175 protein-coding genes, 2 tRNA genes and 4 pseudogenes (2 of these 181 only partly in view) are annotated in these 230,686 nt (G+C 71.8%); 94 read left to right on the top strand and 87 right to left on the bottom strand.

Annotation, left to right across the window (positions count from 1 at the left end):
• Nucleotides 1–2,006: the 5' portion of a phage tail protein gene (locus WMF22_RS11635; protein ID WP_438035789.1), read on the bottom strand. Its footprint begins 1,231 nt before the window's first position; 2,006 of the gene's 3,237 nt are visible here — the first part of the coding sequence; its start codon is at nucleotides 2,004–2,006; the stop codon falls past the left edge of the window.
• 4 nt (nucleotides 2,007–2,010) lie between these two features.
• Nucleotides 2,011–4,041, bottom strand: coding sequence for an ATP-binding protein (locus tag WMF22_RS11630; protein WP_438035788.1), 2,031 nt, complete (start codon nucleotides 4,039–4,041; stop codon nucleotides 2,011–2,013).
• A gap of 313 nt (nucleotides 4,042–4,354) precedes the next feature.
• On the opposite strand from WMF22_RS11630, the gene WMF22_RS11625 reads away from it, so the two are divergent.
• Nucleotides 4,355–5,143 carry a hypothetical protein gene (locus WMF22_RS11625; RefSeq protein ID WP_437299167.1) on the top strand — a complete coding sequence of 263 codons (789 nt, stop codon included), beginning with the start codon at nucleotides 4,355–4,357 and terminating at the stop codon, nucleotides 5,141–5,143.
• 180 nt (nucleotides 5,144–5,323) lie between these two features.
• On the top strand, nucleotides 5,324–6,034 hold the full coding sequence (locus WMF22_RS11620) for a hypothetical protein (protein WP_437299166.1): 711 nt from the start codon (nucleotides 5,324–5,326) through the stop codon (nucleotides 6,032–6,034).
• A 3-nt stretch (nucleotides 6,035–6,037) separates the two neighbouring features.
• Here the strand turns inward: WMF22_RS11620 and WMF22_RS11615 are convergent, their stop codons facing one another.
• From WMF22_RS11615 to WMF22_RS11520, 20 genes are all read right to left on the bottom strand, one after another.
• On the bottom strand, nucleotides 6,038–7,882 hold the full coding sequence (locus tag WMF22_RS11615) for a hypothetical protein (RefSeq protein ID WP_438035787.1): 1,845 nt from the start codon (nucleotides 7,880–7,882) through the stop codon (nucleotides 6,038–6,040).
• Nucleotides 7,883–7,917: 35 nt separating this feature from the next.
• Nucleotides 7,918–9,252: a hypothetical protein gene (locus tag WMF22_RS11610; RefSeq protein ID WP_437299164.1), complete on the bottom strand. Its 1,335-nt coding sequence runs from the start codon at nucleotides 9,250–9,252 to the stop codon at nucleotides 7,918–7,920.
• 18 nt (nucleotides 9,253–9,270) lie between these two features.
• Entirely contained in the window at nucleotides 9,271–11,049 is a 1,779-nt protein-coding gene (locus WMF22_RS11605; RefSeq protein WP_438035786.1) for a collagen-like triple helix repeat-containing protein, read from the bottom strand.
• Nucleotides 11,046–13,961, bottom strand: a complete 2,916-nt coding sequence (locus WMF22_RS11600; protein ID WP_438035785.1) for a phage tail protein — start codon at nucleotides 13,959–13,961, stop codon at nucleotides 11,046–11,048. Before WMF22_RS11600 ends, WMF22_RS11605 begins: the two co-directional genes overlap by 4 nt.
• Nucleotide 13,962: 1 nt before the next feature.
• Nucleotides 13,963–16,257, bottom strand: a complete 2,295-nt coding sequence (locus tag WMF22_RS11595) for a baseplate J/gp47 family protein (protein WP_437299161.1) — start codon at nucleotides 16,255–16,257, stop codon at nucleotides 13,963–13,965.
• A 13-nt stretch (nucleotides 16,258–16,270) separates the two neighbouring features.
• Nucleotides 16,271–16,663, bottom strand: a complete 393-nt coding sequence (locus WMF22_RS11590) for a GPW/gp25 family protein (protein WP_437299160.1) — start codon at nucleotides 16,661–16,663, stop codon at nucleotides 16,271–16,273.
• An 8-nt stretch (nucleotides 16,664–16,671) separates the two neighbouring features.
• Nucleotides 16,672–18,276, bottom strand: coding sequence for a hypothetical protein (locus tag WMF22_RS11585; protein WP_438035784.1), 1,605 nt, complete (start codon nucleotides 18,274–18,276; stop codon nucleotides 16,672–16,674).
• Between the two features lie 7 nt (nucleotides 18,277–18,283).
• Nucleotides 18,284–19,003, bottom strand: coding sequence for a phage baseplate assembly protein V (locus WMF22_RS11580; protein ID WP_437299158.1), 720 nt, complete (start codon nucleotides 19,001–19,003; stop codon nucleotides 18,284–18,286).
• Nucleotides 19,004–19,007: 4 nt separating this feature from the next.
• Nucleotides 19,008–20,069, bottom strand: coding sequence for a phage late control D family protein (locus tag WMF22_RS11575; protein WP_437299157.1), 1,062 nt, complete (start codon nucleotides 20,067–20,069; stop codon nucleotides 19,008–19,010).
• 6 nt (nucleotides 20,070–20,075) lie between these two features.
• Entirely contained in the window at nucleotides 20,076–20,240 is a 165-nt protein-coding gene (locus WMF22_RS11570) for a hypothetical protein (protein ID WP_437299156.1), read from the bottom strand.
• A 13-nt stretch (nucleotides 20,241–20,253) separates the two neighbouring features.
• Nucleotides 20,254–21,024 carry a CIS tube protein gene (locus WMF22_RS11565; protein ID WP_437299155.1) on the bottom strand — a complete coding sequence of 257 codons (771 nt, stop codon included), beginning with the start codon at nucleotides 21,022–21,024 and terminating at the stop codon, nucleotides 20,254–20,256.
• Between the two features lie 4 nt (nucleotides 21,025–21,028).
• The gene (locus tag WMF22_RS11560; RefSeq protein ID WP_437299154.1) at nucleotides 21,029–21,532 is read right to left on the bottom strand and encodes a phage tail protein; all 504 of its coding nucleotides are present in this window, start codon (nucleotides 21,530–21,532) and stop codon (nucleotides 21,029–21,031) included.
• 4 nt (nucleotides 21,533–21,536) lie between these two features.
• The gene (locus tag WMF22_RS11555; protein ID WP_438035783.1) at nucleotides 21,537–24,149 is read right to left on the bottom strand and encodes a hypothetical protein; all 2,613 of its coding nucleotides are present in this window, start codon (nucleotides 24,147–24,149) and stop codon (nucleotides 21,537–21,539) included.
• Nucleotides 24,150–24,234: 85 nt separating this feature from the next.
• Nucleotides 24,235–24,687, bottom strand: coding sequence for a phage tail protein (locus WMF22_RS11550; RefSeq protein ID WP_437299152.1), 453 nt, complete (start codon nucleotides 24,685–24,687; stop codon nucleotides 24,235–24,237).
• Nucleotides 24,688–24,717: 30 nt separating this feature from the next.
• Nucleotides 24,718–26,601, bottom strand: coding sequence for a phage tail sheath family protein (locus tag WMF22_RS11545; RefSeq protein ID WP_437299151.1), 1,884 nt, complete (start codon nucleotides 26,599–26,601; stop codon nucleotides 24,718–24,720).
• A 27-nt stretch (nucleotides 26,602–26,628) separates the two neighbouring features.
• A complete protein-coding gene (locus tag WMF22_RS11540; RefSeq protein WP_438035782.1) occupies nucleotides 26,629–27,528 on the bottom strand; it encodes a hypothetical protein in 900 nt (299 codons plus the stop codon).
• A complete protein-coding gene (locus tag WMF22_RS11535; RefSeq protein ID WP_437299149.1) occupies nucleotides 27,525–28,118 on the bottom strand; it encodes a DUF4255 domain-containing protein in 594 nt (197 codons plus the stop codon). The genes WMF22_RS11540 and WMF22_RS11535 overlap by 4 nt, the downstream gene beginning before the upstream one ends.
• 622 nt (nucleotides 28,119–28,740) lie before the next feature.
• Nucleotides 28,741–28,813 (bottom strand) — tRNA-Arg (locus tag WMF22_RS11530).
• A gap of 177 nt (nucleotides 28,814–28,990) precedes the next feature.
• Entirely contained in the window at nucleotides 28,991–30,031 is a 1,041-nt protein-coding gene (locus WMF22_RS11525; protein WP_438035781.1) for a hypothetical protein, read from the bottom strand.
• Between the two features lie 157 nt (nucleotides 30,032–30,188).
• A complete protein-coding gene (locus WMF22_RS11520) occupies nucleotides 30,189–30,596 on the bottom strand; it encodes a VOC family protein (RefSeq protein WP_437299147.1) in 408 nt (135 codons plus the stop codon).
• A gap of 206 nt (nucleotides 30,597–30,802) precedes the next feature.
• Between WMF22_RS11520 and WMF22_RS11515 the strand changes: the two genes are divergently transcribed.
• Nucleotides 30,803–30,876 (top strand) — tRNA-Pro (locus WMF22_RS11515).
• A gap of 138 nt (nucleotides 30,877–31,014) precedes the next feature.
• Nucleotides 31,015–31,605, top strand: coding sequence for a serine protease (locus WMF22_RS11510; protein WP_437299146.1), 591 nt, complete (start codon nucleotides 31,015–31,017; stop codon nucleotides 31,603–31,605).
• Nucleotides 31,606–31,656: 51 nt separating this feature from the next.
• On the opposite strand, the gene WMF22_RS11505 is transcribed toward WMF22_RS11510, so the two are convergent.
• Together WMF22_RS11505 and WMF22_RS11500 are read right to left on the bottom strand one after the other, a co-directional pair.
• On the bottom strand, nucleotides 31,657–32,451 hold the full coding sequence (locus WMF22_RS11505; protein ID WP_438035780.1) for an MXAN_2562 family outer membrane beta-barrel protein: 795 nt from the start codon (nucleotides 32,449–32,451) through the stop codon (nucleotides 31,657–31,659).
• Entirely contained in the window at nucleotides 32,448–33,662 is a 1,215-nt protein-coding gene (locus WMF22_RS11500) for a hypothetical protein (RefSeq protein ID WP_438035779.1), read from the bottom strand. Before WMF22_RS11500 ends, WMF22_RS11505 begins: the two co-directional genes overlap by 4 nt.
• Nucleotides 33,663–34,026: 364 nt before the next feature.
• Here WMF22_RS11500 and WMF22_RS11495 point away from each other — a divergent pair, with 364 nt between their 5' ends.
• From WMF22_RS11495 to WMF22_RS11485, 3 genes are all read left to right on the top strand, one after another.
• Nucleotides 34,027–37,638, top strand: a complete 3,612-nt coding sequence (locus WMF22_RS11495) for a HEAT repeat domain-containing protein (RefSeq protein WP_438035778.1) — start codon at nucleotides 34,027–34,029, stop codon at nucleotides 37,636–37,638.
• 337 nt (nucleotides 37,639–37,975) lie between these two features.
• Nucleotides 37,976–39,403 carry a DUF6600 domain-containing protein gene (locus WMF22_RS11490; RefSeq protein WP_438035777.1) on the top strand — a complete coding sequence of 476 codons (1,428 nt, stop codon included), beginning with the start codon at nucleotides 37,976–37,978 and terminating at the stop codon, nucleotides 39,401–39,403.
• A gap of 66 nt (nucleotides 39,404–39,469) precedes the next feature.
• On the top strand, nucleotides 39,470–40,075 hold the full coding sequence (locus WMF22_RS11485; protein WP_438035776.1) for a hypothetical protein: 606 nt from the start codon (nucleotides 39,470–39,472) through the stop codon (nucleotides 40,073–40,075).
• A 73-nt stretch (nucleotides 40,076–40,148) separates the two neighbouring features.
• On the opposite strand, the gene WMF22_RS11480 is transcribed toward WMF22_RS11485, so the two are convergent.
• The 4 genes from WMF22_RS11480 to WMF22_RS11465 form a co-directional block, all read right to left on the bottom strand.
• Nucleotides 40,149–41,702, bottom strand: a complete 1,554-nt coding sequence (locus WMF22_RS11480; protein ID WP_438035775.1) for a M16 family metallopeptidase — start codon at nucleotides 41,700–41,702, stop codon at nucleotides 40,149–40,151.
• Nucleotides 41,699–43,216 (bottom strand): M16 family metallopeptidase, encoded by a 1,518-nt coding sequence (locus WMF22_RS11475; protein ID WP_437299139.1) that lies wholly within the window; start codon nucleotides 43,214–43,216, stop codon nucleotides 41,699–41,701. The genes WMF22_RS11480 and WMF22_RS11475 overlap by 4 nt, the downstream gene beginning before the upstream one ends.
• Before the next feature lie 273 nt (nucleotides 43,217–43,489).
• Complete coding sequence (locus WMF22_RS11470; protein WP_437299138.1) at nucleotides 43,490–44,347, bottom strand: hypothetical protein; 858 nt, start codon at nucleotides 44,345–44,347, stop codon at nucleotides 43,490–43,492.
• Between the two features lie 385 nt (nucleotides 44,348–44,732).
• Nucleotides 44,733–45,605 (bottom strand): hypothetical protein, encoded by an 873-nt coding sequence (locus WMF22_RS11465; protein WP_438035774.1) that lies wholly within the window; start codon nucleotides 45,603–45,605, stop codon nucleotides 44,733–44,735.
• A 544-nt stretch (nucleotides 45,606–46,149) separates the two neighbouring features.
• On the opposite strand from WMF22_RS11465, the gene WMF22_RS11460 reads away from it, so the two are divergent.
• From WMF22_RS11460 to WMF22_RS11440, 5 genes and pseudogenes are all read left to right on the top strand, one after another.
• Entirely contained in the window at nucleotides 46,150–48,702 is a 2,553-nt protein-coding gene (locus WMF22_RS11460) for a CHAT domain-containing protein (protein WP_438035773.1), read from the top strand.
• 507 nt (nucleotides 48,703–49,209) lie between these two features.
• A pseudogene (locus WMF22_RS11455) lies at nucleotides 49,210–50,475 on the top strand (tetratricopeptide repeat protein); the annotation flags it as partial.
• Between the two features lie 86 nt (nucleotides 50,476–50,561).
• A complete protein-coding gene (locus WMF22_RS11450; protein ID WP_438031578.1) occupies nucleotides 50,562–52,151 on the top strand; it encodes an IS1182 family transposase in 1,590 nt (529 codons plus the stop codon).
• A 26-nt stretch (nucleotides 52,152–52,177) separates the two neighbouring features.
• Nucleotides 52,178–52,508: pseudogene (locus WMF22_RS11445) on the top strand (tetratricopeptide repeat protein); the annotation flags it as partial.
• A gap of 35 nt (nucleotides 52,509–52,543) precedes the next feature.
• Nucleotides 52,544–54,424 (top strand): CHAT domain-containing protein, encoded by a 1,881-nt coding sequence (locus WMF22_RS11440; RefSeq protein ID WP_438037252.1) that lies wholly within the window; start codon nucleotides 52,544–52,546, stop codon nucleotides 54,422–54,424.
• A 225-nt stretch (nucleotides 54,425–54,649) separates the two neighbouring features.
• On the opposite strand, the gene WMF22_RS11435 is transcribed toward WMF22_RS11440, so the two are convergent.
• From WMF22_RS11435 to WMF22_RS11425, 3 genes are all read right to left on the bottom strand, one after another.
• Entirely contained in the window at nucleotides 54,650–55,855 is a 1,206-nt protein-coding gene (locus WMF22_RS11435) for a trypsin-like serine protease (protein ID WP_438035772.1), read from the bottom strand.
• Nucleotides 55,856–56,296: 441 nt separating this feature from the next.
• Entirely contained in the window at nucleotides 56,297–59,575 is a 3,279-nt protein-coding gene (locus tag WMF22_RS11430; protein WP_438035771.1) for a protein kinase domain-containing protein, read from the bottom strand.
• An 84-nt stretch (nucleotides 59,576–59,659) separates the two neighbouring features.
• A complete protein-coding gene (locus tag WMF22_RS11425; RefSeq protein WP_438035770.1) occupies nucleotides 59,660–60,307 on the bottom strand; it encodes a hypothetical protein in 648 nt (215 codons plus the stop codon).
• Nucleotides 60,308–60,554: 247 nt separating this feature from the next.
• On the opposite strand from WMF22_RS11425, the gene WMF22_RS11420 reads away from it, so the two are divergent.
• Entirely contained in the window at nucleotides 60,555–62,228 is a 1,674-nt protein-coding gene (locus WMF22_RS11420; RefSeq protein ID WP_438035769.1) for a sigma 54-interacting transcriptional regulator, read from the top strand.
• 142 nt (nucleotides 62,229–62,370) lie between these two features.
• Here the strand turns inward: WMF22_RS11420 and WMF22_RS11415 are convergent, their stop codons facing one another.
• The 4 genes from WMF22_RS11415 to WMF22_RS11400 all read right to left on the bottom strand — a co-directional run bounded on the left by WMF22_RS11415 (nucleotide 62,371) and on the right by WMF22_RS11400 (nucleotide 65,378).
• Complete coding sequence (locus WMF22_RS11415; protein WP_438035768.1) at nucleotides 62,371–63,111, bottom strand: hypothetical protein; 741 nt, start codon at nucleotides 63,109–63,111, stop codon at nucleotides 62,371–62,373.
• Between the two features lie 262 nt (nucleotides 63,112–63,373).
• Entirely contained in the window at nucleotides 63,374–64,072 is a 699-nt protein-coding gene (locus WMF22_RS11410; RefSeq protein WP_438035767.1) for a hypothetical protein, read from the bottom strand.
• 128 nt (nucleotides 64,073–64,200) lie between these two features.
• Complete coding sequence (locus tag WMF22_RS11405; RefSeq protein WP_437299128.1) at nucleotides 64,201–64,668, bottom strand: hypothetical protein; 468 nt, start codon at nucleotides 64,666–64,668, stop codon at nucleotides 64,201–64,203.
• Nucleotides 64,669–64,937: 269 nt separating this feature from the next.
• The gene (locus WMF22_RS11400) at nucleotides 64,938–65,378 is read right to left on the bottom strand and encodes an IS3 family transposase (protein ID WP_438035766.1); all 441 of its coding nucleotides are present in this window, start codon (nucleotides 65,376–65,378) and stop codon (nucleotides 64,938–64,940) included.
• 307 nt (nucleotides 65,379–65,685) lie between these two features.
• Here WMF22_RS11400 and WMF22_RS11395 point away from each other — a divergent pair, with 307 nt between their 5' ends.
• Both WMF22_RS11395 and WMF22_RS11390 read left to right on the top strand, forming a co-directional pair.
• Nucleotides 65,686–69,588, top strand: a complete 3,903-nt coding sequence (locus WMF22_RS11395) for a tetratricopeptide repeat protein (protein WP_438035765.1) — start codon at nucleotides 65,686–65,688, stop codon at nucleotides 69,586–69,588.
• 77 nt (nucleotides 69,589–69,665) lie between these two features.
• Nucleotides 69,666–71,561 carry a hypothetical protein gene (locus WMF22_RS11390; protein WP_438035764.1) on the top strand — a complete coding sequence of 632 codons (1,896 nt, stop codon included), beginning with the start codon at nucleotides 69,666–69,668 and terminating at the stop codon, nucleotides 71,559–71,561.
• A 54-nt stretch (nucleotides 71,562–71,615) separates the two neighbouring features.
• Here the strand turns inward: WMF22_RS11390 and WMF22_RS11385 are convergent, their stop codons facing one another.
• Complete coding sequence (locus WMF22_RS11385; protein WP_437299124.1) at nucleotides 71,616–72,380, bottom strand: hypothetical protein; 765 nt, start codon at nucleotides 72,378–72,380, stop codon at nucleotides 71,616–71,618.
• Nucleotides 72,381–72,382: 2 nt separating this feature from the next.
• On the bottom strand, nucleotides 72,383–73,234 hold the full coding sequence (locus WMF22_RS11380) for a CHAT domain-containing protein (RefSeq protein WP_437299123.1): 852 nt from the start codon (nucleotides 73,232–73,234) through the stop codon (nucleotides 72,383–72,385).
• A 485-nt stretch (nucleotides 73,235–73,719) separates the two neighbouring features.
• Here WMF22_RS11380 and WMF22_RS11375 point away from each other — a divergent pair, with 485 nt between their 5' ends.
• Nucleotides 73,720–74,931, top strand: coding sequence for a hypothetical protein (locus WMF22_RS11375; protein WP_437299122.1), 1,212 nt, complete (start codon nucleotides 73,720–73,722; stop codon nucleotides 74,929–74,931).
• Nucleotides 74,928–76,022 carry a hypothetical protein gene (locus WMF22_RS11370; protein ID WP_437299121.1) on the top strand — a complete coding sequence of 365 codons (1,095 nt, stop codon included), beginning with the start codon at nucleotides 74,928–74,930 and terminating at the stop codon, nucleotides 76,020–76,022. Before WMF22_RS11375 ends, WMF22_RS11370 begins: the two co-directional genes overlap by 4 nt.
• Before the next feature lie 32 nt (nucleotides 76,023–76,054).
• Here the strand turns inward: WMF22_RS11370 and WMF22_RS11365 are convergent, their stop codons facing one another.
• Nucleotides 76,055–76,537, bottom strand: a complete 483-nt coding sequence (locus WMF22_RS11365; protein ID WP_437299120.1) for a hypothetical protein — start codon at nucleotides 76,535–76,537, stop codon at nucleotides 76,055–76,057.
• Between the two features lie 289 nt (nucleotides 76,538–76,826).
• Between WMF22_RS11365 and WMF22_RS11360 the strand changes: the two genes are divergently transcribed.
• The 5 genes from WMF22_RS11360 to WMF22_RS11340 all read left to right on the top strand — a co-directional run bounded on the left by WMF22_RS11360 (nucleotide 76,827) and on the right by WMF22_RS11340 (nucleotide 84,215).
• A complete protein-coding gene (locus WMF22_RS11360; protein WP_438035763.1) occupies nucleotides 76,827–77,447 on the top strand; it encodes a LysE family transporter in 621 nt (206 codons plus the stop codon).
• 89 nt (nucleotides 77,448–77,536) lie between these two features.
• Nucleotides 77,537–79,816 (top strand): iron-containing redox enzyme family protein, encoded by a 2,280-nt coding sequence (locus tag WMF22_RS11355; RefSeq protein WP_438035762.1) that lies wholly within the window; start codon nucleotides 77,537–77,539, stop codon nucleotides 79,814–79,816.
• A 9-nt stretch (nucleotides 79,817–79,825) separates the two neighbouring features.
• Complete coding sequence (asnB, locus tag WMF22_RS11350) at nucleotides 79,826–81,832, top strand: asparagine synthase (glutamine-hydrolyzing) (RefSeq protein WP_438035761.1); 2,007 nt, start codon at nucleotides 79,826–79,828, stop codon at nucleotides 81,830–81,832.
• Nucleotides 81,829–82,794, top strand: a complete 966-nt coding sequence (locus WMF22_RS11345; RefSeq protein WP_438035760.1) for a diiron oxygenase — start codon at nucleotides 81,829–81,831, stop codon at nucleotides 82,792–82,794. Before asnB ends, WMF22_RS11345 begins: the two co-directional genes overlap by 4 nt.
• The gene (locus tag WMF22_RS11340) at nucleotides 82,791–84,215 is read left to right on the top strand and encodes a phospholipase D-like domain-containing protein (RefSeq protein ID WP_438035759.1); all 1,425 of its coding nucleotides are present in this window, start codon (nucleotides 82,791–82,793) and stop codon (nucleotides 84,213–84,215) included. Before WMF22_RS11345 ends, WMF22_RS11340 begins: the two co-directional genes overlap by 4 nt.
• A gap of 5 nt (nucleotides 84,216–84,220) precedes the next feature.
• Here the strand turns inward: WMF22_RS11340 and WMF22_RS11335 are convergent, their stop codons facing one another.
• Together WMF22_RS11335 and WMF22_RS11330 are read right to left on the bottom strand one after the other, a co-directional pair.
• On the bottom strand, nucleotides 84,221–85,009 hold the full coding sequence (locus WMF22_RS11335; RefSeq protein ID WP_437299114.1) for a CPBP family glutamic-type intramembrane protease: 789 nt from the start codon (nucleotides 85,007–85,009) through the stop codon (nucleotides 84,221–84,223).
• A 14-nt stretch (nucleotides 85,010–85,023) separates the two neighbouring features.
• Nucleotides 85,024–86,367, bottom strand: a complete 1,344-nt coding sequence (locus WMF22_RS11330) for an MFS transporter (protein WP_438035758.1) — start codon at nucleotides 86,365–86,367, stop codon at nucleotides 85,024–85,026.
• A 343-nt stretch (nucleotides 86,368–86,710) separates the two neighbouring features.
• Between WMF22_RS11330 and WMF22_RS11325 the strand changes: the two genes are divergently transcribed.
• The 6 genes from WMF22_RS11325 (at nucleotide 86,711) to WMF22_RS11300 (ending at nucleotide 95,856) form a co-directional block, all read left to right on the top strand.
• A complete protein-coding gene (locus tag WMF22_RS11325; protein WP_438035757.1) occupies nucleotides 86,711–87,991 on the top strand; it encodes a hypothetical protein in 1,281 nt (426 codons plus the stop codon).
• A 171-nt stretch (nucleotides 87,992–88,162) separates the two neighbouring features.
• Nucleotides 88,163–89,380, top strand: coding sequence for a hypothetical protein (locus tag WMF22_RS11320; RefSeq protein WP_438035756.1), 1,218 nt, complete (start codon nucleotides 88,163–88,165; stop codon nucleotides 89,378–89,380).
• Nucleotides 89,381–90,406: a diacylglycerol/lipid kinase family protein gene (locus WMF22_RS11315; protein WP_437299110.1), complete on the top strand. Its 1,026-nt coding sequence runs from the start codon at nucleotides 89,381–89,383 to the stop codon at nucleotides 90,404–90,406.
• Nucleotides 90,407–90,546: 140 nt separating this feature from the next.
• A complete protein-coding gene (locus WMF22_RS11310; RefSeq protein ID WP_437299109.1) occupies nucleotides 90,547–92,220 on the top strand; it encodes a serine/threonine-protein kinase in 1,674 nt (557 codons plus the stop codon).
• 7 nt (nucleotides 92,221–92,227) lie between these two features.
• Nucleotides 92,228–94,846, top strand: coding sequence for a Kelch repeat-containing protein (locus tag WMF22_RS11305; RefSeq protein WP_438035755.1), 2,619 nt, complete (start codon nucleotides 92,228–92,230; stop codon nucleotides 94,844–94,846).
• The gene (locus WMF22_RS11300) at nucleotides 94,843–95,856 is read left to right on the top strand and encodes a hypothetical protein (RefSeq protein WP_438035754.1); all 1,014 of its coding nucleotides are present in this window, start codon (nucleotides 94,843–94,845) and stop codon (nucleotides 95,854–95,856) included. The genes WMF22_RS11305 and WMF22_RS11300 overlap by 4 nt, the downstream gene beginning before the upstream one ends.
• 15 nt (nucleotides 95,857–95,871) lie before the next feature.
• Here WMF22_RS11300 and WMF22_RS11295 read toward each other — a convergent pair whose 3' ends face one another.
• The 8 genes from WMF22_RS11295 to WMF22_RS11260 all read right to left on the bottom strand — a co-directional run bounded on the left by WMF22_RS11295 (nucleotide 95,872) and on the right by WMF22_RS11260 (nucleotide 103,249).
• Nucleotides 95,872–96,324 carry a hypothetical protein gene (locus tag WMF22_RS11295; RefSeq protein ID WP_438035753.1) on the bottom strand — a complete coding sequence of 151 codons (453 nt, stop codon included), beginning with the start codon at nucleotides 96,322–96,324 and terminating at the stop codon, nucleotides 95,872–95,874.
• 389 nt (nucleotides 96,325–96,713) lie between these two features.
• The gene (locus WMF22_RS11290; protein ID WP_438035752.1) at nucleotides 96,714–97,853 is read right to left on the bottom strand and encodes a hypothetical protein; all 1,140 of its coding nucleotides are present in this window, start codon (nucleotides 97,851–97,853) and stop codon (nucleotides 96,714–96,716) included.
• Nucleotides 97,854–97,969: 116 nt separating this feature from the next.
• Nucleotides 97,970–98,344, bottom strand: a complete 375-nt coding sequence (locus tag WMF22_RS11285) for a response regulator (RefSeq protein ID WP_437299104.1) — start codon at nucleotides 98,342–98,344, stop codon at nucleotides 97,970–97,972.
• A gap of 55 nt (nucleotides 98,345–98,399) precedes the next feature.
• Nucleotides 98,400–99,854 carry an ATP-binding protein gene (locus WMF22_RS11280; RefSeq protein ID WP_437299103.1) on the bottom strand — a complete coding sequence of 485 codons (1,455 nt, stop codon included), beginning with the start codon at nucleotides 99,852–99,854 and terminating at the stop codon, nucleotides 98,400–98,402.
• Complete coding sequence (locus WMF22_RS11275; RefSeq protein WP_437299102.1) at nucleotides 99,851–100,537, bottom strand: response regulator; 687 nt, start codon at nucleotides 100,535–100,537, stop codon at nucleotides 99,851–99,853. Before WMF22_RS11275 ends, WMF22_RS11280 begins: the two co-directional genes overlap by 4 nt.
• Before the next feature lie 58 nt (nucleotides 100,538–100,595).
• Nucleotides 100,596–100,832, bottom strand: coding sequence for a hypothetical protein (locus WMF22_RS11270; RefSeq protein WP_437299101.1), 237 nt, complete (start codon nucleotides 100,830–100,832; stop codon nucleotides 100,596–100,598).
• 15 nt (nucleotides 100,833–100,847) lie between these two features.
• Nucleotides 100,848–101,345 (bottom strand): Spy/CpxP family protein refolding chaperone, encoded by a 498-nt coding sequence (locus tag WMF22_RS11265; protein WP_438035751.1) that lies wholly within the window; start codon nucleotides 101,343–101,345, stop codon nucleotides 100,848–100,850.
• A 320-nt stretch (nucleotides 101,346–101,665) separates the two neighbouring features.
• Complete coding sequence (locus WMF22_RS11260; RefSeq protein WP_438035750.1) at nucleotides 101,666–103,249, bottom strand: hypothetical protein; 1,584 nt, start codon at nucleotides 103,247–103,249, stop codon at nucleotides 101,666–101,668.
• Nucleotides 103,250–103,521: 272 nt separating this feature from the next.
• Here WMF22_RS11260 and WMF22_RS11255 point away from each other — a divergent pair, with 272 nt between their 5' ends.
• The 4 genes from WMF22_RS11255 to WMF22_RS11240 all read left to right on the top strand — a co-directional run bounded on the left by WMF22_RS11255 (nucleotide 103,522) and on the right by WMF22_RS11240 (nucleotide 107,927).
• Nucleotides 103,522–104,043: a hypothetical protein gene (locus WMF22_RS11255; protein WP_438035749.1), complete on the top strand. Its 522-nt coding sequence runs from the start codon at nucleotides 103,522–103,524 to the stop codon at nucleotides 104,041–104,043.
• Nucleotides 104,040–105,614, top strand: coding sequence for a GMC family oxidoreductase N-terminal domain-containing protein (locus WMF22_RS11250; protein WP_438035748.1), 1,575 nt, complete (start codon nucleotides 104,040–104,042; stop codon nucleotides 105,612–105,614). The genes WMF22_RS11255 and WMF22_RS11250 overlap by 4 nt, the downstream gene beginning before the upstream one ends.
• Before the next feature lie 97 nt (nucleotides 105,615–105,711).
• The gene (gene ltaE / locus WMF22_RS11245) at nucleotides 105,712–106,815 is read left to right on the top strand and encodes a low-specificity L-threonine aldolase (RefSeq protein WP_437299097.1); all 1,104 of its coding nucleotides are present in this window, start codon (nucleotides 105,712–105,714) and stop codon (nucleotides 106,813–106,815) included.
• Nucleotides 106,812–107,927 carry a tetratricopeptide repeat protein gene (locus WMF22_RS11240; RefSeq protein WP_438035747.1) on the top strand — a complete coding sequence of 372 codons (1,116 nt, stop codon included), beginning with the start codon at nucleotides 106,812–106,814 and terminating at the stop codon, nucleotides 107,925–107,927. The genes ltaE and WMF22_RS11240 overlap by 4 nt, the downstream gene beginning before the upstream one ends.
• 48 nt (nucleotides 107,928–107,975) lie before the next feature.
• On the opposite strand, the gene WMF22_RS11235 is transcribed toward WMF22_RS11240, so the two are convergent.
• Nucleotides 107,976–108,368, bottom strand: a complete 393-nt coding sequence (locus WMF22_RS11235) for a hypothetical protein (RefSeq protein WP_044964534.1) — start codon at nucleotides 108,366–108,368, stop codon at nucleotides 107,976–107,978.
• 241 nt (nucleotides 108,369–108,609) lie between these two features.
• Here WMF22_RS11235 and WMF22_RS11230 point away from each other — a divergent pair, with 241 nt between their 5' ends.
• From WMF22_RS11230 to trxA, 8 genes are all read left to right on the top strand, one after another.
• A complete protein-coding gene (locus tag WMF22_RS11230; RefSeq protein WP_438035746.1) occupies nucleotides 108,610–109,452 on the top strand; it encodes a hypothetical protein in 843 nt (280 codons plus the stop codon).
• A 38-nt stretch (nucleotides 109,453–109,490) separates the two neighbouring features.
• The gene (locus tag WMF22_RS11225) at nucleotides 109,491–111,485 is read left to right on the top strand and encodes an FHA domain-containing protein (protein ID WP_438035745.1); all 1,995 of its coding nucleotides are present in this window, start codon (nucleotides 109,491–109,493) and stop codon (nucleotides 111,483–111,485) included.
• A complete protein-coding gene (locus WMF22_RS11220) occupies nucleotides 111,482–113,296 on the top strand; it encodes a Stp1/IreP family PP2C-type Ser/Thr phosphatase (protein WP_438035744.1) in 1,815 nt (604 codons plus the stop codon). Before WMF22_RS11225 ends, WMF22_RS11220 begins: the two co-directional genes overlap by 4 nt.
• Before the next feature lie 16 nt (nucleotides 113,297–113,312).
• Nucleotides 113,313–114,407, top strand: a complete 1,095-nt coding sequence (locus WMF22_RS11215; RefSeq protein ID WP_437299092.1) for a S1 family peptidase — start codon at nucleotides 113,313–113,315, stop codon at nucleotides 114,405–114,407.
• Between the two features lie 41 nt (nucleotides 114,408–114,448).
• Nucleotides 114,449–116,026: an FHA domain-containing protein gene (locus WMF22_RS11210; protein ID WP_438035743.1), complete on the top strand. Its 1,578-nt coding sequence runs from the start codon at nucleotides 114,449–114,451 to the stop codon at nucleotides 116,024–116,026.
• A gap of 16 nt (nucleotides 116,027–116,042) precedes the next feature.
• Nucleotides 116,043–117,572 carry an ABC transporter permease subunit gene (locus WMF22_RS11205; RefSeq protein ID WP_437299091.1) on the top strand — a complete coding sequence of 510 codons (1,530 nt, stop codon included), beginning with the start codon at nucleotides 116,043–116,045 and terminating at the stop codon, nucleotides 117,570–117,572.
• The gene (locus WMF22_RS11200) at nucleotides 117,569–118,561 is read left to right on the top strand and encodes an ABC transporter permease (RefSeq protein WP_437299090.1); all 993 of its coding nucleotides are present in this window, start codon (nucleotides 117,569–117,571) and stop codon (nucleotides 118,559–118,561) included. Before WMF22_RS11205 ends, WMF22_RS11200 begins: the two co-directional genes overlap by 4 nt.
• Nucleotides 118,562–118,724: 163 nt before the next feature.
• Nucleotides 118,725–119,366 (top strand): thioredoxin, encoded by a 642-nt coding sequence (gene trxA, locus WMF22_RS11195; RefSeq protein WP_044964524.1) that lies wholly within the window; start codon nucleotides 118,725–118,727, stop codon nucleotides 119,364–119,366.
• Nucleotides 119,367–119,438: 72 nt separating this feature from the next.
• Here trxA and larC read toward each other — a convergent pair whose 3' ends face one another.
• Together larC and larB are read right to left on the bottom strand one after the other, a co-directional pair.
• Complete coding sequence (larC, locus tag WMF22_RS11190; protein ID WP_438035742.1) at nucleotides 119,439–120,857, bottom strand: nickel pincer cofactor biosynthesis protein LarC; 1,419 nt, start codon at nucleotides 120,855–120,857, stop codon at nucleotides 119,439–119,441.
• A 67-nt stretch (nucleotides 120,858–120,924) separates the two neighbouring features.
• Entirely contained in the window at nucleotides 120,925–121,677 is a 753-nt protein-coding gene (gene larB / locus WMF22_RS11185; RefSeq protein ID WP_437299088.1) for a nickel pincer cofactor biosynthesis protein LarB, read from the bottom strand.
• A 165-nt stretch (nucleotides 121,678–121,842) separates the two neighbouring features.
• Here larB and WMF22_RS11180 point away from each other — a divergent pair, with 165 nt between their 5' ends.
• Both WMF22_RS11180 and WMF22_RS11175 read left to right on the top strand, forming a co-directional pair.
• A complete protein-coding gene (locus tag WMF22_RS11180) occupies nucleotides 121,843–122,595 on the top strand; it encodes a hypothetical protein (RefSeq protein WP_438035741.1) in 753 nt (250 codons plus the stop codon).
• Between the two features lie 105 nt (nucleotides 122,596–122,700).
• Nucleotides 122,701–124,083: a TldD/PmbA family protein gene (locus WMF22_RS11175; RefSeq protein WP_437299086.1), complete on the top strand. Its 1,383-nt coding sequence runs from the start codon at nucleotides 122,701–122,703 to the stop codon at nucleotides 124,081–124,083.
• A gap of 249 nt (nucleotides 124,084–124,332) precedes the next feature.
• Here the strand turns inward: WMF22_RS11175 and WMF22_RS11170 are convergent, their stop codons facing one another.
• Both WMF22_RS11170 and WMF22_RS11165 read right to left on the bottom strand, forming a co-directional pair.
• The gene (locus WMF22_RS11170; RefSeq protein ID WP_437299085.1) at nucleotides 124,333–124,962 is read right to left on the bottom strand and encodes a helix-turn-helix domain-containing protein; all 630 of its coding nucleotides are present in this window, start codon (nucleotides 124,960–124,962) and stop codon (nucleotides 124,333–124,335) included.
• 199 nt (nucleotides 124,963–125,161) lie between these two features.
• The gene (locus WMF22_RS11165) at nucleotides 125,162–126,766 is read right to left on the bottom strand and encodes a lamin tail domain-containing protein (protein WP_438035740.1); all 1,605 of its coding nucleotides are present in this window, start codon (nucleotides 126,764–126,766) and stop codon (nucleotides 125,162–125,164) included.
• Nucleotides 126,767–126,844: 78 nt separating this feature from the next.
• On the opposite strand from WMF22_RS11165, the gene WMF22_RS11160 reads away from it, so the two are divergent.
• Nucleotides 126,845–127,189 carry a helix-turn-helix domain-containing protein gene (locus WMF22_RS11160; protein WP_044964518.1) on the top strand — a complete coding sequence of 115 codons (345 nt, stop codon included), beginning with the start codon at nucleotides 126,845–126,847 and terminating at the stop codon, nucleotides 127,187–127,189.
• A 42-nt stretch (nucleotides 127,190–127,231) separates the two neighbouring features.
• Here the strand turns inward: WMF22_RS11160 and scpB are convergent, their stop codons facing one another.
• Nucleotides 127,232–128,263 carry an SMC-Scp complex subunit ScpB gene (gene scpB, locus WMF22_RS11155; protein ID WP_438037251.1) on the bottom strand — a complete coding sequence of 344 codons (1,032 nt, stop codon included), beginning with the start codon at nucleotides 128,261–128,263 and terminating at the stop codon, nucleotides 127,232–127,234.
• Nucleotides 128,264–128,495: 232 nt separating this feature from the next.
• Between scpB and WMF22_RS11150 the strand changes: the two genes are divergently transcribed.
• Complete coding sequence (locus WMF22_RS11150; protein ID WP_438037358.1) at nucleotides 128,496–128,768, top strand: hypothetical protein; 273 nt, start codon at nucleotides 128,496–128,498, stop codon at nucleotides 128,766–128,768.
• A gap of 42 nt (nucleotides 128,769–128,810) precedes the next feature.
• Here the strand turns inward: WMF22_RS11150 and WMF22_RS11145 are convergent, their stop codons facing one another.
• Nucleotides 128,811–130,538 carry a segregation/condensation protein A gene (locus WMF22_RS11145; RefSeq protein ID WP_438035739.1) on the bottom strand — a complete coding sequence of 576 codons (1,728 nt, stop codon included), beginning with the start codon at nucleotides 130,536–130,538 and terminating at the stop codon, nucleotides 128,811–128,813.
• A 125-nt stretch (nucleotides 130,539–130,663) separates the two neighbouring features.
• Here WMF22_RS11145 and WMF22_RS11140 point away from each other — a divergent pair, with 125 nt between their 5' ends.
• The 4 genes from WMF22_RS11140 (at nucleotide 130,664) to WMF22_RS11125 (ending at nucleotide 135,608) form a co-directional block, all read left to right on the top strand.
• Entirely contained in the window at nucleotides 130,664–132,997 is a 2,334-nt protein-coding gene (locus tag WMF22_RS11140) for a serine/threonine-protein kinase (RefSeq protein WP_438035738.1), read from the top strand.
• 10 nt (nucleotides 132,998–133,007) lie between these two features.
• Entirely contained in the window at nucleotides 133,008–133,850 is an 843-nt protein-coding gene (locus WMF22_RS11135) for a hypothetical protein (protein ID WP_438035737.1), read from the top strand.
• A 129-nt stretch (nucleotides 133,851–133,979) separates the two neighbouring features.
• Entirely contained in the window at nucleotides 133,980–134,828 is an 849-nt protein-coding gene (locus WMF22_RS11130) for a MaoC/PaaZ C-terminal domain-containing protein (protein WP_437299079.1), read from the top strand.
• A gap of 51 nt (nucleotides 134,829–134,879) precedes the next feature.
• Entirely contained in the window at nucleotides 134,880–135,608 is a 729-nt protein-coding gene (locus WMF22_RS11125) for a peptidylprolyl isomerase (protein WP_438035736.1), read from the top strand.
• Between the two features lie 72 nt (nucleotides 135,609–135,680).
• On the opposite strand, the gene WMF22_RS11120 is transcribed toward WMF22_RS11125, so the two are convergent.
• Nucleotides 135,681–136,841, bottom strand: coding sequence for a DUF6599 family protein (locus tag WMF22_RS11120; RefSeq protein WP_437299077.1), 1,161 nt, complete (start codon nucleotides 136,839–136,841; stop codon nucleotides 135,681–135,683).
• A gap of 11 nt (nucleotides 136,842–136,852) precedes the next feature.
• Between WMF22_RS11120 and WMF22_RS11115 the strand changes: the two genes are divergently transcribed.
• The 9 genes from WMF22_RS11115 to gcvPA all read left to right on the top strand — a co-directional run bounded on the left by WMF22_RS11115 (nucleotide 136,853) and on the right by gcvPA (nucleotide 147,608).
• On the top strand, nucleotides 136,853–137,689 hold the full coding sequence (locus tag WMF22_RS11115) for a pilus assembly FimT family protein (RefSeq protein ID WP_438035735.1): 837 nt from the start codon (nucleotides 136,853–136,855) through the stop codon (nucleotides 137,687–137,689).
• Nucleotides 137,686–138,291, top strand: coding sequence for a type IV pilus modification PilV family protein (locus tag WMF22_RS11110; protein WP_438035734.1), 606 nt, complete (start codon nucleotides 137,686–137,688; stop codon nucleotides 138,289–138,291). The genes WMF22_RS11115 and WMF22_RS11110 overlap by 4 nt, the downstream gene beginning before the upstream one ends.
• Nucleotides 138,288–139,661: a PilW family protein gene (locus tag WMF22_RS11105; RefSeq protein WP_438035733.1), complete on the top strand. Its 1,374-nt coding sequence runs from the start codon at nucleotides 138,288–138,290 to the stop codon at nucleotides 139,659–139,661. Before WMF22_RS11110 ends, WMF22_RS11105 begins: the two co-directional genes overlap by 4 nt.
• Nucleotides 139,655–140,254 carry a hypothetical protein gene (locus tag WMF22_RS11100; protein WP_437299073.1) on the top strand — a complete coding sequence of 200 codons (600 nt, stop codon included), beginning with the start codon at nucleotides 139,655–139,657 and terminating at the stop codon, nucleotides 140,252–140,254. Before WMF22_RS11105 ends, WMF22_RS11100 begins: the two co-directional genes overlap by 7 nt.
• Nucleotides 140,255–140,270: 16 nt before the next feature.
• Nucleotides 140,271–143,930: a hypothetical protein gene (locus WMF22_RS11095; protein ID WP_438035732.1), complete on the top strand. Its 3,660-nt coding sequence runs from the start codon at nucleotides 140,271–140,273 to the stop codon at nucleotides 143,928–143,930.
• A complete protein-coding gene (locus WMF22_RS11090; protein WP_438035731.1) occupies nucleotides 143,927–144,469 on the top strand; it encodes a hypothetical protein in 543 nt (180 codons plus the stop codon). The genes WMF22_RS11095 and WMF22_RS11090 overlap by 4 nt, the downstream gene beginning before the upstream one ends.
• Before the next feature lie 116 nt (nucleotides 144,470–144,585).
• Nucleotides 144,586–145,707, top strand: coding sequence for a glycine cleavage system aminomethyltransferase GcvT (gene gcvT, locus WMF22_RS11085; RefSeq protein WP_437299070.1), 1,122 nt, complete (start codon nucleotides 144,586–144,588; stop codon nucleotides 145,705–145,707).
• A gap of 78 nt (nucleotides 145,708–145,785) precedes the next feature.
• Nucleotides 145,786–146,187, top strand: coding sequence for a glycine cleavage system protein GcvH (gene gcvH, locus WMF22_RS11080; protein ID WP_437299069.1), 402 nt, complete (start codon nucleotides 145,786–145,788; stop codon nucleotides 146,185–146,187).
• A 56-nt stretch (nucleotides 146,188–146,243) separates the two neighbouring features.
• Nucleotides 146,244–147,608: an aminomethyl-transferring glycine dehydrogenase subunit GcvPA gene (gene gcvPA, locus WMF22_RS11075; protein ID WP_438035730.1), complete on the top strand. Its 1,365-nt coding sequence runs from the start codon at nucleotides 146,244–146,246 to the stop codon at nucleotides 147,606–147,608.
• A gap of 395 nt (nucleotides 147,609–148,003) precedes the next feature.
• Here the strand turns inward: gcvPA and WMF22_RS11070 are convergent, their stop codons facing one another.
• A complete protein-coding gene (locus tag WMF22_RS11070; RefSeq protein ID WP_437299067.1) occupies nucleotides 148,004–148,126 on the bottom strand; it encodes a hypothetical protein in 123 nt (40 codons plus the stop codon).
• 253 nt (nucleotides 148,127–148,379) lie between these two features.
• On the opposite strand from WMF22_RS11070, the gene WMF22_RS11065 reads away from it, so the two are divergent.
• From WMF22_RS11065 to WMF22_RS11055, 3 genes are read left to right on the top strand one after another with little or no spacing between them, the layout of a single operon-like run.
• Nucleotides 148,380–150,497 carry a hypothetical protein gene (locus WMF22_RS11065; RefSeq protein ID WP_438035729.1) on the top strand — a complete coding sequence of 706 codons (2,118 nt, stop codon included), beginning with the start codon at nucleotides 148,380–148,382 and terminating at the stop codon, nucleotides 150,495–150,497.
• On the top strand, nucleotides 150,494–152,539 hold the full coding sequence (locus WMF22_RS11060; protein WP_437299065.1) for an RHS repeat-associated core domain-containing protein: 2,046 nt from the start codon (nucleotides 150,494–150,496) through the stop codon (nucleotides 152,537–152,539). The genes WMF22_RS11065 and WMF22_RS11060 overlap by 4 nt, the downstream gene beginning before the upstream one ends.
• Nucleotides 152,540–152,555: 16 nt before the next feature.
• Entirely contained in the window at nucleotides 152,556–152,963 is a 408-nt protein-coding gene (locus WMF22_RS11055) for a hypothetical protein (RefSeq protein WP_437299064.1), read from the top strand.
• 150 nt (nucleotides 152,964–153,113) lie between these two features.
• On the opposite strand, the pseudogene WMF22_RS11050 reads toward WMF22_RS11055, so the two are convergent.
• From WMF22_RS11050 to WMF22_RS11035, 4 genes and pseudogenes are all read right to left on the bottom strand, one after another.
• Nucleotides 153,114–153,308: pseudogene (locus tag WMF22_RS11050) on the bottom strand (adenylosuccinate synthetase); the annotation flags it as partial.
• A gap of 236 nt (nucleotides 153,309–153,544) precedes the next feature.
• Nucleotides 153,545–154,111 (bottom strand): hypothetical protein, encoded by a 567-nt coding sequence (locus tag WMF22_RS11045; protein WP_437299063.1) that lies wholly within the window; start codon nucleotides 154,109–154,111, stop codon nucleotides 153,545–153,547.
• A gap of 48 nt (nucleotides 154,112–154,159) precedes the next feature.
• Complete coding sequence (locus WMF22_RS11040; protein ID WP_438035728.1) at nucleotides 154,160–155,044, bottom strand: esterase/lipase family protein; 885 nt, start codon at nucleotides 155,042–155,044, stop codon at nucleotides 154,160–154,162.
• Nucleotides 155,041–157,089, bottom strand: coding sequence for a hypothetical protein (locus WMF22_RS11035; protein WP_438035727.1), 2,049 nt, complete (start codon nucleotides 157,087–157,089; stop codon nucleotides 155,041–155,043). Before WMF22_RS11035 ends, WMF22_RS11040 begins: the two co-directional genes overlap by 4 nt.
• A gap of 92 nt (nucleotides 157,090–157,181) precedes the next feature.
• On the opposite strand from WMF22_RS11035, the gene WMF22_RS11030 reads away from it, so the two are divergent.
• The 5 genes from WMF22_RS11030 (at nucleotide 157,182) to WMF22_RS11010 (ending at nucleotide 166,063) form a co-directional block, all read left to right on the top strand.
• Nucleotides 157,182–157,709, top strand: coding sequence for a tetratricopeptide repeat protein (locus WMF22_RS11030; RefSeq protein WP_438035726.1), 528 nt, complete (start codon nucleotides 157,182–157,184; stop codon nucleotides 157,707–157,709).
• 48 nt (nucleotides 157,710–157,757) lie between these two features.
• Nucleotides 157,758–159,155 carry a Si-specific NAD(P)(+) transhydrogenase gene (gene sthA / locus WMF22_RS11025; RefSeq protein WP_437299059.1) on the top strand — a complete coding sequence of 466 codons (1,398 nt, stop codon included), beginning with the start codon at nucleotides 157,758–157,760 and terminating at the stop codon, nucleotides 159,153–159,155.
• A gap of 267 nt (nucleotides 159,156–159,422) precedes the next feature.
• On the top strand, nucleotides 159,423–164,447 hold the full coding sequence (locus tag WMF22_RS11020; RefSeq protein WP_438035725.1) for an AAA family ATPase: 5,025 nt from the start codon (nucleotides 159,423–159,425) through the stop codon (nucleotides 164,445–164,447).
• Entirely contained in the window at nucleotides 164,444–165,247 is an 804-nt protein-coding gene (locus WMF22_RS11015) for a hypothetical protein (RefSeq protein ID WP_438035724.1), read from the top strand. Before WMF22_RS11020 ends, WMF22_RS11015 begins: the two co-directional genes overlap by 4 nt.
• A 171-nt stretch (nucleotides 165,248–165,418) precedes the next feature.
• Complete coding sequence (locus tag WMF22_RS11010) at nucleotides 165,419–166,063, top strand: Uma2 family endonuclease (RefSeq protein ID WP_438035723.1); 645 nt, start codon at nucleotides 165,419–165,421, stop codon at nucleotides 166,061–166,063.
• A 63-nt stretch (nucleotides 166,064–166,126) separates the two neighbouring features.
• Here WMF22_RS11010 and WMF22_RS11005 read toward each other — a convergent pair whose 3' ends face one another.
• Nucleotides 166,127–167,221 (bottom strand): hypothetical protein, encoded by a 1,095-nt coding sequence (locus tag WMF22_RS11005; RefSeq protein WP_438035722.1) that lies wholly within the window; start codon nucleotides 167,219–167,221, stop codon nucleotides 166,127–166,129.
• 93 nt (nucleotides 167,222–167,314) lie between these two features.
• On the opposite strand from WMF22_RS11005, the gene WMF22_RS11000 reads away from it, so the two are divergent.
• The 11 genes from WMF22_RS11000 (at nucleotide 167,315) to WMF22_RS10950 (ending at nucleotide 181,262) form a co-directional block, all read left to right on the top strand.
• Nucleotides 167,315–168,076 carry an SDR family NAD(P)-dependent oxidoreductase gene (locus tag WMF22_RS11000; RefSeq protein WP_437299054.1) on the top strand — a complete coding sequence of 254 codons (762 nt, stop codon included), beginning with the start codon at nucleotides 167,315–167,317 and terminating at the stop codon, nucleotides 168,074–168,076.
• Nucleotides 168,073–168,504: a RidA family protein gene (locus WMF22_RS10995; protein ID WP_437299053.1), complete on the top strand. Its 432-nt coding sequence runs from the start codon at nucleotides 168,073–168,075 to the stop codon at nucleotides 168,502–168,504. Before WMF22_RS11000 ends, WMF22_RS10995 begins: the two co-directional genes overlap by 4 nt.
• Before the next feature lie 32 nt (nucleotides 168,505–168,536).
• Nucleotides 168,537–169,079, top strand: coding sequence for a MarR family winged helix-turn-helix transcriptional regulator (locus WMF22_RS10990; RefSeq protein WP_012234634.1), 543 nt, complete (start codon nucleotides 168,537–168,539; stop codon nucleotides 169,077–169,079).
• Between the two features lie 40 nt (nucleotides 169,080–169,119).
• Nucleotides 169,120–170,007: an enoyl-CoA hydratase family protein gene (locus tag WMF22_RS10985; protein WP_438035721.1), complete on the top strand. Its 888-nt coding sequence runs from the start codon at nucleotides 169,120–169,122 to the stop codon at nucleotides 170,005–170,007.
• Nucleotides 170,004–171,257: an acyl-CoA dehydrogenase family protein gene (locus WMF22_RS10980; protein WP_438035720.1), complete on the top strand. Its 1,254-nt coding sequence runs from the start codon at nucleotides 170,004–170,006 to the stop codon at nucleotides 171,255–171,257. Before WMF22_RS10985 ends, WMF22_RS10980 begins: the two co-directional genes overlap by 4 nt.
• Nucleotides 171,258–171,259: 2 nt before the next feature.
• A complete protein-coding gene (locus tag WMF22_RS10975) occupies nucleotides 171,260–172,759 on the top strand; it encodes an NADH:flavin oxidoreductase (RefSeq protein WP_438035719.1) in 1,500 nt (499 codons plus the stop codon).
• Nucleotides 172,737–174,440 carry a benzoate-CoA ligase family protein gene (locus WMF22_RS10970; RefSeq protein ID WP_438035718.1) on the top strand — a complete coding sequence of 568 codons (1,704 nt, stop codon included), beginning with the start codon at nucleotides 172,737–172,739 and terminating at the stop codon, nucleotides 174,438–174,440. Before WMF22_RS10975 ends, WMF22_RS10970 begins: the two co-directional genes overlap by 23 nt.
• Before the next feature lie 3 nt (nucleotides 174,441–174,443).
• Nucleotides 174,444–175,238 (top strand): creatininase family protein, encoded by a 795-nt coding sequence (locus tag WMF22_RS10965; protein WP_438035717.1) that lies wholly within the window; start codon nucleotides 174,444–174,446, stop codon nucleotides 175,236–175,238.
• A 577-nt stretch (nucleotides 175,239–175,815) separates the two neighbouring features.
• Nucleotides 175,816–177,693, top strand: a complete 1,878-nt coding sequence (locus WMF22_RS10960; protein ID WP_438035716.1) for a DNRLRE domain-containing protein — start codon at nucleotides 175,816–175,818, stop codon at nucleotides 177,691–177,693.
• Nucleotides 177,694–177,915: 222 nt separating this feature from the next.
• Entirely contained in the window at nucleotides 177,916–180,015 is a 2,100-nt protein-coding gene (locus WMF22_RS10955; RefSeq protein ID WP_438035715.1) for a L,D-transpeptidase family protein, read from the top strand.
• Nucleotides 180,016–180,077: 62 nt separating this feature from the next.
• On the top strand, nucleotides 180,078–181,262 hold the full coding sequence (locus WMF22_RS10950; protein ID WP_438035714.1) for an acyl-CoA dehydrogenase family protein: 1,185 nt from the start codon (nucleotides 180,078–180,080) through the stop codon (nucleotides 181,260–181,262).
• Between the two features lie 214 nt (nucleotides 181,263–181,476).
• On the opposite strand, the gene WMF22_RS10945 is transcribed toward WMF22_RS10950, so the two are convergent.
• On the bottom strand, nucleotides 181,477–182,796 hold the full coding sequence (locus WMF22_RS10945; protein WP_438035713.1) for a hypothetical protein: 1,320 nt from the start codon (nucleotides 182,794–182,796) through the stop codon (nucleotides 181,477–181,479).
• Nucleotides 182,793–183,851 carry a hypothetical protein gene (locus WMF22_RS10940; RefSeq protein WP_438035712.1) on the bottom strand — a complete coding sequence of 353 codons (1,059 nt, stop codon included), beginning with the start codon at nucleotides 183,849–183,851 and terminating at the stop codon, nucleotides 182,793–182,795. Before WMF22_RS10940 ends, WMF22_RS10945 begins: the two co-directional genes overlap by 4 nt.
• Before the next feature lie 79 nt (nucleotides 183,852–183,930).
• Between WMF22_RS10940 and WMF22_RS10935 the strand changes: the two genes are divergently transcribed.
• Entirely contained in the window at nucleotides 183,931–184,170 is a 240-nt protein-coding gene (locus tag WMF22_RS10935) for a hypothetical protein (protein WP_438035711.1), read from the top strand.
• Nucleotides 184,171–184,290: 120 nt separating this feature from the next.
• On the opposite strand, the gene WMF22_RS10930 is transcribed toward WMF22_RS10935, so the two are convergent.
• The 4 genes from WMF22_RS10930 to rplC all read right to left on the bottom strand — a co-directional run bounded on the left by WMF22_RS10930 (nucleotide 184,291) and on the right by rplC (nucleotide 187,161).
• Nucleotides 184,291–184,944: a transposase gene (locus WMF22_RS10930; protein ID WP_438035710.1), complete on the bottom strand. Its 654-nt coding sequence runs from the start codon at nucleotides 184,942–184,944 to the stop codon at nucleotides 184,291–184,293.
• Nucleotides 184,941–185,429, bottom strand: coding sequence for a helix-turn-helix domain-containing protein (locus tag WMF22_RS10925; RefSeq protein ID WP_438035709.1), 489 nt, complete (start codon nucleotides 185,427–185,429; stop codon nucleotides 184,941–184,943). Before WMF22_RS10925 ends, WMF22_RS10930 begins: the two co-directional genes overlap by 4 nt.
• Before the next feature lie 346 nt (nucleotides 185,430–185,775).
• Nucleotides 185,776–186,393 carry an SAM-dependent methyltransferase gene (locus tag WMF22_RS10920; RefSeq protein WP_438035708.1) on the bottom strand — a complete coding sequence of 206 codons (618 nt, stop codon included), beginning with the start codon at nucleotides 186,391–186,393 and terminating at the stop codon, nucleotides 185,776–185,778.
• Nucleotides 186,394–186,462: 69 nt separating this feature from the next.
• Complete coding sequence (gene rplC / locus WMF22_RS10915) at nucleotides 186,463–187,161, bottom strand: 50S ribosomal protein L3 (protein ID WP_437299042.1); 699 nt, start codon at nucleotides 187,159–187,161, stop codon at nucleotides 186,463–186,465.
• Nucleotides 187,162–187,525: 364 nt separating this feature from the next.
• On the opposite strand from rplC, the gene WMF22_RS10910 reads away from it, so the two are divergent.
• Nucleotides 187,526–188,035, top strand: coding sequence for a hypothetical protein (locus WMF22_RS10910; RefSeq protein ID WP_438035707.1), 510 nt, complete (start codon nucleotides 187,526–187,528; stop codon nucleotides 188,033–188,035).
• Between the two features lie 33 nt (nucleotides 188,036–188,068).
• Here the strand turns inward: WMF22_RS10910 and WMF22_RS10905 are convergent, their stop codons facing one another.
• A complete protein-coding gene (locus WMF22_RS10905; RefSeq protein ID WP_438035706.1) occupies nucleotides 188,069–188,476 on the bottom strand; it encodes a cupredoxin domain-containing protein in 408 nt (135 codons plus the stop codon).
• Nucleotides 188,477–188,606: 130 nt separating this feature from the next.
• A complete protein-coding gene (locus WMF22_RS10900; RefSeq protein WP_438035705.1) occupies nucleotides 188,607–189,353 on the bottom strand; it encodes a Bax inhibitor-1/YccA family protein in 747 nt (248 codons plus the stop codon).
• Between the two features lie 834 nt (nucleotides 189,354–190,187).
• Between WMF22_RS10900 and WMF22_RS10895 the strand changes: the two genes are divergently transcribed.
• The 7 genes from WMF22_RS10895 (at nucleotide 190,188) to WMF22_RS10865 (ending at nucleotide 200,007) form a co-directional block, all read left to right on the top strand.
• Nucleotides 190,188–191,309, top strand: a complete 1,122-nt coding sequence (locus WMF22_RS10895; RefSeq protein WP_437299038.1) for a DUF4419 domain-containing protein — start codon at nucleotides 190,188–190,190, stop codon at nucleotides 191,307–191,309.
• Between the two features lie 276 nt (nucleotides 191,310–191,585).
• Nucleotides 191,586–192,839 carry a hypothetical protein gene (locus WMF22_RS10890; RefSeq protein WP_438035704.1) on the top strand — a complete coding sequence of 418 codons (1,254 nt, stop codon included), beginning with the start codon at nucleotides 191,586–191,588 and terminating at the stop codon, nucleotides 192,837–192,839.
• A gap of 45 nt (nucleotides 192,840–192,884) precedes the next feature.
• Complete coding sequence (locus tag WMF22_RS10885; protein WP_438035703.1) at nucleotides 192,885–194,003, top strand: hypothetical protein; 1,119 nt, start codon at nucleotides 192,885–192,887, stop codon at nucleotides 194,001–194,003.
• Between the two features lie 25 nt (nucleotides 194,004–194,028).
• Nucleotides 194,029–196,464 (top strand): DUF2169 domain-containing protein, encoded by a 2,436-nt coding sequence (locus WMF22_RS10880; RefSeq protein ID WP_438035702.1) that lies wholly within the window; start codon nucleotides 194,029–194,031, stop codon nucleotides 196,462–196,464.
• Nucleotides 196,461–198,200, top strand: coding sequence for a pentapeptide repeat-containing protein (locus tag WMF22_RS10875; RefSeq protein WP_437299034.1), 1,740 nt, complete (start codon nucleotides 196,461–196,463; stop codon nucleotides 198,198–198,200). The genes WMF22_RS10880 and WMF22_RS10875 overlap by 4 nt, the downstream gene beginning before the upstream one ends.
• A gap of 10 nt (nucleotides 198,201–198,210) precedes the next feature.
• A complete protein-coding gene (locus WMF22_RS10870) occupies nucleotides 198,211–198,927 on the top strand; it encodes a DUF3540 domain-containing protein (RefSeq protein ID WP_438035701.1) in 717 nt (238 codons plus the stop codon).
• Between the two features lie 12 nt (nucleotides 198,928–198,939).
• Nucleotides 198,940–200,007 (top strand): S41 family peptidase, encoded by a 1,068-nt coding sequence (locus WMF22_RS10865; RefSeq protein ID WP_438035700.1) that lies wholly within the window; start codon nucleotides 198,940–198,942, stop codon nucleotides 200,005–200,007.
• 19 nt (nucleotides 200,008–200,026) lie between these two features.
• On the opposite strand, the gene WMF22_RS10860 is transcribed toward WMF22_RS10865, so the two are convergent.
• Nucleotides 200,027–202,057 carry a hypothetical protein gene (locus tag WMF22_RS10860; protein ID WP_438035699.1) on the bottom strand — a complete coding sequence of 677 codons (2,031 nt, stop codon included), beginning with the start codon at nucleotides 202,055–202,057 and terminating at the stop codon, nucleotides 200,027–200,029.
• Nucleotides 202,058–202,775: 718 nt separating this feature from the next.
• A complete protein-coding gene (locus WMF22_RS10855) occupies nucleotides 202,776–204,830 on the bottom strand; it encodes a hypothetical protein (protein WP_438035698.1) in 2,055 nt (684 codons plus the stop codon).
• A gap of 124 nt (nucleotides 204,831–204,954) precedes the next feature.
• Between WMF22_RS10855 and WMF22_RS10850 the strand changes: the two genes are divergently transcribed.
• Nucleotides 204,955–205,752, top strand: a complete 798-nt coding sequence (locus tag WMF22_RS10850; protein ID WP_437299029.1) for a sulfite exporter TauE/SafE family protein — start codon at nucleotides 204,955–204,957, stop codon at nucleotides 205,750–205,752.
• 67 nt (nucleotides 205,753–205,819) lie between these two features.
• On the opposite strand, the gene WMF22_RS10845 is transcribed toward WMF22_RS10850, so the two are convergent.
• The 5 genes from WMF22_RS10845 to WMF22_RS10825 all read right to left on the bottom strand — a co-directional run bounded on the left by WMF22_RS10845 (nucleotide 205,820) and on the right by WMF22_RS10825 (nucleotide 211,324).
• On the bottom strand, nucleotides 205,820–207,754 hold the full coding sequence (locus WMF22_RS10845; protein ID WP_438035697.1) for a DUF6798 domain-containing protein: 1,935 nt from the start codon (nucleotides 207,752–207,754) through the stop codon (nucleotides 205,820–205,822).
• Nucleotides 207,755–207,881: 127 nt separating this feature from the next.
• Nucleotides 207,882–208,613 (bottom strand): aquaporin Z, encoded by a 732-nt coding sequence (aqpZ, locus tag WMF22_RS10840; RefSeq protein WP_437299027.1) that lies wholly within the window; start codon nucleotides 208,611–208,613, stop codon nucleotides 207,882–207,884.
• A 267-nt stretch (nucleotides 208,614–208,880) separates the two neighbouring features.
• Nucleotides 208,881–209,324: a GNAT family N-acetyltransferase gene (locus WMF22_RS10835; RefSeq protein ID WP_438035696.1), complete on the bottom strand. Its 444-nt coding sequence runs from the start codon at nucleotides 209,322–209,324 to the stop codon at nucleotides 208,881–208,883.
• Entirely contained in the window at nucleotides 209,303–210,163 is an 861-nt protein-coding gene (locus WMF22_RS10830) for a GNAT family N-acetyltransferase (protein ID WP_438035695.1), read from the bottom strand. Before WMF22_RS10830 ends, WMF22_RS10835 begins: the two co-directional genes overlap by 22 nt.
• A gap of 354 nt (nucleotides 210,164–210,517) precedes the next feature.
• Entirely contained in the window at nucleotides 210,518–211,324 is an 807-nt protein-coding gene (locus tag WMF22_RS10825; protein WP_438035694.1) for a class I SAM-dependent methyltransferase, read from the bottom strand.
• A 222-nt stretch (nucleotides 211,325–211,546) separates the two neighbouring features.
• Here WMF22_RS10825 and WMF22_RS10820 point away from each other — a divergent pair, with 222 nt between their 5' ends.
• A complete protein-coding gene (locus WMF22_RS10820; protein ID WP_437299025.1) occupies nucleotides 211,547–212,089 on the top strand; it encodes a DinB family protein in 543 nt (180 codons plus the stop codon).
• A gap of 88 nt (nucleotides 212,090–212,177) precedes the next feature.
• Here the strand turns inward: WMF22_RS10820 and WMF22_RS10815 are convergent, their stop codons facing one another.
• Nucleotides 212,178–213,701, bottom strand: coding sequence for a hypothetical protein (locus WMF22_RS10815; protein ID WP_437299024.1), 1,524 nt, complete (start codon nucleotides 213,699–213,701; stop codon nucleotides 212,178–212,180).
• Between the two features lie 587 nt (nucleotides 213,702–214,288).
• On the opposite strand from WMF22_RS10815, the gene WMF22_RS10810 reads away from it, so the two are divergent.
• Nucleotides 214,289–214,630: a lipocalin/fatty-acid binding family protein gene (locus WMF22_RS10810; protein WP_437299023.1), complete on the top strand. Its 342-nt coding sequence runs from the start codon at nucleotides 214,289–214,291 to the stop codon at nucleotides 214,628–214,630.
• A gap of 70 nt (nucleotides 214,631–214,700) precedes the next feature.
• On the opposite strand, the gene WMF22_RS10805 is transcribed toward WMF22_RS10810, so the two are convergent.
• On the bottom strand, nucleotides 214,701–215,666 hold the full coding sequence (locus WMF22_RS10805; protein ID WP_437299022.1) for a LysR family transcriptional regulator: 966 nt from the start codon (nucleotides 215,664–215,666) through the stop codon (nucleotides 214,701–214,703).
• Between the two features lie 207 nt (nucleotides 215,667–215,873).
• Here WMF22_RS10805 and WMF22_RS10800 point away from each other — a divergent pair, with 207 nt between their 5' ends.
• Nucleotides 215,874–216,497 (top strand): RNA 2'-phosphotransferase, encoded by a 624-nt coding sequence (locus WMF22_RS10800; protein ID WP_437299021.1) that lies wholly within the window; start codon nucleotides 215,874–215,876, stop codon nucleotides 216,495–216,497.
• Nucleotides 216,498–216,573: 76 nt separating this feature from the next.
• On the opposite strand, the pseudogene WMF22_RS10795 reads toward WMF22_RS10800, so the two are convergent.
• Nucleotides 216,574–216,759 (bottom strand): annotated as a pseudogene (locus WMF22_RS10795) (peptide-N-glycosidase F-related protein); the annotation flags it as partial.
• A 403-nt stretch (nucleotides 216,760–217,162) separates the two neighbouring features.
• On the opposite strand from WMF22_RS10795, the gene WMF22_RS10790 reads away from it, so the two are divergent.
• Genes WMF22_RS10790 through WMF22_RS10780 form a run of 3 tightly spaced genes read left to right on the top strand, consistent with a single transcriptional unit; the run spans nucleotide 217,163 to nucleotide 219,933 of the window.
• Nucleotides 217,163–218,185 (top strand): glycosyltransferase family 2 protein, encoded by a 1,023-nt coding sequence (locus WMF22_RS10790; RefSeq protein WP_437299020.1) that lies wholly within the window; start codon nucleotides 217,163–217,165, stop codon nucleotides 218,183–218,185.
• On the top strand, nucleotides 218,182–218,892 hold the full coding sequence (locus WMF22_RS10785; RefSeq protein ID WP_438035693.1) for a class I SAM-dependent methyltransferase: 711 nt from the start codon (nucleotides 218,182–218,184) through the stop codon (nucleotides 218,890–218,892). The genes WMF22_RS10790 and WMF22_RS10785 overlap by 4 nt, the downstream gene beginning before the upstream one ends.
• A 12-nt stretch (nucleotides 218,893–218,904) precedes the next feature.
• A complete protein-coding gene (locus WMF22_RS10780; protein WP_437299018.1) occupies nucleotides 218,905–219,933 on the top strand; it encodes a lysylphosphatidylglycerol synthase transmembrane domain-containing protein in 1,029 nt (342 codons plus the stop codon).
• Nucleotides 219,934–220,104: 171 nt separating this feature from the next.
• Here the strand turns inward: WMF22_RS10780 and WMF22_RS10775 are convergent, their stop codons facing one another.
• Both WMF22_RS10775 and WMF22_RS10770 read right to left on the bottom strand, forming a co-directional pair.
• Nucleotides 220,105–220,737: a HupE/UreJ family protein gene (locus WMF22_RS10775; RefSeq protein WP_437299017.1), complete on the bottom strand. Its 633-nt coding sequence runs from the start codon at nucleotides 220,735–220,737 to the stop codon at nucleotides 220,105–220,107.
• Between the two features lie 15 nt (nucleotides 220,738–220,752).
• On the bottom strand, nucleotides 220,753–221,208 hold the full coding sequence (locus tag WMF22_RS10770; protein WP_437299016.1) for a DUF6640 family protein: 456 nt from the start codon (nucleotides 221,206–221,208) through the stop codon (nucleotides 220,753–220,755).
• 355 nt (nucleotides 221,209–221,563) lie between these two features.
• Here WMF22_RS10770 and WMF22_RS10765 point away from each other — a divergent pair, with 355 nt between their 5' ends.
• On the top strand, nucleotides 221,564–222,490 hold the full coding sequence (locus WMF22_RS10765) for a LysR substrate-binding domain-containing protein (protein ID WP_438035692.1): 927 nt from the start codon (nucleotides 221,564–221,566) through the stop codon (nucleotides 222,488–222,490).
• Nucleotides 222,491–222,553: 63 nt separating this feature from the next.
• Here WMF22_RS10765 and WMF22_RS10760 read toward each other — a convergent pair whose 3' ends face one another.
• The 3 genes from WMF22_RS10760 to WMF22_RS10750 all read right to left on the bottom strand — a co-directional run bounded on the left by WMF22_RS10760 (nucleotide 222,554) and on the right by WMF22_RS10750 (nucleotide 226,738).
• The gene (locus WMF22_RS10760; RefSeq protein WP_438035691.1) at nucleotides 222,554–225,631 is read right to left on the bottom strand and encodes an outer membrane protein assembly factor BamB family protein; all 3,078 of its coding nucleotides are present in this window, start codon (nucleotides 225,629–225,631) and stop codon (nucleotides 222,554–222,556) included.
• A gap of 276 nt (nucleotides 225,632–225,907) precedes the next feature.
• The gene (locus tag WMF22_RS10755; RefSeq protein ID WP_437299013.1) at nucleotides 225,908–226,327 is read right to left on the bottom strand and encodes a hypothetical protein; all 420 of its coding nucleotides are present in this window, start codon (nucleotides 226,325–226,327) and stop codon (nucleotides 225,908–225,910) included.
• Between the two features lie 78 nt (nucleotides 226,328–226,405).
• Nucleotides 226,406–226,738, bottom strand: a complete 333-nt coding sequence (locus tag WMF22_RS10750) for a hypothetical protein (RefSeq protein ID WP_438035690.1) — start codon at nucleotides 226,736–226,738, stop codon at nucleotides 226,406–226,408.
• 181 nt (nucleotides 226,739–226,919) lie between these two features.
• On the opposite strand from WMF22_RS10750, the gene WMF22_RS10745 reads away from it, so the two are divergent.
• Nucleotides 226,920–228,584 (top strand): glycoside hydrolase family 43 protein, encoded by a 1,665-nt coding sequence (locus WMF22_RS10745; RefSeq protein WP_438035689.1) that lies wholly within the window; start codon nucleotides 226,920–226,922, stop codon nucleotides 228,582–228,584.
• 78 nt (nucleotides 228,585–228,662) lie between these two features.
• Here WMF22_RS10745 and WMF22_RS10740 read toward each other — a convergent pair whose 3' ends face one another.
• The gene (locus WMF22_RS10740; protein ID WP_438035688.1) at nucleotides 228,663–230,225 is read right to left on the bottom strand and encodes an RtcB family protein; all 1,563 of its coding nucleotides are present in this window, start codon (nucleotides 230,223–230,225) and stop codon (nucleotides 228,663–228,665) included.
• Nucleotides 230,226–230,471: 246 nt separating this feature from the next.
• Nucleotides 230,472–230,686 carry the end of a hypothetical protein gene (locus WMF22_RS10735; RefSeq protein WP_438035687.1) on the bottom strand. Its footprint extends 1,687 nt past the window's final position, so 215 of the gene's 1,902 nt are visible here — the last part of the coding sequence; its start codon lies beyond the right edge, outside the window — the gene reads right to left on this strand; it ends in the stop codon at nucleotides 230,472–230,474.

Here is a 230,686-nt window from a genome sequence, read left to right as displayed (position 1 = left end):
ACCTTCGTGATGACCCAGTCGATGATGGCGTCGATCACCATCCCCTTCAGGTCGCCGACGAACGCCTCCATCTCCGCCCAGAGCGCGGCCGGGCCGGAGGTGAAGAGCTTCATCAAGATCTCGACGACCTTCTCGAGCACCGTGACGGCGCGCTCGCCGATCTTCTTGACGATCTTCGGCCGGATGTTCGCCCACGTCAGGCCGAGCACCCCCAGCACGAGCTTCAGGATCGACGGGAGCGTCAGGTCCGACGGGATCTCGACGCCGGCCTTCGTCAGCTCGCCGAAGAGCCATGTCATGAAGCCCTTCTTGATGTGCGTCCAGATGTTGCCGACGAAGCGCGAGATGCCCTGTTTGATCGCCGAGAGCAGGTTGCCGAGGAACCCGATGGGGTCGGCGACGATCTTCTTGACGACGCCGGCCGCCTTCTTGAACAGCGACACCACCCGATCGGCGAACTCCGCCAGGATCTTGACGATCTCGCCGATCTTGTCGGCCAGGCCCTTCAGCGCGCCCTTGTTGGCCTCCTCCATCTCCTTGGCCGCGGCGTCGGCCTTGTCCGAAGCATCCTTGTATTTCTGCGCGAGCTTCTCGGCGAGATCCTGCGCCTTGTCGTCGATCGACTGCTTCAGCTCGTCGAACCTCGACTGCACGTCCGCCTGGGCCTGCTGCCCCACGGCCCTGAGGCTCGGCGACAGGCCCGCGACGTACGTCTTCACCTCGGCCTGACCCGCGGCCACGATGGCCTTCGCCTCGGCGAGCCGCTGGTCGACCATGCCGGCCACCCGCACCGCGACCGCGTCCATGTTCGTTGTGAAGCGCTGGCGCGCCCGCGCGATGATCGCCTTGATCTCGGGCGGCGTGTCGCGGAACAGGTCGGCGATCCAGCGCGCGCCGCCCGTGATCCCGCTGTAGCGGTCGGCCTTGAAGCGGTCGATCTCCGCGTTGGCGCTGCTCTTCATCGTCGCGAGCGCCGCGTCGGCGCCGGCGTCGAACACGGCCATCACGTCGGCCTCGAGCGTGCTGAGCTTCGCCTCGACCTTCGCCTTGGTCTTGTCGAAGATCGCGGCGATCGTGTCGGTGACCTTCTTGCGCTCGGCCTCGTCCTTCTCCTTGGCGAGCTGCTGCCGCGACTTGGCCTTGTTGCCCGTAGACGCCTTCGTCGCCGTCAGGGCCGCGAGCCCCTTGCCCGAGTCGCCCGTGGCGCCCGCCTTCGCCTGCACAAGCGCCTTCTGCTCGCCCGCGCGGTACTTCGCGGGCCCCGCTGCAGCCGTCTCCTTGGCCTTGTCCCGGGCCGTCAGCACCGCGCTGAAGCGAGGATCGTTGGCCTTGGTCATCTGCGCGGAGGTGAGCTCCGCGTCCTTCATCTTCTGGTCGGCCGAGGCCGACGCGTCCTTGGCGGTCTTGTCGACCTGGGCCTGCGGCTTGGGCGCGGGCATCGCCTCGGCGCCCGCCACCGGCGGCGCGGCGGTCGCGGGCTCCGACGGAAGCGGCGTCACCTCCTTGCCCTCGACCTTGCCGGTGTCGGGCGGCGCCTTCGTGGCCTGCTCCGTGGGGCCGGAGGCGCCCTCCTTCTGCTGCTTGACGTTGCTCGCGACAGAGCCCTTGATCTGCCCGCTCTCGCCGCCCTTCATGAACTTGTCGGCGTCGTCGAGGTTCTTGGGCATCACCTTGTCGATCTCGGCGCGCAGCACGGCGAGGAAGCCGCCCGTCGTGGGCTTCTCCGCCTTCGCGTCCTTGATCTCGTCGACCTGGTTGGCGCGCGCCCCAGCCACCTTCTCGTTCGCGGGCGCCTTCGCCGCGGCCTGCGCCTCCGCCGCCTTTCTCGCGGCCGGCGGGCGCTGGCCGACCTTCTTCGCGCTCGCCTGCAGCTGCGCCATCACCTTCAGGAAGCGCGGGTCCTTCGCGGCCTTCGCGACCCGGACGCGAGGCGAGCGCACCGCAGGCGTGACGATGCCTCCCGCGGGCTTCGGCGACGGAGGGAACAGCCGCGCGGCGCCGGCCATGGGCTCAGCGACCCCCTTGCCTTGCGAAGTCCGAGAGGTGCCGCAGCGGGCACTGCCCGCCCGACTTGCGGTATTCGCGCACCACCGCGGCCTCGAGGTGTGGGTTGCTCACGAGCGCGCCGACCTCCGCCGCGAGCAGCGCGGCGTGGAGCACCGCGTTCCGGATCTGCCCCCCCGTGAGCTGGCACCGTGAGGCCACCTCGGCCAGCAGCGCCCCGTCGACCGCGTGCTCGGGCGGGAGGTGAAGCTGCCAGAGCGCGTGACGCTCCGAGGCGTCGGGCGCGCGAAAATCCACAACGACATCCATGCGGCGCTGAAAGGCCGTGTCGATGTGCGACCCCGCGTTGGTGGTCACCACCACGATGCCCTCGTACGCCTCCAGCCGTTGCAGCAGGAAGTTGGTCTCGAGGTTGGCGTAACGGTCGTTGGAGCTCTGCACCCCGGTGCGCTGCGCGAGCAGGGCGTCGCCCTCGTCGAGCAGGAGGATCACGTCGAGCTCCTCGGCGAGCGTGAACACCTGGTGCAGGCTCTTCTCCGTCTCGCCGATGTACTTGTTCACCACCGAGGCCAGGTCGACGCGGTAGAGCTCCATGCCGAGCTCCGCCGCGAGCACGCGCGCCGCGAAGGTCTTGCCCGTGCCGCTCGGCCCCTGGAACATCGCGCGCACGCCCGGGTTGAGCCCGCCGCGCAGCACCGGCCCCACGCGCTCGCGGATCGTCTCCCGCTGGCGGCAGCGCGCCTCCAGATCGCGCAGGTCGCGCAGCGTCTCGGGAGGCAGCGCGAGCGACGTCCACGCGCCCTCGCACGTCACCCTGGCGGCGAGCGTGTCGAGCGCCTGGCGGTGCAGCGTCTGCGCGGCGCGGCGGACGTCGTCGAGGGCGACCTCGCGGCGGCCGTCGAGCCGGGCGAGCGAGCGCGCCACCGGGGCGGCGCGGCGGATGTGCCCGCTGGTCATGCGGAAGCGCGACGCGAGGTCGTCGAGGGCAGAGCAGGGCGCGTCGCCGAGCGCCGCGCGCCAGTGGGCACGGCGCTCGCGGGCCGCAGGCATCGCCAGCGTGAGCGTGAGCGCGCCCTCGACGCCGGGGCCCCGCGCGCCCCCCTGCCGCCCCATGACGACGCCGAGCAGCTCGCCTCGCTCCGCGAGCGCCGGGACATCGATGGTCTCGCCGGGCCCCGCGTCGAAGACCGCCACAGGGACGGCGTTCAGGAGCGTCGCGAGGGACCCGAGCGTTCGCCAGCGGTCGTCATCGACGCGCGCGAGGCCCCGCGCCTCGAGCACGCCGCGCCCGACGGCGTGCGCGACCGCGCCGAGGAGCGTCCGGCGGCCGCAATGGCGAGGGCCGCGGACGAGCAACGCCCTCACCTCCCCCGAGGCGAGCAGCTCGGGCAGGCGCGCGAGCTCGCGGCGCAGCGCCTCGGGCGCGATGAGCCCTCCGAGCGGCACGAGCGCCTCGCGGGGCCGATGCGTGAGCCACGCCGCGACGCCGTCGCTCGCCTCGCCGCGGAGCGCGTCCCACACCGGAGCATGCACATGGAGCTGCCATTGCGTGCGCGGCGCGTCCGGGTTGAGCACGCCGACGAGCCCGAGCTCGCGCAGGCGCCGGAGGCGGGCGCGCACCTCCCCGCGATCGACCTCGCCACGCCACCACGCATTGACGAGCCCGAGCGTGGGGCGCTGCTGTCCGGAGGTGCCCTGCGCGGCGTCGAAGAGCAGACCGAAGCGCGGGTCTTCTTCCTGAAGGCCCAGCAGAAGGAGCAGCGTCAGTGCGTCGTGGTCGAGCCCCGCGGCCTCCCGCAGCGCGCGCAGCGGCAGGTGCTCGCCCGTGCCGCGCTCGAAATCGGCGATGGCCGCGGGCCACCACCCGGGATCCTCGATCGAGCCCTCCGGGAGCTCGTCGCGGTACCCCGCGAGAAAGGGGAGCTGCTCGAGGAGGGCGTCGACGCTCTCGAAGCCGCGGGCGGCCTCGCCGATCACCCGCGCGACGGCCGCGAAGAGGTGCAGCCGAAAGTGCTCTGCGGCTCCCTCGCTCAACATCGATTCCGCCACCCCTCCCATCTGCACCAGGCGCCTGAAACGCCATCGTTATGCCCCGTCATTCTACGACCGCATGCGCTCCCAGGGCCATCAGGTTCATCGCCGCGGGTCATGAAACCGATTGACCGGGCGCAATCGAATGTGGCACGGTGACGGCCGACATTCAGTAGGTGAAGAGGGTTCTGGGGCTTCACGACCATCGCCGGGTGCTGCACCTGCAACGAAGCGCAGGTGACGAGGTGTCGATCGTTCGGGACCGCCGGAGCCTCCTCACGGGGTGCACGGTTTCAGCTCTTGAGAAGGAGACGAGCGAATGGCCACGGTGTTCCCGCGCGTTCGGCCGGGCGATCTCATCACCGCCCAGCAGTTTAACCTCCTCCTCGATGCGCTGGAAGCCCTGGCCTCACGCGTTGAAAAGATCGAAGGGGAGGAACCGACGGCCGTCCGCATCGACGCGTTCGAGCCCCCCGGGCAGCAGGAGGTCGGGCGCAACGTGACGATCCGCGGCGCCAATTTCGTCGTGCCCATGTACGATCCGGTCCTCGGCACGCTGCGCAATATCATCCGCATCAACGAGGTCCCGATTCCCGTGGAGAGCTATGTGTTCACCTCCACGGGAACCAGCGCATCGAGCCTCAGCTTCCGCGTGCCCGATACGGTGCTGTCGGGGGGGGGCGCGTCGGGCGCTTCATTCGTCGTTTCGGTCGAGAACGAGAACGGACGCGCCTCACGCAACTACACCTTCGTCCGATCGACCGCGACGCAGCCCTCGCCGACAATCAGCGAGGTGAGGGGCCCCGGCTCGGGCACCAACCTGATCATCGGCCAACCGGTGACGGTGCGCGGGGCGAACTTCGCCGGCAACCAGACGCGGATCGAGCTGCTCTACGTGGACGGCACGACCGAGGTCGTCTACCCCAGCGCCACAGGCGAGCAGCCCATCGCAGTCACCGGATCGAGCACAGAGCTCAGCTTCGTTTTTCCGGACACGAGACCACGGATTGGGGTCAACCTGACGGGCCGCGAGGTGTCCGTGCGGGTATCGGTCACGGGTGCGCCGCAGTCCGCCCAGGCAGACGCACGAGTCTTCCCTTCAGGCTAGAACAGCGATCATGTTGAAACCCGGAGAATTTTCACAGGGAGGCGAGGAGGCGGGGAGGAAGAAAAAAAATGAATTTCTCCCTCTTGCCGTCTCTCCCTCCCGCCTCCCCGCCTCCCTGTGAAATTCCTGCTTTTTCTCGGGGTTTCAACCCGTTTGTCGCTCTAGGAGTCACGAGGTACCATGCGGTCGCTCAAGAAGTTCCTCGTTCTAACGCTCTCGCTCCTCGCTGCAGCCTCGGGGGCTGCATGCGCCAAGAACCTCCTCAGGGTCACCGTCCCTGCGCGCGCCGCGAACAGCGCGTCGATTCACGCGGTCGACATCTGGATCGACCAGACGCCCATCCGATTGGAAGATGGTGGGCCCTTGAGCACGGGCGACGACGGCACGGCGTGGGAGGGCCCGCTCAGCATGGAGATCAAGGACCATACGGGGAGCGAGCCCACGCAATTCCTTCCTGCGGGCTCCGACTTCGCCGTGAATTATGGCGCCCCGACGGTCACGGCGCTCTTCGCGAGCGGCGCGAGCGCGGTGTTGATCCCTCCCGCGAACATTCCCGCGGATAGCCCGACCAACAACGTCCGCCGCAACCGCTACCGCCTCAGGCTCACGCTGGCTCACGCCGCGCGCAACGCGGCGACGTGCGAGATCACCGACCCGGCGCCCCCTCAGAACTGGGAGATCGTCCTGAAGAGCACCGTCCCGAGTCGGTTCTGCATCGTGAGCATGGCGCCCGCCGGACCGCCCTGCGCAGGTACGCCTGCGGTGCTCGACGGCGGGAGCCTCGCCGGGCTCCAGGTGATGCAGCTCGAGAACAGCAGCGGCCCCATGCCCACGATCCAGGGCGTAAACAATTGCCAGGACGTCCTCGCCGACAACCCGCTGCCCCCCTGACGCTCACCCCTCGAACCAGAACGCCACGTACCTCCCCGCCGCGGGCACCCAGCCCACGTCGCGGTCGATCCCCGCGCGCCTGACCTCGATCGGCAGGTCGGCGAGCGACATCGTCACATCCACTCGGCTCGCCGTCGCGCGCACGCGAGCCCTCCGCAAGAGCATCACCTCGACGACCTCGCCCCGCGACACGCCCAGCGCCTCGGCGAGCCTCGCGCGCACGTGCGGGATCAGGCCCGCGATCCAGCGGTCGATCGCGCGCCCTCCCGCCGCGCTCGAGCTCTCCGCCGGCGCCACGCCGTCGTCCACGAGCCACTCGTCGGGGAGCGTCCACCCCTCGGGCGCATCGAAGCCCTCCCCGGGCGCCTCGAAGCCTGCGCGCCCCGCGAGCGCCGCGAGTAAACCCCACAGGGGGTCGTCCTCGTGCCCCTCCCCGAGCAGCGCGCGGCCGGCCAGCGCGAGCCAGTCCCACAGAGGGAGCGAGATACCCGGCTCTCGCGGCGTGAAGCAGTCGCCATAAAGGCCCAGCCTGATACCCACGTAGACAAGGAAGAACACGCCCCCGAGCGCCGTCTCGATCTCCCATGCGTCGATGGCCTCGTAACTCGGCTCCTCGTCGCCGGGCTCGGCGTGCTCGGCGCGCTCCTGCGCGCGTGCTGGCCCGGGGCGCGGCGCAGCGGGCTCCGCGCCCCTCCCTGCTACAACGTCGTCTCGCGCCCTCTCCCGAGACAGCGAGACGCCCGCGGCGGCCTCGACAGCATCGCTCCTGGACGCCTCCCGGACGCTGCGCCCTTCGCTGGTCTCTCGCGCGCCGGCCGCCGTCGTCGGCGGCGCCGCGGCCGCCTGCTCCGAGCGATCGCCGCGCGGCGCGACCTCGCGCGCCCGGTCGACCTGCATCGGCGCGGCGGCGCCCGGCGCCTCCTCGGGACCGGTCGCGGCCGTCCGCCCGGCCATCGCCGTGGACTGCGCGCCCTTGCTCGTAGCGCCGGGCTCGCGCGCCTGCGCGCCCGCCTCACCCGCGGGGGAAAGGCCGCGCGCGGCGGCGCCCGCGCCGCGCTCCGGCCACGCGCCGTGCACCCGCCGCCGCGCGGCCTCTGCAAAGGCGTCGCTGCGCACCCGCGACGGCGCGCGCACCAGCATCAACCCCACCAGCACCAGCGCGTCCGCGTAGGTCTCCCCGGTCATCCGCTCCGGCACCACGGCGCGCCACGTGAGCTCGCCCCGGTCCTCTCCGGGCGCGCGTGCGCTCGCAGCGCCCTCCGGCGCCGCTTCAAACACGGCGCGCAGCGCCGGAAGCCCGTGCACCTCGAGCATCGGGAGCAGCACCGCGCGTCGCTCTTCGACCGTCAGCGCCTCGATGAAGCGCACCGCGTCGCCGCTGCGCGCGAGCACCGACAGCGCTCCCGGGACGTGCTCCGGCGCCTCGCGCCAGGCCCCCGCCACGAGCCGCTCGGCGCCGCCGGCGTGGAGCCGCCCCGCCCACCACCAGCGCTCCGCGATCACCCCGTCACACGCGTCGCGCGCGAGGCACGCGAGCATCTCGGCGTGGTCGTTGAAGAGCACGGCCTCGGCCGCTGCGGGCACGGCCTCGCGCGCGGGCCACGCCGCGCCGCGCGCCACGCGATCGACCTCGGCCTGGAGCGCCCGCTCCCACGCGCGCAGCACGGACGCGTCGACGCCGCGGTCGAAGACGGCCGACGAGCGCACGCGCAGCGAACGCACGATCAGCACCGCCGTCGGGGGCAGCCACGAAGGGCGCAGGTCCACGGCCCCGAGCAGGGACTCTGCGCGAAGGCGCACGGCGAGCGGATCGCGGGCGCCGCGCACCCGCATCCGCTCGACCGTCATGGCATCTCCGCGCAGCAGGGCCATATCCCCCGAGGTTATGAGTACGTGGCGTAGCCCCAGTGAGACACGTTGAATGGCGCGCCGCCGTGATAGGGGACGGCCCCGCGCGCGAAGATCACGTAGGGCTGCACAGCGCTCCCGGGCGCGCGCACCGCCTGGATGTTCTCGCGCACCTGGTAGATCCAGAACATCTCGTCGGTGGCTGTCGACACGGCCGCGTGGCGCAGCGCCTCTTCGAGGAGCCCGCGGACCCGCGAGCCTTCGATCACCGTGTGCGCCTCGAACGCCGGCGGCCCCTCGGGGATCGCGCCGCCCGTCGGTCGGAGCGTGAGGCCGTGGAAGAACTCCGCGACGGAGAACCCTCCGCGGGAGGGATTGCCCACGACAGGCAGCACGCCCACGGGCGGGAGGTGCGTGAAGAACCGCGACGCCCTGAGCTCCTCGGCCCTCACCTTGCGCTCCGCGAGGCTCATGTGCAGCAGATCGTCGATCTGCTCCTGGAACTGCACGAGCAGCGCCTCGGACTCCGCCCTCGACGCGTCGGAGAGCAGCGGGCTCCAGCGATCGCCGCGGTCGCGGAGCGCGATCCGCCTGCGCACCGACCATCGGTCGACGAAGACGAACCCCGCCCCCGCCTTCCAGTAGAAGACCGCGAGCGGCACCTCGGCGTCGGGGATCACCTTTTCCGCGCGGAGGTCGTCGACAAGCCGCTGTCTCGTGGGCGTGCCGAAGGGATCGCGGGCCATGTCGAGCGCGTGCTCGTGGTCGAAGCACCGCGACGCCAGGCGGCTCCGCAGCCTCTCTTCCTCGTCGGCGCCGAAGGCGCTGGCCGAGAGGCGCCTCGTGATGCAGCGCGTCCGGAAGGTCACGCCGTCGATGAGGTACTTCGCGTTGCACGCGCCCGCGCTGCTCCCGAGGCCCGTGACCGGCGCCCGGCCGCGTGTCCCTTGCGCCGGTCCGATCGTTACGATCCAGAGGTCCCGGCCGCTGAGGTAGTCGCCGCGCGCGGGCTCGTCGCACACGTGGAACAGCCCCGCGCCGCCGTCGCCGGACACGGGGCTCACCGAGGACCGGGACGTGGGGGAGAGCGAGATCTCCAGGCCCTCGGGGACATGCAGCGGCACCCCTTCGCGGTTCACGGCCAGGCCGGCCTCGACGCGCAGCACGGGCTCGGTCGCGGCGCCCGCGCGCGAGACCTCGAGGCCGTGCACGACGCCGTCGCCCAGGGCCACGCCGAGCAGCGCCCGCGCCTCCCGCTGCGCCTGCTGCTCCTGCTGCAGGTCCTCGGCGGAGAGCAGACGCCCATTGAAGAACTTGATGGACTGGATCCCGCCATCGAGCAGCGGTTGCAGCAGTTGCGCGGTGTTCATGACGCTGGTTGCCTCCCGCTAAGGCGCGATCCTCCACGCCATGATGTCGATCTGCAAGACGAGCTTGGTGACGTTCTCGCCGTTGCGCTGGCACCGCAGCAGGAACCTTCCGGCGCCCCGATTCGGCTCCGTGAACGGCTCGGCGATGTTGACGACGATGTTGGCGCCTCGGTCCTCGGGATTCAGCACCGGCATCGCATGCACTGCGAAAAAGAACTGCGCCGGATCGATATCAGGCATCTTGAAATCGATCTGCACGAGCGGCCCCAGCAGCCCGCCCGCGATGGAGATGGCCCGCATCCCATTCACGTCCGGTCCATCCACGATGACGTTGCCAGCCGTGATCGTCACCGTGCGCGAATCCCCGGCCGGGCCGGGTGCGCCCGTGGCTCCGGTGGGTCCAGCGGGCCCCGTAGGTCCGGTCGCTCCAGCGGCCCCTGGCGCGCCGTTGGCTCCGGTAGGCCCAGTCGGCCCGGCAGGCCCCGTTGCGCCGCTGGCTCCGGCAGGCCCAGTGGCCCCGGCAGGCCCCGTCGCGCCGTTGGCTCCGGCAGGCCCCGTAGGTCCGGTGGGCCCGGCAGGCCCCGTCGCGCCGTTGGCTCCGGCAGGCCCCGCAGGCCCAGTGGGCCCGGCAGGTCCAGTCGCTCCAGCGGCCCCTGGCGCGCCGCTGGCTCCAGCAGGCCCCGTGGGCCCGGCAGGCCCCGCAGGCCCAGCGGGCCCCGGCACGACCGGCCCCCCGGTGCCCTCGCGCATCACGTCGGCCGTGCACAGCAGGTACTCTTTGTAGAAGTCCGAGTGCAGGAGGAACGGCCGCTCGCTCTCGTCGATCGTCACCGAGAGCGGGTCTGCCGACAGCTCCCAGCGCGCCGCGGCGTCGAGCACGTTGCGCACCACCTGCACGTGCAGCGTCGCGAGCAGGATCCCCGAGGGCACGTTGCGCTCCCGCGAAGGGGGCTCCCCGGTCGCGTCCTGCCCCGGCGCGAGCCAATCGGCGTTCGACCGCAGCTCGGTCACGTACAGCCTCAACGCGGCCCGCAGCCAGCGCTCGGCCTCGCTCCGCGGAATGGTCAAGCCGAAGGGCGGCGGCGTTTGCATGAACGGCGGTCCCGGAGGCGAGCTCGCGGCCGCGGCCGCGCGGATCGCGTCGAGGAAGTCCTCGAGCTGCCCATCGACGGGCGACGTGTCGACGATGGGGACCCTCGCGAGCCAGCACGCGAAGCCGTGCGCCCCCTGAAGCTCGATCTGCTGCGGTGGGCGGAGCGAGAGCGTGAGCGAGAACGCGTCCTTGATGCGCGCGTCGACGAGCACGTCGTCCTCGCTGCGGCACGGCTCGCCCGGGATGGGCCGCTTGTCGGTCGTGCACTCGGCGTAATCGAGCACCACGTGAACGGTGAGCGCGCCGGTGTCGGCGGGCGAGCCCGCCACCACCGCCTCCGCCACGGCATTGCGGTGCGCGCTCCGCTCTCGCTCCGACGCATACCCCCCTGACCCGAGCCAGGTGTCGAGCTGCGCGCATTGCTCCGCGGCCACGCGCACGATCTCGCCCCGGGGCGTGGCCGCGACCCCCGGCCGCACGACCACCTCGAGCGCGCTCGCGGCGCCCCGGGTCGTCACCTTCAGCCCGCGCACGGTCCCGTAGCCCAGGAGGTCGCGCACGACGTGGCGGAGCGACTCGGCGTGCCAGGTCTGCTCCTGCACGAAGTCGTCGACGCCGAGCACCATCCCCAGCGTGTAGTTCACGCGTTTGTGGGGATCGATCACGATGGGCCTGAGCCTTGACGACGGTTCGAACACACTCATGCGCTCGTCTCCTGTGAAACCCCTTGAACCTTCTGAAGCGTGCTCTCCGAGATGCGCCTCCGGTCGACGGCGCCGTCGGGCAGCGCGGTGGCGACGTACGCCTGCGCCAGGTAGCTCCTGCCAGCCACCGCGGGGGGCAGGAGGTCGGGCGCGCGCCCGCCGAGGTCGACGAGGGTGTCGTGCCCGAGCCGCGCGCGCCCCACGCGGAACATCGCCCAGTAGAACATCACGTTGAAGGTCGTGTGGGCGGGCTTCTCGAGCGCCACGACGCGCTCCGCGACCCTGAGCCGCTCCCGGAGCGCGGCCTCGTCCGCGGCCCCGCCCGGCGGCACCGGGACGAGCACCGTGAAGCGATGGGCCGTCCTCCGCGTGGGGCGCACCGCGGACTCGTAGCGATACCAGTCGTCGAGCAGCCGCGCGTTGCCTGCCAGCGGGTCCGGGTACATCACCGCGCCGAAGCCCGCGGCGTCCGTGCCGTGCGCGGCGCGGAGCGCATCGATGCTCCGGTACCGGCTCTCGAGGTAACCGCGCCAGCCAGGCTCATCGACCCCATCGGGCAGGTCGGGCAGCGCCAGGACGCCGCGCACGAAGGCCCGCCACGCGTCGGCGTCGGCGTCCCCGACGCGCGCGCGCGTCGGAAAGGTCTCGGGGATGGGCGCCTCGGGCTCGCCCGCGCGGCGCGGGCCGTCGGACGGCTCACCTCGGCGCCAGCGGTCGAGGAAGAGCCCATAACGCTCCAGGAGCGCCCCGAGGCCGTCCGAAGGCTTCCAGGGCTCTCCCGGGTCCACGACGGCGAGGGTCTGCTCGGGGTCGCGGCCGCTCGCGTCGCCCAGCAGCGCCCCGGGGAACTCCCTCGCCCTGAACTGCTCGACGACCCGCACCCCGAAGGGCCCGTACGCGTCGGCCCCCTCGTCCGAGAAGAGCCGCTCGTCGACGCATTCGCTCGTGGCGAGCGCGACCGCCGCGCGCAGCCCCCGCACCGTGCCCCGCATCTGGAAGAACTGCATCGCGTGGCGGATGAAGAGGCGCCGGCGCCGGTCGTCCCACGTCGGATCGAGCAGCACGCCGAACCACGAGGCGAGCCAGTCGAGCGCCTCGGGCGGGCACGAGCGCACGTCGAAGAGCATCTGCCCGGCCGCGATGCGCCCCTCGATCGCGGTGAAGGTGCCCTCGAAATTCGCCATGAAGCGCTCGAGGAACCCGCTCACGTCGTGATCGCGGTACACCCCCGGGAGGTACCGGTCCCGGTACGAAAACCGCGGGTACCACACCCGCAGCGCGCGCAGCGAGGGCGACCGCACCCCGTCGCCCGAGAGGCGCAGGCGCAGCTGGAGGTACCGCCCCCGGGCGTTCTGCAGGAGCACTTCCCATGTCCCCTCGCCCTCGCGCTTGCCCTGCGGCACGAAGGGCAGCTCCGAGCCATCGCGCCGCCTGTACGTGAACGCCGGCTCGCGCTGCCACGCGCCGAGCGCGAGCGCGTCCTGCTCGTCGTTCGCCCGACTCCACACCTCGACCGAGGCCCCGCCGGGAATGGCCCCGTCGAGGTCCAGCTTGTGCCACACGCACCCTGGCTCGCGGCTGTCGAAGCTCCGGGTCTCGATCTCCCCCTCGGCTTCGAAGCGCGGCCGCTGCTGGATCACCAGCGGGATCCAGCGCCCGCCGGAGTCGTAGTGCACGCGCCCCGCGGCCGTCACGAGCCCGAGCCCCGCGTGGAGGCGCATCGGCACGTAATCGGTGTGCGCCACGAGCCGCACGGGCGGCGGAGCGTCAGGGGCGTCGGGCGGAGCGCCCGCGGGCTGGTCGACCTCGAGCCTCACGCGAAACGCCTGGTTTCCATGGCTCGACGTGAGGAACACGTCACCTGTCCACGGCCACGGGCAGCCCGCGTCGGGCACGAACGCCACGTCGAACGCGTGCGGCGTGAGCTCGGGCACGTCACCCGGCGATCCCATCGCCTCGTCGCGCGTGCCCTCCCAGAGGAGCTCCTGGAAGCGCGAGACCGAGAGCTCGGCCACCTGGGCGCTCGTGACGGCGCCCTCGCTCGTCATGTGCCGGATCAGCCTCACCCGCGACTCGGCCCCGGCATGATCGAGGACCATCACCGACCCGTCGGGCAGCCCCTCGATCGCGATCGGATCGCCCGAGAGCGCGTCGAACGCGTCGCCCGCGTCGACCGGGCGCGCGGGCTCGACGCTCTGTTCGCTCGACGCCGGCGCCGGCGCCGACGGCGAGAAGCCCCCCGGCGCCGAGGCCGTCGAGGAGGCGCGCCGCACGACGCGGAGGTGGCAGTCGAGGCGCCAGTAACGGCCCCTGATCCCTCGACCGGGATCGCCCCTGTCCAGGATCCACAGGCCGCCCTGGGGCGCGAGCGCGATATCCCGGATCCGGAGCGGCAGCGCGCCGGGCCACAGCATCTGGATCGGCTCGCCGCCGCCGAAGAGGTCGAACACGAGCAGCCGCACGGAGCCGTCGTCGCCGTGCGCGCCCGCCACGAGGTAGTGGTCGTCGGTCACCGCGAGGCCCGAGAGCAGCCAGCGCGGCGGCTCCGCGTCGGGGGCCGCGGGCCCGAACGCGCCTGTCTCGCGCTCCGCGCGCGCCTCGGCGGGCACGGGCCAGAACGTGGCTGTCTCGCGGCTTCCCGACGAGGTCACAACGATCGCGCGCTCGGAGGGATCGATCCAGTACCAGTTGCCGTAATGGTCCATGGCGGCGCCGCGGTGGTCGCTCGCGCTCGGGATGCGGTCGCTCCGGCCTGTACGAAACCTGAATGTCTTCGCGCGGAGCGAGACCTCGTTGCGCGCGGCATTCCACACGACCCGATCGTTCGTGAGCGGCGACGACTCGGTGCCAGGGACGCCCCAGTCGTCCTGCCCGAGGAGGAGGTGGTACCTCGTTCCGTTGACGTCCTTCATATCAGCCGCACACCTCGGGCACGACGGGCACAGGCAGGTACTCGCCGCTCATGGTCGGCCCGCCTCGCAGCTCGCTGAGCGGCAGCGGATCGCCGTCGATCACCGAGAGCGCCGCGAGCCTCGGGAGCTGGAGCCCCACGAGATCCACCGAGGGCGCCGGCGTCGTCTCCGCGCCTCGCCCGAGCACGACGGGCTTGACCAAGAGCACGCCGGGGACGCGGCTCGCGACCGCCATGATCTCGAGCGCCAGCACCGATTTCCGCAGCGGCCAGCCGCGGCGCACCTGCAGGAACGTGGGCTCCGGGGGCGCGAGCAGCGCCGCTTCCTTCTCGATGTTCTCGACGCCGGGCGCCGGCAGCGGCGAGAGGAAATCCCTCACGGCGAGCCGCACTGCCTCGACGACATCGTGGACGCTCGCGCCGGGCACCGCCTCGATACCGATCGAGACGGTCACGTCCACGTACTCGGGGCCCCTCAAGATGAGCTCGGTCGTGACGAGCCGCCGCGGGTCGAGCCACGCGCACACGGCGTCGATGAAATCGCTCGTGGCCTCCGGGGCGTCGGCGTGCAGCGGGTCGAAGCGCGGCACCACCATGACGGTCACCACGCCGGGCGCGTCGGTGATCGGCTCGCCGCCGCGCACCGGGCGGAACGACGGCAGCACATCGACGCGGCCGATCGCGACGCCCGGGGTGCGCCAGGTGATCGCCTCGAAGTCGGCCACGGTGACCAGGCGGTCGCGGTGCTGGAGGTACCGCGTGATCTGCTTCTCGCCGTCGTCGACGCGCTCGGCGTCGGCGCCCCCCCAGGTCGCGACGGGGTTCGAGACGGTGACCCCCGCCGGGAGCGCGGGCGCGCTGCTCACGGCGAGGGCGCCCACGTTGCCCGCGGCGCCGACCGAGCACTCGTAATCGACGACGAGCCTGGCGCCCCGCGGCGGCCTCGCGCCGCGCTGGCCGTCCCCGAAGCGCAGCTCACCCGCCTCGGCGTCCTCGACGAACACCTTCGACGGCGCCGGCGTGACCTGCCGCCGCCCAGGCGGGAGCCTCGGATCGGGCGCCGGCACCTCGGGACCCGCGGCGAGCAGGTCGTCGATGGCCGCCCACGCCTCGAACGCGCTCGCCGTCGGGGCGCGCACGCGCAGCCGCACGCTCCCCGGAAGAAAGGGCCTGCGCGCGACCGTCACCGCCTGATCGGGCTCGCCCGTGCCGTCGGGCAGCGCCTCGTTGAGCACCCGCTCGCGCTGCGCGACAGGCACGGTGTTGATCCCGGCCCAGAGCACGCGCGCCGCCGCGGAGCCGACCATCCGCACGCGGAGCCAGGTGATGAGCCGCTCGTCGAGGGTCGTGTCCTCGAGCGACGGCGGGAACTCCCCGACGCCGGCCTCCGTGGGCTCGACGTCGTCCCACATGCCGAAGCGGCCCTCGGGCGGGAGCATGACCTCGACGACCCCGGGCTCGAGCAGCACGTTGCCCGACGGGCTCGCCGTCAGCGGCCTGTACTGCGGCGTGCGGAGGCCGCCGGCCGTCTGCACGGACCTGCTGTTCTCGTCGATCCACGGCACCTCGTAGAGGAGCCTCGCCGTGGAGGCGGCGCCCGCGCCCGTCATCGGCGTGACAGCGCGCCCGGCGTCGTCGACGACAGGCACCCAGCCCAGCGTGAGCACCTTGCCCGCGATGAGCCTCCGCGCCTGCTCGACGTCGTCCTTGGGGCGCGCGAGGAGGGCGATCCAGAGCGCGTGGCCCACGGTGCCCCCGAGGTCGACGCCGGAGGGCCCCGCGGTCTCCAGCGGCGTCGTGCGGTAGAAGCGCGCCGCGGCGCCCGATCGCTCCTCGGTGGCGGATCGGTAGAGATCTTCGTAGTACCCCTTCGCCTCGGCGGAGAGGTCGGTGACGTCGGCTTTGTAAAATGCCTTGGCTTCGATCGGGAGCACGTCGACGCCGCGCCCCGTCACGAAGGGCACCGCGCCTGCGCGCACCTCGACGCCCCGGGTGAGCGTGTGCACCGCGAGGGGGCCCTTCTCGTTGGCGAAGGCCACCAGGCCCTGCGCCGCCGACGCGGGCTGGAGCGGCACCCCGAGGAGCGACAGGAACTTCAGTCGATTGCGCTCGGGGATGAGGTTCGCGCGATAGAGCAGCGACTCCGTGAGGAACGCGAAGACCTCGATGAGCGTGACGCCTGGGTCGCTCTTGTTGAAATTGGTCCACTCGGGGTTGTGGACGGGCACGCGCGCGAGCGCCTCGTCAACGAGGTCCTGGAACTTGCGTTCATCGATCGTAGGAATGCGAACAGGCACCGCGCGCCTCCTCTTATCCAGCCACGCCCACGCTGAGGCTCACGCGCTCGACCGCGCTGGTCGCCACGAGCCTGTAAGTCACCGTCGCCAGCACCGCGCGCGGGTCGTCGGGCTCTTCCTCCACGGTCACGGACTCCACGGCGATCCTCGCCTCCCAGTCCTTGAGGGCGACGGTGATCGCCTCCTCGATGGCCCTGCGGGTGGTGACGGTGTTCGGCTCGAAGAGGAAACGCCGGAGGCCCGCGCCGAAGTCGGGCCGGAGGAGCCTCTCGCCGGGCTCGGTCAGGAGGATCACCCGGATCGCGTCGCGGATGTTCTCTTCCCCCACGGACCACGCGACCCTCCCGTCCTCGCCCACGCGAGGCGGGAACGAGATGCCACGACCATAGAGTTTCCCTGCGTCCATGACCGTCGTCACTTTCTCTTGATGATGGGGAAACAGAAGCGCAGCAGCGGGAGCCACCAGAACACGAAGTTCAGGAGGATCATGAAGATCATCAGCACGATGAAAGCGCACAGCGTGATGATCGGGATCGAGAACGAGCAGATCTCGCCAAGCGTGAAGGGCTCCTCGGAGCCCGCTTTGCCGTCGAGGAGATCCTTCATGTTCGACGCCTGGCTCATCTGCTTGCGGAGCTGATCGGACAGGAGGAATGCCACGCCCTTCCTGAACTTTCGCAGCCCCTTGAGCGACGTGTCGACAGGCAGCGCGATGCGCACGGCCCGCGCCGGCGCGTCGGGATCGAAGAAGGGCGCGATGGTGAACTCCGCCGATCGCGCGCTCACGAGGTCGGGGTGCGGGGGCCGGCACCTCGTCCGCCGGTACACGCAACGGAGGACGTAACGCGCTTCGCCGTCGTCGAGCTGCGGCAGCTCCATGGCCCCGGGGCGCGCCGGATCGCCCCCGGCGGGCGCCGGCGCCGGCGTGGCCGCGAGGTGCTCCTTGATCGCCTCGTCGAGCGCGCGCGCGAAGGTATACACATCGAGCGCGACGTTCCGGAGGTTCACGGTGATCGAGCTCGTGCCCTCGCCCTCTCCGGTGATCTCCGCCCATTGCGAGAGCGCCTGCGCGAGCTTGTCGCGCACCCCGGTCGCGGGAAGCAGGTCGTAGAGCGCCCGGGCCTTCGGGGCCGTGGAGGGCGGTCGTGAGGCGCCCATCACCGAGGGCGCGTACCTCGTGAGCAGGTCGGCGAGGTCGAGGAGAAAGAAGCGCGTGACCTCCTGCTCCATGCGCTCCTCGGCGTGCCGCTCGGCGGGGGTTTGCGCGAGCAGCGTCCGCGGGGTGACGAGCGCCTGGAGCCCGCCGATGACGCGCGCCCGCGCCTCGACGAGCTCGGGGTCCGTGAAGGGCGGCTCGGGGACGCCGGGATGCGGCGCGCCCGGCGCCGGCGCGGCCTCCTCCGGGAACACCTCGGGCACGGCCTCGCGCGTCGCCACGAACGTCTCGCGGCTCGAGGTCGGGATGAGCCCCGCCCACAGCCTCCGCGTGCGCCCGTTCTCGGTGAAGGGCACCATGAACAGCGGCAGGAGCTGCTCCCCCTCGGCCACCTCGCCGAGCTTCGCGTCGCCCGCGATCGGCGACCACGTGTGGCGCTTCTGCGCGTCGGTCACCCAGGCCATCTCGCGGGCGTCGCTCTTGCGGAGCCGCCGGAGCACGAACCACGCCTCCTCGCCCTTCGCCGGGTCGACGCCGTGATCGGGGAGCCCCGGCGTGTGGCACACGAGGCTCGCGATCACGAGGTTGAAATGCCCGTGCACGGGTTGATAGAGCCGGAGCGCGGCGGGCGTGGGGGGCCAGTCCCCCGGCGCCCCGGGCGGCCTGGCGCGGTAGGTCTTCTTCGTGGCGATCTTGCCGGCGAGATCCGCGGGGCGCTTCGCGAGGAGCGCCGTGAGATCGTCCATGAAATCGTCGGAGTCGAAGCGCAGGAGATCGGGGGCCGCGATGACCCCGGGCGCCACCGCGCGGCCTCGCCACAGGGGCGCCGCGGTCACCCAGCCGATCTCGTGCTTCGTCGTCACGCGCGCCTCACCAGATGTTCCCCGCGCCGGGCGTGTACGACGCGCTCACGGTGGCGTTGGTGATGTTCGTGTCGGACTGCACAACCCCGCTGAACTTCGACATCCCTGCGTTGACGTTCACCATCCCCGCGGTCACGTCCATCTTGGCCCCCGCGTTGATCGTGAGCTTGCTGGCCGTGAGGGTGACCCCGCTCGCCTCCATCTTGAGGGTGTTCCCGTTTGCGTCCGCGATCTCGACGGTGCCTGGGCCGTCGCGCATCGTGAGCTTGCAGCCGCCGGGGGTCTCGAGGATGAGCTTCTCCTGCCCGTCGGTGTCATCCATGGTGACCTTCACCCCGTTGCGCGAGCGGAGCACCTTGAGCGGGTTCTTCCCCGCGCCATCCATCGACTCGGGCGGGCCGTCCTTTCCGTTCCAGAGCCCGCCGATCACGTAAGGCCTGCGCGGGTCGCCGCCCTCGAAGGCCACGAGCACCTCGTCGTCGAGGTCGGGGATCCACCACGCCCCCCGCTGCTTCCCCGCGCCCATCGCCGCGATGCGCGCCCATGCCTCGTAGCCGTCGCTCCCCGACGGATCCGGCGACCACGGGAGCGCGACCTTGACCCGCCCCTTGCCCGCTGGGTCCTTGATGTCGCGCACCTGCGCGGGGTAGACGCCGTACCACCGACCGCCCAGCCCCGAGGGGATGCGCTCATCGATCGTCGACTCCAGAGGGTCACGTTGCGACATCGGTCTATGGCCTCCCAATCCCAGCGCGCTCGGCGCGAAACTCCACCCTGAGCCCGCCCTCGTCGAAGAGCCATCGCACCTCGGCGAGGTGGTAGGTGCCGCTGAACAGGGCCCCGAGGCCATCGAGCTTCACCCTCGCCCCCGCGCGGAGCTGCGCGTCGGGCGCGGCCACCCCCTCGCCGACGACGAAGCGCCTCGCGCCATGGCGGAAGTGCGCCTCGGCGCGCGCCTGGGTCTCCCCGTCGCTCCAGGTCACCCCATGCGCGACGACCTCCTTGCGCTCCGAGAGCTTCGCGCGCAGCACGCTCGCGCCGCTCTCGTCGTTCCCGAGCTCGGCCTGGATGGCGCTGTCGGTTGCCTCGTACGAGAGCGCCCGCTTGTCCTCCGGATCCCACCCGGTCGCCTTCACCGCGGTCCGCTGGTGCGCGAGATCGGCCGTCACTTTGAACGACCGGAGCGCCGCCCCATAACTCAGCTCCACGGGGCTCGACGACGCGCGCGCGCGCGACCTCGCCCGCAGCGTTCGCCCGTCGACGTGGAGCTCGGCGTCGATCGCGCGGGCGCGCCCCTGCAAGAACGCGAGATCGCTCTGGTTGACCTGCGCGAGCACCTTGTGGGTGGGCCCCTGGAGCTGCACGTCGGGCTGCAGCCCGTGGTCCTGCGCGACGCGCTGGAACACGGCGTCGTCGCTCATGTGCTCGAACACCCGCGAACGGCGGGTCATGCGGAGGTCCTGCAGCCTGTCGTCGGCGAGCACGATGATCTCGGGCGCCGAGCCCTCGGGGAAATGCCCCTCCAGCGCCATGATCCGCCCGTCGAAGACGGTGTCGGTCCCGTAGCGCACCTGCATCCCTTTGCCGAAGTCGAGCGTGCGGCGATCGAAATACAGAAAGTCCTTCGTCTGATCCTTCGTGCCCCAGTTGCCGAACGTGGCCTCGCAGCGCGAGGGGCCGCCGGCCTCCTCGATGATCGAGAGCGCGATGAGCCCCCGGCCGAGCTCCACCTCCTCGCTCCCCTCGATGAGGAACGTCGGCCGAGCGTCCTTGATCGTCGCAGGCGCGTTCATGGCGGCTCAGTACGCCCTCACGCGCAGCGCCCGCCGCGCTTGCCAGACGAGCGCTCGCCGCAGCTCGTTCGGGTCGACGGGGGGCGGCTTCCCGGGCGGCGCCGCCTGTGACGTCGGCGCGGGCGCGGCAGGCGCGGGGGCGACCTCGAACTCCTTGATGACGACCGACATCAGCGCTCCCTCCTCAACGCCTCAGCCCCACGCGCGGAGGCTGCGGTAACGGCGGCTGCGATACCGCGATCGACGGCGGCTGCACCGAAGGCACACGCACGTTCAGGTCGAGGAGCGTCCCTGGCGCAAGGCTCCTGGGGTTCTCGATCTTGTTGGCCGCGGCGATCGACTGCCAGTCGTTGCCCTTGCCCTTCGCGGCCGCCATCTGTTGCACGGACCCGTTGCTCGGCGCCGCGTCGAGCGGCTTCTGACCGAGGTTGGGCGCGCCCGGGGGCGCCGACGCCGCCTTCGCGCTGCCGAACGCGAACTTCGTGATCCGTTGCTGCGACAGGGTGAAGGTCACGCTCGCCCGGAGCGGCCGCCCGTCGTTGGAGAAGAACTCCAGCGACTCTTCGAGCGACTCCATGATCCCGTCGTATTGAAAGGTGCCCCACCCGAAGCGCGCCTTCGGGGGCACGAACTTGTTCTTGTCGCTCTTGTCCTGCTCGGGCGTGATGAAGGCCGCGACCTTCTCGGTCAGCTTGCGCACGTCGTCGACGCCGTCGGAGCGCACGGTCACGTCGAACCAGAGCTGCACGGCGAGCTTCGTCGTCCCCGCGCCGACGAACTGCTGCGGGTCCTTCTCGCTCTGGTTGCCGCCGCCCTGGGGCTGGGCGATCTGGTTGGCGAAGCTCACCTTGAGGCTCTCGGGGTTGAACTGGACGACGACCCGCTCGCCCTGCTCCTTGCCCGACGTGTCGACAGCGACGAGGAAAGCCTTCTCGAGCACCACAGGCGCTGGCATCGTCTCAACCTCCCTGCCCTGGCGGCCGGAGCCGCAGGGACTCGTACGCGAGCTGGAACTCCTCGATGGCGACCATCCCGTCGCGCGCGTTGAGCGGCGGCGCCTTGAGCTTCACCGGCACGCAGCGCGACAGCTCCCACGACGCGCTCACGGCCCGCTGGGCCTCTGGGCTCGCGGTCTGTCCGGCGGCGTAGAGCACGACCACCGCGTCGGCGCGGAGCCCGGGGCTCTCGACCAGCTTGTCGAACCACGTCCACAGGTCGAAGTTCGCGGTCATCCCGCGCTTGAGGGTGAGCGTGCCGAAGCCCATCGGGCCCGTGAGGCGCACCTGCCGACCATTGTCGCCGCCCTGGCGGATGGTCTTCACGTCCATGGTCATCTCGAGCCCGTCGCACTCCGCGAACGCCGCGTTGCATACGCGCGGCACCGTGCCCGGCACCGAGATCTCGATGGCGAAGGCGAAGCCCATGAAGGGCCGCGCAACCTGGTCGGTCTCGCGCTCGGCCATGGCGTCAGCGCACCTCCGCGACCGCGGTGACGTCGCCGCGCTGCGTGAGCCGTACGGTGATGAAGCTCAGGGGGATCGACGGCGCGACCTTGAGCTCGATCACGAAGCGCCCTTGATTGACCGCCGACGGCGGGTTGAGCGCCGTGTCCGCCCGCACCTGGTACGCGGCCTCGGGGCTCCGCCCCGCGAAGGCTCCGGCGCGAAAGAGCTCGGAGAACAGGCGCTCGAACGAGCCGATCACCTCTCGGCGGAAGAAGTCGTCGTGCGGCTCGAACACGTACTCCGCGCCCTTCTGGAGCGCCACGCGGCGCAGGAAGCAGAGGAGCCTCCGGGCGGTCACCGACACGAGGTCGGGGTCGTCGGAGAGCGTGTCCGCGCCGAGCGCCACGAACCCGCGCGCCTCCTGGCGCAGGACGTTGACCCGCGCGTCGAGGAGGGCCTCCCATCGCGACGGGGAGAGCGCGGGCGAGAGGGCCACCACGTCGGCCAGGGCCTCGTTCGCGGGGGAGATCCACGCTCCCCGGCGGATCGCGCGCGAGGCCAGCACGCCGGCCGCGGCGCCGTCGGGCGGCGCGCGCCGGGCGTTCCCCCGGTGCGTGGGCTCGAGCACGACGGGCCAGGGGTGGACGAGCATGCCGTAGCTGAGCGCTTCGGGGGGGAGCCCGGCGCGGTCGGCGGGGTCGTCGTAGGAGCGCAGCCGCGCCGCGTGCGCGATCGCCTCCGCCTCGCGGAAGCGCTCGGGCAACGAGAGCACCGCCAGCAGGTCGCCGCGCGCCGCGCACATCCTCAGGAGCACGCGCTGCACCCGCGCGAGCGCGTCCGCCCCGTCGTCGGCGTCGCTCAGGAGCGCGCGTTCGGGGGTCGTCACCCTCACCGAGACGATGCTGGACCAGCGCCCTGCGACGCCGTCGACCACGGCCCGCACCTGGTAATGCCACAGGCCCGGCGAGCGCCCGAACACGGGGAGAACGCGCACGTCGGCTGTCGCGTCGCCCCCCGCGCCGGGGCCTTCGTACAGGACGATCGGGTCGTGGAGGCGGATCTCCCCGCTCCCACGCTCGAGCGAGGTGCTCTCCCGCACCACGTACGTCGCTCCATCGGTATGCGTCCAGCGCAGGGTGAACGCGCGCGCGCCGACGGGGAGCGCGACCGGACCTTCCGGCGGGTCCTCGCGCGGCTCGACCGTGAAATTCCGTGGGGCGGCGGGCCCGCGATCGGACGGGCCGAACGCGCCGGCGGGGGCCTCTTCAGGGGGGCATCGCGGCGGGGTCGGCCATCGGCTTTCGTCGCAGCCGCAGCGCGCGACAACGCGCGGCTCGCTGGGGGTCGCGACGTCGAAGCCGAGCGCGAGGTCGACGGGCGCGGAAGCGGCTTCCCAGCCGCGGTGAGCCGCGTCGGGGGCCGCGATCAGCGTCACCTCGTCGATCGCCCAGACCGCGTGCACGCCCTGGAACGGCGCGCCCTGCGAGCGGTCGTGCGCGCGGAGCACGTGTTCGGCCTCGAGCGCCACCTGGTGGGGCAGGAGGTCCGCGAGGCCCTGAGCGACGAAGACGGCGGCGTCGAAGCGCGCGAGGCCATCGCGGGTGAGCGCCGGTGCGGCGTGCTCGAGGGGGGCGCCGTACGTAGGCCACGGCCCCATGGCGAGGGGGAGGGCGGCCGTGTCCGTCGCGCCGGCATCACACGGGCGGCGCGATGCGAGCGGGAACCTCGGCGCGAGGAGCTCGCGGCGAAAGGCGGCATGATGCTCGAAAGGCCACGGGTCATCCCGCTGGAGCAGGTCGAGATCGCGCGGGAGCGCCTCCCACCACCGCGGGTGCGCGCGGTGGAACCCGAGGCCGCCGAGCCGGAAGCGCTCCTCGCCTTCGATGCGCACCCTGAGCTCCATCTCGACGCGGTCGATGCGCACCGCGGCGCCGGGTGGGAGCGCCGCCGGGGCACCGGAGGGGGTGGTTGTCGTGGGCGCGTCGCCGCTCGCGGTCGCGAGGCGGGTGAGCCACCGGGCGGGCGTGGCGCCCACGATCTCGATCCTGCGCGAGCCCCTGGAAGCGCGGCCGTCTTCCTCGATGCGATCCACGAACAGCCACGCTTCCCAGCTCGACGTGGCGCCGGGCCAGTGCGAGACGGTGACGCGCACGAGGTCGCCCGGCGAGACGCCCGAGGCCGCGTCGACGACGAGCGCGAGGCGGGGCGTGGAGGGGGCGAGGGCAGCGAGCCACGAGGCCGTCCCCGGGGCATAGGCGGGGTCCGGGCGCAGCGCGGTGGCCTCGAGCGATGCGCCCACGACCGCCCGGTCGGACCAGCTCCCAGGCGACCGCGCCTGGAGGGTGATCCCCGGGCCCGCGGGGTTGTTCATGTCGATGAGCCCCGGCACCGCGAACTGGTTGGTCGTGGCCTGAGCGCCTGTGACGCGCACCACCCAGCAGCGCTGGCCCCCGTTGCGGAAGAAGTCGCGCACGGCCGCGCCGAGGCGTGAGGTCACCACCTCGCCGCGACGGCCGTCCCACGCGAGCTCGAGATCGTCGCCGAACACGTCGGCGAAGCGCCGCGGGTCTTCGATGAGCACGGGGAGGTCGCACGGCCCCGACGCCGCGAAGCCCACGAACGCCGCCACGTCCATGCGCGGTAACGCGCCCGGGCGGGGAGGCGGCGCTTCGAATCGTACGCCGGGCAGACGTCGGGGCGCGCGGGAGCTCATCCTCGGGTCAGGACTCCAGCACGAGCTGTTCGTAGGCGAGGGTCATCTCTTCCATCGCCACATCGCCGCCCTTCGCGTTGAAGGGCCCCGAGACGTACTTGATGATCCTGGCGTTCTTGAGGGTCCAGGTCATCACGGTCTCGTGGGCCTCGTTCTGGAGGCTGATGGTGATCGACGGGCGGACGGCCTCCTTGTCGCCGCGGCGCACCTGCTCGACCCAGTCGTAGAACGACCGGTACCCCACGATGCCGCGCTTGAGGGTCACGTCCGTGGCCTTGTTGAGGCCAGTGTACTTCCGGACGTTGTTTTCCTTGTCGTTGCCCGCGCGGTACTCGGCCACGGCGAACTCGGTGCCGAGGTTGCTCACCTCCTGGAACGCGGCGTCAGGCCCGTCGGTGCCCGTGCCGAGGTCCACGAGGAAGTTGAACTGCATGTACGGTCGTTCACGCTGCACTGGCATGGATCTCACTCCCTCCGTTGCGAGCTGGCATCAGACCTTGCGGTCGCCCGTCCACTGCCCGATGCGAAAGATCACGAACTCCGCGGGCCTGAGCGGCGCCACGCCGATGAGGCACACGAGCCGCCCGTTATCGAGGTCGTTCTGCGTCATGGTCGACCGGTCGCACTTCACGAAGAACGCGCGCTCGGGCCGGTCGCCGAGCAGCGCGCCGTTCTGGTACTCGTTGAAGAGGAAGTCCTCGATGGTGCGCCGCACGTTGGCCCAGAGCCGCTCGCCGTTCGGCTCGAACACGGCCCACTGCGTGCCCTTGTCGATCGAGTGCTCGAGGTAGGCGAAGTAGCGCCGGAGGTTGACGTACTTCCACTCCGGGTCCGAGCTGATCGTGCGAGCGCCCCAGAGCCGGTTGCCGCGGCCCTCGAAGAAGCGAAAGCAGTTGACGCCCTCGGGGTTGAGCACGTCCTGCTGGCTCTTGTTGAGGGTGACCTCGAAGCCGAGCGCGAGGCGAACCACCTCGTTGGCGGGGGCCTTGTACACGGCGCGCTCGACGTCGTTGCGCGCGTAGATGCCCGTGACGAACCCGCTCGGCGGGAGCGCGATGGGCGCCCGCGTGATCGGGTCGAGCACCTTGACCCAGGGGTAGTAGAGCGCTGCGTAGGTCGAGTCGAAGCGGGCCCTGTACGCGCGCACGGCGCCGATCGCCTGGTTGTTCATGCTGTCGAGCACGGCGATGCGGTAGCGCATCGTCGCCGCGTGGGTGACCAGGTGGCCCGCGATGGTCGCGGCGACGTCCGAGTCGGTGCCGAACGAGGACCCCGGCGCTGCCACGATGGAGATGTCGTCCAGGTCCTCGAACTGCTTGAGCCCCGTCTTGCGCGCGTTGGCGGGGTTCTCGGCGCCTTCGTACTCTCCCGGCTCGGGCAGCGCGCCGTCGTTGCCGCCCTCGAGGGTGACCTCGAGCGCGCCGTGGTCGGCAAGCGCGTCGACGTACGTGGTCACCGAGGTGGCCGCCGCCAGCGCGGAGGAGAGGCCGAGGTTGCTGTTGATCAGGGCCTCGGTGAGGCCGACGCCGTGATCGAGCCCGTCCCCTGCGGTGATGACGATGGGAATCGCGCGCAGCGGCGACGGGTCGTCGAGATCGAAGCCGAAGCGCGAGGTGATCGCGTCTCGGGCCCCGTCACGCTGGTGCGAGGGGTCGAGGGCGAGGCCGTCCCAGGTCTCGTCGGCCCCGGGGCCGTACGACACCTGGACGCTGACGGTGACCAGGCGCACGTCGCTCGCCGCGGTCAGCGACGTGAGCAGGATCTCGCCAGGCCCGCGCTCGCCGTCGCGCGTGAAGGCCCAGACCCCGTCGGCGCTGCGGCGGGCGATATAGAAGGGGCTCTGGCCCGGGGAGAGGGGCGCATTGGCGTCCTGCCACAGGAGCACCACGTCGCGGTCGGTCGCGCCGCGCAGGCGCGCGTCGGCGCCGCTGCCGGTGCGCACGTTCTGCCCGGCGCGCAGCGTGAGGCGAACGCGGACGTTGCCGCCCGATCCTGGGTACCGCGCGCGGATGGTGAGATCGTCGTCGACGGGGCTGCCCGCGGCGAGGGTGGCATGCGCGATGCCGTCGTCGGTCGCGGACCTGGGCCTGAAGATGCGGGAGATGTAAAGGCGCCGGCCGCCCTCTGCGAAGAACGCCCTCGCCGCGTGCCAGAGGAAGTTGTGCCGCTCGGCACTGCCAAAGTCGAGCTTCTGGCCGTCGCCGTAGATGCGCTCGAACTCGCCCAGGCTGGTGACGATCTCGGGGACGAGGTCGAGCGGCCCATAACGCGAGGGGCCGACGAAGCCCGCGGTCGAGGTGCTCACGCCCTCGATCGACTTCGACCGGAACGATGTCTCTTCGACATAGACACCGGGTGACAGGTACTCGGGCATCTATTCTTCTCCCTCGTCGATGAATGGTCAGATCACGGTTCGAATCCAGAGCCGCCCGTCGGAGGCGCCTTCGGTGCGCAGCACCTGCTCGTCCCTGTGGCGTAACTCGAAGTCTCTCAAGGGCTCCTCGGGGCTCAGCCGGAGGAGCGCCGTGGTCGGCGGCTGCGCGAACACCGCGGCGAGCTCGGGCGCGTCGCCGCGGCGCGCGCCGGCGGCCGGCGGCGCGTAGCGGACCACCACCTCGATGTTCCAGCGCCATTCGGACGGGCTCGCGCCCGCCGAAGGCGACCCGAGCGGCGATCCCGACGACACGACGAGCGTGTCGGGATACGGGAAGATCACGGCCACGCGGCCGCGCTCGTCCGACATGCCGCGCCCAACGAGGCGCCCCGAGGCGAACACCTCGACGAGGGCGCTGGCCGCGGGCTCATCGCCGTCGACCGCGAGCTCGGCGCGCACCACCGCGAGCGCGCGCACCGGGCGCGAGGGCGCGACCGGCAGCGGGATCACCCCGGGCGGCGCTCCCGCGGAGAGGGCGCGCGCCTCGGCCGCGAGCCCCGCCGCCGCAGGCCAGTCATAGAGCCCTCGCACGGGCAGCGTGACGCGCAGCCGCACGGGCAAGAAGCGCCTGGCGGTGTCGCGCACCTCGACGACGAACGGCCTGCGCGGGGAGAGCGCGGGGTCGGCGCCCGACGCCACCGCCTCCCAGTACCTCGCGTCGCCCGCGCCTCGCTCGAACGCAGCCATGAGGGCGAGATCGTGGAGGGCCCACACCCCCGAAGCATTCACGCTGGCGGACCGAGGGCGCGAGGGCAGCGACTCGGGCCACGCGGAGACGGCGAGCCCGTCGCGCACGAGATCGCGATTCACCTCGTCCCAGAAGCGCAGGCCGAGCGGGGCGACGCGGGTCATCACGTCGGCCGTCACGGCGACACCTGCGGCCCTGCGACGAACTCCCTGGTTTGGACCGGGCCGTGCCGCGATTCGGTCTCGGTCGTCTCGATGGGCACCGCGCGCGCGACATAGGCCGCCGACGTCTGCATGCTCGCCTTGGCGACCTCCCAGACGTTCACGTGGTCCTGGAGGGTCAGCGGCTCGAACGTGACCTGCACCTCTTCGTCTTCATGAAACGGAGCTGCGGTGGTGCCGTAATGGTGGTTCAGCACTGCAGCGCGGAGCGGGCCGAGGTCTTCGAGCTGCCGCATCACCCACACGAGCAGGGCGCTCTGCTCCCTCGCGTCGCGCCCCCAGGCCGTCACGAGGTAATGGAAGTCGATCGGCAGCGGCGCGCGGAATCGCTGCCCCTGGGCGTTGGTGCGTGCCTGAAAGTTGTGCCGAGACGGGCTGACAGACACGCGGTAGAGATACACCGTCGCGCCCTGCGCCGGCGGGGTGCGGAGGTCACGCACGAATGTGAATGGCGCACGCTGAAACGTCTCGGAGCTCTGGAGGGCTGCGCCCTCGAGGAGCTTCGCGAGCGTCTCGCCGATCGCGGCTGCAGCGTGGTGCGTAGCCAAACCAGCCCCCCCGTCCAGAGAAAGGACTACCCCCTCGGCGAGGCCTCACGAGGACCTCGCACACCCACTCAGAGCTGTCCGCAATGTAACGTGGGGGGCGCGCTTGGTGTCAACCAGTAAATCGTCAGGACGGACACCGGTGAGTCGATGACGATGACATCCGCCACCCCGATCGGGTCAGCGGCTCCGCAATCGCAATCGCAATCGCAATCGCATACACTATTGCCCGACGGTGACGGCCACATCGTTTGCGACGAGCAATCCGCTCACGATACGAACGACGCGATCGACTCGAGCGACGAACACCGGTGAAAGCGCGCGTTCGGTGCGCGGCCGCAGGCGCAGCTCGCTCGTCGGGCCGCCCCTGGCTTGCTCCGCCGGCGCGGAGGCGGCGGCGACACGCGCTCGAGCAGCCACGGCGGCGCGGTGCACCTCGCCGGCCGGGTCCTCCGATGCGTAGCGATTCCCGCCGGGCCCGCGAGGAGAGCTACGGCGGGCAGCGAAGGCGCCGCGCCGCTGGAAGGAGCACCGCACCGCCGCGGCGGTCCATGGGCCGATCGAGCAACCCACAATCGGCCCATGGCACGCGGGCTCGTTCTCGTAAGTGCCCGAAATCCTTCGGCACCCCCGGCAAGAATTGAACTTGCGACCTTCGGTTTAGGAAACCGCTGCTCTATCCACTGAGCTACGGGGGCAGGGGCAACAGCCGCTACGGGCGCCGGACCCTGGCACACCTCGCCTCACGCATCAAGCCAGATCCCCAGCCACGCCCTCGTCCAGCCCGCTCTTCCGCCGCGCCCCACCGGCCCGCGCTCCTCCGGCGGCCACCATCCCGCGCTCTTCCGCTTTCCGCCGCCCTCCGCGCGCCACGATCACTTCCACACCTCGCCCCAGAGCGCCGCCCCGATCGCCAGCGCGCCCGCGCCCCGCATCAGCCCTGCCCGCAGCGCCGCCACGGCGCGCTCGCGGTTCCCCCGCACCACCCGGGCGATCTGCTGCGCCCCCCGGTAGGCGTGGGTCGGCCTCACCACCTCGACCTGCACCTCGTCCCCGAGGCCGAGATCGATCCTCTCCCCCGTCCCCTTCCCCCCGGACCACGCAGCGCTCCCCGCTGCGCCGTCGTCTCCCGCCGCCATGACCCCCGTCGCCCCCGCCTCGATCTCCTCTGCGATCCGCTCCGCGACCTCGTCCCCCGCCCCGCTCCGCTCCCGCGGCAGCTTCAGCACCCTCGCGATGTCCATCGCGTCCAGCGCGCACAGCCCCGCCACCACGGCGAACCCCATCGCCGCCACGAGGCGCCCCAGGTCGGGCGCCGCCGCCCCCGCCAGCCCCGACCCCAGCTGGAGCGCGACCGCGATCACCGCCGCCGTGGCCGCCCACACCGCACGCCGATCCGAGAGCGCCACGATCGAGCCGGCGCGCGCCCGCCCGACGCGATTCGCCGCAATCAGCACCACCGCGAGCGCCGGAACGAACGGCAGCGCGAACACGGCGCCGAACGCCGCGCCGACGATCATCCCTGCCGGCCCCGCCACGAGCCCGATGGTCATCCCGTTCACGACGCCGGCCACCACGATGGCCCACAGCGCCAGCACGCCCGCCACGAACGGCCCTCGCCGGGTCCACTTCCCCGGCGCGTCGACCCACGGCAGGCCGTCCGCCGGCGCATCGCCCGCGCCGAACGCCATCGATCCATCGCCCGCGCCGAACGCCATCGATCCATCGCCCCAGACGCCTCCGATCCGCGGCGTCAGGTAGTGGCCCAGCAGCGCCGCGACGATCGGGGTCACACCCGCGAGCAGGAAGCGGGGCACGAGCTCGTCCATCTCCAGAACGTCGGCCGTGATCCAGCCGCCCACGAGCCCGATCGCCCCGCAGGGAAACACGAGCGGCACGGGCGCATCGGGCGACATGGAATCGGACGTTGAACGCGGCATATCGAAACCCTCCGGCTCGTTCGTTCCCCTTCGACGCGCAGGCCCTCGAGCAGCTTCCAGGTCCCTGGCGCGCCGCCCGACCTTCCATCATCTCACCACGGCGCTCCACGCGCACTGCACACGGTCCGCGCCATCAGCCCGGCTCCGCCTGCGGGTGCGGGTAGTGGCTGAGCGCCACCAGGTTCCCGTCGGGATCGCGCGCGTACATCGTGTAGGCGCTCTCCCGCTCGACGACCGCGCCGCCCGCGGCCAGCCGGCGGCGCCACGCCTCCCGCTCGGACGGCGCGATCCCCAGGGCGACGCAGTGCCAGCCTGGCGCCTCGTCCGCGCGCATCGGCCCGGCGGCGCCCGCCCGCTCCACGGCCAGAAAGGCGCCGCCCCCGAGCTCGAGCCACACCGACCGAGGCGCTCCGGCCTCGTCCGTCCAGCGCCGCACCACCGGCAATCCGAGGACGCCCGCGTAGAACGCCTCGGCCCGCACCAGGTCGCGCACGACCACGGCCAGGTGATGGACCGACAGAGACGCGACCGTCCCGCTCATACTGCGCCCTCATTTCAGCGCCTTTCATGTGGCGACGCACCTGGAAAGCCACGCGGACGCCACGCGGCCGACGCCTCGCCGACGCCGGGCGCTCGATCGGCCAGCGCCGGGCGCTCGACGCGGTCGACGCGGCTGACCATCGATGCGACCTGTCTTGCCCCGGCAGGGCGCCTCGTCTATGGTCCCGCTCGCGGACGCGCTCTGCCCGGGGAGTCGCACAGTCCGGTAGTGCACGAGCTTTGGGTGCTCGTTGTCGCGGGTTCAAATCCCGCCTCCCCGACCCTCTCCGACGATCCTCGCCCCTCGCGAGCCGGGCGGCCCCGGCCCTGCGGCTCAGCTGGATCGCCGCTCGCGTCGCCATCGCACCCGCCGCGCATCGAACTTGGCCTCCTCGGGTCCGCTGCGCATAGTCCCGCCGATGTCGACGCCCGTAAGACTCCTGCTCGGCGCATGTCTCTCCCTGTCCGTCGTCGCAGGGTGCGGCGGGCCGCAGACGGCCGCCCCGGCGGCGGCTCCGGCACCGCGCGCGCAGAGCGCGGCGCCGCCCAAGCAGGCGGTGCCCGCCGGGCAGCTCGCCCGCGCCGACGTCGACCGGGTGCTGCTGGCGGGGCCGCCCTGGATCCTGCGGCGCGTGCCGGTCGAGGAGGTCGTCCGGGCGGGCGCGTTCATCGGCTGGAAGATCCTCGCGCTGCCCGCGGACTGGAGCAACATTGAGCTCAAGACCGGCGACATCGTCACCCAGGTCAACGGCGCGACCCTGGAGCGCCCGGACGACCTGTTCGCGGCCTATCGCGCCCTGGCCAGCGCCAGCGAGCTCAAGATCACGTACGAGCGCGAGGGCGCCGCGCGCGAGCTCGTCGTGCCGATCTTCGGGGCCCCGACCAAGGAGACCGTCGAGGCCTTCGCGAGCGACAGCCCCCCGCGCCGCGCGACGACCGCCCGGCCGCGGGGAACGACGGTGATCGAGGAAGACGACGGCGGCGCGCCGCTCGAAGGCAGCGCGCCGTGAAGCGCGTACCGGCGCCGCGCGCCGCGCGCGTCCATCGCGCGGCGCCGCGCCTCACATGTCGAAGGCGAGCCCCAGGACCCACGTCGAGGTGCCGACGTGCATCTGCGGGCGCGAGCCCAGCCCGTCGAGGTTCGCGAACATCCACTCGCCGAACAGGTACGTGTGGTTGATGCCCGTCGTCTCATCGAGCTGGGAGGCCGAGCGGCGGTCCAGCCAGTTGAGCGCGAGCATCCCGCCGAACGCGAGGTGTGTGCCCCACGTGATGCCCTCGCCCCGGACGCCAGCGGGCTCCGGCGTGACAGGGCCCGACGTCGACGTCCATAACCCCATCCCCAGGCCCACCTTCGCGTAAGGCACGATCGGAACGCCCGTCTTGCGCATCAGCTCGTCGGCGCGCAGGACGGCGGACAGGTGCATCGGCATGATGGTGAGCGAGGTCTCCTCTGCATCGGCCCTGTCGTCGCTGCCCGCCACGAAGGCCTTCGCCGACGCCGACGTGTACCCCCATCCGATCCCTGGACCGATCACGCCGACGTACGGGATCCGGAGCGGCAGCCAGTCGACCTCGACCCCGAAATAGAAATTCTGGCCGTCGCCGAAGGTCTTGTCGTAGGGGCCCGCGCCGGAGAACTCCTCGTCGACCTCGGGAGAGTACGGGGCGAAGCGGAGCTCGAACGCGAAGCTCTGAGGAGACGCATAGCGCTCCTCTCGCTGGATCCTCGAGCGATCGTGCTGCCGCCAGTCGCCTATCCCGGGGCTCGTCTGGGCGCCGGCGACGGATGCGGCGAGGAGCGCCGCGCTGCCGGCGAGGCAGGCGGCCGCCAGATGACGGAGATGACAGCTCATTCGCTCTCCTGCGTGAAGGAACGCGCGTGCGCGTGGCGTCGACGGCGACGGCTCCTGCGCAACAACCCGAGCGCCGCGCCGGCCGCGACGGCGGCGAGCGGCGCAGCGGCCCACCGGCCCGCCCCCACCGGCCCTTCGATGCTGCAGAAGCCCCCACCGGCTTGCCCGCCGGCGTCCCGGTACTGCTCGAAGAACCCGTCGACGTCGGTCGCGGTCGCACAGGAGATCGCCGACAGCGGCCCGGCATTGCCCACCTGGTCATAGGCCGCGACGCCGACGACATACGACCTGCCGTTGACGATGTTCTCCGTGGCCTCGCCGCGGCTGCCCCTCCCCACGCTGCCGCACCGCTGCGCGGAGTCCGGGATCTCCCCCGGCACCAGGAGCGACGACTGGCAGCCGGAGCTGCCGCCGCTCGTCGTTCCGCCGCCGGCCCCCGCCGCGCCGCCGCCTCCGCCGGCTGCCCCGCCGCCGGCTCCCGCCGCGCCGTCGCCTCCGCCGGCTGCCCCTGCCCCGCTCGCGTCAGGCGAGGGCTGCCCGCCGTCGTCGCAGTAGAGATAGTAGCCGAGCACTTCATCGGCCTCGTTCTGCGTGTAATCGACGAGGATACGCCCATCGCCGGAGTGCGCTTGCACGTTCGTCGGCGGCTTCGGGCCCTGGAGGTCCACCTTGGTCTGCTCCCATGTCGCGAACTCCGGCTCGCTGTCGTCCGCGGAGGAGAGCCGCAGGAAGTACACGATCATCTTGACCGCCTCGGTGCTCCCCCGCGACGTGACCTCGCAGTCGTTGGCGCCGAGGAGCTCCTTCGCGATCTCCTTTGCCGGCAGCGTGACGACCACCGTGTCATCCACGCCGGGCGTCACCGGGAGCCGCTTGCAGTAATCGCCGGGCTGGCGATTCTCGGCCTGGGTGCAATCCGTCGACTCGGTGACCCACACCTCGAGGCTGTCGCTGCTCGTCGGGTTGGTCAGCGTGAGCGTGAGCTCCAGATCGTTGCCGGTGACGCAGTCCTCATGGCTGATCCAGAGGGGGTTCTGCGCGTCCGGGCGAGTGACCTTGGTGCGCACCACCTGGCTGCTGATGGTCACCGTCGCGCCGGCCTGTCGCGCGCCTCCGGCGAGCGCCGCCGCCGCGAGGGCCACCGCGCACAGCCGGGGGAGATGCCGCCGCCCTCGCGGCCGGAGCCGGACGGGATACCTTGTCGTGTCCATGGGCGCGTCCTTTCAGCACAGCTCGTACCACGCCGCAAATGCCCCGCACAGCCCTTCGAACGGCGCGGAAATCGTTCGTGCGCCCGCGTGCGCCCGCGCCGGATGCCGCGTCGAAAGCGCCCTCGGAGGCCCCCCGCGGTCCCGTCGGAGGCGTCCTTGGAGGTGTCCTCGACGCCCCACCTCGGAGGCTCGGAGGCGCGCCGCATGACGAGCTGGCCAGGGTCGCCGTCCATTCCTGACAAGTTGGCATCGGCGCCGCGGAGCAGCAGGGTGAGCGGACCGCCGCGCAGCGCCATGGGCCGGCGGACGGGCTGCGTGGCCCGAAACACGCGCTCTTCGAGAGAGCTCGGCTAGCTTGAGGCAGGTGGATTCGACCGACGCCGCTCCCCCGCAGCCGGGCTCGAAGGCAGGGCCGAGCGCGAAGGAGCGCGCGACGGCGCCGGAGCCGGCGCGCGCCGGGCAGCCCGGCCAGCCCAGCGCGCGCCCGGAAGGCGCGCCCGCGTCCCCCGCGTCCGGCGCCGCCCCGTCGGTGCGCCCGCCCTCCAGCCGGCCCAGCCGGCTGGCGCCGAGCGGCGCCGCCCCTGACGCCCACACCGCCGTCCTCGGCGTCCCCCTCACCCGCGTCGAGCTGCACCGGACCGCGCTGCTCTTCTGCCTGCTCTTCCTCGCCGCCCTCCTCTTCGTCGTCGGCCGCTCCGCGCGCGACGCGCTCTTCCTCACCAGGTTCCCCGTCACCTGGATCGCGCCGATGTGGATCGTCTACGGCGTCGCCTCCGCCGTCGCCGCGCTCGCGTACGACCGCGTCGCCCGCCGCCTGCCGCGCGCCCGGCTGTGCGTCGCCTTCGCCCTCTTCGGCGCCGCCACGTTCGCGCTGCTGCGCGTCCTCATCGGCCAGGAGGTGCGCGGCGCGATCCTGGTCTTCTACATCTGGTCCGAGATCATCGCGAACTTCACCGCCGTGCTCGTCTGGGCCGTCGCCCAGGACCTGCACGACCCGCGCAGCGCCAAGCGCCTCTTCGGCCTGATCGGCAGCGGGCGCGTCGTAGGCACCGTCGCCTGCGGCTTCGCGACGGGCGCCGTCGTCCGGTGGATCGGCACCGAGAACCTCCTGTTCGTGCTCATCGCGGCGCTCCTCGCCATGGCCGCGCTGACGACCGCGCTCGCGCGGCGCTACCCGCTCGCGCGCCCCCCGTCCGGCGACGAGGAGCTCCTCCAGGCCCGCCTTCCGCGCATGGACGTGTGGCGATCGCGCTACGCCCTCACCCTCGCGCTGCTGACCTTCCTCCTCTTCACGGTCCTCACGATCGGCGACTACCAGTTCAAGGCGATCGCCCTCACGGCCTACCCCCACGTCGACGACCTCACCCGGTTCATGGGGTTCCTCTACGGCGCCGTCGGCGTGGTCGGCCTCCTCGTGCAGCTCGTCGCGACCCCCCGGGTCCTCCGGCGCCACGGCGTGCTCGGCGGGCTGCTCGCCATGCCGGCCGCGTTCACCGCGAGCACCGTCGCGCTGCTCGCGGCGCCGTCGCTCGCCTGGGGCGCGATCCTCAAGCTGAGCGACAACGCGCTGCAGCTCACGATCTACGACGCGACGATGCAGCTCCTGTTCTTCCCGTTCCAGCCGGCGCTGCGGGAGAAGGTGCGGACGCTCGTCTCCACGATCGCCAAGCCCCTCGGCTACGGGCTCGGCGCGCTGATCCTGCTCGCCGTGGCGCCCACCGCCGCGACGGGCGCCGCGCTCGTCGAGGAGGCCGCGTGGATCGGCGTCTACTCCCTCCCGCTCTGCGTCGCGTCCATCGCCCTCCTGCCGCTCGTGCGGCGCGGCTACTTCGACGCCATGCGCCGGACCTTGATGCGCCGCCAGATCGAGCCGGACAGCGTCGCGTACGGCCCCCAGACGCGCGCGATCCTCAAGGAGGCGCTCTACAGCCGCGCCATGGTGCAGGTGCTCTTCGCGGTCGACCAGCTCCAGCAGCTCGACCCGACCCTCGTGCGCGAGGCCGTGCCCGCGCTCGCGCGCCACGGCTCGGCCAGGGTGCGCGCGCTCGCGGTGCGCCTCGCGGCCGAGCTCGAGCACGAGGAGGGCGCGAGCATCGCGCGCGCGGCGATCCACGACCGGAACACCGACGTCCGCGTCGCCGCCGTCGAAGCGCTCGCCGCGCTGCTGCGGGAGGACGCCCACGACGAGCTGCTCGCGCTCGCGCGGGAGGGCGCCGCGCCCCGCGCCGCCGCGGACGCGCCCGGCGGCGAGGCGCTCCGGGCCGCCGCGATCGCCGCGCTCCTGCGCTACTGCGGCCTCGACGGCATGCTCGAGGGCGCGCCGCGGCTGCGCGCGCTGCTCGACAGCCCGTCGCCCCGCGATCGCGCCGCCGCCGCCCGGATCCTCGGCCTTGTCGGCCACGCGTCGCTCCAGCGCGCCCTCGCGCGGCTCATCGGCGATCCCGACCCCGCGGTGCGGCGCGCGGCCGTGCGCTCCTCGTCGAGCGTCGCCGACCCGCGCCTGCTCCCTCTGCTCGCGGACGCGCTCGCCGAGCGCGCCCTCGCGCCGGCCGCGGCCCGGGCCATCGAGGCGCTCGGCGACGACGCCATCCCCGAGCTCGCGGCGCGCCTCGGCGACGACGGCACCCCGCGGGCCGTGCGGCTCGCGATCCCGCGGGTGCTCGCGCGGCTCTGCAGCCACGACGCGCTCGACGTGCTGCTCGCCCGGATCGACCACCCGAACGAGGCCCTCCGCCAGAAGGTGCTCGCGTCGGCGTCGCGCCTGCGCCTCGCGCTGCGCGCGCCGCCGGCGCCTCTGCGCGTGATCCGCGCCCGCATCGACGACGAGACGGTGGAGCACGTCCGCACGCGCGAGGCGTACATCGCGGTGCGCCCCCGCGTCGCCGGGGCGCTGCTCGATCAGCACCTGCTCCGCCGGCTGCGGAAGGGGCTCATCCGCGTGCTCCGGCTGTGCGAGCTCGCCTACCCGCGCGAGGTCGTCGCCCTCGTGCGCAACCACGTCTTCGGCCCGGATCCCGCGCTGCGGGCCAACGCGTTCGAGGTGCTGGAGTCGCTCCTCGACCGCCCGCTGCGCGAGCGCCTCGTCTCCCTCGTCGAGCGGCTGCTCGAGCTGTCCGCGGCGTTCCCCGGGAGGCCCGTGCCGCCGGAGGCCGGGGTCATCTCCTGGATCCGCCACGAGATCGTGCGCGGCGACCCCTACAGCGCGGCGCTCGCGCTCGATGCCGTCGCCCGGAGATCCATCTCCGGCGCCGCCGGGGACGCGCTCGCCGCGACCTACGATCCGGACCCGCTGGTCCGCGAGGCGGCCGCCATCGCGGTCGCCGTCACGTCGCCGCCGGGCGCCCGCGAGCGGCTGGACGCGCTGCGGGCCGATGAGGATCCCGCGGTGGCCCGTTACGCACGATACTGGGCGGTCACCGGCGGCACCGGCATCGACCCCGAGGACGAGATGTACACGACGATCGAGAAGGTCCTGTTCCTGCAGCGCGTCCCGCTCTTCTCCCGCGTGGCCGGCGACGATCTTGTGGCGCTGGCGCGCGGCTCGCTCGTCGTGTCGCTGGCCCGGGGCGACGTCATCTTCCGCCAGGGCGAGCCTGGCGGCGCGCTCTACTCGATCATCTCGGGCGAGGTGAGCCTCACGCTGGACGGCCGCGAGATCGCGCGCCTCGGCGCGAACGACGTGTTCGGCGAGATGTCGCTCTTCGACAGCGAGCCGAGGGCCTCGACCGCGGTGGTGACCGAGGACGCGGAGCTGCTCCGGGTCTCCGCCGAGGATTTCCACGAGGCGGTGCGGGAGACGGCCGAGATCGCGGACGCCGTGATCCGGGTGCTGAACCGGCGCCTGCGCGAGGCCGACCGCAGGCTGGCCGACGCGCACGCGCGGCTGTCGCTCCTTCCGAGGCCGCCGGCGCTGCCCGGGAGAGCGCCGCCTCCGGGGGACGAGACGCCGGCGCTCGACGACAGCGACCTCGATTGAGGAGCGCCGACGCCTCAACCTCGGTCGGGTGCGCCCGCCCGTGCCTCAACCTCGGTCGGGTGCCCGGGTGCCCGTCCCTCAACCTCGGTCGGGTGCCCGGGTGCCCGTCCCTCAACCTCGGTCGGGTGCCGGTGCCCGTCCTCAACCTCGGTCGGGTGCCCGTCCTCAACCTCGGTCGGGTGCCCGTCCCTCAACCTCGGTCGGGCACGCCAGAGCGGCGCTCCGGAACGTGGCCTGCAATGTGCAACGTCGGCCGCGCAGGGACGTCTGAAGAGATCCGAGGGCGCCCGAGGCCAGCCCGACCTCTCCCTGGCACCCCCCTCCAGAAGGACCCATCATGCTGCCGATGCCTTTCCCGCTGTCCGCTTCCCCCTTGCGCCCTGCCCCCGCGGCGCCGGGCATCCCCGGGGCCCGGCTCCGCCGGCTCGGCGGCGCCCTGCCGCTGCTCGCCGCGCTCATCGCCGCGCCCGCGAGCGCCGCCGCCCAGCCCCCGTCGGTCCAGGTCGACGTCCACGTGAACGCCGAGATCGAGGCGGACGAGTACGAAGACACCGACCCGAGCGCCCTGGTCGAGTTCCAGCAGCCGCTCGCCGCGTACGGCACCTGGATCGACACCCCGGGCTACGGCACGGTCTGGGTGCCCTCCGCGGTCGTGGTCGGCCCGGATTTCGCGCCCTACCAGACCGCGGGCCACTGGGCGCTGACCGACGACGGCGAGTGGCTCTGGGTCAGCGACTACGCGTGGGGCCACATCCCCTTCCACTACGGCCGCTGGGTCTGGATCTCCTCCCACGGCTGGGCCTGGATCCCGGGGCGCACGTACGCCCCGGCGTGGGTCGTCTGGCGCGTCGGTGACGCCGGCTACGTCGGCTGGGCCCCGATGCCGCCCACCTACACCTGGAGCAGCGGCGTCGCTGTCTCGCTGTGGACCGTTCCCCCCGCGGCGTACGTCTTCTGCCCGACGACGCACGTGTTCCATCGCCACGTCCACACGCACGTCGTCCGCGATCGCGAGGTCGTCCGGCGCGTCGCCGCGCACTCGCACACCTACAGGCCGGCGCGGCCGACCGCGAGCAGGCCCGGGCGCGCCGACGTCCGCCCGCGCGGCGATGGGGGCGCGGGCCGCTCGAGCCCGCCCCACGGCATCCGTCCTGGCGGCTACCGCCCGGCGTCGCCGTCGCTCGTGGAGGCCGGCGTTCCCTCCTCGGCCGCCCCGAGGCACCGCGACAGGCCGGATCCTCGCGCCCTCGCTTATTCGCGCAGGAGCACGACGCCGAGCGCGCGCCTCGCGCCCCCTCCGGCGCGCCGTCCGGCGTCGCCCGCGGGCGACGACCGTCGCGCGGCGCCGGCGCTGCGCACGCCGCTGCATCCGCGGAGGACACCCGGCGGCGACGCGCCGGCCCCGATCGCCAGGCCCGGCCTCCCCGCGCGGGGCGTCTCCGATCCGGGCGCGCTGCACCGCGCCGGCGCGAGCCCATCGCACCGGCCCTCGCGGCCGGCGGTCACGCCGCCGTCGCCCGCCCCTGCCCCGGAGCCGCCGGCGGCCCCGGCGCCGCGCGCCGCCACGCGTGCGCTCCCGCACCGATCGCCGTCGGCCACGGCGCCGCGACCGCTGCCGCAGGCGACGCCGGCGCCGCAGCCGATCGCGAAGCCGCGCGCGCTCCCGAGCGCGCCGTCGTCCCCGCCGCGCCCCAGGATCCACCTTCCGTCAGGTCCGGCTCCGGGGAAGACCGCGCCGCCGTCCGGTCGCCCGCGGTCGAGGTAGCGCTTGGTCCACGTCTTGCGACGTCCACGAGCAGGAGCAGATCCGATGACTCTTTTCGCTGACTTTGTGAAGCGTCGTTCACTGGGGCTGTGGTCGTTCCTTCTCGTCGCCGCGCCCCTCGCCTCGGCCGGCTGCATCATCGTCGACGAGGACGGCGACCACGATGACCATCACGCCCACGACGACTGGGACGACGGCGACGACGACACCGTTCCCCCGCCGCCCGCGGACGACGTGCGGCGCGTCGCCATCGACACGGACGCCACCCTGAGCACCGAGCCGGGCGAGGGCGTCGGCATCTTCGTCGAGTACACGGAGGGCGGGACGTGGACGCTCTGGACGACCTGCGACACCAACACCTCCAAGGTCGTCTGCAGCTTCGATCTCTATGCCTCGGTCGACACGGCGTCCGAGCTCATCGATCTGGCGGGGATCGAGATCGAGAAGACGGACGCGACGCGCCTCGTCGACATCGGCGTCGCGTATTTCCACGCCGAGACAGGCTCGGACATCGACGCGATGACGTTTGCCACCACCCCGGGCGCCATCGTCCGGCTGGAGGCCTACCTCGACGGGGCGGAGGAGCCCCGCTTCGTCTACTGGTTCGGCGACGGCGTCCTGCACGAGGGCGCGCCCAGCAGCCCGATCGACTTCGAGCCGACCGTGCCCTGAGGGCGCGATCCTGCCGCCCGCTCCCCCCGCCGCCCGCGCGGCGGGAGGAGCGCCCGGCCAGGGCGCGCGCCGCTCAGGGCTCTTTCTTCGGCGGGATCGGCTGCCCCTCGACGTCCCACGCCTCCGGCTCACCGAGGCCGATCCCCTGGAGCTGCGGCAGGATCTCCTGCCGCGGTCCCACGACAACGACGGTCGCCGTCTTCGGATCCACGGCCCTCGCGAGCTCCGCGAGGCTCGCCAGCGTCGCGCTCTGCCGCGCCTTGCTCGCGTCGCCGTCGAACGTCTCCGGCAGCTTCAGCCGCGCCAGCGTCCCGAGGCGCTGGGCGGTGCGGTTCACGGTCTCGTAGGCGGAGACGAGCTCCGCGCGGTCCTGCGCCTGCACCTTCGCCAGCTCGTCCCGGGTCAGCCCGGAGTCGGCCATCTTGGCGAGCTCGGCGAGCATCTCCTTCAGGGCGGGTCCTGTCGCCTCGGTGACGACGGAGGCCCGCGCCACGAACGCGCCCGGCAGCCTCGTCTCGGTGAACGCCGAGCCGGCGCCGTAGGACCAGCCGTGATCCTCGCGCAGGTTCTGGTTCAGGCGCGACGTGAACGAGCCGCCGAGCGCGGAGTTGATCAGCTGGAGCAGCGGCCGCCGAGGATCGCCCGCCGCGACCCCCTCCCGCACGGCCGCGATCACCGACTGCGGCGCCCCCGGGCGGTCGACGATCACCAGCCGCGGCGGCTTCCACGCCGGCGCGGCCGCCGCGCCCTGCGCCTCCGCCGCGCCCTTCGCGGCCGGCGCGGCGCTCGCCGTGGCGCCCTTCGCCGACCAGGTCCCGAGATCGCGCGAGAGCGCCTGCTGCAGCTCGTCCCGGGTGATGTCGCCGACCACGGTGATCACCGCGCGGTCCGGGCGCCACGCCGCCTTGTAGAACGCCTTCACGGCCGGGAGCCCGATCGACTTCGCGTCCGCGAGCAGGCCGTCGACGGGGTGCCCGTACGGCGTGCCCGGCCCGTGGAGCGCGGCCATCGAGACAAGCCCCGAGACCCGCGTCGCGTCGTCGCCGCGCTTCCTGAGGTCGTTCTGCCAGAGCTCGCTGACGCGCTTCCACTCCTTCGCCTCGAACCGCGGGCGCGCGACGACGTCGGCGAGCAGCGAGAACGCCTTGTCGAAGTTCTTCTTCAGCACGGAGAGCGTCGCGACGCTGCCGTCGGCGCGCGCCCCGACCGAGAGCGTCGCGCCGAGGTCGTTGATCGCGCTGGACAGCTCCACCGCGCTCCGCGTCCCCGCGCCCTCGTCGAGCATGTCCGCGGTGATGTGCGCGAGCCCCGCCGCGCCCTTCGGATCGTCCGCCGATCCCGACGCGACGCCGATGGCCACGGACACGATCGGCAGCGTGTGGCGCTCGAGCAGCCACACCTTCGCGCCGTTCGGCCCGTCGAGCACCACCGGCGCCGGCGGCGTGAACGGCTGCGGCTTCGGCAGCTCCGGCTTGGGCCCGAGCGGGTCCGCGGGCTTCGCGGCCGCCGGCGGGGCGCTCGGGCGCGGTGCCTCCGCCCGGGCGGCGGACTGCGCCGGCGTCCTCGGCTCGCAGCCGAGGGCCGCGGCGACCAGCGCGATCATCGCGCCTGCGTGTCTCGCTCTCATTTCGTCACCGCCTTCTTCGCCTCTTCGCTGCCCTTCGGCACGACCCGCAGGATCACCCGGGCGTTGGGATCCAGGGTGCTCTTCGCGTACGCCTGCAGCGACTCCGCGGTCGCGTCGCGGTAGCGCTTCAGATCCTGCTCCACGAACCCGGGCTGGCCCTTCGACGTCTCGTACCGGTTGAGCATCGAGGCCCGGCCGGCGACCGACTCGAGCGCCATCACGAAGGCGGTCTCGTACTGGTTCTTGGCCCGATCGAGCTCCTCGCGGCTCAGCTTCGCGTCCCGCACCCTGGCGAGCTCGGCGTCGATGGCGGCCTCGACCTTCTCGAGCGGCACGCCTGGCCGCGCGATCGCCTCGACGGTGAACGTCGAGCCGAGATCGCCGGAGCGCTGCACGGCGCTCACCTCCTGGGCGAGCTGCTTGTCGTAGACGAGGGCCTTGTAGAGGCGGCTCGCCTTCCCCTGATCGAGCGCCGTGGCGAGGAGGTCGAGCTCGGCGTCGCCCGGCGCGAAGTGCGCGGGGCTGTGCCAGGCCATGATCACCTTGGGGAGGTTCACGTTGTCCTCGATCGTCCTGCGCACGACGCCGCTCAGCTTCACGGGCGAGGGCGTGGTCGCCGCGGGGACGGGCCGCTCCGGGATGCCGCCGAAGAGCCGCTCGATGAGCTCGCGCGTCTTCTGCGCATCGAAGTCGCCGGCCACGACGAGGGAGACGTTGTTCGGCACGTACCACCGCCGGAAGAACGTCGTGACGTCGTCGACGGTCGCGGCCTGGAGGTCCTCGTGCGAGCCGATCACGGGGTGGTGGTAGGGGTGTCCCTCCGGGTACATCAGCGAGGGCATGAGGAGGTCGACCTTGCCGTAGGGCTCGTTCTCGCTCGTCTGGCGGCGCTCGTTCCGCACGACGTCGCGCTGCGCGTTGAGCTTCGGGAGGTCCATGCTGTCCGCGAGCGACGAGAACCGATCGGCCTCGAGCCAGAGCAGGAGCGGCAGCGCGTGGGCCGGCGCCACCTCGTGGTAGGCGGTGCGGTCCTCGCTGGTCCACGCGTTGTTCCAGCCGCCCTCGGCCTCCATCCAGGCGTCGAACTGCTTCGTGGGGACGCGGCGCGTGCCCATGAACATGAGGTGCTCGAACAGGTGCGCGAAGCCGGTGCGCCCCGGCTCCTCGAACCGCGAGCCGACCTTGACCATGAGGTTCAGGGCGACCATCGGCAGGGCGCGGTCCTCGTGGAGGATCACGGTGAGGCCGTTCTTGAGGGTGTACTTGGTGTACGGGATGTCGAGCTTCGGCGGCTGGGAGGCCGCGGACTGAGGCGCCGTGGGCGCGGATGCCGGGGCCGCGGCCGGCGCAGCCTTCGGTGCCGCAGCTGGAGCGGCCTTCGGCGGTGACGACGTGGCCTCGGGCGGAGCTGCTGGTGCGGGCTTCGGCCCGGACAGAGAGAGAGCCGCGGCCACGGCGACCAGGATCGGCCCGGTGGAGCGCGGGAGCGGCGGGTGACGCGCGCGGGTCTGCATGAGCCCGAGGGTTGCGCCGGTCGCGGGTGGGGCGCAAGCGGGCGGGAGCATGGATTGCGGAGACGCGCCCGGCCAGCGGGTGCGGTTGTCAAGTTGTCACGAGGGATGGACGCACCGCCGATGCAGAAGGCGAGCACGGCGCGGACGGGAGGGCCGGGCTCACGCGGGCCGAGCGGCGGCCGATGTCACGGGCGCCGCGGGCGGAGATGGCAGGGCTTACGAGGGCCGAGCGACGGCCGCGGTCGCGGACGCCGCGGGCGGAGATGGCAGGGCTTACGAGGGCCGAGCGACGGCCGCGGTCGCGGACGCCGCGGGCGGAGGCGCTGCCTGCGGCCGGTTGTCGACCGCCTTGCCCGCTGCGGTCTTGCGGGCCTTTTCCCGCCGCGATGCAGCGCGCCGGCGCCGCTCGTAGGCGCTCGTGACCTCGCGGACGACCTCCGGATGGCGGCGAAAGACATGCGCCGCCGTCTTCCGGATGGCGCCGACGCGCTCGATCATGAGGTGAAGGAGCTGGTTGCGGACCGCGGCCGCGGCGGCCGAGGTGTCGCGGTCGGGGATCGTCTCCAGCGCTCGCCGTTGAAGATCCTCCGCGAGCTTCCTGGCCTCGGCGATGAGGCGGACCTCGAACTCCTCGTCTGCCTCGACGAGGCGGTCCTCGAGCGACGCCGCGAGCCCAGCGTAGTCGCGGAGCGCCTGGGAGAGGGCGCTGGAGCGCTGGCCGTCCTGCGCGTGAAACTCCTTGATACGCGCGAGCTGCGCGTCGGCGGGCTCGTCGACGTCGTCGTCGAGCAGGAACTCGATCGCCGACTCGAGCTCATCGACAACGAACCTGGCGCGCTCTCCGAGGTCGGCCACGGCGGGGTCGACGATGAGGAGCAGCCGAGTCTGCGCCTCCTGCACGGCATGCACGATGGAGAGCAGATCGTCGCTGCTCGAAGCCGGCAGGCGGCTCTTGACGCGCTTGAGGCCCGGGCGATCGCCCTCGGGCTCCCAGTACTTCTTCACGAACGCCGCGGCGGAAACCGCCTCGCGCAAGGCGACGTCGTACGGCAGGCTCAGCGGGTTATCGGTCCGCCCCAGCTCGGCGGCGGCCTTGACCCAGCGATCGTAGTCCCTTCCCTGCTTGGCCATGATGATTGCCTGATCCCTCCTCCTGCGTCCCACACCCCCTCCGGGCGCGGCGCGGAGACGTGAAGATGAGTCCGCTGGGAACGCTGTCCAGAGCAGACGCACGATCCGGACGCGAGCGACGGCTCCAGGAGGGGAAAGGGCCGGGGTGGGATGTCCTGATGGCCAGCTGCATGTCCTGATGACCGGCGACGTGTCCTGATGGCCGGCGACGTGTCCTGATGACCGGGTGCCGTGTCCTGATGACCGGGTGCCGTGTCCTGATGACCGGGTGCCGTGTCCTGATGACCGGGTGCCGTGTCCTGATGACCGGGTGCCGTGTCCTGATGGCGGACCGGGTGCAGCGGCTTCTCTCGCTGTGTGCGCCCGGAGGATGTGAGGAGCGCGTTCAGGCGGCGGTCGTGGCGAGGAGCTCCCTGGCGTCGCGGATCACCGCGGCGCGACGGATCCAGCGGTCCAGCTCGTCGAGGTCGGTGCTCGCGAGGACGCGCTCCCGGACATCGGCGGGGATCTCCAGACCGCGCGCCTCCAGGAAGGCGAGCACGTCCTGCGCCTTGGCTTCTATCTTGCCCTTCGCGACGTAGCTGCGCGCGAACTCGCTCTGAAACTGGTATCCGGCCTTCATCATCGCCTCCAATCTCCGCCTCGCCGCTTCGTTCAGCGAGGATAGCACCAGGTCCCCGTAGACGGCGCGGCGCTCCTCGCCGAGCTCGACGACCGCCGCCAGGAACGCCGTGCCGATCGCTTCACCCGCCTCGCCCTGGCCGTGCGCCATCGCCGACAGCACGACCACCTCGGGCGCTGCCTTCGCCTGCTCAGCGTCCGTGACGACCGGGACGCCCTCGGGCCCGAGCACCAGCGGCGTCAGCGTCGCGCCGGGATGGCCCATGGCGATCACCCGCGAGCACCACCGCGCCATGTCCTGGTCGGTCGTCACGACCAGCAGCCAGGTCGGGCAGCGGTGCTGCGCCCTCGTCTGCGCAAGGTACACCGGCCAGACGTACGGCTTGTCCGGGTCCACGCCGAGCTGGACCTCGACCACGATCGCCATCGCGGGCCGCTGCTGCTCGCCGACCAGCAGCACGACCACGACATCCGCCCGGCGGTCCGAGGGCACGATCTCGGCCAGATCGGAGGACACCACGCGCGCCTCCGTGAACGCCGGCACCGGCTGGCCGAGCGCGTCCTGCAACAGCTCGGCGGCCAGCGTCGGCCGGTTCTTGAACAGCTCCACCAGGGCTTCGTGGGTCACTGAGGGCATCGCGGATCTCTCGGGTCTCGGGTGGGTACGGTCGTGCTGGCGTGTCGAGCGGTGCCCCCGTGCGCGCGGTGATCCCGCGCGCGCCGGAGCAGCCGCCTCCTACCCGATGAATTCCGGGCAGGCTCCCGGATCGGTCACGCCGCGGGAGGGGCGTGGGCCCCGACGTCAGGGCAGCGGCGGGCGCGGCCGACCAGAGGGCACCGGCCGGCCGGCTGACATGTCAGCCGCTTCGCCTGGCATGTCAGAAGGCGTGGTGGCGGTGGCGGCGGTTCGGAAGCGCGAAGGGGTGGGCAGGGCGCTCGCTGCGCTTCGGGCGCGCACCTTGCTCTACGCTCGCGGGCGGGGACAGCTTCGTTCTCGTCCTGGAGCGGCTTCGAGGGATCCTCGCGCGGAGGCGTGGCGCATGCGACGTGACCCGGGAGCATCGGTGGTGGGCGACAGCGGGCGGCGACCGGACGGCGCGCGAGGGGGGACGCGCGAGTTGCGGACGAGGGCGGCGGGAGGGCGAAGGCGAGCGCGCTGGTGGGCCGCCACGGGGGTCGTGGTGCTGGCGGCGCTGCTCGGCGCGCCGCGGGGGGGCCATGCGCAGAGCGCCACGCCCTCGGCGGATGCGCTGGAGGAAGCTGCGCGGCTCAACCGCGACGTCGAAGCCCTTTACCGTCAGGGGCGCTTCGATGCGGCCATCCCGGTGGCGGAGCGCGTGCTCGGGATCCGCGAGAACGCGCTGGGGAGAGAACATCCCGCTGTGGCGACGGCGCTCAACAACCTCGCCGTGCTGTACCGCGCCAAAGGAGACTACGCGCGCGCGGAGCCACTCTACCGCCGCGCGCTCGCCATCCAGGAAAAGGCCCTCGGCTCCGAACATCCCTATGTCGCCACCTCCCTCAACAACCTCGCCCTCCTGTATGCCACAAAAAGAGACTACGCGCGCGCGGAGCCACTCTACCGCCGCGCGCTCGCCATTCAGGAAAAGGCCCTCGGCTCCGAACATCCCGCTGTCGCCACCTCCCTCAACAACCTTGCCTTCCTGTATGCCACAAGAGGAGACTACGCGAGCGCGGAGCCACTCTACCGCCGCGCGCGCGCCATCCTAGAGAAGACCCTCGGCTCCGAACATCCCGATGTGGCCCAGTCGCTCAGCAACCTTGCGGCGTTACACCAGACGCGCGGCGATGCTCCCGGAGCGCTCCGGCTGACCGAGCGGGCCGCGAACATCCAAGATCGCAACGCGGCCATCCTGCTGACCACCGGAAGCGACGAGCAGAAGCGCGCCTTCATGGCGACCCTCCGCGGGACCACGGACGCCGCCATTTCTCAGCATGTCCAGTTTGCACCCGACGACGTGGCCGCGAGGCGCATCGCCGTCACCACCGTCCTCCGCCGCAAGGGGCTCTCGCTCGACGCGATGGCCTACGGCCTGGCTGCGCTGCGCCGGCGCGCCGGCCCCGAGGATCACCGGCTGCTCGAGCAGCTGAGCCGCGTGAGCGCCGAGCTGAGCACGCTGACGTGGCGGGGACCGGAGCCCCGACGGCCGGGACAGGCACCCGAGGACCACGACAACGCCCAGCTCGCGCAGTACCGCGCGCACCTGGCGCGCCTCGATGCCGAGCGGCAGACGCTCGAAGCCGAGATCGGGCGCCGCAGCCCGGACGTCAAGGCCGAGCTCTCCCCCGTCACCCTGGCGCAGGTCCAGGCCGCCGTGCCCGACGGCGCAGCGCTCGTCGAGCTCTTCCGGTACAAACCGTTCAACCCGAGGGGAACCAAGGCAGCCAACACGCGCTGGGGCAACGCCCGCTACGTCGCGTACGTCCTGCGGCGCAGCGGTGACATCGCGTGGGCCGATCTCGGCGAGGCCGCGCCCATCGAGGACGCCGCGGACAGGCTCCTCCTCGCGCTGCGGCGCCCGGCGGCGGATCCGCGTCCTGCAGCGCGCGCCCTCGATGCGCTCATCATGCAGCCCATCCGCCGCCTGCTCGGCCCGACACGCAATGTCCTGCTCAGCCCCGATGCGGCGCTCAATCTGGTGCCCTTCGGGGCGCTCCTGGACGAGCAAGGCCGCTACCTGGTCGAGCGCTATGCGTTCACCTACCTGTCCAGCGGGCGCGACCTGCTGCGCCTTCGCGCGACAGCACCGTCGCGGGAGGGGGCCGTCGTCATCGCCGCGCCCGACTATGATCACGCCGCTGCCCCCGCCAACCGGCGCGCGGAAGACGGTCTCTCGTCCAGCTCAGCGCAGGCGCCAGCGCATTTCGCTCCCCTCGCCGCGGCAGCCGCCGAAGGACAGGCCGTGCGCCAGCAGCTCGCCGGCGCTCGCCTGCTGCTCGGCCAGGCGGCGACCGAGAGCGCCGTCAAGGCGCTCCGCGGACCGCAGGTGCTTCACATCGTGACCCATGGCTTCTTCGTATCCGGCCATGCGGCCCCGGAACCTCCTCGGGGGCTCCTGACCGTGAGTTCGCGCGGGCCGCGCGCCATGGGCGGCCTCCGTCTTCACGTCGACAACCCCCTGATCCGCTCCGGTCTCGCGCTCGCCGGCGCCAACCGAAGAGCCTCCGGCGACGACAACGGCATCCTGACCGCGATGGAAGCGTCGCTGCTCGACCTGAACGGCACCAAGCTCGTCGTCCTCTCCGCGGCCGAGAGCGGCATCGGCGAGGCCACGAGCGGCGACGGCGTTCACGGCCTGCGCCGCGCCTTTGCGATCGCAGGAGCAGAAACCCAGATCCTGAGCCTCTGGAGCCCCGATGACGCGGCGACGCGCGCGCTGATGCAAGGCTACTATGCGCGCCTCAAGGCCGGCGGCGGCCGGAGCGAGTCCATGCGCCAGGCGCAGCTCGCCATGCTGGCCGCCCCGGAGCGGGCGCACCCGTATTACTGGGCGAGCTTCATCGTCTCGGGCAACGGCGCCGCGCTCGACGGCCGGCCGGTCGAGCCCACGTTCGCTCAGGTGCCTCCAGGCGCGCGCGGGTGCAGCTGCGAGATTGGAGCGCAACCGCCCGCAGGGATCGCCGGCACCTCGGCCGCGGCGCTCCTCGCCGCGCTGGCCGTGGCACGGCGGCGCCGCCGCGGGGCCAGCGGCGCGGGGGCTCGCCGAAGGTAAGCGCGCGAGAGCTCCTGCGCCCGGCGGCGCTCAGCGACGCAGCCCGGGCAACCCAGGTGTCGGCCTGTCCCACTTCATGGGGTTTCCGAGGAGCGTCGACGCAAGCCCGGCAGCGGCGCTCCTCGCGGCGGAGGCGATCCCAGCGCAGCGGCCCTGCGAGGCGCGGCGTGGGAAGTGCGGCACTCGCTACGGCCAGCAGGTCGACGTGCACGAGGGCGCGGACCACAGGAGGGCGCCGGCTGGCCGGCTGACATGTCAGCCGCTTCGCCTGGCGTGACACAATGCGCGCTGGCGGCGGTTCGGCGCGGTGGAGTGAACAGCCCGCTCACGGCGCTCGGACGCGCCCCGGCGCGCACCTTGCAATGCGCTGGCGCACGGGGATAGCTTCCTGATCGTCCTGGAGCTGTGTCGAGGAATCCTCGCGCGGAGGAATGGCGAATGCGACTTGACCCGGGAGCATCGGGGGTGCGCGAGAGCGCGCCGCGAACGTACGGCGCGGGAGGCGGGATGCGCGGACTCCGGGCGGGGGCGGCGGGGGCGCAGCGGCGCGCGCGCTGGTGGGCCGCCACGGGGGTCCTGCTGCTGGCGGCGCTGCTCGCCGCGCCGCGCGGGGGCCATGCACAGGGGGCGACGCCATCGGCGGATGCTCTGGAGGAGGCCGAGCGGCTCAACCGTGATGCCGTAGCCCTCTACGGCCAAGGGCGCTTCGATGCGGCTATCCCGCTGGCGGAGCGAGAGCTCGCTCTCCGAGAGAAGGCGCTCGGCAGCAAACATCCCGATGTGGCCACGTCGCTCAACAACCTCGCCACGCTGTACAGAGCAAAAGGAGACTACGCGAGAGCGGAGCCGCTCTACCAGCGTGCGCTCGCTCTCCGAGAGAAGGCGCTCGGCAGCAAACATCCCGATGTGGCCACGTCGCTCAACAATCTCGCCGCGCTGTACAAAGCGAAAGGAGACTACGCGAGAGCGGAGCCGCTCTACCAGCGTGCGCTCGCTCTCCGAGAGAAGGCGCTCGGAACAGAACACCCCGACGTGGCGAACTCGCTCAACAACCTCGCCTTGCTGTACAGAGCAAAAGGAGACTACGCGAGAGCGGAGCCGCTCTACCAGCGTTCGCTCGCTCTCCGAGAGAAGGCGCTCGGAAGAGAACATCCCGATGTGGCCACGTCGCTCAACAACCTCGCCGAGCTGTACAACGCGAAAGGAGACTACGCGGGAGCGGAGCCGCTCTACCAGCGTGCGCTCGCTCTCCGAGAGAAGGCGCTCGGAACAGAACACCCCGACGTGGCGAACTCGCTCAACAACCTCGCCGCGCTGTACAAAGCGAAAGGAGACTACGCGAGAGCGGAGCCGCTCTACCAGCGTGCGCTCGCTCTCCGAGAGAAGGCGCTCGGCAGCAAACATCCCGATGTGGCCACGTCGCTCAACAACCTCGCCGCGCTGTACAAAGCGAAAGGAGACTACGCGAGAGCGGAGCCGCTCTACCAGCGTGCGCTCGCTCTCCGAGAGAAGGCGCTCGGAACAGAACATCCCGACGTGGCGAACTCGCTCAACAACCTCGCCGATCTGTACAACGCGAAAGGAGACTACGCGAGAGCGGAGCCGCTCTACCAGCGTGCGCTCGCTCTCCGAGAGAAGGCGCTCGGAACAGAACATCCCGACGTGGCCACGTCGCTCAACAACCTCGCCTCGCTGCACCACACGAAAGGAGACTACGCGAGAGCGGAGCCGCTCTACCAGCGTTCGCTCGCTCTCCTAGAGGACCGATCAGGTTGATTTTGCGGTAATTCTATGCGCTTCGATGGAAGGCTCGACCGTCTCGCCGGGCCATGATCTCGTCCGCGGCCGGAGGTGCACGGATGGAACGATGGTCGCCGCCGGTGGAGCTGTCGCGGCAGGAGCAGTCGCTGATGAAGCGGCTGACACGCGTGAGAGCACTGTTCGGCTTTCTCAGGTTGCACCGGCACGAGCTGTTCGATGAGACGTTCCAGGAGCAGCTGGAGGGCATGTACCGGACGACGGGGGCAGGCGAGCCGCCGCATCCGCCGGCGCTGATGTGCATGGTCACGCTGCTCCAAGGCTACGTAGGCGCATCGGATGCCGAGGCGGTGGAGCTGTCCGTGGTCGACCTGCGCTGGCAGATGGTGCTCGGCTGCCTGGGTGCGGCTACGCCCCCGTTCTCGCAGGGCGCGCTGCAAGCATTCCGAGAGCGGATGCTCGCGCACGAGATGGACCGAGTGCTGCTGGAGCGGACCGTGGCGCTCGTTCGGTCCGGCGCTATGACGGAGGGCGAGAGGCGTGCGGTGTCCAAAGCGCTGCGCGTGGCCATTGATAGCCGCCCTTTAGCGGGGGCCGGGCGGGTTGAGGACACGATCAACCTGCTCGGCCATGCTGCACGCAGCATCGTACGCGTCGTGTCGAAGATCATGGATCGACCGCCCGAGGAGATATGCCGCAAGGCTCGCATCCCCCTGCTCCTGGCGCCCAGCATCAAGGCCGGGCTCGACCTCGACTGGAGCGACCCGAAACAGAAGGTGCTGGCCATCCAGATGCTGGAGCGGCAGGTGTCCTCGCTACAGCAGTGGGTGGACCGTCACCTCGACGACGTCGTCGAGCAACCCCTTCGTCCCTACCTCGATGCCATCACACAGGTTCGGGGCCAGGACCTGGAAACAGCCGAAGACGGGACCGTTCGCATCCGGCAAGGCGTCGCGCCTGACCGCCGCGTCTCCATTGAGGATGCCGAGATGCGCCACGGCAGAAAGAGCCGCTCGAAACGGTTTGACGGCTACAAGGAACATATCGCACGAGACCTTGACCTTCCCGTCATTGTCGCCTGCGCGGTCACGCCCGCGAATCGGCCCGAAGAAGAGGGAGCCGTGCCGATCGCCAAAGACATCCAGCATCAGCGGCTGCGCATCGCCGAACTCCACATTGATCGCGCCTACGTGAATAGTCCCGTCGTTGGCGACGTGATCCACGCGAAGGGTAAGGTGTTCTCGAAGCCTTGGGGCCAGCGGGCTCGCAGTCCCGACTTGTTCAGCAAGCGCGACTTCAACATCGACCTGCGCACCAAGACGATCACGTGCCCGGCGGGACAGGTCGAAGCGTTCGAGCCCGGCGACACGGTCGAGTTCGATCCTGAGGAGTGTGGCGCATGCCCCCTCCGAACCAGATGCACCCAAGCCGCCTCGGGACGAGGGCGGACCGTGTCCATCGCCGAAGACGAAGCGCTGCAGAGCAAGTTCCGGGAGCTACAGCAGACCGCACCAGGACGCGCCGTGCTCAGGCAGCGCACCGCTGTGGAGCATGCGCTCGCCCACATCGCGGCGCGGAAAGGACACAGCGCGCGCTACATGGGCGCCAGGAGAAACCTGTTCGACCTCCGGCGCGCCGCAGCGATCCAGAATCTCGAGGCTGCCCAGCGGCTGGTCCAGGAGGCTGCGTAAACTATTGGAATCAGACAATTTTCAATATGTTCGCTGCTCTAGAGAAGACGCTCGGCAGCGAACATCCCGATGTGGCCACGTCGCTCAACAACCTCGCCTTGCTGTACAGAGCAAAAGGAGACTACGTGAGAGCGGAGCCGCTCTACCAGCGTGCGCTCGCTCTCCGAGAGAAGGCGCTCGGAACAGAACACCCCGACGTGGCGAACTCGCTCAACAACCTCGCCGCGCTGTACAAAGCGAAAGGAGACTACGCGAGAGCGGAGCCGCTCTACCAGCGTGCTCTCGCTATCCGGGAGAAGGCGCTCGGGAGAGAACATCCTCTGGTAGCAACATCTCTCAACAACCTTGCGGATTTGCGCCAGGCGCGCGGCGATGCTCCTGGAGCGCTTCCGATGATCGAGCAGGCCGCGAACATCGAAGATCGCAATGCTGCCATCCTGCTGACCACCGGAGGCGACGAGCAGAAACGCGCAACCATGGCGACCCTCCGCGGAAGCACGGATGCCGCCATTTCCCTGCATGTTCAGTTTGCACCGGCCAATGTGGCGGCGAGGCGCCTCGCCCTGACTACGATGCTTCGCCGCAAGGGGCGCGTGCTCGACGCGATGACCCTCGGTCTCGCGGCGCTGCGCCGTCGCGCGGGCCCCGAGGATCGCCTGCTGCTCGACAAGCTGAGCCGCGTGAGCGCCGAGCTGAGCACGCTGACGTGGCGTGGGCCGGAGGCGCGACAACCGGGGCAATCGCCAGAGGACTACGACAACGGGCAGCTTGCGCAGTACCGTGCGAACCTGGCGCGCCTTGATGCCGAGCGGCAGACGCTTGAAGCAGAGATCGGCCGCCGCAGCCCGGAGCTGAAGGCCGAGCTCTCTCTGGTCAGCTTGGCGCAGGTCCAGGCCGCCGTGCCCGACGGTGCAGCGCTCGTCGAAGTCTTCCGGTACCACCCGTTCAACCCGAGGGGAACATTGGCTGCCAACACGATATGGGGCAAGGCACGCTACGTCGCCTACGTCCTGAGGCACGGCGGCGATATCGCCTGGGCCGATCTCGGCGAGGCCGCGCCCATCGAGGACGCCGCAGAGCGGTTCCTCCGCGCGTTGCGGCGCCCGGCGTCGGATCCGCGGCCCGCGGCTCGCGCCCTCGACGCGCTGGTGATGCAGCCGATCCGCCGCCTGCTCGGTCCAGCGCGCCAGGTCCTGATCAGCCCCGATGCGGCGCTCAGCCTCGTGCCCTTCGGTGCTCTCCTCGACGAGGAAAGCCACTATTTGATCGAGCGCTACGCGTTCACTTACGTGCCCAGCGGGCGCGATCTTCTGCGCCTTCGTGCGACAGGACCGCAGCGTGAAGGGGCCGTCGTCATCGCCGCGCCAGACTACGATCACACAGCTGCTCCCGCCGCCCGGCGCGCCGACGACAGCACGTCGTCCAGCGAGGAGCAGGCGCCAGCGCACTTCACTCCCCTCGCCGCGGCGGCCGCCGAAGGCCAGGCCGTCAGCCAGGAGCTCGCCGGCGCTCGCCTGCTGCTCGGCCAGGCGGCGACCGAGAGCGCCGTCAAGTCGCTGCGCGGACCGCAGGTGCTTCACATCGCGACACACGGCTTCTTCGCGTCCGGCCAGGAGGCCCCGGAACCTCCACCGGCGTTCCCGGACGTGGGGTCGCGCGGGCTGCGCGCCTTGGGCGGCGTCCATCTTCACATCGACAACCCCCTGCTCCGCTCCGGCCTCGCGCTCGCCGGCGCCAACCAGAAGGCCACCGGCGACGACAACGGCATCCTGACCGCGATGGAAGCCTCGCAGCTCGACCTGAACGGAACGAAGCTCGTCGTCCTGTCGGCGTGCAAGACCGGCGTCGGGGAGACCCCGAGCGGCGACGGCGTGTACGGCCTGCGACGCGCGTTCGTGATGGCAGGCGCAGAGACTCAGGTCCTGAGCCTCTGGAACGCCGACGACGCGTCGACCCGCGAGCTGATGCACGGCTACTACACGCGCCTCAAGGCCGGCGGCGGCCGGAGCGAGTCGATGCGAAAGGCGCAGCTTGCGATGCTGGCGGCCCCGGAGCGGGCGCACCCGTACTACTGGGCGGCCTTCATCGTCTCGGGCAACGGCGCCGCGCTCGACGGCCGGCCGGTCGAGCCCAGCTTCGCTCAGGTGCATCCCGGCGCGCGCGGGTGCAACTGCGAGGCTGGACCGCAGCCGCCCGCAGGCATCGCAGGCGCCTCGGCCGCGCTCCTCGCCGCCGCGACCCTGACGCGGAGGCGGCGCCGCGGAGCGCGGTGAACGACGCGGGACGGCGCCCTCCCCTCGCTGCGCGCGCCTCGCTCCTCGAACCGCCCGCGCCGCCCGTAACGCTTCATCGCCTGCTGGACGATCTTCCGGCCCACGCCGGCAATCTCGGCAGCGCGAGGCATTGCCGCCCGTCGCCTCGAGCGATCGCCAGGCTCACGCCGAGCATATCGCCGAAGCGCTCGGGCGCCGCCGGGAAGCACGGCCCAGCCAGCCGATCTAGAGTGGGTGGATCACGATGCAGCCTGGCCCGATGACGCTGTCGCACTCGTCCACGATGCCGTCGCAGTCGAAGTCCTTGTCGCTGTACGGCGCGGCCGAGCACTCGCCTTCGAAGACCCGCTCGCCGAACTTGTCGATGACGGTCGCCTGCTTCAAGAACGTCTGGGCAGGCGCCGAGTCGACCGAAGCGTGGCGCTGGCCAATCGCCCAGCAGCCGCCGAGGAAGCACATGATGTCGTCCCACCGCGTGGTCGGGTACGTACCGCTCGCGACGCCACACAGGCTCGTAAGAACGCCAGGGTACGAATCGGGATACTCCCATACGAATTTTGTCACGAGCGGCCCGCCCGAGTCGCCCCCTTCGATGCCACCGTAATCGCCCAGGCTCGCAGCTGCACCCGTCCCAACAATGGGCAGCATTCCGAAATCCAACGGAATTGCGACCGGGATGGGCAAGAGCCAATCCTTGACATAAAGATCGCCCCCCGTCGGGCTCGTGTCGCGGTGGTAGCTGCCGTCGATGCTCTCCCGCCTCAAGTCGCTCCCGCCGCCAAAACCCACAATCTTGCCCAAAAAGTCGCCGCTCTGCGGGCACTTGACGCCAGACATGTACGTGCCACCCACGTAAGGATGCAAAGGCTTCACGAAGCTCATCGGAACTCGCCTATCGAGCTTGATCAGCGCCAGATCGCGAGACGCGTCGTAGTTGGAATCGAACGGCCCAAGCTGGAGCTGCGTCTTCTTCATCACGAGGACGTCGCCGCTCTTGGCGTTGGTGTGCTTGTATACCCTGGCCCTCGAATCCTCCGGGTCGACCACCCCCTCGGGCAAGATCGTGATGTCGTAGTCGGACGAAATGCCCTGGCCGAAAGACGTCTTGAAGCCGTTCGCAGTGTAGCCGGTAATACAATGGTTCGCGGTGAGGACCCACCTGGGCGAGATGAGCGTACCCGAGCAGCCTCCGACTTTCACCGTATAGGCTGCCCAAGAGCTGCTCGCACCGTTGTTGATTGCAGCAGCGGCTTCAGCCGTTTCTTCTTCGTCGACCTCAGACACCGCATCCTCGAATGCGGCCTCCTCCTCTTGGGGCCCGACGCAACCCATCATCATCAAGGAAGCACACACCGCGGACACCGCGCGGATCGAGGTACGAGCAAAGTGCGTCGCGCTGTCGTCGGACACGGAATTCATGGGATCCCTCATGGTCGTCTCCTGGGGTGACAAGATGTCGTTGCGCGGAGAGAGAAACGCTTTCCGCTCTCCACGGGAACGTCACTTAGCATCTCGTGTGCCAGTGACGGCGACGACCTCGCCTCGGATCCTTCAAGGGACATGGGCTGCACTCCCCCCGCGGTGCAATGCCGGCGACGACCGTCGCCCTGATCCGATCGATGCGACAGGCGCAGCTCTCCATGCAGGCGGCGCCGGAGCGCTCGCACCCGCACGACTGGACTGGGCCAGCTTCATCGTCTCGGGCAACGGCGCCGCGCGACCCATGCTCGCCAGCCGCGCCCCCCTCTCGCCGGACTCACACCGCCGACGTCGCCGCCGCGCGCTGACGTGTCAGCCACCGCTCCTGACACGGCATGAACATGTCAGCCCCCGCCGACCGGTACGCCCGCGCCCTCGGCAGCCGCCTCGCCTCTATCTCGCCCCCTCCCCGCCAGCTCCCTCGAACGCCTCCGCCGCGGACAGCACATCCATCCGCTCGTCCCATCGCTCGTGCGGGATCCCCTCCGCCAGCGCCCCGAGCGCCCCCCGGAAGCCCGCCCGCGCCTCGGGCGCCACCCGCCCGAGCAGGCCCAGCGCCTGCAGCCCGATGCCCGGCACCTGACACGTCATCGCCTCCTCCGCGAGCTTCGCTACCTCGCCCTCCTCCGCCTGCGCCCCCGCGGCCAGCGCGAGGCACCGCGAGAGCAGCGCCCCCGACGGGCGGTCCATCCCCCGCCACAACCTCGCCGCTCGCCCCCCGAGCTCCGCGGCGATCGCCGCGCGCTCCGCGCGATACGCCACCGCCGCCTCGGTCAGGCATACGAGCGTCTCGAGGTGAGGCACGCCGACGCGCACGATCGCCTCGACCAGGTCGAGGTCGGGCTCCGCGGCCTCGCCCATGCGGTACCGAGCCGACCGCACAAGCCACTCGGCGCGCCCCTCGTAGTACGAGTTCCTGCAGCGCGCCGCGAGCTCCCGCGCCGCCTCCGCCCGCGCGGCCGCATCGCGGTGCCGGAACGCCTCCAGCAGCGCCGACGCGGAGCTCAGCATCGCCGCGATCCGCCCCGTCTGCCACGGCTCCGAGGCGGCCGCCTCCGCGTGGAGCGCCGCCGCCTCGTCGAAGCGCCCCTCGACGTAACGAAGCCGCGCGCGGCCCTCGACGAGGCAAAGCCGCGCCATCGGGTGCCCGGTACGCTCGGCCCACGCGTCGACCTCCACCAGCGCCTGCGCCAGCATCAACGGCGAGTTTCGCCACGACACGGCCACGATCCGGACCCCGTGCCGCCGCCGCTCCAGCTCCGGATCCGTGAACGGCGGGATGTCGTCCGCCAGCTCGCGCGCCCGGTCCCCGCGCGGCCCCAGCCCGGCCAGCGCCGCCTGCACCAGGAGCTCGAGGCGCGCCACCTCCGGGCCGCGCACCACCGCGCGAGACAGCTCGTAGAGCACCCTGTCCATGGCGCGCGGCGTCCCCTCCGCAAAGGCGATCTTGACCCACGCCGAGAGGATCGCGAGCTCGGCCTCGCCCGCCGCGTCCACGCCCGGCCGGCGCGCGACAAGGAGCGCCTCGCCGATCGCGGCCACCGCCTGGCCCAGCATCCCGGCCGACGCGCGGCGCAGCGCGACCTCGATCGCCTCGCGCGCCGCCGAGAGCTCCTCGTTCCCCGCCAGCAGGTGAAACAGGCGCCCCTCCTGCCCGGGGCGCAACACGCCCGCAATCGCGCGGTGCGACTTGATCCGGCGCCCCGCGGGCCACGTGATGTCGACCTGGCCGAGCGGCTCCACGCGATCGCCCGCCAGTCGCCGCGCGATCCCGCGGCGCACGAGCTGGTCGCACTCCGCCTCGACCTTCCACACCGGTCGCCCCATCGCCGCCGCGAGCTGCTCGAGATCGAGCTGGTGCCCGGCGAGGGCCAGCCACTGCATCAGCTCTCCCAGGTGCGGCTCATCCGCCAGCAGCGGCCCGTCGACGACGGGCGTCGTCTCCCGGAGCCCCGCGCTCAGCCGATCGAGCGCCTCGCGCTCCACCGCGAGCGTGGCGGCGTCCCAGCGCGCGAGCCCGAGCCGGAGCCAGAGCGTCAGCTCGGCCTCCACCCGCGCCGGGACCCCCTCCGTCCGCTCCCACAGCGCGCGCGCGGCGTCCTCGCGCAGGTGGAAGAGCCGGTCCGGCCCCGCGAACAGCGGCCGCAGCGCCGCCTCGTCGAGGGGCTCGAGCGCGATCACGTCCGCATGCGGGGACCCAGATGGCGCGCGCGGCCCGCCGGCGAAGGCCCGGACGAGCGCGCCCTCGCCAGCTCGACAGCGCTCCAGGACCGCGGCCGACCAGGGATCGAGCCGGTCCGCGTCGTCGGCCAGGATCACCACGCCATCGGCGAGCGCCTGCTGGAGCTGGCCCGCTGCCCAGGCCGTGACGTCCTCCAGCCGGAGCGCGCTCTGCTCCTCCATGGCGCCGAGGAGCGGGTGCAGGCTGCCCAGCGGCGCGCGGGACGGCAGCAGCGACACGACGCGCAGCCCCGCCTGCTCCAGCGCCTCGCCCGCGTCGCGGAGGCAGCGCGAGCGGCCTACGCCCGGCGGACCCACGACATCGACCGGGCGCCGCCCGCGCGCCGCCTCGACGACGGCCCGCAGCGGCGCGGGATCGCCGAGGCGAGGCAGCTCGGGCCCATGGCGGCGCGGCACCCGGCCGCCCCGGAGCGCGGCCAGCGCCTCGGCCGCGGAGCGGAAGCGGTCCTCCGGCCTCTGGGCCAGGAGCCGGTTGATGACCTCGGCGAGCTGCGCCGGGATGCCGGGAGCGACCTCCTGGATGGGCACTGCTGGCCCTGACAGCCGCGCCAGCAGGAGGGCCTTCACCCCCCGCACCTCGTGGGGCACGCGGCCGGTGAGCGCGCGGTAGAGCATCACGCCGGCGGCATAGAGATCGGCGCGTCCGTCCACCGCCGCGCCCGCAATCTGCTCTGGCGCGAGGTAGAGCGGCGTGCCGAGCACCTGGTTGGCCTGGGTGAGCCGCGCGCCCGGCTCGCTCCAGAGCGAGATGCCGAAGTCGAGCACCGTCGGACGCCCCTCGGCGTCGACGAGCACGTTGTCCGGCTTCAGATCGCGGTGAACGATGCCCGCGGCGTGCACGCGCGCGAGGACCTCGAAGAGCGCGAGCGCGGGCGCGGCAATGTCGGCCCATGCGCGGCGAGACGGCGGCGCCGCGTCCGGGGTCGCGCCTCCCGGGAACGGCGCGCCCTCCACGCGCTCCATGACGAGGAAGGGGCGGCCATCCTCCACCCCCTCGTCGAGCAGCTGCACCACGCCCGGCACCCGCAGCATGCGCAGCGCGGCGATCTCTCGGCGCACGCGCGACGAGAGATCGCCGGCGCTGCGGTGCATCCATTTCAGCGCCACGGGCCGGCCCAGCACGAGGTCCTGGGCGGTCCACACCTCGCCGAACGATCCTGCGCCGAGGGGCTCTGTGAGCTGATAGCGCCGCGCGATCACCTGACCCGGCGCGATGCTGCTTCTCGGCGTCGCGTCGGCCTCGTCGTGCAGCTCCGCCATGGCCGTGCGGGCGCCTCCGCCGAGGAGGCGCGCCTCGCGCGCGGTGTCGCCCAGACGGCTCGTGTCGCCGCGCGCGCCGTGCTCGTCGCCATCCCCCTCGGCCTCGACGGACGGCTCGGAGACGGACGCCTCCGTGTCGAGGAGCGTTCGATCCGCGTCGGGGCCCGGCACGAGGCGCGAGGTTACCCTGGTGCAAGAAGCGCCAGCAACGTCGAGGAGCGCGCCGCGTCCCCGTCCGTCCGGCGCGCTGCGGGCTCAGGGTTTTGCGGGCGGCGTCTTCTGATGATGGTTGACGCACCCGGTGATCGCGAACGTGCACCCCGGAGCCCAGCTCTGTCTGGCCACGTCGACGAACGCCTCGAGCGAGCTCGCTTCAAGGGCTCCGGCCGAGATCGTCGCCGGCGCAGCTCGACCAGCCGGCTTATAGGCCGCCGGCAGCATCCAGTACTCGACGCTGGACTCGTCCGCGAGGCCGCGGACGACGAACGCGAGCCCCAGCGCCGCCTGCTGCTGGCGCACCTCGATGATCCTCCCGCCCGGATCGAGCTGCCGCGGCGGGCTCGGGTAAAAGGTCGGCGGCGGCAGGTTGGCAACGGACGGGATCCGGCTCCAGCCGATGCCCTGGTAGGTCTTGCCGTAGCCATACAGATCGGCCTGCGCCCAGACGTAACAGGAGCCCGGCCGCCACAGGTCCTTCACGCCCGCCTGCCAGTCGACGAGCGACCAGCCCGCCATCGACGCGGGCGGCGCACGGACCGTGAACTCGTTCTGCGGATCGCGGTAGAGCAGCCAGCGCTGGAGCTGACCCAGGCCCTGTCCGACGGTGAAGGCGTAGCCGATCACCTCTTCAGAGCCAGCGCTGACGATCTGAACGGCACCCAGTTCAAGCTGACCTTTGAGCATTCTGCTTCTCCTCCTGTGGGAAGGGCGGCACGACGCGCCGGCGGGCGACGAAACCTCCGAGGCCGTCGAGCGCCTCGACGCCGGACGGATCCGGCGCGCTGTCATCGTCCTGAATCGTCCCGCGTCGAGCGGCGTCGACCCCTCGCGCCGAGATATCAGCAACCCGTGTGCCACCGCGAGCGCGCGCGGGGCGCGGGACCGCGGCCACCTTGCAGCGGCCGCACGGGGGCGCCTACCATGCGCTCACATGGGATCAGGCGCGAAAACGGCCCTCGGCGAGACCACGCTGGGCGGTCAAGGGAGCTCCAGCGCCGTGGCCGTCGCCGCGACGACGCCGGCCCTCACGATCCTCTACCATCCTCGCCCCGATCGCGTCGGCGAGCGCGCGCTGCTCGGCGAGCTCGCCGCGGGCAAGGCAGCCTCGGTGTCGCGGGTCGGACCCGCATTCGCGGCAAAGGGGCAGTCGCCCGGGTCGCCGCTCGAGGATGGGCACCTGAGCCGGCGGCCTCTCCGCCTGTCGGCCGCGCGCGGTGACGGCATCCGGCTCGAGATCGGCGACAGCGGTACGGCGGTCGTTGCGCAGGGCCGGCGGGTCCGAGAGAGCATCGTCTTCTCCGCGGCGCAGGTGAAGCGGGGTGTCGTGCTGGAGCTCTCCCGCCGCGTGGTGCTGCTGCTCCATCGCACGGGCGGGCTCCACCCGGTGCAGCAGGAGCCGGCGTCCGAGGGCGATGTCCGGGAGCTCGTGGGCGAGAGCGACGGGCTCCGGCGCGTGCTCTGGGACATCCAGAGCGTGGCCGATCTCGACCTCCCCGTGCTGCTCCGCGGCGAGACGGGGGTGGGCAAGGAGCTCGTGGCGCGCGCCGTCCACGCGGCGAGCCGCCGTAAGGGCCGGCCCTTCGTCGCGGTGAACCTCGGCGCCGTCGCTCCGAGCCTCGCGATCGCGGAGCTCTTCGGCGCCGAGAAGGGCTCCTTCACAGGCGCCGACCGGCGCCGCGCGGGCTATTTCGAGCAGGCCCGCGGCGGAACGTTGTTCCTCGACGAGATCGGCGACGCGCCGGCAGAGCTCCAGGTGGCGCTCCTGCGCGCGCTCGAGACGGGGGAGATACAGCCCGTGGGCGCGCAAGAGGCGCGCAAGGCGGACGTCCGGGTCATCGCGGCGACGGACGCGGACCTGGAGGCGAAGGTGGCGAGCGGGACCTTTCGAGCGCCGCTCCTGAACCGGCTGTCGTCGTACGAGATCTGGATCCCCCCGCTGCGCGAGCGCCGGGACGATATCGGGCGCTTGCTGGCGCGGTTCTTCCGCGAGGAGCTCGAGCGGATCGGCGAGGCGCACCGGCTGGATCCGGCGGCGGCGACGGACACGCCGTGGCTGCCGGCCTCGCTCGTGGCCCGGCTCGCCGAGCACGACTGGCCTGGCAACATCCGGCAGCTGCGCAACGTGGTGCGGCAGCTCGTCATCGGCAGCCGCGGCCAGGAGCGCCTCACGGTGGGCCCCGCGGTGGAGCGGCTGCTCGGCGAGGGCGCGCCGGCCGCGGAAGCGATCCTCAAGGAAGAGCCGCCGGCCAGCGCTCCGGAAGGGCGCGCTCCGGAAGGGCGCGCGCCTGAGGCGGAGCTCTCCCTGCCTCCTCCGCCAGGGTCCGGGCGGAAGCCGGCCGACGTGTCGGAAGCCGAGATCGCCGAGGCGCTCCGCGCGGCCCGGTGGGATCTGTCGGCTGCCGCGGCGCGACTTCAGATCTCGCGGCCGTCGCTTTACCTGGTGCTCGAGCGCTATCCCCGGTTCCGGACGGCGCGGGATCTCACGGCCGAGGAGATCCGCGCGTGCCACGCGGCGTGCGGCGGTGATGTGGGGCGCATGGTCGAGCGGCTGGAGGTCTCGGAGCGGGCGCTGCGTCGGAGGCTGCGGGAGCTGCGGCTCGCGTGACGGCGCGGCGCCTCCGGTAGCAGCCCGTCGGACGCAAAGCGCCGCTGACGTGTCGCCATGGCGCCATGCGTTGCGGATCGAGAGCAAACGCGCGCGCGCGTGAGTGTGTGTGTTAATCGATCTTGTGCTGTGAAGATCCAGGCTAGAGCGGCCTTCCCACCACCGAGAAGATGTAGTCGTCCTGCAGCCCTGAGCTCGGAGTCGGCGAGTGCGAGAGCTGCTTCCACCCGAACGGCGCCTCGGCGTGGTCCGACCAGTAGTTCCGCTCGGGCTGTGTGCTGTCGCGGCAGGTAGCGACGCACATGGTGCTGGATCCGTCTTCCGTCATGCGCACGCCGAGGTAGCCGAAGGGCTTCTCCTCGGTCAGCTGGAGCGGCGGGTCGATGGGAACGGTGATCGGCCGCCGTTCCTCATCGCCGGATGACCCGGACACCTCGATGACCCGGACGTCCGCGGGGCTCTCGTCAGGCACCATGGAAGGCGACGCGAAGAGCACGACCTCGTGGGCCGCACCGGAGCACGCCACATAGCGGAACTCCTCCACGCTGAAGGGCGTCTGCGCCTCGAAGCGTCCCAGTGCAACGGCGCCGATCTCCGCGGGCGCGGGCCCGACCGCGCCCCGCTGTCGCCGCTGGAAGCCGCTGCAGTCCGCCGGCGTCGCGATGGAAAGGATGACGCGACCGTCGGGTGAACCACCGGCTCCACCCTCCCCGGCCTCGCCACCCAACCCGGTGCCTGAGCTGACGGTGCCTGATCTGACGGTGCCGCCAGAGCCGCCACCTCCCGTACCCCCTTCGCCGCCGGAAGACGCGGGCGGAGGAGAGGAGACGTCGCTGCAAGCGACAAGAGCGGAGCCGATCAGAATCCACGTCATGAAACGCATGCGGTTGTCTCCTTGATAAAACGACACTTGTTGCCATGCAAACGCCCGAGTCATTGCTCGTGGCGGGCCAGGAGTCCGCCGCGGTGCCCCCAGCCGGCGAACCATGGGGCGCTGGCGTTTCCATGACGGACTGTCGTTCCCCCTGAACACGCCAAGCACGCGGCGTGCCGAGTGCGGCGGGCGCCGCGGCCCGCGCGACCGCGAAGCCTGACAGCGCCGCGTCGGGGCGCCGCCGCTGCAGGCGGGCGCGCGGGGCCGCGTGTCAGCGGTGGGCGAGGCCGGCCCGCTGCGTCGCGCAGTCGAAGACGATCTTCGACTCATAGGGCGCAGAGGGGTCCTCGGGGGGCGGCACCGAGATGCTCTTCGCACACCTCTCCCGGTAGGGACGCCCGGCGAGAAAGCCCGCGTCGTCCATCACCTCGGGCGTGTAGGAGGGCCACCGTATCGTGGCCGCACAGGAGGTCGTGCGACAGTCCACGTCCACGATCTCGAGCCCCCGGCCCGGCGCGATCGCGTCGAGGTCTGCCTGGAAGCTCTCCTCCGCCCTCTCGGCCCATCCCGCGTCGCGGCGCTGCTGCGCGTGTGCATCGAGGACGCCCGTCCACCAGGCGGTCTCCTCGCGGCGCATCGCCTCGAGGTCGCGCGGCTCCGCGTCCTCGCGCCCCTTGTTCGGCGCGGCCTCGGGGCCATCATCCTCCTGTGGGGCGGCGGCGCTCTCGAGATCGGCGATGCGGCGCTCCAGCCGTATCACCCGCTCGGAGTCGCCATGCCCCGCGGCAGGCTCGGGCGCCGGCTCCTGGATCACGCCCGCCTCGCGGGAGGGCGCCTCCCGTGGAGGCCGCCCTTCGGCGGGCGCGGGCCTGAGCTGGCTCACGAGCGAGACTATCAGCGCTGCCGTGGAGAGCCCCATCAAGGCGAGGCTTGTCCGTGAGGAGCGCAGGCGGGTTCGTTCGTCGTTCATCGTCGTTCCTCTCCCTGTCGTGCCGGAGGTCGCGAGCTGGAATCGATGCGGAGGGAATGGCGCAGCCGGGGCCGCGCCCGCCGGCCCATGAGGCCAGCGGGCGCGGCCCGCGGATGCGGGCGAGCGGCTCAGGTGTCGGTGAGCTTGATGCCGAAGAGGCGGCTTTGGGGGCCGAGGATCACTTCGGCATAGGGGAACCAGTACCAGTAGCTCGGGTTCTGCAGGACGGTGGTGGTCACGTCGGGGTGCAGCGTGGCGAAGGTGTCGCTCGACTCATCGTTGCCGTCGCATACGTAGCTCAGGCCCGACGGGGCCTTGACGCACGCTCTCGCGCTCGAGACGCTCCCGGTGACGTTGTGCACGTACACCTGCAGGTCCACGATGTTCTCGTGCTCCAGCAGGCTGTCCGACGGCAGCGTGCAGGTGATCTTGGAGGAGCTGGTCAAGCTGGGGTTGAGCACGAACGGGCCCTCGTACCCGCAGTAGCCGACGCCGAGCCGACGCCCAGCCGCCGAGGCGTCGCCGGAGTCGAGCATCACGAGCGAGCCCGCGCAGAGGCATGCGATCGCACCCAGGGTCTTGATCATCGTATTCATGTTGATCCCTTGTGGTTATGGTTTCGTCATCGCGGCCGTCCAGTTGGCCACACGCTCGTATCCAGCAAGGCGTGGGCCAACGGGCATAGGCGCGGATTGGCGGCATTGCTGACAGCAGGACCAACGCCCGTCCCCTGAAAGGGACGAGGTCTCCCCCATGGGAATCCCATGGAGAGGACGCCCCCGTCATCGCCGCGAGAGTTCGAATGCGCGAGCCATTCAGCCCGAGGGGATCCTCGGTCCTTCCTGCCCCGCTTCCGCGGACAGCCTCACGATGCGGCGAGCGCGGCCACGTAGGTCCTCAATTCGAGCTCGATCGGGCTCATGTAGGCGAGCCGTGAATGCCGTCGTTTCAGATCGTCGAAGTCGTCGATGTAGCCTCCGACGGCGGCGATGGCGGCCGCTCGTGTCGGGTAGCGCTCGTGCTCGACCAGCTCCGCCTTCAGCGTGGATTCGCGCCTAAAGGTCGATCCGGGGCGTGAGGAGTCCGGCGCAGCAATCGGTGCGCTCGCCGCGGCAGGCCGTGGGCGCGAGGCGAGAGGCGCGGGGGCGTGGACGACCGGAGAACGCCGGCTGGCCGGCTGACGTGTCAGCCGCTTCGCCTGGCGTGTCAGGAAGCGGGGTGGCGACGGTCGGATGCGGGGTGGGGCGAGCAGGGCGCTCGCTGCGTCCCGGCGTGCCCCGGCGCGCGCCTTGCAATGCGCTGGCACGTGGGGATAGCGTCCTGATCGTCCTGGAGCAGTGTCGAGGAATCCTCGCGCGGAGGAATGGCGAATGCGAGTTGACCCGGGAGCATCGGCGGTGCGCGAGAGCGGCCGGCGGCCATACGGCGCGGGAGGCGGGACACGCGAACCGCGGGCGAGGGCGGCACGGGGGCAGCGGCGCGTGCGCTGGTGGGCCGCAACGGGGATCCTGGTGCTGGCGGCACTGCTTCTCGTACCCCGTGGGGGCCATGCGCAGGGTGCCACACCATCGGCGGATGCGCTGGAGGAGGCTGAGCGGCTCAACCGTAACGTCGTGGCCCTCTACGGCCAGCGGCGCTTCGATTCGGCTATCCCGCTGGCGGAACGTGCGCTCACAATCCTAGAGAAGGCGCTGGGCAGAGACCATCCAGATGTGGCGACGGTGCTCAACAACCTCGCCGAGCTGTACAGGGCCAAAGGAGACTACGCGACAGCGGAGCCGCTCTACCAGCGTGCGCTCACCATCCGAGAGAAGGCGCTCGGAAGAGAGCATCCCGACGTCGCCAACTCGCTCAACAACCTCGCCGAGCTGTACAGGGCCAAAGGAGACTACGCGACAGCAGAGCCGCTCTACCAGCGAGCGCTCACAATCCGAGAGAAGGCGCTCGGAAGAGAACATCCCGATGTGGCGGCGTCGCTCCACAACCTCGCCGCGCTGTACATGGCAAAAGGAGACTACGGGAGCGCGGAGCCGCTCTACCAGCGAGCGGTCACGATCCGAGAGAAGGCGCTCGGAAGAGAACATCCCGACGTGGCCACGTCGCTCAACAACCTCGCCGATCTGCACAGAACAAAAGGAGACTACGCGACAGCGGAGCCGCTCCACCAGCGAGCCCTCACAATCCTAGAGAAGGCGCTCGGAAGAGAACATCCCGATGTGGCGCAGTCGCTCAACAACCTCGCCGTGCTCTACATGACCAAAGGAGACTACGCGAGCGCGGAGCCGCTCTGCCAGCGAGCGCTCACAATCCGAGAGAAGGCGCTCGGAAGAGAACATCCCGCTGTAGCGCAGTCGCTCAACAACCTCGCTGGGCTGTACATGACAAAAGGAGACTACGCAACAGCGGAGCCGCTTTACCATCGAGCAATCACAATCCTAGAGAAGACACTCGGCAGAGAACATCCCGATGTGGCGCAACTACTCAACAACCTCGCCTTGCTGCACATGGCAAAAGGAGACTACGCAACAGCGGAACCGCTCTATCAGCGAGCACTCCCAACCCTAGAGAAGGCGCTCGGCAGAGAACATCCCGACGTAGCAAGCTCGCTCAACAGCCTCGCCACACTGTACATGGCAAAAGGAGACTACGCAACAGCGGAGCCTCTCTACCAGCGAGCGCTCACAATCCGAGAGAAGTCGCTCGGAAGAGAACATTCCGCTCTAGCGCAGTCGCTCCACAGCCTGGCCACACTGTACATGGCAAAAGGAGACTACGCAAGCGCGGAGCCACTCTACCAGCGAGCCCTCACAATCCTAGAGAAGGCGCTCGGAAGAGAACATCCCGCTCTAGCGCAGTCGCTCAACAACCTCGCCGTGCTGTACATGACAAAAGGAGATTACGCGAGCGCGGAGCCGCTCTGCCGTCGAGCGCTCGCAATCCTAGAGAAGGCGCTCGGAAGAGAACATCCCGGCGTGGCGCGGTCGCTCAATAACCTCGCCTTGCTGTACATGACAAAGGGAGACTATGCGACATCGGAGCCGCTCTACCATCGAGCGCTCACAATCCTAGAGAAGGCGCTCGGAAGAGAACATCCCGACGTGGCGGCGTCGCTCAACAACCTCGCCGATCTGCACAGAACAAAAGGAGACTACGCGACAGCGGAGCGGCTCCACCAGCGAGCAGTCACGATCCGAGAGAAGGCGCTCGGAAGAGAACATCCCGACGTGGCCACGTCACTCAACAACCTCGCCACACTGTACATGGCAAAAGGAGACTACGCGACAGCGGAGCGGCTCCACCAGCGAGCCCTCACAATCCGAGGGAAGGCGCTCGGAAGAGAACATCCCGATCTGGCGCGCTCGCTCCACAACCTCGCCATGCTGTACAAGACCAAAGGAGACTACGCGAGCGCGGAGCCGCTCTACCATCGAGCGCTCACAATCCTAGAGAAGGTGCTCGGCAGAGAACATCCCGACGTGGCCACGTCGCACAACAACCTTGCGACTTTGCACCTGGCGCACGGTGATACTCGTCTAGCGATTCGGATGACCGAGCAGGCGGCGAACATCGAAGATCGCAACGCTGCCATCCTGCTGACCACAGGAGGGGACGAGCAGAAACGCGCGTACATGGCGACCCTCCGCGGGAACACGAACATCGCCGTTTCCCTGCATGTTCAGTTTGCCTCTACCGACGTGGCGGCGAGGCGCCTCGCCCTGACCACGATCCTTCGCCGCAAGGGGCGCGTGCTCGACGCGATGACCCACGGCCTCGCGGCGCTGCGCCGTCGCGCCGGCCCCGAGGATCGCCTGCTGCTCGACAAGCTGAGCCGCGTGAGCGCCGAGCTGAGCACGCTGACGTGGCGTGGGCCGGAGGCGCAACGACCGCGACAGTCGCCTGAGGACTACAATAGCGGCCAGCTTGCGCAATACCGTAAGAACCTGGCGCGCCTCGATGCCGAGCGGCAGACGCTCGAAGCAGAGATCGGGCGCCGCAGCCCGGAGCTCAAGGCCGAGCTCTCGCCGGTCAGCCTGGCGCAGGTCCAGGTCGCCGTGCCCGACGGGGCAGCGCTTGTCGAGTTCTTCCGGTACGCCCCATTCAACCCGAGGGGGACGGAGACCACCGACACCTTCTGGGACAAGGCGCGCTACGTCGTGTACGTCCTGCGGCACGGCGGCGACATCGCCTGGGCCGATCTCGGCGAGGTCGAGCCCATCGAGGACGCCGTCGGCGACCTCCGCAAAGCGCTCGCCCGCGCCGCAACCGATCCCAGACCGGCCGCGCGCGCCCTCGATGCCCTGGTCATGCAGCCGATCCGCCGCATCCTCGGCCCGACGCGAAGGGTTCTGCTCAGCCCCGACGGCTCCCTCAATCTGGTGCCCTTCAGCGCGCTCCTCGACGAGAACGGCCGCTATCTCGTCGAGCGCTACGCGTTCACCTACCTGCCCAGCGGGCGCGACCTCGTGCGCCTCCGTGCAACGGCACCAGCCCGCCAGGGCGCCTTCGTCTTCGCCGCCCCGAACTACGATCGTCCGGCCGCGACATCACCCCCGCGCAATACGGGAGATCCACCGTCCGATACAAACGTCGCGATGTGGTTCCCACCGCTCGCCTCCGCCGCCGAAGAGGGTCGCGCCCTCGGCCGGCAACTCCCGGGCGCGCAGGTGCTGCTCGGCGCGGACGCGACCGAGCACGCGGTCAAGGCGCTGCACGGCCCACGCCTGCTCCACATCGTGACCCATGGCTTCTTCCTGCCGGACCAGAAGGAGCCTCACGCCCCGCCTCAACCGCTTCTCCTGGACGTCGGCTCACGCGGCCTGAACGCCTGGGGGAGCGCGCTCCCGCACATCGAGAACCCGCTGCTCCGCTCGGGCCTGGCGTTCGCGGGCGCCAACCGGCAGAGCACTGGCAACGACAACGACGACGGCATTCTCACCGCGCTCGAAGCCTCGCAGCTCGATCTGAACGGCACCAAGCTCGTCGTCCTGGCCGCGTGCGAGACCGGCGTCGGCGACGCCAGGAGCGGCGACGGCGTCTACGGCCTGCGGCGCGCGCTCGTCATGGCCGGAGCCGAGACCCAGGTCATGAGCCTCTGGAAGGTCAGGGACGACGCGACCCGCGAGCTGATGCAGGCCTACTACGACCGGCTACTCGCCGGCGGCGGCCGAGGCGAGGCCCTGCGCCAAGCCCAGCTCGCGATGCTCGCGAATCCGGATCGGGCACACCCCTTCTTCTGGGCGAGCTTCATCGCCTCCGGCAACGACGCGGCCCTCGACGGCAAGAAGGTCGACCCCTCCTTCGCCAGTGTCAGACCGCCCCCCGGCTGCAGCTGCGATCTCGCGGCGCAAGCTCCTGCCGGCTCCGGCGCTGCTGCGGCCCTCCTCGCCGCCTGCGCCCTCGCGCGACGCCGACCGCGGCGCGGAGCGCACCGCGAGCGACGCCTTCGTCTCACCCTGCGCCCCACCCGATCAGGCCCTGCCACCGCACCCGCAAGCGTCGCGCCTGTCGTGCCTTGATCCTGGTCGGTGCGGAGACGCCCGTGATACAGCATCTGGAGCGCCGACGAAGAGGCCATCCTGGATCCGGAGAGCCGATGAGCCAGCAGGCAACGCCCGCGGGAGGGGACAACCCCAAGGAGCCCTTCGAACCGGTCCAGGCCAGCGATCCGTCGAACACCGGCGTGGCGATGGCGCCCGGCGCCCCTGCCCGCATTCGTGTCCCCACGAGCGGCTCGCTCCGGAAGGTGATCGACGCGGTCCTGAAGGGCGACGCGGATCTCGATGCGTTCTGCCACGACCACCACGCCGACGTGTACCGCCGCTTCAGCGACGGCATGGAGCGCGGCCGCAAGATCACCCTGCTCCTCCAGCACGCCCCGCGGGCCGCCGTCCTCGCTTCCCTCTGCGAGGCGCACGGGGCGGCCATGAAGCAGCACGAGCACCTCCTCACGTGGTCGCCGGCGACGATCGCGCCGCTGTCGTCGGTCCAGACGCGGCCGCGGCGCCTCGCCGCCGGCTTGCTCGGCCTCGTCGCCATCGCGCTCGCCGCATGGAGGCTCTCCGCGGACCCCGACGCCCGCTCCACGATCGCTCGCCGCGGTGTCCTCGAGGCCTGGAGGGAGTGGGCCGCCACCCACCGCGCGATAGAGCCCTTCGCCCCGCAGGAATGCGGCATCGTCCTCGGCGGCCCCTGGATGGCGACCCCCGCCGGCGACGCGCTCTGCCGCGAGCTCCGGAAGCTCCCCGACGCGTGCGCTGTGCGATGCGTCGCTCCGCCGCCGGACGTGACGACCGCAAAAGCGGCCCCGCTCGACCGCGCGGCGAGGAGCGCCGGCGCACTCCTGATGGCCGAGATCGACGAGAAAGGGGTAGCGAAGGTCACCCCGCTGGGCCGCCTCGCAAAGGAGCCGCTGCTCGGACGGCGGATCGAGCTCGATATCGCCGCCGAGGCCGACAGGAAGCGGGCCGGGATCGTGATGAGCGCCCTCGCACACCTCGCGGCACCGCGGGGAGACCTGGTCGCCAGCAACATCGCGTGCCCCGTGGACCCAGCGGCCCCGCTCGACCGGATCGCGCTCCTCGCGCTGCTCGCCGTGCCCTCCTGCGAGTCAGCGCAGATCCGCTCGCTCGACCTGAGATGCGCCAGCGGGACGACGGTCTCGGACGAGGACTGCGCGCTCGCCCGCTACATCGACGCCGAGCTGCATCTCGCGGACACGCGGCGCGCTCGGTCCATCCTCGCGGAGCTGCGGGATCAGGGCGCAGCGCGGTTCCGGACCGTGGCGAAGCTCCTCCTGGCGCATCTCGATTGCAAGGAGCACGCGTTCCACGAGGCAGCGACCGCGCTCCGCGAGCTCGCGGAGGGCGCCGATGCCTGCGTGCTCGCCCACGTCTCCGAGGCGGCCGCGTGTGTCGCCTCGTCCGCCGGGCCCGGAAAGGTCGACCCGGAGATCGCGCGGCTCGAAGCGCTGCCGATCGACCCGAAGAGCGAGTGCCCCGCGCGAATGCGCGCTCGGGCGCTGGCGCGGCGAGGGTACTGGAGAGAGCAGGGCAAGCGATGGAGCGACGCGCTCGCCGACTACGAGAAGGCGTGGCACCTGTTCCAGGATCCGCTCTACGGCCTCAACCTGGCGGCGATGTGGCTTCAGAACGGCCAGCCGCAGGAGGCAGCAAAGGTGCTGTCCGAGGTGGACTGCGACGCCGGCGGGCCTCGGAGCTGCGAGGCCACGGTGGCGCTGCTCCGCTGGATCACGGCGGGCGACGCGCTCGAGAGGGCGTCGGCGAAGGACGCGCTGCTCCGGCTCCACGAGCAGCGCGGGGCCAACGCGGCTGTGCTCGGCGCATCGACGGACGCGCTCCTGCGCGCGCTGGCATGCCCCGGCCCGCCGAGCGCCGACTGCCTTTACGATGTGCTCACGCGCTCCTCGGCGCGAAACGCTTTGCTCAAGGCGTTCGACGCTGCAGAGCGCGCGCGCCTGCTGCCGCGCTAGTACCGCGGGTCAGAAATCCGGGCAGGATGTCTGAAGCGCGGATTGGGCGGTCCGCTAATCCCCCTTCACGGGGCAGGGCACGAGCACATAGTAGGTCTGCCCGTCCGGCGCCCATGCGGCGTCGGCGATCGGCACCCCGCTGAAATCCTGGAACACCACCGGCGATTTCCCGCGAACGGGCTCGACGTCCAGGAACGACGCCGTGCCGTCCCAGCTCGGGACGAGGCACTTCCGCCCGCCGTCCAGGCAGCGAGGCGCGCTGTAGCGCTCGAAGAACGCCTCCTGGCTCGACAGGTACCGCTCGTCGGTGAACGGGCTCGCCGACAGGATCGCGCCATCGCCGATCACCAAGAGCCAGAGCTGCTCGTCCTGTGCGCCATCGGGCCTGGCGGCGACGAGGAGCCCGAGGGGTGAAGCCTGCCTGTCGAACGCGAGCAGGCGCGTGATGCCGAGCACCGGATCGTTCCCTGCGAGCCGCGCGGGCATCTCGCCCGTCGTGCGGCTGACGTGCACGACGCCGGCTCGCAGGAAGAAGAACCGCGGATCTCCCCCAGGTGCAGGGAGGAACGCCATCGCCTCGAAGCACCCTGGAAGCACGGGCCTGGCCGCCCCGAGCGCCTTGCCCGCAGGGGGCTTCGAGGGCAGCGCTAGCAGGTGACGGTACCCGAGCGGCGGCTCTTCGCCGCGGTGCTCGGAACCCACGGCCCAGCCGATGACGGCCGTCGGATGCAGCGCCGCTGCGACGCCGGCCGGCGGCCGTGACGCCGCGCCGCCGCACCCGAGGAGCAAGATCGCCACGAGTGCCAGCGCACCACGCATGGTCACGCCTGCTCGACGAGGCGAAGCGACGCCGCGTCGACGCCGGCCTTCACCTTGAGCCGCGGTATCCGATCCTCCGGGATCTGGTGCAGCCGCAGCGCACTGCATCCGAGGCGGAACGCCTCGTCGACGGTCCGACCGAACCCGAGGGCCCGGTAGAACGACGCCGCGAACTCGGTCGCAGCGAGATCGCCGATCGGCTCGTGCATGCCGACCGCGCACGCGACGTGCTGCGTGAGCGCCTCGGCCAGCGGCTCGGAGTAGCAGGCGTTGAGCACCACCATCTGAAGGTTGTCGCCGAGGATGCCGATGAGGTCCGAGAGCGCGCCCTTGTCGACGAAGGCAATCCCGCCCTCGCTGTCCTCGAGGACGATCTTCTCGTCATGGGTCCCGTGCCCGCTGAAATGGAGGACATGCGGCCGCTCCTCGAGGAGCGCCAGCTGGAGATCGTCGGGTCGAACAGCCCACCGGGAGGCGAACGTCACCGCGTCGCGGTGCGACGCCGAGCGAATCCTGTCCTCGATCTGACGGATCTCGCGGCCGAGCCCGAGCTGGGTCGTGCTCCGCGGGTTGGCCGCCAGGAAGAGCACCTTGATGCCCCCGCCGGCGGACGGGAGCGCCCGCCCGGGCGCCGGCGAGGCGTCACCCCCGGCGCCCGGGTCCTGGAGGAGCTGCGCAAGGCGCTCGGGATCAGCGTGGTCGAGCAAGAGGGTGACCTTGCGGACGCGCTGCATCCCGTCCGAGAAGCGACGGTACACGTCGGGGAAGTGATCGCTGCAGAAAGCATCGAGATCCGCGTCGCTGCGGAGCGCCTCCCCGATGAGCGCGCGGAGCTTGGGCTGAGGGAGCTTCACGGGGAGAGCGTACACGCGTTCCGGACACGAGAGCAGCCACGCCTCGCGCGGGGTCGCGGCCGTCGCCGTTGCCTCGCCCTGCGGGGCCGCGGCGCGCGGCACCCACGCGCTGCTGCCGCGCCCCCCAGCGCCGTCAGCCGAACCGCAGCCGACGCGAACACGCACAATGACGAACCGCCCGCAGCCTGCTGTGAAGAACCCTGCGCGCCTGGGTAATGCATTGCTCCCCAAGCAGCGGCCGCCGCGCTGACCGCTTCGCACCTCGCCCCCGCGAAGAAGTCGGAACATTCTAAATTCTCGGAATTTTCGGACACGCGGCGCGCGCTCCGACACCGTGTGGCAGGGCACGACGCGTGCTTTGTCGCCGCCGGCGCCAGCAAAGCGCCTGGTGAAGCGCTCGCATACAGCGTGGACAGCTTTGCCGCCGTGGAGCTCCTTTGCCTCGTGAGGGTGCTTTGAGACGACGTCTGCCTTGGATTCACGCGTTGCTCGCCTCCTTATCGGCGGCGATGCTCTGGTCCGCGCCTGCTCGCCCCGGCGAGCCGCCGCAGCTCTCCTGGGACAAGCCGGTTCGCTGCATCAAGTCGCCGAACGGCGGCGCGGTGCGCGTTCAATGCGAGCCAGGCCCGGACGGCGAGCGCTGCCTCGTCGCGCCCGATCACCTGGCCCACGACAGCGGCGCGCTCGACAAGGTGCAGCCGTGCAACGTGGTTGAAGACGTCTCGGCCTACCAGGCCCTGACCGCGCGCGGCGCCCGCCTCGTCGCCGCGATCCCCGAGGCGCCGCCTGGCTACGCGCGCTCGGCCGAGGGCAAAGCATTTCAGGTCAAATTCGATCTCCTGAACCGGCTTTACCTGGGCGCGTCCTGGCTGCCCACGTTCCATGGAAACAACGGGCTCCCCGTGCCCGCGAGCTTCCCCCTGGGCCGCGGGAGGGCCGAGGCCGGCATCCACGTGAGCGTGCTCTCGACGCGCTACCGCGCGCGCCATGACATGCGCATCCTCGAGGGGACAGCCACGTTCGACGATCTCGAGCTCTCCGGGGTCCTCTTCAGCTACGATTACCAGCACGTGCACCGGCGGCCGGCCCACTGGCTCAGCACCTTCGTGGGCAAGCCGCGGCTTCACCCGATCTCGCCGCGGATGGGCTGGGGCTTCCGGGTGGTGTCGGTGAACGACCGCCCCCCCGCGCGCCGCGACACGCTCGACGTGGAGTTCGCCGAGGTCCACCTCGCGTGGCATCCGTGGCAGTCGAACGACATGTACAGCCACATCCGGCTCGAGGCGGGCGCCGATCTGGGAGAGTACTGGGAGCGTCGATCGGAGATCGACGACGGCCTGGACACCGGCGCTCTGTACATCGGTCCGACGAGCGCCCTCAAAACGCGCTTCAGCCTCGGCGAGGGCGGCCTCCACGCGCTCTCGACAGCGTTCACCTACCGGCGCCCGAACATCGCGGCCGGGAGCGGGAGGGGAGAGGCGATGAACCGACTCGAGGCCACCATCGCCTACGAGGGGATCCTCCTCGCGATCAACGATCAGCCCATCTCGCTGCGGCTCGCCGCGATGGGGGTGAGCCGCAACGACCTCGACAGCGACATTCGCGACGTGGAGGTCAAGGCCGCCGCGGGCCTGCGGGTGTCGTTCTGGGCTCCCCCACGGGTGTTCGAGCCGATGCCCGCCTTCGAGGACCCGTGACGGCCCGGCGCCTCGCCGCGCTGCTCGTCATGGCGGCGGCCGCGGCGCTCTCCCCGCGCGCCGCCCGCGCCGAGCCGGCGCGCGGGGAGAGCGCCGCCCGCGCCGAGCCGGCGCGCGAGGAGAGCGCCGGCCGCGCCGAGCCGGCGCGCGAGGAGAGCGAGCGCGCGGGCGGCGGCGATACCGCCGTTTCCGAGGAGGGCCGGCGCTTCCGCGTGCGCTTCGACCCGGCGAGCCGGGTGTGGCTCGGCGTCGCGTCCGCGCTGCACCGGGGCGCGGGCGGGGCGATCGCGATCGAGCCCGAGATCGACGCGGGCCTTTCCTACCGCGCGCGCAGCGTGACGGGCTCCGGGCGTGGCCGCGTGATCTGGCAGGCGGATCACCGCGTCCTCGCCGGCCGGGTGTCTCCGGCCGGGCAGGCGCTCGACGGCGTGCCCGCGCTCGACGCGGCGCTTTATGGCGCGTCGTTCTTGCGGCACGACGAATCGCCGCGGGTGGTCTTGCCGATGTCGCCGCCGATCGCGGTCCCCTTCCCCTTCGACATCGGCGTGGAAGCCGAGGTGGGACGGGTGAGCATCCCCTCGATCCCGCGGCGCGAGGGCGAGGGATCGCCGGCGCCGCTGATCCGGGTCGGCGTGGCGCGCGCCACGGCGATCCTCGATCCATGGCGCACGGGCGAGCCGGGCCGCAGCTTCGAGATCGGGCTCGGGGTCCGTTACGACATCGACGCTTACGCCGAGTCCCCCTCTCCCCGGGCCGCGCCCGCGCGCCGCACGCTCGGTGAGCCAAGGGTCGTCCACCGGATCGCGCCCATGACCGCGGGCTCGCTGCGGCTGCGGCTCCAGAGCGGCGACGGGCTGACGGTCTTCGATGGTCGAGGCGACGTCGTCCCGCACTGGACGAGCGAAGAGCGCTGGCGCGTCCTCGTGCGCTCGGCCGCGCACGTCGAGAGGATCCTGGCCGCGATCGACGATCAACCCATCGCCGCGGTGCTCGAGGGCGAGTACCGGCTGCTGCCGCCCGCCCTCGACATGCAGGCCGTCCATGATCTGCGCGTGAGCCTCGGGCTCGCGTTCACGCTGGCGCTGCGATAGGGCGACGGCGGGGTTGCAACTGCGAGGAGAGTCTACCCCGGGCGCCGATTCTGCCGCGCGCCGGCCCAGGCGCCGAACAGGGTGCCGCCGATCGTGAGGACAGTCGAGACGAGCGCCCGCGTCACGGAGGTCTCGTCGCCCACGACCACCCATCCCAGCACGAGCGAGAGCGCGATGAGCACCCACGCCAGCCGGTACTCCATGCGCCGCGCGGTGCGGGCGCAGACGTAGCCACCGAGCGCGGAACCGAAGGTGCCGAGCACCATGAGGGTGTTCGTGACGCCCTCCGAGGGCGACGTGAGTACCTTCGCGAGACCGCCGTCGGTCGCGCCCATGGACGCTACGAACACCGCGTAGACGATCAAGAACGCAGTCCCGAGCACCATCGTGAGCCCGAGGTCCGCGAGCACGCCGAAGAGCAGCGCCTTGGCAGCGGATCCGTGCGCCCGCGCCGGCCCAATGTCGAGGTTCGCCTGCGGGGGCTGGAAAGGATTGGGGGCCGACCTCTCGCTCATGACGGTGGCAGTCTCGCCGCCTGCGCCCCCCGCGGTCCACGGGCCGGGCCGCCCGCCTTCGCCTCCTCGCAGGCCGCCGCCATCCCCGGGCCCGCGACGTAGCGATCGAACATGATGACCGACATTCGACTGGTCTCCTTGTCGTGTGAATGAACCCCGACCCAGCGCCGCCGGCCATACCCCTCCTGGCTACGCCAGCGGAGGCCAAATCATCTCAAGGGCATGGATCCGCGCTCAAGTGAAAGCACGAAGCGCACGCCGATGAAGCGCACGCTGGTAATGATGAACCATGGCGCTCGCGCTCGTCGTGGGGTTCCTGCTCGGTTATCTCGGCACGATCCCGGCGGCGGGGCCGCTGGCCGTCCTGCTCGTGGCCGCCGCGCTCGCGGGGCAGCCCCGGCGCGTCTTGCTGCTCGCCATCGGAGGAGCCCTCGCGGAGGGGCTCTGGGCGCTCGCCGCGGCGCGCGGGCTCGGGTGGGTCCTCGAGGCGCACCCCGCGATCGATCGCGCCCTGCGAACGGGCGGCGCCGCGCTCGTCATGGCGATGGGCCTCGCCCTGGCGCTCGCGCCTCGACGCGCCGCCGAGGCGCCCTCCTCCGGGCGCGCGACATCGGCGCTCCTTACCGGGTTCGTCCTCGTCGCCTTCAATCCGTCGTTCCTGGCGTCGTGGATCGCCTCGTGCGCCGTGCTCCGCGCGTACCCTGCCCTCGCGCCCGCCGTCGCGCCGGCCCACGCGGTCGCGCTCGCGGTGGGCGCCGCCGCGGGCGTGGTGAGCTGGTTCGCGACGCTCCGGCGATTGCTGGCGCGCTACCGCGAGCGGCTCGGCGCATGGCACGGGCACCTTGTGCGCGGCCTCGGCTGGGCGCTGGTGGCGCTGGGGCTCGCGGGGCTCGTGCAGCGGCTCGTGTGAGATCCGTGCCCTGTGTGGACGCCGGTCGCGCGCCCGCATAACGTCGTTCGGATGCGGGTAGACGCCGGCAGCCTGCGTCGTCCGGTCGTATGAACGCCCTTCATACCCTCGCATCAGACCGCGCGGCGAGCCCTGGGTCGCGCGCCTCGGGCGCGTCGCCGCGCGCGATCTACCGCAGGCTGCGGGCCGGCGAGCCGGCCCCGGAGGATCTCGCGGACGAGCCCGCGCCGGAAGCCGGAGCCCCCGACGGCATCGAGGCGTTCTTTGCGGCCCTGACCGCGCTCCGCGACGAGGACGAGCGATGCGGCGCCTCCAGCTCCGATGACGCCGAGCCGGCGCGGGTCCTGCTCGGCTATGCGCCGACCGCCCTGCTCGACGGGTGCTGGCTCGCCGCGGCGGTGCGCGTGCGCCACGCCGACGGCGCGCTCGGCGCGGCCTGCCTCGACGCGTTCTATCTCGAGTGCGGCGAGGGCGACCCCGCGCGGCACCACGGCGCCCTGTACGGCGCCGCGCTGGCCGCCGCGGGGCTCGCGCTGCCCGATCTCGGGAGCCCCGCATTCGAGCGCTCCGCCTGCCTCGCCGACGCGGACTTCGCGCTCGCGATCCCGGGCCTCCGCGTCGCGCAGCGCGGGAACGCGACGCTGGCCGAGGCGCTGGGCCACCACGCGGCGGCCACGGTGCTCGGTCCGCCCGCGGCGGTGCGCCGGGCCGCTTCGCGCGCGCGCTGCGACGGCCTGTACTTCGCCGAGCACGCGGAGGGCGCGGCGACGGCACGCCGGGCCCGCGATCTCGCGCGGCGGTGCCTCGAGGCGCACGCCGCGGGCGGGGCGCCGGACTGGTCGCGCGTGTGGCGCGGCGCCTGGTCGCTCTGGGCCGCGTGGCGCGCGTGGCTCGCGTCGCTCCGGCCCGCCGCCGCGCCGTCCGCGTGGGAGGCGATGCTGGCGCTCGTCGAGGCGAAGGCGCGCCACGCGTTCGGATTTCACGGCCGCGTCCGGCTCGACGGACAGGCGCTCGACGACGCGCTCGATCCGGCGCGGCTCGACGCGCGCCGCGTCCTCCTGCGCCTGGCGCGCTCGCCATGGATCGTGCCGGGGAGGCCCGACGAGAGCCCGCTGGTCACGCGCGCCGTGCAGTTCGGCGGGCCGATGTTCGGCGTCTTCACCGACGCCGAGGTCGACGTGATGCGCGCCTGGATCCGCGCGCTGATCGAGGCGCCGGAGCCTCCGGCCTCCGCCCGCGCGATCCGCAGCGCGGAGGAGCATGAGGGCTCGCCGCGCGTCGATCACGACGGGGCCTCGATGGACGTGAATCGCCGAGGAGGATCCACCCCTCGCGCGCAGGCGCGCGCAGGGCTCCCCCTGCCGGAGCTGTACCACCGGCTGCTCTGCGCCCGCGGGCCCGGGGACGTGGACCGCGAGGCGGGCGCGCTCGCGCGGGCGCACGTCGAAGCGATGCTCCGCGAGGTGCACGGCGAGGTGTCTCCCGCCCGGCTCGCCGCGGATGGGCGCTGGCCCTGGTCCGCCGCGGGGCTCTCGCGCTGGGTCGACGCGCGGCTGCGCGAGCAGATCTTCGAGGAAGGGCACGCCCATGCGCACTCCACGGCGGGACCGCATGCGGCCCCACACCCCGCGCGCGAGCACACGCAGCCCACGGGCGGCGCGGGCATCGCGCGCGAGATCACGCGCGACGAGGCCGTCTGGCTGCTCACCCAGCTCGCGCCGGCGGCCGTGATCGACGGCGCGTGGCTCCAGGGCATGACGGCCCCCGGCGCGCTCCACACGCCGGTCGCGGCGCTCCTGCTCCGGATCTACCGCGACGAGCTCGGCGCGGGCGTGCCCGCCCAGCACCACGGCAACGTGCTGCGCAGGGCGCTCGCGGAGCAGGGCGTGACGCTGCCGCCGTGCGACGCGCGCGCGTTCGTGGAGCGGGGCGATCTCCTCCCGCAGGCGTTCTCGATGCCCGTGCTCTGGCTCGCGTTCGCGCAAAGGTCCACGGAGCTCTTGCCCGAGCTGCTCGGCCTCAACCTGGCGATCGAGATGGCCGGCATCGGCCGCGGGTACGCCATGGCCGCCGCGCTCCTGCGGCGCCACCGGATCGACCCGTACTTCTTCGACCTGCACAACACGATCGACAACGCCGCGTCGGGGCACACAGCGTGGTCGATCGAGGCCATCACCCGGCTCATGGACGCCTGCGCGGCGCCCGGCGACGCGCTCGCGATCGAGCGCGCAACGCTGCGGATCTGGCGCGGATACGCCGCGTACGCGCGCGCGAGCCGGCCGCTCGTGCGCGCCGTCGCGGTGCGCCTCGGCCCACGGCTCGGCTGGCGCTGGCTCCGGCGGCACCTGCTCGGGGACACGGGGAGGTAACGCTCGATCATGTGCGGCATCGTCGGAGCGCTGGACCTCGCCGGGCGACGCACGTTCGATCCCGCGCGCCTCGACCGCATGGCGGCGAGCGTGCGGCACCGCGGCCCGGACGACGGCGCCTCTTTTTCGGCGCCAGGGATCGCCATGGCCACGCGGCGCCTCGCCATCGTCGACGTCGCGGGCGGCCGCCAGCCGATGGCCGACGCGGGCGGCCGCGTGTGGGCCTCGTACAACGGCGAGCTGTTCAACCACGCCGAGCTGCGCGGCGAGCTCGCGGCGCGCGGGCACACGCTGCGCACGCGGTGCGACACCGAGCTGTGGCCCGGGCTCTACCTCGACGCGGGCGAGGGCGCGTTCTCCCGCGCGCGCGGGCAGTTCGCCGTGGCGCTCTGGGATCGCGAGGCGCGCACGCTGCTGCTCGGCCGCGACAGGATCGGGATCTGCCCGCTCCACTACGCGGTGGCGGACGGCTGGCTCCTCTGGGCCTCGGAGATCAAGGCGATCCTGGCGAGCGGGCTCGTGCGCCCCGAGGCCGATCCGGCGGGCATCGACCACGTCTTCTCGCTGTTCGCCGCGGGCACGCAGCGGACGTGCTTCCGCGGCGTGCGCTCGATCTGGCCCGGGCACTACCTCCGCGCGCAGGGCGGCGCGGTGGAGCAGCGGCGCTACTGGGATCTGGATTTCCCGGCCCAGGGCGAGGAGCGGCGCGTCGCCTCGCTCGACGCGCTGATCGAGGAGACGCGCGCCTGCCTGCGCGACGCCGTGCAGCGCCGCCTCGTCTCCGACGGCCCGGTGGCGACGTACCTGAGCGGCGGGCTCGACTCGACGCTGGTGCTCGGCCTCGCCCGGGAAGCCCGCGGCGACGCCCCCATCGCGTCGTTCACCGTCGGCTTCGACGGCGCCGGGCCCGACGAGCGCCGCCGCGCGACCCGCAGCGCGGCGCGCCTGGGGGCGCGGCTCGAGACCCTGGTGCCCTCGCCGACGGAGATCCTCGAGGCCCTCCCGCGCGTTGTGGAGGCCGCCGAGGGCCCCGTGATGGACACGGCCGACGGGTGCGTGCTCCTGCTAGCCGAGCGCGCCGCGCGCCGGGGGTTCAAGGTCGTGCTCACGGGCGAGGGCGCGGACGAGGCGATGGGCGGCTACGTCTGGCACAAGACCCACCGCGCCATGGAGCGCCTCGCCCGCGTCCACGCAGCCTTGCCGCGCGCGATCCGCGGCACGCTGGCCGAGCTCGCGGCGCCCGGCACACCCGCGCCCACGTTCCAGGACCACTTCGGCGACGTTCGCCCGAGCCTGCTCGACCTGTACGAGCCGCTCTCCCGCGCGCGCTGGCTGTTCTATTCGGATACGATGGCCGAGCGCGTCGCGGGCCACGACCCGTTCTCCGAGCTCGACATCGCGCCAGCGCGGATGCGCCGCTGGGATCCGCTGAATCGGTCGCTCTACGTGGAGTACAAGCTGATGCTGGCCGGACACCTCCTGGTGGGCAAGGGCGACCGCGCGGCGATGCGCTCGGGCGTGGAGCACCGCTATCCCTTCCTCGACGAGGCCTTCGTCGACCTCGCAAGCGGCCTCTCGCCGGCGTACAAGCTCCGCGGGCTGCGGGAGAAATGGCTCCTCCGCGAGGTGGCGCGGCGGGTGCTCCCGCGCGACGTCGCCGACCCGCCCAAGGGCATGTTCAAGGCCCACGCGCTCTGCGCGCTCGGGCCCCAGCCCCGCTGGATCGCGCAGCTCGTGAGCCCCGAGTCGCTGCGCAAGACGGGCTATTTCTCGCCCGCGAAGGTCGCGCGCGAGCAGCGCTTCCAGCGGATCCTGCCCGCCCTCGCCCCGCGGCGGATCGTCGCCGACGGGAGCTACACCGCCGTGGTCACCACGCAGCTGTGGCACCACCTCTTCCTCGGCGGCGGGCTGTGCGAGCTGCCCACGTGGTCGCCGCCATCGCCCGCGGCCGGCCCAGCGCTCGCGGCCGCGGACGAGCGCGCGGTCGCGTCGTTCGAGAGGACGGTCCCGTCGTGAGCCTCCAGATCTCCGCCGATCCCGCGCTCTCCGGCCACGAAGGCAGCCCTCGCACGCCGCCCCACGACGGAGAGGCCGCCGCGAGGGAGGACCGGCTCCACGCGGCGGTGCGCCGGCGCTGGGACCGCATCGACTGGACGCGGCCGATCCCGCCCGAGGCGCTGGTGATCCCCGAGGCGCACTACATGGACGTCGCGGGCCTCGGGCTCACCGAGCGCCAGCGCGTCGCGATCAACCGGCTCTTCGCGTGCTTCACGTGCGAGCTGTTCATCCACTTCGAGGGCTACGTGATCCGGTACCTCGAGCGGTCGGCCCACCGCGCGCCGTACCTGTCCGCGCCCGTCGTCGCCCGCTTCGTCGCCGAGGAGCGCACGCACGCGGAGATGTTCCGCCGGCTCCTGCACAGGCTCCGGCCGGATCTCTACCCGACCGACGCGGCCCCGCCGCGCTTCCTGCGCTGGGGCCGGGGCGACGACGCGGCGCTGCGCCTCGCCCCGGCGGGCACGTTCTTCCTGCTCGCGTGGTACTTCGAGGAGATCACGCTCTTCGTGCCGCGGGCGATCGAGGCCCGGCCCGACCAGAGCGCGGCGCTCGTCGCCGAGATCATGGCCCTGCACGCGCGCGAGGAGGCGCCGCACGTCGCCATCGACGAGCGCGTGCTCCTGCACCTGAACGAGCGCTGTCCGCGCTGGCTCGCCGCGATCCAGACGGCCCTCGCGCTGCCCTTCCTCGTGTACGTCGACGGCGTTGTCGGCGACGCCTGGCGCCGCCTGGTGGCCTCGGCCGGCAGCGAGCTGGGCCTCGACGCCGCGCAGCGGCGGCGGCTCGGCGCGCGCGCCCCGACGCAGTCCGATCGCTGGGGCACCGAGAGCTTCACGCGCAAGCTGGAGGGCCGCGAGCTCGCGGGAGCGCGGCCGCTCTGCTGGGCGCTGCGGCGCGCGCTGCGCGCGGATGCCGCGTGAGCTCCGGGCTCGCGTACATCGGCGACAGCCACGGCATCCTCTCCGCGTGCCGCGACCTCATCGAGGCCGCCGAGCGGAGCGTCGTCCTGCAGATGTACCTCTTCGCGGCGAACGGCGACCAGACAACGCTGCTGCCGCGCCCGGGCGCGTTCCCCTACGCCGACACGGTCGCCGACTGGCTCATCGCCAAGAAGCGCGCCCGGCCCGAGGTGACCGTCGTCGTGATCCTGGACAGCAACACGCCCGCGAACCCCGCCCTGACGCGCCGCCGCGGCGCGCTGGTGCGGAGGCGCCTCGCGGACGCGGGCGTCCTCGTGCTGAACGCCTGCCTGTTCGGCGCGCGGTTCGACCGGCGCCGCCGGCTCCTGCCCCGGATGAACTTCCACCTCGACCACGCGCGCGGGCGCGTGCCGATCGAGGACTGGGTCGAGCACCAGAACCGCTGGCAGGTGCTGCACAACGTCGAGGATCACCGGAAGAACCTGGTGATCGACGGCGGGCGCGCCGGCGCGATCACGTCGCACAACTTCATCGACGCGGCGTTCGACTGGCACGAGAACCTGTTCTGGCTCACGGGCGCCGTGGCCCGCCGGCTCTGGCGCGTCGCGATGGCGGCGATCGGCGAGGCGCTCACCATCCCGCAGGCGATCGGCGCCGAGGGCCGCGCCGCGCTCCACGCGCTCGTCGCAGGCGCCGCGCGCGCCGGGCGCGGGCCGGACGATCTCGGGACGGAGCGCGACTCCCCGGCGCCCACGCTCGCGCCGGTGCCGGGGTACGCCGGCGGCCTGCGCGTCCCCCTTCCGCCGCCCGGCGCGCTCACCGCCGCGGGCGACGAGACGTGCGCGCTCGTCGAGCACGAGGCGATCCGCGCGCGCCTCACGGACCTGTTCGACGGCGCGGAGACGGGCGACGAGCTCCTCGTCGCGACAACGTACCTCTCGGACCTGCCGATGCTCGAGGCGCTCGAGCGCGCGGCGGCCCGCGGCGCCCGGGTGCGCGTGCTGATCGACTCCATCGACGCGCTCCCGCTGCCGCCCGCGGCGGCGTGGCTCATCCGCAACCTGGTCAACCACCACGGGATCACCCGCGCGCTCGAGGCCGAGGCGCGGCGGCCGGACCGCTTCGCGCTGCGCGTGCACGACTCGCGCGGCGGGGCGATGATGCACCTCAAGACCGCGGCGCGGCTGGGCGCTCGGCCGATGCTCGTGGGCGGCCAGGCCAACTTCACGCCCAACTCGTTCTCGCGCGCGTGGCTCGAGACCGACCTCGAGACCCGCGATCCGGCCTTCGTCGCCGCGTTCGCGGCGCACTTCGAGCGGCTCTGGGGTCTGCCCGCCTCGCGGCGCACGTCGAGCGGCCGGGGGTCGCGGGCGCGCTCGGCGCTGCTGGGCGCGTTCGAGCTGCTCGGCCTCCGGCCCTGACGCGTTCAGCGGAGCATGCCGATCACCAGGGCGGCGATCGTCGCGTCCGCGACGATGTGCGCGAGCACGGGCGCGAGGAGCCCGCGGGTGTGCTGCCGCAACAGGCCCAGCATCACGGCCCAGCTGCCCGCCAGGAAGACGCCCAGCAGCCCCCGCGGGAAGCCGTGCGCGTGCTGCGCGCCGAACGAGGCGGCCTGCAGGACCACCGCGACGCGCGCGCCCCACGCCGCCGCGAGGCTGGGCTGGAGCACGCCGCGCCAGATCACCTCCTCCAGCGTGGCGTTCAGCACGGCGAAGACCGCGCCTCCCGCGATGAGCACCGGCGTCGACACCTGGAGCAGCTCCGAGCCGGTGATGTCGCGGAGGTCGGGCCGGGCGAGCGCGAGCCACCCGACGAGCGCGACCGGCGTGACGCCGCCGACGAGCGCCGTCCAGCGCTTCGGGAGCCCGCCGGCCGCGCGCCAGCCCTCGGGCGGGCGCAGCGCGGGCGCGAGCCGCGCGAGGCCGCCGTAGGCCGCGAGCGCCAGGATCATGGCGAGCTGCCAGACGACGCCGAGGCGCATCGCCACCACGATGCACGCCACGAGCGCCGCGACGGCGCGCGCCGGCCCCTGCGCCACGCGGGCCGCGAGCAGCGCCACCAGGGCCGCGGCCACGGCGACGGCGAGCGTCGCGCGCGGGAACGCGGGCGCGTCGAGCGCGGCCTGGAGCGCCAGGAGGCCGAGGGAGACCAGGCTCAGCGCGCGGCCTGTGCGCGCCTTCGGCTCGGAGGCGGCAGACGTGGGCTCTTGCATCGGGATCGGTAATGCTAGTCTCGCGGCACCAGGCGCGACAGGACGACCCCCGGGATCGACGCCGCGAACGCGATCGCGAAGAACGCCGTGAACCCCGCGCTGGCGGCCAGGTAGCCGCTCGCGCTGCCGGCGAACGTCGCGGAGACGGACATGAGCGCCGACCCGATCGCGAAGTGCGACGACTTGTACCCGTCCACGCAGCGCCGCATCAGGAACACCGCGAGCACCGCCGTCCCGACGCCTGCGGCGAGCTGCTCGAGGGTGACGAGCGCGACGACCCACGGGAGCGACGGCCGCGCCCACGCGAGCGCCACGTACAGCAGGATCGCCAGGCTCTGCACGAGCGCGATCGGGAAGATGGTCCGCGCGAGCCCCCACCGCTTGATGATCACCCCGCCGAGGATCGAGCCGGCGATCGAGGCGACCGTCCCGACCCCGCCCACGTTGCCCCGCGCCGCCGTGTCGAGGCCGAAGCTCTTCAGCAGCGGCGACGACATCGCGAACATGAGCGCGTCCCCCGCCCGGTAGCAGAGGATGAACGCCAGGCTCGACGCGATCTGCGGCTGCCGCAGGTACACACGGAACGGCTCGACGTAGCGCCGCAGCCCGGTCGCTCCGGGCGCGGCGCCGGCGCCGGGCGTCGCGGCCGGGCGCGGCAGCCCCGCGGCGTGCGCGATCGCGAGCAGCGCGAGCCCGCCCGCGGCGACGGCGAACGCCGCGCCGAAGGACGCCCAGCCCGCGAACGCGACGAGCAGCGCGCCCGCGAGCAGCGCGAGCCGGTACGCGCCGACCCGCAGCCCGGAGAACGCCGCCTGCGCGTCCTTGTCGAGCGCCTGCAGGTAGAAGCCGTCGACCGCGATGTCGTGCGTCGCCGCGGCGACCGCGACCGCCCCGAACAGCGCCGCCACGAGCCATATCGCGCCGCTGTCCGCCGCCGCAGCGAGCCCGAGGACGATCGCGGCGAGCGCAACCTCGACCGCCACGAGCCAGCGCCGCGGGCTGCCGTGGAGGTCGACCAGCGGGCTCCAGAGGAACTTGAGGTTCCACGGGAGCCCGTAGAGCGACGTCAGCCCGATGATCTCCAGGCTCGCCCCCGCCGCCGTGAAGAACTCCCCCGCCACCTTGTGCGCGATCGCGTAGGGCAGGCCCTCGGCAAAGTAGGTCGACGAGATCCACAGGCCCCGGCTCGCCCCTCCCGCCGCCACGCCGGGCGCCGCCGCCACGCCGGGCGACGCCGCCTCACCGGGCGCCTCCGAGGAGGCGTCACGCCTCGGCGCCTCCGCTCCCGGCTCGGGCAGCGCGGCGTGCGCCGGGACCGCGGGCTCGACGGGCTTGTGAGATGTAACGGCAGCCTCCACGCCTTCTCCGCACCCTTACACGATGCGCCCTGGGACGGAGCAAATTCCAGGACGCCCGACCGCGGAAGCAAACACGACGCCGTGAGGCCGCGACGCCGTGAGGCGGCGAGGACGCAGCGCACTCCATCGCGAGCGACGCTGTGGTATCGGTCCGGCATCTGGTTTAAACGGTGAACTGCATGCGACGGGCTCACGCTCCCTCGGTGTCCCCCTGCCGTCACGGCGGCGACGCCGATCGTGGCGCTTCGTGCCGCTCCGGCCGTGCGGCCGCGCTCGCGCGCGCCGACCTCGCGCCGACCCGGCCGGCGCCTTGGCCATCTCCGGTCTCTCCGAGGGAGCCAGCGTGAACGAGTACACCCGGCGCGAGGAGGTCCGCGCCACCTTCATCGCCTCGGCCATCCTCGTCCTGTGCATCGCCGTGGCGGTCCTCCGGCTCGTCACCGTGGAGGGCAGGCTCGTCCCCGACCCGGGCGCGCGGCGCCAGGCCGAGGAGTCCGAGGCCCGCGTCGCGCCCGCGCGGGCGTGCGCCCTCGCCGGCGAGAAGCTGATCGTCGAGATCGACCTGTTCAAGGCCGCCGCGAAATCGGCGCGCATGCCCGACCCGGGCCAGGCGCCCCCCGCGCCGCCGCCGCCGGCGACGACCACGAAGGGGCGCCCGCCCCGCAACGCGCCGCCGCCGCCGAAGCCCAAGGAGCCGGACAAGCAGGGCGCGTGGGCCTCCGCCCAGCCGCTCTACAAGCAGGTCAAGACCCTGGCGGGCTGCCGCGAGGCGACCGAGGCGCTCCTCGGGGCGCGGGTGAACGCCATCCCCGCCTGGGAGGCCATCGCCAAGGCGGCCGCGATCACGCCGCCGGGCGCCGCGGAGGCCGAGCAGTTCGAGGCGGCGAAGCAGCTGCTCTCGCTCGTCGCCGACATCCCGGCCGACAAGGTCGCGCAGGCCACGAAGGACGCCGAGGCGGCGTTCAAGGCGAACGCGGAGCGCGACCGGGATCGCGCGCTCACCGCGGTGGTCCGCGAGCCGCTGCCCCAGGGCGTCTTCTCGCGGCGCGTGGCCGTGAGCGTCGGCGTCGGGCTGACGGTCTGCGCCCTCTTCATCAGCTACCTGGGCGTGCGGGCCGCCTCGATGCGCCGCCTCGCGACGCTGCTCCCGCTGCGCGAGGCGGTCCGCAGCGGGCGCCCGGGCATGCAGGCCGCGGAGATCCTGAAGACCGCCGCTGCGCACAACAGCGGCGAGCCCGGCCTCGTGATCGGCGCCGCCATCGGCGGGTTCTCCGCCGCCCTCCTCGCCCCGAGGGACGCCGACCTGTTCGTCGCGGGCGTCATGGCGGGCCTCCTCATCGGCCTCGGCGCGCAGTGGGCCTTCCGCCTCGCCCTCGGCGCGGGCCGCTGGCGCGCCCGCACCACGGAGCTCGCCGAGGTCGAGAAGCCGGCCATCCCCATCGTGCTCGTCCTGAGCGGCGTGAAGCCCGGCCTCGAGCTCGAGTTCGTCCAGTTCCTCCGCTCGCTGCCCCCCGCCGACGCCGCCGCGGCGGTCGAGAAGCTCGCCTCCCAGGCCGAGGAGCGCATCCTCGCCGCCGCCGACGCGGGCGCCGCCCTCACCCACGGGAAGCCGCCGCCAGGGTGACGCCGGCAGCGTGACGCCGGCCAGCGTGACGCCGGCCAGCGCAGGGGGCGCGCCTGCCCCCTGCACGACCCCAGAACGCCCGCGGGGTGTCCCCGCGAACACAGCGCGGCGGCGGCCCTGCACCGAGCGCTCGATCCGCACGCCGTTCCATGGAATGGAGGCGCTCCCGACATGAGACACCCCCTGCAGGCCCGCCGGCCGTCCGGGCGATGGGCGCTCCTCTCGCTGCTCGCCGCCACCTGGTGGCTCGCCGCGCCCCCTGCAGCGGCGCAGGACACGGCCGCTCCGAAGGTCGCCGCGCCGCAGGCCGACGACGCTCCGCCCGCGACGCACGTCGCCTCGCTGCAGGTGGACGGCCCTCCGGCCGCCGCGCCGCAGGCCGACAGCCCTCCGGCGGAGGACGGCGCGCCCCCGACGGACGGAGCCGCCGGGGCCGGCGCGCTGTCGGGCGGCACCGGCGGCGCCGGCGGCGCGGCCTCGGAAGCGCGCGATCCGGCCGAGCGCAGCGCGGCGCGGCGCGACAGGCCCGGGGCGACGAGCAGCCGCCCCACGCCCCCGAAGAAGCGCCGCGGGGACATCAACCCGTGCATGACGCCCGATCCGGGCTGGGGCGTCTACGACCGGTGGTCCCGCGCGCCCTCGATCGGGCAGATGATCATGCCCCACCGGGGCGGGGTCACGAAGCGCGGCGGCTTCGACGTCATCATCCACTTCCACGGCCACGAGGCGCTCCGGAAGGAGTTCGTCAAGACCGCCGAGGGCGCGGTCCTCGTCGGCATCGATCTGGGCATCGGCTCGGGCGCGTACTCGAGCGCGTTCTCGGCGCCGTACGTCTTCGAGAACCTGCTCGACAGCATCGAGCGCGCCGTCGCGAAGAAGACCGGCAAGAAGAAGGCCTACATCCGCAAGCTCGGCCTCTCATCGTGGAGCGCGGGCTACGGCGCCGTCGAGCAGATCCTGCGGCAGCCGGCCGGCAAGCGGGTCGACGCCCTCGTGCTGCTCGACTCGCTCCACGCCGGGTACGCCGACGAGCGGCAGCACAAGCTCAAGGTCGCGCAGATCGAGCCGTTCATCGCGTTCGCGAGGCGCGCCGCGGCGGGCAAGGCGTTCATGTTCATGAGCCACTCCTCCATCCTGCCGCCCGGCTACGCGTCGACGGCGGAGACGGCGGACTTCATCGTGCGGCAGCTGCGGGGCAAGCCGAGGGGCTCCTCCCGCGCCGACGTGCTCGGCCTCGACATGATCCGGCGCTTCGACCGTGGCGACTTCCACGTCCGCGGGTACACCGGCGACGACAAACCCGATCACTGCGCCCACCTCGGCCTGATGGCGGACGTCGTGCGGGTCCACCTCAACCCGCGGTGGAAGTCGCCGCGAGGCCGGCGCTAGATGGGCGGCATCGGCGTCATCATCAACCCCCGCTCGCGGCAGAACCTGAGCGATCCCCGCGCCGCGGTCCGGCTCGCGCGCGCGCTCGGCGACCACGGCGTCGTCCGCGCCGCGCGCTCCCGCGAGGATCTCGCCCGCATCGCGGAGGACTTCAGGAAGCTCTCCATCGACGTGCTCGGCATCTCCGGGGGCGACGGCACGAACCACGTCACCATCACCGGCTTCCTCGACGTCTACGAGAACGAGCCGCTGCCGCCGATCGCCTTCCTGCGCGGCGGGACGATGAACACCGTGGCCAACGCCGTGGGCGTCCCCCGCGGGCGCCCCGACGGCCTGCTCGCGGGGCTCATCGCCCGCTACACCGACCGCGGCCGGCACCCGCTGCGCTGGATCGAGCGCCACGTGATGCAGATCGGCGCCCACTACGGCTTCATCTTCGGCACCGGCTGCGTCCACGGCTTCATCGCCGAGTACAACCGCAGCGAGGAGCGGAGCGCGCTCTGGGCCGCCAAGGTCCTCGCCCGCGCGAGCGCCGCCGTGCTCCTCAACACGGGCACCCAGGTCGCCGCGCGCTGGCAGGGCCGCGTCCACTTCGAGGACGGCTCGGCGTTCCCGGACCGCGACTACCTCGCCGTCGCCGCCGGCACGGTGGACCAGATCGGCCTCGGGTTCCGCCCGTTCCACCGCCACGACGAGCGCCCGGAGAGCTTCCACATGCTGGGCATCCACACCTCCGCGCTCGGCTTCGTCAGGAAGCTGCCCGACATCTGGCGGGCGCGGCCGATGGGCGAGGCGCACACGTTCGAGAAGATCGCCCGGCGCGCGGTGCTCGAGGCCAGGTCGGGCGTGGTCCACTACGTCTGCGATGGCGACGTGCACGAGCACGCGGGCCCGCTCACCGTGCGCATCGGCCCGCGGGTGAAGATCCTCGTGGAGCACAAGTCCGGCCATCGCCCCGCCCGGCCCGCGTCGCACGATGTGGGCGGCCGCGGCGAGCGCGCGCATCCCTGCGGAATCGTACGCTGATCATGCATGGATCACGCGCTGACCATGCACCGACGGCGCGGCGGCGCGCGGGCAGGCAGCGGCGCGCGGGCGGGCAGCGACGTACGGGTGCGCGAGACCATGGCTGTGGGAGGCCAGCAAAGTTAGACTGCGTTCGCTCCATGCCGCCGCGCTCCTCCTCCGCGCCCGCCTCGTCGACGGACTCGACCCCGCGGCACGAGAGCGCGAGCCGCTCGTTCGCCTCTTCTGCGGCGTTCCCGCGCGCCAGCGCTCCGGACTCGCTCGACCCGGAGCTGATCGATCCGTCCCTCGTGACACCGCCTCCGGAGGCCAGCGCGCCGTCGCCCGCTCCGGGGAAGGCGGCGCGGCGCATCTACCGCGAGGGCGACGTGATCGGCGGAAAATACCGCCTGCGCTACGTCCTCGGCGAGGGCGGCATGGGGATGGTGTGGCTGGCCCACAACGACGTCCTCAACATCGACGTCGCCATCAAGTTCATCCGGCGCGAGGTCAACTCGACCGAGGCGACGGTGCGCCTCCACCAGGAGGCGCGCGCCGCCGCGCGGATCGATCACCCCTCGATCGTCCGCGTGATCGACTTCGGGGAGTCCGAGCACCGCGACCCGTACATCGTGATGGAGGTGCTCCGGGGAGAGCAGCTGGTCGAGGCGATCGAGCGCAGGAAGCGCTTCTCGCCCACGGCGGCGCTCCGCATCCTCCTGCCCATCGCGAGCGCCGTCGCCGCGGCGCACGACCGGAGGATCGTCCACCGCGACCTCAAGCCCGAGAACATCTTCCTCGTGAAGAACGATCGCGGCGACATCACCCCGAAGATCGTCGATTTCGGCATCGCCAAGGTGTGGAGCGAGACGGCGAGCGGCGAGATGACCAAGGCGGGCACGGTGCTCGGCAGCCCCGATTACATGTCGCCCGAGCAGGCGCGCGGCATCACCGACGTCGACGGGCAGACCGACGTCTGGGCGTTCGCCGTGGTGCTCTACGAGACGATCACCGGCCAGAAGCCGTTCCAGGGCGGCAACTACCACGACCTCGTGGCGGCGATCCTCGTCAAGGATCCGACGCCGATCACCGCGCTCGGCGTGGGCGACGAGGCGCTGTGGGCCATCATCGCGCGCGGCCTCGGGAAGGAGCGCTTCAACAGGTGGCGGACCATGCGCGAGATGGGCGTCGCGCTCGCGCGCTGGGCGATCGAGAACGGCGTCGTGGAGGACGTGACCGGGACCTCGCTCGCCGTGCACTGGCTGAGCGACGGCGAGCAGCGACCCCTCTCCGAGCGGCCGGCGGTGCGGGCGCAGCAGCGGCGCATCTCCGAGCGGCCGGCGGCGCGGGCGCAGAGGAGCAGCGAGGACCACCGGGAGGTCGCTGTACACCCTGTCCACCAGGGCGCCGCTCGCCCGACCGGGGATCGGCGGCGCGCCGCCGTCGTCGCGGCGGCGGGGCTGGCGACGCTCGTGATCCTCGGCGCCGCGCTGTTCTCCCTGCGCGCCATGACCGCGCGGGACGGCGGCGCCGAGCCCGCGCCCGCGGCGCCGCCCGCCGCGTCGCAGGTCCAGCCGCAGGCCGCCGCCGCACGATCGAGCGAGCAGCAGAGCCCCGCGCGCGAGAGCCTCCCCGAGCCAGCCCGCACGGCCGAGCCGCAGCCCTCGGCCGGCGCGGCCCGCCTCGGACCGGCGGAGAGCCCCACCGCGAGCGCCCCCGCGCGGGGGCCCGCGCCGGCGCCCCGGAGCGCCGGCGCGCGACGGACCGCGCCCTCGCGGGCGGGCGCGAAGACCACTGGCGCTGCCTTGCCGGTCCCGGCCCGGCCTAACTTCTAGCGTCGCGATGTATCCCCAGGAAAGCCCCGCGCGCGAGGCGCGACACCGAAGGCCCACGACCGGCGCGCGCTGGCCGCTGCTGCTCGCGCTGGCCGTGCTCACCGGCGCCTGCTCGCTGCTCGCGGAGAGCGCCCTCTCGGACAAACCTCCCGAGGGCGGCCAGGGCGCGACCTCGACGGGCGGCGGCTGCGCGCCCGACTGCCCGGACGGCGCCTGCTGCGGCGGGACGTGCGTCGCGCTGGACACGGACCGGGAGCACTGCGGCGCCTGCGGCAACGCGTGCGGTGACGGGGAGTCGTGCTGCGGCGGGTCGTGCACCAACGTGCTGAACGATCCGTCGCACTGCGGCGCGTGCGGCGTGCCGTGCCCGCACACCCTCTGCGTGGGCGGCCACTGCTCGTCCGAGTGCGTCTTCGGCTTCGACAACTGCGACGGGAACGTCGTCACCAACGGCTGCGAGGTCGATCTCAAGAGCGATCCCGAGCGCTGCGGCGGTTGCTCGCTCCGTTGCCCCGCGGGCGCGATCTGCGACGGGGGGCAGTGCGCGTGCGCGCCGTCGCTCCTCGACTGCGACAACCTCCACGACACGGGGTGCGAGATCGACGGCTCCTCGGATCCCGCGAACTGCGGCGCCTGCGGCGTCACCTGCGGGCCGAACATGGAGTGCGGGGCCGGCGTGTGCGGGTGCGCGCCGGGGTACGCTGACTGCAACGGCTCGCCCGACGACGGCTGCGAGGCCACGCTCGGGACAGAGGCGGACTGCCGGGCCTGCGGGGACGCCTGCGCGAGCGGCATGATCTGCGGTGGCCCCGGCGGCTGCGCCTGCGCGAGCGGGCGCCTCGACTGCGACGGCGCGCCCGGCTGTGAGGCGATCGCCATCGATCCGACGACCTGCGGCGCGTGCGACGTGCGGTGCGCGCCGGAGGCGGCCTACTGCGACGGCGCGGCGTGCGCGGCCGGCTGCGCCGCCGGCCTCGTCGCGTGCGACGCCTCGTGCGTCGACACGCAGGTCAGCCCGTTCCACTGCGGCGCGTGCGGGGTCGCCGCGGGGCCGCACCAGCGCTGCGACCGAGGCGAGCTGGTGTGCGACGAGGGCTTCGCGGACTGCGACCCGGTCGCCCCGGGCTGCGAGTCCGATCTCACCAGGGATCCGCAGCACTGCGGCGCGTGCAGCACCGCCTGCAAGCCGGGCGCCGTGTGCGTGTCCGGCGCGTGCGCGTGCGGCGCGCTCACGCCGCGCGACTGCGGCGCGGCGTGCCGCGCCTGCTGCTCGAACGAGGACTGCTCGGACGGCGACGGCTGCACCGCCGACGTGTGCGAGGACGGCGGCGCGAGGTGCAAGAGCACGGGCTGCGCCGACGGAGAGCAGTGCTGCAGCCTCGTCGCGTGCCGCCAGTGCTGCACGAGCGCGGACTGCAGCGGGGGCGAGATCTGCTCCGGCGGCGCCTGCATCCCGCCCTGCGGAGGCGGCCTCGTGGCCTGCGAGGGCAAGTGCGTCAGCCTGGGCTCGGCCGAGCACTGCGGCGCGTGCGGGAACGCCTGCCTGAGCGGGCGCGAGTGCCGCAGCGGCGCGTGCACGCCCGCGTGGGTCCCGATGACGAAGAGCGGCGCGCCCGCGCCGCGGCAGATGGCCGCGGCGACCTGGATCGGGAACGCGCTCTTCCTGTGGGGCGGCCGCACGTCGGCCGCGGACGTGAGCGACGGGGCGCTCTACGATCCGGCGCGCGACACGTGGTCGACGCTGGGCAACGAGGGCGCCCCCTCGCCGCGCGTGCTCGCGGCCGCGGCGTGGACGGGCTCCCGGGTGCTCGTCTGGGGCGGCGGCGCGTTCGCGAGCCCCCTCGGCCTGTCCACCGGCGGCGTGTACGACCCGGCGGCGCGGACCTGGGGCGCGATGAGCACCACCAACGCCCCCGTGGCGCGGCGGATGCCGATCGGCGTGTGGACCGGCACGCGCCTCCTGATCTGGGGCGGCTCCGCGGGCGGCGCCCCGGTCGCCGGCGGCGGGCTCTACAACCCGGTCACCGACGCATGGACGCCGGCCTCCAGCGCCGGCGCAGCCCCGGCGCGCGAGGGCGTCGCGTGGGCCTGGTCGGGCACGGAGCTCTACCTGTTCGGCGGGGAGGCCGGCGAGGCGACCACGAACGAGGGGTACGCCTACAACCCCACCACCGACGTCTGGCGGTCGCTGCCCAGCGCCGGCGCGCCGAGCCCGAGGACCGAGGCGTTCGCGGTCTGGATGGGCGATCGGCTCCTCGTCTGGGGCGGGCAGGACCAGGAGGGCGTCGCCCGCAAGAGCGGCGCGATCTACGATCCGGCGGCCGACGCGTGGCGCGGGATCGACGACAAGGGGGCCCCGTCGGAGCGCAGCCGCGTCGAGCGGCGCACCGGCTGGACCGGGTGGACCGGCGCGCACGCCCTCGTCGCCGGCGGGCGGAGCGGCGTGACGCTCAGGCGAGACGGGAAGCTCTACGATCCGATGACGATGGCGTGGGGAGCGAACATGTCGGCCGCGGGCAAGCAGCACACCTACGGCGTGGGCGTGTGGACGGGGACCGAGCTCATCTTGTGGTCCGGGCTCGAGGGGTTCTCGCTGGTGCCGGACGGGGAGCGGTTCAGGCCGTGACGCCGCGGCGGACGCGCGCGCCCTCGGGCGTCCTGGCGCTCCTCGTCGCGGCCGCGATGCTCGCCGCGCCCGCGCCCGCCGCGGCCCAGAGCGCGGCCGACGTCGCCGTCGCGCGCGAGATCTTCATCGAGGCCTCCGAGCTCGCCAGGCAGGGCCGCTGGGAGCAGGCGCGGGAGCGGTACGAGCGCTCGCTCGCGATCAAGCGCGCGCCGATCACCCTCTACAGCCTCGGGGTGGCCCAGCAGCAGACGGGGCAGCTCGTCGAGGCGCTCGAGAGCTTCCGCGCGTTCCTTGTCGAGCCGTCCGCGCCTGCGACAAAAGGGTACGAGAAGCTCGCGCGGCAGGCGATCCAGGAGCTCGAGCACAAGGTCGCGGCGCTCGAGCTGCGGCTCTCCCCGGGCGACGCCGTCGGCCTCGAGGTGAAGATCGACGGCGTCGTGGTGCCCGCGGCGGCGCTCGATCGCCCGCGCCCGGTCAACCCGGGGGATCACACGGTGACCGCGAGCGCGCCGGGCTACCGCGAGGCCGAGCGGAGCGTCGCGGCGGCGCCGGGGAGCCGCGCCGTCGTCGTGCTGAGCCTCGAGCGCGAGGTCGCCGCGCCGGCGGCGCCCGCCGAGCCGAGGGTGTCCTCGACGAGCGCTCCAGCGAGCGTCGCGCCGGCCAGACCGGTCCTGCGCGGCGCCCCGCCGAGCTCCGCGCCCGACGCTGCGCCGAGCCGCGTGGTGCCGATCGTGCTGCTCGCCGGCGGCCTGACCACCGTGGCGGCCGGCGCGGCCATCGGGCTGCTCGGGGTCGCGAGCGCGTCGGACGCACCGACGCGGGACGGCGACGCGGCCGACGCCGCGCGCGCCCAGGCGCTCGCGGGCGACATCGTCGCCGGCGCCGGCCTCCTGGCGGCGGGCGTCGGCGTGCTCGTGATGGCCTTCGATCGCGATCCCGCCGGCGCCCCGCGAAAGCAGCCCCCGCCGCGCGCCGCCCTCGAGCCGTTCCGCCTCACCGTGCGCTTCTGACCTCCGGCGCGGGAGCTAGGCCTTCGGCATCTCCCTGCGGTCGAGGTTCACCACCACGAACGCGCCGTAATTCAGGACCGTGAGCGAGTCCTCGTCCACGATGAGCACGCGGACGCACTGGGGCGGAGACGGCGCGAGCAGGTCGACGTACGGATCGAACGGCACCTCGTCCACGGGCGGCAGCACGGCGTGCAGGAACTCGTGGAGCCGCGCGCGGTGGTCGACGAGGACGCTCGCGCCCGGCGCCTCCGCGCTGCCCCGCGCGTCGATCCGGAAAAACGCCCGGCGCGCCGCCGGGGACACGACGAGGATCGCCGCGTCCGTCACCTCGATCTCGCTGGACGTGCACAGCCGCTCCACGCGACGGCTCACGGCCTCCTCCACCGTCTGGAACAGCCGCAGCCGCCGGCGCTGCCCTTCCGTGAGGCCCGGCTCCTCGATGTACGCCTCGAGGCTGCATCCGCGCATGTTCCGCTCGCACCCGTACGTCATGCGTCTGCACGTGGCTCGGTCTGCTCGCCCGCCTCTGGCAGCCGGGTCGGACAGCCGTCACGCCTCCCCGCACGGGCGCTCATGCACGGGATTAGCCAACCCCCCCGGCACCGCGGCGCCGCTCCAGGGTTGGCCGTGGCTGCCATGGATTCCATGGCTCGCGGGCAGCGACCGGGACGCACGCCTGCGTCCTGGAAGGCAGCAGGGCCGCGGGGCGGGAGATGCGGGCGCGAACGCTCGCACGGAAGTGCACAGCCAGAAGGGCGATGCGCTCACACCGCCCGATGCGCGAGAGGCGCTCCGTGTGCCCCGGGCGGCAGAGCGTGACCCTGGCGAGCGCTGCCGCGCCCGCCCGCGGACCGGCGCTACTGCGCTGCCGGCGACGCGAACTTCGCGGTGAGCTCCACCTGGGCCACGCTGCGCTGAGCGGCCTGCTGGCCGGTGGCGCCGGGCGGCACCAGCAATGCCTGGAGCCGCTGCGAGGCGTCGGCCACGCCGGGCGCGAAGCTCGACGGCGACCAGGTGAGCGTGCCCTTGCCCGAGGAGTCGAGCCGGTCGATGGTCATCGTGACCTCCCCGTTCGGGCTCGGCAGCTTGAGGTCGGCCCCTTCCGCGTACTGGCGCGTGTCCACGCTGAACGAGACGACGCCTCCCTCCACCTTCTCGATCTTGAAGACCCGGTACCGCAGCACCGGCAGCTGCGCGCCCGACGCCACCACGCGATCGGTGACCATCCAGTAGGCGCCCGCGCCGACGGGCTTGTCCGGCAGCGGCGGCGTGAGGAGCGTGATCGCCTCCCCGAGCGCGCCGATCAGCGGCTGGAGCCCGGGATCGGCGTCCTTGGAGAGCTCGAAGTGGACGTTGCCGACCACGTTCGCCGGCGAGAGCTCGTACCGCAGCGCGCTCCCCTTCAGCTTCGCGAGCGCGTCCGCGAGCTGCTTCGGCGGGCCGCCGATCGACATCGAGGCGAGCGTCGCCGACGTGATCTTCGCGATCACCCTCGTCGGAGCCGCGCTCGCCGTCGACGCCACGCGCGCGGCCGCGCCCTCCTTGGGTGCGTCCGCCGGCTTCTCCGCCTTGAAGCTCACGCCGAGCTCCAGGTTCGGCAGCCCCTGCGGCCCGCCCATGCGCAGCCCGAGCGTGATGTCGAGCTTCTGCTCGGATTTCGGGTCGATCTTCGGGGCGAGCCTGGCCCGCGGCTCGCTGCCGTCGCCGATGACCTCGATCTTGTAGGGCACGTCCTTCGGCAGCGCGGCGGCCGCTTCGGACGCCGAGAACACGCCGCTCTGCGGCGGCCCGTCCGCCGCAGAGCCCGCCGCTGGCCCCTTCTTCTCGGTGCTGCCCGACGCCGCCTCCGCGAGCTCCGCGCCCAGCTTGCCGCCGACGACGGGCAACGCCGGGCCGGCGTCGAGCGCGCCGGCGTCGGCGGCGACCTGCGCCTTGCTCTTTTCCCCCTCGCAGCCCGCGAGCCCCGAGAGGGCGACCGCCGCGAGCGTCGAAGCCATGACCCAGCGCCACCGAGTGTGCATGACGGCCGGGTGTAGCCAAATCGGGCGCCATCTTCCAGCGCTCCGTTGCGTTGAGCCGGACGGACGGCACCCGCCGGGGCGGGGCCCCGCGTTCAGGCCCGCCGCGCGGTCTTGAGCCCGCCGATGTGCTCCAGGAGCTCGAGGGGCCGGAACGGCTTGGCGTAGTAGGCGGTCGCGCCGAGCTTCAAGGCGCGGGCGCGCGCCTCGTGATCGTCGAGGGCGCTGATCACGATGATCGGCAGGCTGGAGGTGCCCGGGTGCGCGCGGAGGCGCTCGCAGACCTCGAAGCCATCCATGCTCCCGGGCAGCATCAGGTCGAGCAGCAGCACGTCGAAGGGCTCGGTCAGGGCGCGCTCGACCGCCTCGCGGCCGGTGCCCACGCCGATCACCTCGTGACCACTCGCTCCGACCAGCGCCTCGATCATGCGCCGGATCGCGTCCTGATCTTCGCAGAGGAGGATTCGCATGGTCGCGAGCACGGGGAGCGTCGCACCCGCCCCATCGCGCGGTCAAGCGGGAACGCTACGCGCGGCGAGGGCGGGCATCTCCGTCTGCTCTGTCTGGTCTGGTTGCTCTGTCTGCTCTGGTTGCTCTGTCTACTCGGGTTGCTTCCCCGTCGCGTCCCTGTGGGCGCGCGGCGCTGGTTGGCGGATGCAGCGCGAGTTCGATGCCGACGCGCGCCCCGCCGCCCTCGCGGCGCTCGGCGAACGCGCGGCCCCCGTGCGCCTCGGCGATGCGCTTGCACAGCGCCAGGCCCAGGCCGAGCGAGCCGCGCTCGGCCCCGCTCTCGCCGCCCTGCGCCCGCTCGCGCCGGAAGAACGGCTCGAAGATGCGCGTCTCCTCCCCGTCCGCGAACCCGGGCCCGCGATCCTCGACCTCGAAGACGACGCCGCGCTGGCCGCCGGGACGGACCCGCAGCCGCTCGGCCCCGCCAGCGTGCGCGCGCGCGTTCTCCAGCAAGTTGGCGAGGGCGCGCGCCAGCAGCGTCGCGTCCGCCTGGAGCGCCGGCGTCCCCTCGACGACCTCCAGCAGCGTCGGGTCCAGCCCTGCGCGCTCCAGGGCGCGGATCCCGGCCTCGGCCGGGTCGAGGCGGGTCACGGTGAGGGCCGCGAAATCGAGGCGCGAGCTGGCCAGGAGGTCGCCGACGAGCGCGTCGATCTCCATGACCTCGCGGTCGAGGTCGTCGAGCACGCAGGCGCTCGGCCCGCCGCCCTCGCGGGCCATCTCCGTCAGCAGGCGGATGCGGGCGAGCGGCGTGCGGAGCTCGTGCGACACGGCGGCGAGGAGCTCTCTCTGGTCGGCGATCTGGCGCTCGATGCGCGCGGCCATGTCGTTGACCGCCTCGGCGACGACGCCGACCTCGCCCTGCTGCCCGTGGCAGTCGAGCCGGACGCGGCTCGACAGCTTGCCGGCGCCGATCTCGTGCGCGACGTGGGCCAGATCGACGAGCGGGCGGGCGAGGCGGCGCGCGATGAGGCCCGAGGCCCCCCACATGACGATGGCCACGGCGAGCAGCGGCAGGGCGAACCGGAGCGAGCCGCCGGAGCGGCCGCGCGCAGGGCAGAGGAGCACGGTGCCGAGCGGCCCCCCTTCGTCGCGGACCGGGGCGACCAGGGTCTGCGCCCGGCAGGGCTGGCCGTACCTGGCGAGCCGCCGCCCGGTCGCGTCGACGAGCTCCAGATCGATCTCGAGATCCTCGGCGAACGCGCGGGCGAGGGTGTCGCGGGCCGCGGGATCGGCCCATACCCGCTCGAACCCGTGGGCCACGAACGACTGGGCGCGGGCGTGCTCGCGCCGCCAGCCGGAGTTGCCGACGCGATCGATGGCCCCGATCGTGGCGACCGCGGCGAGCGCGGTGATCAGGATGGTCGCGCCGAACCACATGAAGATCCGGCGGTGCAGCCGCGCGCTCACGAAGCGGCCGATCGAGACCTTGCGCCCGTTCTCGTAGAGCCAGGACCGGTACCTCCTCCTCACACGCGGTCCTTGGCGAGCACGTAGCCGACGCCGCGCACCGTCTTGATGAGCCTCGGCGACCTCGGGTCGTCGGACAGCTTCTGCCGCAGGTGCGAGATGTGCACGTCGACCGTCCGCCCGCCGACGTTGACGTCGCCGCGGCCGGCCTCCTCGAGGAGCGCCTCCCGGGCGACGACGCGGCCGGCGCGCCGCGCGAGGGCGACGAGGATGTCGAACTCGATGCCGGTGAGATCGGCGGGCTTGCCCGACACGGTGACGACGCGGCCGGGCACGTCGATGGCGATGTCGCCGGCCACGATCCGCTCGCCGGCGGCGTCGGGCGTGGCCCGCCGGAGCACCGCGCGGAGGCGCGCGAGCAGCTCGCGCGGGCTGAAGGGCTTCGCGATGTAGTCGTCGGCGCCGATCTCGAGGCCGACCACGCGATCGGCCTCGTCGCCGCGGGCGGTGAGCATGAGGATCGGCATCGAGCTCTTCTGCCGGATGCGGCGGACGACCTCGATGCCGTCCATGCCCGGCATCATCACGTCGAGCAGGACGGCGTCGAAGGTGCCCGCGGCGAGCGCCAGAAGGCCGCGCGCGCCGTCGCACGCGACGGTCACCGCGAACCCGTTCTGCTCGAGGTAGCTCGCGAGCAAGGCGTGGAGCCGGGTGTCGTCGTCGATGAGCAGGAGCCGCAGCGCCATGGAAGGACCCGGGGGGCAGGAGCGGCGGCGACCGGCCGCCGCTCACCCCTTGTATAGCTCAGGGGCCCGCGCCGGTGTCGGCGTCGGCCGCCGCGGGCGCGTGGACCGCGCGCGCGGCGCCCCGCGGCCAGGAGCGCTCGGCCTCCCGCGCGGCGTCCACGCAGATGGACGCGACGTGGCGCTGGAAGGCGTCGCGGCGGGCCTCCGCCCGGCAGCGCAGCGAGGAGAAGCCGGAGGCGTAACCGGCGACGGTGCCGAGCGCGAGCAGCGCGATGGTGATCTGGCGTCGCATCATGGTCTCATCCCTCCTTCACGCCCACCGGCCGTGGGTCCTGTAGGGATCGTCGCCGCGCCACCCGGCCCTGCCGGACCCCATGTCGCGGAACGCGGCCGGCCCGATCTCGATGAGATCGGCGAGCTGCTCGCGCTGGCGGTCCTCGAGCACGGCGTGGACCTTCCCGAGCGCGCCGACCGAGGCCCTGCGCAGCGACTCGATGGCCGTGTCGTGGCGCGCGAAGAGCTCGCCGAGGCGCGTCTCGTCGAAGCTCGGGCTCCGCATCGCCGCGGCGACGTCCGCGCGCGTGCTGCGGATCTCGCTCCGCTGCGCCTCTGCGGCGGAGCGGAGCTCGTCGATGGCCGCGACGATGACCTTCTCCTGCGTCGGCGTGGTGCCGAGCCGATCGAAGAGGAAGGACAGGAAGAAGCGACGGCGGAAGCCGTGCCCCCCGAACCCGCGCCGCCCGAAGAAGCGCGGCCCAGCGCCCCAGGGCGCCCCGCAGTCGTACCTAGAGCCGCGCTTCAACGTCATGACGAGGCCTATCAGACAGGCCGTTCCAACCACGAATCCCAGCATGATGCGTACCCTCCGTGAGCGTCTCCGCCGTCGATCCGTGCACGGGGCGCGTACGCGCGGCTTCGGTTCGTCCGAACGCGGGCGCCGCCCCGGGCAGCAACGACCGGAGCCGCAGACGCGCGGCTCCGGGACACCTCGAAGCTGCGCATCGCGTGTGAAGGATGTTCAGGAGCGCGTGTGAAGAAACATGAAGACCGCCGCGGGCAGCGCGGCGCGGCGCCGTGACGGAGCGGCGCGCCACCCGCTCGCGGACGGCGCTCCGCGCTCCGGTGGCGCTACTTCACCGACTCGACGTCGCCGATGTCGTCGAGATCGTCCTTCGGTTTCCCGTCGCCCGAGGTCGCCCACGGGTTCGTGCGCTCGCTCTCGGGCACACCGCTGTCTCCGTCGGCGTCGTCCTCCTCCTCTTCGAGGTCGTCGAGCGACTCGACCTTGGCCCCGTCCGGCGAGGCGCTCGGCGCAGGCGGCGTCGACGCGCGCACCGCCGCCGGGGGCGCGGGCGGCGTCGACGCGCGCACCGCCGGGGGCGCGGGCGGCGTCGACGGGCGCACCGCCGGAGGGGGCGGCGTCGATGCGCGCGCCGACGAGGTGCCAGGGTCGCTCGGGAGCCTGTTGCGCGACGGCTCCCCCCCCAGCGGTGAGACCGCCGCCGCGGCGCCCGCCGCTGCGAGCGGCCTCGCGGCGATCGCGCTCGGCGGCGTGATGCTGCCGGCGGCCTTCGGCCCCGCGGGGGAGCCGGCCGGCGGGCTGCTCACCGACGCCGCGAGGCCCCCCGGCGGCGAGCCGGCCGCCCCGGAGGGCGCGGCGCTCGCGGCCGCCTTGCCGGCCTGGGCCGCGTCGGGCGCGCCGCCGGACGAGCCGGAAGCAGGCGCCGACGCGGGCCCGCCGCCGGACGACACAGGCGCGGACGCCGCCGGCGCCGACACGGGCCCGCCGGACGCCGACGCCGCCGGCTTCGCCACCGGAGCGGAGACCCCCGGCGCCGATGCAGGCGCGCCCGCCCCGGCCGGCGGAGCGGCAGCCCCGCCGCGGCCGGACGACAGCTCCACGGGCGCCGCCGCCTTCGGCGTGGCGGCCCGCGGCCCGTCGAAGCGCATCGCCTTCTGCGCGAGCTGCACAACGGGGAGGATGTCGCGCGGCGGGATGTTCGCGGCGATGACGTCCGGCCCGGCGATCGCGAGCTCACCGTCGGCGTGGAACGGCACGCCCGGGCGCTCGCGCTCCTGCTTGAGCCGCGCGTTGTCGATGGCGACGCGGATCTCGAGCGGGATGCGGGTCTGCCACAGCCGACCGTCGATCGCCGTGCGCACGTCCCACGGCGTCAGGATCGGCGTCCTGCCGATGCCCTCGAACGGGCTGCGATCCGCGAGCAGCGCCTTGAGCAGCCAGGCGACGATCTCCTGGAGCTGCGGCGTGTCCTGATCCCACGGCATCGAGTCCCGGAAGAACTGCCAGTAGCCGCCGGCCGGGCCGTACACCGCGAGATCGCGCGGGTCGAACGCGTCCTCGAACGCGCGCGGGGTGATGTCGCCCTCGTCGATGACGGAGTCGATGAGCGCGCCCTGGAAGTCGGGCGTCTTGCGGCGGGCGGCCTTGGGCGAGAGGCCGGTGAGGGACGTCGTGATCTGCTGGCGCACGTCGCTGCGCTCGCGGAACCAGCCCATCCGCTCGACCGCGCCGAACTGCTCGCGCAGCTTGACCGGCGTCCACCACGGCAGATCGAGCTCGCGCAGCCGCGCGATCAGCTCGGCCACGAGCTGCAGCGCCGGCTCGCTCGCGAGGTGCACGCGCGCCTCTCTCCTCAGCGTCTCGTCGTCCTTGCTATCGGGATCCCGGTGCTGCAGCGATCGCTCCGCCATCGTTCCTCCGTGCTCCCCCGGCCGCACTGCTCAAATACCAGAACCGGATCCGCGGCGGACAGCCAGCCCACACGCGACCGCGAAGAGCGATCCGCGCGCCGCGCTCGACGCGGCACGGCGCGCGCCTTCAGCGGACCGTCGGGATGTCGTTCTGCAATGGCACGCGAACAGCCCTTCCGCGTGGCCGCGCCAAGCGCCCGGGATCACCCGACCCCGTCGCGCGCCGCCTTCGACCTCGGCGCGGCGCCGATCCGGGCTAGGCTCTCGCGGCCATGCACGAGGACGGGGGAGGGAGCGCGCCCGGGCGCGCCGCGCGAGGGCTCGAGCGGTGGGAGCGCGCCGGGCGCGGGCTCTCGCCGTGGGCGCGACGCGTCGCGTGGGCCGCCGCCGAGGCGATGCTCTGCGACGAGGACGAGCGCGGGGAGCTCGCCCCGCCGGGCGCCGAGGTGTGCGAGCGCGCGGTCGCGGCGCTGGATCTCGCGCTCGGGCAGGGCAGCCCCGAGACCCGGCGCAGCTTCGCGCTGCTGGCGGCCTGCCTCGAGCTGCTGCCGCCCTTCGTGATCGGCGCCTTCGGCCGGATGAGCCGGCTCTCGCTCGTCCGGCGGCTCGCGTACCTGGAGGCGCTCGAGTCGAGCCGCTCCGGGCTCCTCGCGATGCTGCTCCTCGCCTTCAAGGTGCCGATGTGCATCGCCGCCTTCGAGGAGGGCGCGGAGCTCGCGCTGACGGGCTTCGACCGCGAGAGCACCGCGGCGCGGCGCCGGCTGCCCGGGCTCGGGGCCGGGGGCGGCGCGTGAACGGCGGCATCGCGTCGAGCGAGCCGATCGTCAGCGGGCGCGACCTGCCTGCGGGGTTCGACGAGCCGTGTGACGTCGTCGTGGTCGGCTCCGGCGCCGGCGGCGCGGTCGTCGCCGCGCTGCTCGCCGAGGCGGGGCGGCGCGTGATCGTGCTGGAGGAGGGCCCCTACGTTCGCCCTGACGACTACAAGCGCTGGAAGCCCAGCGAGTCGGTGCGGCGGCTGTTCCGCGAGGCCGGCCTGTTCACGGCGTTCGGCGTGGGCCAGACGCCGATGATCTCGCTCACTCTGGGGCGCGCCGTCGGCGGATCGTCGGTGGTGACCGGCGGGGTGTGCTTCCGCATCCCGGGCAGCGTCCACGCGCGGTGGACCCGCGACCTCGGCCTCGACGAGCTGTCGGAGCGCGCCCTCGAGGCGGCGTACGACAGCGTCGAGCATCGGCTAGAGGTCCGCGAGGTCCCCGAGGCGCTGCGCTCCGCCTCGACGGCGCGGCTCGTCGAGGGGGCGAGCCGGCTCGGCATCCCGATGCGCCCGCTCCGCCGCAACACCGGCGACGCGTGCGAGGGCAACGGCCGGTGCAACTTCACCTGCCCCGCCGGGGCGAAGCGCTCGGTCGACGTCGCCTACCTGCCGTCGGCGACCGCGCACGGCGCGCGCGTGATCGCCGACGCGCTGGTCGAGCGGATCGCCGTGAAGCGCGGGCGCGCCGCCGGCGTCGAGGGGAGGCTGCTCGGCGGCGAGCCGGGGGCCCCGCCGCGCCGGTTCCGGGTGCGCGCGAAGGCGGTCGTCGCCGCGTGCGGCACGCTGCACACGCCGCTGCTCCTCCGCACGACGGGCGCGTTCGGGGCGAGCTCCGGGCTCGGCGACGGCGTGACGCTGCACCCTGCCATGCGCGTGGTCGCCCGGTTCGACGACGCGCTGAACGGCTGGGACGGCGCGCTCCAGAGCGTCTACTCCGACCACTTCGACGCCGAGGGGATCAAGCTCGTCGGCGTCTACTCGGCGGTGAACGTGCTCGCGGCGGGCCTCCCCGGCGTCGGGCCCGCGCTGCGGCGACGGGCCGCCGCGCTGTCGCGCTGCGCCGTCTTCGGCGCCATGATCCACGACGAGGGCGGCGGCCGCGTCCGCCCCGGCCCCGGGCGGGAGCCGCTCGTCTCGTACGCGATGGCGCCGCGCGACCTCGCGCGGCTCCGCCGGTCCATCACGATCCTCAGCGAGATGGCGCTCGCCGCCGGCGCGCGCGAGGTCTACACCGCGCTGCTCGGCGCGCCGCCGGTCACGTCGATGGACGCCGCGCGCGCGGCCGAGCGCGCGTCCATCGACGCGCGCCGCATCGAGTGCATGGCGTTCCACCCGCTCGGGAGCGCGCGGGTGGCGAACGATCCGCGGCGCGGGATCGTCGATCAGAGCGGCGAGTGCTTCGCGCTGCCGGGGCTCTTCGTCGCCGACGGCTCGATCCTCCCCACGAGCATCGGCGTGAACTCGCAGGTGCCGATCATGGCGATGGCGACGCGCATCGCGTGGCGGATGGCCGAGCGGTTCCCGCGGCTCGCGGCGGCGAGCCCCGGGTAGCGGGCGCGGCGCCGCGTAGCGGGCGCGGCGCCACGTAGCGGGCGCGGCGCCACGCGGTGCTACAACGTCGGCCGACGCCGACAGCCGAGGTTCCAGGATGCAAGCGACGATCGATCTCCGCTCCGACACTGTCACCCGACCGACCGCGGCCATGCGCGCCGCCATGGCCGCGGCCGAGGTCGGCGACGACGTGTACCGGGAGGACCCTACCGTGCGGGCGCTCGAGGAGCGCGTCGCGGAGCTCACGGGCAAGGAGGCGGCGCTCTTCGTGCCGAGCGGGACGATGGGCAACCAGATCGCGCTCCTCTGCCACACGCAGCGCGGCGACGAGGTGATCGCGGGCGAGGGCGCGCACTGCGCGTTCTACGAGAGCGGCGCCGCGCCCGCCTGGAGCGGCGTGCAGTTCGTCTTCGCCGGGCGCGGCGGCCTGTTCAAGGCGGCCGACGTCGAGGACGCGATCAAGCCGCCGCAGTACTACCTCCCGCGCACGCGCCTCGTCGCGATCGAGAACACCCACAACCGCGCGGGCGGCCGGGTCTTTCCGCAGGAGGACGTGCTCGCCATCGCGTCGGTCGCGCGCGCGCACGGGCTCGCGCTGCACCTCGACGGGGCGCGCCTCTGGAACGCGGCGGTCGCCACCGGTCGAACGCCCGCCGAGCTCGCCGCGCCGTTCGACACGGTGAGCGTCTGCTTCTCGAAGGGCCTCGGCGCGCCCGTCGGCTCCGCGCTGTGCGGCAGCGCCGACGTGGTCCGCGCCGCGCTGCGCTTCCGGAAGATGCTCGGCGGCGGCATGCGGCAGGCCGGCGTGCTCGCGGCCGCCGCCCTGTACGCGCTCGCGCACCACCAGGGCCGCATCGCCGAGGACCACGAGGCCGCGCGCGCCATCGCGCGGGCGATGCGCGCGGCGGCCCTCCGCGCGGCGGCGCCGTCCGCGACGGGCGCGCCGCCCGCGACGATCGAGGAGCCCGAGACGAACATTCTCTACATCGAGACGCCCGGCATCCCGGCGGAGCGGCTCGTCGAGGCCGCCAGGCGGCGCGGCGTGCTCGTGGGGGCGACGGGCCGGAGCGCCGTCCGCGCCGTGACCCACCTCGATCTCGCGCCGGAGCAGGTCGCGCCCGCGGCGAGCGCCCTCGCCGAGGCGCTCGCCGAGGTGCTGGCGCTGCCGCGCGATCGCGGCGCCGAGGGCGCGCGCGCATGAGCCGCCGCCCCACGAACTCCCCCGCGCCGGCGCTCGCCGTCGCGATCGCGATCGCCGCGCTACTCGGCCCCGCGTGCGCGCCGGCGCGCGGCGACGCCTACCTCGCCGCGATGAGCGCCGGCGAGCGCGCCTACCACGCGGGGCGCTACCGCGAGGCGGCCCGCTCGTTCGACGACGCCGCGTCGCGGGCGCTGCGCGTGAAGGACCGCGACGAGGCGCGCCTCATGCAGGCGCGCTCGTTCGAGCGCGCGGAGTCGTGGGGCGAGGCGCGCGCGTCGTACGAGCGGCTGCTCGCCGACTCGCCGCGCGGGCCGCGCTCGGAGCGCGCGGAGTTCGAGCTCGCCGATCTCGCGATCGAGCACGGCGACGCGGACGCGGGCTACGCGATGCTGCTGGCGGCGACGCTGCGCCGCCCGTCGCACGGGCTCGCGCGCAACGCGCTGAAGCGGCTCATCCAGCGCGAAGAAGACCGCGCCGGCGCGGCGGGCGCGCTCGCGTGGCTGCGGCAGCACGGCCCCGCGCTCCGCGGGACGGAGCTCGATCAGGACGTCGCCTACCACACCGCGCTCCTCCTGGAGCGGAGCGGCGATCGCGAGGCCGCGCTGCGCGCGCTCGTCGCCGCCGCGCGCGCGCACCCGTACCCCGTCGGCAGCTTGACGGACGACGCCCTGTTCCACGCGGCGGAGCTCGCCGCGTCCCTCGGGCGCCCCGAGGAGGCCATCGGCTACCTGAGGGAGATGCTCTCCGCGCGCGAGCCGGCCGTCACCGGCAGCTACGACCGCGGGAAGTTCGACGACGCGCAGCTCGAGATCGCGCGCCTCTACCGCGACGCGCTCGGCGATCGCGCGGCCGCGCGCCGCGAGCTGCGCAAGCTCTACACGGACCACCCCGCGTCCATCCTGCGCGACGACGCGCTCTGGGCCGAGGCGAAGCTGTGGCGCGAGGAGGGCCGGAGCAAGGAGGCGTGCGCCGCCGCAGCCCGGATCGCTCGGGAGCTCCCTGACTCGCGCTACGCGCGCTGCGCGCACGCGCTATGTCCGTCGCTCCCTGCGGCGCCTCGCCCGTGCGCGGACTACATCCTCCGCGAGCTCGACGGCGGGAAGGACCCCTGACGCGGGGACGCCGCGCGGCGCGTCGCCGCGGCGGCGGGCCGGCCGCGCTCAGTCGTCCTCGTCGTCCTCGGGCTCCAGCTCGGCGTCGTCGTCGTCGCCGTCCTCGTCCTCGTCGTCGGCGAGATCGTCGTCGTCGGCCTCGTCGAGGTCGTCGTCGTCCTCGCGCGGCTCGTACTTCAGATCGATGCCGATGTCGCCGAGCTGGGTCTCGAGGAGCTCGAAGAGCTCGTCCACGTCGTCGCCCCCCCACTCGTCGAGCACGTCGGTCAAGAACTCAAAAAAATCACCGCTGTCCAGACGACGCTCGATCTCTTCGACCTGCTCCTCCGAGAACGCCTCGAGGACGTCCTCGCGCAGCGCTTCGGTGTCGCCTTCCTCAACGGCATCCGCCGCAGAGAGGCGGATCTGCTTTACGGCACGCTTGTCGAGGTGAATCTCCATGAAGGTGGCTTCGTTTAGGCGACCCTCGCAGCTGCCGTCAAGCGGCGTATGGTGTCGAGCTTCAAGAGACCGCTCGCCTCCGCTTTCCGTCGCGTCTTTTCCCGGGGGCGCGGCGAGGCGCGGAGCTTCCCCAGGCGACCGCGCGCGCGCCCACGTCGGAGGTCGGCGCGGGCGCGCCCCGGCGCCCGCGCGGCGGAGGAGCGTTGCCGGCGGCAGATCTCTCGCGTATCTCAAACAACTCGTGCGTTTGCGATCTCCGCCCGGCGCGCTCTGGGCCGCGACCATCGCGGCCGGCGCCCTGCTGTCCTTGACAGCGCGGGCCGCGCCTCCGCACCCCCAGGCCGAGGGCGCCCTCCTCGGCGCCGCGCCAGGCGCTCCCGCCGGCGGACGGACGGGCGAAGGCCCCGACGATGGGACCGCGGACGTGCGCGCCACGTCCGCCGGGAGCGCTCGGCTCGACGCGGCGGGGGACGAGGCCGCGGCCGAGCAGGAGCCATCGCCTGCCGTCAAGCCGCGCGTCGAGCTCGCCTCCCGACCGCCGCCGCTGCACGTCGAGTACGTGCAGTACGGCGTCGCCCTCGTGGCCGAGATGAGCCTCGATCCTGGCGCTGTCTGCCCGCGCTCGGGGCCCTTCTACGCGTGCATCCTGGGCAGCGGGGGCGGGCTCGCGATCCGCGGCGGATACCGCTCGCCGGGCCCCTGGTACTTCGGCGGCGCGTACCAGTTCACCAAGATGGACTCGAGCAACCTCTACCGGCTTGGAATCTTCCAGCAGCTCCGGGCCGAGATGAGGTACCTGCCGGACATCGGCTACCGGGCGGCTCCCTACTTTTCCGCCGGGATCGGCGGCGTCGCCTACGGGAACGAGTGGGGCGTCGAGACGGGCGGCGCGCTCATCTTCGGCGGCGTCGGGGTCGAGCTGGAGGTCTCGCGCCGCGCGGTGCTCGGCGTCAGCTGCGTGTACCGGCCGGTGCTGCTCGCTGGCTGGAGGGACACGGCCAACTACGAGCGGGCCACCGCCATCGCGCAATTCGTCGGCTTCGAGCTCCTCCTCGAGGTGCGGACCGAGGTCGGCCGGCGCTGAGCGGTCCCCCTGTCCGCTCGAGAGAACGCACCGGCTACTTGACTCGACCGTCGCTCCGCGGTCCCCTCGGCAGCGTGATCTGCGACGTGTGCGGCCGCGACAACGCTGGCGATCTGACGTTCTGTCAGGATTGCGGTCGACGGCTGAAGGCTCGAGAGGCGCGGGTCGTCCCGCCGACGCCGCCGAGCGGCTTGCCGCAGGTGTCGCTCCCGGCCCTGCCGGCGCCCGCGCAGGCCGAGACGCCGCCGGCGAACGACGCCCGCGCGGCCGCCAGGGCGCCGGCGCCTCGCGGCGCGCCGGGGCGCCTCCGCCCGGAGGCGCCCGTGTTCTCCTTCAGCCCGCTCAGCTCGGCGAGGACGGAACCAGCGATGCCGGCGGCGCACGGCCGCGCCGAGGGCGCCTCGCGCCCGGCGCGCGAGGGCGCCGCGACGCCGGCTGCTGGCGCGCTGGACAGCGCGATCCAGATGGTGCCAGCCCTGCAAGGGCCGAGGGTCACCGAGCGGGGTGACGCGCCCGCGCCGCCCGCGACGCCCTCGATCACCGACGCGCTCCTGGGGCTCTCCTGCGCGAACTGCAACGGGGAGAACCCTCCGGGCTACCGCTTCTGCGTGACGTGCGGCGCGGCGCTGAACAGGAGAGACGGCGGAGCCCCGGCGGGCGCCCCGCAGCCGCTGAGCCAGGTGTCGAAGCACGCCAGGGGAGAGCGCGGCGAGCCAGGCACCGCGCTCTCCCCTGGCGCGCCGTACATGGCGCCCGCGCCCCACGAGGAGATCGCGACGACCGCGCGAGGTCTCCACGACGTCACGCCCGCCGCGCCCCGGCACGCGCCGCCCGCGGAGGCCGCGCCGCCGCCAGCGGCGCGCGACGAGCGCTCCGGCGCCGGAGACGCGCATCAACGGGTCGGCGCGCCGGCCAGGCCGGCTCCGCCCCCGCTGCCCCCGGTCGCCCTGCCCCCGGCGCGGCTGCCCCCGCCCGCGGCCAGCGGGAGCAACGCGGACAAGATCGTCGGCTCGCCGGTCGTCGACATCGCGTCGTCGCAGCGGGCTCCCGTCCCGCCGGTCGAGTGCGCGCGCTGTCGCGGTCAGTGCCTGGCGGGCACGCGGTTCTGCAAGTATTGCGGTGCGCCCCTCGAGGGCGAGCGGCCCGCCTCCGAGCGCCCCTCCAGGGCCGCCTCCGAACGCCCGCAGCCCGCGCCCGCGCTCGCCCCGGACGCCCGGCGCGACCCGCAGCGGCCCCCGCAGACTGCCGAGCCCGCCGGGCCGATCTCCGAGGCGAGCAGCGCGCCGCCGGCCTCCCAGCGGCCGCTCGCGCCGCTGCGCGCGTCCCTCTCGGTTCGCCCGCCGGCGTGGGTTCCGGCTGACACCCAGCCGACCCGAGCGCTCGAGGGCAAGCTCATCGTGATCGTCGAAGACGGGACCGAGGGAAAGAGCTTCCCCCTCGCGGGCCCCCAGATCGACATCGGCCGGACCGAGGGGGATATCGTCCTCGAGGACGACCAGTACGTCTCGCCGCGGCACGCGCGGATCATCCCGCAGGAAGGGTCCTGGGTTCTCCGTGACCTGGGCAGCGTCAACCGCATCTACCTCCGCATCCGGAAGACGCACCCCCTCCGAGATGGCGACTTGCTCCTCCTGGGCCTCGAGGTGTTACAGTTTCAGACCGTGAACGACGGCGAGCGAGGCCTCGGCCATGCCATCCAGCATGGAACGTTGCTGTTTGGCTCGCCCGCCATCCACCGCCGGGCGAGACTCTGCCAGCGGACGGTGGAGGGCGTGACGCGGGACGTGTACCACCTCTACCGGGATGAGACGGTGATCGGACGGGAGACGGGAGACATCGTATTCACGGCCGATCCGTTCCTCTCGCGACGCCACGCCGCCATCCGGAGGAACCCGGCCACGGGGGAGTTCACGCTCAGCGACCTGGACTCGTCGAACGGGACCTACGTCGCCATCCGCGAGGACGTCAGCCTCCTCGATCGCGATTTCGTGCGCATCGGGCAGCACCTGTTCCGCGTGGATCTCCCCCGATGAGCGACCAGACCGTCCGCGAAACGCCGACCGAGGCGCTGGAAGTCGAGGGGCTCCCCGGCGCGACGTCCGCAGGAACCGACTCGAGCAGCCACGCCGGCAAGGCGCTTCATGACTCCCCGCACGGCGCCGCGTCGCTCGAGCCCGGCAAGGCGGGGTCTGTGGAAGCAGGCAAGCCCGTGAACTGGAAGCCCCCGCCGCTCAAGACGCGTCCGGCCGCGAACGCCGCGCAGAAGGCTGGCATCGCCGTGAAGCCCGTGAAGGCGCCCAGCGCATCGAGCCCGGAGAAGGTCGGGCGGAAGCTCCCTCCGCCGCCGCGCGTGCGGCTCACCGCTGGCGGGTCGCGCGAGGAGGACGCGGATGGAAGCGCCGTACGATCGGACGACCACGGAGACGCTGTGACCCCCGATGCGCCGCCGGCCGCCGCTCAGGCGCACGCCTCCCTCGCGGCCGCGTCGTACGACGGCGCGCTCGACGAGACCCCTGCCGCGGAGGCCGCCCTCGGCGGCGCTGCCGGGCGCTTCGCGGGCGAGGCGCCGCCGGGGGGTGGCGAGCCGGACGAGGGCGGGCAGCGCCCCGACGGCATGGACGGCGCGGCGACACCGCCCGACGAGCCGCGTCGCCCCGAGGTCGTGCTGCGGCTGTTCGGCAGGACCGACGTGGGCCAGGTCCGCGAGCACAACGAGGACAACTTCATCGTCGCGGATCTCACGAAGGCGAGCCGCGGCCTGATGGAGATGGATCGCTACCAGGTCGTCGGCGAGCGGGGCGCCCTGCTCGGCGTGTGCGACGGCATGGGCGGCGCCGCGGCCGGCGAGGTCGCGAGCCAGCTCGCGGTCGACATCATCTACCAGCGGATGAGCGCCGCCGGTCCCCCGGAGGACCACGACGAGCTCGCGGCGCGGCTGGTGCAGGCGATCGAGGCGGCGGGCCTCCGGATCTTCAGCGAGGCGAAGCTCGATCGGACCCGGCGGGGGATGGGGACCACCTCGACCATCGCCGCGCTGATGGACGATCACCTGTTCCTCGGCCAGGTCGGCGACAGCCGCGCGTACGTCCTCCGCGGCGATCGGCTCGTGCAGGTGACGCGCGACCAGTCGCTCGTGAACCAGCTCATCGAGGCGGGCCAGCTCACCGAGGAGGAGGCCGAGACCTTCGAGCACAACAACATCATCCTCCAGGCGCTCGGCACCGCGGACTCGGTGCAGGTCGACCTCACCTTCGTGGAGCTCAAGCGGGGCGACACGCTGATGCTCTGTTCCGACGGGCTCTCGGGCATGGTGCGGAACGAGGAGATCCGCGAGGTGCTGCGGAGCGTCGACGATCCGATCGAGGCCTGCAAGGTGCTGACGGATCGGGCCAACCAGGCCGGCGGGCACGACAACATCACGGTGGTGGTCGCGAAGTTCGACGGCGACGGGCTCGCCCTGCCGGAGCTCGAGGACATCGAGGACCTCCGCTACCAGAAGTACGCGCTGCCCGAGCACCTCCTGGCCCAGAACGCCGCCGCGTCCGAGCCGGCGCGCAAGGTGAAGGAGCTCGACGAGAAGAAGATCTCGCAGCGCCCCCCCTCGCCGAAATCGTGGCTGAGCGGCGCGGACAGCGACATGGACGACGACGGGGACGACTACGACCACGTCGCCTCGCCCCTGCCGGCCGACGACGCGCTGGACGAGCGCAACGCCCGCGCGCCCGTCCAGGGCGACGAGCCGATCATGATCCCGACCGACGGCGCGCCGCAGTGGCTGGTGATCTTGATGATCGTGAGCGCCGTCGCGTGCGTTACCATCGCCGGCTACTACCTGCTTCGTTAGGGTACGCGTGGCGCACGTGCGCGCGCCCCCCACCGCGATGCTGCGCAGCAACGACAAGCGTGGCCGGCAGACCCCGGCCGCCCCGCAGGAAGAGCGGCCCCCCGGGCGCCCGGACGCGGACGGCCGCGTCGACGTCGAGACCGCGCAGCGCATCGTCAAGGATGCCGTCGTGCAAGCGATGCGGCGCGAGGAGAAGGCGCTCGCGCTCGTGCGCGCCAAGGCGGACGAGGCGAGGCGCAAGGTGTCGCGCCACAACCTGATCCTCGGGCTAGGCGTCGCCGCGGCGCTCGTCGCCGTGGCCGTGGCGTTCGTGGTCACGTACCGCTCGCGCCAGGCGGCCGACGCGCTGGCGCGCGAGGTCGGCCTCGGGATCGCGCCCGCGGCGCGCCCGTCGGGCGCGATCCCGGAGCAGGTGCTCTCGGGGCGCGCCATCTTCGAGCAGAACAGGCTGGCGCTCTACGTGATGGGCTACAAGGTGGACAACCGCATCGGCGGCTGCTGCTCGGCGTTCGCCATCGCGCCCGATCTGCTCGCGACGAACGCTCACTGCGTCCGCGACTGCCGCGCCCGCGGCGGCACCTCGATCGTCACGCAGAACGACTCGATGGGGAAGATCCGCTTCCCCATCGTCGCGATGTCGGCCCACCCGGCGTACAAGCCGGGGCAGGCGGGCGCCGGCTCGCCGGACGTCGCCCTGCTCCGGATCTCCGGCAAGGCGACGCGCACGGTGAAGCTCGCGAACGACGCCGAGCTGCGGGCCATCGGGCCGGGCGACGACGCCTATGTCATCGGCTTCCCCGGCCGCCTGATGGACCCGCTGAGCCCCTCGGCGACGTTCCTGCAGGGCCGCATCGGGCGCGTGACCGGCATCGACGAGGAGGCGACGACGCCGGACCGAGCCGTCCTGATCCAGCACGACGCCGTCACGCGCGGGGGCAACAGCGGGAGCCCCATCTTCAACCAGTACGGGCACGTCATCGGCATCCACGCGGCGCACATCGACGACGAGGACAACGTCACGATCGACGGCCGGAAGGCGACGGTGACGCAGAGCTCGCCGTTCCGCATCGGGATGCGGATCGATCTGCTGCAGGGGGTCCCGGCGCCGTGATGTTACGCGTCGTACATACCTTCGGGCGCAACGCCGGTTCCGTGGAGATCCATGATCGGCGCGCGGTGCGCTTCGGCCGAGCGCCGGACAACGACGTCGTCTTCGACCCGAACCACGATCGCGACGCGAGCAGCCACCACGCCGAGGCGCGCCTCGAGGCGGCTGGCTGGGTGCTCTACGACCTCGACAGCCGCAACGGGACCTACGCGGGCGGGCAGCGGATCAAGCGGCACCCGATCGCGTCGGGCGACGAGATCACGTTCGGCGCCAAGGGCCCGCGGGTGCGGCTGGAGCTCGTCGAGCGCCGCACGTCGGGTCCGCCGCAGGCGCACGCCGTGGCGCATCACCCCTCTCCTGCCGCGGCTTACCCTGCGCCAGCGACGGGCCATCCCGCGCCCGCCGCGTACCCCGTGCCTACCGCGGGCTACTCCGCGCCCGCTGCATACCCCGCGCCCGCCGCGTACCCCGCGCCTGCTGCGTACCCCGCGCCTGCTGCGTATCCCGCGCCCGCTGCGTACCCCGCGCCTGCTGCGTATCCCGCGCCCGCTGCGTACCCCGCGCCCGCTGCCGCCTCCCCTGGGCACGTCCCGGCGGCGCCGCCGGCCGGAGCTCGTCGGGTCGGCGAGCGGACGATCGCCATGATGATCTCCTCCGCCGTCGCGGCCGCCACGGGGCGCGCGAAGCCCCGCGGCACCGTCGAGATCAACGCCATGCTCCACAAGGAGGTGCACGCCGCGACGGCAGGCCAGCGCCGCACGACCTACATCCTCGCCGCGCTCCTCGTGCTCGCGCTCGCCAGCCTCGCCGCGCTCATCGTCTACAACCGCTCCTCCCACGACGAGATCAGCCAGCTGCGGGAGGAGCTCGCGGGCCTCTCGCCGGAGGACCCCCGGCGCAAGGACATCGAGCGCCGCCTCGGGACGCTCCACCCCTCGAACGCCAACTTCGGGCGCAACCTCCACGACCGCTCCAGGAAGGGGATCTTCATGCTCGCCGCCGGGCGCGAGGGGTTCTGCACGGCGTTCGCGGTGCGGCCCTCCGTCCTCGTGACGAACGCCCACTGCATCACCGCGGCCAAGCGCCGCGGCGGCACGATCGCGGCGCTCGAGAACGAAGGCCGGGGCCAGATAAGCTTCGCCGTGACCGGCATGCGGACGCACCCGCAGTACCGCGACAGCGCGGATCAGCTCACCCCGGACATCGGCACCGTGACGATCGCCGGGCGCGCGGCCGCCGTGCTCGAGCTCGCGACGCGGGAAGAGCTCGCCGCGGCCGGCGCCGGCGACGACGTGTACCTGATCGGCTTCCCGGAGCGGCTCACGGACACCGCGAACCCCGTCGCCACGTTCCTCGCCGCCAACATCGGCCGGATCACGGGCGCGAACGGCCGGCCCGCGCCCGCGGCGGAGGCCTGGCTGATCCAGCACGACGCCCGCAGCACGAGCGGCATGAACGGGAGCCCCATCTTCAACGGCCAGGGCAAGGTCATCGGCATCAACGCCGGCGGGTACCTCGAGGGCAACGACGAGACGATCTCTGGCCAGAAGATGGAGGTGGTAAAGGCCTCCCCCTACAAGTTCGGGATGCGCATCGACCTGCTCGACGCCATCCTGCGCTGACTCCGGGCCGAGAGAGATGCTCCGCCACGCGCTCCGCAGGCTCCTCTGGACGCTGCCGACCCTCGTCGGCGTCTCGCTGCTGACCTTCTTCGTGCTCTCCTTCGTCCCGGATCCGACGGACGACCCGCTCCTCGCCAGCTCGCTCTCCAGCGCGGAGCTCGCGCGGCTCCGCCGGGAGCGCTTCCTCGACCTGCCGCGCTTCATCAACCTGGAGCCGCGCGACGTGCGCCGGCGCGCCCTCGCGGCCGCGCAGGCCATCGCGGCCGGCGGCGGCGACGCGGCGGCCGCCGCCGACGAGCTGCGTCGCCTCGGCGGCGCCGCGCTGCCGCACATCCTGCCGCTCGACGCGCTCGCGCCCGAGCCGCGCACCCGCGTCGCGCTCGCGCTCGCGCCCGTCGCGGCGCGGATGGGCCTGCCGCGGGCCGACGACGCCGCGGACCCGGCGCACGCGGTCGCGTTCTGGACGCGCTTCTGGGACGACCGCGGCATCGAGTTCCGGAGCGCGTCGGTCCGGAGCGCCGTGCGGCGCCTGGTCCGCTACGGCTCCGCGTCGCGCGCCGCCGAGCTGCTGGAGCTCGACACGTTCGCCCTGCAGGCGGTGATCGCCGCGCTGCAGCCGCCGCGCGACGCGGCGACGCTCGAGCAGGCGCGCGCCCTCGTCGACGTCGCGGCCCACATCGCGGAGATCGACGACCGGATCGCCCCGGGCGACGACCTCGCGGAGGCCCGCGCGTGCGTCACGCGGTGGAGGTCGTTCTGGAACGTGTACCGCAGCGACTTCGAGGTGTTCTCCGGCCCGGCGCAGCTCGCGGCGACCGTGCTCGAGACCCGCTACGGCAAGTGGGCGCTCGGCGCGGTCACCCACCGGCTCGGCGTCGCGGCGACCGGAGAGCCGGTGCTCGACGAGCTCGCGCGGCGCGCGCCCGTCACCCTCGCGCTCGTCTTCGGGGCGATCGCGCTGGCCTACGCCGTGGCGATCCCGCTCGGCGCGCTCAGCGCGGCCTCGCAGGGCCGGCGGAGCGACTCCGCGATCGCGGCCGCCGTGCTCACCGCCGCCGTCCTCCCGACCGCCGTCGTGGCCGTGGCCGCCGCGCTCCTCTCGGGCGGCGCGCGGTCCCTGCTCCTGCCGACGTGCCTCATCGCGCTCTCGCTCGTCGCCGCGCCGACGCGGCAGCAGCGCGCCGCGCTCGTCGCCGTCCTCGCGCAGGACTTCGTCCGGGCCGCGCGGGCGCGAGGCGCCGGCCCCGCGCGCGCCATCGCCGTCCACGGGCTCCGCAACGCCGTGCTGCCGGTCGTGACGCTCGCCATGCTCGAGCCGCCGATGGCGCTCGGCGGCGCCTTCGTCGTCGAGCGCGTCTTCGAGCTCCACGGGCTCGGCGAGCTCACGCTCCTCGCCGTGCAGGCGCGCGACGTGAGCTGGCTCATGGCCATCTCGATCGGCGCCGCGGCCATCGCCGCGCTCGGCGTGATCGCGACCGATCTCGCGTATGTGCTCGTCGATCCGCGGCTCGGCCCGGCGGTGCTCTCGCGGAGGAGCGAGGCGTGACCCACGCGACCGCGTTCCTCCGCCGGATGGTGGGCAGCAAGCGCGTCGCCATCGGCGCCGTGCTGCTCGGCGTCCTCGCCCTGCTCGCCATCTTCGCCGAGCTCCTCGCCGCCCCCGCGCCCATCGCCTGCTTCGGGCCGGGCCGCGCGGAGATCCTGCCCGCGGTCACCGAGGGCGCCGCGCTCGAGTCGCTCACCGAGGCCGAGCTCAGGGTGCGCTTCGAGGGCTTCGCGATCTGGCCGCCCATCCGCTACGGCCCGGAGCAGCGCACCGACGCCGGCCCGAACGCGTCGCCGTCCCTCGACCACCCGCTCGGCACGGACTTCGAGAGCCGCGATCTCGCCGCGCGGCTGATCTACGGCGCGCGCACGGCGCTCGGCCTGTCGCTCAGCGCGGTGCTCGTGGGCATGTTCCTCGGCGTCGTGCTCGGCGGGCTCGCGGGCACGCTGCGCGGCGCCTGGAACGACGGCCTCGTCCGCCTCGTCGAGACGGTCGACACCTTCCCGGCGATCCTCGTCGTGGCGATCGTGCGGGCGATCGAGCGCGAGCCCTCCGCGCTGTCGCTGGTGCTCGCGGTCGCCTTCGTCCGCTGGGCGGAGATCGCGCGCCTCGTGCGCGCCGAGGTGCTGCGCGCGTCGAGCGAGGAGTACGTGATGGCCGCGCGCGCGCTCGGCAGCACCCGGCTGCGCGTCTTCTACCGCCACATCCTCCCGAACGCGCTCGGCCCCGTGATCGTGAGCTCGGTGCTCGGCGTGGCGTCCGTCGTCCTGCTCGAGGCGGCGATCTCGTTCCTCGGGATGGGCGCGCCCGCGCGCGTGGCCTCGTGGGGGGAGACGCTGGGCCAGGCGGCGCGGCACCCGAGCGAGATCCGGCTGCTCGTCTTCCCCTTCGTGCTGCTCCTGGCGACGGTCGGCGGCTCTTACCTCATCGCCGACGCCCTGCGCGACTCCATCGATACACGCACCGTGCGCGCGCGCGTCCCGCGCTGACGGGGCGGGACGCGGGGGCCGCACGTCCGCAGGCAGCCGCCGGCCGTGCAGCGCTCTCGCGCGCCGAAATTGCGCTGAAATCGCGTTCATCTCCGCGATCTCGGCGGCGGAGCCCTCGCGCCGCTCGATCTCGCAGGAAAGGCCCGCTATGAATTCGCCCGCCATGGCCGTTCCCGAGATCAACGAGCAGGAGTTCGAGCGCGAGGTGCTCCGCAGCGAGTTGCCCGTGCTCATCGATTTCACCGCCACCTGGTGCGGACCGTGCAAGACGGTCGCGCCGGAGGTCGACGCCATCGCGCGCGAGCTCGAAGGCAAGGCCAAGGTGGTCAAGGTCGACATCGACCGGTCGAAGCGCATCGCCACCACGCTGCGCATCCAGGCCGTCCCGACGTTCATGGTCTTTCATCGAGGCCGCCCGGTGGCCGCCGAGCAGGGCGTCCTCAACCGGAAGCAGCTCCGCGAGCTGCTCGATCCGTTCCTCCCGCGCGCCGAGGGCGCCATCCGGGCGGCCGAGCTGGCGCAGCTGATCCGGGAGGGCCAGGTGGTCCCCGTGGACACGCGCGAGACCCCCGCCTACGGCCGCGCCCACATCCCGGGCGCGGTGCACATCCCGATCGAGGAGATCGAGGGCCGGCTCGCCGAGCTCCACATGCTGGCCGGCGCGCCCGTCCTCTATTGCCGCTCCGGCGACAAGTCGAAGGACGTCGCCGCGAAGCTCGCCGAGGAGGGCGTGCCCGTCGCGTTCCTCGAGGGCGGCTTCCTCTCGTGGGAGGCCGAGGCGCTGCCGATCCAGCGCCCCGACTGACCGCTGCCGCAGGGTGGCGCTGCGCCGCTCGGCGAGCGCGGCGCCGCGCGGCAGCCCCTGCGCGGCGCGGCGTCACCCCTTGGCGGCCGACAGCGCCGCCGAGACGACCTCGCGCACCGGCACGCCGTGCGTCCTCGCCGCCGCGGCGCAATCGTCGAACTCCGGCTTGATCTGCGGCGGACCGAACGGCCCCTCGCTGATCTTCACCCGGATGGCTCCGTACGCCGTCTGCACCGTGGTGATCCGCCGCGGCCGCTCGGTGCGCGCGACAGGGATCTTCCGTAGCCCGATGCTTGTCGTCTCGCGGAGCAGCGCCGTCGCGACGGCGTCGGCCTGGGGGGCGGCCGCGAGCGCCGCGATCGTCAGGGCGGGGCGCCCTTTTTTCATGGTGATCGGCGCCGCCCAGGCGTCGAGCGCGCCCGCCGCGAACAGCGCCTCGATCGCGTGCCCTGCCACCTCGCCCGTCAGATCGTCGACGTTCGCCTCGACGATCACGTGCGACGCGCTGCCGAGGCTCTCGTCTCCCCCCGTGCGCGTCCCGAGCACGACCCGCAGCAGGTTGGGGCGGTCCGGCAGCTCGCGCTGACCGGCGCCGAAGCCGATCCGATCGGGGGCGAACGTCGGCCAGCGCTCGAACCGGGTCGCCAGCGTGGCGATGATGGCCGCGCCCGTGGGCGTGACCAGCTCGGCGTCGAGCTCGACGCCGTAGGTCGGGACGCCGCGGAGGCACGCGACCGCCGCGGGCGGCGGCAGCGGGAGGATCCCGTGCCGCGCCTTCACGAACCCGCGCCCCATGGGCAGCGGCGATCCGACGACCTCCGCCCCGATGTGCACGATCGCGGCGGCGGAGCCCACGATGTCGACGATCGCGTCGACGGCGCCGACCTCGTGGAAGTGCACGTCTTCCAGGCGGATCCGGTGCACGGCGGCCTCCGCCTCGCCGAGGCGCCGGAAGATCCGGCGCGCCAGCGCGGCGACCGGTGGATCGAGCGGCGCGGCGGCGAGCATGGCGTCGATGGATCCGTAGGTGCGCTCCGGCTGCGGCGCCTCGACGTGCACGTCGAACGAGGTCGCCACGATGCCGCTCCGATGGGCGTGCCCGCGGTGCAGGTGGAACCCATCGAGCGGCAGCGCGGCGACGGCGCGCTCGATGACGAGGAGGGGCACCCCGAGATCGAGCAGCGCGGCGATGGTCATGTCGCCCGCGATCCCGCTGAACGCGTCGAAGAACAGGACCTTGCCCGTGCCCGCGCCCTCCTCGAGGAGCGGCGCGCGCGGATGATCGTGCGCGTGCCCGTGATGGCCCCCGTGCCCGTGGTCGTGATGGCCCCCGTGCCCGTGGTCGTGATGGCCCCCGTGCGCGTGCGCGTGCGCGTGCTCGTGGTCGTGATGGTCCCCGTGCCCGTGATGGCCCCCGTGCCCGTGCCCGTGGTGGTGCTCGTCTCCGTGCGCATCCCCGTGCGCGTGGTCGTGATCGTGCCCGTGTCCCATCTCTCGCCTTCTCCGTTCCCCGGGCGCCTTCGCGGCGCGGCGCTCCCGCGGTCGCGCTCGTTCCGAGCTACTCCTTCGGCAACATGCGATGCGCCACCATCGCCGCGCCGAAGCCGCTATCGATGTTGACCACGGCGACTCCGGAGGCGCACGACGTGAGCATGGCGAAGAGCGGGGTGAAGCCGCCCAGGGCAGTGCCGTAGCCGACCGACGTCGGCACCGCGATCACCGGCGCCGCCACGAGCCCGCCGACCACGCTGGGCAGCGCGCCTTCCATGCCCGCGACAACGATCACGGCCGACGCCTTGCGCAGCTCCTCGACGCGATGGAGGAAGCGGTGCAGCCCCGCGACCCCCACGTCGTACAGCCGCTTCGCCTCGAGGCCCACGGCGCGCAGCGTCTCGATGGCCTCCTCGGCGACCGACAGATCGCTCGTGCCCGCGGTCACGACGGCGACCGCCCCGGCGGCGCGCCTCGGCGGCGGCGCGACCTCGATGCTGCCGGTCCGCGCGAGGGGCACATAGCGGAACGCGGGCAAGAGCGCCGAGACCGCCGCGCCCTTCGCGGCGTCGACCCGGGTCACGAGCACGTTCTGCCCCGCCCCCGAGATCTCCCCGGCGATCAGGGCGATCTGCTCGGGTGTCTTCCCTTCGCCGAAGATCACCTCGGGGACGCCCTGCCTGAGCGCGCGGTGGTGATCGACGGTCGCGACGCCAAGGTCCCGGAAAGGCAGCCCTCGGAGGGCATCGAGCGCCTCCTCGACGGCAAGCTCGCCGGTCCGAACGCGCTCAAGCATCTCCCGGACGAGGCGCGGCTCCATGTGCGCAGCCGCTTAGCGCGGCGGCGTTCCCAGAGCAAACGTTCCGCCCAGACTGCCAAGCCGCGCCCGGAAGAGCCCTTGTGTGGGCCGCTCGATCCGCCCTGGTCAGGAAAAGGTCCAGGCACTTTGCTCAGGAGGGGGCGACAGGACTACTTTCGGCGCCGCGTGCCCGCCTTCGTCGCTCCCCTCGTCGGCTTTGCTCTCGGTGCGCTGCTCGCCTGGTTCAGCGCTGCAGCCCCTCACCGCCTGGGCGCGCTGCGCGCGTCGGAGCCTCGACCAGCGCCGGGCACGCGCGCTCGGCCGCTCGCGCTCGTCTCCCTGTTCGCCTGCCTCGTCTTCGCGCCGGTCTGCGCGTACTTCCTCGTGTTCGCCCCTGACTGGAGCTTCGCGTACCTCGTCGACACGCGCCGCATCCCGTCCGCCGTCGACCTCGTGCTCGTCCTCGTCAATGCCGCCTCGGTGCCCGCCGGGTTCGCGGCCGCGAACCGCTTCGCCGGGAGCGCTGGCGGCAGGTGGACAGCGCAGCGCGCGGTCCGCGCGCTCGCCGTCCTCGCCGGCGCGCCGCTGTCGATCGCCCTGATCGCCGTCCTGGCCCTGTCCCGGCGGCTCGCGCTCGACGGCACCTACCGGCAGGTCGAGGGCGACTTCGGCGTCCACCCGGTCGCCGGCGGTCCGCTCGGGTATGCGCTCCTCTGGATGTACACCATGCTGGCCGCCGGCTTCGCGGTCACCGTGAGCGCCCTGCTCCGGCGCGAGCCCGCGGGCGGCGCGCCGAAGGCCGAGCCCTCCCCCGGCGCGCGCCCCCGCGCCGTCCCGAGTAAGCCAGCGCCTGAGGTCGTTCCGCCCCGGCCCGCCTCGAGCCGCCCCCAGCGGCGGCTCGGCGTCGGCAGCGGCGGGCGCTCCAACCGGCCGGGCTGAGACGCCCCTCGTGCGCGCGGGGCCGAGACGCCCCTGGTGCGCGCGGGGGAGACGACCGCGGCACCGCGTTGACGGAGCCAGCCCGCTCCACCACCCTGTCGCCCCATGTCCGAACGAGCCCGCGTGGAGCAGCAGGTCGAGGAACTCATGGAGCTCGCCGAGCAGGTGGTGACGCGCGCCAGGAAGGGCGGCGCCGACGTCGCGGAGGCGATCGCCCGCTCCGGCTCCGAGCTCACCACCAAGGTGCGCCTCGGCGAGCCCGAGCTCGTCGAGGAGGCCGTCCACAAGGGCCTCGGCATGCGGATCATCAAGAAGCAGCGCGTCGCGCTGACCTCGACGTCCGATCTCACGCCCCGCGGCATCGATCGCTTCGTGGCGGACGCGCTCGAGCTCGCCGACATCTCCCAGGAGGACGCGTTCGCCGGCCCCGCCGATCCGGAGCTCATCGCCAAGGGGCCGTTCCCCGCGCTCGATCTCTACGATCCCTCGGGCGGCGAGGTCACGGCCGCGCAGGCGATCGACATCGCGCGCCGAGGCGAGCAGGCCGCGCGCGACGCCGACCCGCGGATCACGAACAGCGAGGGCGCGACGTTCTCGCGGAGCGCGGGCGCCTTCGCCCTCGTCCTGTCCGGCGGGTTCCGCGGCGGCTTCGCCGGCTCGTACGCGCAGCTCGTTGTCTCCCCGATCGCGGACGACAGCGGCGACAAGAAGCGCCGCGGCTTCTACTTCACCGGCCGGCGCCACCTCGCCGACCTGGACGCCCCGGACGCCGTGGGCCGCGAGGCGGCGCGCCGGACGCTGCGCAAGCTCGGCGCCCGCAAGGTGGCGACCTGCGAGGCGCCCGTCGTCTTCGACCCGGACGTCGCCCGGTCGATGCTCGGGTTGCTCGGCTCCTGCATCATGGGCAGCTCGGTCTGGCGCAAGTCGAGCTACCTCGTCGGCCGCGAGGGGACACGCATCGCCAGCGATCTCATCACGGTCGTCGACGACCCGCTGATCCCGCGCGCGCCCGGCTCGCGCCCGTTCGACGGCGAGGGCCTCCTCGCCCGGCGCAACGTCGTGGTCGAGCAAGGCATCCTGAAGACCTACCTCTGCGACAGCTACAGCGGCCGGAAGCTCAAGCGCCCGCCGACCGCCAGCGCCTCGCGCGGCGCTGGCGGCGGCGTCGGGCCGTCCACGTCGAACTTCCTCCTCCAGCCCACCTCCACGCCGGCGGCGGAGATCGTGCGTTCCACGCCGCGCGGGCTGTACGTCACCGAGATGATGGGCTTCGGCTTCAACGCCGTGACCGGCGACTTTTCCCGGGGCGCGTCCGGCTTCTGGATCGAGAATGGAGAGCTCGCCTACCCAGTGAGCGAGGTAACCATCTCGCTGAACCTTGACGAGCTCTTGCAGCGGATCGACGCCGTCGGGGACGATCTGGATCTCCGGACGTCAACGTGCTCACCGACGTTCCGGGTCTCCTCCATGACCATCGCTGGAAGCTGAAGCGCCTCCGTCCGAGGAGCCTTGCTCCTCGGGCGTGTCTTCTTCCAGGAGACGCCGAAGCGGACTCGACAGCGGGGTTGCGAGCGACCCATCAACCGGCCCCGGGTTGTGCTGCAGGAGGGGGTTCTGACCTCAGCGGCTCGCTCTGCAGTGCTGCAGTGCTGCGGCTCCTGGCGGAGCCTCCTCGGGCGCGACCGGCCGTCCTAGCCCAGCCTCTTCTGCTGGGCGTAGGACGGCCGGGGCCCTGGCTCAGCGCGAGGACCCGCCTGCGGCGAGGCTCCGCGGCGGCTCTTCCGACGCCGGACCGCTCGCCGCCTGGAGGGGCGTCGCCGCCTGCGCGGCCGCTTCGGGCACGAGGAAGCCCTTCAGCTGCTGCGCGTCGCTCCGGCCGATCCGGCCGACGAACGACGGCAGGCTGATCGGCTCATCCGACAAGGCGACGAAGGTCCCCTGCGAGTTCGCTCGATGGAGCGCCTCGAAGAGGGAGGGGACGTCCACGTCGCTGGACACCGCCCGCACGTCGACGATGTACACGTCCGCGGGGTCCGCCCCCGCGAAGATCAGCGCGTCATACGGGTGGCTCGCGTGCCGGATGGGCACGCCTTCCCCGAGGGCTCGCGCCACGTGGGCCATCGTATCCTTGGTGCCGATGGCCATCATCGACTTGGAGGTCGCCTTGGCGAGCTCCCGGGGCACCGAATAGCCCCATGCACGGAGGAACTCAGCCACGTCCGCAGCCTTGAAGCGCAAGTGTCTCCCCGGCGTACGGAAATGGGCAATCCTCCCCCGATCTACCCAGTTGTGGATTGTCTTCAAGTCGACCTCGCACAAGGCTGCGAGGTCCGATGCCGTCAACAGCTTTTCACGAACACCAGCCATCGCCGAACTCCACGCGAAAGGCACCTGCCGCACAGCTCGCGTTCACAGCGCGGCAGCGTCTCCTCAGGTGGCGGCCCCCCCACCCGTCTGTCTACTCGATTGAAACCTAGCTCTCATAGACGGGTCCGTCACCCGCTTTGCTCGAATTTTCTCAGCCCCATGGCGAGTTCGCCCCGCGCGGAGGCAAACTCCCCATCCTTCAGGGGATCTCCTGGTTCATTATGTTCACGCGACCGGGCGTCGGCCAGCTGGTCGCGAAAGAGCCAGCCGAGCCGTCTGGAGCGCGCGGAGCGACGCGGGCCAGGCTCATTCCCGGCTTTGGCACGGGCGCGGCGGGCGACCTGGACAAGACAGCACCTCCTCGATCCTTCAATTTGAGCGGTTCTCCCGAGTTCGACAGCCCGTGGCTGCCAAGTTTGGGGACGCGGAGAAGAAGCGTCTCGGGAGGAGGCGGAGGATCGAGCTCATCATCAGGAACGTAGTCCTCGTTGACGACCAGAGCGTACGCGCCGGGCATGAACGAAATAGGGGGCAATTCGGTCTCGCCACCCACATCGGCGAGTACGACCCCTGTGAGCTCAGCAGGGACGTCACCGTCATTGTAGAGCTCGACCCACTCCTGCCCTGGCTCTGGCCCGACAGGGTTCGCCAGCACCTCGTTGATGATCACATGGGGCATGGGCGCGAGCGTCATGGCCGAGAACGTCCGGCGCTCCACGACCCCGGCGTTGTCGATGGTCGCAAGGACGAGCTCCACGGGGCTCAAGGGCGGCAGGGGAGCGAGGACGAACGGCTCGCCCGGCGGTACCGCGAGCACTTCGTCGAACCCCGCGCCCGCGATCGCCCAGAGCAGCGGCGCATCCGCCGAACGAACGAGGATCCGATCGTCGGCGACCCGAGCACAGCCCGGCCCGAGCGCGAGCTCGTCCGGCGCACACGCCGCCGCGATGGCGGGAAGCGGATCCGATTCCATCATGAACGGACGTGGATCGAGGCTCACTGCCGCCGGCTCGCCCGGGAGCGCGGCGGGAGGCCCCACGAGGCGCACGCCGTCGGCCTCGGGCGGCGCCGTGGCGGTTGGCTCCCCTTCGAAGCGCAGGCAGCGCGCGCCGATGTCATCGACGGCGCCGCGGCGCAGCTCGCCCGCCGGTCCGCCAGGCGCGAGCGTCGCCGCAGCGACCACCTCCGGGAGGGGCGCGTCACCACACCACACCCCCAGGCCGAGGGTCGCGCCGGCCTCGGGCGGCGGCCAGAGCCGTGAAAGCACGGGCGGCGAGCCCGCCGTGGCGATCTGGATGTGGTGCGAGAACACAGGGCTGCCGCTCGCGATGGCGTAGGTCTCCCCGGGGGCGAGCGGGGCGAGCGGCGCCACGGTCAGCGAGAGGTCGCCAGGGGGAGTCCCGTTCAGCCAGGCGATCGAGGGGACGACGCGCTCCGACAGCGCCGTCGACAGCTCGCCTCGCTCTATCTGCCGGAGGTGCGCCGCGCTGAGCTTGCCGCGGACGACCAGCGCACGGGCGGGATCGACGCTCCCGAGCGCGGCGCCGGGGAGGAGCACGCGCGCCCGCAGCACCGGAGGCGCGGCGTCCAGCGGCGCGGCGGGCTCGATCTGGAGCTCGGGGCTCGGGTCTGCGGGGCCGGCGACCTCGGCGTCCTCTTCGTGACCGCCTTCATCGAGCTGCGGGGGGACGACGAGCTCCGGCGCGCAGGACAGGGGGGAGGCCACGAGCGGCGCGAGCGCGAGCGGCAGCGCGCGGAGCGCGCGGGGAGTCCACGAGGGGCGAATCGGGCAACGATGGGTCATGACGCGGAGTTCGGCGGGAGCTCGCTGCCGGTTGCTCGACGTCGCTTTCTTTTTTCGAGGCCGCTACCCTCGCCCCGCATGGCCCCCGAGGACATCAAGAAGCTCCGGCAGGAGCTCGGCTGCACGGCCCGCGAGCTCGCCGGAGCGCTGGGCATCGAGCAGGAGACCGTGCTCGCGTGGGAGCACGGAGATCTCTTTCCCACGAAGCGCTTCGTGGGAATGATGGAGGAGCTGCGACGAAAAGGTCCGGAGGCGATCCCCCGCAAGAAGAGGAGACAGGTCGCCGCCTCGCCGCTCCAGGTGCTCGCCGATCCCGAGCTCTGGCGGCTCTTCCGCAAGCTCCTCGCCCACCCCGAGCTGAGGAGCGCCGCAACGAAGCTGGCCGAGGCCTATCCGGATCCGACGGATGCTCCACCGCCGTGAGCAACGGGGCGACGCGCTGGACGTTCAGACAAGGGCGAACGTTCAGTCCTCGTCGTCTTCGTCATCCTCATCTTCGTCGTCCTCGTCCTCGTCCTCGTCCTCGTCCTCGTCTTCGTCGTCCTCGTCCTCGTCGTCCTCGTCGCCTTCGTCTTCGTCTGCGTCCTCGTCGTCTTCGTCGTCCTCCTCGTCCTCGTCCTCGTCGTCCTCGTCGTCCTCGTCGTCCTCGTCGTCCTCGTCGTCTTCGTCGTCTTCGTCGTCCTCGTCGTCCTCGTCGCGCCGTTCCTCCGCGACGTCGTTGGCCTGCTGGAAAGCGTCCTTTTCAGCAGGCTCACCAAGCGCTGCGTCCGCTCCCACGACAGAGATCTCCTCAGACATTTCGTCTTCCCTTGCTTCCATCGTGACCTCTCCCTCCCGCGGCGCAGCAGACGACGCGCCGACGTCTTCCGATAGGTTCTCGCCCCCACTGGCGACGCTCGTCCGGAGCGATCCCTCCGCGCCGGCGAAGCTCTCCTGTCCCGGTGTCACCACCCCCGTCTCGGGCGGCTCTTCGCCGAGCTCACGCTCATAGGCACGGCGCGACTCCTCGGTCAGCTCGGTGAACTCGCGCAGGGTGGGCAGCTCGCCGAGCGCCTTCAGGCCGAAGAACTCGAGGAACTGCGCCGTCGTGCCGTACAGCATCGGGCGCCCAGGCTCGTCCTTCTTGCCCAGGATCCTCACGAGGTCACGCTCCAGGAGCGACTTGAGCGCCGCGCCGGAATCCACACCGCGGATCTCGTCGATCTCGGGCCTCGTGATCGGTTGCCGGTACGCGACGATCGCGAGCGTCTCGGTCTGGGCGCGAGACATCTTGACCGGCTTCTGCTCTGTCACCTCGCGAACGAAGGGCGCAAATGCGGGGCTCGTTCGAAAGACGTACCCTCCGGCGACCTCGTCCAGACGAAATCCTCGTCCGTCGTACTCCGCGACGAGCTCGGCCAGCAACTCTCGCACGACGCGGTGCTCTGCGTTCGCCGAACGCGCGAGATCACGGGCCGGCACCGGTCGCTCCGCCACGAAGATGAGCGCTTCCAACACTCCCTTCAGGTGCTTGCGCGCGACGGCAGAGAGCCCGGGCGCCGTGGTTGCGCTCCGGACAGGAACGTCGGCGCGGCGCGCCGGATGACCGAGCTGGTCCCATGCGCCAGCGCGGAAGCGAGCGACCGGATCTTGCCGTGTCCCTTTCGGTGCACGCGGCTCCTTCTTCCCGCCCCTCGGCTTCTTCGTTCCGCCGAGCCATGCGTGCGCCGCCGCCCTCAGCCGCGCCGGCGTGGCCTGCGCGCCTGCCTTCGCCGGCGTGCCCTGCCCTGCCGTCTTCGGCGCGCGCGGCTCCTTCTTCCCGCCCCTCGGCTTCTTCGTTCCGCCGAGCCACGCGTACGCCGCCGCCCTCAGCCGCGCCGGCGTGGCCTGCGCGCCTGCCTTCGCCGGCGTGCCCTGCCCTGCCGTCTTCGGCGCGCGCGGCTCCTTCTTTCCGCCCCTCGGCCGCTTCGTTTCGCCGAGCCATGCGTGCGCCGCTGCCCGCAGCCGCGCCGACGCGCCCTGACCTGTCGTCGTCTTCGCTATGCGCCGCCGCTTCGCCGCGGCATCAGCCACCGTCACGGCCACTCCCTGCGTCTACCTCATCCACCTCTGCCGGCGGCGCTGCGAAGTCCTCTGCGGTCGAGTGCGCGTTCGGGCCCACAACCGCATCGCCGCGCTCCGCCTCTTCCGGCGCCGGACCGGCATCGGCTTCCATCGCGTCCACCAAAGGCTCGCCCCCTGCGACGTCGTGCGCACGGCTCGTCTCCTCCGCCGTCCCAGGAAGCTCCGTCCCCGATGCTTCGCCGCTCGATTCCTCGGCTGGCTCGGCCAGCTCCGGGCCCGTCGGTTCGCCGGTCGGTGGCTCCACGGGCTCCGCCAGCTCCGCGTCACCCGCCTCGACATTCCTCTCTTCCACGGGCTCGACCAGCTCCGACCACGCCGGTTCGCTGCTCGACGCCTCCGCTGCTTCCGCGGGCTCCGGTTCTGCCTCCGCGACGCTGGCGTCCTCCACCTGCTCCACAGGCTCGGCCGGCTCCGACCACGCCGGTTCGCCGCTCGACGCCTCCCCTGCTTCCACGGGCTCCGGTTCTGCCTCCGCGACGCTGGCGCCCTCCACCTGCTCCTCGACCAGCTCCAGGCTCTCCGGTGCGCCGCTCGGCGCCCCCGCGAGCTCCGCTTCCGACAGTTCTTCGCGCGCCTGCTCGACCGGCTCGACGAGCTCCGGCCCAGCCGGCTCGCTTCGCCCCACCTCGACGGCCTCCGCGACCTCGCCCTCGGCGGCAGCCGGCGGTGCTCCTGCCTCCTCGCTCCCCGCCGTCTCGATCGGCTCCGCCGCCGGCGCGACGTCCTCGAATCCGTCATCCGCCACCGGCGCGCCATCGGCTACCGCGAGCTGGATGTGAATGGGCGCCAGCGAGTCCGTCTGATGGACCCGGATGAGCCTCAGCTTGCACATCTCGAGCACGGCCAGGAACGTGATGACGACCTCGAAGCGAGGGATCACTCCCCCCTTCGAGACGCTGTCGAGCAGCAGATCCTCGAACCGCATGGCGCGCCGCGCGGAGAGCTTCTCCGTGAGCTCGACGATGCGATCCGTGATGCTGATGCGATCGAAGACGACCTCATGATCAATCTGGACGTTCGTCCGCTTCAGCACGCGCTCGAACGCGTCCAGCAGGCTGAAGATGGCCGTCTGCGCGAACGGAGCCGGGCCCTTCGGCACCTCGCTCTCGCTCATGCCGCGCGTGAACACGTCGCGCCCGAGCGTCCCGCGCTCGGCCAGGTCGGCCGCGGCGACCTTGTACTTCTGGTACTCCAGGAGCCGCCGGACGAGCTCCTCCCGCGGATCCTCCTCCTCACCCGGCATCCCGTCGTCGTCCTGCCCCGCAGGCACGCTCGGCAGGAGCATCTTCGACTTGATGTGCGTCAGCGTCGCCGCCATCACGAGGTACTCGCTCGCGAGGTCGATCGAGAGCGAGCGCATGATCTTCAGGTACTCGAGGTATTTTTCCGTGACGAAGCTCACGGGGATGTCGAGGATGTCGAGCTCGTGCTGCTGGATGAGGTGCAGCAGCAGGTCGAGCGGCCCCTCGAACGTGGGGAGCGTGACGACGTACTCGCCCTCGCGCGGCCCCGCATCGGCCGCCGGCGAGGCGACTTCCCGGGGCGGCGAGGCGGCCTCCCGGGCCGGCGAGGCGGCGGCCTGGCGCGCGGCGGGCGCAGGGGTGGCACCCGCGTTGCCGCGCCCTTTCCCGCTGCGCGCCCGTGCTGCGCCCGCCTTGGAACCGCTCACGCCGCGACCGTAGTCGCAAGGCGCCGGTCGGTCCACGTCCGAGCGTCCTCGGGCGCCGCGGCGCGCCGAAACGCCGCTCCGTCCGAGAATTTATGGCGGGAGCGGTGCTAGGATCAGCGCCGTCGATGGAGCCGTCCACCGCGAAGAGCTGCCCCTCGTGCGGCGAGCGCTACGACGCGGGCGTTCTCTACTGCCCGCGCGACGGCACCCCGCTCGCGAGCTCGCGCAAGAGCCCCACGTTCGGCGCCGCGGAGCGCGACCCGTACGTGGGCATCACGCTCGGGGGGCAGATCCAGACGCGCCACCTCATCGGCATCGGCTCGATGGGCCGCGTCTACCGCGCTTTCCAGGCCGGGATCGAGCGCGACGTGGCCGTGAAGATCCTCCACCGCGAGCTCAGCGGCAACGCCGAGCTCGTGAGCCGCTTCCACCGCGAGGCCAAGATCTCGAGCCGGCTCGTCCACCCGAACGTCGTCCAGGTCCTCATGACCGGGAGCGTGCCCCCCACCGCCGACCCCCGGATCGGCGGGGAACTCTACCTCGTCATGGAGCACCTCGACGGCATCTCGCTGCTCTCCGCGCTCGCCGCGGCAGGGGCAGGCGGCGAGAGCGAGGCGCTGCCGCTCCCGAGGGCGCTCCACATCGCCCTCCAGGTGTGCGACGCGGTCGGCGAGGCGCACGCGCAGGGCATCGTCCACCGGGATCTCAAGCCCGAGAACATCATGCTCGTCCGCCGCGGCGAGGACCCGGATTACGTGAAGGTGCTCGACTTCGGCATCGCCCGCCTCGACTGGGCCGACAAAGCGATGACCACCCAGGCGGGGCTCATCTTCGGCACCGCCAAGTACATCTCGCCCGAAGGCGCCGAAGGGCAGCGGGTCGGTCCGCCGGCGGACGTCTACTCCATCGCGACGATGCTGTACCAGTGCCTCGCGGGGCGCGCCCCGTTCGAGGGCGACTCGCCCGTCGCGCTCCTGGTCCAGCACACGCACGCCCCGCCGGCGGACCTGCGCAGCATCGCGCGCTCCAGCTACGTGCCCGAGCCCATCGCGCGGATCGTGATGCAGAACCTCGCCAAGAAGCCCTCGGACCGGGCCCCCGACGCGCGCGCCCTCGGCCGCGATCTCGCCCTCGCCGTCCGGGCGAGCGGGCTCGACCCCGATGAGATCGCCGCCCAGCCCGGGCTCCTGCGCGCCAGCGCGGTCATGAAGCTGGCCTCGAAGTCGCGCACCAAATCGCTCGATCTCTCCCCCGCGCTCGCCGCCCAGATCGGCGGCATCGCCGCGCCGACGCTCGAGAGCGCCCACATCGGCGACCTCGATCCCCGCCTCCCGGGGGGCGAGGCAGCGCGCTACAGCGACCCCGCGTCGCACCGCCGCGAGAGCGACCCCGCGTCGCACCGCCGCGAGGAGGAGCGCTCCTCCTCCAGCGGCGTCGAGCGCGCTTCGTCGAGCTCGATGAGCTCGGCGCCCTCCTGGACCACGCCGCTCGCAGCGCCGTCCCAGGCCGAGCGGCCTTCGAGCGGCGCGCGGCTCGGCGGCGCGTTCGCCGAACCGGCGGAGCGGCTCGACGCCGGAGCGCGCGCATCGTGGAGCGCCGCTCGCCACGGCGGCGCGGCGGACGAGCCCGCGCGCACGGCGATCGGCCTCGGCATCGATCCCATGCGCGACGCCGCGCCCGTCCCGTCGACCATGCAAGGCGTCGAGTCCGCGGCGCGGCCGCTCCCCCGTCGGGCGATGATCGCGCGCGCGACCGCCCTGCTCGCGTGCGCCAGCGCGGTGGGGTTCGTCGTGTTCCTCGGCGGGCGGCACCTCGGCGCCTTCGGGGGGCCGGCCGCGCGCGACACCCTCGAAGCGCACATCGAGCGCGCGCGCGACTGCATGGGCAGGCACGCCTGGGACACCCCGCCCCGCGAGAACGTCAAGGAGATCGTCGCGCAGGCGCTCGCGCGGTGGCCGGGAGACGCGCGCCTCGCCGAGCTCCGCCGCGAGTCGTCCGAGCGCATCGTCGCCGACGCCCTCGGGCGGAAATACGCGGGCGACAAGGCCGGCGCCATCCGGCTGGCGAAGCTCGCGCTCGAGCTGCAGCCGGCGCTCACCACCGCCCAGCACCTCGTCGCCGAGCTCTCCGGCGGCCCGCCGGGCGCCGCCCCGGCGCCGCCCCCTCAGGTCGCTCCACAGAGCTCGGGGCCACCGGCCGCAGGCCCCGACCGCAGGCCTGCGCCGCGCCGCCCCGCGCCGGCCGAGGTCCGCGGCGCGCCCCAGGGCCAGCCGCCCGCGCCCGCCCCCCGGGGCGCGCCGGCCCCGTCTCCGACGCCGGGCGCCGCGGGCTCGCTCGGCACAGGCGCCGCCTCGCCGCCGGCCAGCGCCGCACCTGCGCCGATCCTTCCGCCCTCGCCGCCGCCGCTGCCCACGGACGCCGCCTCGCCGCTCCCCTCGTCGACGGGTCCTTGGTTATAATCCAGAGAAGGTGAGTCCAGGCGGCCGGTACCCGACGTCGCAAGCGCCCGCCAACGCCCGCGCCGGGCAGGGCGGCGGGGCAGCGCTTGCGGGGCGTGGCAGCGCGCGAGCGGCGAGCGCGCGCTCGCGCAGCGCCGCGTGCGCCGCCGCGCTCGCCGCGCTCCTGATCTCCGCCCCCGGCCGCGCCGACGAGAGCAGGGCCGCCCGCCGCGCCGTCGCCGCGCGCGAGCGCGGTTTCCCCTACACCATGGTGGAGGTGAGCAGCGGCGTGATGACGCTCCCGGGCGCCGACGTCTGCCCCGTGTCGCTGTCTCCGGGCGCCTGCGAGCAGGGCGAGACGAGCGTCTCCCTCGGCATCCACAACCTCTACCGCTTTCGCGACATCGGCTTCGGCGCAGGCATCTTCTGGGCGGCGACGCTGACCTCCGACGCCGCGCGCGGCGCGCGCAGCCTCCAGCGCGATCACGCGCGCAGCTACTTCATGCTCGACGGGCTGTTTCGCTACTACGCCCTCCGCATCCGCAGCTCGGAGTGGTGGGCGGGCGTGACGGTCGGCGGCGTCGTCGTCAACGACTCGTGGTCGGTCGAGGCCGATCGCAACCCGTACTCGGACACGGCGTACGTCGGGCCCAGGGCGGCGACGATCGGCACCGAAGGTGTCGCCGCGGGGCTCGCGATCGGCGGCGACTGGGCCTTCGCCGACAACTGGAGCGTCGGGAGCCACATCCGCTACTCGAGCTGGTTCCTCCCCGAGCAGCGCAAGGTCTCCCCGACCGGCGATCTCGCCTCGCTCTCCGAGCGCGTCGACATGTTCAACATCGGCGTCCTGATCGCGTACCGCCTGGCGCTCTGACGCCGCCCGAGGCGCCGCCCGCGGCGCCTCGCGCCCTGACGCCGCGCCCCGCTCGGCGGGCGGCAGTTGACGCGACATCGCCAGGTCGGTACGCCTGCCCGGCCGTTTCCATCCTGCGAGGAGCCCCCGATGCCGCTGAATCTCTCGAAGGTCGGCTACACGACCCAGCCCAGCGCGTTCACCTTCAACTGGAAGACCCTGGCCACCTACGCGCTCGGGATCGGCGCCAAGCGCGAGGAGCTCGAGTACCTGTACGAGGGCGCGCCGGGGGGCATGAAGGTCTACCCCACGTTCGGCGTGATCCCCTCCCAGGGGACCGTGTTCGAGGCGCTCGAGGTGGCCGGGGCCGAGCTGGCGCTCATCGTCCACGGAGGGCAGACGCTCCGGGTGCACCGCCCGATCCCGACGAGCGGGACGCTGTTCACGACCGCCACGCTGGCGGGCATCTACGACCTCAAGAAGTTCGCGCAGGTGATCGTCGAGACGAAGACAACGCTCGACGACGAGCCGCTCTTCGACACGGTGTGGTCGATCATCGTGCGCGGCGTCGGCGGCTTCGGCGGGCCGCGCCCGCCGCACGCCGAGTCGGAGGCCCCCGTGCCGAAGGACCGCGAGCCCGACTGGGTCGTCGAGCAGGCGACGGCGCCCGAGCAGGCGCTGCTGTACCGGCTCTCGGGCGACGAGAACCCGCTGCACGCCGATCCGGAGGTCGCGGCGAAGGCGAGCTTCACGCAGGGCCCCATCCTGCACGGCCTCTGCACGTACGGCTTCGCGGCGCGCGCGATCATCCAGAAGGCCGCGGGCGGCGACGCGAGCCGGCTGCGGGCGTACGGCGCGCAGTTCCGCAAGCCGGTGTGGCCGGGCGACACCCTCATCACGCGGGGCTGGGCGCTCGACGGCGGCAAGGTCGCGGTGGTCACCTCTGTCAAAGATCGCCCCGATCCGGTGCTCACGAGCGCGTGGGCGGAGATCGGCTGACGGCCGGCGTGGTCGCGTGCTAAGGGCCGAGGCCCGGATCAGGGAAGCGTTATGAGCAAGACGAGCGAGAAGGACAGGGCCAAGGACGACGAGGACCTCGACGAGGCCGGGTCGACCGACGAAGGCAACGACGACGACGGCGAGGAGGAAGAGGCGAAGGCCACCGCGGCCCGCGGCCGTGGACACGGCCACGCGCACGACGACGACGACGACGCGGAGGACGACGGCGCCGAGCCTGAAGATCCGTACTGGTGGGCGCCGCACGCCGTGCTCAGCGCGCTCGTGCTGATCGGGCTCCTCGGCTTCTTCGGCATGTTCAACAAGACCCCGCTCGCCCGCCTCGCGGCCCCCGTCGCCCCGGAGCCCGACGAGCACGAGCACGCCACCGCCGCCGCTCCGCCGCCCGCTCCCACGCCCCGCCCCCGCCCGGCGCAGTCGGCGCAGGCGCCGAGGGAGATGTTCGGCGCGAAGCACCTGCTCGTCATGTACAAGGGGAGCCGCCGGGCGCCCCCGACCATCGAGCGCACGAAGGACGAAGCCAAGGCCCGCGCGACCGAGGCCATGACGAAGGCCAAGGCCGATCCGGGCAAGTTCGCGGACGTCGTGAAGGAGTACTCGGACGAGCCGGGGGCGGACAAGCGCGGCGGGGACCTCGGCAAGTTCCCGAAGGGCGCGATGGTCCCGGAGTTCCAGGCGGGCCTCGAGAAGATCAAGGTCGGCCAGGTGAGCGACCTCGTCGAGACGGCGTTCGGCTACCACGTCATCCTCCGCACGCAGTGAGCGCGCGGCGCCGCCGGGGCCGCGCGCTCACTGCGTCGCGAGCCCCGGGCGGCTCGACCCTTCCCGCCGCGGTCAGCGCGCCGGCGCGCTGACGAGCTTCTTCAGCCTCGCCGTCTTCTCTTCCTTGGTCAGCGTCAGCTTGGCGTGCTCGTCGGCCGTCATGCCGTTGCGGAGCACGCGGGCCTCGTCGCCGATGCCGTAGACGGTCTTGTCGGCGCGCGCGAACACCCACTCGGTCGCGGAGCCCTCGCCGTCCTTGTTCATGAGGCGCACCGAGCCGTCGCCGATGCCCTTCTCTCTGGCCGCGCCCGGCAGCTTCGCCAGCGTCGACAGCACGTCCTTGGCCTGGTCGACGTCGTCACGCACGATCGCGACCACCCGGTAGCGCTTGTCGACCTCCTTGTAGTAACCGAACGCGCCGGGCCCGGCGCCATCCACCCCGAGCACGTCCTTGGTCTCGTAGCGGATCCCGAGCGGGATCATGTTGTCCCTGGGCAGCGCCATCGCGGCAGGCGGCAGCGACGGCTCGCCGGGCAGCTTCGCGCCCATCTCCTTCACGAGCCCAGGCAGGACCTTCTCGCTCGACGACTTGAGCGCCGCCTCGGCCAGCGCCTCGTCGTTGTAGGTGATCTCGGCGAGGTACTGCCCGCGCCAGAGGTACGCGTTCCCGACCCCCATCGCGGCCGCGCCGCCCCCCTCGATCGCGCGGGGCGTCGCCTCGTCGGCGGGGTCGCCGTCGCCCACGGTGCGCTTCGTGAACATCCCGTAAGCGCCCTCCGTGGATCCGAATTTTGAGAGGTGGACGTCGACGGTCGCGGAGCCGCCCTCGCCGCTCACGTACCGCGCCTCGACCACCCGCCGCACGCCGAATCCCTTGTAGATCTCGCACTCCCCGTCGAACATGTCGCAGATGCTGTCGAGCGGCAGGGGCGCCGATTCGCCGAACGTCTTCTCCCCGCCGTTCGGGTCGAGGCAGAACCCGCCCGTCGTGCGCGGGAAGAACGGCGCGCTCGCCGCGTCGCCGATCGTCCCCCCGCCGCCGGCGCAGGCGGCCGGCTTCGCGGCCGGCGGAGGCGGCGGCGGCGCGCCGAGGCGCTCTTCCTTCTTGCTGCAGCCCGAAGACAGCGCGGCCACGAGCGCGCCGGCGAGCAGCGCGCAGCGCCACGCCCGGGAGCGCATCGGCCTCCCGGGGCACGCGCGCGTCGCGCCCGTCGCGCGCGTCGCAGCTGACACGCTGTGGTCCAATGGGCCTCTCGGTGAACACCTTTCGGGCGGGAATCGCATGGCCCGTTCGCCTTGCACCTTTTTTCATAGCGCCGCAATCGTTAGCGCCCGCGGCGAATCGCTTTGAGAGATTCACCATGAAGTTCAATGACTTAGCGCCGACCGCCGAGGGCATGCAGCTTGCCTTTGCCGGTCCTTTGGTGCGCCCTCCCTCCTGTTCGCGACCTCCTCCTCGTGATTCCGATCGACCGCGGGCCTGCGCTCCGGGGCAGCGCGCGCTGCGCCGCCGTGGCGCGCGCGGCTTCACCCTGCCGGAGCTGCTGGCGGTGGTGGTCCTCATCGGCATCCTGGCGGCCGCGGCGTCGCCGAGCTTCGTGAGCGGCATGCGCGATCGCCGCGTGAACCGCACCGCGATGGAGATCAGCGGCATCTACCGGCTCGCGCGCTACCAGGCCATCGGGCGCGGGGCGGCGGTCCTCGTGCGGTGGACCGCCTCGACAGGCGTGTTCCAGGTGCGGCAGGCGAACGTCGACAACATCGCCGCCGGCTCGCTGATCGCGACGAGCTGCCTCAGCGTCGCCAACTGGATGGACCCGGCCCAGACCCAGCCGGTCACGACGCTCCAGACCATGGGCATCGAGCTGGCGGCGATGCAGCTGCTCGATCCCACCGGCGTGGCGCGCGGCGACGCCGACGTCTGCTTCACGCCGCGGGGGCGTACGTTCGTCCGCTACGCCCCCGCCGGGGCGTTCGCGCCGCTGCTCGGCGCGCTCCGGGTGAACGTGACCAACACAAGGACCGGCCTCCAGCGGTCGGTCTTCGTCCCGCCGAACGGCGTCGCGAGGCTCGGGCTGTGAGCGCGGCGCGCGCGAGGAGGGCGGCGAGCCGCGGCTACACGCTCATCGAGGTCATGGCGGCGCTCGGCGTGCTGGCGATCGGCGCCACCGGGGTGCTCGCGCTGCAGAAGGCGACGCTCATCAGCAACACGAACGCGCGCAACCTCACGATCGCCAACAGCATCGCCATCACCTGGGCAGAGCGGCTGCGGGTGGACGCGCTCCAGTGGAACGAGCCCATGCGGGTGCCCGACATCAGCAGCGACACCGACTGGCTCGCGCTCAGCACCACCTCCCCGTTCCCCGCGAAGGTGACCCCCACGGAGATCACCGCGCTCGGGGCGCCGGACGCCGACGTGCTCGGGGCCGACATCTACCCGGGCGACACGTCGGCGTCCGCGTTCTGCACGCACGTGCGCTTCCGCCAGTTCAACGATCCCGTGTCGGGCACGCGGATCTGGGACAGCCTCCTCCGCGCCGAGATCCGCGTCGTCTGGGAGCGCAACGGGAACCCGATCGACTGCGGGGTCGACCCGCTCGCCGTCGACACGAACCCGGGGCGCTTCGGCGCGGTCTACCTGACGACCGGCGTGCTCCGGAACACGAGCGAGGACAGGCGATGACGACGAGCCGACGCACCACCCGCCCGCGCGCGCGGGCCTCAGGACAGCGAGCCTTCACGCTCGTGGAGCTGCTCGTGGCGATGGCGGCCGGCCTCGTCGTGTCGCTGGCGGCCTTCCTGCTCTCGAAGAACGCGACGCGCTTCTTCCAGAACGAGGCGAGGGCCTCCGCCTCACACCTCGCGGCGACGCTCGGGATGAACCGGCTCACCGCGGACCTGCAGCGCGCCGCCTACCTCTCGTCGGCCAACATCCTCGCGGACCCGGAGGTCTGCCAGGTCCCGGCCGCCCCGGTCGGCCTGAGGCGCCTCGCCGGGATCTCGATCCTGCCTCAAGGGTCGGTGGACCTCCACGGGTCGGAGCTCGACCAGAGCGTCGCCAACGGGCTGAATCCGGACTCCATCATCATCGGCGGCAGCTTGAACAGCACCGAGCTGTTCGAGTTCAGGAAGATCAGCGATGAGACGGGCGACTGGGTCGTCGAGCTCAACCCGAACAGCTCCGCCGTGCAGCGCACGCTCGCGCGCGCGCAGGGCGGCGGGCAGAGCCTGACCCAGATCTTCGCGCCTCGCCGCTTCCTGCGCATCATGGTCCGCGGTCAGGAGAAGTTCCTGTATGGCGTCATCGACCAGGTCAACGTGATCGACAACCCGCCCACCCAGATCCACATCACGCTGAAGGCGGATCCCGGCCTGCCGACGCTGGTCGGGCTCGCCGATTGCGGCGTGACCCCCGGCGGCTCCACCGGCGACGGAGGATGGGTGAACGTCGTCTCCCGCGTCCGCTACGACATCCGGAGCCTCGTCAACAAGGGGACGGCCTACGACGCTCTCGTGGCGCCCATTTCGACGCAGCTCGGGACGCTCACCGGCGACAACGGCCGCACAGAGCTCGTGCGGGTCGAGCTCGACGAAGAGGATCAGGAGATCCCGGGCACGCTCGAGCTCATCGCGGAGTACGCCGTCGATCTGAAGTTCGGGATCTCCGTCGCGCAGGAGAGCACCGTCCCTGGAGTGACCAACCCGCAGATCACGCGGTATCCCATCATGGCGACCGACAACGCGCTCGTGTACGGCACCGCCGCCGCGATCGATGTCGGACCGCCCGGCACGCCGCAGCGCGTGCGGTCGGTCCAGGTCCGGCTCTCGACCCGCACCCGGGCGCCCGATCGCGACGTCGCCCTCACCGCCCCCGGGGACCCCGATGGCATGGGCCCGGATGGCCGCAGGCTCAGGTTCCTGATCCCCGGCATCGCCGCGGGCGCCAACACCTATGGGAACACGGCGCCCTCCGGATCGCCGCCGGTCTACGCCCGGATGCGCACGCTCTACGCCGACATCGCGCTCCCCAACCAGGCCTACGTCCCATGGTGAACACAAGCATCGCCCGGTCCCGACGGCGCTCCCGCGAGCGGGGCGCCGCCGTCTTCATCGTCGTGCTGGTCATCACGATGCTCACCGCGATCGGCCTGTTCGCGGCCCACGCGGCCACGCTGTCGACCATCGCCAGCGGCCACGAGCGCCGGATGACGCAGACCCACTATCTCACCGAGTACGCGATGCAGCTCGCGATCGCCGAGATCGAGCAGAAGGGAGGCCTGGAGGTGATCCCCAGGTCGACGAGCTGCTCGGTCATCACCGACGAGTGCTGGTCGCTCCTGCCGCACACGTTCGACGCGGCAGAAGAGCTCCTGGAGCCGCCCACGGCCGGCTCGCCGGAGATGCCAGGGAGCCTTGGTCGCGCCGACGTCCAGTGGATCGCCAAGGTGGAGATCACGGATAAGATAAGGCCTGCGATAGGGAACCGCGCCGGCAGCGACATGGGCGGCCCGAACCCGGTGAGCGTCGATTACTGCACGGTCACCATGAGCGCGCGGCTCATCGCCTGGCCCGACGGCTCCGCCATCGCGACGGCGGGCAGCCAGGAATCCATGTCTGTCGTTGCCGATATCCTCTGCTCGAAGTGACGAACCGGAGCGCACGATGCGAAACCTGACGAAGGTCCTTGTCACCATGAGCTCCGCGGCGACCGTCGGCCTCGTCGCGGGGCGCGCACGCGCGCAGGCGATGGATGTGGAGCCGCCGCTGCCCAACGTGCTCTTGCTCGTCGACACGTCCGGCTCGATGGAGAAGACGGTGGCGGGCGAGGACCCGGAGTGCAACCCAGGCACTCCCCCCACCTCCGAGGACCGGAAGAGCCGCTGGACGAAGCTCGTCGAGTCGCTCACGGGCCCGATCCAGGACTTCAGCTGTGTCGCGCAGCCCCGCACGAGCACCGCGTTCGTCAACGAGTTCAGCCTCGGGGGAGAGCCGCCCTACGACAGGAACTACTACATCCCGTTCCATCGCATGATCTCGGGCCACTGCACGAAGGGCCCGGGGGCGACCTACGATCTGGTGGGCGAGCATCGCTGGGACAACGCGGCCACTCCCTGTACGACGCCGTTCACGCAGCTTAACTCCGGCCTGCTCGACGTCTACCAGGACCGGATCCGGTTCGGGCTCATGACGTTCGACACGCTCCCCGACGCGAGCACCGGGCTCCTCTCCGGCGCTCCCGATCCCGTGGGCGGCATCGAGGGGATGTGGAGCTACTTCCTCGGGTTCGAGCCCGGCCCGGGACTCCCGGCGCGGGGCAACCCGCCCGCCTGCGCTCCCGCGGACATGGAGGTCGGCGCCAGGAACCCGTCCGCGCCGCTCTGGGAAGGGCCGCTCATCCCCTTCCCGACCTACACGGCGGACACCACCGAGATCCGCAGCGTGAACGAGAGCATCCAGAACGCGCTCATCGCGATGCGCCCCTACGGCGCGACGCCGCTCGCCGGGATGCTGTCGGACGCGCGCGACTTCATCCTCAACGACGCCTCGACCTGGAAGAGCCGGCCGCTCGGGCCGCGCGACGATCCGTTCATCAGCGGCGGCTGCCGCAAGACCTCGATCGTGCTCATCTCCGACGGCGAGCCGAACCTCGACCTGCGCCCGACCTGCACACAGGGGCCTGGCCCCGGCCCCGAATTGACGGGCTGTCCCTACGAGGAGCCGCACGTCCTCGCCCAGTCGCTCAACTCCCACGTCAACCCGAACCGGCGCGTGCCGACGTATGCCGTCGGGTTCGGCCTTACCACCCAGGCGCGGCAGGAGCTCGGCGATTCGAATTTCGATTGCGCGACGATCTCCAGCGCTGATTTCCTGCCCGCCGGGCGCTGCGACAACGCCGCCGGCGCGGTCAAGGCGTGCTGCACGCTCTCGCGCATCGCCATCGAGGGCGGGACCGACCGCGGCTATTTCCCGGACGACGCCAACGAGCTCTCCGCGGTCATGTCGCGGATCTTCGCGCAGATCGCCGCGAACTCGACGAGCCGCACCCTCCCCGTCTTCGCCAACGCGGCCACGACCGCGAACAACGGCAGCACCGACGCGGGGGTCGCCTACCAGTTCGCCTCCTCGTTCAGCCCGCCGCCGGACGGCTCGCTCTGGAGCGGCAACCTCGAGCGCAAGCGCTTCGTCTGCGAGCCCGTGAGCGGCGTCATGACGACGCAGCTGAAGGACATCGACCCCGGCAAGGGCGATGACTTCGCGGCCAACGTCAACTCGAACACCGGGGAGCCGCGGCGGTTCTTCACCGTGATCGGCGAGCTCGACACCACCGCGCAGCGCATCTGGTCGCGCCGGAGCATCCGTCTCCCCGACGCCACCACGGGCGCCGTCGCGACGGACGGCCTGGGCAGCTACACGGGCACGATGACCGGCAGCGGCGCGCCCGCGCAGGCGACGGCGTTCGCGACCGAGCTCTCCAGCGCGTCCCGCGCGCTCGACCTCGATCCCAGCGCGGCAGTCCCGCCGCAGTGCTCGGGCGGGCTGCAGGCGACCAACGCCGCGGACTGCGCCCGGCGCCTCATCGAGTGGGAGGTCGGCCAGCCGATGCCCTCGGGCATCGCCTCCCGCGACGGCAACGAGCTCGGCAGCATCTATCACTCCACGCCGGTCGTCGTGGGGCCGCCGAACGACTACATCCCCGACGAGTCCTACCGGGCCTTCGCGGAGCACCCCGATCAGGCGAACCGGCCGCTCGTGCTCTACACGGCGACGACCGACGGGCAGCTGCACGCCTTCCAGGTGACCGCGGCAGACGCGGACGACGAGCTCAAGGTGGACAAGGTCGAGAACAACGAGCTCTGGTCGTTCCTGCCGCCCCACGTGCTCCCCCGGCTGCTCGCGACGTTCAACCAGCAATCGCTGCTGCTCGACGGCGCGCCCGTCGTGAAGAACGTCGTCTTCGAGCGCACGTCGGCGCAGGTGAGCAGCGCCAGCGCGAAGTGGAACACCGTGCTCGTCGCCAGCGGCGGCGCGGGCGGCAGCTTCTACTACGCGCTCGACGTGACGAACCCGAAGGCGCCGAAGTTCCTCTGGCAGCTCTCCACGGACGATAGCGGCACCCCGCTGTTCGGCGAGGCGACGCCGACGCCGGCGATCGGCATGGTGGAGATGCAGGACGGCGCTCACATCAAGGAGATCGCGGTCGCCATCCTGCCCGGCGGCTCCGCCTCGCTCGACACGAGCCAGCCCGCGTGCAACCGGCAGAACGCGACGCCCCCGCTCTTCCATCCGAAGGGCACCCTGACGGTCCGCGACTCGGTCCGGTGCTGGGGCAGCGCGGGCACTGGCGGCCCCGTCGGCCCGGCGCGCTCGCTCACGATCGTCCGGCTCGACACGGGCGAGATCATCCGCACGTTCCGGGGCCGCGTCGACGAGGCCCCGGGCGGGATCGCCTCGCGGACCACGCGGGTCGACTTCGACTCGCCGATCACCGGCGTCCCCGTGCCGTTCCCGGCGGGCGTCGGCGAGGTCGCCGAGCGCATCTACGTCGGCGACGCCGACGGGACGCTCTGGCGCGTCAGCCTGACGAGCACCAACCCGGACGACTGGACCGTGGACCTCGCCTGGGACGCGTACTCGTTCCCGACCGACAGCGCGGCGAGCAGCCAGCCGATCCAGACGACGCCGATCGTGAGCACCGATCCGCTCGGCAACAAGGTCATCCTGTTCTCCACCGGCGATCAGGAGGCGTTCACGGCGAGCGCCGCCATCGAGACGCGGGTCTGGTCGATCACCGAGAAGCCGCACAACACAAGCCTCCGCTTCAGCGAGAACTGGGTCGTCCCCTTCACGGGCGGCGAGCGCGTGACCGGGCCCATCTCCCTCTTCAACGGCTGCGCGTACTTCGCGACGTTCAGGCCCGTCGCGCCCGGGACCTACGTGTGCGCGGACGGGCGCGGCGCGATCTGGGGCGTCGACTACCTGCTCGGCGACACGGACACGCCCGCGCTCCCGAACGGCTGCCTCGTCGTCGATCCGGACGCGGGTCCGGAGCGCTCCGAGCTGCAGTCGCCGGGCACGATCGTCTTCGGCGTGGCCGTGACCCAGAAGCCGACCTGCGTGGAGACGGCGGAGTACACCGATGACTACTTCGGCCAGCAGACGATCGTCCAGCACTCCACCCCGCCCGAGTACCAGCTCGTGTTCCACACCGGCGCCGCGGGCGACGCGGACGCCCAGGGGGGCGCGACGCGAACGAGCACGAGGACGCTGCAGCGGCCGCGCAAGGTCGTTAAGATCGACTCGTGGGCCACCCTCATCGAATGAAGCGAGCCAGCCTGTCGCGCGCCGCCGGCGCGCTCGCCGCGCTCGTCGCGTGCGTTTCGGCCGCGCCCGCCTGCCGCAGCGACGCCGGCGCGCCGGCGCCGGCGCCGCAGGCGAGCGAGGCCGCGGCCCCGAAGCCGCCGGTCGACCAGGCGCTGCCGGGCGAGCTCGCCGAGGGGACCGAGCAGGCGTTCGGCCTGCCCATCCCGCGCCGCATGAAGGTGCGCGCGCGCTTCACCGATGCCGTCTTCGCCGTCGGGGAAATTCCTGCCGAGCGGGTGGCGAACTACGTGCGCACGCGCGTCCTCGCCGGAAATGTCGAGACCGGGCCTGCGAAGACGATCTTCTCGCGCGCCACCGTGAAGAGCGCGCCGCAGCGGATGATCCGGATCGAGGTCGTCTCGCGCGCGCACGTCTCGGAGCTCGTCATCCGCGACGAGACCCGGGCGCCCGCGGAGCAGGGCCTGTCGGTCGAGGAGCGCTGGCGCCGCAGCGGGCTCACGCCGGCCGGCAAGGTGATCGATCCCACCCGCCTCGAGTGAGCGCGAGAGCGGCGGCCTCGACCTCCGGCGCCGCGGGGGCCGCTGCGCCAGTCGGCGCCAGTCGGCGCCAGTCGGCGCCAGTCGACATCTCCGACCTTTCGAAGTAGATCGCGGCCGTGTCGACCAAGCCGCTCCCCACCGCTCCGCTCCGAAGGACGCCGCTCTACGACGAGCACATCAAGCTCGGCGGCCGCATGGTCCCGTTCGCCGGCTGGGAGATGCCGGTCCAGTACAAAGGCGTCACCGAAGAGCACAAGGCGGTGCGCACCGCCGCCGGGCTGTTCGACGTCTCGCACATGGGCGAGATCATCCTGAGCGGCGAGCACTCCGGACAGGTGGTCGACTACCTCGTCACGAACGACGTGAAGAAGCTGGAAGATGGCCACGCGCTCTACACGTGCGCGTGCAACGAGGCCGGAACCATCCTCGACGACCTCATCGTGTACCGGATCGACGCGCGGCAGTGGCTCATCGTCTGCAACGCCTCGAACCGCGACAAGATCGCCGCCCACATCCGGGGCGCGGCGCAGGGCCACTGCAGCTTCGAGGACGCGTCGGATCGCACGGCGATGATGGCGCTCCAGGGGCCGAAGGCGCTCGACATCGTCGCGCTCGCGGGCGGCGACGGCCCCGCGCTGCGCGAGCTCGCGCCGTTCCACTTCCGCGACGCGACGCTCGCCAACGTGCGCTGCACCGTGGCCCGCACCGGCTACACCGGCGAGGACGGCATCGAGATCTTCTGCTCGCCGTCCGACGCGCAGCGGCTCTGGCGCGCGCTCGTCGAGCTCGGCGGTCCGCTCGGCCTCGAGGCGACGGGCCTCGGCGCGCGCGACACGCTCCGCCTGGAGGCGCGCCTGTCGCTGTACGGCAACGACATCGACGAGACGACGAACCCCATCGAGGCGGGCCTCGGCTGGGTGGTGAAGCTCGACAAGGGCGATTTCGTGGGGCGCGCGGCGCTCCAGCGCATCAAGGACGAGGGCCCCGCGCGCAAGCTGGTCGGCTTCGAGATGACGGGGCGCGGCATCGCGCGCCACGGCTACCCGCTGCTCGACGTGAGCGGCGCGAAGGTCGGCGTCTGCACGAGCGGCAGCCCGGGGCCGACCGTCGGCAAGAACATCGGGCTCGGCTACCTGCCGGCGCCCATGGCGGCGGTAGGGACCGCCTTCCAGGTGGACTGCCGCGGGCGCACGGTCGAGGCGGTCGTGGTCAAGACCCCGTTCTACAAGCGGGCCTGACCCGCGCCGAGGCGGGCCGATCCGAGCGACCGCGCGCGGCGACCAGAGATCCAGGTTGGCAAAGGGAGAAGAAGTCACATGGCGAGCGACAATGTCCGAACGGACCGGCGGTACACGAAGGACCACGAGTGGGCCAAGCAGGAGAACGATCTCGTCGTGATCGGGATCACCGCCTTCGCTGTCGAGCAGCTCGGCGACATCACGCTGGTCAACCTCGACGTGAAGCCGGGCGACACCATCACCGCGGGCACGGCGTTCGGCACGATCGAGAGCGTCAAGACGCTGAGTGATCTGTTCGCGCCGGTGAGCGGCAAGATCCAGCGCGTGAACGCGGATCTCGAGAGCCGCCCCGAGCTCGTCAACGACGACTGCTACGGCAAGGCGTGGATGATCGAGGTCGTCCCCTCGGACCAGGGCGAGCTCGGCGCGCTCATGGATCCCGACGCGTACGTTGAGCTCCTGAAGACCGCGGCGCACTGAGCGCCGCGCCCCTCCGCGTTCCGCATCACCCTTCCCGTTTCCCGCTGCACAAGACCATGCGCTACCTGCCCCACACGCCCGAGGAAATCAGCGAGATGCTGCAGGCCGTCGGCCTGTCGTCGCTCGAGGAGCTCTACAGCGCGATCCCGGAGGAGGCGCGCCTCACGCGCCCGCTCTCGATGGAGCCTTCGCTCGACGAGGCCTCGCTCATGCGGCACCTCGAGGAGCTCGCCCAGAAGAACCGCGCAGAGCGCATGCTCTCGTTCCTCGGCGCCGGCGCCTACGAGCACCATTTCCCGCCGGCCGCCGATCAGCTGCTACTCCGCAGCGAGTTCTACACGGCCTACACGCCGTACCAGCCCGAGGTCTCCCAGGGCACGCTCCAGGTGATCTTCGAGTTCCAGACGATCGTGAGTGAGATCCTCGGGCTGCCGATCGCCAACGCGTCGATGTACGACGGCGCGAGCGCGCTCGCGGAGGCCGTGCTGATGGCCCGCCGGCTGACGGGACGGGAGCGCACGGTCCTGTCCGGGGGCGTGCACCCCGACTATGTCGGCACGGTCGAGACGTACGTGCACGGCATCGGGTCCGGCAAGGCGTCGCTGGTCGGGGTCGACGTCGGCCGCGACGGCACGGCGGACGTCGAGGCGCTGACGCGGGCGATCGACGAGACGACGGCCTGCGTGGTGGTCGGCTATCCGAACTTCTTCGGCGTCGTGGGCGACATCCGGAAGGTGGCCGAGGTGTGCCACCAGAAGGGCGCGCTGCTGATCACGGTCACGCTGGACCCGTACGCGCTCGCGCTGCTCGAGTCGCCGGGCGCGCTCGGCGCCGACATCGCGGTGGCGGAGGGCCAGCCGCTCGGGCTGCCGCCGCAGTACGGCGGCCCCAACGTCGGGCTGTTCGCGTGCCGGAACGACCGCAAGTACCTCCAGCAGGTGCCCGGCCGGCTTGTCGGCGAGACGGTCGACAAGCACGGGACCCGCGGGTACGTGCTGACGCTCGCGACGCGCGAGCAGCACATCCGCCGCGAGCGGGCGACGAGCAACATCTGCACGAACAGCGGCCTCTGCGCGACGGCGGTCACGATGCGGATGTGCATGCTCGGCAAGCGCGGGTTCGTGGAGGCGGCGAAGCAGTGCCTCGCGAAGGCCGAGCACCTGAAGCGGGAGATCGCGCGGCTCGACGGCTACTCGCTGCCGATGTCGGCGCCGACGTTCCACGAGTTCGTCGTGAAGGTCCGCGGCGGGGACGCGGGGAAGCTCACGCGGGCGCTGGCCGAGCAGGGGATCATCGCGGGGCTGGATCTCGGGCGGATCGACGCGCGGCGGCGGGACGAGCTGCTCGTCGCCGTGACCGAGCGGCACAGCCGGGCGGATCTCGATCGGCTCGTGGAAGGGCTCGCGGGGTTCAAGGGCTGAAGCGGACGAGGCGGTTCCGAGCCGAGCGGGGCGGCGGCTGAGCGGAGCGTAGGGCGGCTGGGGGAGGGTGTGCCGAGCTCCCTCGCCGGGGGCCTACCGCCCCGTTGGTAGCCGTCGCTGGACAGGTGAGCCCTGCGGCCCGCTGCAACGCTTGATGCAAGCGTTGCAACGGGCGACTCGGTCGCCGAGTCGGCCCTTTCAAGCCTTGAGATCGCCGACTCGGCGGGCCAGCGGGGCGGATCAAGCCTTGAGATGGCCGACTCGGCCGGCCAGCGGGGCGGATCAAGGCTTGAAATCGCTCGCTCGGCGACCGAGTCGCCCGCTTCAAGGCTTGAAACGGGGACTCGGGCGCCCGGGAAGGCGATCTCAACGCGGGGGAGCGCTCACCGCCTTCGTCAGCGCGAGGCGACGTCTCGGCGATGCTGCGCGGGCGACGGGTTCGGCCACAGCGGCAGGAGCGACTGCCGGTAGACGGTGAGACGCAGCAGGTCGACGCCCGCGATGACGCCGAACGCCACGGCGTCGTCCGTCCCGTAGCTCCCCTGGAGCGAGAGGCTGATCCGAGCGGCGCCCCCAGCGTGAGCGCGCCGGCCACGCCCGTGAAGCCCAGACCCCGGTTCGCCTTCAGGCGCGACTCCACCGGGCTTGGCTGCCGGTCGCGACGTACATTCAGCACCCTTTACTGAACTCGCGATCAGGCAAATTCGATGGTGCCTGTGGATGCGGCGCCAAGACATTCGGACTCGCTTCGCATGACAAAGCGTGGACCCCATGTCCATGCTCTACCGCGGCGATGGCTCGCGTCGCACCGGCCGAGCCATGGTTGCCATGCTCCAGCGCATCGCCGGCTATCCACCTCCTCCTGCGAGCAGCGCCACCGCTGAGGGAGTCCGCGCCGATAGAGTGCCTATTGCTGCCGCTCGCGGAATCGCCGTCGGTCCGGATGGAAGCATCTACTACTCCGAGCGTTATATGCATCGCATCCGCAAAATCTCGCCCGACGGCTTCGTCAACACGATCGCCGGCGTCAACGCGCAGGCCGGATTCAATGGAGATAACCAGCCTGCGACACAGGCGTTATTGAACCAGCCTCGGCGACTCACGATTGGACCCGACGGTACCATCTATTTCATCGACGAGAGCAACTACCGCGTCCGCAAGATCTCGCCCGATGGAATCATCACCACTGTCGCAGGCAACGGTCTATTAGGCACTCGACCGCCCGACGGTGCGCTCGCCACTTCCGGCTCCTCGGGCTCCGTGTATGGCCTCGACGTTTCCAGCGACGGCAACCTCTACCTGGCATTCAACAATTCTATCCTCAAGGTGGCGCCTGATGGGATCATCACGACGGTTGCAGGCTCATGGAACACCAACGCTAGTGTCAGCTCCGGCGACGGCGGCCCCGCTGTCGATGCCCGATTCCGTTCGATCTATGACATGGCGCTTGGGCCGGACGGATCGATATACATCTCGGAGTCCTCCGGACAACCGTGGGATGGTTACCGGATCCGGCGGATCGATCGCAGTGGGATTATCAACAAGATCGCGGGCACCGTCGAGACGACCACATCCGAGGATGGGGTGCCCGCGATCTCGGCTTCGATCGGTGTTCCCGACTCACTGGCGGTCGGACAGGACGGCAGCGTGTACTTCGCCGCGCTGTCTGGCGAGCTGCTGCAGGACAATCTCATCCGGCGCATCTCGCCCGATGGGGTACTCACCACGTTCGCCGGAAACCGAGCTCCTCGCCCTTGGAATTGCAATGCTTGCGGTCTTGGCGGCCCTCCGACCGCGGCCTGGTTCTTACAAGTGACCGATTTGGCCGTTACTCCAGATGACCGCCTGATGTTCATCGATGGCAGCGGCAGCTCCTCCTACATCGGCCGCGTCGACATGGCGCTCCCGCGCATCCAAGCGGCTCACTTCGCGATCGCGAGCGATGACGGGACCGAGGTGTACATCTTCGACCAGCAGGGTAAGCACCTCGTCACTCATGACACTCTCCTCGGCACCGTGCGCTACGAATTCGGTTATGACGCCAAGGGGCGGTTGAGCACGATCACCGATGTCGACCAGCAGGTCACGACCATCCAGCGCAACGCAGACGGCTACCCGACGGCCATCCTCGCGCCGACCGGGCAGAGCACCGCGCTCACCCTCGACGCCGAGCACTACCTCTGGAAGGTCACGAATCCGGCGAACGAGACGACGACGCTCTCGTATTATCCGAACAGCGGGCTGCTCCAGTCCCTCGAGGACCCGCTCGGCCGGCTGCACCAGTTCGAGTTCGACGCGAAAGGACGCCTCATCAGGGACGAGGATCCGGCGGACGGCTACAAGCAGCTCACCCGGACCGAGACGCCCAACGGCCACCGTGTCACGGTCACGACCGCGATGGGGTTGACCCGCGGATACGAGGTCGCGACGCTGCCGGACGGCAGCAAGCAGCGCATCCGCACGGGATCGGACGGGCTCTCAACCGTCGAGCAAATCAGCACGAGCGGAGCCAGGACGACCACGGCGGCGGACGGCACCGTGACCTCCATCGAGGTGAACGGGGACCCGCGCTTCGGCATGCAGTCCCCGTTGGTCAGCAGCGAGGTCACGACGACCCCCCTTGGACGAACAAGGCAAGTTACCCGATCGCGCTCGGTGGTCCTCACGGCGCCGACCAACGCGCTGACCCTGAGCTCGTTCACCGAGATCATGTCGATCAACGGGCGAGCGTCCTCTCTCGTGTTCAACAAGGCCACGAGGGCGACCGTCCACACATCCCCTGCGGGGCGCCAGTCCACAATCACCCTCACCCCCGAGGGGCGCACCCAGCGCATCGCGGTGCCCGCAATCCTGCCAGTGATTTCACGTACTATCCGGATGGTCGCTTGAGCGCGCGATCCCAGGGATCCAGGACGTGGACGTACACGTACGAAGACAACGGCTGGCTCACGACGGCAACCGATCCACTGCTCAACACCGTCTCTTTGCTTCACGATGCGGTCGGCCGCTCCACGCAGGTGACGAGGGCCGACGACGAGGTGATCGGAACGAGCTACTATCCCGGCGGACTCGTCCACACGGTGACGCCGCCGGACCGGCCGGCGCACACATTCGGTTATACGCCGGCCGATCTCCTGGAGGAATACCTGGCTCCGGCCGTCGGCGGTGCTCCCGGGGATACCTCGTGGTCCTACGATCTGGACGGCATGCTCACGAGCTCGGCGCGGCCGGGTGAGGCCGCGACGGTCTACACGCGGGACCCGTCTACGGGTCGCCTCAGCCAGGTGGCGCTGCCGCTGGGGATGGGCACCATCAGCTACGCCTATCATCCGTCGACTGGAAGACTCACGACCATCGCCAGTCCTTCAGGTATCTCGCTCAATTTTGCCTACGATGGCATGCTCTTGACCAGTCTGACGTGGACAGGAGCCGGGTTCGGGGGCAACTCCTCGAGTGTGCAGTGGGTCTACGACAATGACTTCCGCATCGATACGGAGACCGTGGGCAGCGGTGCGACCATCAACTTCGACTACGATGCAGACGGCCTCCTCACCCAAGCGGGCGGGCTCACGCTCTCCCGGCATCCCAACAACGGGACGTACACCGGGAGCACGATCGGCGTCGTGAGCGATACAATCAGCCGCGACGCCTATGGCGCAGTGGCGACGTACGTTGCGCAGGCGAGCGGCTCGACGCTGTACGAGGTGACATCTACGCCCGACGCTCTAGGGCGCATCCAGAGCATGACGGAGACGATACAAGGGCAGACCGCGACGTACGAGTATGTTCGCGACCTCGCCGGCCGTCTTACCGACGTGTATCGCGATGGCGTGATCGCGGCGCACTACGATTACAACGCGAACGGGAATCGTCTGTCGCGAACGTCGTCCGCGGGGACGGAGAGTGGTACGTATGATGACCAGGATCGGCTCCTGAGCTATGCGCTCAAGACCTACGGGGTAAGCTCGGCGGGCGACCTTACGAGCATCACCGATACGGTCACGGGAGCGACGACGACGCTCACGTACGACGCACGCGGTAACCTCCGCCAGGCAGTTCTGGGCACCGGTGACGTGATCGACTACCTGGTGGATGGGGGGGACCGCCGGATCTGGAAGAAGAAGAACGGCGCGGTGGTGCAGGGGTTCATCTACCGCGACGACCTGCGACCCGTGGCGGAGCTCAATGCCGCAGGCGCGGTGGTGGCGCAGTTCGTCTACGGTCAGGGTCGCAATGTCCCTGATCTCATCCTGAAGGGTGCGGCGACCTACCGGATTCTGACGGACCATCGGAACAGCCCGCGTCTGGTCGTCAACATCGCGACCGGAGCGATAGCGCAACGCCTCGACTATGATGAGTTCGGCCGCCTCCTCCAGGACACGAACCCGGGCTTCCAGCCGTTCGGCTTCGCCGGCGGGCTATACGACGCCGATACGAAGCTGGTGCGCTTTGGAGCGCGCGATTACGACGCGGAGGTGGGGCGGTGGACGGCGAAGGATCCGATCCGGTTTGACGGCGGGGACACGAACCTGTACGGTTACGTGCTCAACGATCCGATCAGCTTCACGGATCCGAACGGTCTCGGCCCCGTCGGGTTGTTGGATTGCCTTCTGAGCGGACGTAGCTTGGCGGATTGCTGGGGAGAAGAGAAGGCCAAGTTCGGTTCTAATTCTGGATCCGATTCTGAGCCTGGGTCCGATTCTGGGCCGGGGTCGCATCCTGGGGAAAGGCCGAAACCGAAGAATGGATTTGGGATGTGTCCCGCGAATCCATACCGGGATCCGCCGGAACCCGATTGGAAGAAGAAGATGAAGAGCTGCAGCGGGACGTCCGGTAGTGCACGCGTCAAGTGCTGCGCGGACGTGTGCGACGCGCGCGATATTGGCGCGGTCGCCAGTGGCCTGTGCTTTGCTCAATGCCTGGTGCAATGAGCACTGTGAGCGAGAGATGAACAAGTCGATCGACGAGATTCTTGCCGAATTCACCAGTGGGTATGGTCCTGAGGAATTTTGGATCCTCTCACTGAGCGACGCCGAGATTCTCGAGCGACTGCGGGCTATCGGGGATCATCCATGCTCCGCCTTGGCCGAATACCTTGAATCGTTGCTCGTTCGGGTCCAAGCTGATCCAGCGTCGATCAAGCGCGAGCTAGAGGAGTCAGCGGGTTCCGTACCTGGTAGTTTTACGAGTTGGCTAGATCCCAATGAGAGGACGGCCGACGGCCTCGATGCATGGGTCGCCTATCATCTGGCCAATTGTCGGGCCATCGCCCGAAGCTTGATCCTGAATTGGGTCAAGCAGGAGTCCCACTCGTCGAGCGTGGCCCCCTCCTCGACCCCCTCCGATACGGAATGATCTACCGCGGCCTGCGGCTGCGTTAAGCCGTCATCGACGGACGAGCGCCGGCCGCGTGCCCGCGGGCGCCCCACACCCGACCGCGCCGCCGCCAGCGACGGACTCGTCGGCGGGGCGCCCACGCAGGCGGCGGCCCTTAGCCCAGCCGCATCACGCGAACGCGTTGCGCCGCACGACCGTCGCCCCGCGAGCCGCGCCGACCGACACGCCGGTCTCCTTCTCGACCAGCTCCACATAGTGCCGCGCCGCTGCCGGCAGCTCCGTCATGGAGCGGGCGCCGTCACTCGGCTCGCTCCACTCGGCCACCGACTCCAGCACCGACTTCGCCGTCGCGATCTCGTCGACCCTCCGCGCGTGACATCCGATCCGGCGCGGCGCAACGTGAATGAACGCGAGGAGGAGGAGGATCGCAAGCGCGGCGACGACATCCCTGACGCCCCACTGGCCGCACCCTGCCGGGGCACGACTTCGCCGGCCAACCGGCGTCGGCGGTGCCAATGCGGTCGCGTGCCCGGTCCTCGACTGCCCCCTGCCCGCCTGAATGACTCCCCGTCGCGTCCGGAGAGACGCTCGCGCGCCCCTCAGCGCGAGGCGACGTCCTGCCCGCGCTGCTGCGCGGGGAACGGGTTCGGCCACAGCGGCAGGAGCGATTGCCGGTAGACGGTGAGGCGCAGCAGGTCGACGCCCGCGATGGCGGCGAACGCCATGGCGTTGTCGGTGCCGTAGCTGCCCTGGAGCGAGAGGCTGATGCCGAGCGGCGCCCCCAGCGTGAGCGCGCCGGCCACGCCCGTGGAACCTGCGCCCCAGAAGCGGCGGTAGCCGCCCGCGTCGAGGGCGAGGCCCAGCTGGCCAGCCTGGAAGCCGCGCGTCGCGACCCGGGCGAGCAGCGCGAGATCGATGCCGCTGTCGAGGATCGGCGTCGCGCGCACCAGGCCGCCGACGATGACGGGCGCGTCGGGCGTGGTCCCGACGCCGACGTCGCACGACAGCGCGCCGTCGAAGACGAGATCGCTCTCGCCCTGCTTCCAGCCGATCGCGCCGGCGCCCACGAAGGTCCACGCGGAGGCGTCCGCGCGCGAAGGCGAGGACCAGGCGAGCGGGGCGAGCAAGGCCCCGACGGCGGCGAGGCAGGCGATGGGCGAGCGCACGCGAGCGAGCTAGCACGAAGCGCCGAGCGGCGATAGGTCAGCGCGCGTTCAACGCAAGGTGCCGCGCCGCGCGACGATGTGCCGCGCCACGAGCGCGGCCACCTCGGGATCGAAGAGGAGCGTGTTGTGCCCCCGCCCCTCCATCACCCGCACCTCGCCGCCCGGCAGCGCGTGCGCGATGGGCGAGCGGACCAGCGTGTCGGCCCCCGCGACGATCGACAGGTGCGGGACGCTCGACCGCGCCGTCCCGAGCAGGACGCGCCGGAGGACCGGGCTCGACGCGTCGAGATCGCGCGCGCCGCCGAAGCCGAGCAGCCCTGCGCGCGGGATGCCGCCGAACGGGCTCGCCATGGAGATGGTCTGCACGACGCGCGGATCGCCGACCTCCTGCGCGAAGAAGCGGCACACGATGCCGCCCATGCTGTGGCCGACGAGGTGCAAGCGCACGCCGCCCGGCAGCGCCGCGACGAGCGCCCCGAGGCGCGCTGACAGCGCCTCGACGCCGGGCCCCGGCGCGTAGGACATCGTCGCCGTGTGGACCGACCACGGCGGCTCGGCGCGCGCCGGGTCCGCCCGACCGCGCGCCCGCGAGGCGCGCGACATCGCGGCGTGGCGCTCGATCGCCGTGCGCAGCGGCCGGAGCACGCCGGCGGAGGCGAAGAGCCCGTGGAGGATGACCACCACCTCATCGCCGTCGCGCGCCCCGTCAGGGATCACCGGCGCGAGGGTGTCGTACGGAAGGAGGACCGCCTGCCTCGCGAACGAGGCCACCTCCCTGCCAGCTGTCGCCGCGAAGGCCGACGCACGGAACCACCTCGCCACGTGGTGGCTCTTACCATGGATCCGTCGCGCGACGTCCCCGTGGCTCACGACGCGCTGTGTCGCGGGCGCGCGCCGCGAGGACGCCGCGCGGACGGCGAGGAGGCCGATCATGGCCTTAGCAGCCAGACATGGAAGCTGCGGAACGTCCCCCGGAGCGCGCGGATCCGGACGATGTCCCCCGGCGCGACGTCGCGCAGCGGCACCCGGATCTCGGACCAGCGGTCCAGAGGGCGCTCTGGCACCTCGACGCGCGCCTCGTCCGCGGCGCGCTCGACCGCCACGCCGATCGCGATCGGGCCGCCCCCGTCGGTGCGCAGCGCGAGCACAGCGGGCCCGCGGGCGCTCGCAGCGCTCGCGTCGGCCGCGGAGGCCGCGGAGGCCGCTCCGATTGCGAACGACTGCTCGCGCCCCTCAGGGATGATCCTGCCGGCGTCGAACCGCGGCGCTCCGCCGCCGTCGCTCCCGTCCCGCAGCACGGCGCCGACGACCCAGCCGCCGCGCGGCGACGGGAACGCGTAGCCGTGCGCCCGCTCGTCGACCAGGTCGGCGATGTCCACCTCGTCGATGGCCCCGTCGCGGCGCTCCCCCGGCGGCGCGAGCGCGGACCAGTCCGCCTCGTAGATCACCTTCTCGTCCGCGGCGCACATCACGTTGTCCTCGATCTTCACCGCGTCGACGCGCCGGCCGAAGACGTCCGCGAGCCCGCCCCACCACGAGGGGTACAGGGCGAAGACGTCGGGCCGCTCGGCGGCGTCGAGCCGCTCGATGAGCTCGACGACGGCCGGCACCCCGTGCACCGAGGCCCGCGCGAACGGCATCCCCCGGTAGCCGCCGAGCCCGAGCCCGTCGATGGCCGGGATCCCCGACAGGTACGGGATCGCCCCGGCGTCGCCGAGCAGCACCCGCCGCGGCGCTCGGTGTTGGCGCGCGCGCGCGGCCAGGCGCCGCGCGACCTCGACCTGCTGCCCGGCGATGTTGGCCGAGGAGCGGGCGAAGTGGTCGATCTGCCGCGCGAACCACGCCGAGGGCGCCGCGAGCGCCGCGAGCGCGAGCGCCGCGGCGACGCCGGCCGCGAGCCGCCCCCGCCGCGCGAGCGCCTCGGTCCCGAGGGCCGCGGCGACGAGCAGCATCGCGAGCGCCGGGGCGGCGTAGCGGAGGTTCTGGTAGCGCGCCGTCGTGTTGAGCGCGACGAGGAGCAGCGAGCCGTAGGCGCCGATCAGGAGCGGCACGGCGAGGCGCCGCGTCCGCCGGTCGAGCGCCGCGATCGCGCCGAGCAGCGGCAAGAGGAAGGCGTAGGACGGGCCTCCGAGCGCGCTCTCCAGCGCCTGCACCCGCAGCGCGGCGAGGTTCTTGATCACCTCCAGCGCCTTCTCGAGCGGCGCCGGGTACGGGTTCGAGAGGATGAGCTTGCGCACCGCCCCCGCCGCGCTCCACTCCCCCGTGAGCGCGCGGTTCGCGGCGGCCTGCGCGGCGAGGAGCAGCGCGGTCGGCAGGGACGCGCGCGCGAGCGACGCCGCCGCGCCCAGCGAGCCCGCCGCGTGGGCCACGGCGACCGCGAGCGGCGCCGCGAGCGCGACGGCCTCGGGCCGGGTCGCGACGAGCAGCGCGGCGAGGAGCCCTGCCCGGAGCTGCTCGGCCGGGCGCTCGGCCGGCGGGGCGAGCTCGGCGCGCCGCACCGCGACGAGCGCCCGGCCCATCACCGCGCCGAGCAGCGCGACCTCCATCCCGGAGAACCAGCTCCAGTCGAGCAACGGCACGGCCACGACGAAGAGCGGCGCGGCCCAGGCGACCCAGCGGGAGGAGGCGGCGCCCGGCCCGCCGCGCGCATCGAGGAGCCGCCGGAGCGATCGGCAGAGATCGAGCAGCGCGGCGCACGCGAGGAGCGCGGCGAAGAGGCCGAGCCACGCGCCGCGAAAGCCGAGCAGGTACCCGGGCGCCAGGGCGAGGGGGTACACGAGGCTGGTCCCGCCCGAGGAGTAGCCGTTGCCCGGGATCCACGAGAACGGGTGGCCAAGGGCCGCGGCGCGGGCGAACCCGAAGTGGATGTAGACGTCGTCGAGGGGCGCCGGCCAGACGCCGCCCGTCCTGGCGAGCGCGGGGCCGTAGAACGCCGCGGCGGCGCCGAGCACCGGGATCGCGGCGCTCGCGTGCCACAAGAGCGGCCGGATCCACGGCGGGCGCCTCACCGCCCGGCCGGTACCACGAAGGAGCCCGGGACGGCGCGCCGAATCTGGCTAGACTGCGCGCCATGGTGCTCAGAGCCGTGGTGGACGAATCGATCGACGCCGCCCACTGGGAGGCCGTCGAGGAGGCGGCCGAGCTCCTGCAAGAGGAGCAAGTCCAGGAGGCGCTCGTCGCGCTGCGCGACGTGATCAAGGCCTCCCCGTCGAACCCGTACGCGTACAACCTGCTCGGGCACGCGCTCTACGAGCTCGGCCAGCTCGATCCGGCGCGCGACGCGTACCGCGCCGCCGTGCGGCTCGCGCCGAGCTTCCTCGGGGCGCGGGTCGGCCTGTCGCACGCGCTCCGCCGCCTCGGCGACACGGACGGCGCGATCGCGCAGGCGAAGGAGGCGCTCCGCCGGTTCCCGAAGGACGGCGAGGCGATGCACGCGATGGGGCTGGCGCACGCGGCCCGCGGCAACCGCGCGCTCGCGCGGAAGCACCTCCAGGGCTTCCTGGACGCGGGCCCGGAGGTCGAGGCCGCGATGGAGGTGCGGCAGATCCTCGAGATGCTCGGCGTCGGGGGCGACGACGAGCCGCTCCAGTTCGAGTAGCCTTCTCCCGGCGCACGCGCGCTCGGCGCGCCGGAGGCAAGGAACTCGATGGTGACCACCCCGCACTTCGATCTCATCATCCTCGGCACGGGGCCGGGCGGCGAAGGCGCCGCCATGACGGCCGCGAAGCACGGCAAATCGGTCGCGGCGATCGAGCGCTACACGCGGGTCGGCGGGGGCTGCACCCACTGGGGGACGATCCCCAGCAAGGCGCTGCGCCGCGCGATCTACCACATGAACCTGATCAACCAGAGCCCCATCTACAAGCGGATGGATGTGGTTCCGGAGTACCCGTTCGCCGAGCTCCTCGCGACGGCGAACCGCGTCATCGACGAGCAGGTCGATCTGCGGGAGAGCTTCTACGACCGGAACCGCGTCCGGCTCGTCCCGGGGCAGGCCAGGTTCGTCGATCCGCACACGATCGAGGTGGAGGGCGACGGCGGCCAGCGCCGGCGGTACGCGGCCGACAGCTTCGTCATCGCGACCGGCTCGCGCCCGTACCGGCCGGCCGACATCGACTTCAGCCACCCGCGCGTCTTCGACAGCGACACGCTGCTGCGCATGGATCACACCCCCCGGAGCATCACCATCTTCGGGGCGGGCGTCATCGGCTGCGAGTACGCGTCGATGCTGCGCAACATGCAGGTCGCCGTGAACCTCGTGAACACGCGCTCCCATCTCCTGGAGTTCCTCGACGACGAGATCACCGACGCGCTCGGGTACCACTTCTGCGACAAGGGGATCCGCGTCCTGAACGGCGAGGAGCACGAGGCGGTCGAGGCCACGAAGGAGGGCGTCGTGCTCTCCCTGAAGAGCGGGAAGAAGCTCCGGAGCGAGGTCTTCCTCTGGGCCAACGGGAGGTCGGGCAACACGGCCGATCTCGGCCTGGAGAACGTCGGTATCACGCCGAACAAGCGCGGTCAGCTCGAGGTGAGCGAGACCTTCCAGACGAGCCAGCCGCACATCTACGCGGTCGGCGACGTGGTCGGCTTCCCGGCGCTCGCGAGCGCGAGCTACGACCAGGGCCGGTACGCGGCCAGCCACATCTGCGGCCACGCCGACGACAAGCTGGTCCGTGACATCCCCACGGGCATCTACACGACGCCCGAGATCTCGTCGCTGGGCAAGAGCGAGCGGGAGCTCACGGCGGAGAAGGTGCCCTACGAGGTGGGGAAGTCGACGTTCAAGACGCTCGCGCGCGCGCAGATCACGGGCCAGCAGGTCGGGATGCTGAAGCTGATCTTCCACCGCGAGACGCTCGCGCTGCTCGGCATCCACTGCTTCGGCGAGAACGCCGCGGAGATCATCCACATCGGGCAGGCGATCATGTCGCAACCTGCGCCGCACAACACGATCCGGTACTTCGTGAACACGACGTTCAACTACCCCACCATGGCCGAGGCCTACCGCGTCGCGGCGCTCGACGGGCTGGGGCGCGTGTTCTGAGGGCGCGGCGGGGCGGCGCTCGGAAGATCGAGAACCCAGGCCCATCCCTGAAATCGGTGGCCCGCCTGGTTTGGCATCTGGTGTGCTGCCAGGGAGGACGATGCTCCGGCGACCGTTTCCGGTCCGCCGGGGGCTCCCAGCTGCCTCCGCCGCACCGTTTCCGATCCGCCGAGGGCTCCTGGCTGCCTCCTCCAGATCGTTTCCCATCCGCCGGGGGCTCCCAGCCGCCTCCTCGGGGGCGGGGGTCTGGTACGGTCCCGGGGTCCTATGTCATCGATCTCTGCAGGCGCCGAGGAAAGCGTGCCGTCCAGCGAGCCCGGCTCGGACGATGCCGGCGCCTCCGATGTTCCGACGGATCTCCTGACCGAGGCGGCGGCGCGTGCCGGGCTCGGCCCCGAGGTGGCAGAAACGCTGGCGAGGTGGCTCGCTGCCCAGCTCGTCGGCGATCGGTTCGCCCGGCTGGAGCAGGCTGGCGCCGGCGTGGAAGGCGGGATCCCGCTTGCGCGGGTGTTCGTCGATCTGGAGGTCGCGACGACGCCTCAGCCCGAGCCGTCGGAGTCCGGCGCGCCCGTCCGTGGCTTCGTGGATCGTGTGCTCCAGCTGCAGCCTCGCCGGCTCGTGGAGCGGGCGAGCGGTGCACGCGTGACCGGGCGCCGCGCGACCCGCGAGATGGCGACAACCGCGGAGCTCGCCGAGCACGGTGATCCCCCGGAGCCGATGACCGGATTCGTGCTGATCGGCGGCCCAGGGCAGGGAAAATCGACGCTAGGTCAGCTCCTGTGCCAGCTGCACCGCGCTGCGCTCCTCGCGCCGCGGGCGGCTCAGCTCGACGAAGAAGCTCGCAAAGCGGTGGAAGCGTTCGCGGGCCCCCGGGCGCAGGAGGAGCTCGGACGGCCGATCGCGCCGTGTTTGCCGGTGCGCCTGGTGCTCGCCGAGGTGGCTGCCTGGCTCGCGGCGCGCGGCACCCCCGGCGAGGCAGCGACAGAAGAGGCCGAGGCCCCGCTGGCGCTGCTGGAGTACCTCACCGCGTCGATCCAGGAGCGGACCGGGCGAGTCCTCGCTCCCGCTCAGCTGCAGCGGCTCCTGGTGGCGTGCCCGTGGCTTCTGGTGCTCGATGGGCTGGACGAGGTGCCGGCGTCGAGCGACCGCGACCGGATGCTGACCGCGGCGCGCTCACTCGTCGCGTGGCTCCTGCGCGGCGGGGCGCGCGGCCTCGTGGTGGCGACGACGCGGCCGCAGGGCTACGCGGGCGAGCTCGAAGGCTTCGGCCTCGCGCTGCAAACGCGCTACCTCGTTCCGCTGTCCAAGGCGCGCGCGCTGGCATACGCGGAGAAGCTCGCGGAGGCGCGCTTCGCCGAACCGCCCGAGCGCCGGAAGAAGGTGCTGGAGCGGCTCCGGCTCGCCGCCGAGGAGGAGGCCACGGCGCGCCTGATGCGCAGCCCGCTCCAGGTGACGATCATGGCCACCCTGGTCGATCGCGTCGGCCGGGCGCCGAGGGAACGCTGGAATCTCTTCCGCGACTATTACCGGGTGATCTACGAGCGCGAGATGGAGAGGACCGTCGAGGGCCCCGCCAGCGCGGGAGTCCGGGTCGCGCTCAACGACACGGCCGAGCTCCTGCGGAGCCACCGGGCGTACATCGATCGGATCCACGCGAACGTCGCGCTGCTCCTGCAGGTGGAGTCGGAGCGCTCCGGTGGCACGGCGGCGCTGATGACGGCCGGCCGACTGGAGCAGGTGATCGACGCGGTGCTCGCCGAAGACGAGATCGAGCCGCAGGCGCGGCGAGAGCTCACGGGCCGCATCGTGCAGGCGGCGCGGGATCGCCTCGTGTTCCTCGTCGAGCCGCAGCCCGGCCGCTTCGGGTTCGAGATCCGCTCGCTCCAGGAGTTCATGGCCGCCTGGGCCCTGGCAAGCAAGGGTGAGGTGCTGCTCGAGAAGCGCATCGCGAGGCTGGCCAAGGCGGCGAGCTTCCGGAACGTGGTGCTGTTCCTGGTGAGCAAGTGCTTCACCGAGCTCTCGGATCTGCGCGACGCCTTCACGGAGCGGATCTGCCCGCAGCTCAACGACGATCCGGAGGACGAGACGGCCCGCGCCACGCTGGCGGGCTCGATGCTGGCGCTCGATATCCTCGAGGAGGGCTCCGCGCTCGAGCAGCCGAAGTACGCGCGGCGGCTGATGGAGATCGCCACGCGCCTCCTCGATCTGCCTCCTGGTCCCGAGCACATCCGGCTTGCCGAGATCCAGGCGACGAGCACGGTTGACACGCTCCGGGGGGCTCTCCTCCATCGTCTCACGGATGGATGCATACCTGCCCGCCTCGCGGCATGGCTCAGCACCATCGTTGCCGCCGAGCTCGGCGTCGACTGGGCTTATCAACTCGCGGATGCGCACTGGCCAGCCGATGGCGAGACGCGACGCTCCATTGTCGTCGCTGTCGCTGAGAACACAGGCACCATGAGCCCTTGGCTTCATCAACGTGTATGCGAAGCACCAGAAGACTTCACGCCCCACTTCCTGGAATCGGCGCTGGACGACACCGCTCTCGCACACAACGAGACACCATCACCTTCCTGGCTGACCGCCGTAGCCGGCATCATCGAGCCATCAGCACGCTCCCCCGACATTCACGTTCAGTTCGATGGATTTGACACAGACGCCTACATCGATCTCTCACCACTGGGGAGCGCCATCACCGCATGGCAAGACCTGGCCAATGCGCGACTCACCGAACCTTCGTGGACCGCCTGGACCGCAGCTGCCGAATTCGCCGTCGATCCCTCCGCGCGGTCGCTGGCCAAGGCCCTCGGTCAGCTTGCGGAGCACGGCGCGTTAGAGAAGCTTGGCCGGTGGTTCTCCTCCTATGTGCCATGGCCGCTGGCTGCATGCCTGGAGACATCGTCGTCCCCAGCAGACCTGGCCCGGATGTCTCAGTTAGCACGCTCCGGCGTGCTCGGAGACCGATCCGACTGGCAAGCAGCCGAGGCCAGGTGGACTAGCCAGGGCGTCCGATGGGATGACATTCTAAGCCTGACGGACGAAGAAGCTCCGTTCGGGGCGCGGATTGCTGCGGAGGGATTTCCATCGCCCGCCCCACACGGGATTGCGCTGAGGCTGTCCGACACAGACAAGGACCGCTGGACCACAGCGCTGAGAAACGACTTTGCCGCCGCAAGCACAGCGGCAATTCGCCGCGCCGTCGCAAGGATACTCCTCTATGCATGCAAGTGGCACGGGCGAGCCGGGAAACGCTTGAGCAAGCCGTTCTCGCCTGATGAACTTGCCAGCCTGCTGGGCGCAACCGAAAGAAGGCTATCGCCCTACGCACTCGTCGCCGGCGCAGACCTGAGCGCAAGCACGGCAGCTTGGTACGACGCCCTCGAAAGCGCAACGCACATCGAGCCGGACTGGCGAACCGATCTCTATACCCTTGAGACACACAAACAAACTTCCGATGCCATCCAATGGATCGCCACTCTATATTCGGCGCAGCCATCTCGAGACGCTCTCGTCAGGCTACTCGGTTTGATGGCCGTTCACGGCTACGGGAGTCCGAGGGGGCTCAACCCGACGCTGCTGCAACCGGAACGATTCGCGGACGCTGATACGCGCGTCGCAGCGGTTCTGCTGATCCTGGCACAGGGTCAGCTAGTCCAGGACGACCCCGAGGTCACCGCCAGGGAGCTGGTCGAGCACTGGTCGGCGGAGGTGTTCCCGCTCCACAAGCTCTCTCGCTTCTTTCAGTTCCTGTCCTTGCTGCTGGATCGCGACACGCTCGACCAGGTTCTCCTCGCGCTCTATCGCCACGCGCTGCCCAGGAGCTGGTCGCTGGCAGGCGCGCTCATCGCGCTCCTCCGGGATCGCCTCCGGCAACGCGCGAGCGGCCTTGATGATCCCGCCCTCTGGGATCACCTCCGGCTGCCGCTTCCGCTCCCGCTCCTGTTGCCGGTGCCTGGCACGGAGCCGGCTGGACCCATGTACCTGCGGCGGATAAACGTCGAGCGCGTCCGGTCCATCACCTCGATCCAGTGGGAGCTGCCGCGCGCCGAGCGCGGCCCCGGCTGGCACGTGATCCTCGGCGAGAACGGCGCCGGCAAGAGCTCGTTCCTGCGGGCCGTCGCGCTCTCCCTGCTCGGCCCGGACGCGTCCGGCGCGCTCCGGCAGCCGTGGGGCGAATGGGTGCGGCGGGACGCGACGAGCGCGCGCGTCGAAGCGCGGCTCTCGTACGAGGTGACGCCCCACGACCCGCACCCCAACCCGCCGGGTCTGCACCCGGCCGCGGGACAGGACGGCAGCGACATCCGCACCGATCTCTCGCTCGATCTGATCCTGGAGCTCGCGCAGGCGGGCACCGAGACGAAGATCTTCGAGCAGACCGAGGCCGCACGCGCGCTCTTTCGCCGCGCCGCGGGCGCCTTCAGCGCGGCGTACGGGCCGTTCCGCCGCTTCTCCGACGGAGACCCGGCGTACGAGAAGATGTTCATGGACCAGCCGCGCGTAGCTCGGCACATCTCCCTGTTCGACTCCCGCATCGCCCTGACCGAGAGCCTCGCCTGGCTGCGCGAGCTCCGGTTCAAGCAGCTCGACAACAAGCCGGAAGGTGCGCTCCTCGATCCGTTCAAGAAGTTCGCGAGCGACGCGGGCCCCCCGTTCTTCCTGCCCCATGGAGCCCACCTGGCCGACGTCTCCTCGGACGGCGTCACCTTCGTCGACGGCAACGGCTTCGAGATCCCCGTCGAGGATCTCAGCGACGGCTACCGCGCCGTGCTCAGCCTGACCTTCGACCTCATCCGGCACATGGCCGCGGTCTTCGGGCACGAGCGCGTCTTCGACCCGGAGGACCCGACCGTCGTCCTGCCCGGCGGCGTCGTGCTCATCGACGAGATCGACGCGCACCTCCACCCGAGCTGGCAGCGCCAGATCGGGCACTGGTTCAAGAAGCATTTCCCCAACGTCCAGTTCCTGGTCACCACCCACAGCCCGCTCGTGTGCCAGGCGGCGGACACCGTGTTCCTGCTGCCGGCGCCCGGCAGCGACGAGGAGGCCCGGCGGGTCGAAGGCGTCGATTTCGAGCGCCTGCGCTACGGCAACGTGCTCGATGCCTACGGGACCGATGTGTTCGGCCGAGGCGTCACGCGTTCCGAGGAGGGCAAGCGCCTGCTCGAAAAGCTCGTGGCCCTGAACCGGAAGGAGCTGGAACGAGGCATCTCTCCGGAGGAGATGGAGGAGCAGGAGCGGCTCCGGGCGATCTTCCCCACCTCGGCCGTCGGCACGCGCCGCGGGGCCGCGTGATCCACGTGTGCCTGTCCTCGTGCCCGGACGGCGCCGAGGCGGCGCTGAACGAGCTGCGCGATTACCAGGCCGAGGTGGACGACGAGCCGTCGTACGCCGGGCAGGTCGAGGCAGCGCAGCGCCTCTGGGACAGGAAGAGGAAGAACAAGCCCATCTCGGTTGCGCGCGAGATGCTCCTGCGCATGTGCCCGAGCTCCCGCTACTGCATGTTCTGCGAGGACTCCCGCGGCAGCGACGTGGAGCACTTTCGACCCAAGGCGCTCTACCCCGAGTTCGTCTTCGCCTGGGCAAACTTCCTGTACGCCTGCAGCCTGTGCAATCCGTCGAAGTCGAGCCGGTTCAAGGTGTTCCGCCCCGATGGCACGATCTTGGATGTCACCAGGAAGCAAGGCGCGCCGGTGATGGCCCCGGAGTCCGGCGAGGCGCTCCTCATCGATCCGCGGCACGAGGACCCGCTCGATCTCATGCACCTCGATCTGTCGACAGGGCGCTTCGACGCGCGCCACGAGGCAGGCCTCGCGCGCGAGCGAGCGCGCTACACGGTCGACCTGCTCGGGCTCAACGAGCGGGAGTACCTGTGCGCCGCGCGCCAGGACGCCTTCGAGGCCAACGAGAGCTTGCTTCGCGACATCGGCGCGCTCCGGCAAGCAGGACGACCGCAGGCCGAGATCGCGAGGAAGGTGAACGCGCTCCGCCGGCACCCGCACCGGACCGTGTGGGACGAGATGAAGCGCCAGCGGGAGAAGGTCCCGAAGCTCAAGGCGCTGTTCGGGGCAGTCCCCGAGGCGCTCGGGTGGTGAGCAGCCATAGCCGCTCGCATGCAGGGTGCGGACGAGCCTTCGACTCTGCAGGGTGCGCCCGGATCGTCCGGCGTGGCGCGGAAGCCGCCGGGACGAGTCGCGCGAAGTCCAACCGCGTGGGTTGCCGGCGCGCCGCCCGGCGGTGATACTCCTCCGAAGGAGCACGCTGTCATGGCCGCCGCTGCACCCCTCCTCGCCCCCCCCGCCGAGCACGCCGATGCGGCCGCGGCAGGCGGCTCGGAAGACCAGCTCATCGTCCTTCATGACGTCTCGTGGGAGGAGTACGAGGCCCTGCTGGCCGTCCTCGGTGACCGCGCCGGCGTGCGGGTGACGTACTGCGACGGAGTGCTGGAGCTGATGAGCCCGGGCGGACCCCACGAAGGACGGAAGACGATCCTGGCCCGCCTCGTCGAGGCCTACGCGGAGCAAGCGGAGCTGCCACTCAGCGGGTACGGCAGTATGACCGTCCGCAGGCGGCTCGCGGCGCGGGGAGTGGAGCCGGACGAGTGCTACGTCTTCGGTTCGGTGGAGGACGGGGGGATCCCGGAGCTCGCGATCGAGATCATCGAGAAGAGCGGGACCATCAACAAGCTGTCCGTGTATGCAGGGCTCGGCGTGCCGGAGGTCTGGTTCCTGAAGAAGGGGAAGCTCTCTCTTCACGTCCTCGGCCCGGATGGCTACGCCGAGACGGAGCGAAGCCGGTTCTTGCCGGGGCTCGACACCGCGGCGCTGACGGAGTTCATGGTGCGCAAGGGTGACCAGACGACGGTCGTGCGCGCGTGGCGAGCGATGCTCCGCGAGCGCGGCCAACGGTGAGCGCGATCCGCTGAGCGGCAAGGCGCCGCCTCCGCCGCTACCCCCGCTCCCCTAGCCTCCCCCCTACCCCCCGCCGCTCGCCCGCGCCGCGCACGCCGCGGCGATCGCCTCCGAGCCCGCCTCTCGCGCCACGATCTCGCACGCGCGCCACGCCGCGAGCCGCTCCGGCCCCGCGGCGCCCCGCGGCGCCGCCGCGACCCGCGCCTCGACCGAGCGCGCGAAGGCCTCCAGCGCCGCCTCGTCCCCGCGCTCCGACAGGAGCGCGCCCAGCGTGAGCGCCGCGTGCGCGACCTGCCGCTCCGCGCCCGGGTACATCTCCTCCGCGAGCGCCTCGACGAGCGCCGGGAGGTCGCGGCGCGCCGCGGCCTCGCGCGCCCGCACCTCGGGCGCCGCGGCCTCGGCCCCTGCGACGCCGAGGCGCCGCTCCAGGTAGCCGAGCACCGAGCGGGCGACGCGCTGGAACGAGGCGAGCCCGTCGGTCGGCGCCTCGAGCACGCCGCCCCCGGCGCGCGCGCCCGCGACGTCGAGGTCGAGCACGATGACGAGATCCTCCCGCTCCCCGATGACCACGAGGTCGCGCGCCCAGTCGAGCGAGCGCTCCTCCGCGAGCCACGCCGTCGCCCGCGCGACGTCGCCGCGCGGCAGGATGAGCGTGCCGTCCGGGAGCGCGATGCCGTCCGCCGCCGCGTAGAGCGCCGCGAGATCCGGCGGCTCGGCCAGCGCGAGGGACCACGCGCCCGCCCCTGCCGCCGGGGGCCGCGCCTCCACGCCGGCCCATGCGAGCAGCGCGGCGACGCGCGACGCGAGCGCGCCGGCCGCGCTCTCGGCGTCCGCCGGCAGCTGCGGCGGCAAGCCCCTCGCCACGGCGTGCATCTCGGTGCCGCGAGGCGGCGCGAACGTGTCGCCGGTGCCTTTCGGGTCGATGCTCTCGGTCATGTAGACGCCCTTCGGCGCGAAGCCGTCGCGGGGCGCGACGAACAGGCGCGCAGCGTAGTGGATCGGATCGACCACGTCGACGATCGACTGCGCGAGCGAGATCGCGGGGTGGAGCGCGTGCTCCGCGCCCCGGCGATCCGGCGTGGCCGTCGAGCTGGACCATACCGCCCTCGCGGCGGCGGCGCAGATCGTTCGGCCGCGCCCGCTCTGGTCTTCGTCCATGCTCTCCGCCCACTACGTTCCAGACGACGCGCCGCGGGCCGACGAGGGTGACTTCGGCTTGTGCTTCATATATATATGATTTAGGTGCTCCGGATGTCCCTGGAAGGCAGGATCGCGCTCGTCACGGGTGGGGGTCGCGGCATCGGCCGGGCGATCGCCGAGCGGCTCGCGCAGGGCGGCGCGCGCGTCGCCGTCGCGGGCCGCACGCAGGCCGAGATCGAGGAGACGGCGGCGGCCGTCGGGGGCGTCGCCGTCCGGCTCGACGTCGGCGATCGCGAGGGCGCGCCGCCGGCGATCGCCGCGCTCGAAGCCCAGCTCGGGCGCATCGACGTGCTCGTCAACAACGCGGGCGTCGCCGAGAGCGCGCCGTTCGACAGGACCAGCGACGCGCTCTGGGACCGCATGCTCGCGGTCAACGTGACCGGCGCCTTCGCGCTCTGCCGCGCCCTGATCCCGAAGATGATCGCGCGCGGGTTCGGGCGCGTCGTCAACGTCGCCTCGACCGCCGGGCTCGTCGGGTGCGCCTACTCGACCGCGTACTGCGCGTCGAAGCACGCCATGGTCGGCATGACCCGCGCCATCGCGCTGGAGATCGCCCGGACGCCGGTGACCATCAACTGCGTCTGCCCCGGGTGGGTGAACACGAGGATGGCGGACGAGGCGATCTCCCGCATCGCCGAGAAGACCGGGCGGGGCGAGGACGCGGCGCGGCGATCGCTCGAGTCGATGTCGCCCCAGGGCCGGATGGTCGAGCCCGGCGAGGTCGCGCTCGTCGTGGCAATGCTCTGCAGCGACGAGGCGCGCAGCATCCATGGCCAGGCGATCCCGGTCGACGGGGGGCAGGTGATGCGGTGAACGGCGATCTCGAGATCGTGCAGCCGGCCGGGTGGCCCGCGCCGCGAGGCTACGCCAACGGCGTCGTGACGAGCGGCAGGACGCTGCACATCGCGGGGCAGATCGGGTGGGACCCGGCGTCCGGGCGGTTCCGGAGCGACGATCTGGCCGAGCAGTTCGCCCAGGCGCTCGACAACGTGCTCGCGGTCGTCGCGGCCGCCGGCGGGGCGCCGGGCGACGTCGCGCGCATGACCGTCTACGTGACCGATCTCGAGGCGTACAGGGGCTCGCTCCGCGCGATCGGCGCCGCGTGGCGGGCGCGGTTCGGCAAGCATTTCCCGGCGATGGCCCTCCTCGGCGTCGCGGGGCTCGTCGAGCGGCGCGCGCTCGTGGAGATCGAGGCCGTCGCGGCGCTCGACGCGCGCCGCGGGGGCGGGGGCGGCCCGTGAGGCGCGGGGCGCCGGCGAGGCGGCCGCTCGCCGTGGTCCCCCCGCCGGAGAGCGCGCGCGGCGACCAGGCCGCCGTGCGCGCCTGGGTGCGCATCCTCGCGGTCCACAAGCGCGCGCTCGCGGCCATCCGGGAGGACCTGGAGCACGAGATGACCCTCCCGCGCTTCGACCTCCTGGCGAACCTCGTGCGCAGCGACGGGCAGACGCTCGCGTCGCTCTCCCGCAGCATGCTCGTCACGGCGGGCAACCTCACCGGGCTCGTCGATCGCGCGGCGCGCGACGGCATGGTCGAGCGGCGGGCGGACCCGAGCGACCGCCGCGCGTGGCGGGTGCACCTGACCGCCAAGGGGCAGCGCGCGTTCCGCGACGCCGAGCGGCGGCACGCCGCGCGCGTGGCGAAGGTGTTCTCCGGGCTGAGCCCGGCCGAGCTCTCCACGCTGACGCGGCTGCTCGACAAGCTGCGCACCACGCTCCGCGAGCCGGACATGCCCGTCCCGTCGCGCCCCGGCAGCGCCCGCGCGCACGCCGAGCGGAGCGCGCGGAGCCCCCCGCGGCGCACGCGGACGAAGCCCTGATCGCGCGAGGCTCGCGTCCGGCGCGCGCCGGACCCAGGAGATGCCCATGACCCTCACACCCCGCTCCTTCCAGCTCGAGATCAGCCGCGGCGTCGCGGAGATCACGCTGAGCCGCCCCGACCGCCTGAACGCCCTCACCTTCGAGGTCTACGGCGAGCTCACGGCCACGTTTCGCTCGCTCGAGCGCTCGGCCGCGCGCGCGGTCGTGCTCACCGGATCGGGGCGTGGGTTCTGCTCGGGCGGCGACGTGGACGGGATCATCGCCGAGCTGTTCGCGCGGGACGCGCGGGGGCTGCTCGAGTTCACCCGCGCGACCGGCGCGCTGATCCAGAGCATCTGCGAGCTCCGGCGCCCGGTCATCGCCGCCGTCAACGGGGTCGCCGTCGGCGCGGGCGCGGTGATCGCCGCCGCCTGCGACCTGCGCATCGCCGCGGCGAGCGCCCGCTTCGGGTTCATCTTCCCCAAGGTCGGCCTGTCCGGCGCCGACATGGGCGCCTCGTACCTCCTGCCGCGCATCGTCGGCCAGGGGCGCGCCGCCGAGCTGCTCTTCTTCGGCGATCTCATCGGCGCCGACGAGGCGCTCCGCATCGGCCTCGTGAACCGCGTCGTCGCCGACAGCGACGCGCTGGGCGTGGCGCGCGGCTGGGCCGAGCGCCTCGCGCGCGGGCCGGCGTTCGCGCACGCGATCACCAAGCAGATGCTCGAGAGCGAGCGCACGATGCCCCTCGCCGCCGCGATCGAGGCCGAGGCGCAGGCGCAGGCCATCTGCATGGCCCACCCCGACTTCCGCGAGGCCCACGAGGCGACCAGGGCGAAGCGCCCGCCGCGCTTCGAGGGCGCCGACCTGGGCGACGCGCCGGCCGCGCCCGGCGACGCCGACGCGCCCCCCACCCCGCGGTCCACCGGCCAGGAGACGCCCCGCGTATGAGCGGGCTCGCGCTCTCCTCCGCCGAGCTCCCCGTCTTCTTCGAGGAGCGCCACGCCGCGCTCGCGGCGCGGCTGACGCCCGAGGCGCTCGCGCCGCTCGCGCGGCTCGCCAGGGCGCACGACGCCGCCGCCGTGGCGCGCGGCATGGGCGAGCCGCTCGGGCTCTACGCGCACCTCGTCCCCGAGGCGCTCGGCGGCGCGCCGAGCGGCGGCGGCCGCCCCGCGGACGCGACCGCCGTCGACGTGCGCTCGCTGGTCCTCATCCGCGAGGCGCTCGGCCAGGTCGCCCCGCTCGCCGACGCGATCTTCGCGGTGCAAGGGCTCGGCTCGTACCCGATCGTGCTGGCCGGCAGCGACGCGCAGCGCCGCGCGATCTTGCCCGACGTGCTCTCGGGGCGGCGCATCGGGGCCTTCGCGCTGACCGAGCCCGAGGCGGGCAGCGACGTCGCCTCGCTGAGGACCGAGGCCCGCCGCGAGGGCGACGGGTGGGTCCTCGACGGCGAGAAGGTGCTGATCTCGAACGTGCCGCTCGCGCACCACCTCGTGGTCTTCGCCCGCACGGGCGCGCCGCCGCGCGACGGCGGGCGCGCCGCGATCACGGCGTTCCTCGTCGACAGCGGCGCGGAGGGCGTCGCCTCGGAGCCGCTGCCGATGTCGGTCCCGCACCCGATCGGCCGGCTCCGCTTCGACGGCTGCCGCGTGCCCGACAGCGCGCGGCTCGGCGAGGTGGGCGGCGGCTTCAAGCTCGCGATGCAGACGCTCGACGCCTTCAGGATCTCGGTCGGCGCGGCGGCGAACGGGATGGCCGCGCGCGCCCTCCGCGAGGCGATCGCCCACGTCACGCGGCGGAGGCAGTTCGGGGCGCCCCTGTCCGAGCAGCAGATGGTGCGCGCCTACCTCGCCGAGATGGCGACCGAGCTCGACGCGGCCCGCCTGCTCGTCGCCCGCGCGGCCCACAAGCGCGACACGGCTGCGGCCGGCGCGGCGGCGCGCGTCTCGACCGAGGCGGCCATGGCGAAGATGTTCGCCACCGAGGCGGCGCAGCGGATCATCGACCGCGCCGTCCAGCTCCACGGCGGCATGGGGGTCATCGAGGGGACCGAGGTCGAGCGGCTGTACCGCGAGATCCGGCCGCTGCGCATCTACGAGGGGACGACGGAGATCCAGAAGCTCATCATCGCGAAGGGCATCCTCGAGCGCGCCGCCGCCGAGCCCCCGGCCGACGAGCGCGCTCGCGGCGGGGCGCGGTAGCCATGTGGAGGCCGCCGGAGCGGATCCGCCACGCGCTGCCCCGCGAGGAGCCTCCGAGCGCGGGCGAGGCGGCGCGCGCGCGCCTCTTCTCGCCGCTCCGCCTCGCCTCGGGCCTCGAGCTCGCCGAGCGCTCGTGGGTGCCCGCGATGGTCCCGTGGCGCGCGACCGAGGAGGGCGTCGTCACGCAGGACGTGCTCGACTGGTACGGCCGCTTCGCCGAAGGCCAGCCCGGCGCCCTCGTGGTCGAGGCGACCGGGATCCGCGACGTGCCGAGCGGCCCGCTGCTCCGCGCCGGGCACGATCGGTTCGTCCCGGGGCTCCGGGAGCTCGTCCGGACGGTCCGTGCGCGGAGCGGCGGCAGGACGCGCGTGTTCCTGCAGCTCATCGATTTCCTCCGCATCCGCAGGCGCCCGGCGAAGGACAGGTTCCTGCGGGAGTTCCTCGAGATCACCGGCGCGCACCGGCGCGCCCTGTCCGAGGCGCTCGGGGAGCCGCCGCTCCGGGACGCGCCGGAGCGCGACGTGCGCGAGCGGCTGCTCGCGCTCGACGACGCGCGGCTCGAGGCCGTGCTCGCGCCCCGCGAGCTCGAGGCGCTGCGCTTCGGCGAGCGCGAGCGCGTCACCGACGTCGCGCTCCCTCACCTCCGCGATCTGCCGCGGACGCTGCCGGGCCTCTTCGCCGCGGCCGCCGTGAGGGCGCGCGAGGCGGGCTTCGATGGGGTCGAGCTCCACTACGCGCACGCCTACACCATGGCCTCGTTCCTTTCCGCGCTGAACACCCGCCCGGACGGCTACGGCGGCGATCGCGAGCGCCGCGCGCGCCTCCCGCTCGAGGTGTACGCGGCGGTGCGCGCCGCCGTCTCCGCTCGCTTCACGGTGGGCTGCCGCTTCCTCTGCGACGACATCGTCGCGGGGGGCAGCCGGGTCGACGACGCGGCGTTCTTCGCGCTCGCGTTCGCGCGCGCCGGCATGGACTTCCTCTCGCTGTCGACCGGCGGCAAGTTCGAGGACGCGAAGCAGCCCAAGGTCGGCGAGGCCGCGTACCCCTACACCGGCCCGAGCGGATACGAGTGCATGCCGACCGCGATCTCGGACGCGGCGGGGCCGTTCGGGCGGCAGGTCCCGAAGCAGGCGCAGATCCGGCGCGCCCTGCGCGAGGCCGGCCTCGGCACGCCGGTCGTCGTGGCGGGGGGGATCTGCACGTTCGCCCAGGCCGAGGCGATCCTCGCGCGCGGCGAGGCCGATCTCATCGGGGCGGCACGGCAGACGCTCGCGGATCCCGACTGGTTCCTGAAGGTGCGGCTCGGGCGCAGCGGGGAGGTCCGACGTTGCATCTATTCCAATTACTGCGAGGCGCTCGATCAGCGCCACCGACCCGTGACGTGCCAGCTCTGGGATCGCGAGGGGCTCGACGAGCCGGGGGTCGCGACCACGGAGGGCGGAAAGCGCCGGCTCACGGCGCCGCGATGGAGGCGTGACGATGACCGCACCGACGTTCCCTGACGAGCTCAACCTCGCCGACTACTTCCTGTTCGATCGGCTGCGCGAGGGGCTCGGCGACAAGGTCGCGCTGCTCTTCGGCGATCAGCGGCACACCTACGCCGACGTCGCCGAGAAGGTCCGGATGCTCGAGGCGCACCTCGCCGTCGAGGGCGTCGCGCTCGAGCAGCGGGTGCTCATCGTCCTGCACGACTCGCCCGCGTTCGTCTGGGCCTTCTTCGCGGCGCTGAGCCACGGCGCCGTCGTGGCGATGGGCAACCCCGAGGCGCCCGCGCCCGACCTCGCGCACCTCGTCGAGTACACGCGGGCCGCCGCGGTCGTCACGATCCCGCGCGTCGCCGAGGCGCTCGCGCTTCAAGGCGCGCTCGCGGCCACGGACGTCCGCACCGTCGTGCTGGTGCCCGAGGTCCCGACCGGCGGCGATCTCGAGGCCGATCTCCCGGTCTCGCCGGCCCTCGCGGCGCTGCGGGGCACCTCGCTCCGCGGCGCCCTCGCGCAGGGGCGCGCGGCGCTCGCGGCGAAGCGCGCGCCGGAAGGCCCCCGCCGCACCCGGCGCGACGACATCGCCATCTGGCTCTTCACGTCCGGCTCCACCGGCAGGAGCAAGGCGGCCATGCACACGCACCGCGACTTCGCCTTCAACACCGAGCGCTACGCCAAGGCGACCGTGGGCTACCGCAGGGACGACATCACCGTCTCGGTGCCGCGCCTCTTCTTCGGCTACGCCACGGGCACCAACCTCATGTTCCCCTTCGCCGTCGGCGCGACGTCGGGCCTCTTCGTCGAGCGGCCGACGCCGGAGTCGCTCGCGCGGTACATCGAGCGCTATCGCCCGACGGTCGTCACCAACGTCCCGACGATGATGGGCAAGCTGCTCGATGACGACGACGCCCGCGCGGCGCGCGGCGCGCCGCGCCTCGACCTCTCCAGCGTCCGCTTCCACCTGTCCGCGGGCGAGGCGCTGCCGCCGGCGCTCCTCGAGCGCTTCCGCGCGCGGTTCCACGCCGACGTCTATGACGGCATCGGCTCCGCGGAGATGTTCCACATCTACTGCACGAACCGCCCCGGCGACGTGCGCCCGGGGTCGCTCGGCCGCGTCGTGGAGGGGTACACGATCAAGATCCTCCCCTCGGACGCGGCCGGGCCGGGCGCGCCCGAGCTCCCGCCCGGCGAGACAGGCGTCATGTGGGTGAAGGGCGACTCGGTCGCGCTCGGCTACTTCCAGGATCGCGAGAAGAGCTGGGGCACCTTCCACGGCCACTGGTGCCGCACCGGAGATCTCTTCCGCATGGATGCCGAGGGCTACCTCTGGTTCAGCGGGCGCGCCGACGAGCTGCTCAAGGTGGGCGGCGTCTGGGTCGCGCCGGTCGAGGTGGAGGAGTGCCTGACCGAGCACCCGGCCGTCAGCCTCGCCGCCGTGATCGGCGCCGAGGAGGCGGGCCTCGTGAAGCCGAAGGCGTTCATCGTGGTCCGCGACGACGCGCGAAGCCGCGTCGCCACCGGCGAGGGGCGGGCCGAGCTCGCCCAGGAGCTCAAGGCCTTCGTGAAGGACCGGCTGAGCAAGCACAAGTACCCGCGCTGGGTCGCCTTCGTCGATGACGTCCCCAGGAACGATCGCGGCAAGGTCGATCGCAAGGCGCTCCGGCAGCGCGAGGCCGCCGGCGAGAACCCGGCGGGCCTGTAGCCCATGCAGGCCGCGCCGCGCCTCGCGGAGCTCACGACGGAGGAGCTCGCCGCGCTCCTGTCGGGCGGCGCGCCGTGCGTCGCGCTCGTGCCGGTCGGGTCGGTCGAGCCGCACGGCCCGCACCTGCCGCTCGGCACGGACACGCTCATCGGCGAGGCCGCGGCCGAGCAGGCCGGCCGCCGGCTGTGGGCGCGCGGCGTCGCCGCGCTCCTCGCCCCGCCCGTCGGTTATGGCGTGACCGACTTCGCGGCGGGCTTCGCCGGCGCGATCTCGATCCCGGCGCCCGCGCTCACCGCCTTTCTGCGCGCCGTCGCCGAGGCCTACCTGTCGGCCGGCCTGTCGCATGTCTGCTTCATCAACAACCACCTCGAGCCCGAGCACGATCGCGCCGTCCGCGCCGCCACCAGCGGCCTGCCCCTGGGCCGCGCCTCGGTCGCGTGCCCGCTCGCGCGCCGCTGGGCGCGGACGCTCTCCGCGGAGTTCCGGAGCGGCGCCTGCCACGCGGGCCGTTACGAGACATCGCTCGTCCTCGCCGCGGCCTCCGCGCTCGTCCGGAAAGACATCGCCGAGGCCCTGCCGGACCTCGGCCTGAGCCTGTCGGAGGGCATCAAGGCAGGAGCGAAGAGCTTCCGCGCGCTGGGCATGGACGCCGCCTACACGGGATCTCCGCGCGAGGCATCCGAGGACGAGGGCCGCGCGTTGCTCGATCTGCTCGCGACGATGATTGTCACCGAGGTCGAAGAAGGCCTCTCCAGCGTTTCCGGCCACGAACCCGCGCCAGGAAGAAGCAGCAGGTAACCCAACGAGCGCTCAGGTAGACAAAAGCAGGCACTCCTGCCCCAGCACCACCCCCCTCACGCTCACCCGAACGGCAGAATCCGCCATCGACTCACGCGCCCCGGCAAGCGGATCAGGCTGTTCAGGCCGTTCGAACTGATGTGGCTGCTCATGTCGCGCGGCACGCGCAAACGTGGGCAAAACGTGGGCGAACCGCGAGCAGAACGTGAGCAAACGTGAGCGGCATTGCAGATGCGCCTCGCGGCGCTCGACAATCACCAAGCACTCGATCAATAATGCTTAGTTTTGCTCCGACGTCACAAGCAACATCAACAGGATTTTGACGACAATCCTCGATTCCCAATTGACGCGTTCAATTCCAGGCCGTACAACGGTATCGTTTTCCTCGCGCGCTGTTTGACGCCAGAACGATCCGACGGCTGACCTGATGAAGGTGATGCTTTACGGCGCGCAGGCAGATGGTGGTTTTGGCGGGGGCGCTCTCTGGCGTTCCTGCGCGACGGCATCACACGCAGCCTCGCGGGCGGAGCTGGCCCGACGACGCGGATCGGAGAGCATCATGAGGAATCGAACGATCATGAGAGGGTCTCGGCATCTGCTCCTGGCGTCTCTCGCCGCCGCCTCCGGCGCGGCGCTCGCCGGGTGCGTCGGCGCACAAGACGAAGGTGACGAGCTGCTCGGTGAGGCGCAGCAGGCCGCGACGGTCTGTGTGACTCTCCAGCGCACCGGGACGACGGGCGTGGTCAAGGATGCCCTCATCAATTCGACCTACCCCACCTACACCCCCACCGGAGCCGACATGTACGCTGGCGAGAGCTCCGGCTCCCAGCTGCGTGGGCTGATCGCGTTCGATCTCTCGTCGATCCCTGCCGACGCTACCATCGTCTCGGCGGATCTCTACCTCAACCTCGGCGCCTCGACCCCCGACGTGATGCGCGTGCACCGGGTCACGACGCCCTGGGACGAGAACACCGTGACGTGGAACTCGCACTCGACCGCCTGGGATCCCACCGTCCTGGGGACCCTCACGGCGAGCTCGGGATACACGTATACTTATCACACGCTCAGCCTCACCAGCACCGTGCAGAGCTGGGTGAACGGCACCGTCTCGAACAACGGCGTGTTCTTCGAGCAAACCCTGAATCGCACCCACATCCGAACGAGCGAGAGCTCGCTGGATCGGCGGCCGTATCTACGCGTCTGCTACGACAGCGAGACGGGGGGCACGACGGCGACGTCGAGCTCCAGCTCCTCGACGACCTCCGCCACGACGTCGAGCTCCAGCTCCTCGACGACCTCCGCCACGACGTCGAGCTCCAGCTCCTCGACGACCTCCGCCACGACGTCGAGCTCCAGCTCCTCGACGACCTCCACCACGACGTCGAGCTCCAGCGGCGCGGGCGGCGCGGGGGGTGCCGGCGGCACGGGCGGCGCGGGGGGTGCCGGCGGCGCGGGCGGCGGAGGCGGGGGCGGCGTGCCTGGCCTGCCGATCAGCTGCAACAGCAGCACTCCTGGCGCAGGTGCCAATTGCGGCGTCGAGGGGGGCGATAATTGCTGCTCGACCCTTCCGGTCCCGGGCGGCACGTTCAACCGGCTCAACAACGCGGGTCTTCCGGCGACGGTCAGCAGCTTCTACCTCGACAAGTACACGATCACGGTGGGGCGCTTCCGGCAGTACCTCGAGCAGACCGGCGGCCCGACCCAGGCCAACCCGCCGGCCGCCGGCGCGGGTGCGCACCCGAAGATCGCGAACAGCGGCTGGGACCCGTCGTGGAACGGGTATCTCGCGGCCAGCACGGGCGCGCTCAAGACGGCGCTCATCTGCGATCCCTATGGATGGCCGTCCTGGAGCGACACGCCGGGAGCCAAGGAGAAGAAGCCGATCGTCTGCGCGACGTGGTACGAGCTGTTCGCGTTCTGCGCGTGGGACGGCGGCCGGCTGCCGACCCAGGCGGAGCTCAACTACGCCTCTGCCGGCGGCGACGAGCAGCGCATGTTCCCGTGGGGCGGCTCGAGCGTCGAGAGCATCATCGGCGTCAACCAGGACGGCTCCACGGATGTCACACGGTATGCCTCCTGGTGCTGCCAGGGCGACGGCACGGTCGCGGGGGATGGAGCGAACCGCTGCCTGGGTGAGCCGTACCCGAGCAACTATCCCTGCGCGCACACGGATCTCACGGACGTCGGCAAGTTCCCCCAGGGCGCCGGGCGGTGGGGGCAGCTCGACCTGGCTGGCAACGCGTACAAGGCCACCCGTGACGGTTCGGACAACTATCAGCTGCTGATGCCCTGCAACGACTGCTCGCGGCTCGACAACAGCTCGAGCGCGCGCTTCATGCACGGCGGCAGCTTCCTGGCCGCCGGGTACAAGCAGACGACGGACTTTCGGGCTTCCTACGCGGGCACCTCGCGGCGCTACTACGTCACAGCGACGTGCGCGCGCGATCTCCCGTGACGCCGCTCCGGCCGACGGCCCGGCGAGGCGACCGCGCGCCGCGCTGGTGAAGCCGGCGGGCGCGGGTCCGCCGCGCACCTCGCGCGAGGGCGCCCGCCGGCCCTGCCGGGCCTCCCAGGCGGGCGCCTCCTGCCGGCGAGCGCTCGCTCCCGTGCCCTCCCGCTCTCCTGAGTGCCCCCCTTGAACTTGGCCCTCGCCGGCGCCCCTTGATACGCGCGCTCCATGCGCGTGAGAGGCATTTTCCTCCTGCCGGCGATAGCGCTCGCGACGCTGAGCGTGAGCTGCCCGCGCCCTGCCTCCGAGCCCGCCGCGACGTCCCCGGCCCCTGCGCCCGCCTCCGCCGTCACCGCGCCGCTCGCCGCGGCCGCGCCGGCCGTCGCTGCCCCGGCGCCCTCCGCCGCCCGCGCGGAGGACGCCGCGCTGCCCGGCGAGGAGGCCGCGACGGCGCCGGGCGCGCTCGCCGCGGCGCCGGGCGGCGACCCGCTCGCGTTGCCGGCGCTGCCGCCGGAGCTCGTCGATGACGGGTCCGACAAGCTGCCCGAGATCGATCCTCCCCCGGCCACCTCGCCGACGGCGGCCGAGGAGGAGGTCCACGAGCTCGCGAGCGTCGCCAGGGAGACGTGGATCTTCGCCGAACCGCGCTGGACCAGCCGGCGCATCGGGTACCTGCGCGCCGGCGCCGTGGTCGCGCGCAGGCCGGAGCCGTCCGGCAGGACGTCGTGCGCCGACGGCTGGTACCACATCGAGCCGAACGGCTACGTCTGCATCGGCGCCAGCGCGACGCTCAACGTTCACGACCTCGCGGTCGAGGCATCGTCGCGCCGCCCTGTCCGCCTGTTCGCTTCGCCCCCCTTGCCGGTCGTTCGTGGCGAGGCCGCGCCTGGCGCGGCGCAGGCGGGCGAGGCCGCGCCTGGCGTGGCGCAGGCGGGCGAGGCCGCGCCTGGCGCGGCGCAGGCGGGCGAGGCCGCGCTTGCCGCAACGCAGCCGGACGCAAACGCACTTGCCGCGACGCAGCCGGGCGCAAACGCACTTGCTACAACGCAGCCCGGCGAGACCGCACTTGCTGCAACGCAGCCCGGCGCAAACACACTTGCCGCAACGCAGCCGGGCGAGACCGCACTTGCTGCAACGCAGCCCGGCGCAAACACACTTGCCGCAACGCAGCCGGGCGAGACCGCACTTGCTGCAACGCAGCCCGGCGCAAACGCACTTGCTGCGACGCAGGCAGGGGACGCGACAACCCTGCTCGGCGGCCTGCCCTACACGTACGTGATGTCTCGCTCCCCCACCCCGCCGCTCTATGCGCGCCTTCCGGACGAGGACGAGCAGCGCGGCGCCGAGCCCGACCTCGGCGGGCACCTGCTCCGCGCCGCGACCGCCGCGCGCGCGCCTGACTTCGTCGCGCCGCCGCCTCCGGACGCGACCCCCTCGGTCCTGCTCTACGGGCGGCCGGCGCCCGGGCTCGCCGGCGATCGCCGCTCTCCCGACGCGCTCGTCCTGGGCCGCGCCCGGACGCGCTCCGGCTTCGCCCTGCTCTCGACGTTCGATCACGACGGGCGCCGCTTCGGCCTGACGACCGACCTCGCCGTCCTGCCGCTCGACCGCACCCGCGTCATCCGGCCGAGCGCCTTCGCCGGGCTGGCGCTCCCGGAGGGCGTCACCTTGCCGGTGGCCTTCGCCAGGCGCCGCCACGCCGCGCGCCTCGTCCCGGGCGAGCGGGGCGGCGTCACCCGCGCCCCGCTCCGCTTCCGCGAGGCGATCCCGCTGTCCGGCGCCTCGCGGCGCCTCGGCGGCATCGACTACCTCGAGGCGCGGGACGGCTCGCTCGTCCGCTCGGACGAGGTCGTGCGCGTCGACCCGCTCCCCAGGACGCCCGCGTGGGCGGTGCGCGGGCGGAAGTGGATCGACGTCTCGATCGACAAGCAGAGCCTCGTCGCCTACGACGGCACCCGCCCCGTCTACGTGACGCTCGTCTCGACGGGGGCGGACGGCCTCGGCGACCCCAAGACGACGCGCTCTACGATCCAGGGGCTGTTCCGCATCCACACGAAGCACGTCACGGTCACGATGGACGGCGACGAGGAGGACGAGGATCCGTTCGACTTCCGCGACGTGCCTTTCGTCCAGTACTTCACGGAGGGCTTCGCGTTCCACGCGGCCTACTGGCACGACGATTTCGGCACCCCGCGCAGCCACGGTTGTGTGAACCTCTCTCCGCTCGACGCCGCCTGGCTGTTCGAGTGGACGACCCCCGAGGTCCCGGCCGAGTGGCACGGCGCGCTCTCGTTACGGAAGGGCACGCTCGTCTCCATCCGCCCCTGAGCCCGCGGCCCGCCGGCGCTGCCCCTTCCGCGCCGCGCGAAGGCACGCTACACGCTCAATCCATGGCCATCCAGGAGCCCCTCTCGCTCGATCAGCTCATGGCGATCGATCCGCTGCTCTCCGAGGAAGAGCGCATGATCCGCGACGCCGTCCGTCGCTTCGTGCGCGAGCGGTACCTGCCGCGCGCCGCGGATCTGTTCGCGCGCGAGGAGTTCGCGACCGACCTGATCCCCGAGATCGCCGCGCTCGGCCTGCTCGGGGGCTCGCTGACCGGCTACGGCTGCGCCGGCATGAACTCGGTCGCTTACGGCCTCGCGCTGCAGGAGCTCGAGTATGGTGACAGCGGCCTGCGCAGCTTCGTGAGCGTCCAGGGCTCGCTGGCGATGTATCCGATCTGGAAGTACGGCTCCGAGGCGCAGAAGCAGCGCTGGCTGCCGAGGATGGCCGCCGCCGAGCTGATCGGGTGCTTCGGCCTGACGGAGCCCGACAGCGGGTCGGATCCGAGCTCGATGAAGACCCGCGCCCGGAAGGACGGGAGCTCCTACGTGCTGACGGGCACGAAGATGTGGATCACGAGCGCCCCCATCGCGGACCTCTGCGTTGTGTGGGCCAAGGTCGATGACGGAGGGGCCGAGTCCATCCGCGGCTTCGTGGTGGAGCGGGGAATGAAGGGGCTGGAGACCCCGCTCATCCACGGCAAGATGAGCCTGCGCGCGAGCCCGACCGGCGAGATCGTCCTGAACGAGGTGCGCGTGCCGGAGGAGAACGTGCTGCCGGGTGTGGTCGGCCTGAAGGGCCCGCTCGGCTGCCTGACCCAGGCGCGCTTCGGCATCGCGTGGGGCGCGCTGGGCGCCGCGCGCGCCTGCTACGAGACGGCGGTCTCCTATGCGCGCGAGCGCGTCCAGTTCGGCCAGCCGATCGCGTCGCGGCAGCTCATCCAGTCGGAGCTCGTGGAGATGGCGATGGAGATCGCGAAGGGGCAGCTCATGGCGCTGCACTTCGGCCGGCTAAAGGACACGACCGGCATCAGCCCGGTGCAGGTCTCGCTCTGCAAGCGCAACAACGTGGGCTGGGCGCTCAAGATCGCGCGGACCGCGCGGGGCGTGCTCGGCGCGAACGGGATCTTGCTCGATTACCCCGTCATCCGGCACATGCTCAACCTGGAGAGCGTGTACACGTACGAGGGCACCGACGAGGTGCATTGCCTGATCCTCGGCAACGCGATCACGGGACACAACGCGTTCTGAGGGGATGCCGGCGGGTAGCCCGCGCTGGCGGGCTGCTGCGCGCGAGCGGCTGCACGCTACACGCCACGGTCAGGCTCGCCTGCCGGCCAGGCGAGCGCAGGGCGTCGTGGTACGCTCGCGGCCTGGAGGCTAGTAAAGCGTGGTCCATCGGAAGCCTGTCTCACAGGACGTTGGCACAGAGGGCCATCCTTTGTTCGGCCGCACGACGACGTGGTCAGGCCGCACGAAGCTTATTGAAGATGTTCGTCGCAGCAGCGACAACGCCAGGTGAACTCCCACTAGCAGCGCTCTCAACGAGCTTTGCAACGCGTTGGATTCTCGGCACCAGCTCCGCCAAACTACAGTCGGCAACTAGACTAACAAACCGCTCCGCAATACCTTTGTCGGTCAACTTACCCAATACCACGTCGTCCGCCGGCAAGCACTCGTTGAGGTAGTAAACCCATCGATCTGGGGGGAGCCTAGACAGCATCTGCTTCGCGATTGGGCTAGCGGTCCAAGAGGTCCCCCAGTGATTCCCGAGCGCAACGGAGAGGATGGCCGTCATACACCTAGGCAGTGCATGAAGCGGAATACTCGTCCCGAGCGACGCAAGTGCTACCATTGGCGCATACTCGCTCCTGAAATTGTCCCATCCCTCGTGCGCATCCAAGACCCGCTGCGCCGCCTCGATGAATGTACGAGACCGAAGCAACTCAGGCACATAATCGAAGCCTTTCACCTTCAGCAACGATGCTCGGACGCCGGCCGCAGCCGTCTGCTTACCCTCCGCGTGGACCTCCGCGTAGCACGATCCCACCGACTGACGATCTGGATGAAGCAAACCGTCCCAGATAGCAGGGAGGAACGTGTTCAGGTTTGCGAGAACGTGCTCAAGCTGAGCCCCCTGCGCGGTCTTGATTACCGACAGCAGGACACGAAGCGTAGTTCGCTGAAAAAAGTATGGCGAAGACGCAAGCGTATCGACCTCCGGATCTCCGGACTGAAAATCTTGCGTTTCCAGTTTCTTTCTAAAGGAAGCAAACTCCAAGGCCGCTTCAGTTTCTCCGTGCCCAAGTACAGTTTGAATGCACGTACGGAGCGCCCCAGTCGCCTCCTCAAATGTCATACCATCATCATCGGCATCGTCGGGCGGGTTGGCAAAGTGAGCGATAACCTCCATTGCGTGACGAAGACGAAGCGTATGCGAACTCGGGAAGAACCCCAACTCTTCTGCGAGTCGCAGAGCATCGTAATCCGTAAGAATCTGCTGAGGGTTGCTACCAACGGTAACATCCTTACGGTCAAGCATCTCACCGATGAAATCCATTCCGAGAGCGCCCAGCTTTCTCTTGAGACCAGACATGGTCTTCTGCCAGGCGAAGACACTTCCCATCTCAAAGCTGCCATCCTCGAACGCCTTAATAATCTGCTTGACTTCACGGGGCGCGAGCTGCTTGGCGTACGGAGCCAGTTGCTCGATGGCGCGAACGTCCTTCGGAACCTTGACCACGTCCAGGGGGCGCCAAAGCGATACTGCCGTATCCTTGCTCATGCTGGTGCTCCAATCTTGTGTCCGCTGGACCCGTTACTTGATCGAATGAACGCGCAAGCAACATCGCCACTCTCTACGAAACGGCTGAGAGCCTCGAATGCGCGGCGCCTCGCGCCTCCAAGCATTTGGCTTGCAGGCGTGCCGTCGACTCCGCTGCGCTGAACAAAGAAATTGTAGCCCAATATCGTGCCGTCGGAGCGCAGAAGCGTTATGCCATCACTCCCGAGCATTCCCTCAAGAAGCGCCCCGTACGCCGACAGCGTAAGCACGGCCTCCGTGCTCTGCTCTCGCAGGAAGACCTCTACCAACCCGGCAAGTTGTATTGGTTCTACCAGAAGAACACCGTCCACCGACAGCGGCGATGGAATTGGGCTACCTACTCGAACTACCGCGAGCAACGCACCGTGTCCGTGGAGTAGCGCTCGCCCAATGACGGAAGACAGATAGCTCCTCAACGACTCTCGCACGAATTCAGGTGCATCAACCACAGCAGCGCTGACGAGTTTGTCGATGGATGCGCCAGGCGGCGGCTCATCAGCGCTTGCGGCGGACAGGTGCACATGAAGATGGCGTTCTCCTGTAGTAACGAGTTCGACTACCCGCTCAGCGATCTGACGGGCGAGTACGGCCTTCACCGAATCCACGGGCAGAGCGCCTAGCGTATTGCGGATATCCAAGGCGGTAGGCAATTCTGGCTCTCGAAACACTCCGTAGCTAAACTCGCGTTCACCCCGCTCGACGTAAACCACCCATCCCTGCCGAGCGAGGGGAGCGCACTTCTTTAGCGCTTGTTTCACGGTCGAGGCGTCCTTGGGGCCGCGACCGATCTCGAGTGGTGCAGTGCCTTGGAGCAGTGCGAGTGCCCGAGCAAGAGCATCACACACGAGAATCTTTGGGTATAAGACCGTGCCCTCCTCCTCGTAGTGAGAAAGCTCTACTACGAGTTCCACCAAGGCACTGGTGGTGTCGACGCATGCCATGCCGGCTCGTTCAATGAAGTCGCTAATCTCACCCTTTAGCGTTGCTCGAAAGCTAATCTTGCGCGGCTCCGGCATCGACGTCTGGCTCCGAAATTGCTCTCAGGAGAAGGTTACCGCGTGGGCCAAGCTGGGTCAAGGTGCGCCGTCTTGCTGAATGCGATCCAGCGTCCGCGGCTCCCCAGATCGGCCGAACAGGCATCTCCGCCGCCACCATTGGCTCGATCTCGCCGAGCGGCAACTGCGCCTCCCGCGCGCCGAAGCCTCGACGGTCATCGACGCGATGCTCGGCTGCACGAGCGAAGCGCTTGCCTTGCTGCAACGTTCGCCGATGCCGGAGGAGATGCGGAAGAGCTATGCGCGCCTTCTGAGGAAGCGAAGCCGCGCGCTCGCATGACGTCAGCCGATTCCCGTCCCGCAGCGCCTCGTCAACAGGCGGTGGCATCATCGGCAGGCGCAGGCTCCCGCCAACGGTGTTCGCAGGCGGCGCGGGAGACCGCTCACCGTCCGCAGGGATCTAGAGCGGTTCGCGATTGGGTTTGGTACAGACCGCGCCCCTCGGGCTGGGCGTTGGCGGATCCCGAGCGCGACGCTTGCGAGGCGTGCGAGCCCGCGGCGCACGGCTCCGAGGCGTGCCCCTGCGCTGCGGTCTGGGACGAGGGGGTCGGTCGAGGTAGCCCGCATGGCGGAACCAGCCTTCGGCGTCCTTCGGCGTCACCTGGTGGAGGGCCCTGTCCATCGCGTCGAGCACGCCCACCACGGTCCGCTGCCCAGCGGTGCGGAGGGTCTGCTTGATCTTGCTGCCGCACTCTTCCACCGGCGAGAAATCCGGCGAGTAAGGCGGCAGCGGGTGGTAGTCGGCCCCCGTCGCCTCGATGGCCGCGCGGACCTCGGGGTACAGATGTGGCTTGAGTCGATCCACGAGCACGATGTCGCCAGGCCGCAGCACCGGAGCCAGATACTCCTGGGCGTACGTCTCAAATCGAGGACGATTCATGGCGCCTTCGAAGACCACCGGCGCCATCACCCCCTGCAGCCCCAGCCCGAGCACCAGCGTCAGGTTCGGGTCCGCGTTCTCCGGCGCCTTGCCGTAGGCCCGCTGCCCGCTGGGGGCGTAGCCATAGAGCCGGGTCATGCCCAGGTTGGCGCCGAACTCGTCGACGAAGATCAAGCGGCGCGCATCTGCGGTCCCCGCCCAATCTTGAAAACTCGCGCGGGCCTGTTGAACGTCCGGGCGGTCTTGCTCGCTGGCACCCAACGTCCTTTTTTTCGGGTGATCCCCATCCGGTGCAGCGTGCGGCTCATCGTCGAGACGCTGACGTGCACATGGTGACGCTGCTCCATCTGCTCGATCAGTTCCGCCAATGTCTGGTCGTTCTTCTCTTCCAGCAGCGTGATCAGTGCCCGCTCGTCCGTCTCGTCGAGCTTCCGTGGCATGCCGCCGCCGTGCGGACTCGGCGTGAGGTCGCCCGTGGCGCGCAGCTGCGTGAGATAGTTCTGCACCGTGTTCGGGGCGACCTCGAACCGCTCGGCCAGCTCCCGGATACTTCCTTCACGGTTCTGGTAGGCGTCGATGATCCGCTGCCGCAGGTCGATGCTGTACGGGCCCATGCGGTAGGCAGCAGCATCAACGATGCCACCGTCCCGCCCGACCATGCTCAGCTTGTACCAAGCTCAACCGCAAATTGCTCTAAATCAAGAGATCGGTAGGCCCCCGGAGAGGGTGTTCGTGGGGCGGCGCGGGGGACGGACCGTTGTTTGAGCCCAATTGACGTTCTATCTCCGGCGTGCTGTGCACGCCGGAGATAGAACGTCAATTGGGCGAGTTCGGTGGGGCCCCCGCGCCGCCCCACGAACACCCTCTCCGGGGGCCGGGCAGTCCAGCAAGACCTCCCCTCCCCTTCTCTCCGCTCCCCTCCGCCCATCTCCGGGGACCGCGCCTCCCGGCGCCATTCCCCCTTCCGCTTCCGCCCACCCGGAGACGCCCCCGCGCTCCGCTCCCCTACCCCGTCTTCGCCGCCGCCTTCCGCTTCAGCCCCACCAGGAAGATCTCCACGCTGCTCGCCCGCGTCCCCTCGGGCCGGATGCTCCGGACCTCCTCGCAGAGGTTCCTCAGCGCGTCCCGGGCCTTCACGAAGTCCTCGCTCATGAAGATCTTCCCGACGAACGCCCCGCCCGGCGCGAGCAGCGCCTCGGCCACGGCCACGGCGCGCATGAACAGCTCGTAGCTCCGCGCCTGATCGGCGATCTTGCTGCCGCTCGTCGCCGGCGCCATGTCCGACAGCACCACGTCGTACGGCGCGAACTGCGCGAGCGCCTCGTTTGTGAGCGACAGCGCGTCCCCCTGCACCACCGTCGCCTGCGGCCCGAACGCCGCCGTGATCGGCGACAGATCCACCGCGAGCAGCTTGCCCCCCGCGCCGATCCGCTGCGCCGCGTACATCGACCACGACCCCGGCGCGGCGCCCAGGTCGAGCACCCGCTGGCCGGGGCGGAGCAGCCGCACCCGGCGATCGATCTCCTCGAGCTTGAAGACGCTGCGCGCAGGATAGCCCTGCGCCTTCGCCGCCTTCGTGAAGGCGTCAGGGCGCTTGTACGGGTTCTTCGGCTTCTGCGACACGGAGGGACGCTCGGCGGGCACGACCGGCGGGGCGCTCGCTCATGGGAGCTGCCCCGCCGGCGGCCGGGATCAGCCGCCCTTCTTCTTGGTCGGCTGCTGCACCGGCACGATCCCCTTGCCGCCGCGCTTCTTCACGGCGCCGCGGATCGTCACCACCTGGTTCTTCGGACCGGGGACCGGACCCTCGATGAGGATCAGGTTGTCCTCGGGGAGGAGCTTCACGATCTTGAGGTTGAGCGCGCTCACCGTCTCGTCGCCGTAGTGGCCGGGCATCTTCAGGCCGGGCAGCGTGCGGCCGGGGGTCATGTTCGTACCGATCGAGCCGCCGTGGCGGAAGTACTCGTGCGTGCCGTGCGAGTTGACCGCGCCGGCGAAGCTCCACCGGCGGATGACGCCGCTGAAGCCGCGGCCGCGCGAGCGGCCCTGCGCGTCCACCCGCTGGCCCACCTCGAAGATCTCGTCGACCTTGAGCGTGCTCCCGATCTCGTACTTCGCCGCGTGCTCCGCGCTGCAGCGCAGCTCGCGCACGACCCGCTTCGGCGTCTGCCCCGACTTCTTGTACGCGCCGGCGACCGGCTTCGTCGTGTGCTTCTCCGCCCGCTCGCCGAGGCCGAGGATGAGGGCGCTGTAGCCGTCCTTCTCGAGCGTGCGCTTGCCGATGACGACGCAGCCCGCCTGCACGACCGTGCAGCGCAGGACCTCGCCCGTCTCGTTGAAGATCTGCGTCATGCCGATCTTCTTGCCGATGATGCCGGGATGCTGATTCATGATGGGATCGCCTTGCTCGCTCCGTCTGGGGTGGCTGAAACAGGCTCCGCGCGGCGCGCCGCGGGAGCGATCCCCTCGGCGCGCCTCGTCACGAGCCGGTTCGGAGCGAAGAACCGGGGCGGCTTCCCGCCGGGCACGTTGGGGGGCGCAGAGCTTACCCACGGAAGCCCCAAAGGGAAGCGAAAACCACCGCCACAACGGTAATACAGACCACATCAAACCGAGACGCATCGCATCACGTCGCTTCGCGTCACGTCGCGTCACGACCGCTCGGACATTGTCCTTCTGGGCGGACATTTCCTGTCTCTCCCTGGCATCGAAGTTCGGAGGAGCGGGCCTCACATTGGGCCGCCGGAGGTCAGGGATGACAGACATCATCGCTCACGGTGGGCCGCGCGGCGTCGAGCGCCTCATGGATCGTTACTGGTTCCTGCTGAGAGGCGAGGCCCACGGCGCCGGTGAGGACAGCGCGAGCGCGGCCCGGACCCGGGTGGTCCGCGACGGCGAGTTCATCGTGGTGAGCATCGAGGCGTCGGCGCTCGGGTGGCCCGAGGGGACGCTGCTCTTCAGGTTCCGATCCGAGGTGGCCCCGTGCGCCGAGTGCGTCGAGCGCGCGGCCGCGATCGCGCGCCACCGGACGCGCGGCATGCTCCGCTCGGGCGACGTGCGCGAGATGCTCGGCTTCGCCGTCGCCCGCTGCGCCGCCTCCGGCATCGACCTGGCCCACGCCGGCGCGCCCGCTCGAGGCGACGGGGCGCGCGGGGACGACGCGCCGGGCAGCGCGGGGGAGCCCGCCTCGGGGGGGCGCCGCGCGGCAGAGGACGCGGGCGGCGGCGCGAAGCGCTACGACGCCGAGCTCTGGCTCATGCTCTGACGGCGCGCGCGCCTCGCAACGGGCGCGGCCGCGTCACGAGCCGACCACGTTGATGGTCGCCTTGACCATCGCCATCCAGCACTGAAGCACCATCTTCCCCTCCTTCTCCGGGGTGATGGCCACCTCGACCTGCGTGTTCAGCGGCAGGTCCTTCTCGATCTTCAGATCGGGAATCGCGATCGCCTTCAGACACTCGCTCTTCGTCGTCCGCGTGAAGCGCAGCACCACGGGCTCTCCCTTCTTCAGCTCGATCGTCGACGGGGAGAACCCGCTGTCGTTCACCGCGATGTCGACGCGCTTGACGTTCGCCGGCGCGGCGAGCTCGGCGGCCGCCACAACCGGCGCCTCCTCGGCGGGCTTGTTGCAACCGAGCGATGCGAGCGGTGCGAGCGATGAGAGCGAGGAGAGGGCAAGCGCGGAGACGAGGAGCTGCATGCTCATGGTCAGCGCGTTCTTACCCGGCCCAAATCGCGCGTCAAGCCGCCCTCCAGCCGTCCGCCCCGGGCGAGAGATCCAGGGGCGGTCGGGCGCAGACGGGCGCGCGCCGCGACGTGAACGCGACGCGGCCGGCTCAGACGTGGCGGCCCGAGAGGATCTGCAGGATCGACGAGAAGAGGTTGATGAAGTTGAGGTAGAGATCGAGCGCGCCGCCGACAGGGTCCTCTTCGTTCGAGTGGAGCAGGCGCGACGTGTTGTAAAGGACGTATCCCCCGAACACGAGGACGGACACGCTGGCGATCGCGAGGCCGAGGAGCGTGCTCCCGAGCAGGGCGTTCAGCAGCATCGCGCCGAGGACGACCATGGCGCCCATCACCAGCCCGCTGGCCATGAACGACAGGTCCTCCCTCGAGAGGAAGACCCCCAGCGTGAGGCTCCCGAACGTGAGGACCGTCAGGATGAAGGTGTCCCGCACCGGGGCCGACGACAGGGTGCCGCCGAGGCCCGCCGCCGCCTGGGCCATGTAGAGCGCAGGCGCCGTGGTGACGCCCAGGACGGCCGCCATCCCGAACAGCGCGAGGACGTTGACCCCGGGGATCTTGCGCACCGCCCGCGCGCCGAACATCACGCCGAACACGACGCCCATCGAGAGGATCGGGTGCTGCGCGAAGAGCTCGACGACCGGCGGCATCTCGCGCCCCAGCGTCCCCTCCTCCAGGTCCGGCGCCCCGATGTACAGCGCGCACATGGCGCCCAGGGACGAGACCACAAGGCTCGCCGTGAAGAGCCCGTACACCTTCTTGAGAAAGTCGATCCGCAGCGCCAGCTTCGGGCTGGCCGAGACGCTCGCCCCGAGGGGACTCGCCTGGCGTGAGTTCATCTGCTGCGCTCCTCCTTCAGGGCGTTTCGCCGCGGCTGCACGAGCGCCTAGTCGTGCACCATTCACCTCGGACATGCAACACCGCCATGCGAAGCCCTCGGGCATCTGCCGCCCGCAAAAAAAATCACGCCCCAGCGGCATCGCGCGCGCACGGCGGGGCCGGCGCGGCGTGAACCGGCGTGACCCGGCGTGAACGACGCGCCGGCATCGCGTAGCTTCCGGCGAAGAGCAGCCCGGATCCAGAGAAGATCCTCTCGGTTCCGGCTAATATAAGCCCAGATCCAGAGAATCATCTCTCGGATCAGGTTGAATCAAGCCTGGGTCCAGAGAATTATCTCTGGACTCCGGCTAAATCCAGCCTGGATCTAGAGAAACGGCTCTCGGTTACGGCGAAGAGCAGCCCGGATCCAGAGAAAACGCTCGGTTTCGACGACAACCCGCGCGGCCGCGACGAAGGCGCGCTCGGTTGCAACGCCAGCAACGCTAGCGCCGAACGACAGCGCCGTCGACCTGGCTGCGGGCGCCGTGGGAAGGAGGAGAACGAGCTCCTGTCTTCTGAGGTCCGGAAGAACGACCTCTCACGCCTCCCATCGGACCCGGAGCACGACCGATCACGACCCATCACCAATCGATGCCTCGGAACAGGCACCTTGCCGCGCCCCTGCGCTCACGCCGGGCAGCGGAAATGGGCCGCGCCCGGGCGCGCTCCGCCCCATGCAGGGACGCCGCGGTGGGCGCCTGCGCGCGGCCCGTTGTCGCGCGCCGCACGCTCGTGTACGAAGGATCGCGAAGCATCACGAGCGCGCCGCGCAGCCCCGGGGAGGACGAGGTTTCATGAACGTCACGACGATCGCCGTTGCCGACGTCGAGCCCGCGACGGCGCCGTTGCCGGGATTCGACAGCGAAGCGGCGGTGCAGAGCCTGCTCGTCTCGAAGATCGAGGCCTCCTACCGCCACCGCCTGCCCCTCGTGGGACGCACGGACCTCCACCCGCTCGTCCAGGCCGCCTATACCGCCTTCACCCAGCGCTATCCCCTCGTGCTCTCGCCCGACGTGGTCTGGCTCTGCCTGGCGCGCGGCTTCACGTTCCACCTCGCCGCGAACGACGAGCAGCGGCGCCGCTTCCTCCCTGACGATCACGAGTTCTCGCTCGTCGTCGATCGCCCGGACTTCACCCTCGGCGAGGTGAACCCGTGGCCAGCTTTGTTTCCGGACTTTTCCAGGCAGGTTTCGGCGCGGGTCGGCTCGCTGCGGGACCTCGTGACCTCCAATTTCTCCACGACGGGGCCTGTCGAGCGGGTGTCGTCGGAGCTCACGGTCGCGACCCCGCTCGCGCCGCACTACGCGTGGGAGCCGCCGTTCCCGGGCGACATGGTGTTCCCGCAGCGCGGGATCCCGCGCGTGTACCTGCTCGGCACGTCCGACGACTGGCGCTGGGTGCGCCAGCGCGTGGCGATGCTCGGCTCCGTCGGGCAAGATCGGTGGACCCGCGCGCTCCTGCCCGTGCTCGACCAGATCGCCGCCTCGGCGGAGGGGCGTGCCGACACGATGTTCTGGCGCGCGTTCTTCAGGTACGAGAGCTCGGCCGACGAGCTGACCGGGTGGATCCACGTGCTGTTTCCGTACCTGCGCGCGTGGCCCAACGACTACTTCGCCCCGAATCCCTATTTCGAGAGCTGGCACGAACGATGGCTGACGGCGGAGGCCCGGAGCGACGCGCTCGGGGGCCTCGGGAACCCGCAGGGACCGGGGCTCTCCGAGCTGCCGCCCGGCCTGACCAGCGCCCAGCTGCGCTTCATCGACGGGAGCAGGCGCGAGCACCCCATGGAGTTCATCAGCGGTCTCATCGGCGTGACGCAGGATCCGCACTCCCTCGCGCTGCTGCCGGAGTTCGTCTGGGCCATCGCGCACCAGGCCCCCGAGTCGGCCGCGCAGCGCCCCGCCGAGGCCTCGTGAGCCCCGCGGCCCCGTGAGCCGCGCGCTCCAGAGCGGTTTTCAGCTGAGCCTGGCACGAGCGTCGCGGAGCGGCGGTCACCCGCACAGGAGACGGGCCCAGATCGGCGTTTTCGGCGCGCAAGCGCACTCCCGTGCGCTGAGCACCGAAAACGCCGAGGTGGGCCCGTATCCGAAGCGGGTGACCGTCGCTCTGGACGGGCGGCGCACGCTGACATAGGATTGTGCGGTCCGCGACACGGCGACGCCTTGCGTCGTCCATCACGCTCGGAGGCTCCAGTGTCCGGAGGCAAGTTCGCGCTCCTCGAAGTACCGGATCTGAATGGTGGGGAACCGTCCTACCTGCGCCTCGGGGCCGCCGCGCCGCTCGGCGAGAGCGCGGGCGACGATCTCGCCGAGCGGATTCAGACGTTCACCGACGACGACCGCAAGCGGGACGGCTCGCCCAATTTCGTGCCTGTGGGCGAGCGAAAGGCCGAGACCGCGAAGCTGCACACGAAGGGCGGCTGGCGCGATCACACCGACGGCAACCGCATCTCGACCACCAAGGGCGACAAGGTCGAGGTGATCGGGGGGAACTACCGCCTGCTCATCCTCGGCCGCGGGGAGCACCAGGCGGGCTGGGACGTGTCGGGAGGGCACGTCACCGAGGTCAGCGAGACCTTCGGCGGCGGCACCACGATCGAGTGGGTGCAGAACTACGGCGGGACGTGGAAGGTCGTCGAGACGACCATCAAGGGCGAGGTGCGCACCCTCTACCACGGCGACGTCTACGACTATTACTTCGGGAAGATCAAGGAGAGCCAGACCGGCACGGACACGTTCCCCACGCTGAATGTCACCGACGATTTCATCGATGACAAGAATCCGCCCTCGCCCCAGGCGATCCCGACGGAGAACCCCACGATCGTCGACAGGACGTGGGCCAAGAGCATCGAGTCCTATACCGGCTCGGCGAAGCTGCCGGTGCCGTCGATCACGGACGAGACCTGGGCGGAAGTGATGGTGACGAAGACGAACGCCACCTCGATGACCGACGAGACGACCGTCAAGGAGGCGTCGAAATCCACCATGCGCGCCGCGTCGATCACGTCCTCCACCAAGGTCGACGGGACCATGGATGACCACACCGAGGCCGACGTCATCAAGAGTTATACGAAGGCGAGCAAGATCATCTCCGAGACCCACGCCGACACCGAGGACGATATGTACGGCGACGCGGACTCCTACACGAAGGGCGACAGCAAGACCGTCGTCGAGGGGATCGAGACGACGATCAACCTCGGCATGGTCAACGAGGTCGTCCTGGGGGGGATGATCGAGGCGACGCTCGGCGCGGAGGTGACCTTCACGGCCGGCGGCATCGTCGACGTGACCGTCGGGCTCAAGGCGGATTTCAGCCTGACCGGGACCATCGACGTCTCCGCCGGCCCCAGGCTCGAGATCAGCCCGGCGGGCGTGGAGCTCCACATGAGCAAGACGGAGATCGCGCTCGCCAACAAGATCGTCTCGGCGTTCAACCTCTTCGTTTGAGGGCGCGAGCACGACGCTCCACGCGCCACCGGATACGGAGCTCCCATGGCCGGCGATGGCAAGTACGGTATCCTCCATGTGCCTGATTTCGGCGACGGCATGTCGTCGTACCTGCGCATCGGCGCGGCCGAGGGCGACGAGTACACCTGGCGCGATCACACCGACGGCAACCGGGTCATCACCACACGGGGCGACAAGGTCGAGGTCATCGGGGGCACGTACAAGATGACCGTCCTCGGCCGCCGCGAGTTCGAGGGCGGCTGGAAGGCCGAGGACGGGCAGATCAACGAGAAGAGCATCACCTTCTACGGGTCGGGCGAGTTCGACTTCATCCAGGGCCCCCGCGGCGAGAAGCGCCTGCGCGAGAAGACCGTGAAGGGTGAGGTGCACACCACCTACCACGGCGATGCCTTCGAGTTCCATTACGGCAGCAGGCTGGAGAGCGTCACCGGACACGACAGCCCGCCGCGCAACCTGGACGAGATCACGGACGCCTGGGGGCTCCCGTCTTCAGGCGTCCTCGGGGAGAACCCCACGATCGTCGACAGGACGTGGGCCAAGAGCATCTCTTCGTATACCGGCTCGGCGAAGCTGCGGGTGCCCTCGATCTCCAACGAGACCTGGGCGGATACGATGGTGTCGACGACCCACGCCACGTCGATGACCGACGAGACGACCATCGACGGACCGTCGAAGTCGACCATGAAGGCAGGGTCGATCACGACCTCGACAACGGTCACCGGGACCATCGATGACCACACCGAGGCCGACGTCATCAAGAACTTTACGAAGGCGGGCAAGATCATCTCCGAGACCCACGCCGACACCAAGGACGAGATGTACGGCGACGCGGACTCCTACACGCAGGGCAACAGCAAGACCGTCGTCGACGGGATCGAGACGACGATCAACCTCGGCATGGTCAACGAGGTCGTCCTGGGGGGGATGATCGAGGCGACGCTCGGCGCGGAGGTGAGCTTCACAGGCGGCATCTCGGCGAGCGCCACGATCGGCCTGGAGGCGTCCGTCACCGTCGCCGCGTCCCTCGACGCCAGCATCGGGCCCACGCTCTCGATGGGGCCGGAGAAAATGAAGGTCACCCTGGACCGGGGCAAGGTCGTGCCCGTCCGCACGAACATCGCGGCAGTCCACCTCATGATGTGACGCGCAAGCGCGGCGACCCTCACGGATGGCGAACAAGAATCTCACCCCGTTCCTCTTCGGCAGCAAGGTCACCTCGCGGAGGCCGCCCCAGCCGGAGATGACCCTGATCGTCCGGGCGAAGTTCATCCTCACGCCCGGCGCGCCGCTCTCCCTGCCCGAGGGCCACCCGGCGCTCGCGCAGGAGACGCTGCGCGGCGACGTGTTCCACGACGACGATCACGAGCAGACAGGCGAGTGCCTGTACCCGAGCGATCTCGTGGACTTCAAGCCCCACGCCGACGTGCTCTTGCTCGGCACGTGCCACACGCCGGGCAAGGCGCGCATGACCGAGTGTCCGGTGCGGTTCGGCGTCGGGTCCTGGTCGAAGATCCTGCGCGTGGTCGGCGAGCGCGTGTGGATGGATGGCGTGCTCGGGCCCGCCATGAGCGATCCCGTGCCGTTCGACAGGATGCCGCTCGGCGATCGGCGCAGCTTCGGAGGGCCGGGGCACCCGCTCAACCCGGTGGGCAGGGGCCACGGGACGCGCGAGCTCCCCAACGTCGAGGGCGCGGACGATCTGCTGCTGTCGCGCTCGGATCGGCCGGCGCCCGCGGGGTTCGGGCCCCTGTCGCCGAACCGGCCCGATCGGCGCGCCCGGGTCGGAAAGAACTACGGCAAGGCGTACCGCGAGAAGCGAGCGCCGTACTTCGCCGACGACTTCGACTGGACGTACTTCAACTCGGCCCGGCCCGACCAGTGGCTCCCGTACCTGCGCGGGGACGAGGAGCTCCTGTTCCAGAACCTCCACCCGGACGCGGAGGTCTTCCGGTCGCGGCTGCCGGGCCTCCGGATCCGCGTCTTCGCGAACGACGCGGAGCGCGGCTTCCGGGAGGTGCCGATGCACCTCGACACGCTGCTCGCCAACCTGGACGAGGGGGCCCTGTTCCTCACGTGGCGCGGCCTCACGGAGGTGACCGACGACGACCTCTCGCGCGTCACGACGCTCGTCGCCTCCGAGCCGCTCGACGGCCCGGCGCTGCCCGAGGAGCATTACCGGGAGATCCTTGCGCGCTTCGAGGCCGATCCGCTCGAGATCGAGGAGCAGCTCGCGCCGGAGCTCAAGGAGGAGTGGGGGGCGCTGCAGGCGCTGCAGAAGAAGGGCGACGGCGCGGCGCGCGACGGCGGCGGCGGCGCGGCGGGGCTCGACCCGCTGTCGGCGCTGCTCAAGGCGCGGCTCGGCGACGTCGCGAAGCCGCAGCAGGAGAGGATCGGCCGGGCGATGGCGGGGCTCGCGGGCGTCGCGCTGCCGGGGGGCAAGGTCCTCGGCAGCGTCATCGCGGAGGCGCTGCGCAACCTGCCGAAGGCCTCGCAGGCCCTGCCGCCGATGAGCTCCGGCGCGTCGCCCATGCTGATGGACGCGGCGCTCCGGACGGCCTTCCGGCGCGTCGCGCGGGCGGTGGAGGAGGCGAAGGCGCTCGCGGCCGCGCGGGGGACCCAGGTCCCGGCGCTCGCGGCGTGGGACAAGCTCGCCGGCGATCCGAAGCTCGCGTCGATGGGCCTCTCCATGGCCCCGCCGCGGCCGCCCGGGCAGATCGGGCCGGGGAGCGACCTCCGCGACCAGGACCTGAGCGAGCAGGACCTGAGCGGCCGCGACCTGACCGGCGCGGACCTCACGGGCGCCCTTCTCACGGGCGCCAACCTCCGGGGCGCCAGGCTCACGCGCGCCATCCTCAAGCAGGCCGTGCTGTTCGACGCCGACGTGAGGGAGGCCGATTTCACGGGCGCGGACCTGAGCCTCGCCACCCTGCAGAGCGCCTCGGCAGAGCGCGCCGTCTTCCGCGGCGCCACGCTGGAGGGCACCACGTTCGACGGCGCGCGGCTCATGGAGGCCGATCTCTCGGGCACGCAAGGGTCGCAGCTCGTCTTCTCGAGGGCGGACATGACGGGGGCCGTCGCGCGCGGGGCGGCGTGGGCCGTGGCCTTCCTGGAGGACACCGTGCTCGAGCGCGCGGACCTGTCGCAGGCCTCGCTCACGCGGTGCTTCGTGTCCAAGGTCAAGGGCGCCTCCGCCACGTTCGCGGGCGCGACCCTGACCGGATCGAGCTTCTCCGGCTCCGACCTGACCGGCGCGGTCTTCGCGGGCGCGCGGGGCGACGGGAGCGTGTGGATGGGCGCGACCCTCACCGGCGCGGATCTCAGCCTCGCCGTGCTGACGGGCACCCTCTTCATCGAGGCCACGGCCGACGGCGCGAGCTTCTTCGGGGCCAACGCGCGGGGCGCCCGGTTCGACCGGGCAAACCTCACGCGCGCCGACTTCACGCGGGCGAACCTCTTCGAGGCGGACCTGCTCAGGGCGCGGGTCCCTGAGGCGAAGTTCGTCGACGCGAACCTCTACGATGCGAAATTCTACGAAACCTCGGGATCCGGCTGTGATTTCAGGGGGGCGAACCTGAAGAAGTCGACGCTGGAGCGAGATCGATGACCCCGGACGAGCTGAGGGCGCTGCTCCAGGCGGGCGAGGCGCTCGAGGGCAGGACGCTCGGCGACATGGATCTGCGGGGGGCCGACCTCCGCAACGCGCGGCTGCGCGGCGTGAAGCTCGGGCGGGTGCAGCTGGAGGGCGCGGACCTCTCGGGGGCCGATCTCCGCGGCATCAAGATGGCCTGGTGCGCGCTCCGCGGCGCGGACCTGTCGGGCGCTGACCTCCAGGGCGCGGCCGTCGCCCAGAGCGATCTCTCGGGCGCGAACCTCGCCGGGGCGAACCTCACGGGGGCGAGCCTCGTCCGCGGGCAGCTGACCGGGGCGAACCTGCGCGGCGCGCGGCTCCAGGAGGCGAACCTGGCCGAGTCGAGGCTCGCGGGGGCGGAGCTGTCCGGGGCGACCCTGAAGGGCGCGCGGCTCGACCTCGCCGATCTGTCGGGCGCGGCGCTCGACGGGGCGAGCGTCTCGCAGTCGTCGTTCACGCGGGCGGACCTCTCGGGCGCCACGCTGTCGCAGGCGCGGATCGAGGGCTCGTCGTTCGCCGAGGCGAACCTGACGCGGGCCGATCTGTCGGGCGCCGAGCTCGACACGGTGGTGTTCCTGAAGGCCGATCTCCGGGAGGCCGTGCTCCCGAAGAAGCTCACGAAGACGGTGTTCGACGGCGCGCGCCTCGGCCGGCTCGACCTCTCCGGGGCGGACCTCGCGGGCGCGGCGCTGGAGGGGATGGACTTCGCGGGGGTGAGCTTCGAGAACGCGAACCTCACGCTGTCGTCGCTCCAGGGCACGGACCTCCGGGGCGCGAGCTTCCGGGGCGCGACGCTCGACCAGACGGTGCTCGCGGGCTGCGACCTCACCGGCGCGGACTTCCGGGGCGCGACGCTGAGGTCGTGCATGCTGTACAGGGCGCGGCTGCCGGGCGCGGATCTCTCGGGCAAGGACCTCGAGATGGTGGTCTTCAAGGAGGCCGATCTCTCGGGCGCCGACCTGTCCGGATCGCGGCTCGTGCGCTGCATGCTGGAGGGGGCCGACCTGACGGGCGCGAACCTGACGCGCGCGCTCGTCTCGCAGACCACGCTGCGGACCGCGGTCGTGGAGGGCGTCACCTTCGAGAAGGCGATCTTCGACTGCGTGGACTTCTCCGGCGTGGACCTGACGCGGGTGCCGCTCTCCGGGCTGACCATCACGCGGTGCTTCTTCGCGCTCGGGAACCTCTCGGGGATGGACCTCTCGGGGTGCAACCTGTCGAACTGCGACTTCACCTCGTGCAACCTGGAGCGGACCCGGCTCGACGGCGCCATCCTGGCGAACGCGAACTTCAAGGGGGCGAACCTGAGGCAGGCCTCGCTGGCGGGCGCGATGGCGAAGGCCGCCTTCTTCGGCGAGGGCGTGCTCGCCGGCGCCGGGCTGACGCAGGCGATGCTCCGCAATGCGATCTTCGTGAAGGCCGATCTCTCGGGGGCGAACCTCGCGGGGGCCGACATCCGGGAGACGGTGATGCACGAGGTCCGCGCGGCCGATGCGCTGTTCGTGGGGGTCAAGGCGCACCACGCCGATCTGTCGCACGCGGACATCTCGGGCGCCGACTTCACCGGCGCGGACCTGCACTGGGCGAACCTGCACCACGTCCGCGACGAGAAGACACGGTATCTCGATGCCAACCTCGCCACGGCGAGGCGCACGGACGTGGATCGCCTGGAGGCCGAGGCATGGATGCCGCCCGAGCGGCGCTCGCAATGAAGGAGGAGCGATGTCGATGGGAGCCATGAAGGAGAGCGATCGCGCGGCGGCCGTGCGGGAGGACGCGGCGGCGGGCGAGGAGCGCGCGCCTCGGGCGTACAGCGCGTACGGCGCGCACGGCGCGCACGGCCCGCGCGGCGCGGACGTGCTTCGGATCGGCCTCCCCCGGGCCGGGGGTGCGGCGGCCGGCGATGCGGGTCAGGAGGGCGCCGCGGCGCTCCCAAGGGAGTACCTGGGCCCGGGCCAGGTCACGGCGGCGGATGGGGGCGCGATCGCGGTGGAGCTGCCGGGCGGCCAGCCGGTCGCCGTCGAGATGGCGCTCGCGCTGCCTTACGAGCCGGCCGTGGGCGACACGCTGCTCGTCATCGGCAGGGAGGAGCGCTACTACGCCATCGGCGTGCTCCACGGCGCGGGCCGGACGGTGCTGTCGCTCCAGGGGGACGTGGCGGTGCACGCGAGGGACGGAGAGCTCTCGCTGTCCGGGGACAAGGGCGTCGCGATCCGGGGGCCGGAGCTCGAGGTGCAGGCGGGCAAGATCCGGATGGTGGCCGACGCCGTGGTCCAGCGGTTCACCTCGATGGTCCAGCGGGTGAGCGCGCTGCTGAGCGTGCAGGCAAGCGAGTCGCACACGGTCGTGGAGAAGACGGCGTTCACCAAGGCGAAGAACGCGACCATCCTGACCGAGGAGACGGTCACGGTGAACGGCAAGCAGATCCTCTTGGGATAGGAGGCCGGCGCGATGCTCCCTGCGAACAACAAGTGTACCGGCATGAGCGCCGGGTACCCCGACGTGTGCCTGTCGCCTGCGCTCGGCCCGTTCCCGTTCCCCAATTTCGACCTGAACCCGGTGAGGTTCCCGTTCTCGATCAACGTGTGGTTCTCGATGGGGCCTGCGCTGAGCCTCCTCGCGCGCGCGATCCTCACGATGGGCGACTGGCTGGGCACGCTGCACTGGACCTTCATGGGAACAGGCCAGTACACGTTCGGCAACGTGCGGGTCTTGGTCAACTATGCCCCCGCCACGTCGCTGCTCTCTCCGAGGTCCGGCAACAATTACAACTGCTTCATCGGCGTCCAGGTGTTGCCGAGCGTGACCAACGTCTTCATCACGTACAACGCGGGCAGCGCCGGGGGCGCGCGGCCCGCCGGCGCCCCGATGCTGGCCGATCTGGACGCGCTCGTCGCATCGCTCCACCCGTGCGGCGGGGCGTCGCCCGTCGAGAGCGTCCAGCTCGAGCCGGGGGTCGGGTACGTGAGGATCCGCACCTTCTCGCTGGACGTGCCCGCCCGGGTCCACACGGCGGTGAGGGCGCTAGAGGCCGAAGGGCTGGAGACGCTCGTGCTGGATCTGCGCGACAACCCCGGCGGGGAGCTGACGGCGTTCCTCGAGCTCGCGGGCGACTTCCTGGAGCCGGGGAGCGTCCTCGGGAGGGCGATCGACGCGGACGGCGACGAGATCGTGTACCGGTCGAGCCACCGGGATCCGCGCCGTGTGCCGCTGTGGATCCTGGTGAATGGCGGGACGGCGTCGGCGGCGGAGCTCTTCGCCGGCTGCCTCCAGTGGCACGGGAGGGCGGTCGTGGCGGGGGAGCGCACGTACGGAAAGGGGACGGCGCTGAAGGTCGCGGCGGATCCGGAGGATCACGCGCCGGTCCTCGCGCCGGCGGCGAGGATGGTCCTGCCGGGGGGAGAGCCGATCCACGGGGCGGGGATCCGGCCGGATGTCGAGCTCGGGGCGATTGAAGGGGCCGATCGTGGCGGGGAGCGGCGATCGCTGATGGACTTGATCGCCGGCGCGAAGGCCTGAGCGCGATCCGCCGCTCGGCTCAGGGGCGCACCGCGAGGTACACGCTGCTCCAGAGCTGCACCGCGTTCGACTCGTCGTGGTGCAATCGCTCCGCGCCGAAGGGGACCAGCTTGTAACAGCCGCCCTCGAAGGCCCAGCTCCAGAGCTCCCGCGTGCTCTCCTCGCGCGTCGCCGCGATGACCTCCCAGAGCGCGCTCCGCGCCCGCTCCAGCGCGCCCCGCGCGCGGGGCGGCAGATCGCCGCGGCCGAGCTGCCGCTCGAGGCCCGCGGCCAGCATCGCCTGCTGCCACGACCACGTGACCGTCCCGTGGTAATGGGCCGCCGTGAAATCCCTCCGGATCGCCGGATCCTGCGCGAACGCGGGGTTCGCGACCAGGATCCCCACCGGCGTCCGCAGGCCGGCCGGGAACGGGCGGATCAGGCGGCCCGCGATCTCCTCCAGCGCAGCGGGCGGCGGCTCCGTGAACAGGAGGACGAAGCTGTCGTCGGAGTGCATGATGGGGATCGGCTTCCCGTCGTCGTCGAGCGCGACGGCAGGAAACGACAGCGTCCCCGAGAGCGACGCGAGCGCCGGCGCCGCGTCCAGGCCCAGCGACGCCGCATAGGACGACATGCGCCGCCTGGCCTCGTCCTCCGGCAGCTCCACACGGAAGAACACGCCGGCGTCCTTCCACGCGCGCGCGAGCCGCTCCGCCCGGCCGGCGCGCTCCGCGTCCGCGCCGAGCAGCGGGCTCGCGAGCAGCCGCGCCGACGCGTGGAGCGCGGCCGGAACCAGCGCGGTGTTCACGTCGTAGGGGATCCTGCCGCCCGCCAGGCCCTCCTGGCTGTCACGCCACTCGCCCACCTTCGTGCCCGCCTTGAGCCCGATCAACGTCATCGGATCCCCCGTCTCGGCGAAGGGGGCGGCGAGGTGGAGCACGAGCGCCACGTTCCGCGCGAGCGCCTCCGCATACGTATCGCCCCCCGGCGTCCGGCGCGACAGGAACTCGGCGGCGCGCTCCCGGCCGGCCGCGCTGCCGAGGAGATACTCGGCGGCGACCGGCGCGAGGAGGAAGTCGTCATCGATCATCTTGTAATCGTAGATGGGCTCGCGCAGCGCCCCGGGGATGCCCGCATCGAGGTGCATGAGCGCCGCGTACTCGCCGATCGCCTCCTCGTGCGCGACCTCGCCGGCCAGGCTCAGCCGATCGAGGACCGAGCCGAGGCCCGCCTCGACCACCGCCGGATCGAGGACGGGCAGGAGCATCCTCACCGCGAGCAACGTGTCCCGGCCGAAGTACGTAAGGAAACGCCAGGACCCGGCCAGCAGCTTCTCCCGGTACGCGAGGAAGCCGAGCGCCCGGCGGTGGCGCGGATCGTCGCTGGCGCGCTCCGTCACGAGCTCCTCGAGGGGCACCGGCGTGAGCGGCGCCTCGTCCGAGAGCGCCGTCACCCGGACACGGAGGCCGCGCGGCCCTGCCGCCAGCGCGATCCGGCCGTCGTCCCCGAGCGCGGCCGTCGTGCCGTCCTGCGGCTCGATGAGCAGCTCGAGGTGATGATCGCCGTCCAGCATCGTCCGCCGCACGGCGATCGCCGCTCCCCGCTGCGAGGCGAAGGCCTCGACGTCGTTCCCGAGCCAGGCCGGAACCTCGGCGTCGCGCCCCACGTCGCGGAGCGTACGGACGCTCCCCAGGAGCACCCGATGGACACGCAGCACCGGCGCCTCGCTCGCGAGGAGCGCCGACACGCCGCGCATGACGCCGGGCCGCTCCACGCGCTCCACGCGCTCCACTCCAGAGACGTCCCCCTCCACCGAGAGCTCGACCGGCGCGGGCAGAGAATCGAACCACACGGCGATTCCCATGTTCCCTGCCGGAAAAGCGACGATGAGCCGCGGCGACACGCCCGACGTCGTCAAGAGATGGGCGGCGATATGACCGCGACGGAAGAAGTGGTTGTCTATCTGGCCTTCTTGCAGATCGAAGGCCAAGAGCTCAGCAGGCGGCGGCGCGGAGGGCGCCTCGCCGTGGGGTGCGCCGGAGACGCAGGAGGCGGCAAGCAGCGTGGACAAGGTGGCTCCCCTCAGAAATCGCTCGATCTTCGTGGGCCTCGTGGGCACCGCGGGACCGTACCCAGCCGGGGCGCGCCTGCCAAGGACCAAGGGCCTTCGGTGGCCGCCAGCTTACGTCTGCGACGCGCTGGCCGTTTATCGCGTATTTTCAGCGAATTTACCGAGGTAGAGCGGATTCGGCAGGACGCCTGGGAGGGCGCCGCCACGGCCTCACGCCGCGCGGCACGTCTGGCGCCGGGAACGGACGCGACGGACGCAAGATGCAACGGACGCGGCCGACCAGAGCACCAGAGGACACGATCGCGAGGACGAGATGACAAAGAAAGAGCTCACGCCTTTGTTACCCTGCGATAACCCATCCGAGAACTCAGTTGTTGATAGTGGGTTCGCAGCAGGCGAATGGCCTGCGAGCCATTTTGAGGAAGGGGGTTCGAGATGGGCGAGAGCATCTCCGGCCAGGCCGCGGCCGGCAGCAATGGTTGCTGATCGCGCGAAGCTCAGCGTTCCGCAAGAGGGCCTGATCAGCACCTGGGTTGATGGCAGCCTCGGCGTCGTCGAAGAGGTCGTGCGCGCGGGGTTCGGCTTCCTCTGAGGACGTGCGCGTCGAGACGCAGGAGCGCCTCGGCGCCACGCTCTTCTTCCTCCCCGCCTCCCTGTGAAAATTCTCCGGGTTTCAACGTGATCTGTGCTCCAGGCAGGCGAGCGAGGCGTACGCCCGTCAGCGCCCCTCGGCCCCCCGCCCTGGCTTCCGCCGGCGGTAGAGCCCGATGACCAGCGCGAGCACGGCGGCGCCCAGCCCGGCGACGGCGATGAGCCGCGCCGTCGTGCTCCACCGGCCGAACGGCCATCGGCTGGCCCGTCCCGCGCTGTCCGCCTCGCCGCCCGTGCGGGGGAGCGGGACGAGCGCGCGGCGGGCCGCCGCCGCCTCGGCGAGCGCGCGGCGGACGCCGGCGGCGTCGAGCGAGGCGTCCGCCGGGATGAGGGCGCGCAGCGCGGAGCGCGCCCTGAAGAACGGGGCGCCGTCGCTGCTCCACGCGGCGGGCGCGCTGTCGAGCGCCTCGTCGAGCGCGGCAGGGATCACCTCCTTGACGATCGCGTCCACCGCGCCGGGCGACGCCGACCTCGCGAGCGCGATGTAGCCGGCGTCCTGGATCCCGCGGCGAAGGCTCTTCAGGCGCATCGAGGGGAGCACGCCGGGAAAGCCGACGGACCGGGAGGAGAACGCGCCCCGCTGCGTCCCGGGATAGAGCAGCATGCCGTCGCCGAGGCACGCGTCGCCGTCGCGGTTGTGGAAGTTCTCGGCGACCGTGAACGGGTCGATGGGCCCTTTGCCGCCGCGGTTGCCGTCGTGCCAGAACGCCGTCTCCCACAGGAACCAGCGGTCCACCTCGTGGGAGGCCGCGATCCAGCCGTCGGCCATGAGCCCGGTGAGCGGCGCGTCGATCATGAACGTGCCGGTCCTCGGCAGCGCGCCGTTGTACACCCAGAGCCGCTGGCCCGCCTCGCGCGCGGCCCGCGCCCACGTGGAGTCGAAGCGGTTCGCCGGCGTGAGCACGAGGTCGACGTCCTGCTCCACCGGAGGGATCTCGCCGCACGAGTGCCCCACGAGGACGCGCGACGACAGGCGCGAGCCGCGGATCAGCCGGCGCCAGCCGGGCCCGCGGGGGCTCTCGCACTGCTCGTCGATCGCATAGAGCATCACGTCGTCCACCGCCGGCGGGAGGAGGTCCGCGACCGCCTCGACGCGGCGGAGGGTCGCGTCCCCGGGATCGCCGAAGCCGCCATAGGCGCCGAGCGCCACCGCCCCGGGCGGCACGCCCGCGCCCGGCCCCCGGTAGCCGCGCGCCTCCGTGAAGAGCGAGCCGTCGATCGCAGCGCGCAGCCGCTCGACCTCGGCGGGGCTCCGGACCGACGCGAAGCCGTCGACGTGGTGCTCGTGGAGCAGCTGCCAGAGCTGCTGCTCCACGGCGGGCCCGTCGCCGACCCGCGCGGCGACCTCGTCGGCCTCGTAGAACGCGATGAAGTCGACAGCGCCGTACGGCAGCGTCGCCGGGGCGACGTCGAGCTTCAGATCGAGCGACGCGAGCTCGCCGTGCGACGCGGATCCGACCACCACCCTCCCTTCGTAAACGCCGGGGAGGGCGCCCTCCGGGACGTGGAGATCGATCCAGACCGCCCGGGTCTCGCGGGCGCCGACCTCGAGCGGGTACGGCGCCCAGGGGGGCGCGAGCTCGACAGGGATGAGCGCGTCGGGGAGGAACCCGAGGTGCACGTCGTCGGGCGGCCGCGCCGCAGGGCTCCACCCGAGCGACTCCCGGGGGCGCTGCTCGTTGCGCGAGCGCTGCGTGATCTCGACGTAGTGCTCGACGAAGCGGTGGATCGAGATCGCCCCCGCGGGCGCCGCTCCCTGCCCCTGCGCGGGCTGCTGCGGCGCCTTGGCCGGCGCGCCCGGGCCGGCCGCGGGGTCGAGCGCGGAGAGCTCGACCGTGACGCCGCGCACGGGCTCGGCGCCGGCCTCGACGACGACCTGGAAGGCGACGACCTCCGCGCGGAGCGCGCCGAGCCGGATCGGCTCGCCGGGCCGGAAGACAGCGTTTCCTTCGCCGCGCGAGAGCGGCAGGCCGACGTCCTCCCGGCGGACGCGCGTGCCGTCGTCGGCCACCCAGACGCGCGCGCGCTCGGGCTGCCCCTCGCCGGCGGCCGCCGGAGCGGGCGCGCCGCACGCCATGACGGAGAGCAGCGCGGCGGGGAGGTGCGGGAAGGATCGCGGCATGTCGCTCGGCTCTCCGAGGAGGAGCGACCGCCAGGGTCGGCCGCCATTCCATCCTAGGGGCGCCGCGCCCGCCCCCTCAAGCGCGGCGGTTGACAGGCCGGCGGGGCTCGGGCGATCTCGCGCCGTGGATCTGACCAGAGCGGCACTCCTCGCCGGCGGCGCCGCCGTGGCCGGCGCCATCAACGCGGTGGCCGGGGGCGGCACGCTTGTGTCGTTCCCCGCGGCGATCGCGGCGGGGCTGCCCCCGCTCGCGGCGAACGCGACGAACGCCGTGGCGCTCACGCCGGCGTCGCTCGCGTCGGCGTGGGCGTATCGCCGGGAGCTCTCCCGGGACTACCGGGTCCTCGGCGTCCTGTTCCTGCCCTCGCTGCTCGGCGGCGTCGTGGGCTCGGCGCTCCTGCTCGTGACGCCGCAGCGCGTGTTCGACGCCGCGGTGCCGGGGCTCGTGCTCGTCGCGACGCTGCTCCTGCTCTGGCAGAACCTGCGCCGGGCGAAGCCCTCCGCGGTGCCATCACCCGCGGCCGATCCCGGCGCGGAGCGCTTCGCGCTGCCCTCCCGGCCGTGGCTCGTGTTCCTGCTCCAGTTCCTCGTGAGCGTCTACGGCGGCTACTTCGGCGCGGGCATCGGCATCATGATGCTCGCGCTGCTCTCCTCGTTCGCGGGCGACGTGGACATCCACCGGCTGAACGGGATCAAGACGGTGCTCGCGAGCCTGATCAACGGCGTGGCGGCGCTCGCGTTCCTGTTCGCGGGCGCGGTCGACGCGGTCGCCACGCCGATCATGATGGCGGCGGCGGTGGTCGGCTCGCTCGCCGGCGCCGTGGTCGCCCGCCGCATCGAGCCCAGGAAGGTGCGGTGGTTCGTCGTCGCGCTCGGCCTCACGCTCACGGCCAAGCTCGCGTGGGACCGGCTCGGCGGCTAGCTCGGCAGCTCGCCCGGACGCCTAGGCGATACGCGACCCGCGGCGAGCCTCGAGCCCCGATGACGTCTCAGCCGGCCAGGTCGAGGATCACGAAGCGCGAATTCTGATAGACGACCTTGCCCGGCAGGTCCCTCTGCCGGCCGCGCGCCACCACCACGTAATCGAGCTTGTATTTCTTCTTCAGCGGGCCGAGCCGGGCGGCATCGAGATCCCCGTAGCCGTCGGACAGGTCGTCCGAGCGCCGGAAGCCCTTGCGCCCGGAGACGTCCTCCAGCCGCCGGTACCATTCCACCAGCTCGCTGGGTACGTAGGCGCTGCTCTTCCAGTCGACGACGATGGCGCGCTCGCCGAGGAGCCGGAAGCGCTCCAGCTGCGGCGGCGTGAGGAACACCGCGTCCTTCGGGGTGCTGGCGCGGATCCAGGCGTACATATCGGCCTCGGGCCCGCGCATGCCCTTGATCACGCTCGACCGCTCCCGGTAGCCCCTCACCTTGGGCACGCCGACGCGGAGGCAGGCGAGCGCCGCGTAGGCGACGACCGCATAGGCGCCGAAGCGCAACAGAAATGCGCGCGCCGGGGCGAGACCGACGCGCCGGCGCTCGAGCAGCGACGCCGCCGCGCCGACGAGGGCGCCCGCGGCGCCGGGCGCGAGGGCCAGCACGAGCGACCACCCCACATCCCCGCCCTTGTCGAGCATGGCCAGGGCGACGAAGCCGCCCAGCGTCAGCGTGAGGGCCGCGGGCGGGATGCGCCGGAAGAGGGAGGGGCGGGCCGCGATGCTCACCGAGGCCGCGCAGACGAGCAGCTGCATGAGGAGATCGAGGAACGGCGCGAAGCGCCACACGAAGAGCTGCGCGACGCGCGGGATCTGCACCCAGGTGGTGAGCAGCGTCCCGGTCCAGAGGAGGATCGCCATCGCGAGCACCACCGCGCCGAGGCGGCGCCCGCGCCCCTCGCGGCCGCGCAAGAGCCACCCGCCGGCGCCGAGGCCGAGCATCTGCCACGCCGCCACCGGGAAGAAGCTGCTCTTGTAGGTCGTGGGCGCGTAATGGTGCGGCGCGCGGATGTTGAAGAGGATCTCCTGCGCGAACGCCGCGTCCGGCGAGCGCACCGAGCGGAGGATGAGCGGGGAGAGGAGCAGGAACACCGCGATGGCCGGTCCGACCTGCATGGCGATGCGCCGCGCCAGATCCTTCCAGCCGTCCCTCCAGCCGAGCAGGAGCTGGGTGAGGCCGAAGGTGCCGATCCCGAGGACGAGGTAATTGGCGTGGAACAGGCCGCTCAGGCCGAGGAACACGCCCGAGAGCAGGGTGCGGCCGGCCACGAGGGGCGGCAGCGCCGCGAGCAGGAAGAGGCTGCCCAGGGTGGAGGGCTGGAGGGTGAAATCGAAGATGTAGCTGACAGCGACGCTGTCGGTGCGGGTGACGAAGGCGATCGCCATCACCAGCAGGAAGGTGGCCAGCGCGAGGCGCCGCTGCTTCAGCAGCTCGACAGCGAGCCAGTACACGCACATGGCGCCGAGCGCCGCGGTGACCACGAGGCCCCAGCCCACCGCCGCGCCGCCGCGGTCGATGGCGAGCAGCAGCCAGCCCACGTAGGAGAACGCCGGGTGGTAGTCGGCCGCGCCTGTCGCGTACCAGTCCTTGGCGAGCACGCTGGGATCGAGCAGCCGGAGCGCGCCCAGCAGGTACGACGTCTGGTTGTTGACGCCGTAATTGACGCCGTAGCTCAGCCCGAAGCAGATGGAGACGACGAGCGCGATGAGCGCGGCCGGCAGCTCGCGGAGGAGCGGCGCGAGCCTCTGCCGCGGCGAGGGCCGCGCCGGCCCGGCCGCCGCGGGCCGCGCGGCGCGCGGAGAGCTCTCCTCGCCGCCTGCGCCCTCCGCGCCGGAGCTCGCCTCGCCGCCTGCGTCGGCGGTGTTCTCGTCATCCGCGCCGGCGGCAGCGTCCGTGTCGGCCTCGGCCTCGGGCGCCCCGGGCCCGGTCCCGATCTTGGTCCTCATCTCGGGGCGCGAGCCCTAGCATAGGTGGCACGATGCCGTGCGTGGAATCTCGACAGCGCGCGGGGCCGGGAGCCGAGCGCCGGGCCGGCCTGATCCGCGCCGTCGGCCTCCTCCTTCCTCGGCCTCGTCAGCTGACCGGCGGCGACGTGACGACGGCCCGGCTCGGCCTCGGGCCCACGAGCACCGGATAGAGGGCGCCCGCGAGCACGCCGCCGGCGAGCGGGGCGAGCCAGAAGAGCCAGAGCTGAGACAGCGCCCCTCCGCCGACGAACAGGGCAGGACCGGTGGAGCGCGCCGGGTTCACCGACATGTTCGTGACCGGGATCCCGATGAGGTGAACCAGCGTGAGCGCGAGCCCGATGGCGATCGGCGCGAACCCGCGCGGCGCGCCGTGATCGGTCGCGCCGAGGACCACCATCACGAAGCCGAACGTGAGGACGATCTCGGTCAGGAGGCTCGCGAAGAGCGAGTATCCGCCGGGCGAGCGCCCGCCGTAGCCATTCGACGCGAAGCCTGCCTGCACGGCGAACCCGGCGGCGCCGCTGGCGATCGCGTAGAGGATCCCGGCGGCGACGATGGCGCCGGCGATCTGGGCGAGGACGTACGGCAGGATGTCTCGCGCGGGAAAGCGCCCGCCGGCGATCAGGCCGAGCGTCACGGCGGGGTTGAAGTGCGCGCCCGAGATGTGGCCCACCGCGTAGGCCATCGTCAGGAAGGAGAGCCCGAACGCGAGCGCCACGCCCAGGAAGCCGATCCCCAGCCTGGGATACGCCGCGGAGAGCACGGCGCTCCCGCAGCCGCCGAGCACGAGCCAGAACGTTCCGAGAAACTCTGCGGCCGTACGCCTGGACAACGACATCTCCATCTCTTCATCTCCCCTGCGGAAGGCCCCCTCGACGCGGACCGAGGCGCGGCAGCGGCCGCGCCCGACCGTGGAGCGGCCGCGCCCGAACGTAGACCGAGGCGCTGCGGCGGCCGCGCCCGGCCGTGGGGCCATCCCGACGGCTGGCGCAGGCCGCACGGTCGGCCGGCGGGCACCCTGCCGAGGCGATGCTCCACCGGCCCTTCGTCGACATTGGATGAGCCCCGGCCCGCCGCGTTGCGGTCGGACCGCTTCGAGCGCCCCTCACCGGTGTTCGATCTTCCGCAGCCGGTACGCCCGCGCGTCCCACAGCCAGAACGCCCGCTCGCCGCTCGCGAGGACGTCGAACCCGTGGCGGGCCGCCAGCCGCGCGGCGTCGGCCGCGTCGTGCGCGGCGTGCGCGGCGTCAATCGCGCGCGCGGCGGCCGCGAGGTCCCCCGCGGCGCCGAGCAGCCGCACCAGGCCGACCTCCGGCGACGCCTCGCCGGACATCACGGCCTGCACCGCGCCCTCGCCCTCCCCGACCTCTCGCCCGGCTCCGCCGAGCGCGCCCCGGCGCCGCAGCCGCCGGCGGAACGTCCAGCGGTCGACGGCGCCCCAGTCGTACTTGTACGGCTCGCGGCCGCGGAGGAAGTCCACGGTCCGCGCGCCCTCGCGCGCCGCGTGCTCGATCGCGCTGGCGAGCATCACGACCCCGGGCTGTACCACGCGAGCTCCGGATCGAAGCCGGTGATGTACGACGCGAGCCCGCCGCGCTCGGCGAACCCGTAGAGCGACGCGATGATCCGCCCGTCGAGCCGCAGGCCGAAGAGCCGCAGCGCGCCCCGCGCGCACAGCGCGCGCGCGGCCTCGCGGTGGAACGGCCGGAGCGCCTCGTCGAGCACGCCCCCCTCGCCGCGCGAGCGCCAGCGCGCCGTGTGGTTCACGAACAGCGCGTCGAGCAGCTCGTCCACGCTCGCCGCGTCGGCCACGTCGAGGCGCAGGTCCCCGGCCCGCGCGAGACGCTTCCGCGCGCGGGCGACGCGCGCGCGCATCCCCGGCGGAAGCGGCGCGTCCGGCGCGGCGCCCTCGGGGATCGTCACCGCCGGACACGCCTCGTGCTTCTCGACCTCGTCCGACCAGCCGGGGGGCGCCTCGGCGAGGAGCAGCGGCGACGACGCGCGCAGGTCGTGGAGATCGGCGACGTCCCACGCGTCGGCGCGCTCTTCGAGGCAAGCGAGCGCCGCGTCCGCGACCGCGCGCTCGTACCCGGACGCGGCCAGGACATCGTTGTAATCGGTGATCCCGGCGCCGAGCAGCGCGACGACGCGCTCGTCGCCGATGCGGTGAACCGCGAGGGGCGCGAGGCCGACGAGCCCCTCGTCCGACCGGAAGACCAGGGCGAGCACCGCCTCGGGCCCGAGCGCCCGGCACCACGGGATCAGCCACTCCGGCCGCTGGAACGCCGTCGCCGACGGGCACCGCTGCCACAGCGCGCTCCACGGCTCCCGCAGCGCCTCGAGCTCCTCGCGGCGGCTCAGCACCTCTACGTCGAGTCGTTCGCTCACCTGCCCCCCGAGCGGCGGGCTCGGCGCTCCTCGGCCGTCGTCGAGCGCGCGCGGGCGCTCACCGGGCTCCCCGCCCCTGCCGGCGCCGTATCCTCGCAGAGGCGCGCGGCCACGCAACCGGCGTGCGCTCGGAGAGGGCTCTGGAGAGCTCGCGCCGGCCGGCTCGTCGCCTCTGGCCGCTGGTTGCCGAGCTTAGCGACAAACGGGTTGAAACCCCGAGAAAAAGCAGAATTTTCACAGGGAGGCGGGGAGGCGGGGAGCGAGAGACGGCAAGAGGGAGAAATTCATTTTTTCTTCCTCCCCGCCTCCTCGCCTCCCTGTGAAATTTCTCCGGGTTTCAACATGATCGCTGTTCTAGGCCTCTCCCGCGCGCGCCACGGCGAAGATCAGGTGACGTTGCAGCCGGATCCCCTCCGGCGCGCGGCGGCGCTCGAGCTCGGCCGCGAGCGCCGCCTTGACCCGCGCGGCCCCCGCCGGATCGAGGTTGGACAGGAAGTTGCCGAACGAGCTGGCCAGGTAGAACGCGATCACCTCGTCCGTGTCCGTGAAATGGTCCGTGAAGGAGCGGATCTGGAGCCTCGGATCCTCGAAGCCGGCGAGCACGAGGGTGCTCGTCAGGTCGTCCGAGGTCACCTTGTAGGTCGTGCTGCCGAGCGTCTCCGCGCTGCCGGTCAGGCCGAGAGACGACAGCACCCCCTCGATCACCTGCTCGAACTCGTGCGGGCGCTCCCTGGCGGCCGAGCTGATGCCGAGACGCCCTCCCCGCTTGAGCACCCGGCGCGCCTCGCGCAGCGGCCCGAGCTTCTCGGGCAGCCAGTGGAGCACGCTGTTCAGGAACACGACATCGAAGCTCCCGGCGACGAACTGCGAGAGATCCTCGGCCTGCCCGACGCTGGCGCGGAAGTTCGGCCGGCGCTTCTCGTTCGCCAGATCGACCCGGAGCGGCAGCGGATCGACGCCGGCCACCGCGCCGGAGGGGCCGACCAGATCGGCGACGTAGGCCCCGAGCCGGCCCGTCCCACACCCGACGTCGAGGACGCGCTCGCCCGGGGAAATCTGGAGATCTTCGATGAGCAGCTTTCCGTGGTTGAACTGCCGATCGCTGACGCGATCATACGTCTCGGCCAGGACAGCTGAATCGAGCGAAAGGCTGACCATCATGGCTCCTTGGGAGAGGAGGTGGAGATCGGCGAAAGACGGGTTCGAGTGGAGGGTCTCCCCGACCACCACGTGTCTGCTATCGAGGACGATAGTCCGCCATAACGGACCGAGCAAGCGCGATCTCGACGGCTGCGCGCGAAGGCGGCGGTGCTGGCCCGGTTTCGCCGTCGGGGGCGGGCGTGGTAGCGTCCGCGCCTGCTCTCGAACCACGAGGAGTCGCTCATGAGCTGGATCGACCAGTACCGCGCCTTGGCTCGCTACAACCGGTGGATGAACGACAGGCTCTTTGCGCTGGTCGGCGAGCTCGACGACGTGGAGCGCAAGCGCGATCGCGGGGCCTTCTTCCGGTCGATCCACGGCACGTTGAACCATATCCTGCTCGCCGACCGCACGTGGATGGGGCGCTTCACCGGCGGCGCGGAGCGGTTCGTCTCCCGCGATCCGAGCGGGAAGGCCATCGAGATCACCGCGCTCTCGCAGGAGCTCTACGCGGACTTCGGCGATCTCTCCCGCGAGCGCGCCAGGACGGACGCGGATATCCTCGCCTGGGTGCACGAGCTCGATGACCGGGCGCTCGCGGGAGACCTGACGTACACGCGGAGCGGGACGGTCTACACCTCTCCGCTCTGGTGGTCCGTGGGGCACCTCTTCAATCATCAGACCCATCACCGCGGTCAGGTGACCACCCTGCTCACACAGATGGGGATCGACCCTGGCGCGACCGATCTGATCGCGATGCTGCGGGACGAGAGCCGCGCGTCATGACACGCGCACGCGCGCCTCGCCCCGCGGCGAGCGCGGCTGTCCGGTGGTCCGACAGCCCCCTGGGCGGGCGGGCGGGGCCAGCTCGGGATCACCGGGCGGCGCGCCGCCGGCCGTCCTGCCGCGCCTGGCTCGCCGCCCTGACCTCGACGAGCGGATTGCGCGCCTCGGCGGCGCGCAGCCGCTCGAAGCGCTCGATCCGCGCGCGGTTGCCGCTCTGCCGCAGCGTCCGCGCGAGCACCACGCTCTTGGCGAGCCGGATGAACCGCAGGCGGTGGGCCGAGTCCACGTCCTCGACGTCTCTCCTGCCCGCCCGGGGCCCGAACTCGCGTTCGTAGGCGGCCCGGAGCCGGTGCTCTCCGTGGAGGCCCAGCGCGTCCGAGAGCCCCTCGAGCGCGGCCCGCTCCGCCGGGGTCGACCACGAGAGGACCCTGGAGTAGGGCGTCGCCATGGTCTCGTGATCGGGCTTGTTGACGAAGCGGCGCAGGAACACATCGGACGTCGCGACCGGCACATCGCCCGTCTCCTGGTGGAGGAGGGCGTACGCGAACGCCTCGTTCATCCCCACGAGCTGGTTCCGGTCGTAATCGGCGCCGTGGACGCGCTTCCCGAGGCGATCGACGCCCGAGAGGGCGGCGAAGAAGAAGCTGCTGAAATCGGTGTAATCCGCCTCATCGATCTCGGGCGTGCAGCCCGACGCGGGGCGGTCCCGGGTCGCCGCGAAGAAGCCGACGATGTCGCGCTCGACCAGCTCGCCGTCGGGCCTGCCGCCCTCGAAGAGGAGGTTCGCGAACGAGCCGGAGTAGCACTGGGCCATGACGAGGACGACGGGCGTGCCGGCGGGCAGCTCCTTCATGCGGGCAGCGAGATCGCGCACGGACAGCGCTCCGCCGCCCCAGAGGTCGAATACGTTGTTGTCGAGATCGTGCCCTGGATCCGGGCTCCCGTGGCCGGCGAAATACAGCAGCAACGGGTCGGCGGGGCGCGCGTGGACGAACCTGCGCCAGATCGCGTCGAACCCGGGGCGGGTGGTCGCCCCGTCGATGCGCGGCAGCCTGGGCGCGCGGTAGCGCGTGTGGCCGCCGTCGAGGAACTGCACGCTCCGCGTGCCCCGGCGCCCGTCGGCGAACAGGACGCGCCGCTCCGCCCAGGCCGGGAGCAGCGACTGGAAGTACCGGATGTGGCCTTCGATGGCCACCTGGTTCATGGGCGGCCTCGGGCCGCCGCCCACGACGAGCGCGCGCCAGGCCGCGGGCTCGGGGGAAGCCGCGGAAGGCAGGGCCGGCGGGGCGAGCGAAGCCGGGGGCGCCTGCGGGGTGGCCGGCGCGGGGCGCGGCGGGTGAGCCTGCGGGGCGGCCGGCGCAGGGCGCGGCGGCCGCCCCGGCGAGGGGGCTGGCGCACGGCGCGGCGGGCGCACTGGCGAGGCCGCCGGCGCGGGGCGCGGCGGGTGGGCCTGCGGGGCGGCCGGCGCGGGGCGCGGCGGGCGCGCGCCCGCGGTCGCGGTGGTCGCCGTGGCGACGGCGATCACAGCGACCCGGAGGAGCAGATGGTGCGCGGCGGTCACGTCCTCGGCCTCGGCAGCGCGCACATCGCGGCGCTCGATTCTAGGTAGCACGAGCGGCGCCCCCGCGTCGATACGCGCTCTCTCGATCTCTCGGCCGCCCAACCGGGTTGGCCCGGCCCACGTGGGTTACATCGAGCGCGAGCTACAATGGGGACGCCTGGTTCCGTGGCGAGCGCCACCGGGATGCTTTCACTGCGTACACGTGTGCCTCCATGAGGGCGCCGCGCGTCGCGTGTCGGGCTGTTTCTGTCTGCCAGGCAGTCTGTCTGTCAGCATTCGAGCAGTCAGTCTGTCGGCCTGTCTGCTTCAGGTTCAAGCGGATCCAGGGGAACGCGCTCTCCGACGAGGACCTGCGCCGGCCGGCAGCATTTCGCCGCAGGCGGGGCAAATTGTATCGCCGAGCCCATCGTCGACCACAGCAGAGCTCCCCTGCTTTCACCACGGTCTCCGCGTGGTGGCCGCGACGCGTCGCAGGCACGACGGCGCGGTTCGGCAGCGCGACGGGCTCCGCGGCGCGCTCGGTCCAGGGAGCCGCCGTATGGCCGAGGTCGTCCATCGCGTGCCCGGATCTTCTCATCGGCCTCTGGCATGCGGATTGCCGTTCCCCGCGCCGATGCACGAGCACAGGAGGGAATACCATGTCGGCCAGCTCATCGAAGACGACCATCGATCATGACGAGATCCGCCAGTGGGCCGAATCGCGCGGAGGCCGCCCGGCGACGGTGAAGAGCACCCAGGAGGGCGGTGAGCCTGGCATCCTCCGCATCGATTTCCCCGGGTACAGCGGGGAAGGCACCCTGGAGGAGATCTCGTGGGAGGACTTCTTCGACAAGTTCGAGCAGTCGAACCTCGCCTTCGTGTACCAGGAGAAGACAGCGGACGGGCAGCCGAGCAACTTCTCGAAGCTGGTGAGCCGCCCGGACGATGTCGGCGGCAAGAAGGCGAAGCAGGGCAAGCAGAAGTCGAGAAAGGCGGCCTGAGCCCGGGAGCCAGCGTCCGGGAGGGAGACCGGCAGAGACCGGCAGGCGGCAGGAAGAGCGATGCGGGGGCTCAGCGCCGGCGCGCGGGCGCCGTCGGGGCGGCGTCGGGCGCGCGCGACGCGCCTGACGCGCGCGACGCGCCCGACGCGCTCAACGCATGGGTTCTCTGCCACGCCGCGGCGTGCGCGAGCAGCGCGTCCCGGAGCTCCGCGGCCGCGCCCTGGAGCTCGCCGCCGCGCCGGCGGACGAGATAGAAGACCTTGCGCGGCAGCTCGGGCAGCGGGCGCGCGGCGAGGCCGCGGGGGAGGCGGCAGCAGGCGTTGACCACCGCGATGCCGACGCCGAGCTGGACGAAGTGGAGCATCAGCTCCCAGCCGTTCGCCTCGACCGCCGGCTCCCAGCGGACACCGGCCGAGAGCAGCGCCTGGGCGAGCAGGGCCCGGTGGGGCCGCGACGGGCCGGGGACGACGAGCCGCGCCCCCTCGAGGTCGCGCAGCCGGATGTGGCGCTTCCGGGCGAGCGGGTGGCCGTCAGGGACGACAAGGACCTGCGCCACCTCGGTGAGGCGCTCGGCGGCGAGCCCGTCCGGCGCCCCCTCGAGCGGCGCGACGCCGAGGTGCGCCTCGCCCGCCGCGACGGCCTCGAGCGTGCCCTCCCGGTCGCGCGTGAGCAGCCGGAGCGGGGCGGCGGCGCGCGCGGAGAAGGCGCGGATCCCCTCGCCGAGCAGGTAGAGGTACGAGCCCTCCCCGGCGCAGAGCACCACTGGCTCCCGGCTCTCGCCGTGGCGGAGCACGTCGAGGAACGAGCGCGTCCGCTCGCCGACCTCGCGCCCGAACGCGGCGACGCGCTTGCCGTCGGCCGTGAGCTCCAGCCGCTGCCCGCGCCGCTGGTAGAGCGTGACGCCGAGCGCCTCGCCCAGCTTGCCGATCTGGGCGTGGAGCGCAGGCTGCGAGACGTGCAGCGCCCGCGCCGCGCGCGTGAAGTTGAGGTGCTCGGTGAAGACCACGAAGGCGCCGAGCCAGTCGAGGTTGAGCATGGCGGCAAGCTATCGCGAAACGCGATAGCGGCTCCAGAAATACTTCTTCCGGATGATAGCCTGGCGTCTATTCTTTCCTCGTACCGATTCCCTTCACGGTTTCGGTCCCGGTCCCTGCACCGTCCAGGGACCTTCCGGAGGCCCCTGCGTGCCCGCGCGAACCGCGGGCCGCGGCCCCGGTTCACGAGACGGGAATGGAGCTTGACGATGGGCCGCGATCGCTTGACCGACACGAGCAAGAAGCTCTCCTGGCTGCTCCGCCACGCGGCGCCCTCGCAGGGCGTCGCCATGGACGACGCCGGCTGGGTGGCCGTGGACGACGTCCTCAAGGCGCTCCGGATCTCCCGGCCGGTGCTCGACGAGGTGGTGGAGAAGAACACGAAGAACCGCCTCGAGATCCGCGGCGACCGGGTGCGCGCCTCGCAAGGGCACTCGCGCGACGGGATGCCGGTGACGCTCGCGGGCCTCGAGGCGTCGTGGGAGGAGGTCCACGGCGACGCGTCGATCTGGCACGGCACCAGCGTCGACGCCGTGAGGGGCATCGCGCGCGACGGGATCCGGCCGGCGGCGCGCACGCACGTCCACTGCACCGACGCGCTCGGCAGCGCAGTGGGCAAGCGCGCGAAGGTCGACGTGATGCTCGAGATCAGCCCGGCGAGGCTCCGGGCGCGCGGCGTGCGCGTGTTCCGCAGCCAGAACGGGGTGATCCTGGTGCGGGAGGTGCCGGTCGAGTGCCTCGTGGGGCTGATGCCCATCGTGGCGCGGGCGCAGCGGGAGGCCGAGGCGCTGCGGGCGCTGCTCTTCGGCGACCGGTCGCGCGGCGCGGCGTGATGTCCGGAAAGGCCCCGGCGCTTCGCGAGACGCGGATCATCCCGTCCGACCGCGGCGACCGCCCGTAGATGCCGTTGCCCTGCGTGTTGTGCTTGCGGAACGGCTCACACGACATGCGACCGGGCTTGTCCTGCAAGGCCAGCTTGCCGTCGACGTGCACGAAATGCTCGCGGCGAATGTGCTCCTCGCCGCCCTGCTTGGCGCCGTGATTCGACGTGTTCAGCGCGAGCCGGGGGCGCCGCCCCCGACGAGACGGTGTCAGAGCACCAGTGATCTCGACCCGCTGGTGTCTCGATTACATCGGCACATTCCGCTTTGCCGAGAGCTCGAGCGGCAGCCTGGCCGGCCTCCGTCGATCGAGCACGATGGCCCGAGGGCTGGGGATGTGCATCACTCGCTCGCCTGGTTTTCTCGGGCTTTCGAGCTGCTCGAGTACGAGCCCCGCGTGCCCTCGGAGGACGGGCTCGGCCGGACGGCGGTCTACCTCTCGGACTTGCAGAAGAGCGGGCGCTCGGAGAGCGGAGGCGAAAAAGCGGGCGCTCGGAGAGCGGAGGCGAAAAAGCGTGCCCGGGCGGGCTCGGGTGAGGCCTCGGGGCCTGTGATTGGCCGTTGACATGGTAAGCCTACCGGGTAGCATGCGCGGGTCCATGCGCGAGCCGCGCCTGATGAGCGTCAAGAAGCCTGTGCTTTATGTGGTGAGCCCTTGCTACAACGAAGCAGAGGTCATCGGTGCATTTTACGACGCGCTGAAGGCTGTTCTTTCTTCGCTGAAGGACATCGATCACCGCATCCTGCTCGTCGACGACGGCAGCAGCGACGCGACGCTCGACGAGCTCAACGCCCTCGCCGACCGGGACGAGCGGGTGCTCGTGTACTCGTTGTCCCGCAATTTCGGGCATCAGGTGGCCATTTCGGCGGGCATCGCGAAATCGCGCGGGGACGCGACGATCGTGATGGACTCGGATCTCCAGCATCCGCCGACGCTGATCCCGGAGATGCTTGATTCGTGGCGGGCGGGGCATGACGTCGTATCGGCCGTCCGGAGGAGCACGGACGACGCCACGCTCTTCAAGCGGCTGAGCTCGGATGGGTTTTACACGGTCATCAACTGGCTCAGCGACACCCGGATCGAGCCTGGCGCGGCTGATTTCTGCTTGATGTCGCGCAAGGCGCGCAAGGTGCTCGCCGGTATGCCCGAGCGGCACCGGTTTGTCCGGGGCCTCGTCGCGTGGATGGGCTTTCGCCGCGCGTACGTCCCGTACGTCGCGCCGCCTCGCGCTGCGGGGCATTCGAAGTATTCGTTGCGGAAGATGCTGCGGCTCGCGCTCGATGCCGTCTTCGCGTTCTCCGTCGCGCCGATCCGGCTCGCGACCCGGGTCGGCGTGGGGATCGCCGCGCTCGGGGCGCTTTACCTCGTGTACGTCATCGGGCGTGCGTTATGGCTGCACGACACGGAGCCCGGCTGGAGCTCGCTGCTCGGCACGCTGCTCATCCTGGGCGGGCTTCAGCTCGCGTTCACGGGGCTCATTGGTGAATATCTCGCGCGTATATTCGAGCAGGTGAAGGGCAGGCCCCTTTACGTTTTCAAACAAACCCCCGAAGAGCGCCCGAGGCGCGCGACGTCCGCTGCGGCCAAGAAGAACGCACGGACGGAGGCGCCCCTCGAGCTCGCGAATGAGCAGGGATGACGATGTCAAGCCGCGTGCCCGATCAACGAGAATACTCCCACGACCGGCTCGGTGATCGCTTCGAGAGAGCGCTCTCCCAGTACGATACGCAGCGCCGCGTCGAGACGCTCGTCGACGAGTTTCTCACGGACGAGATGGTCCGCGGCAAACACGCGCTCGACGTCGGCTGCGGCCTCGGGTACTTCAGCGAGGCGCTCGCGAAGCGCGGGGCCATCGTCACGGCCTGTGATCTCGGCCCGAACCTCGTCGAGGCCACGCGCAAGAGGGTCGGCTGCGAGGCCGTCGTCGCCGACGCCCTCCGCCTCGTCGATCAATTCGGCCGCGATCGATTCGATCTCGTGCTCTCGTCCGAGTGCATCGAGCATACCCCGGATCCGCAGGCTTGCCTCCGGCAAATGGCGGGGGTGCTCAAGCCCGGCGGGTATCTCTCGCTCAGCACGCCGAATCTCTTGTGGCAGCCTGTCGTCCGCCTCGCGTCTCGCCTCAAGCTTCGGGCTTTCGACGGCCACGAGAATTTCAGCACGTGGGGGTCGCTCGCGCGTCCGCTCGGGGACGGGGGGGTCAAGATCATCCGGCGCAAGGGGCTGCACCTCTTCCCGTTCCAGTTTGGCCTCCACGAGCTCTCTCGTTCTTTCGACGAGCGTCTGCAGGTCGCCTCCCGGCTCATGATCAACCTTTGCATCCTCGGTCGCAAGGACCCTGAGTAGGGCTTCTGGCCCGTGGCGTCGAAGAATTCGCAGGATTCGCGGAGGAGGCTCCTCAGGCTCGGTATTCAGCTCGTGGGGCCTCTGCTCCTCGTGCTCGTTTTCCTTCGTATGCGCGACTCGCGCGTCGCGCTCGACGCCCTGCTCGCGGCCGACGTCGCGCCTCTGCTCCTCGCCCTCGCCGTGAACCTCGGCGTTTTATGGTTCAAGGTGCTCCGCTGGGATGTGCTGCTCGCGGCGCGTGGGCGTCGCCTCCCTCGGGCGCGGGCCTGGACGTCGTTCCTCGCCACCGTCTACGTCGGCCTGATGACCCCGGGGCGCGTGGGCGATGTGTTGCGGGTCCAGTACCTCCGGCACGACCTCGAGATGCCTTATGCCGAGGGGATGGCGCTCGTCGTGCTCGACAGGCTCTTCGATCTCTATGTCCTCCTCGCGTTCGTCGCGGTCGGCATTGCTCGTTTCTCCGGCGTCATCGCCGGAGATCTCGCGAAGATCACCTGGCTCGGCGTGGGCCTCGTCGCGCTCGGGCCGCTTGTCCTTTTCTATCGTCCGCTCGCTCGTCGCGCGGTCGGCGCTGTGTATCGGCGCCTGCCCGGTGATCTCTCGAGCGAAGGGTTCGAGCGTTTCCTCGCCGCGCTTCGGGCGCAGCGGGCGCGCCACGTCGGGCTCGCGCTCTTGCTCTCGCTCTCCGCGCTGCTCTTGAATTTCCTCCAAGGTTACTGGCTGGCTGGCGCGCTCGGGGCTCCCATTGGTTTTTTCGATGTCTGCTGCCTGCTCGCCGTCGCCAGCCTGCTCGGCTTGCTGCCGATCTCCGTCTCTGGCATCGGCGTGCGCGAGCTCTTTTTCTCGCTCGTGTTTCCGGTGCTCGGTTATGCCTCGGAGAAGGGCGTGGTCTTCGGGCTTGGCGTCTTCCTCGTCATTTACGTCGCCGTGGCCGTACTGGGGGTCCTGAGCTGGCACCTCGCTCCGCCGCCCATCGGGGAGCCTCCCGCTCGTTTGCCGGCGCCGGAGTCGTTCCCCAAAGACGCGGCCAAGCCTTCGTGATGAAGGGCACCGTCGACCAGGACGATTGAAGCCGATTCGGAGGGATGATCACCTATTCACTGTCGACGAACCATCAAGCCCATCGAGTCGTGGAAGTTCTTCAAGCAGTTCTGACCGACGTCCTCGCCGCGGGCGGACCCCTCGCCATCCGTCGCGGCGAGCCGCTTCCAGTCAGATGCCGGCCCCGCGCGCCAGGAGGACCATCCCCGTCCCCATCACGGCGGCGCCGGCCCAGCGCAGCCCCCGCGACAGGGACTCTCGACCGGCGGTGAGCTCGCCGAGGACGAGACCGCAGAGATGAAGCACGGTCGTGCTCAGCAGAAAGCCCATGGCATACAGCGCCGGGCTGACCGCATGAGGCATCTCCAGGCCGTGGGCATGTCCGTGAAAGACGCCGAACATCGCCACGCACCCGGAGAGCAGGAACGGTGAGGAGCCGCGGGTCGTGGTGACGATGCCGAGGCCGAGCGCCGCCACCGACGCCGCGATGCAAAGCTCGCCCAGGGGCATGGGCCATCGCGCCATTCCCAGGAGGCCGCCGACCAGCATCGCGGCGACGAACGTGGCGGGGATCCGGAGGAGGTGCTTTCCACCGAGCTGCGAGCTGACGACACCGACGCTCACCATCGCGAGCAGGTGGTCCGCGCCGAACACCGGATGGAAGAGGCCCTTCAGAAATCCCGCATCGGCGCCGCCCGGGTGCGCCCAGCTCACGGAGGGCCACGAGACGAGCGCGGCGACGAGCAGGGCGCGCGCGCCGGGACAGGAAGCCCATCCCATCGTCTTCTGGATCGTGGATTTCATGAAGCGCCTCTCTCGTCAGGCGTTCGCCGCGCGCGCCGCCGTCGATGCAGGATCGCTGTGGAAGAGCTTGTAGGCGAGCGCCGCGAGCAAGAGCTCGGTCCCTGCGATGAGCACGTTCGGGTAGAGAGGGATGCCCGCGACGACCGGGAGCGGCACCTCGGGTCCCGCGAGCAGGCTGGTCCCCGGGATGAGCCACGTGATGTAGAAGAAGGGCGTCCAGATGATGACGACGATCCAGGCCGCCACGTTGAACCCGATCTGCGGCTCCATGGACCGCCGCCACACCATCCACAATCCGACGATGGACACGCCGCACAGGATGAGCAGCATGAGGGCGTCATGAAAGCGCGCGTGCTCATGCCATGCAGGGTTGAACAGGTGGGTTTTATTCCAGTCCACGCCGACAGCGACGATGGCGCCGCTCGCCAGAACGAACGTGAGAACGACCCTTCCCAGGGTGCTTCGGTTCATGGTGACAGGCTCCTGACTCTCGTTGGTTGAATAGCCCGCTTCCCTCTTCGGCGCGGCCGCCTTGCGTTGAATTCATGGTAACGGTGGGACGTGGCCGCGGCGCGTGCGTGTGCAGGTCCAAGAACCCGCGGACCTGGTGCTTGCCCGAGGCATCGACGGACGACACGGCCGTGAGCCCGAGCTTCTCCTTCCGCACATGATCATTCATGGGCTCTCCGCGGTGAATCACGGGTGAATCACGGGTGAATCACGGGTGAATCACGAAGATCATAGCCGCCCATTCACCCAAACAACAATAGATTGATCCAATCGATCGATTTGATCTGCTGATTGATCCATGGTACGGTCGAATGTCGTGGACCTACGACACCTTCGCTATTTCCTGGCCGTCGCCGAAGAACGCCATTTTGGCCGCGCGGCGCGGCGCCTGCACATCGTTCAGCCGGCGCTGAGCATGCAGATTCGGGCGCTCGAAGACGAGGTCGGCGGCGCGCTGTTCGTGCGGACGAGCCGGCGCGTGGAGCTGACCGAAGCCGGCGCATTGCTGGTCGTCGAGGCGCAGCGGGCGGTCGCGCAGGCGGAGCGGGCCAAGGCGATCGTCCAGCAATCGCTGCGCGGCGACATCGGCAAAGTTCGCATCGGTTACGCGGGCAACGCGATCCTCACTGGCAAGATGACGGACCACCTGCGAGCGTTCCGCAAAGCCCATCCTGCCGCGGAGATCGAGCTGCGCGAGATGCCACCTTCGAGGCAGGCGGAAGCCGTGTTGGCCGGCGAGGTTGACGTCGGCTACCGCTCGGCGTTCGCTCTCAAGGTAGATCCGCGGTTGAGCGTCCAGCCGATCGGCGCTTGGCCGCTGGTGGTCGCGATGGCAGAGGAGCACACGCTCGCGGCGCACAGGCGCGTGACGCCGAAGATGCTCGCCGGAGAGCCGCTCATCATGTTCCCATCGGAGGAGGCCGGCGGCGACGTGCTGAAGAGGTTGATTCTCGTGACAGGACGCGAGCCGCGCCGGGTCCACCGCGCCGACACCACCTTGAGCATGCTGTCGTTGGCCGGCGCAGGCCTGGGCGTGGCGCTGGCTCCACAACCGCTGATTCAGGTGAAGGTTCCCCGCGTCGTCTATCGTCCGTTCATCGCGCCGAAGGACGTCTTCGCCGAGCTGCTCCTGATCGGCCGCGCCGACGAGACCGCCGGCGCTGTACGCGCCTTCGTGAAGCTAGCGTCCGGCTCCTCGGATCGGGCCACCTCACGGTCGCAAGCTTCCTCGACCGCCCGATAGCCGCCACGCTTGCCCCGAGCTCGGCGCGCGGCACCCCGACATGGCGCCCGCCCCCCATGGGTTTCAGGGATTGAACGTCGCGACGAAGATGTCGGAGCCGCCGGCGTGGGGGATGGGGCCGGTCCCGAAGTCGACCGCCGCGCTCGCAGCCCCTGTGAGGGCGATCATGCCGCTCGGCGAGATCGAGATGCCATGTGCGCGGGCGCCGAAGCTGAGGGTCCAGAGCTCGGCGCCGCTCGGGTCGAGCTTGGCGAGCCCGTCTCCGGCGACGACGACGTTACCAGCGGAATCGAGCGCGAGCGCGTCGCCGAAGGGAATCGAGTCGCTGAACACGTGGGCCCCCGCGGCGTCCAGCTTGAGGAGCACGGGGCCAGCGGGCAGCACGCCGCCGCCGAGATCGACGGTCCCGTCCGTGATGCCGGCCACGAAGACCTCGTCAGCCGCATTGACGGCCACCGACCAAGCCGCCTTCCACGCGCCGCCAGGGGGGATCGACGGATCCGGCGCGAACGGGCGGCTCCAGAGCGCCGCGCCGGTCGGGTCGAACTTGCTGACCGTCAGATACCCTGCGTCGGCCTGCGGTGCGGTCACGGTCAGCGCGTTGCCCGCGCTGTCGATCGCGAGATCGGCGCCGTAGTCCAGGGACCTGAAATAGTCCTCCGGGCCGGGAGGGGGCGTGATCCTGTGTTTCCAGAGGACATCGCCGCCAGGGCTCAACTTTGACAGGTAGGCGCCGTTCGCCCAGAGGTCGACGTAGACCAGGTAGGTGTTGCCGAGCGCATCGACGGCGATCCGCTCGGGAACGCTGTAGCTCTCGATCGCGTCCGACGTGTAGATGGGCGCTTGACTCCAGATGGCCTTGCCATCGCGGTCGAGCTTGGCCACGAAGGCTACGGTATTGTGGGACGGCTCGAAGGGGGGGAGGCACTGGTTCAGCACCCTATCGCCGCCACCCGAGTATGTGCCGGCGAGCAGGAGGTCGCCGTTGCCATCGACGGCCATGACGAGCGGGTGGCCGCTCGTCAGGCGCTCGCTCCAGAGCGGCGCGCCCGATGGATCGAGCTTGAGCAGGAAGTGGCGTCCGGGCGGGGAGGTCAGAGGGCCCACGCCGAAGTCGACGGTTCCTGTGAAGCTGCCGGCGACATAGTAGTTGCCTGCGGCGTCGCTCGCGATGTTCAGGCCCTCGTCGGCGCCGGTGCTGCCGAACCCGCGCGCCCACGACAGCATGGGGCAATGGGGCTCGCCGTCGCAGCTCTCGTCCTCCGGCGTGGAGCAGAGCTCCTCGGCAGGCGTGACCTCGCCCACGCAGGGGCCGAAGCCAAGGCCGCTGGGCCGGCAGGTCTGCGTCCCCGCAGCGCAGGGTCCGACGCCCCTGGTCCCGGCAGGGCCGGAGTAGCACGCGATGACCGAGCCCGGCACGCACGTCTCGGATGGGTCTCCGCCGTCGCTGCCGCCGCCGTCGCTGCCGCCGCTGCCTCCTCCCTCGCCGCTCGCGCCGCTCGCCGGCGGATTGAATGTGGCAGCATAGATATCCCAGCCTTCTGTGTACTCGATCGGGCCGGTCCCGAAGTCCACAGGGCCGCTCACAACGCCGGTGACGGCGACCGCGCCGTTCGGGGAGATGGCGATGTCCGCTACAGAGGCCGCGAAGTCGCGCGTCCAGAGCTCGGTGCCGCTCGGGTCGAGCATCGTGAGCCCACCCCCGCCGAGGAAGATGTTGTCCGCGGGGTCGACCGCGACGTTGCCGGTGTGGCGGGCGGGCTGGGTGAACACCTCCTCGCCGTCCTGATCCAGCTTGATGACGGCTCCCTCGACCAGCACGAGGATCTCGCCCGCCGAGTTGACCGCCACCTTGCCACGGAATCCGTAGTCGTCCAATCTCCGGGACCAGAGCAAATCCCCATCCGGAGAGAGCTTCGAGACGTACGTGTAGAGGGCGATGAAGTTGCCATCGACACCTGCTTCATTCACTGTCACCACGTTGCCGGCGCTGTCGAGCGCGAGGTTCATGTGGAAGCTCGGGCTGCCCGGAGTGCTACGCCTCCAGAGGACATCGCCCATCGCATCCAGCTTCACCACCGCTGTCGCGTCCTCCAACCCGATGGCGACGTACACGTCGTCGAGAGCATCGATGGCCACCTTCGTCGCCCAGGTAGGATGCGAAGGGTAGAAGCGGAATCCATCGCTCCAGATGTGATTGCCGTCGGGGTCGAGCTTGGCCATGAATTGCCCGGAACGATCGGACGGAGCCGGCAGGGCGCACCCGCCGAAGCCGAGGTCCATGACAATGCCAGAGAAGTCGTCCTCGTAGTTGCCGACGATCAGGACGTTGCCGTTTCCGTCGATGGCCAGGGCATCTCCTGTCTCGCGCAAGGGGGTGCCGAAGCGCTTGCTCCAGAGCGGCGCGCCCGAGGGGTCGAGCTTGAGAAGGAAGATGTCGCTGTCACCGGCGCTGGTCAGAGGGCCGGTGCCGAAATCGGCCGTTCCTTTGAAGGCGCCGAGGATGTAGTAATTCCCCATGGCGTCGACGGCGATGGTCGATGTGGGAGTGGTGGGCTCGATGCCGAACCCGCGCGCCCAGGCGGCCGGTTGCAGGCAATGGGGGTCGCCGTCGCAGCTCTCGTCCTGCGGCGTGGCGCAGACCTCCGCAGCAGGGGTGATCTCACCCGTGCAGGGCCCGTAGCCGAAGCCGTCAGGACGACAGGTCTGCGTCCCGGCCGTACAGCGCCCGACGCCGTTGGTCCCCTCGGGGCCGGAGTAGCACGCGACGATGGATCCCGGCACGCATGTTGCCGGCGAGCCGCCGCTCCCGGTCGAGGTGCTCTCGTCGCCGCCGCCGTGGCCTGCGGAGCCGCCGCTGCCCGTGGCTGCGGAGCCGCCGCCGTGGCCTGCGGAGCCGCCGCCGTGGCCTGCGGAGCCGCCGCTGCCCGTGGCTGCGGAGCCGCCGCCGTGGCCTGCGGAGCCGCCGCTGCCCGTGGCTGCGGAGCCGCCGCCGTGGCCTGCGGAGCCGCCGCTGCTGCTGCTGCCGGGCCCGCTCGGACCGCATTCATTCGTGGGGCCGAGGGCGGCGAGGAGCAGAGCGGCGGAGGCACGCCGGTGAAGCCCGGAAGGCGAACCGATGGACTCGAGCGGTCTTGCCATCCCGCCTCTGATGCTCGAGGCAGACGCCGCATTCATGCCGCGAGCGAGCGACGACGCGCGTCCGGGGGCCGAGGGACAAGGAGACGCGGCCACAGCGCCGTCTCCCGCGCGTGATTCGTGGCCACCCCACGCCTCGAACGCCACCTCGTCCTGAGCCGACCATCACGGCCGTGACCGGGAGCGCTCACCCCCGCGATGGCCATCGAACAGCCCGCGCGATCGAGCATCAACCATCGTGAGCGTCAACAGACAAAGGCGAGCGCAGAGCGCGGCGCCTCAGAAGGCGGCGTCGCGGAGCTTCGCCTTGTACTCCGCCTTGTACAGATCATGGCAGGCCTTGCAGCTCGCCTTGGCGCCGTCGATATCGCCCTTCTTGGCCTTCTCCGCGCCGTCCTTCGAGATGGCGACCCACTTCGGCATCCCGGGCGGCGGCTTCGACGCCACATAGTCCAGCGCCGACGCGATCTTCGCGCCGTCGCCGCTCGTGGTCGCCGACTGCATCACCGTCTTCATCCAGCCCTGCATCGGACAGGCCTTCTGTCCTTTGGCGCCGCAGCCGAAATCCTTCCCCTCGGCGACCGACGCGGGGACGTCCGCCGTCGCGCCCGCGGCCCATGCTGCGCTCGCAAAGCCGCCAGCAAAGCCCATGCTGACGCTCATGATCATGGCCCCCATCAGCTTCATGCTCAACGACATCTGGCGTCTCCTGATCCGGTGAAAGGCAAGCTCAACCCCCCATTGCAGCCCCAAATGTGATCGTTCACATTGCCGACGTCAATCCAAATCGGCCGAGGATGAGGCGAGCTCTTGGCCGGAGCGCGCGCTCGAGTCCTCGCGCACAAGACGCGCACAAGAGGCGATACCCGGGGCGCCGGCCGCCTGCGGCATCGAGCGCCAGCCGTCCGTGCGCAGGCCGACATCGAAGCGCCAGCCGTCCGTGCGCAGGTCGGCATCGAGCGCGTCGAGCCTGCGATCACCGCGGTCCGGCGCCCTCCCCCCTGTGACGCGGCGCTCCGGAAGAGCCCGCCAGCGCTGTCGTCCCTTCGGGATCGGGGATCCCGCCCGGGCCGGTCGATTGGGTTTGACACCCGGAATGTGATCGTTCACATTTCGAAAGGGTATACTTGTGCTTTGCCCTGGGGGGGTCGTCCTGCGTGCCTTTGCGTGGGCTGTCCTCTCATTGATGGCGCCTCCGTCGAGTCAGCACCAGGGGTGCGGGGCGCCGGCAATTTCGCTCGCGAGAGGATTCAACGTGCGCTTAAATACAACGTTCTACCGAGCAAGAAGAATGACCCTGTCGGCGATGGCGCTGGGCCTCGTCGCCGCGATCCCCTCCCCCGCTCGGGCGGACAACCCGATCGTACAGACCTTCTACACGGCCGACCCCGCGCCCATGGTGCACGAAGGCAGGTTGTACCTCTACACGTCCCACGACGAGGACGTCACGGTGAACAACTTCTACACCATGAACGACTGGAGGCTATACTCCACCACGGACATGGTCAACTGGACGGACCACGGCTCGGTGGCGGGCTACAAGTCCTTCAAGTGGGGAACCGACAATGCGTGGGCGCCGCAGGGTATCGCCAGGAACGGCAAGTACTATCTGTACGTGCCGCTGAACAACAACAGCGGCGCGAAGATCGGCGTTGGCGTATCGGACAATGTGGCAGGTCCGTTCATGGACCCGCTGGGAAAGGAGCTGGCCGTGGCGCCCGGAGGCGGCAACATCGACCCGACGGTGTTCGTCGACGACGATGGACAGGCCCACATGTACTGGGGGAATGCCAAGCTCCGGCACGTGAAGCTGAACTCGGACATGATCAGCACCTCGGGAAGCATCACCGAGGTGCCGTTGAACGGCTTCACCGAGGGGCCGTGGCTCCACAAGCGAGGGTCGCTGTACTACCTCGTCTACGCCGCCATCGCCGGGACCGAGAAGATCAGCTACGCGACCAGCAACAGCCCGACCGGGCCCTGGACCGTCCGCGGCGACATCATGGGCGCTGGCCGGACCTACACCAACCACGCCGGCATCGTCGACTACAAGGGGCACTCGTACTTCTTCTATCACAACAGCGCATTGCCGGGCGGCAGTGACTTCAAGCGCTCGGTCTGCGTGGAGGAGTTCACCTACGGCGCCGACGGCAGCATTCCGAAGATCATGATGTCCACGAACGGACCGTCCGCCGTCGACACGCTGGATCCGTTCAAGCAAGTCGAGGCCGAGACCATCGCCTTCTCGTCCGGGCTCAAGACCGAGGTGTGCACCGACACCGGCGCCGGCATGAACGTAACGTCCATCAGCAATGGCGACTACATCAAGGTGAAGGACGTCGATTTCCTGGACGGCGTGACCTCTTTCGAGGCGCGGGTATCGTCCGCAGCCGGCGACGCGAAGATCGAGCTCCACCTCGACAGTCAGAACGGCACGCTCCTCGGGACGTGCGACGTCTCGGGCGCGTCGTCCTGGACCACAAAGACCTGCGCGGTCAGCGGGGGCAGCGGGAAACACGACCTGTTCCTGAAGTTCGTCGGTGGCGGCGGCGACCTCTTCAAGTTCAACTGGTGGCGGTTTACCGGACCCACCATGCCGGGCGACGGGGGCGACGGCGGCGGAGGCGGTGCCGGCGGCTCGGACCCGGGAGCGGGCGGCAGCGGTGGCAGCGACGGCGCCGGGGGCGCGACCTCGGGCACCGGCGGCAGCGCCGCCGCCGGGGGCACGACCTCGGCCAGCGGCGGCTCGGTCACCGGAGGCACCGGCGGAACGACCGGCTCCGCCGGCCCGAGCAGCAGCGGCAGCGCCGGCCCCTCCGGTGGGAACGACGCGGCCGGCGACGACTCGGACGGCTCGTGCGCTTGCCGGGCGGGCGCGAGCACCGGGGGCGGCGGGCTCGCCGCCGCCCTCTGGCTTGCCGCTTCTGCGCTCGTCCTCGGGCGTCGGCGCCGGTAGGCGCTCGGCGGGTGGAACCAGGAGCGGGCGCACCTCAGGCGCCCGCTCGCGGGCGGCGCGGTCGTCCGGCTCGTGCCGTCATCCCTTGACCGTGACGAGCGGCCAGAGTCGCGCCACGCGCCGCGCGATCCCCGCCTCCTCGACGGAGCGCACCACCGGCGTGATGGGCTTGTAGGCATACGGCGCCTCCTCCTTCATCCGCTGGTGGTACTTCGCGAGGATGTCGCGCCGCCGCCGCACCTGGGGCGCGTCGGGGTCGAGCGGCGTCACGACGTGCAGCTTCTCGACCGCGCGCCGGTAGACGTCCTCGTCCGCGTGCGCGGAGCGGCCGCGCGTGAGGCTGCGGCCCGCGCCGTGGCACGCGCTCGCGAGCAGCGCCGCGTGCCCCGCGCCCGCGAGCACCCAGCTCGAGTCGCCCATCGAGCCGGGGATGATCACCGGGTCGCCGGTGTACGAGAACGCTCCGCCCTCGCCGTCGGGTCCCCCGGCGGGCGTCGCGCCCTTGCGGTGCAGGTAGCGCGGCTCGGCCCCGTCGGGCTCCCAGATGAGGTTGTGCGGCGCGTCGTACACGAGCGAGCTCGTGACGTGACGGCCAAGGACCTCCCGCATCGCGCGCACCACCATGAGGCCCAGGAAGAGGCGGTTCGCGAACGCGAAGTTCGCGGCGTTCCGCATCGCGTCCAGGTAGACGGAGGCCTCGTTGGCGTGGGGGCCCACCGCCGGCAGCACGTAGAAGCCGTGCGCCGGATGGGGCACCCCCGCGGGGTACAGCGCGCGGGCGCGCTCGTTGAAATAACCGCCGACCGCGTGTCCGAGCCCGACGGAGCCCGCGTGGGCCATGATCGTGACGGCGTTCTTCGAGAGCCCGAACGAGCGCGCCGTCGCGCCGTCGACCAGCTCGTCGACGGCCTGTATCTCGACGAAATGGTTGCCGCCGCCGACCGTGCCGATCTGGACGTCACGGCCGTCCGCCCGGCCCGACGCCTGGATGTACGCGTCGAACGCGAACGTCCCACGCGCGGGGAGCCCGCCGTGGAAGTGCACACGATCGAGATCCGCGCGCTGGGCCCGAGGATCGTAGTGGGCCCACAGGCCGGTGCGGGCGTTGTCCGCCGCCGTCTCGTGCAGCCCGGACAGGCCGTCACGGAGCATCGCCGCGCGCTGGCGCGGCGACATGGGGATATCGCGCTGGCCCTGGAAGAAGATCGCGCGGAGCCGCTGCTTCAGGGCGCCGATGTGCGGCGCGAGCTCGTCCCGGTCCACGTCCGTCGCGAGCAGGCGCATGCCGCAACAGACGTCGTTGCCGACGGCCTGCGGCACCACGAACCCGCGGGCATCCACGACGGTGCCCACGGGGATGCCCGCGCCCTTGTGAAAGTCGGGCGTGAGCACGATGGAGCGGATCTCGCCGGCCGTGCCGCCCCAGAACGGGGCAATTCTGCCGGCCTTTTCCCAGGCCTGAAGATCGCGGAGCGTGCCCTCGAGCGAGGCGAACCGGAGGAGCTCCTCGATGCCGTCGGCCTCGACGACGACATCCTCCCTGGCCACGAGGGTGATCGGGATCCCAAACGGATTCTCGATGCGGGCCGTCGCGCCATCCAGGCGACGCACCACCGCATCGAGATGCAATTTGCCAACCATGCTGCTGTCCAATCCACGAAGACGCACGCGGCCGGCGCGATCACGCGACGGGCCGCGGCTCACTCTCCCCCGATTTGGACCCGGTGCGCGAACGAGGGGATCGCACACCGCAGCAGCGGGGCTCACTATAAACCAGGAACGCCGGTCGTCAAGCGGCGCCGGCCGGCTCCACCTGCGCGGCTGGCGCGGGGGCGCGGGGGCCCGGGCGGCGTGTTCGGTCGCCGCGGGCCCCGCGCTCATCGCGGTTCAGTGGACGCTCAGCAGCGGCAGCCGCAACACCTGGAAGGGTGGGATTCCAACGCGGAACGAACACGACTGGTTCGCGAGGCTCGCGAGAGCCTGCTTGCGGTTGTCCATCTCCGCGAACGAATGGGTGAGCCCACGGTTGTCCGTCACCGTCAGCGGGCCTTGCAGGAAGGCCGAGATGCTGGGGACGCCGCCGGGCCCCGCGGGGCGGATAT

This window comes from Sorangium sp. So ce204, from assembly GCF_051526795.1.
Classification (GTDB): domain Bacteria; phylum Myxococcota_A; class Polyangia; order Polyangiales; family Polyangiaceae; genus Sorangium; species Sorangium cellulosum_B.
The sequence above is the reverse complement of the archived record's forward strand: the minus strand, read 5'-3'. Positions and strand labels throughout refer to the sequence as shown.

Coding starts and splice junctions, on each gene's coding strand:
- WMF22_RS11630 (WP_438035788.1), bottom strand. CDS start 4,041: ATGTTGAGCGAGGGAGCCGCAGAGCACTTTCGGCTGCACCTCTTCGCG.
- WMF22_RS11625 (WP_437299167.1), top strand. CDS start 4,355: ATGGCCACGGTGTTCCCGCGCGTTCGGCCGGGCGATCTCATCACCGCC.
- WMF22_RS11620 (WP_437299166.1), top strand. CDS start 5,324: ATGCGGTCGCTCAAGAAGTTCCTCGTTCTAACGCTCTCGCTCCTCGCT.
- WMF22_RS11615 (WP_438035787.1), bottom strand. CDS start 7,882: ATGACGGTCGAGCGGATGCGGGTGCGCGGCGCCCGCGATCCGCTCGCC.
- WMF22_RS11610 (WP_437299164.1), bottom strand. CDS start 9,252: ATGAACACCGCGCAACTGCTGCAACCGCTGCTCGATGGCGGGATCCAG.
- WMF22_RS11605 (WP_438035786.1), bottom strand. CDS start 11,049: ATGAGTGTGTTCGAACCGTCGTCAAGGCTCAGGCCCATCGTGATCGAT.
- WMF22_RS11600 (WP_438035785.1), bottom strand. CDS start 13,961: ATGAAGGACGTCAACGGAACGAGGTACCACCTCCTCCTCGGGCAGGAC.
- WMF22_RS11590 (WP_437299160.1), bottom strand. CDS start 16,663: ATGGACGCAGGGAAACTCTATGGTCGTGGCATCTCGTTCCCGCCTCGC.
- WMF22_RS11580 (WP_437299158.1), bottom strand. CDS start 19,003: ATGTCGCAACGTGACCCTCTGGAGTCGACGATCGATGAGCGCATCCCC.
- WMF22_RS11575 (WP_437299157.1), bottom strand. CDS start 20,069: ATGAACGCGCCTGCGACGATCAAGGACGCTCGGCCGACGTTCCTCATC.
- WMF22_RS11570 (WP_437299156.1), bottom strand. CDS start 20,240: ATGTCGGTCGTCATCAAGGAGTTCGAGGTCGCCCCCGCGCCTGCCGCG.
- WMF22_RS11565 (WP_437299155.1), bottom strand. CDS start 21,024: ATGCCAGCGCCTGTGGTGCTCGAGAAGGCTTTCCTCGTCGCTGTCGAC.
- WMF22_RS11560 (WP_437299154.1), bottom strand. CDS start 21,532: ATGGCCGAGCGCGAGACCGACCAGGTTGCGCGGCCCTTCATGGGCTTC.
- WMF22_RS11555 (WP_438035783.1), bottom strand. CDS start 24,149: ATGGACGTGGCGGCGTTCGTGGGCTTCGCGGCGTCGGGGCCGTGCGAC.
- WMF22_RS11550 (WP_437299152.1), bottom strand. CDS start 24,687: ATGCCAGTGCAGCGTGAACGACCGTACATGCAGTTCAACTTCCTCGTG.
- WMF22_RS11545 (WP_437299151.1), bottom strand. CDS start 26,601: ATGCCCGAGTACCTGTCACCCGGTGTCTATGTCGAAGAGACATCGTTC.
- WMF22_RS11525 (WP_438035781.1), bottom strand. CDS start 30,031: ATGTCGCCCGATGCGCCCGTGCCGCTCGTGTTTCCCTGCGGGGCGATC.
- WMF22_RS11520 (WP_437299147.1), bottom strand. CDS start 30,596: ATGAGCGGGACGGTCGCGTCTCTGTCGGTCCATCACCTGGCCGTGGTC.
- WMF22_RS11510 (WP_437299146.1), top strand. CDS start 31,015: ATGTCGACGCCCGTAAGACTCCTGCTCGGCGCATGTCTCTCCCTGTCC.
- WMF22_RS11505 (WP_438035780.1), bottom strand. CDS start 32,451: ATGAGCTGTCATCTCCGTCATCTGGCGGCCGCCTGCCTCGCCGGCAGC.
- WMF22_RS11500 (WP_438035779.1), bottom strand. CDS start 33,662: ATGGACACGACAAGGTATCCCGTCCGGCTCCGGCCGCGAGGGCGGCGG.
- WMF22_RS11490 (WP_438035777.1), top strand. CDS start 37,976: ATGCTGCCGATGCCTTTCCCGCTGTCCGCTTCCCCCTTGCGCCCTGCC.
- WMF22_RS11480 (WP_438035775.1), bottom strand. CDS start 41,702: ATGAGAGCGAGACACGCAGGCGCGATGATCGCGCTGGTCGCCGCGGCC.
- WMF22_RS11475 (WP_437299139.1), bottom strand. CDS start 43,216: ATGCAGACCCGCGCGCGTCACCCGCCGCTCCCGCGCTCCACCGGGCCG.
- WMF22_RS11470 (WP_437299138.1), bottom strand. CDS start 44,347: ATGGCCAAGCAGGGAAGGGACTACGATCGCTGGGTCAAGGCCGCCGCC.
- WMF22_RS11465 (WP_438035774.1), bottom strand. CDS start 45,605: ATGCCCTCAGTGACCCACGAAGCCCTGGTGGAGCTGTTCAAGAACCGG.
- WMF22_RS11450 (WP_438031578.1), top strand. CDS start 50,562: ATGGAACGATGGTCGCCGCCGGTGGAGCTGTCGCGGCAGGAGCAGTCG.
- WMF22_RS11440 (WP_438037252.1), top strand. CDS start 52,544: ATGATCGAGCAGGCCGCGAACATCGAAGATCGCAATGCTGCCATCCTG.
- WMF22_RS11435 (WP_438035772.1), bottom strand. CDS start 55,855: ATGAGGGATCCCATGAATTCCGTGTCCGACGACAGCGCGACGCACTTT.
- WMF22_RS11425 (WP_438035770.1), bottom strand. CDS start 60,307: ATGCTCAAAGGTCAGCTTGAACTGGGTGCCGTTCAGATCGTCAGCGCT.
- WMF22_RS11420 (WP_438035769.1), top strand. CDS start 60,555: ATGGGATCAGGCGCGAAAACGGCCCTCGGCGAGACCACGCTGGGCGGT.
- WMF22_RS11415 (WP_438035768.1), bottom strand. CDS start 63,111: ATGCGTTTCATGACGTGGATTCTGATCGGCTCCGCTCTTGTCGCTTGC.
- WMF22_RS11410 (WP_438035767.1), bottom strand. CDS start 64,072: ATGAACGACGAACGAACCCGCCTGCGCTCCTCACGGACAAGCCTCGCC.
- WMF22_RS11405 (WP_437299128.1), bottom strand. CDS start 64,668: ATGAATACGATGATCAAGACCCTGGGTGCGATCGCATGCCTCTGCGCG.
- WMF22_RS11390 (WP_438035764.1), top strand. CDS start 69,666: ATGAGCCAGCAGGCAACGCCCGCGGGAGGGGACAACCCCAAGGAGCCC.
- WMF22_RS11385 (WP_437299124.1), bottom strand. CDS start 72,380: ATGCGTGGTGCGCTGGCACTCGTGGCGATCTTGCTCCTCGGGTGCGGC.
- WMF22_RS11365 (WP_437299120.1), bottom strand. CDS start 76,537: ATGAGCGAGAGGTCGGCCCCCAATCCTTTCCAGCCCCCGCAGGCGAAC.
- WMF22_RS11360 (WP_438035763.1), top strand. CDS start 76,827: ATGGCGCTCGCGCTCGTCGTGGGGTTCCTGCTCGGTTATCTCGGCACG.
- WMF22_RS11355 (WP_438035762.1), top strand. CDS start 77,537: ATGAACGCCCTTCATACCCTCGCATCAGACCGCGCGGCGAGCCCTGGG.
- asnB (WP_438035761.1), top strand. CDS start 79,826: ATGTGCGGCATCGTCGGAGCGCTGGACCTCGCCGGGCGACGCACGTTC.
- WMF22_RS11335 (WP_437299114.1), bottom strand. CDS start 85,009: ATGCAAGAGCCCACGTCTGCCGCCTCCGAGCCGAAGGCGCGCACAGGC.
- WMF22_RS11320 (WP_438035756.1), top strand. CDS start 88,163: ATGAGACACCCCCTGCAGGCCCGCCGGCCGTCCGGGCGATGGGCGCTC.
- WMF22_RS11315 (WP_437299110.1), top strand. CDS start 89,381: ATGGGCGGCATCGGCGTCATCATCAACCCCCGCTCGCGGCAGAACCTG.
- WMF22_RS11310 (WP_437299109.1), top strand. CDS start 90,547: ATGCCGCCGCGCTCCTCCTCCGCGCCCGCCTCGTCGACGGACTCGACC.
- WMF22_RS11305 (WP_438035755.1), top strand. CDS start 92,228: ATGTATCCCCAGGAAAGCCCCGCGCGCGAGGCGCGACACCGAAGGCCC.
- WMF22_RS11295 (WP_438035753.1), bottom strand. CDS start 96,324: ATGCGCGGATGCAGCCTCGAGGCGTACATCGAGGAGCCGGGCCTCACG.
- WMF22_RS11290 (WP_438035752.1), bottom strand. CDS start 97,853: ATGGCTTCGACGCTCGCGGCGGTCGCCCTCTCGGGGCTCGCGGGCTGC.
- WMF22_RS11285 (WP_437299104.1), bottom strand. CDS start 98,344: ATGCGAATCCTCCTCTGCGAAGATCAGGACGCGATCCGGCGCATGATC.
- WMF22_RS11275 (WP_437299102.1), bottom strand. CDS start 100,537: ATGGCGCTGCGGCTCCTGCTCATCGACGACGACACCCGGCTCCACGCC.
- WMF22_RS11270 (WP_437299101.1), bottom strand. CDS start 100,832: ATGATGCGACGCCAGATCACCATCGCGCTGCTCGCGCTCGGCACCGTC.
- WMF22_RS11265 (WP_438035751.1), bottom strand. CDS start 101,345: ATGACGTTGAAGCGCGGCTCTAGGTACGACTGCGGGGCGCCCTGGGGC.
- WMF22_RS11260 (WP_438035750.1), bottom strand. CDS start 103,249: ATGGCGGAGCGATCGCTGCAGCACCGGGATCCCGATAGCAAGGACGAC.
- WMF22_RS11255 (WP_438035749.1), top strand. CDS start 103,522: ATGCACGAGGACGGGGGAGGGAGCGCGCCCGGGCGCGCCGCGCGAGGG.
- ltaE (WP_437299097.1), top strand. CDS start 105,712: ATGCAAGCGACGATCGATCTCCGCTCCGACACTGTCACCCGACCGACC.
- WMF22_RS11240 (WP_438035747.1), top strand. CDS start 106,812: ATGAGCCGCCGCCCCACGAACTCCCCCGCGCCGGCGCTCGCCGTCGCG.
- WMF22_RS11235 (WP_044964534.1), bottom strand. CDS start 108,368: ATGGAGATTCACCTCGACAAGCGTGCCGTAAAGCAGATCCGCCTCTCT.
- WMF22_RS11220 (WP_438035744.1), top strand. CDS start 111,482: ATGAGCGACCAGACCGTCCGCGAAACGCCGACCGAGGCGCTGGAAGTC.
- WMF22_RS11205 (WP_437299091.1), top strand. CDS start 116,043: ATGCTCCGCCACGCGCTCCGCAGGCTCCTCTGGACGCTGCCGACCCTC.
- trxA (WP_044964524.1), top strand. CDS start 118,725: ATGGCCGTTCCCGAGATCAACGAGCAGGAGTTCGAGCGCGAGGTGCTC.
- larC (WP_438035742.1), bottom strand. CDS start 120,857: ATGGGACACGGGCACGATCACGACCACGCGCACGGGGATGCGCACGGA.
- larB (WP_437299088.1), bottom strand. CDS start 121,677: ATGGAGCCGCGCCTCGTCCGGGAGATGCTTGAGCGCGTTCGGACCGGC.
- WMF22_RS11175 (WP_437299086.1), top strand. CDS start 122,701: ATGTCCGAACGAGCCCGCGTGGAGCAGCAGGTCGAGGAACTCATGGAG.
- WMF22_RS11170 (WP_437299085.1), bottom strand. CDS start 124,962: ATGGCTGGTGTTCGTGAAAAGCTGTTGACGGCATCGGACCTCGCAGCC.
- WMF22_RS11165 (WP_438035740.1), bottom strand. CDS start 126,766: ATGACCCATCGTTGCCCGATTCGCCCCTCGTGGACTCCCCGCGCGCTC.
- WMF22_RS11160 (WP_044964518.1), top strand. CDS start 126,845: ATGGCCCCCGAGGACATCAAGAAGCTCCGGCAGGAGCTCGGCTGCACG.
- WMF22_RS11140 (WP_438035738.1), top strand. CDS start 130,664: ATGGAGCCGTCCACCGCGAAGAGCTGCCCCTCGTGCGGCGAGCGCTAC.
- WMF22_RS11130 (WP_437299079.1), top strand. CDS start 133,980: ATGCCGCTGAATCTCTCGAAGGTCGGCTACACGACCCAGCCCAGCGCG.
- WMF22_RS11125 (WP_438035736.1), top strand. CDS start 134,880: ATGAGCAAGACGAGCGAGAAGGACAGGGCCAAGGACGACGAGGACCTC.
- WMF22_RS11115 (WP_438035735.1), top strand. CDS start 136,853: ATGGGCCTCTCGGTGAACACCTTTCGGGCGGGAATCGCATGGCCCGTT.
- WMF22_RS11105 (WP_438035733.1), top strand. CDS start 138,288: ATGACGACGAGCCGACGCACCACCCGCCCGCGCGCGCGGGCCTCAGGA.
- WMF22_RS11100 (WP_437299073.1), top strand. CDS start 139,655: ATGGTGAACACAAGCATCGCCCGGTCCCGACGGCGCTCCCGCGAGCGG.
- WMF22_RS11095 (WP_438035732.1), top strand. CDS start 140,271: ATGCGAAACCTGACGAAGGTCCTTGTCACCATGAGCTCCGCGGCGACC.
- WMF22_RS11090 (WP_438035731.1), top strand. CDS start 143,927: ATGAAGCGAGCCAGCCTGTCGCGCGCCGCCGGCGCGCTCGCCGCGCTC.
- gcvH (WP_437299069.1), top strand. CDS start 145,786: ATGGCGAGCGACAATGTCCGAACGGACCGGCGGTACACGAAGGACCAC.
- gcvPA (WP_438035730.1), top strand. CDS start 146,244: ATGCGCTACCTGCCCCACACGCCCGAGGAAATCAGCGAGATGCTGCAG.
- WMF22_RS11065 (WP_438035729.1), top strand. CDS start 148,380: ATGTCCATGCTCTACCGCGGCGATGGCTCGCGTCGCACCGGCCGAGCC.
- WMF22_RS11055 (WP_437299064.1), top strand. CDS start 152,556: ATGAACAAGTCGATCGACGAGATTCTTGCCGAATTCACCAGTGGGTAT.
- WMF22_RS11040 (WP_438035728.1), bottom strand. CDS start 155,044: ATGATCGGCCTCCTCGCCGTCCGCGCGGCGTCCTCGCGGCGCGCGCCC.
- WMF22_RS11030 (WP_438035726.1), top strand. CDS start 157,182: ATGGTGCTCAGAGCCGTGGTGGACGAATCGATCGACGCCGCCCACTGG.
- sthA (WP_437299059.1), top strand. CDS start 157,758: ATGGTGACCACCCCGCACTTCGATCTCATCATCCTCGGCACGGGGCCG.
- WMF22_RS11020 (WP_438035725.1), top strand. CDS start 159,423: ATGTCATCGATCTCTGCAGGCGCCGAGGAAAGCGTGCCGTCCAGCGAG.
- WMF22_RS11010 (WP_438035723.1), top strand. CDS start 165,419: ATGGCCGCCGCTGCACCCCTCCTCGCCCCCCCCGCCGAGCACGCCGAT.
- WMF22_RS11005 (WP_438035722.1), bottom strand. CDS start 167,221: ATGGACGAAGACCAGAGCGGGCGCGGCCGAACGATCTGCGCCGCCGCC.
- WMF22_RS11000 (WP_437299054.1), top strand. CDS start 167,315: ATGTCCCTGGAAGGCAGGATCGCGCTCGTCACGGGTGGGGGTCGCGGC.
- WMF22_RS10985 (WP_438035721.1), top strand. CDS start 169,120: ATGCCCATGACCCTCACACCCCGCTCCTTCCAGCTCGAGATCAGCCGC.
- WMF22_RS10980 (WP_438035720.1), top strand. CDS start 170,004: ATGAGCGGGCTCGCGCTCTCCTCCGCCGAGCTCCCCGTCTTCTTCGAG.
- WMF22_RS10975 (WP_438035719.1), top strand. CDS start 171,260: ATGTGGAGGCCGCCGGAGCGGATCCGCCACGCGCTGCCCCGCGAGGAG.
- WMF22_RS10970 (WP_438035718.1), top strand. CDS start 172,737: ATGACCGCACCGACGTTCCCTGACGAGCTCAACCTCGCCGACTACTTC.
- WMF22_RS10965 (WP_438035717.1), top strand. CDS start 174,444: ATGCAGGCCGCGCCGCGCCTCGCGGAGCTCACGACGGAGGAGCTCGCC.
- WMF22_RS10960 (WP_438035716.1), top strand. CDS start 175,816: ATGAGAGGGTCTCGGCATCTGCTCCTGGCGTCTCTCGCCGCCGCCTCC.
- WMF22_RS10955 (WP_438035715.1), top strand. CDS start 177,916: ATGCGCGTGAGAGGCATTTTCCTCCTGCCGGCGATAGCGCTCGCGACG.
- WMF22_RS10950 (WP_438035714.1), top strand. CDS start 180,078: ATGGCCATCCAGGAGCCCCTCTCGCTCGATCAGCTCATGGCGATCGAT.
- WMF22_RS10945 (WP_438035713.1), bottom strand. CDS start 182,796: ATGAGCAAGGATACGGCAGTATCGCTTTGGCGCCCCCTGGACGTGGTC.
- WMF22_RS10940 (WP_438035712.1), bottom strand. CDS start 183,851: ATGCCGGAGCCGCGCAAGATTAGCTTTCGAGCAACGCTAAAGGGTGAG.
- WMF22_RS10935 (WP_438035711.1), top strand. CDS start 183,931: ATGCGATCCAGCGTCCGCGGCTCCCCAGATCGGCCGAACAGGCATCTC.
- WMF22_RS10925 (WP_438035709.1), bottom strand. CDS start 185,429: ATGGTCGGGCGGGACGGTGGCATCGTTGATGCTGCTGCCTACCGCATG.
- rplC (WP_437299042.1), bottom strand. CDS start 187,161: ATGAATCAGCATCCCGGCATCATCGGCAAGAAGATCGGCATGACGCAG.
- WMF22_RS10910 (WP_438035707.1), top strand. CDS start 187,526: ATGACAGACATCATCGCTCACGGTGGGCCGCGCGGCGTCGAGCGCCTC.
- WMF22_RS10905 (WP_438035706.1), bottom strand. CDS start 188,476: ATGAGCATGCAGCTCCTCGTCTCCGCGCTTGCCCTCTCCTCGCTCTCA.
- WMF22_RS10900 (WP_438035705.1), bottom strand. CDS start 189,353: ATGAACTCACGCCAGGCGAGTCCCCTCGGGGCGAGCGTCTCGGCCAGC.
- WMF22_RS10895 (WP_437299038.1), top strand. CDS start 190,188: ATGAACGTCACGACGATCGCCGTTGCCGACGTCGAGCCCGCGACGGCG.
- WMF22_RS10885 (WP_438035703.1), top strand. CDS start 192,885: ATGGCCGGCGATGGCAAGTACGGTATCCTCCATGTGCCTGATTTCGGC.
- WMF22_RS10880 (WP_438035702.1), top strand. CDS start 194,029: ATGGCGAACAAGAATCTCACCCCGTTCCTCTTCGGCAGCAAGGTCACC.
- WMF22_RS10875 (WP_437299034.1), top strand. CDS start 196,461: ATGACCCCGGACGAGCTGAGGGCGCTGCTCCAGGCGGGCGAGGCGCTC.
- WMF22_RS10870 (WP_438035701.1), top strand. CDS start 198,211: ATGTCGATGGGAGCCATGAAGGAGAGCGATCGCGCGGCGGCCGTGCGG.
- WMF22_RS10865 (WP_438035700.1), top strand. CDS start 198,940: ATGCTCCCTGCGAACAACAAGTGTACCGGCATGAGCGCCGGGTACCCC.
- WMF22_RS10855 (WP_438035698.1), bottom strand. CDS start 204,830: ATGCCGCGATCCTTCCCGCACCTCCCCGCCGCGCTGCTCTCCGTCATG.
- WMF22_RS10845 (WP_438035697.1), bottom strand. CDS start 207,754: ATGAGGACCAAGATCGGGACCGGGCCCGGGGCGCCCGAGGCCGAGGCC.
- aqpZ (WP_437299027.1), bottom strand. CDS start 208,613: ATGTCGTTGTCCAGGCGTACGGCCGCAGAGTTTCTCGGAACGTTCTGG.
- WMF22_RS10825 (WP_438035694.1), bottom strand. CDS start 211,324: ATGATGGTCAGCCTTTCGCTCGATTCAGCTGTCCTGGCCGAGACGTAT.
- WMF22_RS10820 (WP_437299025.1), top strand. CDS start 211,547: ATGAGCTGGATCGACCAGTACCGCGCCTTGGCTCGCTACAACCGGTGG.
- WMF22_RS10810 (WP_437299023.1), top strand. CDS start 214,289: ATGTCGGCCAGCTCATCGAAGACGACCATCGATCATGACGAGATCCGC.
- WMF22_RS10805 (WP_437299022.1), bottom strand. CDS start 215,666: ATGCTCAACCTCGACTGGCTCGGCGCCTTCGTGGTCTTCACCGAGCAC.
- WMF22_RS10800 (WP_437299021.1), top strand. CDS start 215,874: ATGGGCCGCGATCGCTTGACCGACACGAGCAAGAAGCTCTCCTGGCTG.
- WMF22_RS10790 (WP_437299020.1), top strand. CDS start 217,163: ATGAGCGTCAAGAAGCCTGTGCTTTATGTGGTGAGCCCTTGCTACAAC.
- WMF22_RS10785 (WP_438035693.1), top strand. CDS start 218,182: ATGACGATGTCAAGCCGCGTGCCCGATCAACGAGAATACTCCCACGAC.
- WMF22_RS10775 (WP_437299017.1), bottom strand. CDS start 220,737: ATGAAATCCACGATCCAGAAGACGATGGGATGGGCTTCCTGTCCCGGC.
- WMF22_RS10770 (WP_437299016.1), bottom strand. CDS start 221,208: ATGAACCGAAGCACCCTGGGAAGGGTCGTTCTCACGTTCGTTCTGGCG.
- WMF22_RS10760 (WP_438035691.1), bottom strand. CDS start 225,631: ATGGCAAGACCGCTCGAGTCCATCGGTTCGCCTTCCGGGCTTCACCGG.
- WMF22_RS10755 (WP_437299013.1), bottom strand. CDS start 226,327: ATGTCGTTGAGCATGAAGCTGATGGGGGCCATGATCATGAGCGTCAGC.
- WMF22_RS10745 (WP_438035689.1), top strand. CDS start 226,920: ATGACCCTGTCGGCGATGGCGCTGGGCCTCGTCGCCGCGATCCCCTCC.
- WMF22_RS10740 (WP_438035688.1), bottom strand. CDS start 230,225: ATGGTTGGCAAATTGCATCTCGATGCGGTGGTGCGTCGCCTGGATGGC.